Source organism: Sulfitobacter sp. L-8 (assembly GCF_056859255.1).
The window spans coordinates 170,021-398,912 of the sequence record NZ_JBSXOD010000056.1; the positions used below are offsets into that span (position 1 = coordinate 170,021).

At 58.1% G+C, this 228,892-nt stretch carries 211 protein-coding genes, 2 tRNA genes and 2 pseudogenes (2 of these 215 cut by a window edge); 125 read left to right on the forward strand and 90 right to left on the reverse strand.

The genetic code is table 11. From position 1 onward, the window contains the following. From AC13DE_RS17545 to AC13DE_RS17610, 14 genes are all read left to right on the forward strand, one after another. On the forward strand, positions 1-987 hold the 3' portion of the coding sequence (locus AC13DE_RS17545; protein ID WP_483048566.1) for a UDP-N-acetylglucosamine--N-acetylmuramyl-(pentapeptide) pyrophosphoryl-undecaprenol N-acetylglucosamine transferase. 114 nt of this gene lie to the left of the window's left edge; the window shows 987 of its 1,101 coding nt (coding positions 115-1,101); the start codon falls outside the window, past its left edge; it ends in the stop codon at positions 985-987. Continuing rightward, a complete protein-coding gene (gene murC / locus AC13DE_RS17550) occupies positions 984-2,399 on the forward strand; it encodes a UDP-N-acetylmuramate--L-alanine ligase (RefSeq protein ID WP_483048567.1) in 1,416 nt (471 codons plus the stop codon). Before AC13DE_RS17545 ends, murC begins: the two co-directional genes overlap by 4 nt. Before the next feature lie 32 nt (positions 2,400-2,431). Further along, positions 2,432-2,683, forward strand: coding sequence for a DUF2484 family protein (locus tag AC13DE_RS17555; RefSeq protein WP_483048568.1), 252 nt, complete (start codon positions 2,432-2,434; stop codon positions 2,681-2,683). After that, the gene (locus tag AC13DE_RS17560) at positions 2,680-2,940 is read left to right on the forward strand and encodes a DUF2484 family protein (RefSeq protein ID WP_446295618.1); all 261 of its coding nucleotides are present in this window, start codon (positions 2,680-2,682) and stop codon (positions 2,938-2,940) included. Before AC13DE_RS17555 ends, AC13DE_RS17560 begins: the two co-directional genes overlap by 4 nt. Continuing rightward, positions 2,937-3,287, forward strand: a complete 351-nt coding sequence (locus tag AC13DE_RS17565; RefSeq protein ID WP_446295617.1) for a hypothetical protein — start codon at positions 2,937-2,939, stop codon at positions 3,285-3,287. Before AC13DE_RS17560 ends, AC13DE_RS17565 begins: the two co-directional genes overlap by 4 nt. Beyond that, positions 3,280-4,203 carry a UDP-N-acetylmuramate dehydrogenase gene (gene murB, locus AC13DE_RS17570; protein ID WP_483048569.1) on the forward strand — a complete coding sequence of 308 codons (924 nt, stop codon included), beginning with the start codon at positions 3,280-3,282 and terminating at the stop codon, positions 4,201-4,203. Before AC13DE_RS17565 ends, murB begins: the two co-directional genes overlap by 8 nt. A 93-nt stretch (positions 4,204-4,296) precedes the next feature. Further along, on the forward strand, positions 4,297-5,211 hold the full coding sequence (locus tag AC13DE_RS17575; RefSeq protein WP_483048570.1) for a D-alanine--D-alanine ligase: 915 nt from the start codon (positions 4,297-4,299) through the stop codon (positions 5,209-5,211). Further along, positions 5,199-6,086 (forward strand): cell division protein FtsQ/DivIB, encoded by an 888-nt coding sequence (locus tag AC13DE_RS17580; RefSeq protein ID WP_483048571.1) that lies wholly within the window; start codon positions 5,199-5,201, stop codon positions 6,084-6,086. The genes AC13DE_RS17575 and AC13DE_RS17580 overlap by 13 nt, the downstream gene beginning before the upstream one ends. 4 nt (positions 6,087-6,090) lie before the next feature. Continuing rightward, positions 6,091-7,425 (forward strand): cell division protein FtsA, encoded by a 1,335-nt coding sequence (gene ftsA, locus AC13DE_RS17585; RefSeq protein WP_446306319.1) that lies wholly within the window; start codon positions 6,091-6,093, stop codon positions 7,423-7,425. A gap of 173 nt (positions 7,426-7,598) precedes the next feature. Beyond that, the gene (gene ftsZ, locus AC13DE_RS17590) at positions 7,599-9,236 is read left to right on the forward strand and encodes a cell division protein FtsZ (RefSeq protein WP_446295612.1); all 1,638 of its coding nucleotides are present in this window, start codon (positions 7,599-7,601) and stop codon (positions 9,234-9,236) included. Positions 9,237-9,605: 369 nt separating this feature from the next. After that, positions 9,606-10,529, forward strand: coding sequence for a UDP-3-O-acyl-N-acetylglucosamine deacetylase (gene lpxC, locus AC13DE_RS17595; RefSeq protein WP_446314021.1), 924 nt, complete (start codon positions 9,606-9,608; stop codon positions 10,527-10,529). Between the two features lie 221 nt (positions 10,530-10,750). Next, positions 10,751-11,620 carry an outer membrane protein assembly factor BamD gene (locus AC13DE_RS17600; protein ID WP_446295610.1) on the forward strand — a complete coding sequence of 290 codons (870 nt, stop codon included), beginning with the start codon at positions 10,751-10,753 and terminating at the stop codon, positions 11,618-11,620. Between the two features lie 38 nt (positions 11,621-11,658). Further along, positions 11,659-13,320: a DNA repair protein RecN gene (gene recN / locus AC13DE_RS17605; RefSeq protein ID WP_483048572.1), complete on the forward strand. Its 1,662-nt coding sequence runs from the start codon at positions 11,659-11,661 to the stop codon at positions 13,318-13,320. 75 nt (positions 13,321-13,395) lie between these two features. Continuing rightward, a complete protein-coding gene (locus AC13DE_RS17610; protein ID WP_483048573.1) occupies positions 13,396-15,081 on the forward strand; it encodes a chloride channel protein in 1,686 nt (561 codons plus the stop codon). Positions 15,082-15,319: 238 nt separating this feature from the next. Here the strand turns inward: AC13DE_RS17610 and AC13DE_RS17615 are convergent, their stop codons facing one another. The 5 genes from AC13DE_RS17615 to AC13DE_RS17635 form a co-directional block, all read right to left on the reverse strand. Beyond that, positions 15,320-15,664: a DUF427 domain-containing protein gene (locus AC13DE_RS17615; RefSeq protein ID WP_446295607.1), complete on the reverse strand. Its 345-nt coding sequence runs from the start codon at positions 15,662-15,664 to the stop codon at positions 15,320-15,322. A gap of 40 nt (positions 15,665-15,704) precedes the next feature. Next, positions 15,705-17,495 carry an aminopeptidase P family protein gene (locus tag AC13DE_RS17620; RefSeq protein WP_483048574.1) on the reverse strand — a complete coding sequence of 597 codons (1,791 nt, stop codon included), beginning with the start codon at positions 17,493-17,495 and terminating at the stop codon, positions 15,705-15,707. 58 nt (positions 17,496-17,553) lie between these two features. Further along, on the reverse strand, positions 17,554-19,431 hold the full coding sequence (gene cobT / locus AC13DE_RS17625; RefSeq protein WP_446314026.1) for a cobaltochelatase subunit CobT: 1,878 nt from the start codon (positions 19,429-19,431) through the stop codon (positions 17,554-17,556). Between the two features lie 282 nt (positions 19,432-19,713). Further along, positions 19,714-20,700 (reverse strand): cobaltochelatase subunit CobS, encoded by a 987-nt coding sequence (gene cobS, locus AC13DE_RS17630; protein ID WP_446295604.1) that lies wholly within the window; start codon positions 20,698-20,700, stop codon positions 19,714-19,716. Positions 20,701-20,922: 222 nt separating this feature from the next. After that, complete coding sequence (locus tag AC13DE_RS17635) at positions 20,923-21,549, reverse strand: J domain-containing protein (RefSeq protein WP_446295603.1); 627 nt, start codon at positions 21,547-21,549, stop codon at positions 20,923-20,925. Between the two features lie 74 nt (positions 21,550-21,623). On the opposite strand from AC13DE_RS17635, the gene AC13DE_RS17640 reads away from it, so the two are divergent. Next, positions 21,624-21,881, forward strand: coding sequence for a BolA family protein (locus tag AC13DE_RS17640; RefSeq protein WP_446314027.1), 258 nt, complete (start codon positions 21,624-21,626; stop codon positions 21,879-21,881). 27 nt (positions 21,882-21,908) lie between these two features. On the opposite strand, the gene AC13DE_RS17645 is transcribed toward AC13DE_RS17640, so the two are convergent. The 4 genes from AC13DE_RS17645 to AC13DE_RS17660 form a co-directional block, all read right to left on the reverse strand. Continuing rightward, a complete protein-coding gene (locus AC13DE_RS17645) occupies positions 21,909-22,460 on the reverse strand; it encodes a DUF4177 domain-containing protein (RefSeq protein ID WP_483048575.1) in 552 nt (183 codons plus the stop codon). 91 nt (positions 22,461-22,551) lie between these two features. Then, entirely contained in the window at positions 22,552-23,019 is a 468-nt protein-coding gene (locus tag AC13DE_RS17650; protein WP_483048576.1) for a thioesterase family protein, read from the reverse strand. Positions 23,020-23,093: 74 nt separating this feature from the next. Then, positions 23,094-24,605, reverse strand: coding sequence for an Asp-tRNA(Asn)/Glu-tRNA(Gln) amidotransferase subunit GatB (gene gatB / locus AC13DE_RS17655; RefSeq protein WP_483048577.1), 1,512 nt, complete (start codon positions 24,603-24,605; stop codon positions 23,094-23,096). Between the two features lie 172 nt (positions 24,606-24,777). Continuing rightward, on the reverse strand, positions 24,778-26,085 hold the full coding sequence (locus tag AC13DE_RS17660; RefSeq protein WP_483048578.1) for a hypothetical protein: 1,308 nt from the start codon (positions 26,083-26,085) through the stop codon (positions 24,778-24,780). A gap of 209 nt (positions 26,086-26,294) precedes the next feature. Here AC13DE_RS17660 and AC13DE_RS17665 point away from each other — a divergent pair, with 209 nt between their 5' ends. Next, positions 26,295-27,110 (forward strand): transglycosylase SLT domain-containing protein, encoded by an 816-nt coding sequence (locus AC13DE_RS17665; RefSeq protein WP_483048579.1) that lies wholly within the window; start codon positions 26,295-26,297, stop codon positions 27,108-27,110. A gap of 43 nt (positions 27,111-27,153) precedes the next feature. On the opposite strand, the gene AC13DE_RS17670 is transcribed toward AC13DE_RS17665, so the two are convergent. From AC13DE_RS17670 to pepN, 3 genes are read right to left on the reverse strand one after another with little or no spacing between them, the layout of a single operon-like run. Beyond that, positions 27,154-27,588 carry a hypothetical protein gene (locus AC13DE_RS17670; RefSeq protein WP_483048580.1) on the reverse strand — a complete coding sequence of 145 codons (435 nt, stop codon included), beginning with the start codon at positions 27,586-27,588 and terminating at the stop codon, positions 27,154-27,156. Then, positions 27,588-28,322: an SDR family oxidoreductase gene (locus AC13DE_RS17675; protein WP_483048581.1), complete on the reverse strand. Its 735-nt coding sequence runs from the start codon at positions 28,320-28,322 to the stop codon at positions 27,588-27,590. The genes AC13DE_RS17670 and AC13DE_RS17675 overlap by 1 nt, the downstream gene beginning before the upstream one ends. 3 nt (positions 28,323-28,325) lie before the next feature. Continuing rightward, entirely contained in the window at positions 28,326-30,878 is a 2,553-nt protein-coding gene (gene pepN / locus AC13DE_RS17680) for an aminopeptidase N (protein ID WP_446314034.1), read from the reverse strand. A gap of 116 nt (positions 30,879-30,994) precedes the next feature. Between pepN and AC13DE_RS17685 the strand changes: the two genes are divergently transcribed. The 4 genes from AC13DE_RS17685 (at position 30,995) to AC13DE_RS17700 (ending at position 34,990) form a co-directional block, all read left to right on the forward strand. Continuing rightward, on the forward strand, positions 30,995-31,270 hold the full coding sequence (locus AC13DE_RS17685; protein WP_413842146.1) for a hypothetical protein: 276 nt from the start codon (positions 30,995-30,997) through the stop codon (positions 31,268-31,270). 230 nt (positions 31,271-31,500) lie between these two features. Continuing rightward, positions 31,501-33,642 carry a malate synthase G gene (locus tag AC13DE_RS17690; protein ID WP_483048582.1) on the forward strand — a complete coding sequence of 714 codons (2,142 nt, stop codon included), beginning with the start codon at positions 31,501-31,503 and terminating at the stop codon, positions 33,640-33,642. A gap of 74 nt (positions 33,643-33,716) precedes the next feature. Further along, positions 33,717-34,139 carry a GlcG/HbpS family heme-binding protein gene (locus AC13DE_RS17695; RefSeq protein WP_446295592.1) on the forward strand — a complete coding sequence of 141 codons (423 nt, stop codon included), beginning with the start codon at positions 33,717-33,719 and terminating at the stop codon, positions 34,137-34,139. 74 nt (positions 34,140-34,213) lie between these two features. Next, positions 34,214-34,990, forward strand: a complete 777-nt coding sequence (locus AC13DE_RS17700) for a gamma-glutamyl-gamma-aminobutyrate hydrolase family protein (RefSeq protein WP_483048583.1) — start codon at positions 34,214-34,216, stop codon at positions 34,988-34,990. Positions 34,991-35,252: 262 nt separating this feature from the next. On the opposite strand, the gene AC13DE_RS17705 is transcribed toward AC13DE_RS17700, so the two are convergent. Then, the gene (locus AC13DE_RS17705; protein ID WP_446314038.1) at positions 35,253-36,005 is read right to left on the reverse strand and encodes an SDR family NAD(P)-dependent oxidoreductase; all 753 of its coding nucleotides are present in this window, start codon (positions 36,003-36,005) and stop codon (positions 35,253-35,255) included. Positions 36,006-36,247: 242 nt separating this feature from the next. Here AC13DE_RS17705 and AC13DE_RS17710 point away from each other — a divergent pair, with 242 nt between their 5' ends. The 3 genes from AC13DE_RS17710 to AC13DE_RS17720 all read left to right on the forward strand — a co-directional run bounded on the left by AC13DE_RS17710 (position 36,248) and on the right by AC13DE_RS17720 (position 40,893). Then, on the forward strand, positions 36,248-37,822 hold the full coding sequence (locus AC13DE_RS17710; RefSeq protein ID WP_483048584.1) for a Re/Si-specific NAD(P)(+) transhydrogenase subunit alpha: 1,575 nt from the start codon (positions 36,248-36,250) through the stop codon (positions 37,820-37,822). A 13-nt stretch (positions 37,823-37,835) separates the two neighbouring features. Next, complete coding sequence (locus tag AC13DE_RS17715; RefSeq protein WP_446295588.1) at positions 37,836-39,269, forward strand: NAD(P)(+) transhydrogenase (Re/Si-specific) subunit beta; 1,434 nt, start codon at positions 37,836-37,838, stop codon at positions 39,267-39,269. A 340-nt stretch (positions 39,270-39,609) separates the two neighbouring features. Continuing rightward, positions 39,610-40,893 (forward strand): DUF3422 family protein, encoded by a 1,284-nt coding sequence (locus tag AC13DE_RS17720; RefSeq protein ID WP_446295587.1) that lies wholly within the window; start codon positions 39,610-39,612, stop codon positions 40,891-40,893. A 4-nt stretch (positions 40,894-40,897) separates the two neighbouring features. Here AC13DE_RS17720 and AC13DE_RS17725 read toward each other — a convergent pair whose 3' ends face one another. The 4 genes from AC13DE_RS17725 to AC13DE_RS17740 form a co-directional block, all read right to left on the reverse strand. After that, a complete protein-coding gene (locus tag AC13DE_RS17725) occupies positions 40,898-41,944 on the reverse strand; it encodes a YeeE/YedE thiosulfate transporter family protein (RefSeq protein WP_483048585.1) in 1,047 nt (348 codons plus the stop codon). 317 nt (positions 41,945-42,261) lie between these two features. Then, positions 42,262-43,260 (reverse strand): ABC transporter permease, encoded by a 999-nt coding sequence (locus tag AC13DE_RS17730; protein ID WP_446314041.1) that lies wholly within the window; start codon positions 43,258-43,260, stop codon positions 42,262-42,264. Beyond that, positions 43,253-44,320: an ABC transporter permease gene (locus AC13DE_RS17735; RefSeq protein WP_446295584.1), complete on the reverse strand. Its 1,068-nt coding sequence runs from the start codon at positions 44,318-44,320 to the stop codon at positions 43,253-43,255. Before AC13DE_RS17735 ends, AC13DE_RS17730 begins: the two co-directional genes overlap by 8 nt. Before the next feature lie 141 nt (positions 44,321-44,461). Then, positions 44,462-46,183, reverse strand: a complete 1,722-nt coding sequence (locus AC13DE_RS17740) for a peptide ABC transporter substrate-binding protein (RefSeq protein WP_446295583.1) — start codon at positions 46,181-46,183, stop codon at positions 44,462-44,464. Between the two features lie 328 nt (positions 46,184-46,511). Between AC13DE_RS17740 and AC13DE_RS17745 the strand changes: the two genes are divergently transcribed. From AC13DE_RS17745 to AC13DE_RS17765, 5 genes are read left to right on the forward strand one after another with little or no spacing between them, the layout of a single operon-like run. Then, entirely contained in the window at positions 46,512-48,344 is a 1,833-nt protein-coding gene (locus tag AC13DE_RS17745; RefSeq protein ID WP_483048586.1) for an ABC transporter ATP-binding protein, read from the forward strand. A gap of 12 nt (positions 48,345-48,356) precedes the next feature. After that, complete coding sequence (argE, locus tag AC13DE_RS17750; protein WP_483048587.1) at positions 48,357-49,520, forward strand: acetylornithine deacetylase; 1,164 nt, start codon at positions 48,357-48,359, stop codon at positions 49,518-49,520. 50 nt (positions 49,521-49,570) lie between these two features. Next, positions 49,571-50,914 (forward strand): NAD(P)/FAD-dependent oxidoreductase, encoded by a 1,344-nt coding sequence (locus tag AC13DE_RS17755; RefSeq protein ID WP_446314044.1) that lies wholly within the window; start codon positions 49,571-49,573, stop codon positions 50,912-50,914. 29 nt (positions 50,915-50,943) lie between these two features. Next, a complete protein-coding gene (locus AC13DE_RS17760; RefSeq protein ID WP_483048588.1) occupies positions 50,944-52,107 on the forward strand; it encodes a M20 aminoacylase family protein in 1,164 nt (387 codons plus the stop codon). A 49-nt stretch (positions 52,108-52,156) separates the two neighbouring features. Next, positions 52,157-53,320: a M20 aminoacylase family protein gene (locus AC13DE_RS17765; RefSeq protein WP_483048589.1), complete on the forward strand. Its 1,164-nt coding sequence runs from the start codon at positions 52,157-52,159 to the stop codon at positions 53,318-53,320. Between the two features lie 73 nt (positions 53,321-53,393). Here AC13DE_RS17765 and AC13DE_RS17770 read toward each other — a convergent pair whose 3' ends face one another. Genes AC13DE_RS17770 through moaA form a run of 3 tightly spaced genes read right to left on the reverse strand, consistent with a single transcriptional unit; the run spans position 53,394 to position 56,753 of the window. Beyond that, positions 53,394-54,455 carry a glycosyltransferase family 4 protein gene (locus tag AC13DE_RS17770; protein WP_483048590.1) on the reverse strand — a complete coding sequence of 354 codons (1,062 nt, stop codon included), beginning with the start codon at positions 54,453-54,455 and terminating at the stop codon, positions 53,394-53,396. After that, on the reverse strand, positions 54,452-55,738 hold the full coding sequence (locus AC13DE_RS17775; RefSeq protein WP_483048591.1) for a 3-deoxy-D-manno-octulosonic acid transferase: 1,287 nt from the start codon (positions 55,736-55,738) through the stop codon (positions 54,452-54,454). The genes AC13DE_RS17770 and AC13DE_RS17775 overlap by 4 nt, the downstream gene beginning before the upstream one ends. 7 nt (positions 55,739-55,745) lie before the next feature. Continuing rightward, positions 55,746-56,753: a GTP 3',8-cyclase MoaA gene (gene moaA, locus AC13DE_RS17780; RefSeq protein ID WP_446295654.1), complete on the reverse strand. Its 1,008-nt coding sequence runs from the start codon at positions 56,751-56,753 to the stop codon at positions 55,746-55,748. 86 nt (positions 56,754-56,839) lie between these two features. Here moaA and AC13DE_RS17785 point away from each other — a divergent pair, with 86 nt between their 5' ends. Continuing rightward, entirely contained in the window at positions 56,840-57,391 is a 552-nt protein-coding gene (locus tag AC13DE_RS17785) for a hypothetical protein (protein WP_483048592.1), read from the forward strand. Positions 57,392-57,439: 48 nt separating this feature from the next. On the opposite strand, the gene AC13DE_RS17790 is transcribed toward AC13DE_RS17785, so the two are convergent. The 3 genes from AC13DE_RS17790 to glmU are packed head-to-tail and all read right to left on the reverse strand — an operon-like array spanning position 57,440 to position 61,316. Continuing rightward, positions 57,440-58,144 carry a DNA alkylation repair protein gene (locus AC13DE_RS17790; protein ID WP_483048593.1) on the reverse strand — a complete coding sequence of 235 codons (705 nt, stop codon included), beginning with the start codon at positions 58,142-58,144 and terminating at the stop codon, positions 57,440-57,442. Further along, positions 58,141-59,961 (reverse strand): glutamine--fructose-6-phosphate transaminase (isomerizing), encoded by a 1,821-nt coding sequence (gene glmS / locus AC13DE_RS17795; protein ID WP_483048594.1) that lies wholly within the window; start codon positions 59,959-59,961, stop codon positions 58,141-58,143. Before glmS ends, AC13DE_RS17790 begins: the two co-directional genes overlap by 4 nt. A 2-nt stretch (positions 59,962-59,963) precedes the next feature. After that, positions 59,964-61,316, reverse strand: a complete 1,353-nt coding sequence (gene glmU, locus AC13DE_RS17800) for a bifunctional UDP-N-acetylglucosamine diphosphorylase/glucosamine-1-phosphate N-acetyltransferase GlmU (protein ID WP_483048595.1) — start codon at positions 61,314-61,316, stop codon at positions 59,964-59,966. Positions 61,317-61,434: 118 nt separating this feature from the next. Between glmU and AC13DE_RS17805 the strand changes: the two genes are divergently transcribed. Continuing rightward, entirely contained in the window at positions 61,435-62,106 is a 672-nt protein-coding gene (locus AC13DE_RS17805; protein ID WP_446295570.1) for an HAD-IA family hydrolase, read from the forward strand. A gap of 1 nt (position 62,107) precedes the next feature. Beyond that, positions 62,108-63,301: a DegT/DnrJ/EryC1/StrS family aminotransferase gene (locus AC13DE_RS17810; RefSeq protein ID WP_483048596.1), complete on the forward strand. Its 1,194-nt coding sequence runs from the start codon at positions 62,108-62,110 to the stop codon at positions 63,299-63,301. Between the two features lie 91 nt (positions 63,302-63,392). On the opposite strand, the gene AC13DE_RS17815 is transcribed toward AC13DE_RS17810, so the two are convergent. Continuing rightward, positions 63,393-63,863 (reverse strand): pyridoxamine 5'-phosphate oxidase family protein, encoded by a 471-nt coding sequence (locus AC13DE_RS17815; RefSeq protein ID WP_483048597.1) that lies wholly within the window; start codon positions 63,861-63,863, stop codon positions 63,393-63,395. Positions 63,864-64,006: 143 nt separating this feature from the next. Between AC13DE_RS17815 and AC13DE_RS17820 the strand changes: the two genes are divergently transcribed. The 32 genes from AC13DE_RS17820 (at position 64,007) to AC13DE_RS17975 (ending at position 95,190) form a co-directional block, all read left to right on the forward strand. Beyond that, positions 64,007-65,170 carry an isovaleryl-CoA dehydrogenase gene (locus tag AC13DE_RS17820; RefSeq protein WP_483048598.1) on the forward strand — a complete coding sequence of 388 codons (1,164 nt, stop codon included), beginning with the start codon at positions 64,007-64,009 and terminating at the stop codon, positions 65,168-65,170. 3 nt (positions 65,171-65,173) lie between these two features. Then, positions 65,174-65,596, forward strand: a complete 423-nt coding sequence (locus AC13DE_RS17825; protein ID WP_483048599.1) for a DUF1622 domain-containing protein — start codon at positions 65,174-65,176, stop codon at positions 65,594-65,596. 52 nt (positions 65,597-65,648) lie between these two features. Beyond that, a complete protein-coding gene (locus tag AC13DE_RS17830) occupies positions 65,649-67,115 on the forward strand; it encodes an AMP-binding protein (RefSeq protein ID WP_483048854.1) in 1,467 nt (488 codons plus the stop codon). A gap of 43 nt (positions 67,116-67,158) precedes the next feature. Then, positions 67,159-68,763, forward strand: coding sequence for a carboxyl transferase domain-containing protein (locus tag AC13DE_RS17835; RefSeq protein ID WP_483048600.1), 1,605 nt, complete (start codon positions 67,159-67,161; stop codon positions 68,761-68,763). Between the two features lie 93 nt (positions 68,764-68,856). Continuing rightward, complete coding sequence (locus AC13DE_RS17840) at positions 68,857-70,806, forward strand: acetyl/propionyl/methylcrotonyl-CoA carboxylase subunit alpha (RefSeq protein WP_483048601.1); 1,950 nt, start codon at positions 68,857-68,859, stop codon at positions 70,804-70,806. Beyond that, positions 70,803-71,468, forward strand: a complete 666-nt coding sequence (locus AC13DE_RS17845) for a glutathione S-transferase family protein (RefSeq protein WP_483048602.1) — start codon at positions 70,803-70,805, stop codon at positions 71,466-71,468. Before AC13DE_RS17840 ends, AC13DE_RS17845 begins: the two co-directional genes overlap by 4 nt. Before the next feature lie 53 nt (positions 71,469-71,521). Then, complete coding sequence (locus tag AC13DE_RS17850; RefSeq protein ID WP_483048603.1) at positions 71,522-72,379, forward strand: hydroxymethylglutaryl-CoA lyase; 858 nt, start codon at positions 71,522-71,524, stop codon at positions 72,377-72,379. Beyond that, entirely contained in the window at positions 72,379-73,164 is a 786-nt protein-coding gene (locus tag AC13DE_RS17855; RefSeq protein ID WP_483048604.1) for a crotonase/enoyl-CoA hydratase family protein, read from the forward strand. Before AC13DE_RS17850 ends, AC13DE_RS17855 begins: the two co-directional genes overlap by 1 nt. Before the next feature lie 311 nt (positions 73,165-73,475). Then, complete coding sequence (locus AC13DE_RS17860; RefSeq protein ID WP_446297274.1) at positions 73,476-73,841, forward strand: NADH-quinone oxidoreductase subunit A; 366 nt, start codon at positions 73,476-73,478, stop codon at positions 73,839-73,841. Next, a complete protein-coding gene (locus AC13DE_RS17865; protein WP_446297273.1) occupies positions 73,832-74,368 on the forward strand; it encodes a NuoB/complex I 20 kDa subunit family protein in 537 nt (178 codons plus the stop codon). Before AC13DE_RS17860 ends, AC13DE_RS17865 begins: the two co-directional genes overlap by 10 nt. Positions 74,369-74,377: 9 nt before the next feature. Beyond that, positions 74,378-74,983, forward strand: a complete 606-nt coding sequence (locus AC13DE_RS17870) for an NADH-quinone oxidoreductase subunit C (RefSeq protein WP_446297272.1) — start codon at positions 74,378-74,380, stop codon at positions 74,981-74,983. Beyond that, positions 74,983-75,156 carry a hypothetical protein gene (locus tag AC13DE_RS17875; protein ID WP_446297271.1) on the forward strand — a complete coding sequence of 58 codons (174 nt, stop codon included), beginning with the start codon at positions 74,983-74,985 and terminating at the stop codon, positions 75,154-75,156. Before AC13DE_RS17870 ends, AC13DE_RS17875 begins: the two co-directional genes overlap by 1 nt. Next, a complete protein-coding gene (locus AC13DE_RS17880; protein ID WP_483048605.1) occupies positions 75,153-76,379 on the forward strand; it encodes an NADH-quinone oxidoreductase subunit D in 1,227 nt (408 codons plus the stop codon). Before AC13DE_RS17875 ends, AC13DE_RS17880 begins: the two co-directional genes overlap by 4 nt. 81 nt (positions 76,380-76,460) lie before the next feature. Continuing rightward, positions 76,461-77,738 (forward strand): NADH-quinone oxidoreductase subunit E, encoded by a 1,278-nt coding sequence (locus AC13DE_RS17885; protein ID WP_483048606.1) that lies wholly within the window; start codon positions 76,461-76,463, stop codon positions 77,736-77,738. A gap of 38 nt (positions 77,739-77,776) precedes the next feature. Beyond that, on the forward strand, positions 77,777-78,763 hold the full coding sequence (locus AC13DE_RS17890; RefSeq protein WP_483048607.1) for an endonuclease: 987 nt from the start codon (positions 77,777-77,779) through the stop codon (positions 78,761-78,763). A 31-nt stretch (positions 78,764-78,794) separates the two neighbouring features. After that, a complete protein-coding gene (locus AC13DE_RS17895; RefSeq protein WP_446297267.1) occupies positions 78,795-79,022 on the forward strand; it encodes a DUF5337 domain-containing protein in 228 nt (75 codons plus the stop codon). Between the two features lie 11 nt (positions 79,023-79,033). Then, entirely contained in the window at positions 79,034-80,329 is a 1,296-nt protein-coding gene (gene nuoF, locus AC13DE_RS17900) for an NADH-quinone oxidoreductase subunit NuoF (RefSeq protein ID WP_446297266.1), read from the forward strand. Between the two features lie 155 nt (positions 80,330-80,484). Continuing rightward, entirely contained in the window at positions 80,485-80,811 is a 327-nt protein-coding gene (locus AC13DE_RS17905) for a hypothetical protein (protein WP_446297265.1), read from the forward strand. A 115-nt stretch (positions 80,812-80,926) separates the two neighbouring features. Then, positions 80,927-81,328: a DUF5333 domain-containing protein gene (locus AC13DE_RS17910; RefSeq protein ID WP_446297264.1), complete on the forward strand. Its 402-nt coding sequence runs from the start codon at positions 80,927-80,929 to the stop codon at positions 81,326-81,328. 4 nt (positions 81,329-81,332) lie between these two features. After that, positions 81,333-83,348, forward strand: a complete 2,016-nt coding sequence (gene nuoG, locus AC13DE_RS17915; RefSeq protein WP_483048608.1) for an NADH-quinone oxidoreductase subunit NuoG — start codon at positions 81,333-81,335, stop codon at positions 83,346-83,348. Between the two features lie 11 nt (positions 83,349-83,359). Then, on the forward strand, positions 83,360-83,728 hold the full coding sequence (locus AC13DE_RS17920) for a hypothetical protein (protein ID WP_446312615.1): 369 nt from the start codon (positions 83,360-83,362) through the stop codon (positions 83,726-83,728). A 6-nt stretch (positions 83,729-83,734) separates the two neighbouring features. Beyond that, positions 83,735-84,775, forward strand: coding sequence for an NADH-quinone oxidoreductase subunit NuoH (gene nuoH, locus AC13DE_RS17925; RefSeq protein ID WP_446297261.1), 1,041 nt, complete (start codon positions 83,735-83,737; stop codon positions 84,773-84,775). 1 nt (position 84,776) lies between these two features. Further along, positions 84,777-85,271: an NADH-quinone oxidoreductase subunit NuoI gene (gene nuoI, locus AC13DE_RS17930; protein WP_446297260.1), complete on the forward strand. Its 495-nt coding sequence runs from the start codon at positions 84,777-84,779 to the stop codon at positions 85,269-85,271. Beyond that, complete coding sequence (locus AC13DE_RS17935) at positions 85,268-85,669, forward strand: carboxymuconolactone decarboxylase family protein (RefSeq protein ID WP_446312614.1); 402 nt, start codon at positions 85,268-85,270, stop codon at positions 85,667-85,669. Before nuoI ends, AC13DE_RS17935 begins: the two co-directional genes overlap by 4 nt. After that, positions 85,666-86,268, forward strand: a complete 603-nt coding sequence (locus tag AC13DE_RS17940) for an NADH-quinone oxidoreductase subunit J (protein WP_446297258.1) — start codon at positions 85,666-85,668, stop codon at positions 86,266-86,268. The genes AC13DE_RS17935 and AC13DE_RS17940 overlap by 4 nt, the downstream gene beginning before the upstream one ends. Positions 86,269-86,448: 180 nt before the next feature. Next, entirely contained in the window at positions 86,449-86,754 is a 306-nt protein-coding gene (nuoK, locus tag AC13DE_RS17945) for an NADH-quinone oxidoreductase subunit NuoK (RefSeq protein WP_446297257.1), read from the forward strand. A gap of 4 nt (positions 86,755-86,758) precedes the next feature. Next, on the forward strand, positions 86,759-88,897 hold the full coding sequence (gene nuoL, locus AC13DE_RS17950; RefSeq protein WP_446312613.1) for an NADH-quinone oxidoreductase subunit L: 2,139 nt from the start codon (positions 86,759-86,761) through the stop codon (positions 88,895-88,897). Then, a complete protein-coding gene (locus tag AC13DE_RS17955; RefSeq protein WP_446297255.1) occupies positions 88,897-90,453 on the forward strand; it encodes an NADH-quinone oxidoreductase subunit M in 1,557 nt (518 codons plus the stop codon). Before nuoL ends, AC13DE_RS17955 begins: the two co-directional genes overlap by 1 nt. A gap of 11 nt (positions 90,454-90,464) precedes the next feature. Then, positions 90,465-91,910, forward strand: coding sequence for an NADH-quinone oxidoreductase subunit NuoN (nuoN, locus tag AC13DE_RS17960; RefSeq protein WP_446297254.1), 1,446 nt, complete (start codon positions 90,465-90,467; stop codon positions 91,908-91,910). A gap of 7 nt (positions 91,911-91,917) precedes the next feature. After that, the gene (locus AC13DE_RS17965; RefSeq protein ID WP_446297253.1) at positions 91,918-92,724 is read left to right on the forward strand and encodes a biotin--[acetyl-CoA-carboxylase] ligase; all 807 of its coding nucleotides are present in this window, start codon (positions 91,918-91,920) and stop codon (positions 92,722-92,724) included. 20 nt (positions 92,725-92,744) lie between these two features. Then, a complete protein-coding gene (locus AC13DE_RS17970; protein ID WP_446297252.1) occupies positions 92,745-93,518 on the forward strand; it encodes a type III pantothenate kinase in 774 nt (257 codons plus the stop codon). Positions 93,519-93,522: 4 nt separating this feature from the next. After that, positions 93,523-95,190, forward strand: a complete 1,668-nt coding sequence (locus tag AC13DE_RS17975; protein ID WP_483048609.1) for a ribonuclease J — start codon at positions 93,523-93,525, stop codon at positions 95,188-95,190. 154 nt (positions 95,191-95,344) lie between these two features. Here the strand turns inward: AC13DE_RS17975 and AC13DE_RS17980 are convergent, their stop codons facing one another. The 3 genes from AC13DE_RS17980 to AC13DE_RS17990 all read right to left on the reverse strand — a co-directional run bounded on the left by AC13DE_RS17980 (position 95,345) and on the right by AC13DE_RS17990 (position 99,684). Further along, positions 95,345-96,940: a DEAD/DEAH box helicase gene (locus tag AC13DE_RS17980; protein ID WP_483048610.1), complete on the reverse strand. Its 1,596-nt coding sequence runs from the start codon at positions 96,938-96,940 to the stop codon at positions 95,345-95,347. Positions 96,941-97,077: 137 nt separating this feature from the next. Continuing rightward, positions 97,078-98,022, reverse strand: coding sequence for a glycosyltransferase family 2 protein (locus AC13DE_RS17985; protein ID WP_483048611.1), 945 nt, complete (start codon positions 98,020-98,022; stop codon positions 97,078-97,080). A 42-nt stretch (positions 98,023-98,064) separates the two neighbouring features. Further along, positions 98,065-99,684, reverse strand: coding sequence for a peptide chain release factor 3 (locus AC13DE_RS17990; protein ID WP_446297248.1), 1,620 nt, complete (start codon positions 99,682-99,684; stop codon positions 98,065-98,067). Here AC13DE_RS17990 and AC13DE_RS17995 point away from each other — a divergent pair. Beyond that, positions 99,683-100,177 (forward strand): SnoaL-like domain-containing protein, encoded by a 495-nt coding sequence (locus AC13DE_RS17995; RefSeq protein ID WP_446306111.1) that lies wholly within the window; start codon positions 99,683-99,685, stop codon positions 100,175-100,177. The two genes, AC13DE_RS17990 and AC13DE_RS17995, sit on opposite strands and share 2 nt — an antisense overlap. Here AC13DE_RS17995 and AC13DE_RS18000 read toward each other — a convergent pair whose 3' ends face one another. Then, entirely contained in the window at positions 100,178-101,191 is a 1,014-nt protein-coding gene (locus AC13DE_RS18000; RefSeq protein WP_483048612.1) for a Hint domain-containing protein, read from the reverse strand. It abuts the gene before it with no gap. 151 nt (positions 101,192-101,342) lie between these two features. Between AC13DE_RS18000 and AC13DE_RS18005 the strand changes: the two genes are divergently transcribed. From AC13DE_RS18005 to AC13DE_RS18025, 5 genes and pseudogenes are all read left to right on the forward strand, one after another. Continuing rightward, positions 101,343-102,122, forward strand: a complete 780-nt coding sequence (locus tag AC13DE_RS18005; RefSeq protein WP_446297245.1) for an SDR family oxidoreductase — start codon at positions 101,343-101,345, stop codon at positions 102,120-102,122. 119 nt (positions 102,123-102,241) lie between these two features. Beyond that, a complete protein-coding gene (locus AC13DE_RS18010) occupies positions 102,242-103,600 on the forward strand; it encodes an SLC5/6 family protein (RefSeq protein ID WP_483048613.1) in 1,359 nt (452 codons plus the stop codon). Between the two features lie 43 nt (positions 103,601-103,643). Then, positions 103,644-104,729, forward strand: coding sequence for an ABC transporter ATP-binding protein (locus AC13DE_RS18015; RefSeq protein WP_483048614.1), 1,086 nt, complete (start codon positions 103,644-103,646; stop codon positions 104,727-104,729). A 13-nt stretch (positions 104,730-104,742) separates the two neighbouring features. Beyond that, positions 104,743-105,092 (forward strand): annotated as a pseudogene (locus tag AC13DE_RS18020) (Lin0512 family protein). Beyond that, positions 105,085-105,447, forward strand: coding sequence for a Lin0512 family protein (locus AC13DE_RS18025; protein ID WP_446297241.1), 363 nt, complete (start codon positions 105,085-105,087; stop codon positions 105,445-105,447). The pseudogene AC13DE_RS18020 and the gene AC13DE_RS18025 overlap by 8 nt, the downstream one beginning before the upstream one ends. 28 nt (positions 105,448-105,475) lie before the next feature. On the opposite strand, the gene AC13DE_RS18030 is transcribed toward AC13DE_RS18025, so the two are convergent. Together AC13DE_RS18030 and AC13DE_RS18035 are read right to left on the reverse strand one after the other, a co-directional pair. Continuing rightward, a complete protein-coding gene (locus AC13DE_RS18030; RefSeq protein ID WP_483048855.1) occupies positions 105,476-105,934 on the reverse strand; it encodes a helix-turn-helix transcriptional regulator in 459 nt (152 codons plus the stop codon). 30 nt (positions 105,935-105,964) lie between these two features. After that, positions 105,965-106,135, reverse strand: a pseudogene (locus AC13DE_RS18035) (HTH domain-containing protein); the annotation flags it as partial. Positions 106,136-106,341: 206 nt separating this feature from the next. Here AC13DE_RS18035 and AC13DE_RS18040 point away from each other — a divergent pair. Genes AC13DE_RS18040 through AC13DE_RS18055 form a run of 4 tightly spaced genes read left to right on the forward strand, consistent with a single transcriptional unit; the run spans position 106,342 to position 108,976 of the window. Beyond that, entirely contained in the window at positions 106,342-106,578 is a 237-nt protein-coding gene (locus AC13DE_RS18040; RefSeq protein WP_446297240.1) for a twin-arginine translocase TatA/TatE family subunit, read from the forward strand. A 6-nt stretch (positions 106,579-106,584) separates the two neighbouring features. Beyond that, positions 106,585-107,253, forward strand: coding sequence for a Sec-independent protein translocase protein TatB (gene tatB, locus AC13DE_RS18045; RefSeq protein WP_446312603.1), 669 nt, complete (start codon positions 106,585-106,587; stop codon positions 107,251-107,253). Continuing rightward, positions 107,250-108,140, forward strand: coding sequence for a twin-arginine translocase subunit TatC (tatC, locus tag AC13DE_RS18050; protein WP_483048615.1), 891 nt, complete (start codon positions 107,250-107,252; stop codon positions 108,138-108,140). Before tatB ends, tatC begins: the two co-directional genes overlap by 4 nt. A gap of 41 nt (positions 108,141-108,181) precedes the next feature. After that, on the forward strand, positions 108,182-108,976 hold the full coding sequence (locus tag AC13DE_RS18055; RefSeq protein ID WP_483048856.1) for an ATP-binding protein: 795 nt from the start codon (positions 108,182-108,184) through the stop codon (positions 108,974-108,976). Positions 108,977-108,991: 15 nt separating this feature from the next. On the opposite strand, the gene AC13DE_RS18060 is transcribed toward AC13DE_RS18055, so the two are convergent. From AC13DE_RS18060 to alr, 12 genes are all read right to left on the reverse strand, one after another. Then, entirely contained in the window at positions 108,992-110,233 is a 1,242-nt protein-coding gene (locus AC13DE_RS18060) for a peptidoglycan DD-metalloendopeptidase family protein (protein ID WP_483048616.1), read from the reverse strand. Positions 110,234-110,310: 77 nt separating this feature from the next. Then, positions 110,311-110,970, reverse strand: a complete 660-nt coding sequence (locus AC13DE_RS18065; RefSeq protein ID WP_446297235.1) for a protein-L-isoaspartate(D-aspartate) O-methyltransferase — start codon at positions 110,968-110,970, stop codon at positions 110,311-110,313. After that, positions 110,967-111,752 (reverse strand): 5'/3'-nucleotidase SurE, encoded by a 786-nt coding sequence (gene surE / locus AC13DE_RS18070; protein WP_483048617.1) that lies wholly within the window; start codon positions 111,750-111,752, stop codon positions 110,967-110,969. The genes AC13DE_RS18065 and surE overlap by 4 nt, the downstream gene beginning before the upstream one ends. Positions 111,753-111,824: 72 nt before the next feature. Continuing rightward, complete coding sequence (locus AC13DE_RS18075; protein ID WP_483048618.1) at positions 111,825-112,475, reverse strand: SDR family NAD(P)-dependent oxidoreductase; 651 nt, start codon at positions 112,473-112,475, stop codon at positions 111,825-111,827. A 45-nt stretch (positions 112,476-112,520) separates the two neighbouring features. Beyond that, positions 112,521-112,787 carry a type II secretion system protein N gene (locus AC13DE_RS18080; RefSeq protein WP_446297232.1) on the reverse strand — a complete coding sequence of 89 codons (267 nt, stop codon included), beginning with the start codon at positions 112,785-112,787 and terminating at the stop codon, positions 112,521-112,523. Positions 112,788-112,992: 205 nt separating this feature from the next. Beyond that, positions 112,993-114,477 (reverse strand): amidophosphoribosyltransferase, encoded by a 1,485-nt coding sequence (gene purF, locus AC13DE_RS18085; protein WP_446297277.1) that lies wholly within the window; start codon positions 114,475-114,477, stop codon positions 112,993-112,995. A 183-nt stretch (positions 114,478-114,660) separates the two neighbouring features. Beyond that, positions 114,661-115,215, reverse strand: coding sequence for a CvpA family protein (locus AC13DE_RS18090; RefSeq protein WP_446297231.1), 555 nt, complete (start codon positions 115,213-115,215; stop codon positions 114,661-114,663). A gap of 28 nt (positions 115,216-115,243) precedes the next feature. Continuing rightward, the gene (gene radA, locus AC13DE_RS18095) at positions 115,244-116,611 is read right to left on the reverse strand and encodes a DNA repair protein RadA (RefSeq protein WP_483048619.1); all 1,368 of its coding nucleotides are present in this window, start codon (positions 116,609-116,611) and stop codon (positions 115,244-115,246) included. 60 nt (positions 116,612-116,671) lie between these two features. After that, entirely contained in the window at positions 116,672-117,472 is an 801-nt protein-coding gene (locus AC13DE_RS18100; RefSeq protein ID WP_446297229.1) for a DNA repair protein, read from the reverse strand. A 290-nt stretch (positions 117,473-117,762) separates the two neighbouring features. Next, positions 117,763-118,458, reverse strand: a complete 696-nt coding sequence (locus AC13DE_RS18105; RefSeq protein ID WP_483048620.1) for an ABC transporter ATP-binding protein — start codon at positions 118,456-118,458, stop codon at positions 117,763-117,765. Continuing rightward, the gene (locus AC13DE_RS18110; RefSeq protein ID WP_446297227.1) at positions 118,455-119,228 is read right to left on the reverse strand and encodes an MlaE family ABC transporter permease; all 774 of its coding nucleotides are present in this window, start codon (positions 119,226-119,228) and stop codon (positions 118,455-118,457) included. Before AC13DE_RS18110 ends, AC13DE_RS18105 begins: the two co-directional genes overlap by 4 nt. Then, positions 119,225-120,259, reverse strand: coding sequence for an alanine racemase (gene alr, locus AC13DE_RS18115; protein ID WP_446297276.1), 1,035 nt, complete (start codon positions 120,257-120,259; stop codon positions 119,225-119,227). The genes AC13DE_RS18110 and alr overlap by 4 nt, the downstream gene beginning before the upstream one ends. A gap of 303 nt (positions 120,260-120,562) precedes the next feature. Between alr and AC13DE_RS18120 the strand changes: the two genes are divergently transcribed. Beyond that, positions 120,563-121,894 (forward strand): alpha/beta hydrolase family protein, encoded by a 1,332-nt coding sequence (locus AC13DE_RS18120; protein ID WP_446297226.1) that lies wholly within the window; start codon positions 120,563-120,565, stop codon positions 121,892-121,894. 12 nt (positions 121,895-121,906) lie between these two features. Further along, positions 121,907-122,632 (forward strand): sterol desaturase family protein, encoded by a 726-nt coding sequence (locus AC13DE_RS18125; RefSeq protein ID WP_483048621.1) that lies wholly within the window; start codon positions 121,907-121,909, stop codon positions 122,630-122,632. A 20-nt stretch (positions 122,633-122,652) separates the two neighbouring features. On the opposite strand, the gene AC13DE_RS18130 is transcribed toward AC13DE_RS18125, so the two are convergent. The 4 genes from AC13DE_RS18130 to AC13DE_RS18145 form a co-directional block, all read right to left on the reverse strand. After that, entirely contained in the window at positions 122,653-124,152 is a 1,500-nt protein-coding gene (locus AC13DE_RS18130) for a replicative DNA helicase (RefSeq protein ID WP_446297224.1), read from the reverse strand. Positions 124,153-124,310: 158 nt separating this feature from the next. Then, a complete protein-coding gene (locus AC13DE_RS18135) occupies positions 124,311-124,991 on the reverse strand; it encodes an orotate phosphoribosyltransferase (protein ID WP_446297223.1) in 681 nt (226 codons plus the stop codon). A 117-nt stretch (positions 124,992-125,108) separates the two neighbouring features. After that, the gene (gene pyrC, locus AC13DE_RS18140; RefSeq protein WP_483048622.1) at positions 125,109-126,149 is read right to left on the reverse strand and encodes a dihydroorotase; all 1,041 of its coding nucleotides are present in this window, start codon (positions 126,147-126,149) and stop codon (positions 125,109-125,111) included. A gap of 113 nt (positions 126,150-126,262) precedes the next feature. Then, the gene (locus AC13DE_RS18145) at positions 126,263-127,240 is read right to left on the reverse strand and encodes a phosphoadenosine phosphosulfate reductase (protein WP_483048623.1); all 978 of its coding nucleotides are present in this window, start codon (positions 127,238-127,240) and stop codon (positions 126,263-126,265) included. 284 nt (positions 127,241-127,524) lie between these two features. Between AC13DE_RS18145 and AC13DE_RS18150 the strand changes: the two genes are divergently transcribed. Continuing rightward, positions 127,525-128,445, forward strand: coding sequence for an AAA family ATPase (locus AC13DE_RS18150; RefSeq protein WP_483048624.1), 921 nt, complete (start codon positions 127,525-127,527; stop codon positions 128,443-128,445). 75 nt (positions 128,446-128,520) lie between these two features. Next, positions 128,521-129,777, forward strand: coding sequence for a vWA domain-containing protein (locus AC13DE_RS18155; RefSeq protein ID WP_446297219.1), 1,257 nt, complete (start codon positions 128,521-128,523; stop codon positions 129,775-129,777). 3 nt (positions 129,778-129,780) lie between these two features. On the opposite strand, the gene purL is transcribed toward AC13DE_RS18155, so the two are convergent. After that, positions 129,781-131,940 (reverse strand): phosphoribosylformylglycinamidine synthase subunit PurL, encoded by a 2,160-nt coding sequence (purL, locus tag AC13DE_RS18160; protein ID WP_483048625.1) that lies wholly within the window; start codon positions 131,938-131,940, stop codon positions 129,781-129,783. A 252-nt stretch (positions 131,941-132,192) separates the two neighbouring features. Next, on the reverse strand, positions 132,193-133,098 hold the full coding sequence (locus tag AC13DE_RS18165) for a LysR family transcriptional regulator (RefSeq protein WP_446297217.1): 906 nt from the start codon (positions 133,096-133,098) through the stop codon (positions 132,193-132,195). A 246-nt stretch (positions 133,099-133,344) separates the two neighbouring features. Here AC13DE_RS18165 and AC13DE_RS18170 point away from each other — a divergent pair, with 246 nt between their 5' ends. The 10 genes from AC13DE_RS18170 (at position 133,345) to AC13DE_RS18215 (ending at position 144,681) form a co-directional block, all read left to right on the forward strand. Beyond that, the gene (locus tag AC13DE_RS18170) at positions 133,345-136,761 is read left to right on the forward strand and encodes an indolepyruvate ferredoxin oxidoreductase family protein (RefSeq protein WP_483048626.1); all 3,417 of its coding nucleotides are present in this window, start codon (positions 133,345-133,347) and stop codon (positions 136,759-136,761) included. Positions 136,762-136,835: 74 nt separating this feature from the next. Next, positions 136,836-137,699 (forward strand): lysophospholipid acyltransferase family protein, encoded by an 864-nt coding sequence (locus tag AC13DE_RS18175; RefSeq protein ID WP_483048627.1) that lies wholly within the window; start codon positions 136,836-136,838, stop codon positions 137,697-137,699. Positions 137,700-137,734: 35 nt separating this feature from the next. Beyond that, complete coding sequence (murI, locus tag AC13DE_RS18180) at positions 137,735-138,544, forward strand: glutamate racemase (RefSeq protein WP_446312997.1); 810 nt, start codon at positions 137,735-137,737, stop codon at positions 138,542-138,544. Between the two features lie 33 nt (positions 138,545-138,577). Further along, positions 138,578-139,606, forward strand: coding sequence for an N-acetyl-gamma-glutamyl-phosphate reductase (gene argC / locus AC13DE_RS18185; protein WP_483048628.1), 1,029 nt, complete (start codon positions 138,578-138,580; stop codon positions 139,604-139,606). Positions 139,607-139,612: 6 nt separating this feature from the next. Continuing rightward, complete coding sequence (ccmE, locus tag AC13DE_RS18190; protein WP_446297212.1) at positions 139,613-140,056, forward strand: cytochrome c maturation protein CcmE; 444 nt, start codon at positions 139,613-139,615, stop codon at positions 140,054-140,056. 78 nt (positions 140,057-140,134) lie between these two features. After that, on the forward strand, positions 140,135-140,746 hold the full coding sequence (locus AC13DE_RS18195; protein ID WP_483048629.1) for a holin-associated N-acetylmuramidase: 612 nt from the start codon (positions 140,135-140,137) through the stop codon (positions 140,744-140,746). Beyond that, positions 140,737-141,312: a holin family protein gene (locus AC13DE_RS18200; RefSeq protein ID WP_483048630.1), complete on the forward strand. Its 576-nt coding sequence runs from the start codon at positions 140,737-140,739 to the stop codon at positions 141,310-141,312. Before AC13DE_RS18195 ends, AC13DE_RS18200 begins: the two co-directional genes overlap by 10 nt. A gap of 105 nt (positions 141,313-141,417) precedes the next feature. Next, the gene (locus AC13DE_RS18205) at positions 141,418-143,382 is read left to right on the forward strand and encodes a heme lyase CcmF/NrfE family subunit (protein ID WP_446297209.1); all 1,965 of its coding nucleotides are present in this window, start codon (positions 141,418-141,420) and stop codon (positions 143,380-143,382) included. Beyond that, the gene (locus AC13DE_RS18210; RefSeq protein WP_483048631.1) at positions 143,379-143,831 is read left to right on the forward strand and encodes a cytochrome c-type biogenesis protein; all 453 of its coding nucleotides are present in this window, start codon (positions 143,379-143,381) and stop codon (positions 143,829-143,831) included. Before AC13DE_RS18205 ends, AC13DE_RS18210 begins: the two co-directional genes overlap by 4 nt. A gap of 73 nt (positions 143,832-143,904) precedes the next feature. Further along, complete coding sequence (locus AC13DE_RS18215; protein ID WP_446313004.1) at positions 143,905-144,681, forward strand: enoyl-CoA hydratase-related protein; 777 nt, start codon at positions 143,905-143,907, stop codon at positions 144,679-144,681. A gap of 8 nt (positions 144,682-144,689) precedes the next feature. Here AC13DE_RS18215 and AC13DE_RS18220 read toward each other — a convergent pair whose 3' ends face one another. The 3 genes from AC13DE_RS18220 to gltX form a co-directional block, all read right to left on the reverse strand. Beyond that, positions 144,690-144,983, reverse strand: coding sequence for a hypothetical protein (locus AC13DE_RS18220; RefSeq protein WP_446297207.1), 294 nt, complete (start codon positions 144,981-144,983; stop codon positions 144,690-144,692). A gap of 363 nt (positions 144,984-145,346) precedes the next feature. Further along, a complete protein-coding gene (gene gltA / locus AC13DE_RS18225) occupies positions 145,347-146,642 on the reverse strand; it encodes a citrate synthase (protein ID WP_446306401.1) in 1,296 nt (431 codons plus the stop codon). Positions 146,643-146,753: 111 nt separating this feature from the next. Further along, entirely contained in the window at positions 146,754-148,154 is a 1,401-nt protein-coding gene (gene gltX / locus AC13DE_RS18230; RefSeq protein WP_483048632.1) for a glutamate--tRNA ligase, read from the reverse strand. A gap of 126 nt (positions 148,155-148,280) precedes the next feature. On the opposite strand from gltX, the gene AC13DE_RS18235 reads away from it, so the two are divergent. Continuing rightward, positions 148,281-150,326 carry a ComEC/Rec2 family competence protein gene (locus AC13DE_RS18235; protein WP_483048633.1) on the forward strand — a complete coding sequence of 682 codons (2,046 nt, stop codon included), beginning with the start codon at positions 148,281-148,283 and terminating at the stop codon, positions 150,324-150,326. On the opposite strand, the gene lexA is transcribed toward AC13DE_RS18235, so the two are convergent. From lexA to AC13DE_RS18270, 7 genes are all read right to left on the reverse strand, one after another. After that, positions 150,320-151,018 carry a transcriptional repressor LexA gene (gene lexA, locus AC13DE_RS18240; RefSeq protein ID WP_446295769.1) on the reverse strand — a complete coding sequence of 233 codons (699 nt, stop codon included), beginning with the start codon at positions 151,016-151,018 and terminating at the stop codon, positions 150,320-150,322. The genes AC13DE_RS18235 and lexA overlap by 7 nt on opposite strands. Before the next feature lie 65 nt (positions 151,019-151,083). Continuing rightward, on the reverse strand, positions 151,084-152,256 hold the full coding sequence (locus tag AC13DE_RS18245; protein ID WP_483048634.1) for a molybdopterin molybdotransferase MoeA: 1,173 nt from the start codon (positions 152,254-152,256) through the stop codon (positions 151,084-151,086). Beyond that, positions 152,253-152,726, reverse strand: coding sequence for a cyclic pyranopterin monophosphate synthase MoaC (gene moaC / locus AC13DE_RS18250; protein WP_483048635.1), 474 nt, complete (start codon positions 152,724-152,726; stop codon positions 152,253-152,255). The genes AC13DE_RS18245 and moaC overlap by 4 nt, the downstream gene beginning before the upstream one ends. Continuing rightward, positions 152,727-153,551, reverse strand: coding sequence for an indole-3-glycerol phosphate synthase TrpC (gene trpC / locus AC13DE_RS18255; protein WP_483048636.1), 825 nt, complete (start codon positions 153,549-153,551; stop codon positions 152,727-152,729). It lies immediately after the preceding gene. Further along, positions 153,548-154,216 (reverse strand): uracil-DNA glycosylase, encoded by a 669-nt coding sequence (locus AC13DE_RS18260; protein ID WP_483048637.1) that lies wholly within the window; start codon positions 154,214-154,216, stop codon positions 153,548-153,550. Before AC13DE_RS18260 ends, trpC begins: the two co-directional genes overlap by 4 nt. Continuing rightward, complete coding sequence (gene trpD / locus AC13DE_RS18265; protein WP_483048638.1) at positions 154,213-155,232, reverse strand: anthranilate phosphoribosyltransferase; 1,020 nt, start codon at positions 155,230-155,232, stop codon at positions 154,213-154,215. Before trpD ends, AC13DE_RS18260 begins: the two co-directional genes overlap by 4 nt. Further along, positions 155,229-155,810, reverse strand: coding sequence for an anthranilate synthase component II (locus AC13DE_RS18270; protein WP_446312985.1), 582 nt, complete (start codon positions 155,808-155,810; stop codon positions 155,229-155,231). The genes trpD and AC13DE_RS18270 overlap by 4 nt, the downstream gene beginning before the upstream one ends. 159 nt (positions 155,811-155,969) lie before the next feature. Here AC13DE_RS18270 and AC13DE_RS18275 point away from each other — a divergent pair, with 159 nt between their 5' ends. Continuing rightward, positions 155,970-157,748 (forward strand): divergent polysaccharide deacetylase family protein, encoded by a 1,779-nt coding sequence (locus AC13DE_RS18275; protein WP_483048639.1) that lies wholly within the window; start codon positions 155,970-155,972, stop codon positions 157,746-157,748. An 18-nt stretch (positions 157,749-157,766) separates the two neighbouring features. Here the strand turns inward: AC13DE_RS18275 and AC13DE_RS18280 are convergent, their stop codons facing one another. The 6 genes from AC13DE_RS18280 to fabI form a co-directional block, all read right to left on the reverse strand. Next, the gene (locus tag AC13DE_RS18280; protein ID WP_446295761.1) at positions 157,767-158,807 is read right to left on the reverse strand and encodes a succinylglutamate desuccinylase/aspartoacylase family protein; all 1,041 of its coding nucleotides are present in this window, start codon (positions 158,805-158,807) and stop codon (positions 157,767-157,769) included. Further along, on the reverse strand, positions 158,807-160,321 hold the full coding sequence (gene trpE, locus AC13DE_RS18285) for an anthranilate synthase component I (protein ID WP_446312983.1): 1,515 nt from the start codon (positions 160,319-160,321) through the stop codon (positions 158,807-158,809). The genes AC13DE_RS18280 and trpE overlap by 1 nt, the downstream gene beginning before the upstream one ends. 12 nt (positions 160,322-160,333) lie before the next feature. Further along, positions 160,334-162,178 (reverse strand): peptidylprolyl isomerase, encoded by a 1,845-nt coding sequence (locus AC13DE_RS18290; RefSeq protein ID WP_446306400.1) that lies wholly within the window; start codon positions 162,176-162,178, stop codon positions 160,334-160,336. Between the two features lie 66 nt (positions 162,179-162,244). After that, positions 162,245-163,411: an aminotransferase gene (locus tag AC13DE_RS18295; RefSeq protein WP_483048640.1), complete on the reverse strand. Its 1,167-nt coding sequence runs from the start codon at positions 163,409-163,411 to the stop codon at positions 162,245-162,247. A gap of 132 nt (positions 163,412-163,543) precedes the next feature. After that, positions 163,544-164,056 carry a xanthine phosphoribosyltransferase gene (gene gpt / locus AC13DE_RS18300; protein ID WP_446295757.1) on the reverse strand — a complete coding sequence of 171 codons (513 nt, stop codon included), beginning with the start codon at positions 164,054-164,056 and terminating at the stop codon, positions 163,544-163,546. Positions 164,057-164,060: 4 nt separating this feature from the next. Beyond that, positions 164,061-164,867, reverse strand: a complete 807-nt coding sequence (gene fabI / locus AC13DE_RS18305; RefSeq protein WP_446295756.1) for an enoyl-ACP reductase FabI — start codon at positions 164,865-164,867, stop codon at positions 164,061-164,063. A gap of 232 nt (positions 164,868-165,099) precedes the next feature. On the opposite strand from fabI, the gene pdxH reads away from it, so the two are divergent. From pdxH to AC13DE_RS18355, 10 genes are all read left to right on the forward strand, one after another. After that, on the forward strand, positions 165,100-165,705 hold the full coding sequence (pdxH, locus tag AC13DE_RS18310) for a pyridoxamine 5'-phosphate oxidase (protein WP_483048641.1): 606 nt from the start codon (positions 165,100-165,102) through the stop codon (positions 165,703-165,705). Positions 165,706-165,761: 56 nt separating this feature from the next. Then, positions 165,762-166,310, forward strand: coding sequence for a cold-shock protein (locus tag AC13DE_RS18315; protein ID WP_446295753.1), 549 nt, complete (start codon positions 165,762-165,764; stop codon positions 166,308-166,310). Continuing rightward, a complete protein-coding gene (locus AC13DE_RS18320) occupies positions 166,265-166,771 on the forward strand; it encodes a DUF192 domain-containing protein (RefSeq protein ID WP_483048642.1) in 507 nt (168 codons plus the stop codon). Before AC13DE_RS18315 ends, AC13DE_RS18320 begins: the two co-directional genes overlap by 46 nt. Positions 166,772-166,834: 63 nt before the next feature. Continuing rightward, positions 166,835-166,911: transfer RNA gene (locus AC13DE_RS18325), tRNA-Pro, on the forward strand. A 629-nt stretch (positions 166,912-167,540) separates the two neighbouring features. Further along, positions 167,541-171,194: a vitamin B12-dependent ribonucleotide reductase gene (locus AC13DE_RS18330; protein WP_483048643.1), complete on the forward strand. Its 3,654-nt coding sequence runs from the start codon at positions 167,541-167,543 to the stop codon at positions 171,192-171,194. Positions 171,195-171,639: 445 nt separating this feature from the next. Next, positions 171,640-172,656 (forward strand): BMP family protein, encoded by a 1,017-nt coding sequence (locus tag AC13DE_RS18335; RefSeq protein ID WP_483048644.1) that lies wholly within the window; start codon positions 171,640-171,642, stop codon positions 172,654-172,656. Positions 172,657-172,660: 4 nt separating this feature from the next. Next, positions 172,661-174,202, forward strand: coding sequence for an ABC transporter ATP-binding protein (locus AC13DE_RS18340; RefSeq protein ID WP_483048645.1), 1,542 nt, complete (start codon positions 172,661-172,663; stop codon positions 174,200-174,202). Beyond that, positions 174,192-175,241, forward strand: coding sequence for an ABC transporter permease (locus AC13DE_RS18345; protein WP_446295061.1), 1,050 nt, complete (start codon positions 174,192-174,194; stop codon positions 175,239-175,241). The genes AC13DE_RS18340 and AC13DE_RS18345 overlap by 11 nt, the downstream gene beginning before the upstream one ends. Then, positions 175,241-176,185 (forward strand): ABC transporter permease, encoded by a 945-nt coding sequence (locus tag AC13DE_RS18350; RefSeq protein ID WP_446295062.1) that lies wholly within the window; start codon positions 175,241-175,243, stop codon positions 176,183-176,185. The genes AC13DE_RS18345 and AC13DE_RS18350 overlap by 1 nt, the downstream gene beginning before the upstream one ends. Beyond that, entirely contained in the window at positions 176,185-177,465 is a 1,281-nt protein-coding gene (locus AC13DE_RS18355) for an amidohydrolase family protein (RefSeq protein ID WP_483048646.1), read from the forward strand. Before AC13DE_RS18350 ends, AC13DE_RS18355 begins: the two co-directional genes overlap by 1 nt. On the opposite strand, the gene AC13DE_RS18360 is transcribed toward AC13DE_RS18355, so the two are convergent. From AC13DE_RS18360 to AC13DE_RS18370, 3 genes are all read right to left on the reverse strand, one after another. Beyond that, positions 177,457-178,161 (reverse strand): endonuclease/exonuclease/phosphatase family protein, encoded by a 705-nt coding sequence (locus tag AC13DE_RS18360; protein WP_446314439.1) that lies wholly within the window; start codon positions 178,159-178,161, stop codon positions 177,457-177,459. The two genes, AC13DE_RS18355 and AC13DE_RS18360, sit on opposite strands and share 9 nt — an antisense overlap. Then, positions 178,158-179,522 carry a phospholipase D-like domain-containing protein gene (locus AC13DE_RS18365; protein ID WP_483048647.1) on the reverse strand — a complete coding sequence of 455 codons (1,365 nt, stop codon included), beginning with the start codon at positions 179,520-179,522 and terminating at the stop codon, positions 178,158-178,160. Before AC13DE_RS18365 ends, AC13DE_RS18360 begins: the two co-directional genes overlap by 4 nt. 91 nt (positions 179,523-179,613) lie before the next feature. Then, positions 179,614-181,152 (reverse strand): trimethylamine methyltransferase family protein, encoded by a 1,539-nt coding sequence (locus AC13DE_RS18370; RefSeq protein ID WP_483048648.1) that lies wholly within the window; start codon positions 181,150-181,152, stop codon positions 179,614-179,616. Positions 181,153-181,547: 395 nt separating this feature from the next. Here AC13DE_RS18370 and AC13DE_RS18375 point away from each other — a divergent pair, with 395 nt between their 5' ends. After that, positions 181,548-182,144, forward strand: a complete 597-nt coding sequence (locus AC13DE_RS18375) for an outer membrane protein (RefSeq protein ID WP_483048649.1) — start codon at positions 181,548-181,550, stop codon at positions 182,142-182,144. Positions 182,145-182,289: 145 nt separating this feature from the next. Here AC13DE_RS18375 and AC13DE_RS18380 read toward each other — a convergent pair whose 3' ends face one another. Continuing rightward, positions 182,290-183,462: a pyridoxal phosphate-dependent aminotransferase gene (locus tag AC13DE_RS18380; protein ID WP_483048650.1), complete on the reverse strand. Its 1,173-nt coding sequence runs from the start codon at positions 183,460-183,462 to the stop codon at positions 182,290-182,292. Between the two features lie 230 nt (positions 183,463-183,692). Here AC13DE_RS18380 and cysS point away from each other — a divergent pair, with 230 nt between their 5' ends. From cysS to AC13DE_RS18395, 3 genes are all read left to right on the forward strand, one after another. Further along, the gene (gene cysS, locus AC13DE_RS18385; RefSeq protein WP_483048651.1) at positions 183,693-185,117 is read left to right on the forward strand and encodes a cysteine--tRNA ligase; all 1,425 of its coding nucleotides are present in this window, start codon (positions 183,693-183,695) and stop codon (positions 185,115-185,117) included. Between the two features lie 105 nt (positions 185,118-185,222). Then, positions 185,223-186,839 carry a citramalate synthase gene (gene cimA, locus AC13DE_RS18390; protein WP_483048652.1) on the forward strand — a complete coding sequence of 539 codons (1,617 nt, stop codon included), beginning with the start codon at positions 185,223-185,225 and terminating at the stop codon, positions 186,837-186,839. 12 nt (positions 186,840-186,851) lie between these two features. Next, complete coding sequence (locus tag AC13DE_RS18395) at positions 186,852-187,619, forward strand: squalene/phytoene synthase family protein (protein WP_483048653.1); 768 nt, start codon at positions 186,852-186,854, stop codon at positions 187,617-187,619. A gap of 7 nt (positions 187,620-187,626) precedes the next feature. On the opposite strand, the gene AC13DE_RS18400 is transcribed toward AC13DE_RS18395, so the two are convergent. After that, positions 187,627-188,853, reverse strand: coding sequence for an MFS transporter (locus tag AC13DE_RS18400; protein WP_483048654.1), 1,227 nt, complete (start codon positions 188,851-188,853; stop codon positions 187,627-187,629). A 75-nt stretch (positions 188,854-188,928) separates the two neighbouring features. Here AC13DE_RS18400 and AC13DE_RS18405 point away from each other — a divergent pair, with 75 nt between their 5' ends. The 4 genes from AC13DE_RS18405 to AC13DE_RS18420 all read left to right on the forward strand — a co-directional run bounded on the left by AC13DE_RS18405 (position 188,929) and on the right by AC13DE_RS18420 (position 191,765). Continuing rightward, positions 188,929-189,666, forward strand: coding sequence for a precorrin-6A/cobalt-precorrin-6A reductase (locus AC13DE_RS18405; protein ID WP_483048655.1), 738 nt, complete (start codon positions 188,929-188,931; stop codon positions 189,664-189,666). Then, on the forward strand, positions 189,663-190,295 hold the full coding sequence (locus tag AC13DE_RS18410; RefSeq protein ID WP_446295074.1) for a DNA-3-methyladenine glycosylase family protein: 633 nt from the start codon (positions 189,663-189,665) through the stop codon (positions 190,293-190,295). Before AC13DE_RS18405 ends, AC13DE_RS18410 begins: the two co-directional genes overlap by 4 nt. Beyond that, positions 190,292-190,957 (forward strand): alpha/beta hydrolase, encoded by a 666-nt coding sequence (locus tag AC13DE_RS18415; RefSeq protein ID WP_446295075.1) that lies wholly within the window; start codon positions 190,292-190,294, stop codon positions 190,955-190,957. Before AC13DE_RS18410 ends, AC13DE_RS18415 begins: the two co-directional genes overlap by 4 nt. Positions 190,958-191,180: 223 nt before the next feature. After that, a complete protein-coding gene (locus AC13DE_RS18420; protein WP_446297097.1) occupies positions 191,181-191,765 on the forward strand; it encodes an HNH endonuclease in 585 nt (194 codons plus the stop codon). Positions 191,766-191,797: 32 nt separating this feature from the next. Here the strand turns inward: AC13DE_RS18420 and xth are convergent, their stop codons facing one another. Next, a complete protein-coding gene (xth, locus tag AC13DE_RS18425) occupies positions 191,798-192,580 on the reverse strand; it encodes an exodeoxyribonuclease III (protein WP_446297094.1) in 783 nt (260 codons plus the stop codon). A 354-nt stretch (positions 192,581-192,934) separates the two neighbouring features. Here xth and AC13DE_RS18430 point away from each other — a divergent pair, with 354 nt between their 5' ends. Then, complete coding sequence (locus tag AC13DE_RS18430) at positions 192,935-193,126, forward strand: hypothetical protein (RefSeq protein ID WP_446314447.1); 192 nt, start codon at positions 192,935-192,937, stop codon at positions 193,124-193,126. A 96-nt stretch (positions 193,127-193,222) separates the two neighbouring features. Beyond that, positions 193,223-194,296: a DUF6902 family protein gene (locus AC13DE_RS18435; protein WP_483048656.1), complete on the forward strand. Its 1,074-nt coding sequence runs from the start codon at positions 193,223-193,225 to the stop codon at positions 194,294-194,296. 50 nt (positions 194,297-194,346) lie between these two features. Here AC13DE_RS18435 and AC13DE_RS18440 read toward each other — a convergent pair whose 3' ends face one another. Then, a complete protein-coding gene (locus tag AC13DE_RS18440) occupies positions 194,347-194,670 on the reverse strand; it encodes a HesB/IscA family protein (protein ID WP_289083146.1) in 324 nt (107 codons plus the stop codon). Between the two features lie 84 nt (positions 194,671-194,754). Here AC13DE_RS18440 and AC13DE_RS18445 point away from each other — a divergent pair, with 84 nt between their 5' ends. The 7 genes from AC13DE_RS18445 (at position 194,755) to AC13DE_RS18475 (ending at position 201,573) form a co-directional block, all read left to right on the forward strand. Then, on the forward strand, positions 194,755-195,897 hold the full coding sequence (locus AC13DE_RS18445; protein ID WP_289083147.1) for a deoxyguanosinetriphosphate triphosphohydrolase: 1,143 nt from the start codon (positions 194,755-194,757) through the stop codon (positions 195,895-195,897). A gap of 63 nt (positions 195,898-195,960) precedes the next feature. After that, entirely contained in the window at positions 195,961-197,703 is a 1,743-nt protein-coding gene (gene argS, locus AC13DE_RS18450) for an arginine--tRNA ligase (protein WP_483048657.1), read from the forward strand. Positions 197,704-197,864: 161 nt separating this feature from the next. Next, positions 197,865-198,806, forward strand: coding sequence for an SPOR domain-containing protein (locus AC13DE_RS18455; protein ID WP_483048658.1), 942 nt, complete (start codon positions 197,865-197,867; stop codon positions 198,804-198,806). Continuing rightward, positions 198,803-199,810, forward strand: coding sequence for a beta-N-acetylhexosaminidase (nagZ, locus tag AC13DE_RS18460; RefSeq protein WP_483048659.1), 1,008 nt, complete (start codon positions 198,803-198,805; stop codon positions 199,808-199,810). Before AC13DE_RS18455 ends, nagZ begins: the two co-directional genes overlap by 4 nt. Next, positions 199,803-200,597, forward strand: coding sequence for a segregation and condensation protein A (locus AC13DE_RS18465; protein ID WP_446297799.1), 795 nt, complete (start codon positions 199,803-199,805; stop codon positions 200,595-200,597). Before nagZ ends, AC13DE_RS18465 begins: the two co-directional genes overlap by 8 nt. A 43-nt stretch (positions 200,598-200,640) precedes the next feature. Continuing rightward, positions 200,641-201,249 (forward strand): SMC-Scp complex subunit ScpB, encoded by a 609-nt coding sequence (gene scpB, locus AC13DE_RS18470; protein ID WP_483048857.1) that lies wholly within the window; start codon positions 200,641-200,643, stop codon positions 201,247-201,249. Between the two features lie 81 nt (positions 201,250-201,330). Then, on the forward strand, positions 201,331-201,573 hold the full coding sequence (locus AC13DE_RS18475; RefSeq protein WP_446297797.1) for a hypothetical protein: 243 nt from the start codon (positions 201,331-201,333) through the stop codon (positions 201,571-201,573). Between the two features lie 97 nt (positions 201,574-201,670). Here the strand turns inward: AC13DE_RS18475 and AC13DE_RS18480 are convergent, their stop codons facing one another. The 8 genes from AC13DE_RS18480 to AC13DE_RS18515 all read right to left on the reverse strand — a co-directional run bounded on the left by AC13DE_RS18480 (position 201,671) and on the right by AC13DE_RS18515 (position 207,495). Next, complete coding sequence (locus AC13DE_RS18480) at positions 201,671-202,750, reverse strand: 2'-deoxycytidine 5'-triphosphate deaminase (RefSeq protein WP_483048660.1); 1,080 nt, start codon at positions 202,748-202,750, stop codon at positions 201,671-201,673. A gap of 64 nt (positions 202,751-202,814) precedes the next feature. Then, positions 202,815-202,891, reverse strand: a tRNA-Pro gene (locus AC13DE_RS18485). A gap of 70 nt (positions 202,892-202,961) precedes the next feature. After that, on the reverse strand, positions 202,962-204,047 hold the full coding sequence (locus AC13DE_RS18490; protein ID WP_483048661.1) for a MerR family transcriptional regulator: 1,086 nt from the start codon (positions 204,045-204,047) through the stop codon (positions 202,962-202,964). Positions 204,048-204,051: 4 nt separating this feature from the next. Then, a complete protein-coding gene (gene ihfA / locus AC13DE_RS18495) occupies positions 204,052-204,354 on the reverse strand; it encodes an integration host factor subunit alpha (protein WP_446297791.1) in 303 nt (100 codons plus the stop codon). 97 nt (positions 204,355-204,451) lie between these two features. Next, positions 204,452-205,423 carry a beta-ketoacyl-ACP synthase III gene (locus AC13DE_RS18500; protein WP_483048662.1) on the reverse strand — a complete coding sequence of 324 codons (972 nt, stop codon included), beginning with the start codon at positions 205,421-205,423 and terminating at the stop codon, positions 204,452-204,454. Continuing rightward, the gene (gene plsX / locus AC13DE_RS18505) at positions 205,420-206,496 is read right to left on the reverse strand and encodes a phosphate acyltransferase PlsX (protein ID WP_483048663.1); all 1,077 of its coding nucleotides are present in this window, start codon (positions 206,494-206,496) and stop codon (positions 205,420-205,422) included. The genes AC13DE_RS18500 and plsX overlap by 4 nt, the downstream gene beginning before the upstream one ends. A 42-nt stretch (positions 206,497-206,538) precedes the next feature. Next, on the reverse strand, positions 206,539-206,745 hold the full coding sequence (gene rpmF / locus AC13DE_RS18510; protein ID WP_446297788.1) for a 50S ribosomal protein L32: 207 nt from the start codon (positions 206,743-206,745) through the stop codon (positions 206,539-206,541). A 198-nt stretch (positions 206,746-206,943) separates the two neighbouring features. Then, complete coding sequence (locus AC13DE_RS18515) at positions 206,944-207,495, reverse strand: YceD family protein (RefSeq protein WP_483048664.1); 552 nt, start codon at positions 207,493-207,495, stop codon at positions 206,944-206,946. A gap of 90 nt (positions 207,496-207,585) precedes the next feature. On the opposite strand from AC13DE_RS18515, the gene AC13DE_RS18520 reads away from it, so the two are divergent. The 3 genes from AC13DE_RS18520 to AC13DE_RS18530 all read left to right on the forward strand — a co-directional run bounded on the left by AC13DE_RS18520 (position 207,586) and on the right by AC13DE_RS18530 (position 210,707). Further along, a complete protein-coding gene (locus AC13DE_RS18520; RefSeq protein WP_446297784.1) occupies positions 207,586-208,050 on the forward strand; it encodes an outer membrane protein assembly factor BamE in 465 nt (154 codons plus the stop codon). Positions 208,051-208,059: 9 nt separating this feature from the next. Next, positions 208,060-208,809 carry a GNAT family N-acetyltransferase gene (locus tag AC13DE_RS18525; protein ID WP_483048665.1) on the forward strand — a complete coding sequence of 250 codons (750 nt, stop codon included), beginning with the start codon at positions 208,060-208,062 and terminating at the stop codon, positions 208,807-208,809. 86 nt (positions 208,810-208,895) lie between these two features. Continuing rightward, positions 208,896-210,707, forward strand: a complete 1,812-nt coding sequence (locus tag AC13DE_RS18530; RefSeq protein ID WP_446312741.1) for an ABC-F family ATP-binding cassette domain-containing protein — start codon at positions 208,896-208,898, stop codon at positions 210,705-210,707. A gap of 42 nt (positions 210,708-210,749) precedes the next feature. On the opposite strand, the gene tyrS is transcribed toward AC13DE_RS18530, so the two are convergent. Continuing rightward, on the reverse strand, positions 210,750-212,000 hold the full coding sequence (gene tyrS / locus AC13DE_RS18535; protein ID WP_483048666.1) for a tyrosine--tRNA ligase: 1,251 nt from the start codon (positions 211,998-212,000) through the stop codon (positions 210,750-210,752). A gap of 65 nt (positions 212,001-212,065) precedes the next feature. On the opposite strand from tyrS, the gene AC13DE_RS18540 reads away from it, so the two are divergent. Beyond that, positions 212,066-213,199, forward strand: a complete 1,134-nt coding sequence (locus tag AC13DE_RS18540) for an anhydro-N-acetylmuramic acid kinase (protein WP_446297778.1) — start codon at positions 212,066-212,068, stop codon at positions 213,197-213,199. Positions 213,200-213,288: 89 nt separating this feature from the next. On the opposite strand, the gene eno is transcribed toward AC13DE_RS18540, so the two are convergent. Both eno and AC13DE_RS18550 read right to left on the reverse strand, forming a co-directional pair. Beyond that, the gene (gene eno, locus AC13DE_RS18545) at positions 213,289-214,566 is read right to left on the reverse strand and encodes a phosphopyruvate hydratase (RefSeq protein WP_446297777.1); all 1,278 of its coding nucleotides are present in this window, start codon (positions 214,564-214,566) and stop codon (positions 213,289-213,291) included. A gap of 66 nt (positions 214,567-214,632) precedes the next feature. Continuing rightward, complete coding sequence (locus AC13DE_RS18550; RefSeq protein ID WP_483048667.1) at positions 214,633-215,502, reverse strand: DMT family transporter; 870 nt, start codon at positions 215,500-215,502, stop codon at positions 214,633-214,635. Positions 215,503-215,917: 415 nt separating this feature from the next. On the opposite strand from AC13DE_RS18550, the gene AC13DE_RS18555 reads away from it, so the two are divergent. After that, on the forward strand, positions 215,918-217,219 hold the full coding sequence (locus AC13DE_RS18555; protein WP_446297775.1) for a DEAD/DEAH box helicase: 1,302 nt from the start codon (positions 215,918-215,920) through the stop codon (positions 217,217-217,219). After that, positions 217,216-217,449 (forward strand): hypothetical protein, encoded by a 234-nt coding sequence (locus tag AC13DE_RS18560; protein ID WP_483048668.1) that lies wholly within the window; start codon positions 217,216-217,218, stop codon positions 217,447-217,449. Before AC13DE_RS18555 ends, AC13DE_RS18560 begins: the two co-directional genes overlap by 4 nt. 63 nt (positions 217,450-217,512) lie before the next feature. Here AC13DE_RS18560 and AC13DE_RS18565 read toward each other — a convergent pair whose 3' ends face one another. The 4 genes from AC13DE_RS18565 to AC13DE_RS18580 all read right to left on the reverse strand — a co-directional run bounded on the left by AC13DE_RS18565 (position 217,513) and on the right by AC13DE_RS18580 (position 221,582). Next, positions 217,513-218,757 carry a multidrug effflux MFS transporter gene (locus AC13DE_RS18565; protein WP_483048669.1) on the reverse strand — a complete coding sequence of 415 codons (1,245 nt, stop codon included), beginning with the start codon at positions 218,755-218,757 and terminating at the stop codon, positions 217,513-217,515. A gap of 116 nt (positions 218,758-218,873) precedes the next feature. Continuing rightward, complete coding sequence (locus AC13DE_RS18570; RefSeq protein ID WP_483048670.1) at positions 218,874-219,332, reverse strand: adenylyltransferase/cytidyltransferase family protein; 459 nt, start codon at positions 219,330-219,332, stop codon at positions 218,874-218,876. A gap of 97 nt (positions 219,333-219,429) precedes the next feature. Further along, the gene (locus AC13DE_RS18575) at positions 219,430-220,071 is read right to left on the reverse strand and encodes a DsbA family oxidoreductase (RefSeq protein ID WP_483048671.1); all 642 of its coding nucleotides are present in this window, start codon (positions 220,069-220,071) and stop codon (positions 219,430-219,432) included. Further along, positions 220,068-221,582 (reverse strand): class I adenylate-forming enzyme family protein, encoded by a 1,515-nt coding sequence (locus AC13DE_RS18580; RefSeq protein ID WP_483048672.1) that lies wholly within the window; start codon positions 221,580-221,582, stop codon positions 220,068-220,070. The genes AC13DE_RS18575 and AC13DE_RS18580 overlap by 4 nt, the downstream gene beginning before the upstream one ends. A 65-nt stretch (positions 221,583-221,647) precedes the next feature. On the opposite strand from AC13DE_RS18580, the gene AC13DE_RS18585 reads away from it, so the two are divergent. Continuing rightward, a complete protein-coding gene (locus AC13DE_RS18585; RefSeq protein WP_446297766.1) occupies positions 221,648-222,271 on the forward strand; it encodes a helix-turn-helix domain-containing protein in 624 nt (207 codons plus the stop codon). A gap of 117 nt (positions 222,272-222,388) precedes the next feature. Here the strand turns inward: AC13DE_RS18585 and AC13DE_RS18590 are convergent, their stop codons facing one another. Next, positions 222,389-224,107, reverse strand: a complete 1,719-nt coding sequence (locus AC13DE_RS18590) for an extracellular solute-binding protein (RefSeq protein WP_483048858.1) — start codon at positions 224,105-224,107, stop codon at positions 222,389-222,391. Between the two features lie 418 nt (positions 224,108-224,525). On the opposite strand from AC13DE_RS18590, the gene AC13DE_RS18595 reads away from it, so the two are divergent. Together AC13DE_RS18595 and AC13DE_RS18600 are read left to right on the forward strand one after the other, a co-directional pair. After that, positions 224,526-225,311 (forward strand): 3-hydroxybutyrate dehydrogenase, encoded by a 786-nt coding sequence (locus tag AC13DE_RS18595; RefSeq protein WP_483048673.1) that lies wholly within the window; start codon positions 224,526-224,528, stop codon positions 225,309-225,311. 33 nt (positions 225,312-225,344) lie between these two features. Then, on the forward strand, positions 225,345-226,376 hold the full coding sequence (locus tag AC13DE_RS18600) for a patatin-like phospholipase family protein (RefSeq protein ID WP_446297764.1): 1,032 nt from the start codon (positions 225,345-225,347) through the stop codon (positions 226,374-226,376). On the opposite strand, the gene AC13DE_RS18605 is transcribed toward AC13DE_RS18600, so the two are convergent. From AC13DE_RS18605 to AC13DE_RS18615, 3 genes are all read right to left on the reverse strand, one after another. Continuing rightward, positions 226,369-227,118, reverse strand: coding sequence for a DUF502 domain-containing protein (locus AC13DE_RS18605; RefSeq protein WP_483048674.1), 750 nt, complete (start codon positions 227,116-227,118; stop codon positions 226,369-226,371). The two genes, AC13DE_RS18600 and AC13DE_RS18605, sit on opposite strands and share 8 nt — an antisense overlap. Positions 227,119-227,206: 88 nt before the next feature. Further along, positions 227,207-228,121: a pseudouridine-5'-phosphate glycosidase gene (locus AC13DE_RS18610; protein WP_446297762.1), complete on the reverse strand. Its 915-nt coding sequence runs from the start codon at positions 228,119-228,121 to the stop codon at positions 227,207-227,209. Further along, on the reverse strand, positions 228,118-228,892 hold the 3' portion of the coding sequence (locus AC13DE_RS18615; protein ID WP_446297760.1) for a PfkB family carbohydrate kinase. It continues 110 nt past the right edge of the window; only the last 775 of its 885 coding nucleotides appear in the window; its start codon lies off the right edge, out of view; the stop codon is at positions 228,118-228,120. The genes AC13DE_RS18610 and AC13DE_RS18615 overlap by 4 nt, the downstream gene beginning before the upstream one ends.

Below are 228,892 nucleotides of genomic sequence, written 5' to 3' on the forward strand. Positions count from 1 at the left end.
GACGCGAGAGGCGCGCGCTTTACCGGCGGATTTCCCCACACTGTCGAGATCCAGGAGATCTCGAGCGCGACCTTTGCGCGTGGCGGCATCGCGGCCAAGTTGCTGGTTCCGTTTCGTATCATCGGGGGCGTCGCGGGCGCGGTCATGGGCCTCATGCGCGACAAACCCGCCGTTGTGGTGGGATTTGGCGGATACCCTTCGATTCCCACTCTGACAGCGGCATGGATCTTGCGACGACCGCGTATGATACACGAACAAAACGGTGTCCTGGGCCGGGTGAATGCGTTCTTCGCCAAGCGGGTCGACATGGTGGCCTGTGGTACCTGGCCCACGGCGTTGCCCGAAGGTGTCGAGGCGCATCACACAGGCAATCCGGTACGCAAATCGGTGCTGGAACGCGCGGGCGCAGGATATATCGCGCCCGGTGATTACCCGATGGAGCTGCTGGTGATCGGCGGAAGCCAAGGCGCGAGAATCCTGAGCGAAGTCATTCCGCCCGCGATCGCCAATCTGCCCTTGGACGTGCTGCGCAATATACGTGTCAGTCATCAAGCGCGCGACGAAGACGGTCAGCGCGTGACGGAGTTTTATGCCGAGAACGGGATAAACGCCGACGTTCAGCCGTTCTTCCACGATATGCCACGCCGTATGTCCGAAGCCCAGCTGGTGATAAGCCGGGCCGGCGCGTCCAGCGTGGCCGATCTTTCAATCATCGGACGTCCGTCGATCCTGATCCCCTATGCCGCAGCGACCGGAGACCACCAAAGCGCCAATGCGCGTGGACTTGTCGGTGCCGGTGCCGCGATCATGGTGCCCGAGAACATGGCGAACCCCGAAAGCATCACCGCGCAAATCGAAATGGTACTTGGCCACCCCGAAGGGGCCTTGCAAATGTCGCGGGCGGCCATGTCGGTCGGCAAACCCGACGCCGCAGAAGATTTAGCCCAGATGGTGGAAGCCCTGGCAAGTAAAGGATCACAGAGATGAACGCAGCTACGAAGCTCCCGACGGATGTTGGGCCGATCCATTTTGTAGGCATCGGCGGCATCGGCATGTCGGGTATCGCCGAGGTGCTGATAAACCATGGCTATCGGGTTCAGGGGTCTGATCTGAAAAATACGAAAATTACCGACCGGCTTCAAGATTTGGGTGCAAAGATATTTGAAGGTCAGCGGGCCGAAAATATCCAGGGCGCGGAAGTAATCGTGATCTCCTCTGCCATAAAGCCGGGCAACCCCGAACTGGATGCCGCGCGGCTTGCCGGTCTGCCGATTGTACGCCGGGCGGAAATGCTGGCTGAACTGATGCGGTTAAAGTCCAACATCGCTGTGGCGGGTACCCACGGCAAAACCACAACTACGACGATGGTGGCCGAATTGCTGGTGGCCGGGGGCATCGATCCTACGGTTATCAATGGCGGTATCATCCATGCCTATGGGTCGAATGCGCGAATGGGGCAGGGTGAATGGATGGTGGTGGAGGCCGACGAATCTGACGGCACCTTCAACCGCCTGCCCGCAACCATCGCGATCGTAACCAACATTGACCCCGAACATATGGAGCATTGGGGCGACTTTGACAGGTTGCGCAAAGGCTTTCTGGATTTTGTATCCAACATTCCGTTTTACGGGGTGGCTGTGTGCTGTACCGATCACCCCGAGGTGCAGGCGCTCGTCGGCAAAATATCCGACCGCCGGGTGCTGACCTATGGGTTTAATGCCCAGGCGGACGTGCGCGCCGTGAACTTGCAGTACAAGGCGGGTGTCGCACATTTCGACATCAAGCTGCGGGCCGAAGCGATTACGATCAAGGATTGCACTTTGCCGATGCCGGGCGATCACAATGTGTCAAACGCACTGGCGGCCGTCGCTGTGTCGCGCCATCTGGGCATGAAGGCCGAAGAGATACGGGCGGCTCTTGCGGGATTCGGCGGCGTAAACCGGCGGTTCACCAAAGTTGGTGAAGTTGACGGCGTGACCATCATCGACGACTATGGCCATCATCCCGTTGAAATCACCGCAGTTCTCAAGGCGGCGCGCCAAGCGACAGAAGGGCGGGTGATTGCTGTGCATCAGCCACACCGTTACAGTCGCTTACACCACCATTTCGAAGAGTTCTGCGCCTGTTTCAACGACGCAGATGTGGTCGGAATTGCCGAAGTCTATTCTGCTGGCGAAACCCCGATCGACGGGGCAAGCCGCGATGATCTGGTCGCGGGTTTGATCCGGCATGGCCATCGCCATGCCCGTGCCGTGAAGAATGAAAAAGATCTGGCGCGTTTGGTCCGTGAACAGGCCGGTCCGGGTGACATGGTGGTGTGTCTTGGAGCCGGGACGATCAGCGCTTGGGCGAATGCATTGCCCACCTCGCTTGCGGCACTGAAGAAAGAGGCCGTGTGAATGGCCCGCGCTGGTAAGGCTGGGGGGTGCTGATGGCGCTGCTATGGGGCTGCATCCTTTGGGTCTTTTGCTCTGCTACGGTGGCCACTCTTCCACTTCGGTTGCAGTATTGGCCAGGTGCGATATTGCTTGGTATCGCGCCGGTTCTGATCGTGATGATCGGTATACAGGTCGGCTGGATCTTCGCGCTTCCCGCTTTGGCGGCGCTTTTGTCCATGTACCGGAACCCCTTGCGAATTCTGTTGGCAAAATTGCTCAAGGCAAACCGGGGGGTGACCCGATGACCCTCTCTTTGGTGCTTGCGTGCTTTTGGGCGGTGGTCGCCAATATTCTGGCCATGACCTCAAGCACCGATAATCATTGGCGTCATGCCTATGGGCTGATTATCATCGGCATCCCGATCCTGGGTTACGTCACCATGCAACATGGGCCTTGGCTTGGGTTGCTGGTGCTGGCCGCGGGGTGTTCGGTATTGCGTTGGCCGGTTGTGCATTTGATGCGTTGGGTGAGGCTACGCAGTTTTCGGGGCCCGGCGGAATGACCACGACGCTTGCGTTGTTGATCATGGTGCTGGTGGTTTGGATGATCGCCGCAGGCTGGTGCGGGTTCGCCAAGCGGTTTTTCGGTTTTGTGCTGGTGTTGGCGATCGGGCTGGCGCTGAATTGGGGCTGGATGGTGTGGGGGCTGGATGCCAAGCCCTTTGAGCACCCGGTTCTGGTGGCGCAGGGCGCAGCGATTGGATACGCCCTGTGCGCCTTTGCAATCGGGTGGATGGCCGGGCGCATAACCCGCGAATTTCAGGCGACACGCATCGAACGAAACACGGGTCAGCAGGTCTCGTTGGGTTTGACGCAGTGCGAAAAGGACGCTACGCCCCGGTATGACTGATTATTCCTTTCCCGACATGCGCGGTAAGCTCACGCCGCAGCGTCAGATGAAAGATCTGACATGGCTGCGCGTCGGTGGCCCGGCAGAGTTTATGTTTCAGCCCGCCGATGTCGATGATCTTGCAGCATTTCTGCACGCCTTGCCGGTAGACGTCGCGGTTTTCCCGATGGGCGTCGGGTCAAATCTGATCATCCGGGACGGAGGTTTGCGCGGAGTGGTTATCAGGCTTGGCCGCGGTTTCAATGCGATTGCAATAGACGCCGGCGTCGTGAACGCAGGGGCGGCCGCGCTCGATGCGCACGTGGCGCGCAAGGCTGCCGATGCCGGGCTTGATCTTACGTTCTTGCGGACCATTCCGGGCAGCATCGGCGGGGCGGTGCGTATGAACGCCGGTTGCTATGGCAGTTATACCGCCGACCATTTCGTGAGCGCCGATGCGATCACGCGTGGCGGTGACCGCGTGACCCTGACCGCCGCTGATCTTGATTTTGCCTACCGTCAGACAACCTTGCCCGATGGCTTTGTCATTGTTTCGGCAAGATTCGCGCCTCCTGCAGCGGATCCGGAAGCCCTGCACAAGCGCATGGAAGACCAAGTGCGAAAGCGCGACGAAACTCAACCTACCAAAGACCGAAGCGCTGGTTCCACCTTTCGCAATCCGGCAGGCTTTTCCAGCACCGGACAGGCGGATGATACTCATGACCTGAAAGCATGGAAGGTGATCGAAAATGCCGGATTGCGGGGCGCGATGCTGGGCAAGGCCCAGATGAGCCCCAAGCACCCGAACTTTTTGGTTAACACCGGCGGGGCCACCGCAGCCGAGCTTGAAGGTTTGGGAGAAATGGTGCGAAAAAAGGTTTACGATTCCAGTGGTATCACGCTAGAGTGGGAAATTATGCGCATCGGCGAAAAATAATCGCTCGGGCGTTCAGGCACAGATCGGTATTCGGTCTGCTCTAAAATATATAGGGTCGTTAAAGGCCCAGTAAAAAAGGCACATCGTGTGGGAATGTCGAGCAGGACAACCCCGAAAGTAGCAGTATTGTTGGGTGGACCCTCCGCAGAGCGGGAGGTGTCGCTGTCAACTGGGCGTGCATGCGCTGCGGCTTTGCGGGATGAACATTTCGAGGTCGTCGAAGTCGATGCCGGCTCCGATCTTTATAACGACCTGCGCTTGGCATCACCTGATGTGGTTCTGAATTGTCTGCACGGTCGGTGGGGCGAAGATGGCTGCGTCCAGGGAATGCTCGAATGGATGCGTATTCCATATACACATTCGGGCGTGCTGGCCTCTGCGCTGGCGATGGACAAGCAGCGAAGCAAGGATGTGTTTCGGTCGGCCGGACTGCCTGTGGTGGAAAGCTTGATTGTCGACGCGTCCGCAGTGCGGGCCGCCCATGTCATGGCTCCCCCGTATGTGGTTAAACCCAACAACGAAGGGTCTTCGGTCGGGGTTTATCTGGTGCAGTCCGAGAACAACGGCCCGCCGCAACTGGACGATGCCATGCCGGAACGGGTGATGGTTGAACGGTACGCGGCAGGCCGTGAACTGACCACCACCGTGATGGGGCAGCGGCCACTGACCGTGACCGATATCTTGACGACCGGTTGGTATGACTATGACGCCAAATACAAGGTGGGGGGGTCGACGCATGTGGTTCCCGCCGATGTACCGTCTGAAATTTTCGACCTTTGCATGGACTACGCGTTGCGGGCGCACAACGCACTGGGATGTCGTGGGGTCAGCCGTACTGATTTTCGCTGGGATGAAACACTGGGTGCGAAGGGTCTGATCTTGCTGGAAACCAACACCCAGCCCGGCATGACACCGACATCGCTTTCGCCAGAGCAGGCGCAGGCGGTGGGGATCTCGTTCGGTGCGCTGTGTACGTGGATGATCGAGGACGCATCATGCAATCGTTGATCAATCGCGTCAAACCCGCCAAGCAAGCCAAGCCCGACCCGGCTCCGTCCCGCTGGGCCTGGCGTATGCAGCGGTTGATGTTGACCCCGACGTTCCGGTTTGGGTTGCGGGTGGGGCTGCCGTTCAGTCTGGCGCTGGTCGCAGGTATGATCTACTTGTCGGACGAAGCGCGGCGCGGCCAGTTGATCGAAGTGTACGCAAATGCACGATCGAGCATCGAACAGCGCCCCGAATTCATGGTCAAGCTGATGGCCATCGACGGTGCCGGGGACCGGCTTGCGGCGCAGGTGCGCGCGGCTGTACCGGTGGAATTTCCAATCAGTTCGTTTGATCTGGATCTGGCTGCACTGCGGGACACGGTAACCCTGTTGCCCGGGGTCAAGCAGGCGTCGTTGCGCATCAAGCCCGGCGGGCTTCTTCAGGTTTCCGTGGAGCCGCGCTTGCCCGTGGCGATTTGGCGGAACGAAGACGGGTTGGTTCTGGTCGACGTAGATGGCAGCCCGATCGGAAAGATAGAAAATCGGGCAGACCGAACGGATTTGCCCCTGTTGGTAGGTGAGGCGGCAAATACCCGCGTCCCAGAAGCGCTTGAGCTGTTTCGTACCGCTACCCCGATCAACGCACGCCTGCGCGGCCTGGTGCGGATGGGCGCGCGACGGTGGGACGTGGTTTTGGACCGCGATCAAAGGATAATGCTGCCTGAAACCCAACCTGTTCAGGCATTGGAGCGGGTTATAGCGTTGGAAAACGCGCAAGAGGTTCTAAGCCGCGACGTAGCGCGGGTAGACATGCGGCTGGCACAGCGTCCGACCGTACAAATGAACAAAGAAGCCACCCAAGAATGGTGGCGCATCAGGCAGATTTCGGGGCAATGAGAAGATGATGGACCTATACGACAGCCAGCGATCAATGCGACATATGCGCAAGCTCGCGATGCAACGCGGCGTGGTGGCTATTCTGGATGTAGGCAGTTCAAAGATTGCCTGCCTAGTGCTTCGGTTCGATGGCACGGGTCGTGTCTCGGAAGACGGCGAAATCGGGTCACTGGCCGGCCAATCGGGGTTTCGGGTGATCGGTGCCGCGACCACCCGGTCACGCGGGGTGCGGTTTGGTGAAATCTGCGCCATGCAAGAGACCGAACGTGCTGTGCGCACGGCACTTCAGGCGGCGCAGAAAATGGCCAATATCCGGGTGGATCATGTGATTGCCTGCTTTTCAGGCGCCGAACCGCGCAGCTATGGGTTGGACGCGGAAATCGACCTAGAGGGGCAGGTTGTCTCGGAGCAGGATGTCGCGCGGGTTCTGGCAAGCTGTGATGTGCCGGAATATGGCGAAGATCGCGAAGTGCTGCATGCCCAGCCGGTAAATTTCGCCTTGGACAATCGTTCGGGCTTGTCCGACCCGCGCGGGCAGTTGGGCAACAGCCTGTCGGTAGATTTGCACATGCTGACTGTCGATGGCGCCGCAGTGCAACATTTGGCGCATTGCATCAAGCGGTGCGATCTGGAGCTGGCAGGGATTGCATCCTCCGCCTATGTCTCGGGCATCTCGTCACTGGTGGAAGATGAACAAGAACTGGGCGCTGCTTGCATCGACTTGGGCGGGGGCTCGACCTCTGTATCGATCTTCATCCGCAAGCACATGATCTACGCAGATAGTGTGCGCATGGGAGGCGATCATATCACCTCTGATATTTCCATGGGCTTGCAGGTGCCCACTGCCAACGCGGAACGGATCAAGACCTTTTACGGTGGTGTGCATGCGACGGGCATGGACGACCGCGAGATGATAGATATCGGGGGCGATACCGGCGACTATGAACATGACCGGCGAACCGTGAGCCGTGCAGAGCTGATCGGCATCATGCGTCCCCGGGTCGAAGAAATACTCGAAGAGGTCAGGGCGCGTCTGGATGCCGCTGGGTTCGATCATCTTCCGAGCCAGCAAATCGTGCTGACCGGCGGCGGCAGCCAGATACCCGGGCTGGATGGGCTGGCAAGCAAGATATTGGGCCAGCAGGTACGCCTGGGGCGGCCGCTGCGGGTGCATGGTTTGCCACAGGCCGCGACCGGCCCGAGTTTCGCCTCCGCCGTGGGGCTGGCGCTGTTTGCGGCCCATCCGCAAGACGAATGGTGGGACTTCGACATCCCCGCTGACCGCTATCCTGCACGGTCGCTCAAGCGGGCTGTCAAGTGGTTCCGAGACAACTGGTGACCCCTATATGCGGTGTAGGAACCGAAATAGAGGCAAAATCGGCAAAAAAACGCCCATATTATGTGGCAAAACCGTGTTTTCTAGGTGACGCAAGGGGCTAATCCCTATACAATGTGGGAGAATGCTCAAAAAAATGCCCCGCAAGCGGGCAAAACAATACAGGCGGACGGCTCATGACACTTAATCTCTCAATGCCAGGACAAGGCGACTTGAAACCTCGGATCACCGTTTTCGGGGTGGGCGGGGCAGGCGGGAACGCCGTGAACAACATGATCGAGAAAGAGCTCGACGGTGTTGATTTCGTGGTCGCCAACACTGATGCGCAAGCGCTTCAGCAGGCGAAAGCCGAGAACCGCGTTCAACTGGGTATCAAGGTAACCGAAGGTCTGGGCGCGGGTGCCCGTGCCTCTGTCGGGGCCGCCGCTGCCGAAGAAAGCATTGAACAGATCGTCGATCATCTTGCCGGGGCGCACATGTGCTTTATCACCGCCGGTATGGGTGGTGGCACCGGGACAGGGGCCGCGCCGATCATCGCACAGGCCGCGCGTGAATTGGGTGTTCTGACCGTTGGCGTCGTGACCAAGCCGTTCCAGTTTGAAGGCATCAAGCGGATGCGTCAGGCTGAAGACGGTATCGAGGCGCTGCAAAAGGTCGTCGATACGCTGATCATCATCCCCAACCAGAACCTGTTCCGTTTGGCGAACGAAAAAACCACCTTTACCGAAGCATTCTCCATGGCGGACGACGTGCTGTACCAAGGTGTCAAAGGCGTAACGGATCTGATGGTCCGACCCGGCCTGATCAATCTCGACTTTGCGGACGTGCGTGCCGTGATGGACGAGATGGGCAAGGCGATGATGGGCACCGGCGAGGCGGAGGGCGAAGATCGCGCCATCCAGGCCGCCGAGAAAGCCATCGCGAACCCGCTGCTGGACGAAATCAGCCTGCGCGGTGCCAAGGGCGTTCTGATCAACATCACCGGCGGTCACGACCTGACCCTGTTCGAACTGGACGAAGCGGCGAACCGTATCCGCGAAGAAGTCGACCCAGACGCGAACATCATTGTTGGTTCCACGCTTGATACCGAACTTGGTGGCGTGATGCGCGTGAGCGTTGTTGCCACTGGTATCGACGCGGTGGATGTGAACACTGAAATGCCGGTTCCACGTCGCTCCATGTCACAGCCTTTGCCTGCAAAGACCGTTTCGGAAGAGCCCGCGCCACAGCCTGTAGCCGCGCCTGCGCCGGTTGCGGCCAAAGTTGAATACGAAGATGAGCAACCGCAGCTTTTCGACAACGGCACCTCGGGTAACCAAGGTCAATTCGACGATGAAAGTGTGTTGGAAGACAGCGCTGACAGCGACGGTCTGCCAGCCCCCGCGTACCGTCCCGAAGTCGCGTCGTTTCAACCGCGTCACGATACGGTAGAGGTGCACGAAACCCCGCAAGAGGCATTTGTTGCGCCGCGTGCACCTGCACCTGGCACGCCTTCCCCCGAAGCGTTGGCTCGGTTGCGCGCCGCGGCGCAAAAAGCGTCCCCGGCCGCGCCTCAACGTGCGCAGCAGCCGCAGGCACCACAGCAACGCCAGCAACCAGCCGGTGCGGAGCATGCTGAAAAGCGGTTTGGCATCAATTCCCTGATCAATCGCATGACCGGGCATGGCGAAGCCGACGGGCAGCAGCGCCCTGCGCGCCAGCAACCACCAGTACAGACCCGCGCCTCTTCGGCAGCGCCGCAGCCACGCGATGTTCACGATGAAGATCAAGAGCGTATTGAGATCCCCGCCTTCCTGCGTCGCCAAGCGAACTAAACCTGTCGAAGACACCTCGTCGACGAAGGAAAGGCCATCCCTCAGGGGGTGGCCTTTTTATTTGCGGCGTCGGAATCGCTTGCCGCAGCACAGCATCCGTTGCGGCTTTTCTGTCACATCGCAGGTGGTTTTTGTAACCGGGACATAAAAAAGCCAAAGTTTCTGTTCACGGAAATGAGCCAAAATGATCACTCTGTAGCGGCAAATATATAAATATATCAACATATTAGCTGACGGTTTGGGAAAATAGGCGCAATTGTGACAGTGATGTTTCAGACGGTAGCAATGATTGAATTGAGCATTTGGAACGGTGCCTTTAGGTGTAGGTTCAACTTAGACAAACGATCTTTGGAACGTTGGGAATTGACCGTGCAGACAACCATAAAGACACCGATCAGCTTTAGCGGCACTGGCTTGCATTCCGGTTTGGCTGCAACCGTTGTGATACGTCCGGCCAGTGCACATCATGGCATCTGGTTTTCACGCAGCGACGTCGAAGTGGGTGATCGCCTGATCCCTGCGCGTTGGGATGCCGTCAACCGTTCCCCGCTGTGCACCAAACTTGAGAATAGCTCGGGTTTGCAGGTTTCGACCGTCGAACATCTTATGGCGGCGCTTGCAGGGTGTGGAATCCACAACGCTCTGATCGAGATTGACGGTCCCGAAGTACCAATTCTCGACGGCTCTTCGGCCCCTTTTGTTCGTGGTATCATGCAGCGCGGTGTGCGCATGCTGACCGCCCCGGTATTTGCCCTTGAGGTGTTGAAAACCGTCACGATCACCGAAGGCGATGCAACTGCGACCATCGCACCCAGCGACACGCTGAAGATCGATTTTGAGATCGATTTCGTCGATGCCGCGATTGGTCACCAGCAAAAATCGCTGGTGATGAACAATGGCAGCTTTGCCCGTGAACTGTGCGACAGCAGAACCTTCTGTCGCCAGGCAGACGTGGACGCCATGCAAGCCAATGGCCTTGCCCTTGGCGGGAGCGCCGGCGAGAACGCTATCGTGTTCGAAGGCGACAAGGTGCTTAGCCCCGGCGGGCTGCGTCATGCCGACGAACCCGTGCGTCACAAGATGCTTGACGCTTTGGGCGACCTTGCTTTGGCAGGCGCACCACTGATTGGCCATTACACTGGCATTCGTGCCGGGCACACCATGACAAACACGTTGTTGCGTGCGCTTTTCGCGACCCCGGGTGCCGTGCGGATGGTTGAATGCGATGCCGCGATGACGTCGCGTCTTCCGGGCTATGGGCTTGTTATGGCGGAAATCCCCGCAGTGGCCTGACTGCTGCTGAAATTGCCTGTTCATCAGATCGTGTACAAGCGTTAACGGCGGTTGAAACTCACGTGGCGCTTGGGTAATCGTTGATATAATTGAACAGGGGTCGGCAGGCTAAATTCCAGCTGAGTTTTAGGGATCGCACGACCCCAGCGATACCTTGTGCTGGTCATTGGCAAAAGCGTAACGTAAGACGTGACAGTGGGAAAGAAACGAGGGTGAACAGCATGACAGGTGCGAAGTCGCGCAAGCGGTTGGTCGGTGCGGTGCTAGTGGTTGCGGCGCTTGGGGCTTGCGGTAACCAGGATACCGGTCGCAGAACCAAGAGCTTTTTCAACTCTCAGGAAATCCCTCTCGAGACCTATTCAGCCGAACAGATTTACGAGCGCGGCGAATTTGAATTGAACCGCAAGCGCCCGGCGGATGCTGCTGAATATTTCTCAGAGATCGAAAGGCTGTATCCGTATTCGGATTGGGCGAAACGTGCGTTGATCATGCAAGCCTATTCGTACCATCAGGACAAAGATTACGAAAACAGTCGCGCCGCCGCGCAACGGTATATTGATTTCTTCCCTGATGATGATGACGCGTCATACGCCAGCTATCTCTTGGCGCTCAGCTATTATGATCAGATTGACGAGGTCGGACGCGATCAAGGGCTGACCTTTCAGGCGCTGCAAGCCTTGCGTCAGGTTATCGAAGGTTACCCTGACAGCGAATACGCCCGTTCTGCGGTTCTGAAGTTCGATCTGGCCTTCGATCACCTTGCAGGCAAGGAAATGGAAGTCGGGCGCTATTATCTGCGCCGCAAGCATTATACCGCGGCCATCAACCGGTTCCGTGTCGTCGTCGAGGATTTCCAGACCACGACCCACACCGCAGAGGCATTGCACCGCCTTGTCGAAGCCTATCTGTCATTGGGTCTTACGGACGAGGCGCAGACTGCCGGCGCGATCCTGGGCTATAACTACAGATCAACCGAATGGTACGAGGCGAGCTACAAGCTGCTGACCGGCAAAGGGTTGGAGATGAAGTCATTTGGCGACAATTGGCTGACCGCGATCTATCGGCAGACCATCAAGGGCGAGTGGCTCTGACCCAAGCGCGGCTGTGCGACCTACACGGAATGTAACCCATGCTACGCGGCCTAGACATCTCGGATATGTTGATCATCGACCGGCTGGAACTGGCGTTTCAGCCGGGTCTCAATGTGCTAACCGGTGAAACCGGGGCGGGTAAATCCATTCTTCTTGACAGTCTGGGGTTCGTGCTTGGGTGGCGTGGGCGGGCGGATCTGGTGCGACAGGGGGCGGACCAAGGCGAAGTGACGGCGTGGTTCGACCTGCCTGACGGGCACCCCGCACATGCGGTGCTGGACGCGGCCGGGTTGCCGGGCGGGCCGGAGCTGATCTTGCGGCGTATCAACGGGTCGGACGGGCGCAAGACGGCGTGGGTCAATGACCGCCGCTGTTCGGGCGAAGTTTTGCGGGCGTTGTCGGAAACGTTGGTGGAGCTTCACGGCCAGCATGACGATCGAGGCTTGCTTGACCCCAAGGGCCACCGAGCCATCCTGGACGAATTTGCCGACAACAGCAGCTTGCGCGAAGCGGTGCGCGAGGCCTGGGGCGCGTTGAACGCTGCACGCAAGGCAGCGCAGAAAGCCGCCAAGGATCGCGATGCAATCGCAGCGGAAGAAGAATTTCTGCGTCATGCGGTGGCAGAGTTGGACAAGCTGAACCCGGAACCGGGGGAAGAGGCCCAGCTTGATGTGCGCCGCCGGATGATGCAAGGGGCTGAAAAAATCCGCACGGATGTGGTCAATGCCTATGAAATGCTTGGCCAGGGCGGTGCGGAAACCCAGATTGGTGATGCGTTACGCTGGCTTGACGGCGTTGCGCACAAGGCCGAAGGGGCACTGGAAGCTCCCTTGGCGGCTTTGTCGCGCGCGATGATCGAATTAGACGACGCGATGGAGGGTATCGCGGCTGCAATTGACGTGATGTCGTTCAATCCGGTCGAACTGGAGGAAACCGAAGAGCGGCTGTTCGCGATCCGCGCGATGGCCCGCAAGCACGACGTGCAGCCAGATGATCTTGCCGGTTTCGCCGATACGCTGCGCGGCAAGCTCGAAGCGCTCGATGCCGGTGATGCGGCCCAGGCAGAGCTTGAGAAGAAGGTGCGGGAAACGCAGGCTATTTACGATGCAGCCATCGGCGCTTTGACGGCATCGCGGGCTAAATCGGCCAAAAAGCTTGATGCGGCTGTTGCCGAAGAACTGACCCCGCTCAAGATGGAAAGGGCGGTCTTTCAGACGCAGGTCACCCCTGATACTGCTGGTCCAGATGGCGGTGACATGGTGTCTTTTACCGTCGCACCCAACCCCGGCGCACCCGCAGGGCCTTTGGGCAAGATAGCCTCCGGCGGCGAGCTTAGCCGTTTTTTGTTGGCGCTCAAGGTGTGCCTGGCCAAGGGACAAACCGGTCTGACGATGATTTTCGATGAAATCGACCGGGGCGTTGGCGGGGCGACGGCGGATGCGGTGGGAAGACGTCTTGCCGCGCTGTCAAAAGGCGGGCAAGTGTTGGTAGTGACCCATTCACCGCAGGTTGCCGCGTTGGGCGCGCACCATTGGCGCGTGTCGAAAACCGTGTCAGATGGCATGACGCTGTCGACCGTCACCCCGCTTTCGGACGTCGAACGGGTGGACGAGGTTGCCCGCATGTTGTCAGGCGATACGATCACGCAAGCAGCGCGTGCTGCCGCCCGCGAGTTGTTGGGCGCGGAATATGCAGGCTGAGGATATAGTGCCGTTGTCGGGTCATCTCTCGGGCCATCACCGTCCAGACACAAGGTACCCTGAAACGTAGTCGCTATGGCATTGAAACCACGCCTTTATCTATCCCACCACTATAACCTGGCCCGTGATCAGACGCGCCGCGGTTGGGAGGTTCTGCGCGAGAAGGGGCCCAGCAAGATCGTTTTCTGGTTTATTGCCTTGGTGATAGGCATCGCCGCAGGCTTTGCGGCATTGTTCTTTCGCAAAGGCATCAATGCCATTCAGGCATTTTTATACGGTACTGAAGACACCCAGCATCTGCACAGTTTCATCGGCAGTCTTGATTGGTACTGGGTGGTGCTTATTCCAACCTTCGGCGGTTTGGTCGTAGGGTTGATCTTGCACAATTTCACCCGTGATGCGCGTGCAAGGAGCGTCAGCGACGTCATTCTCGGATCAGCGCTTCATGAAGGCCGGGTTGAAACCCGGGCGGGGCTGGCCTCGACCCTCGCGTCTCTCATCACCCTCAGCACCGGCGGCTCTTCGGGGCGCGAAGGGCCGGTGGTGCATTTGGCGGCGGTGATCTCTACGTTGGTCAGTCGGCGCATCAACGCCAGTGGCGTTACCGGGCGCGATCTGTTGGGCTGTGCTGTCGCGGCGGCGGTTTCGGCCAGCTTCAATGCCCCCATCGCGGGGGCGTTGTTTGCATTGGAAATTGTGCTGCGCCATTTCGCCGTCCATGCATTTGCGCCGATCGTCATCGCCTCTGTCGCCGGTACGGTGATCAACCGCCTTGAATTTGGCGGATTGACTGAATTTGTGCTCCCCACGATCGGCGACGTGTCATTCTATGCAGAGCTACCGGCATTTCTGTTGTTGGGTTTGACCTGCGGTATCGTGGCGGTGATCTTGATGCGGGGGATATTCTGGGCCGAGGATATCGGCAATTACATTCAGGATCTCAGCAAGCTGCCCCGCTACATACGTCCGATGGTCGCCGGGGCAATTTTGGGCGTTATCGCTCTTTGGTTTCCGCATATTATCGGCGTGGGCTATGAAACCACCAGCCGGGCCCTGTCCGGCGACATGATCCTGAACGAAGCAATCGTGTTCGCCGCGCTCAAGATCGCGGCGGTATCGATAACGCTTGGCGGGCGTATGGGCGGTGGGGTGTTTTCTCCGTCGCTGATGCTGGGCGCGTTGACGGGGCTGGCATTTGGCTTGATCGCGACGGGCGTATTTCCCACAATGTCGGGGGCCACCTCGCTTTATGCCCTGGCAGGCATGGGGGCCGTGGCGGCAGCGGTATTGGGAGCACCCATCTCGACCACGTTGATCGTGTTCGAAATGACCGGTGACTGGCAAACCGGGCTTGCGGTCATGGTCGCGGTCAGCATGTCGACAGCCCTCGCGTCACGACTTGTTCATCGAAGTTTCTTCCTGACACAGATGGAACGACGCGGCGTGCATCTGGCCGCTGGCCCTCAGGCGTATCTGTTATGCATGTTCACGGTGGCACGGATGATGCGTCGGCCCGATGACCCGGGGGCCGCTGATGAACAAACGTGTTGGGACCTTATCGGCGAAGGAACCTATATCGACGGTGCCGCCACCCTGGAGGCCGCAATGCCGGTGTTCGAACAATCAGGTGCCGCGTATATTCCGGTCGTCGCTCTCCAGGCTGACGCACCGCCAGAACTTTTGGGTGCCTTGTTCTACGTGGACGCTCTCAAGGCATATAACCGCGCCCTGGCAGAGACCGCGGCGGAAGAACATTCATGACTGCTCCGGGTCAATCGCCGGTTACTGCAGGTCAAAACCAAGCGTGGTGCAGCCGTTCAAATCCACAGCGCGTTCCGATGCCTTTGTGGCACCTCACGTCCCGCAAGGTCGCTCATAACGCTGTGGCTCAGGACAACCCCCAGTGCGTGTTTGCCTCGTCGACTGGCGGTCTTGCCGGGCTGAATCCGCCCGGCACAATCACCGTTACGCTGAACATCTATAGAAAAGGCAGCCGGACCTATATCTGTTCTATGGTCACCTCGGGCAGCTGATAGAACGCAAGATGCCCCTTGATTTCGGCAACCGCCGCGTTGGGGTCTTCATATGTCCATGCGACATTCTCCAGCGTCCGGCTTTTCGTCACCACGGAAAAGTAATTCGCATCACCTTTATACGGGCAGTGGGTGGTCATGGCCGTCTTGTCAAGAAACGCCATCGCAACATCACCCTGCGGGATATAAATGACGGCGTCGCGGTCGCCTTCGCGCAGTTCAAGCGCGTTTTTTGTTTCTGCGATTACCGCGCCGCCGGCGCGCACTGTCCATATGCCTTTAGCTTTCAATATCTTGATATGGTCTACCATGGTTGACCTTACTCCCTGAAATAATGGAAAATCCCTGTGCCTAAATCGGCGCTGTCGCAGCATCCAACCATAGTTTCGCCTCCTGCGATAGCCGAGGCCCAATCTTTTCTGCAACCTGCTTGTGATAGGCGTTCAGCCACCCACGAGAGATGTCATCAAACAGGGCAAGGTCGATCAGGCGCGTGTCGATAGGCGCAAAGCTCAGCGTTTCCCAGTGCAACATGGGGCGGTGGTCATCGCCGCCATCCAGATTGGGAGCAGGCCGCACGACCAGCAGGTTCTCAAGGCGAATGCCAAACGCGCCCTCGCGATAATAACCCGGCTCATTGCTCAGGATCATCCCTGGCATCAGCGGCACCGAACTGACCTTGCTCAGACGTTGCGGCCCTTCATGGACGCTCAGGTAAGCGCCGACACCGTGGCCGAGCCCATGATCGAAATCCTGGCCGGCCATCCACAGGGGCAGGCGGCCAACCGCCTCGATGTCGCGCCCGGCAAGCCCTTGCGGCCAACGCAGTCGACTCATGGCAATCATCCCCAGCAACACGCGTGTAAACGCCTGCGTCGCCTCTGGCAAAACCGCGCCGATGGCAACGGTCCGCGTGATGTCCGTGGTGCCGTCCAGATACTGCCCGCCCGAATCCAGAACCAATAAATGTCCGTCCTTCAACACGCTGTCGGAGTCTTCGGTGACCCGGTAATGCATGATCGCGCCATTCGGCCCCGTACCCGCAATTGTTTCAAAGCTTATGTCCTGCAACGCGTTATCGCGACGCCGGAAAGCTTCCAGTCGGCTCACGACCTGCATTTCGGTCACGGTGCCGGGTGGTTGCTGGTCCAGCCACGCCAACAGCTCGACCAGGGCGGCACCGTCGCGCAGATGTGCCGCCGCAGATCCGGCAACTTCGGCTGCGTTTTTGCATGCCTTGGGCAAGGCACAGGGATCGTCCCCCCAAACGACCCGATCACCGATTACATCCGCAATGGCAATCGGCACGGTGGCCTTGTCCAATCGCACCGGCCCAGCGACCGTCTGTAAATAGGCCAACAGTGTCTCGGGTGGATGGACAGTCACGGTCGATCCGAAATGAGACGTCAGGTGTTCTATCTTAGCGGGGTTCACGAACAGGTTGATGCGTCCCGAGCCGTGCAAGACCGCGAAACCATGCACGACCGGATTTCGCGCGATATCCGCACCCCGAATATTGAGCAGCCAGCAAACACTGTCGGGCAAGGTGATGACCGCCGCCGCCGCACCACTGTCGCGCAGCGATTGTCCCAAACGGGCTGCCTTGTCGATATGACTTTCGCCTGCGAACTCCAGTGGATGTACCTTGGCGATCTTCACCGGTGGGGGCGGCTGGTCTTCCCATATACGGTCGACAAGGTTGTCACACCGTCGCATCTCGATGCCACTGCCCTCCAGTGCTCCGTTCAACTGTTCGATCTGGGCGGCGGCATGCAGCCATGGGTCAAAGCCGACGATCCCTCCACGGGGCAACTGCCCGCGCAGCCAATCGGCTAATGAAACTTCCGGCCAGGCCACCGGCGTGTAGACATCGGCGATCTGCGTCTTGACCTGGGTTCGATAGCGCCCGTCAATAAACACACCGGCTGCCCCGATCAATGCAGCACAAAAGCCCGCCGAGCCGGTGAAGCCGGTCAACCATTGCAGCCGCTCATCATGCGGTGCGACGTACTCGCCCTGATGCGCGTCCGCACGAGGGACAAGAAACCCGTCCAGCCCTTCCGCCTTGATCTCGCTGCGCAATGCCGCCAGCCGCGGGGGCCCTTGCTCAGGCCGGGAGGTCACCTCGAACGATTGAAACAAAACACGACTCCCATTTTCATTTTGCCAAAAAAACTCCCCGCGGAGCGTCCCTCAACCCTCAGCTCGCGCGACGTATCCCCATGACCCTGGCCCGTGCCCGGGGATCGGTATCAAACAGCGCGGCAAGCTGTTCGGTCATTGCGCCAGCCAACTGTTCGACGTCGGTGATTGTCACGGCGCGCTCGTAATACCGGGTCACGTCATGTCCGATACCAATCGCCAACAACTCTACCGCCTTGCGTTTTTCGACCATGGCGATGACGTCGCGAAGGTGCTTTTCCAGATAGTTCGCGGGGTTGACCGACAGGGTGCTGTCATCCACCGGTGCGCCATCGCTGATCACCATCAGGATCTTGCGCGACTCATGCCGCGCCATCATGCGACGGTGCGCCCATTCCAGTGCCTCACCGTCGATGTTTTCCTTCAACAGACCTTCCTTCATCATCAAACCCAGGTTGGGCCGGGTCCGGCGCCAGGGCGCGTCGGCGGATTTATAGATGATGTGGCGCAGGTCGTTCAGGCGGCCCGGTTGCACGGGACGGCCCTGGTTCAGCCAGGCTTCGCGGGCCTGACCCCCTTTCCAGGCGCGGGTGGTAAAGCCAAGGATTTCCACCTTGACGTTGCAACGCTCAAGCGTGCGTGCCAGAACATCGGCGCAAATAGCCGCAATGGAAATCGGCCGGCCGCGCATGGAACCCGAATTATCCAACAACAATGTGACGCATGTATCGCGAAACTCGGTGTCCTTTTCGACCTTGAACGACAGCGGCGTTGTGGGGTTCGCCACGATGCGCGCCAACCGGCCCGCGTCAAGCGTCCCTTCCTCTAGGTCGAATTCCCAAGATCGGTTTTGTTGCGCCTGCAAACGGCGCTGCAACTTATTGGCCAAACGGCTCACCGCCCCCTTTAAAGGTTCAAGCTGCTGGTCAAGATAGGCACGCAGGCGTTCAAGCTCGGCCGGTTCGGCCAGATCTTCGGCACCGATCACCTCGTCATGTTCGGTCTGATAGACCAGATAGTTTGGGTCGGCATCCGACGCCGGCGGCGGGGCAGGTGGCTCCATCGGGGCGTCGCCATCAGGCATCTCGGCTTCTTCGCCAAGCTCCTGGTCGGCCATGTCATCCATTGACACCTGCGCCTGGGATTCGTCCTGCTGCTGTTCTTGCGACTGCTCGGGGGATGCCTCTGCCTGATCGTCGTCTTGTTCATCGTCGCCGGTGCTGTCGGGGTCCTGCTCCTCTTCGGTGCCTTCTTCCTGAGCCTCGTCCTGTTCTTCGTCCGATTGATCGGGGTCATCGCCCAACTGATCGCCATAGCCCAGGTCCACGATCATCTTGCGGGCGAACCGCGCAAAGGCCGCCTGATCATCCAGGGTGTCGTTCAGGGTATCCAGCGTCGCCCCGGCCTGATCCTCGATATACCCGCGCCACAGTTCCATCGCGTTGGCAGCGCCCGCCGGCAGATCGCGACCTGTGGCCAAATGGCGCACCAGATAACCCGCCGCGGTTGCCAGCGGCACGTCGCTGGGTTGTTTGGCCTGATCATATCCCTTTCGCAGGGAATCGTGTTTGATTTTGACGTCGATATTGCCAGCGGTACCCGGCATGTCCCGCGCGCCTACAGCTTCGCAACGCGCGGTTTCCATTGCTTCATACAGTTCCCGGGCCATTTCACCAGCGGGCAGGTATTTCGAATGTGTCTGACCATTGTGATACCGCCGGTTCAACGCCAGCGCGTCCGCCGTCCCCCGTGCCAACAGCACTTCGTCACGGGTCATGCGGCGACTTACCTGCGGCAGGCGCATCGCGTCTCCCGACAGGCCTGACGGATCCACCGAATAGCTTACCGTCAGGTCGGGATCGTGCGACATGACTTTTGTCGCTTCAGCCAAGGCCTTTTTGAAAGCGTCGGCGGGATTGTCGGAGGGTTTGCTCATTTCAGGTCTCGCGTCGCCAATGGGTCATGGGTAAAACTTTCGCAGGTTTGGACCAGTCTTTCAAACACCTTCCCATGGTGCAGACGATCGACATCGCGAACCTTCCCACCGGATCCTGACCGGTGCCCGGCCGCTCCCGCAAAAAGCAGCCTCGGTTCGTCACCAGCCCGGAGCGACAGGTCGCGCCCATAACCCGGCGACGGGCGATCGGCACATAGGTGACCCCAGCGCTGGACTTCGCAAGATACCGAAGTTGCGCAGGGGCCTATGGAATTCAGGGCTTCAGCCAAGGCTCACGCTTGCAGCGCTTTCGGGAAGTTCCTCGTCGAACAGGCGCTGATAGAATTCGGCGACGGTCTGACGCTCAAGCTCGTCACATTTGTTGAGGAAGGACAGGCGGAAAGCATAGCCGACATTCCGAAAGATTTCAGCGTTTTGCGCCCATGCAATGACGGTCCGCGGCGACATTACCGTCGAAAGATCGCCGTTCATGAAGGCCGTCCGCGTCAGATCGGCCACGGTGACCATCTGTTTGATGGTCTTGCGGCCCTTGTCGGTATTGTAATGCGGATTTTTCGACAGAACGATCTGGGTCTCGGCGTCGATGCTCAGGTAGTTCAAGGTCGCGACCAGCGACCAGCGGTCCATCTGACCCTGGTTGATCTGTTGCGTACCATGATACAGCCCCGTCGTATCGCCCAGGCCCACGGTGTTGGCGGTGGCAAAGATACGGAAATAGGGGTGGGGTTCGATCACCTGGTTCTGGTCCAGCAAGGTCAGTTTGCCGTCGACCTCCAACACGCGCTGGATCACGAACATCACATCGGCGCGGCCGGCATCGTATTCATCGAATACGATCGCGGTCGGGTTGCGCAACGCCCACGGCAGGATACCTTCCTGGAAATCGGTGACTTGCTTGCCATCTTTGAGCTTGATCGCATCCTTGCCGATCAGGTCGATCCGGCTGATATGGCTGTCAAGGTTGACGCGCACGCAAGGCCAGTTGAGCAAGCTTGCAACCTGTTCGATATGGGTGGACTTGCCGGTGCCGTGATACCCTTGGATCATGACACGGCGATTGTGGTTGAAACCGGCCAGTATGGCCAGGGTTGTATCAGGATCGAACTTATAGGTGCTGTCCAACGTGGGTACACGGCTGGTGCGGTCCTCGAACCCATGCACGATCATATCGGTGTCGATGCCAAAGACTTCGCGAACCGAGATCTCTTTGGTGGGCTTTGCGTTGAGTTCCAATGAGGTCTCGGCCATATTCTATGCGTCCTTCATGCTTTATTCTTTGTCTTGCGGCACAGGAGCGCCACAGCTTTGGTTGGCAACATATCTTTCCTGAGCGCGAGGGAAAGAGCCAAATCGCCCCATGGCAAAGTCTCGGATCAGAGGCGGGGATCAAGGGGCGATGCGAAATCCGACAGCGCCCCCGACGTGATAATCTCTCAGGCCGATGCCCTCGGCCTGATGCGCATGTGCAAATCAGTCCTTGAAGTTACGGCTTCCTTTAAGTTGGTCCCACGCCCACACAACTTCCTGAAGCTGTTCTTCCTGGCTGCGGTCACCACCGTTCATGTCAGGGTGCAAAACCTTGATAAGCGCCTTATAGGCTTTGCGAACTTGGGTTTTGGTCCATGTGTCTTTCGCCTCCAGAATCTCGATGGCGCGGCGTTCTGTCGGGGGCAGGCGGCGCCCTGCGGCGGGACCTTTTCCAGGATTTTGCGTGGCATTTTTACCAAGCACCTGGTGCGGATCCTCGATGCCCAGTCTGGCCCACGCGCGGGCCTCTGGATCGCCCAGCGGTTTCGTGGTGCGTTCCCAGACTTTATCCTTGGACATCTGCGCGTTTAATTCGGCTTCGGTAGTGCCATCGAAGAAATTCCATTTTAGGTTGTACTCGCGGACGTGCTGCTGGCAAAACCAGAAATAGTCATCCAGTACGTCTGGCGCTTTGGGGGCTCTGTATTTGCCGGGCTCTTGGCAGCCCTCGTGGGAGCATAGGCGCTGTGATGTCTCGGATGCACCGGACATCCCCCGGCGACCGCGGGGGTTCTTCTTTTTGGAGGACGACACAGACATGTCGAATCCAAAGGGATCAGGCTTGGGCATGATATGGACCTTTCCGACTCAGGCCGGTCAGTTTAGACCTTGCAGCGTGAGATTGAAGGGGGCTGGATTAAAAAATGTCAGTGACACAAGAAATTGCCGATCGACTTGAAGACGCATTTAGCCCGACTGAACTGAATGTCATCGATGACAGCGAAAGCCATCGCGGCCACGCAGGACATCGCGAAGGCGGCGAGAGCCATTTCAACGTGAAGATTCGTTCGGCCCATTTCAAGGGCTTGAACCGGTTAGCACGACACCGTGCGGTGCACGATGCCCTGGGGCCCGACTTGATTGGCCGTATTCACGCATTGTCGCTTGATTTAAGCACATAAACCGCGTGATCCGGGCCAGTAGCCGGATCAACGATGGGTATCGGGGTCTTCGGAAGTATCGGGCTTTTCCGCTGGGGTCGGGGACGCCGACGCGCCGCTATCATCTTGGGAAAGCGTACGGCCGGGTTTGCGCCGGGAGGCCAAGGCATTCAGCATCTGTGGTGGTGTATCCACATCATCGGCATTGTCATCGTCATGCTCATCATCAAATAGCCCGTCAAAAGGGGCAACGGCCTTCGCAGGCATGCGAACAGGGGCCGGAGGCTCACGCCGTGTCACCGCCGGCTCAGGGGGGATATCAGAGGGTGCAGGAAGCAATTCAGGCTGGAATGCTGCCGCTTCGGTTTCTCTAAGGCGGCGGAACACCAGAATATTTCGCCACTCTTTGGTGGTGCCGGTCAGTCCAGCACGCTCGATCGACGGTAAGGTTTCCGCCCGAAGATATTCCCATCCATAACCTGAAAGTCCGTTCATCAGCTCTTGGATCGCATGGGAAAATCTGGCCTCTGCCCCCTTCACGTTCTTGCCTTTGAGGCCTTTGGTCGGGGCAGGTACGACTTTATATTCGTAACGGGGCATCTAAGCGCTTTCGGATTAGTCGGGTCAAGTTAGCAATCTATGGTAACCGGGGAAAGCTTTACAGCCCAAAAACCGGTATCGCCGATCCGACTTAGCGGTTTAACCCGATTTTACGGCCGGCACGATCCGGAAATGGCAGGCTGGCGTGGGCTGATTTCATCGCTTCAAGCTGATCAAGAATTGAAGCGGGCATCGGTGCGACGCGGGGACCCGATTGGTCGACATGCAGTGTCAGGGCCTCGCCCGTGGCAGCCAGCCACCCATCTTCGTGCCAAAGCTCTACAAAGCTGTGAAAGCGCTTCTCGTCAAAGTCGAGTAACTGAAAAGTACAGTAGGTTGATGCCCCTTCGTGAAGCTCGCGAACATAGCATATATGAAACTCTGCCACGTAGGTGGTGCAGCCCTGTTTCTGATACTCCGGCCCAAATCCGATTTGGGCATAGGCGTCATCGACGGCATTATCCATCAGCACAGAATAATACGCCATGTTCAGGTGACCGTTGAAATCGATCCATTCGGGTTTCACGACACGGGGGGAAGACCGAAAAGGGGTGTTCATATCGGGTGAACCTTTACCAGAGGGGCTGCGTAGGAAAAACGGGTCGGGCGCGTGCAGCGTCCCGCCCCAACAGGTCAGCTGTTCAGCTTTTTCGCGACGATTTCGTTAACGGCCTTGGGATTCGCCTTGCCGCCAGTGGCTTTCATGGTCTGCCCGACGAACCAGCCCGCCAGTTTTGGATTCTCGCGCGCTTTTGCGACCTGATCGGGGTTCGCGGCGATGATCTCGTCCACGGCGGCCTCGATCGCGCTGGTGTCTGTGACCTGCTTCATCCCGCGTTCTTCAACGATCACGGCAGGATCACCACCTTCGGTATAGACGATCTCAAACAGGTCCTTGGCGATCTTGCCCGAGATCGCATCCGAGGCGATCAGGTCAATCACCCCGCCCAGTTGCGCCGGGGTCACGGGGCTGTCGGTGATGGCTTTCTCGTCTTTCTTGAGGCGGCCAAACAGTTCGTTGATGACCCAGTTCGCCGCCATCTTGCCATCACGACCCTGCGCGGTTGCTTCAAAATACCCTGCGCTGTCGAGATCCGAGGTCAGCACCGAGGCGTCATAATCGCTCAGGCCGAAGTCCTTGATAAAGCGCGCTTTCTTGGCATCGGGCAGTTCGGGCAGGGTGGCTTCTATCTGGTCGACCCACGCCTGTTCAATAACCAGCGGCAGCAGATCGGGGTCCGGAAAATAGCGGTAGTCGTGCGCCTCTTCCTTGGACCGCATCGACCGGGTTTCCTGCTTGTCCGGGTCGAACAGCCGGGTTTCCTGCACGACCTCTCCTCCGCTTTCGACAATTGCAATCTGGCGTTTGGCCTCAACTTCGATCGCTTGCTGGATGAACCGCATCGAGTTCATGTTCTTGATCTCGCAGCGGGTCCCCAGATGGCTGAAATCCTGGGTGGCTTGATATTTTTCGTACTGGCCGGGCAGACAGATCGACACGTTCACATCGGCGCGCATGGCACCGGACTGCATGTCCCCGTTGCAGGTGCCCAGATAGCGCAGAATCTGGCGCAGTTTCGTTAGGTAAGCAGCGGCCTCTTCGGGGCCGCGGATGTCGGGGCGGCTCACGATCTCCATCAGGGCGACGCCGGTGCGGTTAAGATCCACGAAAGACATGTTCGGGTCCATATCGTGGATCGATTTGCCCGCGTCCTGTTCAAGGTGGATACGTTCAACACGCACCAGCCGTGCCGTACCGTCGCCCAGTTCGACCAACACTTCGCCTTCGCCGACAATTGGGTGATAAAGCTGCGAAATCTGATAGCCTTGCGGCAAATCCGGATAAAAGTAATTCTTGCGGTCAAACGCGCTTTCAAGGTTGATCTCGGCCTTGAGACCCAGCCCGGTGCGCACGGCTTGTTCAACACAAAATTCGTTTATCGTCGGCAACATGCCGGGCATGGCCGCGTCGACAAAGGACACGTTGCTGTTGGGTTCGGCACCGAACTTGGTCGACGCGGCTGAGAAAAGCTTGGCGTTCGACAGAACCTGCGCATGGACTTCCATACCGATGACCAGTTCCCAGTCATGTTTGGCACCGGCAATGGTGCGCACTTTCGGGGTATCATAGGTCAGGTCAAGCATCGGGGCACCTTTGGCGTCTGGAATGTAACGCCTTGGTCATAAGACAGGGGGCGAGGTGCTGCAAGAGGGGGCAGACCGGCATCCGGGTGCCAATCTGGTACAGCGGCAGGGGCGGCGCGCGCGGGCCTAGCAGGTGTCGTCGTTGCCCGAAGACAAAGGCCGGGGCCGGGTCTCACGTCGCGATGGCGCGGGGGCCTTCTGGGGTAAAGACAATGCTGTTTCCGGCGGCGATTTCGGATTTGAACAGGTTCGCCATGATCCGCAGCGCATCATCGCGCCCCGACGCGGCGAATTTTTGCGGTGACCGGATGTGCAGATTGTTATCAAATCCATGTGCCGCATGGGCCCATATCATCGGATGTAATTCGGTGATATGTTCTCGGACGATCCATTCGGTGCAATCAGCAATCTGGCGACGAATGTGATCGGCCTGTTCGTTTTCCGATACACCCTGACCCATGGTATTCGCGCAGTATGCAGCCAACAGGTTTGCCGTGTGCGGGGTCGGGCAGCGTGTCAGGATATCACGCAGACCATCGATAAAGAATGGCAGGTCAAGATTGGCACACGCCACATCGTCGTTCGAGATGGCGTCGAACTGGACCCATGTATATCCACCCGCCCCCCAGATGTGTTCGGTACGGGCCGCAGTGCGGCGGGCTTCGAGTTCGAGCTGATCATAACTGCCGAACCAACGCGGCAAAAGATGACTGCCCATGGCCCGCATGGGGCGCGGATTATGTTGGTTGAGATCAATCAGCCGTTCGTACTGGTCTGCGATCTTGTGCGTCTTGCCACCGGCTCCGGTAACCTGCGCACAATGGGTCGCGACGACCAGAGGGCTGGTCGGGAAACGGTCTATGAAAGGGGCGATGATGTCATACGCGCGCTCGAAATGAGCGTTGAAGGCTTCGAGGTTGCGCAGGGGAATTTCATCGTCGCAAGCTGTGCCGCGCCAAGCCCAGCCGATGTCGATGTGGGTTTGGGCGACGATGCAGGCGATGACATGATTGTCAGGGTTTTCGGCAAGAACGTGCTCAAAATCTTCGATACCGTTCAACAGTTCCTTGGCGACACCTGTTTCAATTTCCGAGATCACGTGTTCCGCCGCAAGCACGACATCGGCCCGGACACCAAAGGCGATGAGTTCGGCCACAGACATGAACCCCGGCGTCAATGTATTGGCGGCGTCCGCGTTTTCGATGGCGCGTGTCAGACCCTGCCAGTTCTCTTGCCGTACAAGACGCTGGCCCAATTGCTGATTGTCATCGCGCAGCTTTTCTTCGGCTGTGGGGTCGGGGCATTCGATGCGCAGGCTGGCATGCAGGTGTGACGGGACTGCGCCACGGGTTATGCGGTTCTGGCGTTTTGTCTTGGCGATCTTTTCGGCGAGCGCCAATATTGACGGCGGCGGCGGGGTTGCGTCGTGCACAGTCGTCGGGGAATCTTTGCGTTTGAAAAGCTTTTTGATTTGCAGCATTGTTTGTCCAGTTAATCAGTAACTCGCCATCTGCTGTCAAACTGGCCCGCCATTTGGGCACCAAGATGGCGCTGCTGCGGTGGGTGTAGGATAATTTTAGCTCGGGGCAGAGCGTTTGAGGCCAAAATCAGTCGTATTGTTCAATAAAGAGCAACTGTGGCGATCAAGATGCCGTTTTGTTGTTGGCCAACCAGGGTGAAATGATCGTTATGGATTTAACAGACTGGGGCAGCGCCGTTTCGCGCACGGCCAGAATCGCGATGGTTGTAAGTGGATTGATCGCAGCAACCCAGGGGGTGGCCGAGCAGGCCGGCCCGTTGCCGCCCACGCTTGGCATGGATGGCGTCAGGCCCCCGACAGGGCGGACCCTTGCTGCGCCGATGGTGCCTGATCTGGTGCCACCGGGGGCACCCAAGATCCCCCCGGTACCAGCTATATCGCTGGCATTGCCACCCTCGATTCAGGTTGTATCGCCTCCTGCGCGGTCACCAAATTTGCCCCGGACCCGGTGGCAACACCGGCGGGGAAACGCAATGTGGACACGCACGGCCTTGTCCGCTCTCAAAACCCATGGCAAGCCCCTGGTCGATATCGTACCTGCCGACATCACGGATTGGTGTCCGGCTTATCCGACGGCCAGCGAAGCAGATCGCCGCGCGTTCTGGGTCGGATTTCTGTCAGCGTTGGCCAAACACGAAAGCACCTATAAAGCACGCGCTGTCGGCGGCGGTGGGTTGTGGTACGGATTGCTGCAAATTCTGCCCGCGACGGCACGGGGGTACAAGTGTAACGCGGGAACGGGCGAAGATTTGCAAAACGGATCCGCGAACCTGAGCTGTGCGGTGCGCATCATGGCGACCACGGTTCCCCGGGATGGCGTGATCTATGGCAAGGGCGGGCGCGGCGTCGCAGCCGACTGGGGACCGATGCGCAGCCCTGCAAAACGTATGGACATGTCACGTTGGCTAAAGCGGCAATCTTACTGCAAGCCTCTGGATGCAACACGACCCAAGGCACGGCCCTAGGGTTTCCGGCGCTGGCTGGCAAGGCGCAAAGACCCCCAGGCAATCACTGTCTGAGGCTGAAATGATGCCGTTCGGTTTTGATGTCGTTCGCGTTCAACTGCGCTTCAAGCGCTTGATGGGGCGGTGTCGCTTCGTATGGAATGCGAAGCTGACGACCGGATCGCAATACCACGGTTGCGCGAACAGAAAAATCCAGTCGTGTATCCAGCCGCACCCGGCTGATCTCAGTAACCGCCACCCGCGCCGTCCGGATACCGCTGTGCCAGCCCAGCGTCGTGGGTGTCAGCGTCAGGCCCGCGGTCGGTGCCTTGATCTGATCCCACAGCGCGGGCACGGTGAACAGCGCCAGCACCCCAAGCAACAGCGGCGCAGCATCGAGCCAGAAATACGTCCCGATCAGCACCGCCCAGATTGCTGCCACAACGATCATCGTGCCGGGGTTGCGTCCTTGGCGCGAGTAACGAAATTCGTCGGTCACTAACGCCCGCCGCTGACGTCCAAGGTGGTGCCGGTGATATAGCTGGCGGCATCGGACAACAGAAAGAGCGTCGCCTTCGCGACCTCTTCGGCCGAACCGACCCGTTGCATCGGAATGTTTTTCGACAGTTTTTGCGCCCGATCCGGCACACCGGCCTTGGCGTGGATTTCAGTGTCAATCAGGCCGGGGCGGATGGCGTTGACCCGAACGCCGGTTGCGGCAATTTCATTTGCAAGCCCCTTGGTAAAAGCGTCAATCGCCGCTTTGGAGGCCGCGTAATCGACAAATTCATTGGCTGACCCCAGCCGCGCCGCAATCGACCCCATGTTGACGATGCTCCCGCTGCCTTGCCTGGTCATCCGTGCCGCCGCCGCCTGCGCCACCATCATCGCGCCGATGACGTTGACGTCGAACATGCGTTTCAGCCGGGCGTGATCCATGTCCGCGACGGTCGCGACGGCGTCAACGATACCTGCATTGTTGATCAGCGCGTCGAGCCTTTTGAAATGGTGATCAACTTTGGCAAATATCCGGGCGACGTCATCGGGGACGGCGACATCGCCTTGGCAGATCAATGTACGCGCGCCCTTGGTTTCGGCCTCGCGCGCGACAGCTTCGGCCCCGGCCTTGTCCGAGCGGTAATTCAGCGCAAGGTCATAGTCGGCTGCAGCCAGTTTGGCGCACGCGGCACCAATACCTGCCGAAGCGCCGGTGATAAGGAGGATAGGTCGCATAGGTCAGGCTCTCTGTATACGGGTTAACATTTCTGTAGTGTCGCGCGACAGATCCGGCTGCGCAAGAATACGATCGATTTCTGCCTTCATCAGCGCCTGACGATCAGCATCGTAACGCCGCCATGTCTGAAAAGCCGCGCACATCCGCGCGGTCGTCTGCGGGTTCAGTGGATCAAGCTTGATCAGCCAATCCGCCAGCAGTTGATAACCGACGCCACTGGCGTGATGAAACCCTGCATGATGTGCCGCAAAACTGCCGAAAACCGCGCGGAACCGGTTTGGGTTCTTCCAATTGAAGTCGGGGTGCTTGGTCAATGTCTGCACCACCTCGTGGGCGTCTTCCGGATCGGCTTCCATCACTTGCAGGCCAAACCATTTGTCCATCACCAGACGGTCGTTCTTCCATTGGTTTTCAAACCCCTGCACAGCCTTGCTACCCCGACCCGCACGTATGAGGTTGGCCAGAGCGCTAAGTTGCTGGGTCATATTGTCAGCGTTGTCATATTGTTTCTGCGCGGCCTTTGCGTCGTCATTGCGGGTCAGCAACGACAAGGCCGCATTGGCAAGGGACCTCTTGCCCGACTGCTCCGCATCGGGTTCATAGCCTGCATTCACCGTGTGCCGACGGTAAAGCGTTGGAACAAGGTCTTCGTAGGATTTCGCCATTGCGCTGCGGGTCGCTTCGACGGCGGCATAGATGATGTCGGGGTCGGGCGTGTCGCCAGCGTCGGCCAATTCACGTGCCAGATCAGACTGCGACGGCAAGCCGAGCACCAAGGCGCGGAATGCAGGATCAAGGCTTTCGTCGCTGATCACGGATCGGACACCGGCCAACCAGTCGGGGTTGGGCGACGTGCCCTCGCGGATCATCGCCAACAGCGACCCGAACGCCAGCATGCGTCCTTGTTCCCACCGGTTAAACGGGTCGGTGTCATAGGCCAACAGATGCGCGCGGTCAGCGTCGGATAGTTGCTGTTTCAGCACCACCGGTGCGGAGAAGCCGCGAAGAACAGAAGCTATGGGCCGGGTACCCAGATCGTCGAAAACAAAGCTCTGTTCGGCTTCTGTCATCTCAAGTATTCTGGTTTCCTCGACCTCGTCGCCGTCTTGGCCGATCAGGCCCACCGCGATGGGCAGAACCTGGGGTTGAGGCGCGGGAGTAGCGGCGCTGGCGGGAGTGTGCTGCCTGAACTTCAAGGTCAGCGTGCCATGCTGCCAATCTTCTGTCACCGACAGATGTGGCGTGCCCGCTTGACTGTACCAGCGTTTGAACTGCGTCAGATCGCGACCTGTGGTATCTTCGAACACCCGCAGCCAATCTTCTATCGTGCAGGCTTGACCGTCGTGGCGGTCAAAATAGAGATCAAGCGCGTCCGAATAGGCCTTGTCGCCAACCAACAGCTTGAGCATGCCAATGACCTCGGCACCTTTTTCATAGACAGTTGCGGTGTAGAAGTTATTGATTTCCTGAAAGCTTTCGGGCCGCACCGGGTGGGCCAGCGGGCCTTGATCCTCGGCAAATTGCCGGGCGCGCAGGTCGATGACATCGCTGATACGTTTTACCGGTGCTGACCGCATGTCAGACGTGAACTGACTGTCGCGAAACACCGTCAGACCTTCTTTCAGGCATAGTTGAAACCAGTCGCGGCAGGTGATCCGGTTCCCTGTCCAGTTGTGAAAGTATTCGTGCGCAATAATCGCCTCGATCCGTTCAAAGTTCATGTCGGTGCTGGTTTCAGGGCTGGCAAGAACGGCGGAGGAGTTGAAGATGTTCAGCCCCTTGTTTTCCATCGCACCCATGTTGAAGTCATCCACGGCGACGATGTTGAACAGATCAAGGTCGTATTCGCGCCCGTACTCGTCCTCGTCCCATTTCATACTGCGCTTGAGCGCCTCCATGCCGAACGCACACTTGCCTTCATCGCCGGGACGGACATAGAGATTCAGCGCGACCTTGCGTCCGGACATGGTGGTAAAGCTGTCAGAATGGGCAACGAGGTCACCAGCAACCAGCGCGAACAGATAGGAAGGCTTGGGCCACGGGTCGTGCCAGATGGCTTGGTTGCTTTCGACCGAGGTGGGATTGCCATTCGACAGCAAAACTGGATGAGAGCCATTGATCGTGACGGTAAACACGGCCATGACATCGGGGCGATCGGGGTAATAGGTGATCTTGCGAAAGCCTTCGGCCTCACACTGCGTGCAATACATGCCGTTGGACATGTAAAGCCCTTCCAGTGCGGTATTGCCTTTGGGGTCGATCTCGACCTCCGCTTCCCAGACGAAAGGTGCGTCGGGCACATCGCAAGTCAGCCCTTGCGGGGTGACGTCGGGAGAAACAACCGCACCGTCGATGGTGGCCCCGATCAGGGTCAGATTTTCACCATGCAGAAAGAAAGTGCGGTCAATTGCTTGCGGATTGGGGCGAAACGCGATGCGGCTTTTGACGCGCGTCTGGTGCGGTTTCAGGTCAAAGTGAAGGTCTACACTGTCGATAGTAAAGCCGTAGGGCGTGTAGTCGGCCAAGTATATCGTTTGCGGTGCTGCTTCACTCATATTTTTTTCCTTTATTGTGGAACCAGATGTCCAGTGCTCAAGTTAACCCTCCAATAGCAGCCACGCAAGGTGAGCCGTCGGAACAAGGCGTGCCCATCTAAAAAAGGAGAAAGCTTATGTCGGCACCCGACACAAACACACATAAGCAGGAAAAAGAGCATAAACCCTCGCTTTTGGGCATAAAGGGCGCAATGCTTTTTGCGGTTCTGGCGATTTTGGTTGTTATACTTTTCATGTGGGGTAACGGTCGCGAGGCAGATATCGGGTCATCTGCCATTCAGGATACATCGGGGACTTCCGAAGCCTATCCGCCAGCATCGCGACCAGAAACTCCTATTGCGCCTGATGACACTGTCACTCCCGGCGCAAATGAGAACAACAAGAAATTTTAAACAACTTTTTTCCAAGAAATATCTAATCAAGTTATATTTTTCCAGGCAGGCTCTCTTAATCGGGAGCCTGCTTTTTTTATGCAACCCGCACGTAAATCATTGATCGGGGATATTTAGACACCTGTGAAGCGGCTATTTGGTAATATTACTTTACCAAAATAGCTTGCTCATTCTCGGCTTACCCACTAAGCGTAAGTTGATTACGTGCCAGCGCAGCAAGGATGCTTTAGATGACCAACAGAACGGATAAGAATGGCCTTCAGGTCGCAGACGAACTTGTTACCTTTATAGAAGAACAGGCTCTGCCAGGGACGGGCGTTGATCCGGCAGCATTCTGGGCTGGTTTTTCCGATCTGGTCCATACAATGGGGCCAAGGAACCGCGACTTGCTGCGTATTCGCGAGGATATGCAGGCCAAGATCGATGCGTGGCACAAAGATCGCGCTGGCAAGCAGCACGATGCCGATGACTATACCGCTTTTTTGCGCGAAATCGGTTATCTGGTGCCGGAAGGCCCCAAGTTTTCGATCGATACAAAGAACGTGGATCCCGAGATTGCCACGGTACCAGGGCCGCAACTGGTTGTGCCGATCACAAATGCTCGTTTTGCGCTGAACGCTGCCAATGCGCGGTGGGGGAGCTTGTATGATGCGTTTTACGGTACCGATGCCTTGGGCGATCTGCCGCAGGGCAAAGCCTATGATCCACAGCGTGGTGCGCGCGTCGTAGCGCGGGCCAAGGCGTTTCTTGATGAGGCCGTTCCGTTGGCGTCGGGCAGCCATGCCGACGTCGAGGGGTATAGCGTGAAGCAAGGCGCTTTGGTGCCTGACTTGAAGTCGCCCGACCAGTTCGTCGGCTATCGCGGTTCGGAAGATAATCCCGACGTTATCTTGTTGAAACACAACGGGCTACATATCGAAATTCATGTGGATGCAAAGCATGCCATCGGCAAGACAGATCCGGCGAATGTATCGGATGTGGTGCTTGAATCCGCCATGTCTACCATCATGGACTGCGAAGACAGCGTCGCGGCCGTCGATGCGGAAGACAAGGTTGTGGCCTATGGTAATTGGCTGGGGCTGATGAAGGGTGATTTGTCAGAAACCTTCGAAAAGGGTGGCCAGACCGTAACCCGCAAGATGAACTCTGACCAGGAATATACCGGCGCGAATGGAGCAGGGGTTACGCTGAAGGGGCGGTCGCTGATGTTGATCCGCAATGTCGGCCACCTTATGACAAACCCGGCCATTCTGGACCGCGACGGAGCAGAAATAGGCGAAGGGCTGATGGACGCGATGATCACAACGCTCATCGCCATGCACGACTTGAAAAAGACAGACGGGATCCGTAATTCGGTGGTGGGGTCGATGTATGTCGTGAAACCCAAGATGCATGGCCCGGCGGAAGTTGCTTTTGCCGATGAGATATTTGACCACGTAGAGAAGACTCTGGGCCTGCCGGCGCATACCGTAAAATTGGGAATTATGGACGAAGAACGTCGCACGTCGGCAAATCTGGCGGAATGTATCCGCGCAGCCAAGTCGCGGGTGGCATTTATCAACACCGGTTTTCTTGATCGCACGGGTGACGAGATCCACACGTCGATGGAGGCGGGGCCGATGGTCCCGAAAGGCGAGATGAAGAACGCCGCGTGGATCGGTGCCTATGAGGATCGCAACGTCGATATCGGTCTGGCGTGCGGGTTGCAGGGAAAGGCGCAGATCGGCAAAGGCATGTGGGCAATGCCCGACATGATGGAAGCGATGCTGGAGGCCAAGATCGGCCACCCGAAGGCCGGAGCCAACTGCGCATGGGTCCCGTCGCCCACGGCGGCGACGCTGCACGCGACGCATTATCATCAGGTGGACGTCCTGGCGCGGCAGGAAGAGATCAAGGCCGGTGGTGCCAGAGCCACCCTTGACACGCTGTTGGACATCCCTGTGTTAGAGGGGCGCAACCTGTCGGACGCTGAAATCACCCAGGAGATCGAAAACAACGCCCAAGGAATTCTGGGTTACGTTGTCCGCTGGGTTGATCAGGGTGTCGGATGCTCAAAGGTGCCTGACATTCACGATGTGGGCCTGATGGAAGACCGTGCGACCTGCCGGATTTCGGCACAGGCTTTGGCGAACTGGCTGCACCATGGCGTGATCTCTGAAGTCCAGGTCATGGCTGGATTGAGAAAAATGGCTGCTGTGGTCGACCGTCAGAATGCCGGGGACCCGCTATACCGTCCCATGGCACCTGGATTTGATGGCATCGCATTTCAGGCCGCGTGCGATCTGGTGTTGAAAGGGCGAGAGCAGCCGTCGGGGTATACTGAACCTGTGTTGCATGCGCGTCGTCTCGAACTGAAAGCGGCTCAGGCTTGAGAAACCGGCGAGCGAGGGGCCAGCCCCTCGCGCTCCCCGGAGTTTATTTCGCAAAATGAAGAAGGTTTAGATTAATGGTGTCGTTGGAACAGGCGCGGGTGATGATCGCGCAAACGTTGAAAAAAGGTCGGGAAATGGGGCTGAAGCCCTTGTCCGTCGTGGTTTTGGATGCAGGCGGGCATGTGCAGGCTTTTGAACGCGAAGACGGCGCGGCGCCCGGCCGGTTCGGTATCGCGCATGGCAAGGCTTATGGTGCGGTGATGCTGGGCATGGCAGGGCGTGCGCAAATGGCGCGGGCCGAAGCGCAAGCTTATTTCATGGCGGCGGTGAACGGTGTTTATGGCGGTGCCGTTGTCCCTGTGCCCGGCGGGGTTTTGCTGCGTGACGAGCAAGGTGTGGTGATCGGGGCGCTTGGCGTGACCGGGGACACGTCGGATAACGATGCCGAGGCTGCGTTGGCGGGGGTCGCCGCGGCCGGCCTTACCGGTGAAGCCTAGACGGCACGGTTGGGTGTTGAGGTAGGGTCGCACACGTTGTAGGCTTTGCTGAAACGCAAAACTTGAGGCTGCATATGTCACGTCCTGTTGTTGGTATCGTTGGAAATACCAGCCTAATGAATGATCAGTATCAGGTTCATGCAGCCGGCACGATGAACACCATAGCAGTCGCTGAGGTGTCCGGCTGCCTGCCCTTGATCATCCCGAGTGACCCGTCGCTGGTGTCGGTCGAGGAACTGCTGGAGGTCTGCGACGGGTTTCTGCTGACCGGGGGGCGCCCCAACGTGCATCCTGAAGAGTATGGCGAGTGCGGAACCGCCGCGCATGGCACCTTTGATCGGGCGCGCGATGCTGTGGCGTTGGGGTTGGTGCGGGCCTGTGTCGAGCGAGGGCAGCCGTTTTTTGGCGTGTGCCGTGGGTTTCAGGAGGTCAACGTTGCAATGGGCGGGACTTTGTACCCGGAAATTCGCGATTTACCGGGGCGGATGAATCACCGCATGCCACCTGATGGTACGATGGAGGAAAAGTTCGAGCTAAGACATGATGTCACCTTTACCCAAGGTGGTGTTTTTCATGAGGTGCTGGGGAAGCCTAAGGTGCGTACCAATACGCTGCACGGGCAGGGGATCAAGGTCGCCGGCCCGCGCGTGATTATTGATGGGTTTGCTGAAGACGGCACGCCCGAAGCGATCTATATCAAGGATGCACCCGGATTCACCTTGGCTGTGCAATGGCATCCTGAATGGGATGCCAAAAATGACCCGGTATCGCGTCCATTGTTCGAAAGGTTCGGCGCGGCAGCCCGGGCCTGGGCGGAAGGGAAACGCCAGCGAATTTTGAAATCAGCCTGAGCGGCCGTCACCCGCACAAGGTGGCATTTTGACCCCGCCGCCTTGCGGGCCGTCCGGGTTGAGGGGGGCGTACACCGTCAGGTGCCGGGGCGTATCAACGGTGATGCCGGATTGTCGTGCCCCAAGGGCATCGTCCCTGCGGCAGGTTCGAAAGATCACAGGTGTGTCGGCATCATGTCGCGGGGAGTGCAGGTCTATGTCCATAGGGCGACCGTAGCCGCACTATGGTTAATAACTTATTATCATCGGTGTAAAGGCTGGCTTACATGTGTCCGCCGGTCACCTGGATGCACTGGCCGTTAATGCTTTGTGATCCTGGGCCGATCAGCCAGCGGGCGGCGGCGGAGACTTCGGACACCTCGATCAGGCGCTTGTGCGGATTGGAATTTACCATGATCGCACGCGCTTTTTCTTCGGTAATGCCGGCCCGCTCTGAGATCGATGCGGTGTTGCGCGTCACGATCGGCGTATCGACATATCCGGGGCAAATGGCGTTGAACGTATAGGGTTGGCCCATGTAGTCTTCGGCGAGCGACCGTATCAGGCCGATCATTCCGTGTTTGGAGGCGGAATACGCGGCAGCGCCTGGCAACCCTCTGAGACCGGCCATGGAAGAAATCGCGACCACGCGGCCCCAGTCGGTGTCGCGCATGGATTTCAACGATTCCCGGATGGTGAGAAACGCACCGTCCAGATTGGTAGCCATCATATTGCGCCAAAACGCCATGTCGGTCTTGTGGACGGCCTTGCCCTCGGCGATGCCGGCGTTGGGGATACAGATCTGGACCGGCCCCCGCTCCGCCACGGCGCTCGCGATTTTGGCGACAACGTCATCTTCGTCGCGCACATCCATTGCCATACCGGTGATGTTTTCGCCTGCGACGCTGTCCAGCACCTCTTGGCGACGCCCGGTTATGGTGACAAGGGCCCCCTGGGCTGCGAGATCGCGCGCGATGGCGAGCCCAATGCCCGTACCCCCGCCGGTGATAAGCGCGTGTTTTCCGTTTAGGTCCATGGTTTTTCCCTCAATTTGGCCTTGGTCGGTACCATGCTGGGCGGAAGTTTTCACAGGCGCAAGGCCCGGTGGGATGAGCAGACGGGGATTATGAAAAGAAACTGTGATGTTAGCGCTATTGAATGCCCGATTAGCGGTTCTAATCCCTTGGGCATCTTGTACTATAGGAACCCAAGCGATATCGCTCTGAGTAATATTATTGCGCCGGGTTCGGCGTCGAAGCATAAACGGGGGACTCTGGATTGAAGATCGGGACACCAAAAGAAACTTTTGCCGGGGAAAATCGCGTTGCGATGACCCCTGAGTCAGCGCTTCAGCTGCAAAAACTGGGTCATACATGTATGATCGAGACCGGTGCGGGCGACGCCGCTGGTTTTTCAGACGAAAAATACACCAGCGCCGGCGTTGAAGTGGTTACCACCGCCGCCGCGCTGTGGGAGGCCGCGGATGTGGTCGCTAAAGTGCGTGTGCCGGACACAACCGAAATGGGTCTGTTGCGCGAAGGCCAGACGCTGATTTCGTTCTTCAGCCCTGTCGCGGACGAAGCAAAGATGAAAGTGGCCGCTGACAAAGGGGCCACCGTCGTTGCGATGGAGATGATCCCCCGGATCAGCCGCGCGCAAAAGATGGACGCGCTGTCGTCCATGGCTAACATCGCGGGCTACCGTGCGGTGATCGAGGCAGGCAACAACTTTGGCCGCTTCTTTACCGGTCAGATCACCGCGGCGGGCAAGGTGCCTCCGGCGAAGGTTCTGGTTGTCGGTGCCGGTGTTGCCGGTCTGGCCGCGATCGGGACCTCGACGTCCCTTGGCGCGATCACGCTAGCCTTTGACGTGCGCCCCGAGGTGGCAGAGCAGGTCGAATCAATGGGCGCGGAATTCGTATACCTCGATTTCGAGGAAGAGCAGCAGGACGGCTCCGCCTCCGGTGGCTATGCCTCTGTTTCCTCGCCTGAATTCCGCGAGGCACAGCTGGCCAAGTTCCGCGAGCTTGCCCCCGAGGTCGACATCGTCATCACCACTGCGTTGATCCCCAACCGCGAAGCGCCTGAGCTGTGGACCGAAGATATGGTCGCCGCGATGAAGCCCGGTTCGGTGATCGTCGATCTGGCGGCGGAAAAGGGCGGCAACTGCAAGCTGACCAAGATGGACGAGAAAATCGTGACCGAGAATGGCGTGACCATCATCGGCTATACTGATTTTCCCAGCCGGATGGCAACGCAAGCCTCGACGCTTTATGCGACTAACATCCGGCATTTGTTGACCGATCTGACGCCCGCAAAAGACGGTGTGATCAACCACAACATGGAAGACGACGTGATCCGCGGGGCGACCATCACCCATGACAAGGAAGTCACCTTCCCGCCGCCGCCACCGAAAGTGGCCGCGATCGCGGCGGCTCCGAAGAAGGACAAGCCCAAGGAACTGACGCCGGAAGAGAAACGCGCCAACGAAGTGGCCGCGTTCAAGACGCAAACCCGTAATCAGGTCGGCCTGCTGGCCATCGGCGGCGCGTTGCTGCTGGCGGTTGGACTGGTCGCGCCGGCCAGCTTTATGCAGCACTTTATCGTGTTCGTGCTGTCCGTGTTTATCGGCTTCCAGGTCATCTGGGGTGTGGCGCACAGCCTGCACACGCCGCTGATGGCTGTGACCAATGCGATTTCGTCGATCATCATTCTGGGGGCGGTCATGCAGATCGGGTCCGGGTCGTTCCTGGTGATTATTCTGGCCGCGCTGTCGGTCTTTATGTGCGGGATCAACATCTTTGGTGGCTTCCTCGTGACACGGCGCATGCTTGCCATGTTCCAAAAATCGTAAAGGGTTCAGGTAAATGGATTTTGGTTTTACAACAGCGGCTTACGTAGTCGCCGCCATCCTCTTCATCCTCAGCCTTGGCGGGCTGTCGGGTCAAGAAAGCGCCAAGCGCGCTGTATGGTACGGAATCGTGGGCATGGCCTTGGCCGTGGTTGCGACATTGATCGGGCCGGGGGCCGGGTTCTGGCTACTGTCGCTGATCCTGATCGCGGGTGGCGGCGCCATCGGCTATCAACTGGCGACAAAAGTGCAGATGACGCAGATGCCCGAACTGGTTGCGGCGATGCACAGTCTTGTCGGTCTGGCGGCGGTGTTCGTCGGCTATAACGCTCATTTCGAGCTTGGTAACGTACTTGCCATGGACGAAGCCGCGCGGGCGAACCTGCATGGTTTTGCCGAATTGCTGGCGCATAAGGATATCGTCGAGCAGAATATCCTGCGCGTCGAGCTGTTCTTGGGCATCTTCATCGGTGCCATCACCTTTACCGGTTCGGTTATCGCCTATGGCAAGCTGGCAGGGCGGGTGAACACAGCGGCAACGAAACTGCCGGGGGGGCACATCCTGAATGCCAGTGCAGCAGCCGTGTCGTTGCTGTGTCTGATCTGGTACTTCAACACAGGTGGCTTCCTGCCGCTGTTCATCATGACCTTGGCGGCGCTGTTCATCGGCTACCACTTGATCATGGGCATCGGAGGCGCGGATATGCCCGTGGTTGTGTCGATGCTGAACAGCTACTCCGGCTGGGCCGCGGCGGCGATTGGTTTCAGCCTTGGCAACGATCTGCTGATCGTCGTTGGCGCGCTGGTCGGCTCGTCCGGTGCGATCCTGTCCTATATCATGTGTAAGGCGATGAACCGTTCGTTCATCAGCGTGATCCTGGGCGGCTTCGGCGGCACATCCGGTCCGCAGATGGAGGTCGAGGGCGAACAGGTCGCGATCGAGGTTGACGGTGTGGCCACCTTGTTGAACGAAGCCGACAGCGTCATCATCATCCCCGGTTACGGCATGGCGGTGGCTCAGGCACAACAAGCGGTAAGCGAACTGGTCAAGAAGCTGCGTGCCCAAGGCAAGAATGTGCGCTTCGCCATTCACCCGGTTGCGGGTCGTTTGCCGGGCCACATGAACGTGCTGCTGGCCGAGGCCAAGGTGCCTTATGACATCGTGATGGAGATGGACGAGATCAACGACGACTTCCCGAAGACCGATGTTGCCATCGTGATCGGGTCCAATGACATCGTGAACCCTGCCGCACAGGATGATCCCAACAGCCCCATCGCCGGTATGCCGGTGCTGGAATGCTGGAAGGCAAAGAACGTCATCGTGTCCAAGCGCGGGCAGGGCACCGGCTATTCCGGTATCGAGAACCCGCTGTTCTTCAAGGACAACACGCGGATGTTCTATGGCGATGCCAAGGCAAGTCTGGACAAACTGTTGCCGATGATCGACTGATTTTTCGGTATCAGGTCGACAATGATAAAAAGGGGCGGTGCTATCGGGTGCCGCCCTTTTGCGTTCGATCTCCGCCGTTTGGCCTAAGGCAAATTTGGCCTGCATTTACGGCACAGGGTCAGCGATGGCCAACCTTTGTAAATTCCACTACATGTCGCGGATCCGACGGTGGATCAGGGCGAAGGCGGTTGCAAAATCTTCACCGCCGCGTCATGCAACATGTTAAGGTATTCCGCGGTACACCGTAACTTATTGATAATCATAAATATTAGGCTATCCTTTATTCAAAGCGCTTTGTATTGTTCGGAAAATATGTTGCACGACTACACAAGGTAATCGAATGGCCACGATCAAAGACCATCCTTTGCGCTACACACTTAACAGCGAATTGCACGCGCGCCCGTTTCCATCGCTCACCGTACCACATGTGGGGGCTTATCTGGCGATACGACAGCCCGGCGATGCCGCGTCTCGCGATCGGTCACAAGATCTGGATCACCTATGTGCGCTTCTCAAGCATTATGGTGCGCCGCTGCCTGCGGATAACGCTACTCACTACTACGGGCCGATGGGTAAATATGCGTTAAAGTGGGAACAGCACACAGAATTTGTCACCTATACGGTGTTTTTGGATCAAGCCGGCACGCGGCCCTTCGACCCCGCGGAATTTGATGTTTTCCCCGAAAGCTGGCGCAGCAACCTGAACGCGGAACGTATCACCTCTATTCTGCTGCGCCTTGTGAAACGACCCGAGCAGGATACCGAAATCTCGGACGCGCTCAGCGATTGGTTTGTTCCCGAAAGCCTGGCCGTGGCGTCTGTGCTTGATGAGGCCGCTGTCGTGGCCAGCGATTTCCGCATCGATTCATCTGGTCACATGCGCATGGCCATCTTCGCCTCCGAAGGGACCGGCAGCAGGCGGCTAGGGCGTATCGTCCAGCGCCTCTGCGAGATCGAAACCTACAAGTCGATGTCGATGCTGGGTTTCGCGCAAGTGCGCGATTTCGGGGGGCAGCTCAATGCGCTCGACAGTAAGTTGACCGACCTGATGGCGACGATGCGTGAGACCGGGGCAATGGCCGAAGACACGCTGCACAAGCTGTTGGATGTCTCGGTGCAACTTGAAACACTGTCTGCGGAAGTCTCTTACAGGCTTGGCGCGACAGAGGCATATCAGGCGATTGTCGCGCAAAGAATCGCGGCGTTGCGCGAATCCCGTTTCAGATCGCGGCAGGGGTTTGATGAATTCATGATGCGTCGGTATGAGCCCGCGATGCGCACCGTCAAATCTTCCGAAACCCGGTTGCAGACCATGTCAGCACGCGCGATCCGTGCCGCCGAATTGCTGCGGACCCGAGTAGACGTAGAACGTTCGGCCCAAAATCAGGCCATTCTGGCCAGCATGGACAAACGCTCCGACCTGCAACTGCGGTTGCAACACACGGTCGAAGGGCTGTCCGTGGTCGCGATCAGCTATTACGCCGTATCGCTGGCATCCTACATGCTCTACCCGCTGGCCGAGCAGACAGGGATCAGCAAGGGCACATTGACTGCCCTTGCGGTGCCGGTGGCGGTTGGCTTGGTGTGGTGGCTGCTGCGCCGGCTACGGCACAGGATCCAATGAAACGTCAGCCGTGGGCCGGGCGCTGTGCAGGCGCAACCTTCAACGCCGCCTGCATTGCCAACCCACCGACAGCAATCATGAAGATCGCGTAAATCGCCGCCACTGACAGGGTGGGCACACCCGACAGCCCCGCCCCCAACGTGCAGCCGCCGGCCAAAACACCGCCTACACCCATCAACGCAGCCCCGGCCAGATACCGACCGGTCTGCGCTGGCGTCTCAAAGCTTTGCCAAGCGAACCCCCCGAAGGTCAGGCTTGCCAAAGCGGCACCGGCAAGCACGCCGCCCAGCAAACCGACACCAAAGCCGGCCGGGATGGCGCTGTTGGCGATGACCCAGAACAGCGCGTCGGAAGAAGGAGCGGTAAAGGAAAGGCTTTCCATCGCAATGGGGTCAAATTCGTCGAACAGGATAAATCCGGTCCCGACCCAGGCCAGCGGGACCAGCAGCCCGATGATCGCCGCCATGACCAGCGTCCCGGCCCGGTTGCCTGACCGTGCTGCATAGCCCAATGCCGCCAGAACGATAACCGCCGTCCAGAACCAGCTGCCACCCGGCCAGTTCGCCAGGCTGATGGCGCTGCCCAAATCAGCCGTCACAGCCCCCAATGCGACGCGAAACGGTGCAAATACCCCCTTGATTGTTGCGTGGGCAACCACAGCGAATACCACAAGTACCAACAGCGCGCGAAGATTTCCGGTCCCGGCCAGAACAGTCAGCCGTGAAACGCACCCGCGTGTCAGGATCATGCCCGCGCCGAACAGCAGTCCGCCGACAGCAATCGCAAGATATGGCAACTCAGCCGACATAAAGCGATGATCGTCAAATGTGATCCACCCCGCGGCAATGGATGCCTGGGTTCCCGCCACGGCAAACGCCAATGCCGTCAGCCATACCCCCGCCGCTGAAACGCGATCTTCCCCGACCAGCGAGCGACGAAAGCAGAACCTGGTAATCTGACCGAATACCCCGAAAAGCAACCCGACCAGCACCGCCAGTAGAACGGAGGCCTGCTGCGGCGTGACATTTTCAAAACCAAGTGACTCAAACATAACCCTGATCCCCATGTATGCAGAACAATTTCCCAATTGGCCTGAATTCACAGTGATATCAAGGCATTTCAGCCCGCAGATTCGCAGTTACCAGGTAAGATATTCCGCGTGACGGTGAAGCAGACAGAAATAATTCTCCAATGGACCGGCTGCACGAACAAGCACACCGTCACCACTCACGGCACCGCACTTATTTCCTTATTCGCCGAAGCGTCAAATTTGTCCCGGCTCAAGAAGCCAGCCCACCACACTGGTTTCACCCTTTTAAAAAAAACTCAAAACCGACCCGAATTCAGACGCAGCCTGTAGAAGCTTGATCACCGCCCGCGCAGACGGGGGTCCAACGCATCGCGCAACCCGTCACCCAGATAATTCACGCTCAGCACCGTCAGGGAAATGGCGATACCGGGCAGCAGGACACGTTCGGGAAATTCCTGCATCCGCGATACGGCATCGGACAGGAGTTTGCCCCAGGTTGGAAAATCCGATGGAAACCCCACGCCGAGAAAGCTCAAAGCGCTCTCGGTAATGATCGCGGTCGCCAACCCCAATGTCGCAGATACCATGATCGGGGATATTACATTGGGAAGAAGATGCCGCCGAATGATCTTTCCCGACCGTGTGCCAATGGAGCGGGCAGCGAGGATGAATTCGCGTTCCTTCAATGCAAGTATATCGCCCCGCACGATCCGGGCGGTCTGCATCCAAGAGGTCAGGCCGATGATTCCGACGATCAGGATAAACATGCCCCCCTCTGGCCCGAACCGGGCGTTCAGGGGTTGACGGAACAGCGTGACAGCCAGCAACGTCAAGGGAAGGATCGGCAGTGACAACACCAGATCGGTAAACCGCATCAGCCAGAAATCCAGCTTTGTGAAGAAGCCCGACAGCACTCCGATGGCACTGCCGATCACCAACGCCAGCCCCATTGCCAACCAGCCAACCGCCATCGACACCTGACCGCCCGCGATCATCTGGGCCATGATATCACGGCCCAGTTGATCGGTGCCAAAAGGATGTGCCCAGCCTGCCTTGGCTTCGCTGTCGAACAATAGCTGGTAGATCGGGCGCCAGTTCTTATTGCGAATATCCAACGCCTTGGGGTCGACATCCCAGAGGAACGGGCCGAACACCACAGCAAGGGTGATGAACAGCAAGAAGCCTCCGCCAAACACGGCACCCTTGTGTTTGCGAAACTGCTGCCAAACGTCGATCCACTGGCTGCGCGGCGGTTTTTGCGGTTCCTTGTCGACCAACGCCCCGTACAGTTCCAGTTCGGCCTCGATCGGGCTTGATGGGATTGCTTGCTCAGTCATAGCGGATCCTTGGGTCAAGCAGGCCGTATAGAATATCGGCAATCAGGTTAAACAGAACGATCAGGATGGCAAAGATAAAGGTAAGTGTCATCACCATCGGCAGATCATTGGCAAAAAGCGCGGTCAGCAGAAGCTGGCCAATGCCGTTCACCTTGAACACGTTCTCCGTAATGATGGCCCCGCCGAAGATTGCCGGCATGCCAAGGGCGATGACGGTAACGACAGGGATCATCGAATTGCGCAGGACGTGTACCAGAACCACCGTCGTTTCCTTGAGCCCTTTGGCGCGGGCCGTACGGACGTAATCCTGATTGAGGTTGTCCAGCATGGCACCACGCATGTAACGGCTGATTTGGGCGGTGGTTTGCAGCGCAAGTACCATGACCGGCATGATCATTTGCATGAACTGCACCTTAAAGCTGGCCCAGTCGGTTACCACATGGGTGGTGTCATAGATTGAAGGCAACCATCCCAGTGAAACCGAGAAAATAACGATCAACAGCGGACCGGTAAAGAACGGCGGAATGGAAAAGCCTACCATCGTCACAAAGGTGCCGGCCTGGTCGAACAGTGAATAATGGCGATAGGCAGAATAGATTCCGATCGGGATCGCGATCAGGATTCCCACGATATAGCTGAGCCCCACCACCCACAGCGTCTGCGGCATACGCTGAATGACGATATCCATGATCGGGCTGCGGGTTTGCCAGCTGATGGCACGCTGCACCGGGCGAACAGCGCCGGTATCGGGGTCCACGAATGTTGACAGATGGGTGTCGGGCAACCAGCCCAGCAGCAATGTGTCGCGCGTAGCCCAATCAATGAAGACCTGAGGTTCTACCCAGAAAAACTGGATCAACCATTTGTAGTATTGAACATAGATCGGCTGGCCCAGGCCCAGGGCTTCGCGCATTTTCTGTTTGACTTCCGGGGGCACGGTCAGCGGCACCTGCGCCATCGGATCACCGGGGGCCAGTTGCAGCAGCAAAAATATAACGAGGCTGATGAACAAAAGCGTCGGTATCGACAAAAGCAGTCGACGGATAGTGAAGGTCAGCATGCGCGGCACCTTTGCAGGTCAGTCTAGGGGTGGAGAAGCGGCGAAATCCGAAGGATGCGCGGGTTCGCATGTTTGAGACAGGACATCAAGTGATGAGAAGCACACCCCGGGGGGGGGCGTGCTTCTCTTTTGTATTTTGGCTTATTCCTTGATGCGATACCAATCTGCGGCATTCCACAATTCCGAATCCCATGTGTTCAGGATCACGCCGCCCAGTGTCGTGGACGCAGCAGAGACCCGTCCGCGATCGACAAGGGGTACAATCGTCATGGTTTCCTTGGTGATGATGTCGTTCAGCTTCTTGGCAATCTCGCCACGCTTGCTCAGTTCACCGGTGCGCGACAGTTCGTCCAGCAACGCGTCATACTCTTCGTTGCAGAAACGGTTGATGTTTTCGCCCTGCCACTGGCTTGATGGTTTTGGTTCACCGCCGCAACGGTAGGCAGACAGGTAGGCCTGCGGGTCAGTGCCGTCAAAGTTGTTGGCGTACATTTCGACGTCGGCATAGAACTTCTGGAAGGTATCGGGCGAACCGGGGTCGCCACCAAAGAAGACGGACGCATCAAGGTTGCGCAGTTCGACTTCGACACCGATCTGGTTCCACCAGTCTTTGATCAGCGCCTGGAAATCCTGACGGACAGCGTTGGTCGAGGTCTGGTACAGCAGCGACAGTTTCTTGCCGTCCTTGTCGCGGATGCCGTCACCATCGGAGTCGGTCCAGCCGGCTTCTTCCAGCAGCGCCTTGGCACCTTCCAGATCCTGTGTCAGGCATTCGGTATTGTCCGATGCGTAAAGCTCGGGGGCAGGTACCAGGTTGCAGGTCGGACGACCCGCCTGACCATAGCCGACTTCGACCAGCAAGGGGCGGTCAATCGCCATGGAGAGCGCCTTGCGCACCTTGAAGTCCGACAGGATCGGGTGCGGGTGGGCGACGGTCGCGCGTTCACCCTCGGGCAGATCAGGCGATGGATCGGTCATGTTCATCTCGATCCGTTCGACCAGTGTGCCGAACGCCGAGATCGGCTTGCCTTTGCCACCTTCGGCCATTTTCGCCAACACATCCGGTGCAAGCTGCATGTTCCACGCGTAATCGTATTCGCCGGTTTCCATGACGGCGCGGCCCGCGGCATTTGCGTCGCCGCCGCCTTTGAATGTCAACGATGCGAAGGCAGGTTTGCCCGGATCGCGATAGTTGGGGTTGGCTTCCATCTGGATCACGTCATTGGGACGGAAATCCGTCACCATGAATGGTCCCGTGCCGATCGGGTTAAAGTTGGCCTCGGTGCATTCGGGTGCTTTTGCGCCCAGACATTCAGCGAACTGAGCCTTTTGAATGATCGGGGATTGCGCGCCCATGAAGGGTCCGTATGGATTTGGCTTGGCGTCCTTGAAATTTACCTTCACGGTCAAATCGTCGATCACGTCAATGCTTTCAACGCCGTCGAATTTGGATGCCTGCGCACAGCCACCGTCCGGTGCCATGCAATAATCGGCGGTAAACTTGACATCCGCCGACGTCACGGGGCTGCCGTCCGACCATAACAGGCCTTCTTTCAGCTTCCACGTGATGGATTTGAGATCTTCGGATACACCGCCGTTTTCGACAGTTGGGATCTCAGCGGCAAGATAGGGGACCAGAGCGCCGGTTTCGTCATAACGGCCCAACGGTTCGATCACCAAGCTTGCCGCCTCAAGATCCTTGGTGCCACCGGAAAGGTATGGCGTCATGATCGAGGGGGCTTGCCAGTAGATAATCTTGACTTCGCCATCGCGCCCGCGCTCGCCCTCGTGGGCAGCCGCAAAGGCCGCGGGGGCAAGGGCAACCGATGCCACTGCACCCATTAAAAGGGTTTTCATATTCATAACTTACTCCTTGTTGGACACTCTATTTTTCCTGGTGTCGCGTTCTTTTTTTGTCGGCACCACCTACGCGATGCGGTTTCGACAGTCTTATGATCGTTTCAAAAAGGTCAAGAGCGCAAGTTCTGGTTTGTCTTGCGTTATCTCGCTCTGTCGACTCCTCGCCCTTTTTGCACGCGTCCATTTATGGAAACAGGTTTCGCACAAATTGCAAGCCTCGTGAATGATGCCGTAACGGACGGGCAGAGCGGGGTTTGACACTGGGTCACGAATGGCCTTAGCGTCAACAGATCAAAATAATTGATACATGAATAACATCAGCGGAAAAATTATGCTCGACCAGACCTCAGCGACACCTATCGCGCAGATTCAAGAGCTTAGGGTAGAGTTCCAGACCCAAGACGGTCCGGTTCTAGGCGTCGAGAATGTCAGTTTCGATATCCGTGCGGGTGAAACCGTGTGCGTTGTGGGCGAATCCGGATCCGGTAAATCGGTCTCCTCGTTATCGCTCATGCGGTTGGTGGAATTTGGTGGTGGCCGTATCGCGGGGGGCCGCCTGTTGTTTGAACGCCAGCATGCGCCTGCCATCGATTTGGCAAGGACCAATCAAGACATCATGCGTGAAATTCGTGGCAACGAAATCGGTATGATCTTTCAAGAGCCTATGACCGCACTGAACCCGGTCTTTACAGTGGGTCGCCAGCTGACCGAAGGGCTGCGCCTGCACAAGAAAATGTCGCGATCCGAGGCTGAATCCCGGGCGCTGGAACTGCTGACACAAGTGCGTATCCCCGAGCCCGAGCGCCGTCTGACGCAATACCCGCACGAGCTTTCGGGCGGGATGCGGCAGCGCGTGGTGATCGCCATGGCGCTGGCCTGTTCGCCAAGGTTGTTGATCGCTGACGAACCGACCACGGCACTGGACGTGACCATTCAGGCCGAAATCCTTGCCCTGATCGACCGTTTGAAACGCGAGACCGGGACCGCGGTCATGTTCATTACCCATGATATGGCAGTCGTTGCACAGATGGCGGACCGTGTGGTCGTCATGTTTCGGGGCAACAAGGTCGAAGAGGGAACTGTCGAGGAAATCTTTGAAAACCCCCAACACCCTTACACCAAGGCCCTTTTGGCCGCCGTTCCCAAGTTGGGGGAAATGCGCGGCAAGCCCTATCCCGAACCAATGAAGCTTTTGGGCACACAGAATAAGGAGATTGTGCCCATAAAAGGGACGCAAGACACCCTTTTGACGGTCAAGAACCTGACGACCCGGTTTCCTGTTACCGGGGGGTTCTTACGCCGCACCATCGCCAACGTACACGCGGTCGAAGATCTGTCGTTTACGATAAACAAAGGCCAGACTCTCAGCCTCGTGGGGGAATCGGGTTGCGGGAAATCCACGGCGGGACGATCGGTGCTGCGTTTGGTCGAACCAATGGCAGGTGAAATCAACATCGATGGCAAGGACATCATGGCGTTGAACGCCAAGGGCCTGCGCGAAGCGCGTCTGGACATGCAGATGATCTTTCAGGATCCGTTCGCGTCGCTGAACCCTCAGATGCAATTGTCTGATCAGGTTGCCGAACCGATCCACAATTTCGGCACCCTCAAGGGCGAAGCGTTGACCAAACGCATTGAAATGTTGTTTGATCGCGTCGAATTGCCGCGCAGTTTCATGCGCCGGTTTCCCCACGAACTTTCGGGCGGTCAGCGGCAGCGGGTGGCGATTGCGCGTGCCCTTGCGTTGAACCCCAAGCTTATCATCGCAGACGAAGCCGTATCGGCGCTGGACGTTTCGGTACAGGCGCAGGTGGTCAACCTGATGCTTGAGCTGCAACACGAACTTGGGCTGTCGTTCCTGTTCATCAGCCATGACATGGCGGTGGTTGAACGCGTCAGCCACCATGTCGGGGTGATGTATCTTGGGCGGATCGTGGAAATGGGGACGCGGTCGCAAGTCTTCGAGAACCCTCAGCACCCTTATACCCAAGCGCTGATGAAAGCCGTCCCGATTGCGGATCCGCGGATGAGGAAACAGGAAAGCGAGCTGAATTTCAAACCCATTCCATCACCCATTCACCCGACGGATTATGTCGCCGAGGCCTCAGTCTACAAAACCGTGTCCCCTGGCCATCAGGTGCTTATCACCGACAGTGGGTACTAAAGGATCAAATCGATGATGTCGCGCATGACCCCGTTTGCCATTATGGAAAAGCTGATAGGTTTTCCAACTGTATCACGCGATACCAACATTCCACTGATTGACTGGGTCGCTGACTATCTTGATGGCCATGGTATCGCGTCGCATCGCTATATCGAACCGGATCAGCCGAAACACGCCTTGTTTGCCCATGTCGGCCCTTTGGAGAAAGGGGCCGTTGTGCTTTCGGGGCACACCGATGTCGTGCCCGTGGATGGCCAGCCGTGGGACAGTGACCCCTTTAGCGTCGTCGAACGTGACGGGCGCTATTATGGCCGTGGTACCTGCGATATGAAGGGGTTCGATGCACTGGCAATCTGGGCCTTGGTCGAAGCCCGATACGCCGGTGTCAAACGCCCGCTTCAGCTTGCCCTCAGCTTTGATGAGGAAGTCGGTTGTTCCGGTGCGCCGCCGATGATTCAGGCGATGCAGTCGGCGCTGCCGCAAGGTGCGATGGTCATTGTCGGCGAACCCTCCAACCTCCAGGCGGTGACGGGTCACAAGGGCGGTATCGGTTTCAATACCCACGTGGTTGGGTTCGAGGTGCATTCGTCGCTTTTGCATACCGGGGTCAACGCAATCATGGCGGGGGCCAAGTTGATCGAATGGGCCAACGATACCAACACACAGAATATGGCCGACAAACCCACAGAGCTGGCGGCGATGTTCAACCCACCCTTTACCACCGCGCATGTCGGCATGATTTCGGGCGGTACCGCGCACAACATAACCGCCAAGGACTGCTATTTCGCGATGGATTTCCGCGTTGTTCCCGGTGAAGACAAGCATGCCTGGGGTAACGCCTATCTGGAAAAGGTGCGTGAAGTCGAAAAGCAGATGCAAGAGGTCGTGCCGGAAACCTATATCGAGGTGACACCCCGTTTCGACGTGCCCGCGCTTGAGCCAGAGAAAGACGGTCTGGCCGAAACCCTTGTTCGGCAAATCACCGGGGATAATGCCAGTCACAAGGTCAGCTATGGTACCGAAGCCGGACAGTTTCAGGAGGCCGGCTATAGCGCTGTTATCTGTGGTCCGGGCGATATCGCGCAAGCGCATCAACCAAATGAATATATCGAAATATCACAATTCGAGGCCGGGCATAGCTTCATGCGCGATCTGATTACCCGACTGTCAGCTTAGCGACGGGTCGGTATAGGGACCCACAACGAACCGACCCAAAAAGGCACGCCATGCAGTTTCCGATCAATCATGATACGCCGATCACCTATCCCGGACCACAGCCGGATGCAGCCGACGTTGTCGTGATTGGGGCCGGGATCATCGGCGTATGCACGGCGTTATTTCTGGCGCGTGACGGCTTGAAGGTGGCGTTGCTGGAAAAGGGCCGGGTCGCTGCTGAACAATCCAGCCGCAACTGGGGGTGGATACGCCAGCAGGGCCGCGACCCTGATGAAATGCCGATTATGTCAGAGGCGCAACGGCTGTGGCGTGAACTGGCGACGCAAACAAACGTCGATATCGGGCTGCGCCAAGGAGGCATCACGTATTTTGCCAGCAAGGCCAGGCAGCTTGCCGATTACGAAGAATGGTTGCCCCACGCCCGGGCCAACGGCGTAGACAGCAAGATCTTGTCCCAAGCAGAGGTCGCGGCGTTGTTTCCCGGCATGGCCGGACCATCGTTGGGTGCGCTGGTCACGCCGTCGGATCTGCGTGCGGAACCTTGGGTAGCGGTGCCTGCGCTTGCGGCGATTGCAGCCCGCGAAGGCGTCCAGATCATCGAAAGCTGTGCTGTCAGATCGCTGGACATCACGGACGGACGGGTGTCGGGTGTCGTCACTGAACAGGGCCGGATTGCTGCGGATAATGTCGTGCTGGCAGGCGGGGCCTGGTCTGCCTTGTTTTTGCGCAATCACGGCGTCAGTATGCCGCAGCTTTCGGTACGCGAAAATGTTGCGGCCACCGAACCGTTGCCCGAGATTTACGCAGGTGCGGCCGCAAATCGAAAAGTTGCATTCAGGCGGCGCGAAGATGGAGGCTATACCCTAGCACCACCGGGTGCGCCGGAGCTTTTCATCGGACCCGATGCGTGGCGCGCCTTGCCGCATTACATGACCCAACTGCGCGCCAATCCGTTCGGCCAGGTTCTGCATCCGTTTGCTCCAACGGGGTTTCCTGATGCATGGACAACCAAGCGCCGCTGGCGCGGCGATGAAAGTACGCCGTTTGAAGCGATGCGTATACTGAATCCGGCCCCAAACATGGGCAAGATCAGGCGTTTGCTTCGAAACTTTGCTGAAATGTTCCCGGACTTGCCGCCGGTGAAGCTCAAGGCGGCATGGGCAGGGATGATTGACACGATGCCCGATATCGTGCCCGTGGTGGACCGTGTGGATAGGTTGCCCGGGTTGACCATCGGCACCGGAATGTCAGGACACGGGTTCGGGATCGGGCCAGGAATGGGACGCGTGCTTGCGGCCCTTGCAACGGGAGGCGAGGTCGGTCACGATCTGTCCCGCTTCCGCCTGTCACGCTTTACCGATGGCAGCCCGATGATCCTTGGCCCCAATGTTTGACGCGCAACCCCCACGAAACGGAGCCCCCGATGCCGATCAAGAACCGCTTTGCTGACACCCACGCCGAGATCACCGCCTGGCGTCGCCACCTGCATACAATTCCCGAATTGATGTTCGATCTGCCGCGAACCTCTGCGTTTGTTGAACAAAAGCTGCGCAGCTTTGGCATCAGTGACATTACCACCGGCGTCGCGCAGACGGGGGTTGTCGCTGTTATCCAGGGTAAGACCAACAAGTCCGGGCGCACGATCGGCCTGCGCGCGGATATGGACGCGCTGCCGATCACCGAACTAACGGGTCTTGAGTATCAGTCGAAGACCCCCGGCAAGATGCACGCCTGCGGCCACGACGGCCACACGGCGATTCTGCTCGGGACGGCGCAGTATCTGGCCGAGACGCGCAATTTCGATGGGCGGGCCGTCTTGATCTTCCAACCTGCCGAAGAAGGTGGCGGCGGTGGAAATGTCATGGTCGAGGAAGGCCTGATGGATCGTTGGGCAATTGACGAAGTATATGGGTTGCACAATATGCCCGGCCACCCGGTCGGGGAATTCGCGATCTGTTCAGGACCATTGCTGGCCGCAGCGGACGAGTTCGACATTACCGTAACCGGGCAGGGCGGTCATGCAGCCGCACCGCACGAGGCGATCGATACCAATCTTGCCGCGGCCCATGTCGTGATCGCGCTGCAATCCATCGCCAGCCGAAACGTTGACCCGATTAAACAGGTTGTCGTGTCGGTCTGCACCCTGCGGTCCGATACAGACAGTCACAACGTCCTGCCGCAAACCGTGCGCCTGCGCGGCACCGTCCGTACCTTGGATGCGGGCGTGCGGGATCTGGCCCAGGAACGGCTCGAGGCGATCGTGACACATACCTGTGCGGCTTATCAGTGTCAGGCAGATATCACCTATGAACGGGGGTATCCAATCACTATCAATGCCGAGGAAAACACCGGCTTTGCGGCCGATGCTGCCGAAAAAGTGACACCGGGGGTGGATAGAAACACGCCGCCTATCATGGCAGGGGAAGATTTTTCGTATATGCTGAACAAACGTCCCGGCGCTTATATCATGCTGGGCAACGGGGATGGCCCGACCGTCCACCACCCGATGTACAATTTTAACGATGATGCCATTCCCGCCGGCTGTAGCTGGTTCGCGGAGATGGTGGAAACCCGATTGCCCGCCTAGTGCAGGCTTTGCTGCATGCGGATATGATCACTCTGAAGGACTGCCTGAAATGCCCGTGAAAAACCGATTTGCCGAACTCCACAACGACATTACCGAATGGCGTCGTGATCTGCATGAACATCCCGAAATCTTGTTCGAAACCCATCGCACCGCCGCCACGGTCGCACAAAAGTTACGCAGCTTTGGTTGCGACGAGGTGGTCGAAGGTATCGGCCGCACCGGCGTGGTCGGAGTGATCAAGGGAAATTCAACCACGTCCGGCAAGGTCATCGGTCTGCGTGCCGATATGGATGCGCTACCTATCCATGAACAGACCGGCGTTGAATATGCGTCGAAAACCCCAAACGCGATGCATGCCTGTGGTCACGATGGGCACACGGCCATGTTGCTGGGGGCGGCACAATATCTGGCGGAGACACGTAATTTCGACGGTACCGTCGTGGTCATTTTCCAGCCTGCCGAAGAAGGTGGCGGCGGCGGGCGCGAAATGTGTAACGACGGGATGATGGACCGTTGGAACATCCAGGAAGTCTATGGCATGCATAACTGGCCTGGCATTCCCGCAGGCCAGTTCAGCATCCGCACGGGGCCATTCTTTGCGGCGACTGATCTGTTGGAAATCGAGGTCGAAGGTCTGGGCGGTCACGCAGCCAAACCACACGAGACAATCGATACAGGGGTCGTCACCGCACATATCATCACCGCGTTGCAAACCATCGTCAGCCGCAATGCGGACCCGGTGGGCAATATTGTGGTGTCGATCACGTCGATCGAAACGTCTTCAAAGGCGTTTAACGTGATCCCGCAACGGGTAAACCTTCTGGGGACGGTACGTACCTTGTCGAACGACCTGCGGGATCTGGCCGAAAAACGTGTAACCGAGATTTGCGAAGGTATCGCGGCGACCTTCGGTGCGGTGGCACGGGTCAAGTACGTGCGCAACTATCCGGTGATGGTGAACCATGATGCCCAGACCGAATTTGCCGCAGACGTCGCGCGCAGCGTATCGGGTCAGTGCGATGAGGCACCGCTTGTCATGGGCGGAGAAGACTTTGCCTTCATGCTCGAAGAACGGCCCGGCGCTTATATTCTGGTCGGAAACGGTGACACCGCGATGGTCCACCACCCGATGTACAACTTCAACGATGACGTGATTCCGGCGGGTTGTAGCTGGTGGGCAGGTCTTGCGGAACAGCGCATGCCCCTGAATTGAGATGGTCAAAGGGGGGCAATGGACTTTGCACCCCTTTCTCCAACCGTGTACAGGCGGCCTCGAATTGCCGTTCCTAGCCTTCGGCTTTCAATAGGCGGCGATAGATCTTTACCAACGCGGCCGCTTCGCGTTCGATGGAAAAGTCAGACATGACATAGCTGCGTCCGGCCACGGCCCAATTGGCCAACCGGTCGCGGTCGGACAATGCGCTGTTGATAGCGTCAGACAGGGCGGGGATATCATCTGCATCGACCAAAAGTCCGGTTGTGTCCTGCACGACCAGCTTCTCAAAGGCCCCGACGCGGGTCGCCACCACCGGAACCCCGCAGGCCATCGCCTCAATCGGGGTTAGTCCAAAGCCTTCCCAGCGTTGCGGCGCCACGTACAGGTCAAGAACGCGGTAAAAATCGGCCATGTCGCCGACGGGCACTTCAGGCAGAAACAACACCCGGTCCTGCATCGCTTCGGCGCGCACCCGTTCTTTCAGACCCTGTTCAAACGCTTCGTATTTTTCGGTCGCACGTCCCATGACCAGGGCCACCACTTCCGGGTTGGTACGCAGCACAGGCAGCATCGCCTCTACAAAGGCATCGGTGCCTTTCTGTGCACGGATGCGACCGTAGCATCCGACAAGCGTCGCAGTGACGGGCAGCTTCAGGTCAGCTCTTAACGCCGCACGGTCGGGCGACGGAGAGAACCCTTCGGTGTCGATGCCGTGCATGATCACGTGGCCCGGATTTTCAAGATAAGCGTTCGTGCGATCAGACGTGGCCACGACCGCATCCATGCGCCGGATCAACCAACGCGTCAGGCCGGTTTGCCTGCGTTGACTGGCAGAGGTGAACATCAGCTTTAATCGCTTGCCCAGGACATAGCGCAGGGCAAGCCCGCCCAACATCTCGACATTACGCCGTGCATGCCAGACCCGCCAACCAGACGGACCACGCCGCGACATCGTGAGCAGGGACAGCAACGGTACCTGGGGTACGTCTTCCGGCACGACAGGGCCGGTTGCGACGATGGAAATACTGCGTGCCTGCAACGGAACCAAGCGCATCACGGTGGCCGTGACGCCGCTTAACCTGCGTTTAAAATTCGGGGCAATCACGTCAGTCTGGGCAAGCGGATGGGTCATGCGCGGTCTAGCTCCAAGGCTGTGATAAGGCGGGTGGCAATCGCGTCAAGCTGGTCGTCCTGGGCGGCGACAAAGCGCTGCGCCGCGGATGTCATCGCGGTCAATTCATCCGGGTTGGTCAGTAATTGCGCGACCCGCGCGGCAAGGTCGTCCCCATCTGCGATGATACGTGCCGCACCTTCGGCTTCAAGCAAGGCATAGGTTTCGGCGAATGCCGCTACATGATTGCCCGTCAGTACCGCCGCCCCGGATTGCGCGACCTCAAACGGATTATGGCCACCAATCGGCAACAGCGAACCGCCCAGAAAGACAATCTCCGAGACTTCATACCACAAGCCCAGTTCGCCCATTGTATCGGCCAGATAGACCTGACCGCCAGGCGCGTCGCCCCGGCTGCGCCGTTGGCACGATAAACCTGCTGCTTTGATCAAGTCCTCAACGATATCGCCGCGTTCGGGATGGCGGGGTGCCAGGATTAGGCATAGATCGGGGAACCGCTTCAGCAGGGTGCGATGGGCCGACAGCACAGCACGTTCTTCGCCGTCATGGGTCGAAGATGCGACCCAGGTCGGTCGGTCAGCCAATGTTGTACGGACCTCTGGCAGCGCATTGGCATCCACCGGAAGCGGGCCGGCCATGGATTTCAGGTTCACGCCGCGTGCGACGCGGTCTTCAGGGGCATGCATCCGAAGCATATTTCGCGCCATTGCATCGTTCTGGGTCAGGATCAGCGCGAATACGTCAAAGATATACCGCGCGGCCCGGGGCCATTCGGCCCAAAATGACACGGTCTTTTCCGACATGCGAGCGTTGACCAGCGCCATGCGTGCCCCGGTTGCGTGGGTGCGGCGCAGCATTTGCGGCCACAGTTCGCTTTCCACAAAAATCGCCGCGTTGGGGTGCCAGTGTTTCAGGAACCGCTTGACGGGGCGCGGCGCGTCCAATGGGGCGAATTGATGTATGGTGCGGGGCGGCAAGCGCTGTGCAACCAGCTTGGCCGAGGTCGCGGTGCCGGAAGTGATCAGAAACTGCGCGGTGGGCAACATCTGGCCCATTCGGGTAATGAGCGCCAGGACCGACAGGCTTTCGCCTACCGATGCTGCATGCAGCCACACAAGCGGGCCCGCTTGAGGCCGGGGTTGCGTGGCACGGCCCAGCTTTTCCCGACTGCGCTTTGTCGTGACGCCCTGCGCGTGCAACTTGCGCATGGACGACCGCGCCGCGAACGGTGCCAGGACCATGCTTGCAAGGATCCATGCGCGATACAGAAACGGGGCAGACATGCCCCGATCAGCCGCCCGTATGGCTCATGTGGCGCGGCATCTGCCCGTCAAGCTTCTGACGGGAATAATCGAAGTCATGTCCCTTGGGCTTGAGGTTGATCGCGGCGCGGATCGCATCTTTCAGCGGGGCATCATCATCAGGATGGTTGCGCAGGGGCGCGCGCAGATCGGCTACGTCTTCCTGACCCAGACACATGAAGATTTCACCGGTGCAGGTGATCCGCACGCGGTTACAGCTTTCGCAGAAATTGTGGCTTAGCGGGGTGATAAAACCAATCTTCTGACCAGTTTCCTCAAGCCGGACATAGCGGGCAGGACCGCCGGTGTTCTCGGCCAAGTCGGTCACGGTGTAGTGGTTTTCATAGGTCTTGCGCACGTCTTTCAGCGACCAATACTGGCCAAGCCGATCTTCATTGCCCAGGTCACCCATCGGCATGACCTCGATCCAGGTCAGGTCAATCCCGCGGTCCGCACACCAGGCGGTCATGCTGGGCAGTTCGGATTCGTTGAAGCCTTTCAGAGCCACCGCATTGATCTTGACCCGCAGCCCCGCCGCTTGCGCCGCGTCGATGCCGCGCAACACCTGAGGCAGACGGCCCCACCGGGTGATATCGGCGAACTTCTGGTCGTCAAGCGTATCCAGGGATACATTAACCCGGCGCACGCCAGCCGCATAAAGATCACTGGCAAAGCGTTCAAGCTGGCTGCCGTTGGTGGTGAGTGTCAGCTCTTTCAGGGTGCCCGCGTCCAGGTGGCGCGTCATGCTGTCGAAGAAAGTCATGATCCCCTTGCGAACCAACGGCTCTCCGCCGGTAATCCGCAGTTTTTGCACACCCAGATCAATGAAGTTGGTGCAGAGCCGATCCAGTTCTTCCAGCGTCAAAAGCTCTTTCTTCGGCAGAAAGGTCATGTTTTCGGACATGCAATAGACGCAGCGAAAATCGCAGCGGTCTGTGACAGAGACACGCAGGTATGTGATAGCGCGGGCGAAAGGGTCAATCAAAGGTGCATTCATACAGTATAGGTAAACATCGGCCCATGCGGGGGCAAGTGGCATTTAGTTGATTGAAGCAACAGCCGCGCGCGCGTAGTCTTGGCCGCATGAAACATTATTTTGTTATTGGTGTGGTGATGTTCGGCGTCACCGCGTGCGGCATGACGGCTGACCGTGGTACCGGCACGGGCACGCTACCGACTGCGGCATCGTCGGCTTCGGCGATCGGGTCTGCAAACGGTCTATCCAGCGGCGGTTCGGGCGACGGCAGTTCGGCCGACCCGTCCGCCTTGGCCTCTGTCACCGAAGCGGCAGCCCCATCTCCGACCGCGAAAACCGCCGAAGCGCTGGATACGACAACCCCCAAACAACGCGCCGCAGCTTCTCGCCCTGCTAAGACGGGTGCCACGCAACTTGGGTCCACTGTCGCATCACTAGGCAATGCGACAGAGCCTGGATTGTGGTTGAAAACACCTTTGGTGAAGACCGAAATGCAGGGCCGCGTGACCAATCCTGCCACTGGCAAGTCATCCACCGTGACATTGCTTCCGATCGCGGGATCGGCCTCTGCCGGTAGCCGCATGTCGCTGGCCGCACTGCGCCTGATCGGTGCGTCTTTGACAGATCTGACTACGGTGAATGTGTCCACGGGGGGCTGATGGAACCGGGTGCGACGTTTTGCCTGAAGCTCGCGGCGAAACCGCCGATTAACCCTCGGCGTCCGGCTCGACTTCGGGCAGGTAGCGTGACGCTTCCTTGATCGCGTAGGATTTCATCAGGCTGCGGTTCTGTGCAATGAAATCCGCCGCACGTTTCGGATCATGCCGGCTCAGGTCACGGACCCACCACGCAATTGCCTTTTGCATGATACCATTTCTGACAGGCAGATAACCCGATGCCCAGCCAAGAATGCGCTCACGGGCTTCGATTTCATCGGGTTTGGGGTTGTTCTGCTTGGCCCAAGGCAGGGTCGCAACAAGAGCGGCGCGGCGCGCCCAAAGATCGCCTGATTGCGTCCAGAGTTCCACTGCGTTCAGGCGCGCTGGATCGGCAAGCAGCCGCTTTTGGATGGCGCTACAAGCGTGATCGGCGATAGCCCAGCTGTCAAAGTCGGGCACCCAGCTTTGCAACAACTCCCACGCTGCCGCGTCATCGGGGCGCATCCGGGCTTGGGTCAGCAGTTTCGCTGCGGCGACGCGCGCCTCGAATATGTCGGTATCCCACAGCGTCGCGGCCAACGTAATGCGGTCGGCGAGGTCAAGTTCATCACGCCACGCCTTGGTCAGGTCGTTTATATGGGGGTTGCTCACCCCCAGATAGGGCCGGTCGATCTTATGATAAGCCTGCATTTTCGGTATCGATGACTCATCTGACAGCGCGGTCAGTGCTTCAAGATATCGAGAGGTGTTCATTCGACCGTAACCGATTTGGCAAGATTTCGGGGCTGATCCACGTCGGTACCTTTGGCGATGGCGGTATGATAGGCCAACAGTTGCGCCGGGATAGCATACAGGATCGGGGCCAGTGCATCGGCGATCCGAGGCATCTCTATCTGAGCCCAGGTCCCTTCGGATTCTTCGTCAAGGCCCGTGCGGTCCGAGATCAAAATGACCTTGCCCTGCCGCGCCATCACCTCTTGCATGTTGCTTACGGTCTTATCGAACAGGTTATCCTTGGGGGCCATGACAACAACAGGCACGTCTTCATCAATCAGCGCGATGGGCCCGTGTTTCAACTCGCCTGACGCATAAGCTTCGGCGTGTATATAGCTGATTTCCTTAAGTTTAAGGGCACCCTCAAGCGCCAGTGGGAACATCGGCCCCCGTCCCAGGAACAGAACATCGCGGGCAGATGAGAGCTTGTACGCAGCATCACGTATCGCCGTGTTCTGTTCCAACGCGACGTTGATAAGCGACGGGATAGAGCGCAACCCAGAGATATGATCGGCAAGCTGCTCCTGTGTGATGGCACCGCGATCCACCGCCGCCTTGAGCACCAGAAGAAACAGGACTGTAAGCTGACAGGTGAAGGCCTTGGTCGACGCAACGCCGACTTCGACGCCCGCATAGATCGGCAGGGCAAGATTGCTTTCGCGCGCGATTGACGATTCAGTGACGTTGACGACCGATGTGATCGTATCGGCTTTGTCCGCGCAGTACCGCAGCGCGGCCAGTGTATCCGCAGTTTCGCCTGACTGGCTGACGAAAAGCGCCATGGTGCGGTTGGATATCGGCGGTTCACGATAGCGGAATTCCGAAGCAACATCGACCTCGACCGGAAGGCGCGCAATTTGCTCGAACCAGTATTTTGCGGTCAGGCATGCGTAAAAGGCAGTGCCGCAGGCGACCATCGTGATGCGTTCAATGGCTGTAAAGTCCAACCCGGGGTCGGGCAACACAATCTGGCCCTCGGCGGTCAAGTATTGCGACAAGGCCGCACCGATGACGCTGGGCTGTTCGGCGATTTCCTTGGCCATAAAGTGCTTGTGACCGTCTTTGTTCACGCGGGTATTGTCCAGACTGATGGTCTTGATCGCCCGATTGGCAAGCTGGCCATGCGCATCATAGATTTCTACCGATGCGCGTCTGAGGATGGCCATGTCGCCTTCCTCGAGATAGGTAAGCCGGTCTGTCATGGGCGACAGCGCAATCGCATCGCTGCCCAAGAACATCTCGTTGTCGCCATATCCTATCGCAAGAGGGGCCCCCTTGCGGGCACCGATCATCAAATCGGGTTCACCGTCGAACAGAAGTGCCAATGCAAAGGCACCATGCAGGCGTTTGATGGTCTTCGTAGCCGCTTCGATCGGGCTCAGGCCTTCGTTCATGTGTAGCTGGGTCAGCAGCGCCACGGTCTCGGTGTCTGTTTCGCTGACAAATGTCACGCCCTTCGCGGACAGTTCTGCCCGAAGCTCGCGAAAGTTCTCGATGATCCCGTTATGGACAACGGCAACCGGGCTGGCCATGTGGGGATGCGCATTCGCAACTGTCGGAGCACCGTGGGTGGCCCAACGGGTGTGACCGATTCCGGATTTGCCTGCCAGCGGTTCATGAACCAACAGATCCGACAGGTTCACCAGTTTTCCCACCGCCCGGCGACGGTCGAGTTGACCTTCGTGGACTGTGGCTATGCCTGCGCTGTCATATCCCCTGTACTCAAGACGCTTCAGCGCTTCGACCAGAATAGGAGCGACTTCGTGCTGTCCGAGGACCCCGACAATTCCACACATGATTAGCTCCCTCTTTGTTGTTTGGCCTTCTTGGCCTTTAACATTTCAATCAGTTTTCGCGCCATGCCAGGTTTCTCTACCTGCGGTGCCCGTGCCAGAGCCAGGGCGTCGGCCTCTACATCGGATGTGATAACCGATCCTGATCCGGTCATGGCCCCATCGCCAATGTGAACGGGGGCCACCAGCATGGTGTTGGATCCGATAAAGGCCCGGGCACCGATGTGGGTATGGTGCTTCATCACGCCGTCATAGTTGCAGGTGATCGTCCCGGCACCGATGTTAGCTTTGGCACCGATGGTGGCATCGCCGATATAGCTAAGGTGGTTGACCTTGGCACCTTCGGCAATCTGCGCATTTTTGACTTCGACAAAATTACCGATGCGCACATCTTCCGACAGCTCCGCGCCGGGGCGCAGGCGTGCATAGGGGCCGATGATACCACCGCGCGCGACATGACAGCCCTCAAGATGGCTGAACGCCCGAATCGTCGCGCCGGATTCAATCGTTACACCGGGGCCAAAGACAACGTTGGGTTCGATCACCGTATCGCGGCCAATGTAGGTGTCGCGGGCAAAGTAAACCGTTTCGGGGGCCATCAGGGTAATCCCGTCCTCAAGCATGGCCGCCCGGGCGCGCGACTGAAATGCAGCATCAGCCGCAGCAAGATCTGCGCGCGAATTAACGCCCATGGTCTCGGCTTCGTCGCAGGTGACAGCGGTGGCTTTCAGACCGCGTTCCCGCGCGATTGCCACGATATCCGTAAGGTAATATTCTTCCGACGCATTGTCATTGCCCACTGCGTCAATCAGGTCGAAAAGAAGGTTGGAGTTGCACGCAATTACGCCGCTATTGCAAAGCGTTATCGCGCGCTGTTCATCGGTGGCGTCCTTGAATTCGACGATCCGATCCAGCGTGTTTCCCTGCATGATCAACCGACCATAGCGCGCGGGATCGGCGGCTTCGAACCCCAGAACCACAACATCATTGTGGGTCAGGGCCGCGCACATTTCCTCGAGCGTTTCGGTCCGAACAAAGGGCGTGTCACCATAGAGCACGATCGCAGTCCCATCAAAGCCTTGCAGGGCTTCGCGGGCCTGACCCACAGCATGTGCGGTGCCTAGCTGCTCGGGCTGGACGACCACATGCGCCTCTTCGTCAAAGGCCGTGGCCGCGGCGCTTACCAAATCGGCACCGTGCCCTGCGACCACGACAGTGCGGGCCGGTGACAGGGCGGCACCCGATGCCATTGCGTGTTCCAACAGCGGGGCGTGCGCGATGGTGTGTAACACCTTGGGTAATTCCGATTGCATCCGCGTGCCTTTGCCAGCGGCCAACAGGATCAGCGCAACTTCCATGTGTAATCTCTTTAATCAATTAGTGCAGGCTCTCTTTACCTTGTTGGTTATTTTGCGCAAGGCTATCAACCATCAAAGAACATTTCGTGCTGCAACAACTTCCAGCAAAGGAACGCCGATGAAAACGGTAGTATTCGATCTCGACGGGACTTTGGCAGATACCAGTGGTGATTTGATCGCGGCGGCAAACGCGTGTTTCCGCGCAATGGGCGAAGGCGATGTGTTGGATGCGCGTACCGATGCCGGTACCGCACTAAAGGGCGGGCGGGCTATGCTGCGCCTCGGTCTGGACCGTCTTGGCCGCGGCGACGACCAAGCGACGATCGATAAATACTACCCCCTGCTTCTCGAGGCATACGCCCGCGAGATCGACACCCATACCGTGCTTTACCCCGGCGCAATGGCCGCGGTCGAGGCGTTGAAAGCGGCCGGATATCGCGTGGCGGTCTGCACGAACAAACCCGAGGCGCTAGCCCACACGTTGTTGTCGCGCTTGGGCGTGCGCGAAGCCTTTGGCGCGATGGTAGGGGCCGATACACTGGCGATACGAAAGCCTGACCCGGAGCATCTGTTCGAAACAGCACGGCGTGCGGGGGGCGATCCGGCGATGTGCCTGTTGGTTGGCGACACGGATACCGATCGCAAAACCGCCACCGCTGCGGGGGTGCCATGTGTGTTGGTGTCCTTTGGCCCTTCGGGTGCAGATATGGCCGCCCTCATGCCCGATGCCTTGCTGGACGACTATGCTGATCTGCCCGAGATCGTGACGCGTCTGATTGGGGCAGCCTGACGTGTCAGAGGTGTTCAAAGGCAGTTTTACCCAACAAGAACCCATCCCGGAAGACGCCATCGCTGCCGCGGTGGCGGTGATGCGCCACGGGCGTTTGCACCGTTACAACACTGCTGACGCCGAGGTGTCGGAAACAGCACTGCTTGAACAGGAGTTCGCGGCTTCGGTTGGTGCGAAATACTGTCTTGCCGTGGCATCGGGCGGGTATGCAATCGCTACGGCATTACGCGCCGTCGGCATTGGGCACGGCGACCGGGTTTTATCCAATGCCTTCACGCTGGCCCCGGTGCCCGGTGCGATTGCGGCAGTGGGCGCTGTGCCTGTGCTGGTCGAGGTGACAGACAAGCTGGTGATCGATCTGGATGATCTTGCGACGAAGCTGGACAAAGCGAAGGCGCTGTTGCTTAGCCATATGCGGGGTCATATCTGCGATATGGATGCGCTGATGGCGCTGTGTGATGCTGCGGGGGTCACCGTCATCGAAGACTGTGCCCACACGATGGGCGCGGCATGGCGATCGACCCCATCGGGCCGTCATGGGGCCGTGGGATGCTATTCATGCCAGACCTACAAACATGTCAATGCAGGCGAAGGCGGGTTGCTGGTCACCGACGACCCCGAGATCGCGGCTCGGGCGATACTGCTTTCGGGTTCCTACATGCTTTTCGATCGGCATCTGGCCAGCCCTCCCGCTGCGGCGTTCGAGAAGCTGAAATACGAAACGCCCAACATTTCAGGCCGAATGGATAATCTTCGGGCGGCGATCCTGCGCCCGCAGCTTCGCGCCCTGGACAGTCAGGTTGCCCGGTGGAATGAACGCTATCACACACTGGAGAAAGGAGTGCAGCACACCCCCGGTTTAACCATAGTTGCACGGGACCCGAATGAACATTTTGTCGGTTCATCGTTTCAGTTTCTGTTGCGCCAATGGACCACAGCCAAGGTCCATGACGTATTGTCACGATGCAAGAAACGCGGAGTGGAACTCAAGTGGTTCGGCGCGGCCGTGCCATCGGGATATACCAGCAGATATGACAGCTGGCGCTATGCCGACATCACGGCATTGCCAAAAAGCGACCATATACTGGCCGGACTTGTCGACATGCGGGTCCCTTTGACCTTCAGCATAGACGATTGCAGTTTAATCGCTCGGATCATCCGCGAAGAGGTATCTTCGGTTTTTCAGCAAAGCTAGGCATCGCAAAGAGCGTTATATCGGTGCTCTTTTCGACCCACGCAGCAGGAACCGTCCAAAGACGCCCTGCTGCGCTGCCGCCCAGGTGGCTTCAGAACCGCAAGGTACCATGTTCGCCCAGATCGGGTTTCTGGTCGGTCATGTTGGCTTTGCCGATCTCATACAGGAACGAGATGCTGCCACCGGTGGTCCAGACTTCCGCCTCGGTCAGGTCCATGCGTACAAGCTGAATGTCGTCATCCTTGCGCCCGTCCTTGAACCAGGCAGAGGCAACAGCTGACCACAGCTCGTCAAGCTTTTCTTCGTCTTTCACGGCCTGAATACGCCCATCGATGCGCGCGTAAAGATGTTCGTCCTTGCTTGTGACGATGTATTCAGCCGAAGCGCCCGTTTGCGCGGATTTTGCCAATTCGGTCCCGTTTGCGGTGATAAACCACAATACCTTGGCATCGCTGTCGACATAGTGGCTCATCGGGATTGCCCGCGCAGTGTCAGCGGCCAGCATGCCGGTGCGCGTGTCATCCAACCGATCCCAGAATTCTTTTGCTAAAGAAGTGCTCATGATATGCTTAACCTTTTAATGTGTTCCGGGAAAACAACGAAGGTCGACGCCGGGTGGTTCCGTGCACACTGACAATCGCTTGACTGGATGTATGTAGCGTGTAAAGTAATGAACAACTGTTCAATAAACTCTGGGAGGGGCGCATGTTCAACGCCAGCATGAAATTCGATTTGGGCGATGACGTGAATGCGCTGCGCGAGACGGTGCACCGCTGGGCGCAGGAGCGGGTAAAGCCTATGGCGGCGGACATTGACCTGAAAAACGAGTTTCCCCCCACATTGTGGGAGGAGATGGGCAGTCTTGGATTGCTTGGCATGACCGTAGAGGAAGAGTTCGGCGGATCGGCTATGGGGTATGTCGCGCATACCGTCGCGGTCGAGGAAATCGCGCGGGCATCGGCATCGGTATCGCTGTCATATGGTGCGCATTCCAACCTTTGCGTTAACCAGATCCGCCTGAACGGCACACCCGAACAAAAGGCAAAGTTCCTGCCGGGGTTGTGTTCCGGCGAACATGTCGGTGCGCTGGCGATGTCTGAACCCTCTGCGGGCAGCGATGTCGTGTCGATGAAGCTACGCGCCGAAAAGCGCAACGACCACTATCGTTTGTCTGGTAATAAATACTGGATTACCAACGGCCCGGATGCCGACACGTTGGTGGTCTATGCAAAGACCGACCCCGATGCCGGATCAAAGGGCATCACCGCCTTTCTGATCGAGAAATCCATGAAAGGTTTCACCACCGGCCCGCATTTCGACAAGCTGGGGATGCGCGGATCAAACACCGCCGAGCTGATCTTTGACGACGTCGAGGTGCCGTTTGAAAACGTGCTGGGCGAGGAGGGGCGCGGCGTGCGCGTCTTGATGTCTGGTCTTGATTACGAACGGGTCGTATTGGCGGGCATCGGGCTGGGGATCATGGCCGCATGTCTGGACGAAGTCATGCCCTACATGGCAGAGCGCAAGCAGTTTGGCCAACCCATCGGAAGCTTCCAGCTTATGCAGGGCAAGATGGCGGACATGTACACTGCGATGAATTCGGCGCGGGCGTATGTCTACGAAGTTGCACGCGCCTGTGATCGTGGGGATGTCACCCGCGCCGACGCCGCCGCCTGTTGTCTGTATGCATCGGAAGAGGCAATGAAACAGGCGCACCAGGCGGTGCAGGCTATGGGCGGGGCGGGCTATCTGTCTGATAACCCCGTTGGCCGTATCTTCCGCGACGCCAAGTTGATGGAGATCGGGGCCGGCACGTCGGAGATCCGGCGCATGCTGGTCGGACGTGAAATGCTGGCAAGCATGGGGTAGAGAATGGAAAACACGACGCAGGCCGTGGATGGCTTGATTGCTCTGGAACTTGAAGGCGGGCTGCTGCACGAATCGTTCGGCTGGTTGGTCAGCCTTCTCGAGGCGGCCGCCGCCCTGATTGATCTGTTCGCCATCGCAATCCTGCTGATCGGCGCGGGCCGATTTATCATCGGTGTCCTTATCGCGGAACTTGTGCGACGCGGCCCGGAGCGCGTGCGCCAGACCAACCGCGAGCGCATCGAACTGGGGCGCTATATCTTGGCCGGGCTGGAACTGTTTATTGTTTCCGACGTTATTCACACGGCCCTTTCATTGCGGTTCGTCGATCTGATGTTCCTGCTGCTGTTGGTGATCATCCGGTCGATCACCTCGTATTTTCTTGACCGAGAGCTCGAGCAGGTCAAACAGGAGCTTAGCCGTGATTGACCGGGGTCTGCCCGGGTTGGACAGCTCCGGATGCTGGGCTGTTCCCGACCGGATGAATATGGCGACGCAGTGTCTGGCGCACGATGCCAACAGGGTCGCGATCATTGATCTTACGGGTGCGGCGCGGCGCGATGTCAGCTTTGGTGAATTGACCGTTATGGTTGATGGCTTGGCGCGGGCCCTGCGGCAGCGCGTACAGGCAAACGACCGCGTTGGCGTATTGCTGAGCCAAAGCCCGTGGTGCGCGGCGGCACATCTGGCTATCTGGAAAATAGGCGCAATTTCAGTACCTTTATTCAAACTGTTCAAGCATGACGCGCTGGCATCCCGGGTGCAGGATGCGGGAATCACGCTGGTGTTGACCGACACCGAAGGGCGCGACCTGTTGGGGGATTTGGCGCAGGCGGAAATGGCCGATAGTTTTGGCATCGCCGGCGACCCTGTCGCAACTGCCGACACCGGGCCCGAGGATCCGGCTGTGCTGATCTATACATCGGGCACCACAGGCACACCCAAGGGTGCTGTGCACGGGCATCGGGTCTTGACGGGCCATCTGCCGGGCGTATCCCTAAGCCACGATATCCTGGGGCAGGATGGCGATTGTTTATGGACGCCGGCCGATTGGGCGTGGATCGGCGGATTGTTCGACGTACTGATGCCCGGGCTGGCGCTTGGTGTGCCGGTGGTGGCGGCACGGTTGCCGAAATTCTCCATAGAAGCTTGTGTGCAAATCATTCGCGATGGCGATGTGCGCAACGTCTTTTTCCCGCCGACCGCGCTGCGGATGCTCAAGGCTGGGGCGTGCAGCATAGCGGGGCTGCGTTCAGTCGCATCGGGCGGCGAGCCACTGGGGGCGGAGATGCTGGCGTGGGGGCAAACCGCGTTTGGCCTGTCGATCAACGAATTCTACGGGCAAACCGAATGCAACATGGTGGCATCCAGCAGTGGCACACAGTTTCCACCGCGCCCGGGCTGTATCGGCAAACCGGTGCCGGGTCATGACGTCGCGGTTTTGGACGCCGACGGTACCCCTGCGCAAGGCGAAGGCGACGTGGCCATCCGCAAAGGGTCGGCGTCAATGATGCTTGGCTATTGGCAGCGCCCCGAAGAAACTGCGCTAAAATATCGTGGCGACTGGATGCTGACAGGTGACCGCGGGATGTTCGACGGCGAATATCTGCGGTTTGTAGGACGCGAGGATGACGTGATTACCTCGTCAGGGTATCGCATTGGACCTGCCGAGATCGAAGATTGCCTGCTGACCCATCCCGATGTGGCAACCTGCGGTGTCGTCGGCAAGCCTGACCCGCTACGTACCGAGATCGTCAAGGCATACGTGGTGCTGAAGGAAGGGGCGACAGTTGACGCAGAAACGTTGCAGACATGGGTGAAAACCCGGCTCGCCAGCTACTCTTATCCACGAGAGGTGGCCTTTCTCGATGCGTTGCCGATGACCGTGACCGGCAAGGTCATCCGACGCGAGCTGAAAGCCCGCGCGATGTCTGAAACCAGCCAATGACAAGCCCGTTCGCCGACAGATATAACCGACCAAGGAGACCTAAATGAAGCTTATTTCGCAGGCGTTACCCTCATCCGAAAGCTTCAGGGCCAACGAGGCCGCGCATCTGGCGGCCTTGCATACCATCCGCGAAGCGGCGGATGCGGCAGAGCTTGGCGGCGGCGAGAAGTCGCGGGCGCGCCATGTCAGCCGCGGCAAGATGTTGCCGCGCGAAAGGGTCGCCAACCTTCTCGACCCCGGATCGCCGTTCCTTGAGGTCGGTGCGCTGGCGGCGCACGGGCTCTATGGCGGGGCCGCCCCAGCGGCGGGTGTGATCGCGGGTGTCGGCAAGGTGCAGGGCATCGACTGCATGATCGTGTGCAACGACGCGACGGTGAAGGGCGGCACCTATTTCCCGATGAGCGTCAAAAAACACCTGCGCGCCCAAGAGATCGCCGAGGAAAACCATCTGCCCTGCATCTATCTGGTCGATAGCGGTGGCGCCAACCTGCCCAATCAGGACGAGGTCTTTCCCGACCGTGACCACTTTGGCCGGATTTTCTACAATCAGGCGCGGATGAGCGGTAAGGGCATTCCCCAGATCGCTGTGGTCATGGGATCATGCACCGCGGGCGGGGCCTATGTGCCCGCGATGTCGGATGTGTCGATCATCGTGAAAGAGCAGGGCACGATCTTTTTGGCCGGTCCGCCGCTGGTCAAGGCCGCCACGGGCGAGGTGGTCAGCGCCGAGGATCTGGGCGGCGGCGATGTGCATACCCGTCTGTCAGGAGTGGCGGACTATCTGGCCGAGGATGACGCCCACGCGCTTGCTCTGGCGCGGCGCGCTGTGGCGGGATTGAACCGCGCGGTGCCGATGAACGTGCAATGGCAACCTTCGGAAGAACCGGCCTATGACCCGGCCGAGATGCTGGGTGTCGTGCCCGCCGATGCCCGCACACCCTATGACATTCGCGAAGTCATCATGCGGCTTGTCGATGGCAGCCGGTTCGATGAATTCAAATCGCGCTTCGGCGAGACGTTGGTCTGCGGTTTCGCCCATGTGAAAGGCTGCCCCGTCGGTATCATCGCCAACAACGGCGTATTGTTCTCGGAATCCGCCCAGAAAGGCGCGCATTTCGTCGAGCTGTGTTCGCAGCGCAAGATCGCGCTGGTCTTCTTGCAAAACATCACCGGCTTCATGGTCGGTCGCAAATATGAGAACGAAGGCATCGCGCGCCACGGGGCCAAGATGGTGACGGCGGTGGCATCAACCAATGTGCCGAAGATCACCATGCTGGTGGGCGGGTCGTTCGGGGCCGGTAACTATGGCATGGCGGGACGCGCCTATTCGCCACGGTTTATGTGGACATGGCCGAATTCGCGCATTTCGGTCATGGGCGGGGCGCAGGCAGCCGGCGTTCTGGCCACGGTAAAACGCGACGCGATCGAGCGGGCGGGCGACAGCTGGACCGAGGAAGAAGAGACCGCGTTCAAGCAGCCCACGATTGATATGTTCGAGAAACAGTCGCATCCGCTTTATGCGACCGCGCGGCTTTGGGATGACGGGGTGATTGATCCGCGCCACAGCCGCGAGGTGCTGTCTCTTTCACTGCGCGCCAGTTTGAACGCACCGATCGAAGATACGAAATTCGGTGTGTTCCGCATGTGAGGGGGCTTGGAGAGACTTTCCGGGGGCCAGCCCCCGGACCCCCGGAGTTTGTCTGGCAAAATGAAGATGAGAAGGTTTTGAGGGAGCTGCGCGATGTTTGATACGATCCTGATTGCGAACCGGGGCGAGATTGCGTGCCGGGTGATGGAAACGGCGCAAGCCATGGGCGTGCGGTGTGTCGCGGTCTACTCTGACGCGGATGCCGAGGCAAAACATGTGCAGATGTCCGATACGGCGGTTCATATTGGCGGGTCTGCCCCTGGGGACAGTTATTTGCGGGGTGACGCGATCATTCGGGCAGCCCAGGAGACCGGGGCACAGGCGATCCATCCGGGATATGGTTTTCTGTCCGAGAACCCCGATTTCGTGGAGGCCGTCGAAGCGGCGGGGTTGGTATTTATCGGACCGTCGGCAAAGGCCATTCGCGCGATGGGGCTAAAGGATGCTGCCAAGGCATTGATGGTCGAGGCGGGTGTGCCGGTGGTGCCGGGATATCACGGGGCCGATCAGGATGACACGCTGCTGGCGGCAGAGGCGGACAGGATCGGTTATCCGGTGTTGATCAAGGCGGTCGCCGGGGGCGGTGGCAAAGGCATGCGGCTTGTCGAGGAGGCGACCGGTTTTCAAGCCGCGCTCGACAGTGCGCGGTCCGAGGCGAAGACTGCCTTTGGCAACGCCGATGTGCTGGTCGAGAAGTTCGTCACCAAGCCGCGTCATATCGAGGTTCAGGTCTTTGGGGATGGGTCGCGGGCGGTGCATCTGTTCGAGCGCGATTGTTCGTTGCAGCGTCGCCACCAGAAGGTGATCGAGGAAGCCCCGGCACCCGGCATGACCGACGAGATGCGCGCGGCGATGGGGCGGGCGGCGGTGACCGCGGCCGAGGCTATTGGCTATGCCGGGGCGGGGACCATCGAGTTTATCGTGGATGGTTCCGACGGTCTGCGCCCGGACGGGTTTTTCTTTATGGAGATGAACACCCGGTTACAGGTAGAGCATCCGGTGACCGAAGCCATCACGGGGGTTGATCTGGTGGAATGGCAACTGCGTGTGGCGGCAGGAGAAGGACTGCCGTTGCGTCAGGAGGAATTGCAGGTCAACGGCCATGCCTTTGAAGCGCGGTTATATGCAGAGGATGTGCCGAAGGGGTTTTTGCCGGCGACGGGGACATTGACACACCTGATCTTTGACGAACGCTGTCGCGCCGATAGTGGGGTTCGCGCCGGCGACACGATCAGCCCTTTTTACGACCCGATGATTGCAAAGGTGATTGTACACGGGCCGACCCGCGACGTCGCCCTTTCGAGGTTGCGTACGGCGCTGCGTCGATGCGAAGTCGCGGGGACTGTCACGAACCTGGCATTTCTGGGCGCACTTGCCGCGCACGAAAGCTTTGGCGCGGGGGATGTGGACACGGGGCTGATCGGGCGCGATATCGACGCACTCACGGTGCCGCCTCGCGTGCAGCCGCATCATGTTGCATTGGCGGGGATGGCGGCACTTGACCTGCTTGAGCCTCGATCGGACGCCGGGTTTACCCTGTGGCACCCGTTGCGCCGTCAGGTAGGATTGAACTGGCAGGATGAGGATCATTTCGTGCATGTGCAGGTATTGTCGCCAGATCATCAGCTATGGCAGATCGGCGACGAAGAGATTGTCGCGCGGCGTGTCGCAGGGCGCTGGTCTGTCGGGGGGCAGCCGGTGCCACGGGTGGCCAAGGCAGGGGATCGGGTGACCGTTTTCGCCGACTATGGGATAAGTTTTGCGGTCATAGATCCGTTGGCGCGTGCCGCCGGCGGGTATGGCGATGGCAATCTGATCGAGGCACCGATGCCGGGGCTGGTGCGGATGATCGATGCCAAGGTGGGGCAGGCAGTGGAAAAGGGCGTTCGTCTGGCAATATTGGAAGCGATGAAAATGGAACATAGTCTGCTGGCAGCGCGGAGCGGGATTGTTGCCGAGGTTCTGGCTGCGGCCGGGGATCAGGTGGAAGCCGGGGCAGCGTTGGTCCGGCTTGAAGCCGCACCGGACGAGACCCCGACATGATTACCTTGCACCACGTCGAACAGACCCGTTCCATGCGTACGCTTTGGCTGCTGCACGAGCTGGACGTGCCTTTCGAGGTTTCGATCCACGCTTTTGACAAATCCCTGCGCGATCCGGGTTATCTGGCCATTTCTCCGGCCGGCCGCGTGCCGTCGCTGGAGATCGAGGGGGAGCGGATGTTCGAGACCGGTGCGATCGCTGAATATCTGTGTGAACGGTTCAGCCCGGATCGGCTTGGCCGGATGCCGGGGGCGCCGGACCGGATGGCCTGGTTGGTATGGATACATTTCGCAGAGACCATTTCGCAGCATTGTGCGGCACTGACCCAGCAACATGTGGCCCTGCGCGAGGACACCATGCGCAGCCCGATCGTGATGAAGCTGGAAGCCGCGCGGATCGTGAAATGCTATGATGCGCTGGAAGCGCGGCTTGGTGGCGGGATCGTTCAGCAGGATCACCTATTGATGAGCGGCTTTACCGCGGCGGATGTGAACGTGGGTCAAGCGGTTTATATGGCACGGTTTTTTGCGAAGCTCGATAACCATCCGAATGTTGCCGCCTGGTATGACAGGATCACCGATCGCGAAGCGTTTCGCAAATCACTGCCCAAAGATGTACCATTGTTCGATCAGGCATTCTTTGAGCCTTGGCCGGTCGAATGAGGCCGGGGTTGGAATCTTGAGTTTATTTGGCAAAATGAATGGGAGGGGTAGGGATGGACAACGGCTTTTGTGAGATTTTCGAAGTGGGGCCCCGTGACGGGCTTCAGAACGAGAACCGAGAGATACCGGTGGCGGAGAAAATCGCGTTGGTGGATATGCTGACGCGGGCGGGGTTCTCTCGGATAGAAGTGGCGAGCTTTGTAAGCCCCAGGTGGGTGCCGCAGATGGCGGGGTCGGCTGAGGTTTTAGAGGGGATCACCCGGGGAGAAGGCGTACGCTATGCGGCGCTGGCCCCGAATCTGCGCGGATATACGGAGGCGGTGGCCGCCAAAGCGGATGAAATCGCGATATTTGCCTCTGCCAGTGAAGGGTTCAGTCAGAAAAACATCAACGCAAGCATTGACGAGGCGTTCGAGAGGTTCGTGCCGATCCTCGAAGAGGCGCGGCATGTCGATATCCCCGTGCGCGGCTATGTATCGTGCGTCATCAAGTGCCCCTATGATGGCATCGTGGCCCCGTCAAAGGTGGCCGAGGTCGCGGATCGCCTGTTTTCAATGGGATGTTATGAGGTTTCGTTGGGTGATACGATAGGGGCAGGCACCCCGGACACGATTGCGCGCATGTTGCTGGCGGTGCGCGACGTCGTCCCGGCGGGTCGGCTGGCGGGACATTATCATGACACCAACGGGCGGGCGATCGACAACATAGATGCCTCTCTTTCCCTGGGGGTCCGGGTTTTTGACGCAGCCGTCGGAGGGCTGGGGGGGTGCCCCTATGCACCGGGTGCCGCAGGCAACGTGGCGACCGAGAAGGTCAATGCCCATCTGGCGACGCTTGGCTATCGTACCGGGCTGGATCAGGAGTTGATCGAAGAGGCCGCGGCAATGGCGCGTGCGATGAGGGCTGATTGATGTACGATACCCTGAAGCTGGAAACCGACACGCGCGGGGTGGCGACGCTGACGCTTGCGCGCGAACCGAAGCATAATGCCATGTCGGCGCAGATGATCGCAGAGCTTACCCAGGCCGCGGCGGCGTTGGCGGCGGATGACGCCATACGCGTGGTGGTGTTGACCGGTGCTGGCAAAAGCTTCTGTGCGGGCGGCGATCTGGGCTGGATGCAGGCGCAACGCGACATGGATCCAGCGACACGATCGGCTGAGGCGGGCAAGCTCGCGGCGATGTTGGGTGCTTTGAACACCTTGCCGAAACCGCTGATCGGGCGTGTGCAGGGCAATGCGTTTGGTGGGGGGGTCGGCATGGCCTCGGTTTGCGATGTAGCGATCGGAGTGGACACGTTAAAGATGGGCTTTACCGAGACCAGGCTCGGCATCATCCCCGCCACCATCGGGCCTTACGTGCTGGCCCGTATGGGCGAAGGACGGGCGCGGCGCGTATTCATGTCGGCACGCCTGTTCGGCGCAGTCGAGGCCGTAGAGCTGGGCCTGCTGGCGCGTGCCGTCCATGCGGACCAGCTGGATGAGGCGATCGAGGCTGAAGTGACGCCATATCTGTCATGTGCCCCCGGTGCCGTGGCGGCCGCCAAGCAGCTGGCGCGTGATCTGGGCCCGCGCATCGATACGCAGGTGGTCGACCACACCATCGCGGCACTCGCGGCGCGTTGGGAAACCGACGAGGCCGCTGAAGGAATCGGGGCGTTTTTTGACAAACGCACGGCGGCTTGGGTTTCGGGGTAATCGAACTGGATTAAACCTGGAGACTCCACGACCCCCTTTCCCAGACGCGAGAGGACACCGCCGCGTCGATCACCTCCGGACATTCGTTCCCCAGGCCAAGGTTCCGGTAGCGCGACGCGTTGAATGCAACCGGTTCACAAGGAGGTCGATCGCCGAGCGAGAAGGGGCATTTGGTGCCCTGAAACGGGGTGATGCAAAAGTGGCGGGCTCGGTTGACCCTGACGGGACAGCGGAGTAAACCGAGCAGAGCCGATGGTGCCGATTGGCTGACATGGCGCGTGGCGCGTCGCATTCGCAAAAGGAGCTTCCCCTTGGACGACATGATGCGGGAATACCTGCCGATCCTTATTTTCCTAGCCGTGGCAATTGTCCTTGGCATTGTATTAATTCTTGCCGCCGTCGTTTTGGCTGTGCGCAACCCGGACCCCGAAAAAGTGTCGGCCTATGAATGCGGGTTCAACGCGTTCGACGATGCGCGTATGAAGTTCGACGTGCGTTTCTATCTTGTGTCGATCCTGTTCATTATTTTTGACCTCGAGATCGCATTTCTCTTTCCCTGGGCTGTCGCTTTCAAAGACGTGAGCATGGCGGGCTTTTGGTCGATGATGGTGTTCCTGGCCGTGTTGACCGCCGGTTTCGCCTATGAATGGAAAAAGGGGGCATTGGAATGGCAGTAGCAGCCGCCGGGACCTATACGGCCGGAATGGACCGTGACGTGGCCACCCAGAATCTCAATAAAGAGTTGCAGGACAAAGGTTTCCTGCTGACCTCGACCGAAGACATCATCAACTGGGCACGTACCGGATCGCTGCACTGGATGACTTTCGGTCTGGCGTGCTGCGCGGTCGAAATGATGCACACCTCGATGCCGCGCTATGACCTTGAACGCTTTGGCACCGCACCCCGTGCCAGCCCACGCCAGTCGGATCTGATGATCGTGGCCGGCACATTGACAAACAAGATGGCACCCGCCTTGCGCAAGGTTTACGACCAGATGCCGGAACCGCGCTATGTGATCTCGATGGGATCCTGTGCCAACGGCGGCGGGTACTACCACTACAGCTATTCCGTCGTGCGCGGCTGTGACCGGATCGTACCGGTCGATGTGTACGTGCCAGGGTGCCCCCCTACGGCTGAGGCGCTGCTATACGGCATCTTGCAGTTGCAGCGAAAAATCCGCCGCACCGGCACAATTGTTCGCTAAGGGGCTGATATGTCAGAACAACTGAACGAACTGGGTTCTTATATCGAAGCAAAACGCCCCGATTGCATACTGGGGTGGGAAATTGCCCATGACGAGCTGACGATGGATGTGACCCAGGCCAACCTGCCGGGGCTTGTCGAATTCATCAAAAGCGATGCGACCTGCCGGTTTTCGTCGCTGGTGGACATCACGGCCGTTGATTACCCGGGCCGCGCCAAGCGGTTCGATGTGGTCTATCACTTTCTGTCGATGTACCAGAACCAGCGCATCCGTTTGCGCGTCGCGGCACGAGAAGAAGACATGGTCCCGTCGATCGTCGACATCCACCCGTCGGCCAACTGGTTCGAACGTGAAGTGTTCGACATGTTCGGCGTCATCTTTGCCGGCCACCCCGATCTACGCCGACTGCTGACCGATTATGGTTTCCGGGGCTATCCCCTGCGCAAGGACTTCCCGACCACCGGCTATACCGAAGTGCGCTATGACGAAAGCGAAAAGCGTGTCGTGTATGAACCCGTCAGCCTGGTGCAGGAATACCGCCAATTCGACTTCATGTCGCCTTGGGAAGGGGCAGAATACATCCTGCCCGGTGATGAAAAGCCGGAGGCCAAGTAATGGGCGGTATCTGGTGGCTGATCCTTTCTGCCCTAGCGATCATCCCGATGGTCAAGTTACTTCCCTTTTTCGGGATCAATAAATACTGGTCTGTTGCCTGTCTTATCCCGTTCGGGACGATCGCCTTGTTATGGTGGATGGGTGTCAAACTGACCGAGCTGGAGCGTAAATGATGGATGGTACCAAAGGTTTCGACGACGCCCTGACCGGCGAACAGAAAATCCGCAACTTCAACATCAATTTCGGCCCGCAACACCCTGCGGCACATGGGGTTTTGCGCCTTGTGCTCGAGCTGGACGGTGAAATTGTCGAACGCTGCGATCCGCATATCGGCCTGCTGCACCGGGGCACTGAAAAGTTGATGGAAAGCCGGACATATCTGCAAAACCTGCCGTATTTCGACCGGCTGGATTATGTGGCTCCGATGAACCAGGAACACGCCTGGTGTCTGGCCATCGAAAAGCTGACCGGCGTCGAAGTGCCCCGTCGTGCCTCGCTGATCCGCGTGCTCTATTCCGAAATCGGCCGCATCCTGTCGCACCTGCTGAACGTCACCACCCAGGCGATGGACGTCGGCGCGTTGACGCCGCCGCTCTGGGGCTTTGAAGAACGCGAAGACCTGATGATCTTCTACGAACGCGCCAGCGGTGCGCGTCTGCATGCGGCATATTTCCGTCCGGGTGGGGTGCATCAGGATCTGCCCCCTGCATTGCTGGATGATATCGAAGCCTGGGCCGAGAAATTCCTCACCGGCTTCATGGTCGACATTGATCTGCTGCTGACCGAAAACCGCATCTTCAAACAGCGCAACGCCGATATCGGTGTGGTGACCGAACAAGACATTCAGGACTGGGGCTTTTCCGGGGTCATGGTGCGCGGCTCGGGCCTCGCGTGGGATTTGCGTCGCGCCCAGCCTTACGAATGCTATGACGAGTTCGATTTCCAGATCCCGACCGGCGTGAATGGCGATTGCTACGATCGCTACCTCGTCCGGATGGAAGAAATGCGCCAGTCCACCTACATCATCCAGCAAGCCATCGAAAAGCTGCGCGCGCCCGAAGGGCAGGGTGATGTATTGGCGCGGGGCAAGATCACGCCCCCCAGCCGGACCGCGATGAAAACCGACATGGAAAGCCTGATCCACCACTTCAAGCTCTACACCGAAGGGTTCCACGTCCCCGCCGGCGAAGTCTATTGCGCGGTCGAGGCCCCCAAGGGCGAATTCGGCGTATACCTCGTGGCGGATGGATCGAACAAACCCTACCGTGCCAAGCTGCGCGCGCCGGGCTACCTGCACCTGCAAGCGATGGATTATCTCGCCAAGGGTCACCAGCTGGCGGATGTCGCGGCGATCATCGGTACCATGGATATCGTTTTCGGTGAGGTCGACCGTTGAGCCGACCTCACCGTTTCATTTTGCCTAATAAACTCCCGCCGGAGGCGCCCGCCGTTTCCGCAAGAACGAAAGCCTGATCTGATGCTGCGCCGTTTGCACCCTGACCAACCGACAAGCTTTGCCTTTACCCCTGCCAACCAGGCCTGGGCCGAAGCGCAGATCACCAAATACCCCGAAGGCCGTCAGGCCAGTGCCATCATCGCGCTGCTGTGGCGTGCACAGGAACAGGAAGGCTGGCTGAGCCGCCCGGCTATAGAACACGTGTCGGAAATGCTGGGCCTGGCTTATATCCGGGGTCTCGAGGTTGCGACATTCTACTTCATGTTCCAGCTCCAACCGGTTGGGTCCGTTGCCCATTTCCAAATCTGCGGGACCACGTCCTGCATGATTTGCGGTGCCGAAGACCTGATCGCCGTTTGCAAGGAACGTATCGCACCGAAGGCACACCAGATCAGCGACGACGGCAAATTTTCCTGGGAAGAAGTTGAATGTCTCGGGGCCTGCTCCAACGCCCCGATGGCGCAAATCGGCAAAGATTATTACGAAGACCTTACCGTCGACCGTTTTCGCAGCATGATCGACGAAATGGCGGAAGGTCAGGTGCCTGTACCCGGTCCCCAGAACGGGCGTTACGCGTCTGAACCCCTGTCTGGACTGACCAGCCTTGTCGATCATGACAGCGGCAAGACCCAGTATAATGCCAGTGTCCAGTTGGCCGTGGATATCGGCGATACGCTCAAGCGGATCGACGGTACCGAAGTGCCGCTGACTGCACCGTGGCAGCGCGGCGATGAGTCATCGGCCGGGTCGGATGGGGCCGCGCCGGCACCTGTGCGCGATGACAATCTCGGGCCGGCCGGCCCCGACGGGGCGCAGGGCGGACGCACCAGGAGCGAAGAACCGGCACCGCGCAATGTCGGGGACAGTTCGGACAAACGCTCGGAAGCACCCGGCGAGGCGGCGGATGTAGAGGCTGTTGCGAAACCTGAAACCGGCAGTGTCGCGCGGCCGACAAAATCTGCGGTCGGCAAAGCTGCGGTCGCGGCCCCCACGCCCGATAGCGCTGCGGCGGCCGGAAGCCGACCGCAAGTGCTGGACGCGCCAAAGGACGGTGCCGGAGATGATCTGAAATCGATCAAGGGCATCGGCCCCAAGCTGGCAGAGCAACTGAACAGCATGGGCATCTATCATTTTGAGCAAATCGCGAACTGGGGTCCTGAAGAGGTATTCTGGGTCGATCAGAACCTGGAAGGCTTCAAAGGCCGTGCCACCCGTGACAAGTGGGTCGACCAGGCCAAGGTTCTTGTCTCGGATCAAAAAACAGAAATCTCGTCCCGCGCCGAAAAAGATGATATCTAATGTAAGTTGGATCGTTTGATGGCGTGAAAGGGATGGAAATGGCTAACTTGACACAAAAAGAGCAATGTAGACAGAAATGTACGCGGTGGGGGGCTGCGGTTGGGCTGGCTGCCGGGCTGCTGCTCTGGCTGGTATTCGGCTGGGGTTTCATCGTATCGCTCATCTTGGCCATCATTTTGGGTGCCCTTTCGATATTCGCGCTGTTGCGCCAGGTGTGTGACAAGTCATCCGTTGCGGCGACTTCACACGATGCGACAGATCCCTTGGGGTCGCGGGATGCGGCGACGGGCGAACCGGTTGACCAAGCGTCGCCGATCGGTGGGCACGCTGCGCGGGTTGGTTCGGGTAACCCGATCGCGACGTCAGAGCCGATTGCGATGTCGGCAAGTTCGGAAAGTACCGATGCGCTTGCCGCGGCACCGTGGCAGGTATCTGACGATCCAGCGGCAGACGAACCGACTTTGGATGACGCTATTGTTCCCGCTTCGACCGATACCGGTACTGCCACAGCCCCGGTCGGTGGCGCGGCACGCGAAGCGACGGCAGGCACGTCCGAGGCGGCTAAATCCGAAAAGCCGGTATTTTCGGGCATAAAACCAACCGCGACCTTGAAGGGTCAACAGGAACTGGCCTCTCGCAAGGGAAGCTACAGGTATGCAGCACCCAAGCCGGAGGTGGCCGAGCCTGATGACGCATCGGTTATTGCGGATATCACAAAAACGGTCTCGCAAGAGATCGAGACATCCAATGAAAGCGAGGCCAAGCCTGTGACGTTGGATGGGCCGCGCGCGGGCGGGGCAGATGATTTCAAATTGATCAGTGGCGTTGGTCCGAAGATGGAGCAGACGTTAAACGAACTGGGCATCTATCATTTTGACCAGATCGCGCAGTGGGGCCCGCAGGAAGTTGCTTGGGTGGATGCTCGGCTGCGGTTCAAGGGACGGATCAAGCGCGACAACTGGATAGGGCAGGCTGCTGCCTTGGCCGCGGGTGGTGCGGTCGACCCGTCCAAACGCCGTCAGTAGACAGACCTGGATCTGACATGGAACAAAGCAAATGACCCAACAACAAGACATCGCACTGGCGCGCAAGGGCCGTCTGGTCGCCGTGGTGATCGCCGTGACAATATTGCTTTGGATCGCGGCGCAATGGATCGCACCGCAGTTCGGCCTGCCCGGTCGCTATGCGCTGTTGTTCGATTTTGCTGCTTTAGCCGCGTTGGTCTGGGCAATGGTCAATATATATCAGATGAGGCGGGCCCGCGCGGCCAGCCGTGACACATAAAGGTTAGCTTCATGCTTCAGGATCAAGACCGCATCTTTACCAATATCTACGGTATGCACGACCGCACGCTGAAAGGCGCGCAGGCGCGGGGCCATTGGGATGGCACGGCGGGCATCCTCAAGAACGGGCGCGACTGGATCATCGACCAGATGAAGGCGTCGGGTCTGCGGGGCCGTGGTGGTGCGGGCTTCCCCACGGGCCTGAAGTGGTCCTTCATGCCCAAGGAAAGCGACGGTCGCCCCAGCTATCTGGTGGTGAACGCCGATGAATCCGAACCCGGTACCTGCAAGGATCGCGAGATCATGCGCCATGATCCGCACACGCTGATCGAAGGCTGTCTGATCGCCAGTTTCGCCATGCAGGCCAACGCGTGCTATATCTATATCCGTGGCGAGTATATCCGCGAGCGCGAGGCGCTTCAGGCGGCCATTGACGAAGCTTATGATGCAGGGCTGGTCGGCAAGAATGCCTGCAAGTCAGGGTATGACTTCGACATCTACGTGGCCCATGGGGCAGGTGCGTATATCTGCGGCGAGGAAACAGCGTTGCTTGAAAGCCTTGAGGGCAAGAAAGGTATGCCGCGCATGAAGCCGCCGTTTCCGGCGGGCGCAGGTCTTTATGGCTGCCCGACCACCGTAAACAATGTCGAATCCATCGCGGTTGTACCCACCATCCTGCGGCGCGGGCCTGAATGGTTCTCGAGCTTCGGGCGCCCGAACAATGCGGGTACAAAGCTGTTTGCGATCTCTGGTCACGTCAACAACCCCTGTGTTGTCGAAGAAGCGATGAGCATCACCTTTGAAGAGCTGATCGAGAAGCACTGCGGCGGAATTCGTGGTGGGTGGGATAACCTCAAGGCGGTGATCCCCGGTGGGTCGTCGGTACCGATGATCCCCGGCGGCCAGATGCGCAACGCGATCATGGATTTCGATTACCTGCGCGAACAACGCTCGGGGCTCGGTACGGCGGCGGTCATCGTGATGGATAACTCCACCGACGTGATCAAAGCGATCTGGCGATTGGCGAAGTTCTACAAGCATGAAAGCTGCGGTCAGTGTACGCCGTGCCGTGAAGGCACCGGCTGGATGATGCGGGTGATGGAGCGTCTGGTTCACGGCGAGGCACAGCCTGAAGAGATCGACATGCTGCTGGACGTGACCAAACAGGTCGAGGGTCACACGATCTGCGCGCTTGGCGATGCGGCTGCTTGGCCGATCCAGGGCCTGATCCGGCATTTCCGGGATGAAATAGAAGACCGCATCGCGCATAAGCGCACTGGCCGGGTCAGTGCTGTCGCAGCGGAATAGTTTAAATTGCCAGCCCGCCCGGAGTATCGACGCCGTGCCGGCACCCTTAAAGGGGCCGCAGCGATCACTGGGTTGGCTGGATGGACTGGATGCATCTGCAACAGGCATCGCGCGGGAAAGCGGCGGCTGTCAGGCCCTAATGGCGGAGAGAAAAGATGAAACAGATAATTTTTCTAATAGCCGGGGCCGTGTTGCTGTCTGGTTGTACCGCTCAGGAAGACCGGTTGGCTTTTGATGGCAAGTATTTCAACACCAAGGTCAGCAAGGTGGATGGCCGCCGCGATGTCTTTGCCGTCCGGGTGAAAAATGCGGCGCAATCAATAGAAGGGGCGCGCGAATCCGCGCGTTATCACGCAACGGCGTATTGCATCCGAAATTACGGCAGCTCGGACATAAACTGGGTGATCGGCCCTGACGCCCCCGCTGAAAGCCTGCGTCTCGACGGTAGTGCATTAACGTTCCAGGGGGCTTGCTCTTCCTGACATATTGGGCGACATATCGCTGGAAGTTGGCTGATTTCGAGATGTTATTGAATATCAGTGCTGTCAATTCCCATGTGCATCAGGGGCAATCTGCCTCATGCATAAGGAGAGTATAATGCGAAATTTGTTGATAGCTGTTACGAGTGTGGCGTTGCTGGCCGGGCCGGTCGCCGCGAAACCACCGCTGCACGAGGTGGCTGCGGTGGATGATGCCTTGCTTGATCTTGGCATTGCGGACCGTATACGCAACGAATGTCCGGATATTTCCGCCCGGATGTTTCGCGCCCTGGGTTATCTGAACAACGTCAAGCAAACAGCCAAGTCTTTGGGATATTCCGATGCCGAAATTGACGCGTATCGGAAAAGCGACAGCAACAAAGCACGTATGAAAGCCCGCGGTGCTGCATATTTACAGGCGAATGGGGTCGATACTTCGGATCCAGAAAGCTATTGTGCGCTTGGGCGTGCAGAAATCCAAAAATCGAGCCGGATCGGTTCGTTACTAAGAGCGAAATGAGCATATGAGCGATACCCGCAAGATCATCATCGACGGTAAGGAAATCGAAGTCGAAGGGGCGATGACGCTCATTCAGGCGTGCGAAGAGGCCGGCGTGGAAATTCCGCGTTTTTGCTATCACGAACGTTTGTCGATTGCGGGTAACTGTCGCATGTGTCTGGTCGAGGTCGTGGGCGGTCCGCCCAAGCCTGCGGCGTCCTGCGCCATGCAGGTGCGCGATTTGCGCCCCGGCCCCGAAGGCCAGCCGCCCGTGGTCAAGACGAATTCGCCCATGGTGAAAAAGGCCCGCGAGGGCGTGATGGAATTTTTGCTGATCAACCACCCGCTGGATTGCCCGATCTGCGATCAGGGCGGCGAGTGTGACTTGCAGGATCAGGCCATGGCCTATGGCGTCGATTTCAGCCGCTACCGCGAACCTAAACGCGCGACCGAAGATCTTGATCTTGGGCCGCTCGTTGAAACCCATATGACGCGCTGCATTTCGTGCACCCGCTGCGTACGCTTCACCACCGAGGTCGCGGGCATTCACCAGATGGGCCAGACCGGCCGTGGAGAAGATGCCGAAATTACCGCCTATCTCGGCGAAACGCTCGATTCCAATCTCCAGGGCAACATTATTGATCTATGCCCGGTGGGTGCATTGGTATCAAAGCCCTACGCATTTACCGCCCGCCCTTGGGAACTGACCAAGACTGAATCCATTGATGTCATGGACGCGCTCGGGTCGAATATTCGAGTCGATACCAAAGGGCGCGAGGTCATGCGCTTCTTGCCGCGCAACCATGATGGCGTGAATGAGGAATGGATTTCCGATAAGACGCGTTTCGTCTGGGACGGTTTGCGCCGCCAGCGTCTGGACACGCCCTATATTCGTGAAAACGGCAAGCTGCGCAAAGCGGACTGGCCCGAAGCGCTCGCGGCGGCGGCCGCGGCGATGAAGGGCAAGAAAGTAGCAGGGCTGATCGGTGACCTTGTGTCCGTCGAAGCAGCATTTGCATTGAAACAGCTGATTGAAGGGCAGGGAGGCGTCGTTGAATGCCGCACTGACGGTGCCAAGCTGCCTGCGGGCAACCGGTCCGGGTATGTCGGAACGGCGCGCATCGAAGATATTGATACAGCCGAAGCGATCATGTTGATCGGTACCAACCCCGCCGTTGAGGCACCGGTATTGAACGCGCGTATCCGCAAGGCCTGGCTGCGTGGCGCAGGGGTGGGTGTCGTCGGTCCCAAAGCCGACCTGACCTATGACACGATGCACATCAGCGACAATCCATCGGTGCTGAACGATTTGCTGGACCGTGATCACAGCGAGGTTGCCGGCAAGAATTCCGTTATCATCATCGGTATGGGTACCTTGGCGCGAAGCGACGGTGACGCGATACTGGCTGCAGCGATGGCGCTTGCCGACAGCACAAAATCCGGCCTGCTTGTGCTGCATACCGCTGCGTCGCGCGTCGGAGCAATGGACATCGGCGCGACGGCTGACGGCGGTGTCGCCGACGTGGTCAGCGCGGATGTGGTGTATAACCTTGGCGCTGACGAAGGCGACATTCCCCCGGGGCCGTTTGTAATCTACCAGGGGTCGCATGGTGACCGGGGTGCTCATCGCGCCGATATCATCTTGCCGGGTGCCGCCTATACAGAGGAAGCCGGGCTGTTCGTCAACACCGAAGGGCGTCCGCAGCTTGCGGCCCGCGCGAGCTTTGCCCCGGGTCAGGCCAAGGAAAACTGGGCGATCCTGCGGGCGCTCAGCGCCGAGCTGGAGGCGACGTTGCCATTTGATTCGCTGGCAGCGTTGCGAAAGACGTTGGTGGCCAAGGTGCCCCATCTGGGTGATATCGATCAGGTGCCTCAAAACGACTGGCAAGCCACGGCCCGAGGGACGCTGCAAGACGGTGCATTACGCTACGCGGTTGCCGATTTCTACCTGTCGAACCCAATTGCCCGCGCCAGTCAGTTGATGGCAGAGCTATCGGCGAATGCCAAAGCCCGCCGCGAAAGACCAATGGCGGCGGAGTGAGGATTTTGGGGATGATATTGCCTTTGATCATAGCGGCCTGCGATGCGCAGGCTCCTATGGCCGAAGACTTTATTCCCGAATACCAAGGTATAGAAACCAAGCTGCTGGACGGGGATCTGGTTCAGTTCAACGTTGCGATGACTAAGGCGCAGTCGGCTGAAAATGTCGCGCAATATGCCGAATGTGCAGCAGCACGTTATACTTTGATCCGGGGCTTTGGATTTGCCCGCCATGTGCGTACAAATGTTGAGATCGAGGGTGGTGTCTGGCGTGCAGATGCTGTTTACACCATCTCGCCGAGCCTGCCTGCGGGCTTGAAGACAATAGATGCCGAAGTAACCGTGCAGAACTGTACGGAAAAAGGCATTCCGACGGTGTGAGGACCTATGGCTGACTTCTTTTTCAACACCACGCTGGGGACGATTTTGCTGATCATAGGTCAGATTTTCCTGGTTGTGATTCCCCTGCTTCTTGCACTCGCCTTCCTGATGTACGCCGACCGCAAGATATGGGCTTCGGTGCAGTTGCGGCGCGGGCCGAACGTTGTCGGTATCTACGGTCTGCTCCAGTCTTTCGCGGATTTTGCGAAATACATCGTCAAAGAAGTCGTCGTTCCAGCCGGTGCTGACCGGTCGGTGTTCTTTATGGCCCCTATGGTCACGCTGGTGATGGCGCTGGTCGCATGGGCCGTTATCCCCTTCAACGACGGTTGGGTCCTCTCGAATATCAATGTCGCCATTCTGTACGTCTTCGCGATTTCCTCGCTCGAAGTATACGGGGTGATCATGGGCGGATGGGCCTCAAACTCGAAATACCCGTTTCTGGGCTCGCTGCGCTCTGCCGCGCAGATGATTTCTTACGAGGTATCCATTGGCCTGATCATCATCGGCGTCGTCATCAGTTCGGGTTCGTTGAACTTCGGTGATATTGTCAGATCGCAAAGCGGTGATCTGGGGCTGTTGAATTGGTATTGGTTGCCGCATTTCCCGATGCTGATCCTGTTCTTTATCTCGGCACTGGCCGAAACAAACCGCCCGCCGTTTGACCTGCCCGAAGCGGAATCGGAACTGGTTGCCGGTTATCAGGTCGAATATTCGTCGACGCCGTTCTTGCTGTTCATGATCGGTGAACTTGTCGCCGTGGTTCTGATGTGTGCCTTGATTTCGCTGATGTTCTTCGGCGGTTGGCTGTCGCCCATTCCTGGTCTGCCTGACGGTATCTTCTGGATGGTGGCAAAGATCGGGCTGGTGTTCTTCTTCTTCTCGTTGGTCAAGGCGATCACACCGCGGTACCGCTATGACCAACTGATGCGTCTGGGTTGGAAAGTATTCCTGCCATTCAGCCTGTTCTGGGTTGTCTTCGTGGCGTTCGCTGCAAAATTCGATTGGTTCTGGGGCATCTATGCCCGATGGACAGTAGGGGGCTGATATGGCTGGCATCGACTATACCCGTCACGCGAAATATTTCCTGTTACAGGATTTCTATCATGGCTTGAAGCTGGGCATTAAATACATGTTCAAGCCCAAGGCTACGATCAACTATCCGCACGAAAAGGGCCCGCTGTCCCCGCGTTTTCGCGGTGAACATGCGCTTCGTCGTTACCCCAACGGCGAAGAACGCTGCATTGCGTGCAAACTGTGCGAGGCGATCTGCCCGGCGCAGGCGATCACGATTGACGCGGAACCACGTGATGATGGCAGCCGCCGTACCACGCGCTATGACATCGACATGACCAAATGCATCTACTGCGGTTTCTGTCAGGAAGCCTGCCCGGTCGATGCGATTGTCGAAGGTCCGAACTTTGAATTCTCGACCGAGACCCGCGAAGAGCTGTTTTATGACAAGGCAAAGCTGTTGGATAACGGCGAACGCTGGGAAGCCGAGATTGCACGCAACCTCGAATTGGACGCGCCGTACCGATGACCGACAAGAGCAATCCTTTCGAAGAGATGATGCGGCAGATGCAGGAACTGGCAAAGTCCTTTCCGGCGATGGATGCGTTTTCGCCCAAGGGGTTTGAGGCGATGATGGGCAAGATGCCCAAAGACATGATGGAAACGTTTTTTGGCAATACGATGAACCCGAACGGGTTGGACGCCAAGACGCGGCTGTTGTTGACGATTGCCGGGCTGACGATGCAAGGCGCGCAGAATGACCTTGCGTTGAAACAGTCAGTCATCCACGCGATCGAAGCCGGGGCGCACAAGCAGCAAGTGATCGAGACAATAGGGCAGATGGCAGTGTTTGCCGGCATTCCCGCCATGACCCGCGCAATGCAGATCGCGCAGGGTGTTTTGGACGACAAGGAAGGTGACGCATGAGCGTTTTCGCATTTTACCTCTTCGCGATCAGCGTGATCACCGGTGGGCTTTTCACCGTTATCAGCCGTAACCCTGTGCATTCGGTACTTTGGCTGATCCTGGCGTTTCTCAGCGCGGCGGGCCTGTTCGTCATGCTGAACGCCGAATTCGTGGCGATGTTGCTGATCATCGTCTATGTCGGGGCCGTTGCGGTCCTGTTCTTGTTTGTGGTGATGATGCTTGATGTGGATTTCGCCGAACTCAAGGCCGAGATGGCGCGATACATGCCGTTGGCGCTGTTAATCGGCCTGATCATCTTGATGCAGTTCGTAATGGCCTTTGGTGCGTGGGATGCAAACGTAGCCGCCGAAACACTGCGCACACAGGTGGTCACGGACGAGGTGCAAAACACCGCTGCCTTGGGCATGATCCTGTATGATCAATATTTCCTGCTGTTCCAGCTTTCGGGATTGATCCTGCTGGTAGCGATGATCGGGGCAATTGTTTTGACGTTGCGCCACCGTGTCGATGTAAAGCGGCAGAACGTGGTGTCGCAGATGATGCGCGACCCCAAGCTGGCTATGAAACTGAACGATGTGAAACCTGGGCAGGGCCTTTAGGGCACTGTCCGAACAAGGATGTGAACCATGTCAAGAACTACCATTGTTGTATTGATTGTCGTGCTGATTGTCGTCTTGGGCGGCTACAATATCTTCGGATGACGGTACCGGGCGGGTGATCCTCGCCGCATCAATGACTTAAGAACGCCCGGAACGGGCAAGAAAGAACCGAGGGACGACATGATCGGAATTGAACATTACCTGACGGTGGCGGCGACGCTATTCGTCATAGGCATTTTCGGGCTTTTCCTGAACCGCAAGAACATCATCATCATGCTGATGTCCGTTGAACTGATGCTCTTGGCGGTGAACATCAACTTTGTCGCGTTCTCGTATTATCTGGGCGATTTGGTGGGGCAGGTTTTTACGCTTTTCGTCCTTACCGTGGCCGCCGCCGAGGCTGCAATTGGTCTGGCCATTCTGGTCTGCTTCTTCCGCAATCGAGGCACGATCGCGGTTGAAGATGTCAACGTGATGAAGGGCTAGGATCATGGAAACGATCATTCTTTTCGCGCCATTGGTTGGCGCATTGATCTGTGGTTTCGGCTGGAAGCTGATCGGCGAAACAACGGGCCAGTGGATAACGACCGGGCTGTTGTTTCTGGCGGCCCTGCTAAGCTGGGTCGTCTTTTTCCGATTTGACGGCGTGACCGAGCACATTCAAATCCTGCGCTGGATCGAAAGCGGCAGCCTATCCACCGATTGGGCGATCCGCATGGACCGTTTGACGGCGATCATGTTGATCGTCATCACGACCGTCTCCAGCCTCGTGCATCTGTATTCTTTCGGTTACATGGCGCATGACGAAAACTTCTCTGACAGCGAACCTTACCGCGCCCGTTTCTTCGCATATCTTTCGTTCTTTACCTTTGCGATGCTGATGCTGGTTACCGCCGATAATCTGGTGCAGATGTTCTTTGGCTGGGAAGGCGTCGGCGTCGCGTCGTATCTCTTGATCGGGTTCTACTATAAAAAGCCGTCTGCCAATGCGGCGGCGATCAAGGCGTTTGTGGTTAACCGGGTCGGCGACTTTGGGTTTGCTCTTGGCATTTTCGGGCTGTTCTATCTGACGGATTCGATCCGGTTTGACGATATTTTCGCCGCGACGCCAGAGTTGGCTGATACGTCCTTGCGGTTCCTTTGGACCGATTGGAACGCGGCCAACTTGATTGCAATTTTGCTTTTTGTGGGCGCTATGGGCAAATCGGCGCAGCTGTTCCTGCACACATGGCTGCCTGATGCGATGGAAGGTCCCACACCCGTGTCGGCGCTGATCCACGCCGCGACGATGGTAACCGCCGGTGTGTTCCTGGTCAGCCGCATGTCGCCGCTGATGGAGGTCGCGCCGCAAGCGATGATGTTCGTCACCTTTATCGGGGCAAGCACTGCGTTTGTTGCCGCCACGATCGGCTTGGTTCAAAACGACATCAAGCGCGTCATCGCGTATTCGACCATGTCGCAGCTTGGGTATATGTTCGTTGCGGTTGGCGTCGGCATGTACTCGGCCGCGATGTTCCACCTGTTGACCCATGCGTTCTTCAAGGCGCTGTTGTTCCTTGGGGCCGGGTCGGTTATCCATGCGATGCACCACGAGCAGGACATGCGCAACTATGGCGGTCTGCGCAAAAAGATCCCTTATACGTTCTGGGCGATGATGATCGGGACGCTCGCGATCACCGGGGTTGGTATCCCGCTGACCTATATCGGCTTTGCGGGCTTCCTATCCAAAGACGCGATTATCGAAAGCGCCTATGGCGGCGGGTCGATGTACGGTTTCTGGATGTTGGTTCTGGCCGCTGCGATGACGAGTTTTTATAGCTGGCGTCTGATGTTCCTGACGTTCTTCGGCACAGCGCGCGGGGACAAGCATACACATGACCACGCGCACGAAAGCCCGATGGTCATGCTGATCCCGCTCGGAGCGCTGAGCCTTGGCGCGGTCTTTGCCGGCATGCTCTGGTACGGCAGCTTTTTCGGCCATGCCGAAGAGGTCGCTGACTTCTACGGCATTCCGATGGCACAGGCCGCTGCCGGAGGCGAAGCCCATGTCGAAGGCGCTGAAAGCGCCACGCCGGCGGTCGGCGATAGCGCGACTGGCGACGAAACGCATGGCGAAGCCGGGCTAGCTGACGGTGCCGCCGAATCCGCGCATGGTCCGGTATTTGCCGGGGCACCGGGTGAAGGTGCCTTGTATTTCGGCCCGAACAATACCGTGTTGGAAGAAGCCCACGCATCCCCGGTCTGGGTCAAGGTCAGTCCGTTCTTCGCGATGCTTGCTGGTCTGGTCCTTGCGCTTTGGTTCTATATCTGGAACCCGACCGTGCCTGGACGCTTGGCGGCGAACCAGCGGCCACTGTATCTGTTCTTCCTCAACAAATGGTACTTTGACGAAATCTATAACGTCATCTTTGTAAGACCGGCGTTTATGATCGGCCGCTTCCTATGGAAGCGTGGCGACGGAGATGCCATCGATGGCACTCTCAACGGTGTCGCCATGGGGATCATTCCCTTTCTCACCCGGCTCGCTGGACGGGCGCAATCTGGATATATCTTTACCTACGCCTTCGCGATGGTGATCGGCATCGCGGTTCTTGTGACCTGGATGACGATGAGCGGGGGGGCACACTAATGGATCATCACTTGCTTTCCATCATTACCTTCATGCCCAGCTTTGCTGCGCTTATTCTCGCTATTTTCCTGCGCGGTAACGATGCCGCCGCGGCACGCAACGCCAAATGGCTGGCCCTGATCACCACGACGGTGACCTTTCTGATTTCGCTGTTCATCCTGTTCGATTTCGATCCGTCCAACACGGGCTTTCAATTTGTCGACGAAGCGCAGTGGCTGATGGGGCTGAAATACCGGATGGGGGTAGACGGCATTTCGATCCTGTTCGTGATGCTCACCACTTTTATCATGCCGCTGGTTATCGCCGCGAGCTGGAACGTCGAAACGCGGGTCAAGGAATACATGATCGCGTTCTTGCTGCTGGAAACCCTGATGCTTGGTGTTTTCATGGCGCTGGATCTGGTGTTGTTCTACCTTTTCTTCGAGGCCGGGTTGATCCCGATGTTCCTGATCATCGGTATCTGGGGCGGGGCCAACCGGATTTATGCGAGCTTCAAGTTCTTTCTTTATACCTTCCTTGGCTCGGTGTTGATGCTGGTCGCCATTGTGATGATGTACGCCGAAGCGGGTACCACCTGCATAGGCGGGTGCGAGGTCAGTCTACTGACCCATACCTTTGCATCCGATACATTCTCAGTCGCCGGGATCACGGTTGTGGGTGGATTGCAAACCATGATGTTCCTCGCATTTTTTGCGAGCTTCGCGGTCAAGATGCCGATGTGGCCAGTGCATACCTGGTTGCCGGATGCGCACGTTCAGGCCCCGACGGCGGGCTCAGTCGTGCTGGCGGCGATCCTGCTTAAGATGGGCGGCTATGGTTTCTTGCGGTTCTCGGTGCCGATGTTCCCCGTCGGGTCCGAGGTCATGGCACCGCTGGTGTTATGGTTGTCGGTAATTGCCATCGTCTATACATCGCTGGTGGCGCTGGTTCAGGCCGACATGAAAAAGCTGATTGCTTATTCTTCGGTGGCTCACATGGGTTTTGTGACCATGGGTATCTTTACCTTCAATCAGCAAGGTCTGGATGGTGCGATCTTCCAGATGATCAGCCACGGATTTATCTCGGCTGCGCTGTTCCTGTGCGTCGGTGTGATCTATGACCGGATGCATACTCGCGAGATCGATGCCTATGGTGGGTTGGTCAACAGGATGCCGGCCTATGCGCTGGTGTTCATGTTCTTCACCATGGCCAACGTCGGTCTGCCGGGGACATCGGGGTTTGTCGGTGAATTCCTGACGCTGATCGCGATCTTCCAGGTTAACACCTGGGTGGCAGTGGTGGCGACATCCGGGGTTATCTTCTCGGCGGCCTATGCCTTGTGGCTGTACCGTCGGGTGGTGCTGGGTGATCTGATCAAGGAAAGCCTGCGCACAATTACCGATATGACCCGTCGCGAGCGCTGGATATTCGCGCCGCTGGTCGCCATGACGCTTTTGCTGGGCGTCTATCCGGCGCTGGTGCTCGACATCATCGGGCCGTCGGTTACGGCTCTTGTTGCAAGTTATGATACGGCTCTGGAGGCGGCGGATGCCGTTGTCCAGACAACTTCAAAGTAAAGGACCGCGAGATGATTTCCGCTGATCTGAATGTCATCCTGCCTGAAATAGTGCTGTCGCTGTTCGCGATATTGGCCCTGCTTGTGGCGGTCTATACCACCAAGGATGCGACTGCCGGGCTGATGGTCTGGACAACCTCGGGCGTGATGGTCCTGTTGGCGATATGGATCGGCATGACCGGAGGCGGGGCGACCCGCGTCGCCTTTAACGGCCTGTTCATCGAAGACGGGTTCGCACGCTTTGCCAAGGTTACGGTGCTGCTAAGTGCCGCCGCCGTGTTGACCATGTCCGAAGCCTATATGAAAAACCGCGGACTGCTGCGTTTCGAATACCCGATGCTTGTCGCCCTTAGCGTCGTTGGCATGATGATGATGGTCAGTGCCGGTGACCTGATGACCCTGTATATGGGGCTGGAGCTGCAATCGCTGGCGCTTTATGTGATTGCGTCGCTGCGGCGTGATAGCGTGAAATCGACCGAAGCCGGGTTGAAATACTTCGTCCTGGGCGCATTGTCATCGGGGTTGTTGCTGTATGGCGTGTCGTTGGTTTATGGCTATGCCGGGACGACCCAGTTCACCGGGGTGATGTCTGTTGCAAAAACCGGCGAGACATCATTGGGGTTGCTGTTTGGGATCGTGTTCATCGTATCGGGCCTTGCGTTCAAGGTATCGGCAGTGCCGTTCCATATGTGGACACCCGATGTTTACGAAGGTGCACCTACGCCTGTGACGGCGTTCTTTGCCACGGCGCCCAAAGTCGCGGCAATGGCGTTGTTTGCCCGCGTGCTGCATGACGCATTCGGTAATGCTATTCCGGATTGGCGCCAGATTGTCGGGCTGCTTTCGGTGCTGTCGATGTTTCTGGGCGCGATTGCCGCGATTGGCCAGACCAACATCAAACGGCTGATGGCCTATTCCTCCATCGCTCACATGGGCTATGCGTTGATCGGTCTGGCTGCCGGTACCCAACTGGGCATAAAGGCCATGCTACTGTATCTGGCCATTTACGTGACCATGAATATCGGTACCTTTGCCTTTATTCTTGGCATGGAAAAAGACGGCCAGCCCGTCACCGATATTTCGGCGTTGAACATGTACGCCAAGCGCGCCCCGGGCAAGGCGCTGGCGATGCTCGTATTGCTGTTCTCACTTGCCGGTGTGCCGCCGATGTTGGGGTTCTTTGCCAAGCTCGGGGTTTGGCAGGCCGGTGTGGATGCGGGCCTGATCTGGTTGGTGACGGCCAGTGCGATCGCGTCGGCGATCGGTGCGTACTATTACCTGCGCATCGTGTTCCTGATGTATTTCGGTTCTGAAAACGATGACCGTCTGGACGAAGGCAAAAGCGGTTTGCTGTCCACCTTCCTGTTCGCGTCGGCGGTGATCATGGTTGTCGGTATCGTGAACACCTTCGGTGTCGAAGGTGCCGCAATCTCTGCCGCTGCGACGTTGGTGAACTGATCCGTTGATGGACCCGGTGAATCCAAAAGCCGCTGAAACAGGGTCGTCCGCCGCATCCAGTCGCAGTCTGTCCAAGCCGGGGGCGTCATGGCCCGACGGCTACGGACGCTTGATATTCGACAGTGTTGATTCCACGCTCAGCGAAGCAGCGCGGCGCGCTTCCGAACTGACGGGCCCCACCTGGATCCTGGCTCAAGAGCAGACCGCGGCACGGGGGCGGCGGGGGCGATCCTGGGCCACGCCACGCGGCAACTTCGCGGCAACCTTGATGTTGCGCCATGGCGAAGAACCCTCCAGCGCGGCGTTGCGCAGTTTTGTGGCGTCGCTGGCGCTGCGTCGGGCGTTCGTGGCGACAACGCGTGACGAAAGTGCTTTTGCTCTGAAGTGGCCAAATGACGTTCTGTTGAACGGGGGTAAGGTCGCCGGCATCTTGCTGGAAAGTATCGGCGATCATCTGGCTATCGGGATCGGGGTGAATCTGGCACATGCTCCGGGTGCCGATCAGGTAGAGGCAAACGCATTACGCCCGGTCTCTTTGGCCGGGGAAACCGGGGTCACGGTCGCCCCGACCGCGTTTCTGGACGTATTGGCGAAAGAATATGCTGAATTGGAACAGCAATTCCGGACCTATGGCTTTGCGCCGATCCGGACGGCGTGGTTGGCCCATGCCGCCCGTTTGGGCGAACAAATCGTGGCACGCACCATGAAAGACGAAACCCGCGGCGTGTTCGAGGACGTGGACACCATGGGAAATCTGATACTGCGTACGCCCAAGGGGCGTGTGTCGATAACGGCGGCGGATGTGTTTTTCTAACTTAAGCGGAGGGCTGTCACATGCTTTTGGCAATCGATTGCGGCAATACCAATACTGTTTTCTCGGTTTGGGACGGTGAACGGTTTTTGGGCACCTGGCGCACGTCGACAGAATGGCAGCGCACGGCGGATCAATATTATGTCTGGCTGAGCACGTTGATGCGGTTTCAAAAGGTAGAAGCCGACATCACCGATGTCATCATCAGCTCGACCGTGCCGCGGGTGGTGTTCAACCTTCGTGTTTTGGCGGACCGGTATTTCAACACACGACCAATCGTTGTCGGAAAGCCGGAATGCCTATTGCCGGTCGATGTCCGTGTCGACGCCGGTACGGCCGTGGGGCCGGACCGGTTGGTAAATACCGTGGCCGGTCACGATCTTTACGGCGGGGATTTGATCATCGTGGATTTCGGAACCGCCACAACCTTTGATGTCGTGGCCAGCGACGGGGCTTATATCGGCGGGGTGATCGCTCCCGGCGTGAACCTCAGCCTCGAGGCACTGCACAACGCCGCCGCGGCCTTGCCGCATGTGGATATCTCCAAGCCGCAGGCTGTAATCGGCACAAATACCGTGGCCTGCATCCAATCTGGTATCTTTTGGGGTTATGTCGGCCTCGTACGTGAGATATGTGCGCGGATAAAGGCGGAACGTGACCGCGAAATGCGCGTGATCGCTACAGGCGGGCTGGCCCCGTTGTTTCAACAGACAGTAGATCTGTTCGATGCCTATCAAGATGATCTGACAATGCACGGTTTGACCGTGATTTATACTTATAACAAGGATACCGCTTAGTCATATGAGCAGCGAAAGATTGATCTACCTGCCCCTCGGTGGGGCGGGTGAAATTGGCATGAATGCCTATGTTTATGGCTACGGAAAGCCCGGCAAGGAGCGACTGATCGTGGTCGACCTTGGGGTGGCGTTTCCGGACATGGACACAAGCCCCGGCGTGGATTTGATCATCCCCGATATCGCCTGGCTGGAAGCCCGTCGCAACCAGATTGAGGCGATCTTCATCACACACGCACACGAAGACCACGTGGGTGCCGTGGCCCATACCTATGACCGTTTGCGCGCGCCGATCTATACGCGCAAATTCACCGCGAATATCGCCAAGCGCAAGATGGATGAGTACGGCCACCCTGAGGATGCCGTGACGACCGTCGCCCCTTGGCCCGCGCAAACCACGGTTGGTCCGTTCACCGTGGGCTTTTTGCCGATGTCTCACTCGATTCCTGAATCGTCATCCTTGGTGATCGACGTGGCAGGGGACCGTCTGATCCACTCGGGTGACTTCAAGATAGACATGACACCCGGTGTAGGCGAACCCTATGATCCCGACGTATGGGCAGAAGTGTCTAAAGACGGCATCAAAGCGTTGATCTGTGACAGCACCAACGTGTTTTCGCAGCATGCCGGTCGGTCCGAAGCGACGGTCGGCCCCGAGATCGAAAAACTGCTCGGTTCGGCGCAAGGCATGGTTGTGGCGACAACGTTTGCATCCAACGTCGCACGGGTGAAAACCTTGGCCGATGCGGGCGAACGGGCAGGGCGTTCGGTTGTTTTGCTTGGGCGCGCGATGAAACGCATGGTTGAGGCGTCGCTGGAGACCGGCGTGATGAAAGACTTTCCGCCCGTGGTCAGCCCCGAGGAAGCGCGTGGTATTCCGCGTGAAAATCTGATGCTGTTGGTGACAGGATCGCAGGGGGAACGTCGTGCGGCCTCGGCGCAGTTGGCGCGCGGAAAATACATGGGGCTTGAGATGAAGGAAGGGGACATGTTCCTGTTCTCGTCCAAGACCATCCCCGGTAACGAGCGTGGCGTGATCAAGGTGATCAACGCGTTTTCCGAAATGGGCGTCGACGTCGTCGATGACAGTTCTGGTCTCTATCACGTGTCCGGCCACGCCAACCGCCCCGATCTGGAAACACTGCACGATGTAGTAAGGCCGCAGATCCTGATCCCGATGCACGGTGAACACCGTCACCTGCGCGAGCATGTGAAAATCGCCAATGCAAAGGGAATGAAAGGCGTTCTTGCCGTGAATGGCATGATGATCGACCTGTCAGGCAACGAACCGAAAGTTGCTGAATATGTTGACAGCGGTCGTACCTATATTGATGGATCGACTCAGATTGGTGCGCTGGACGGGGTCGTGCGCGACCGTATCCGCATGGCTTTGAACGGGCATGTAACCGTGACGGTCATTCTAGACGAGAATGACGAAGCTTTGGGTGACCCTTGGGTCGATACGATGGGCTTGCCCGAACAGGGAAGGTCCAAAGCATCGCTTGTGGACGTCCTGGAGGCTGATTTGGGTCAGTTCCTTGGCCGTGCCAACGCCAAGACGTTGCGCGACGATGACAAGCTGCATGATGGGTTGAAGCGCACTGTGCGCCAATCCGCAAATGACGAGATCGGGAAAAAACCCGAAGTAACGATCGTGGTCAGCCGTTTAAGTTAAGACTGTTTCGATTACCCAGGAAGCGCCGCGCAGGTCACAGGGCCCGCGCGGCGTCTTGCGTTCATGGGCCGGCTTGGACACCAAGCGCTGGATGCGAAAAAGGCGCAGAGAATACCCTGCGCCTTTGTGAATTCAGATATTGATCGACGATGATCTATTTGTTGCGCTGCTCAAAGCTCAGTTCGATAAATTCGGGCGTATGGTCGCCAAGACCCACAACCCGGTTGTCATTGCGGCCGTTTTGCTGACGATTGTTGTCGTTGCGATTGTTGTCGTTGCGCCCACCACGTCCGCCCCGGCGATTTTGGTGTTGCTTGTCATCTTGCGGCTTGTCGTCCGGCGTTGGTGCCTTTGCTTGGGCTTGCGGTTCGGCTTTCACCTCTGGCGATGCCTCCGCTTTCGGCGTATCGGCTGCGCTGCTCTGGTCCTCTACTTTTGCGGAATCAGGCTTCTTGCGGCTGCGGGTTCGTGTGCGCTTGGGCTTTTCCGGTTTCGCGGTGTCCTTCGCGGTATCGTCCTGTGAAGCTTCTTCGGATGCCGGCTGTTCAGGTTTGGCGGCGTCCTTGGCCGTTTCCTTGGCCGGCTTCGCGGCGGGCTTGTCACCCAACGGGTTCTCTAGGCGGGGAATCTCGCGCTGAACCAAGCGTTCGACATCAGCAAGATTTTTTTCATCTCGTGGAACGCAGATCATGATCGCCTTGCCATCGCGACCGGCGCGGCCTGTGCGGCCAATACGGTGCACATAGTCTTCGGCGTGAGAGGGGACGTCAAAATTAAACACGTGACTGACCGATGGCACATCAAGACCCCGTGCAGCCACATCCGATGCCACAAGAAAACGGAGATCGCCGTTACGGAACCCGTCAAGGGTTTTGGTGCGCTGACTTTGGTCCAGATCACCGTGGATGGGCGCGGCGTCATAGCCATGCTTTTTCAGGGACTTGGCAACTGCGTCCACATCCATCTTGCGATTGCAAAAGATGATCGCGTTGGTGCATTTGTCGCCTTCGGCATCAATCAGCGCCCGCAGGACTTTGCGCTTTTCGGTGGCTTCGCGGTCTTTGCGTGACGCGGTCAGCATCAGCACGCCCTGTTCGATGTTTTCGCCTGTGGTGGCCTGGCGTGCGACTTCAACCCGCACGGGGTTAGACAGAAAGGTATTGGTGATACGTTCAATCTCGGGGGCCATGGTAGCCGAGAAAAACAAGGTCTGACGGGTGAATGGCGTCATCTGGAAGATGCGTTCGATATCAGGAATAAAGCCCATGTCGAGCATCCGGTCGGCTTCGTCGACAACCATGATTTTCACGTCGGAAAGAATCAGTTTGCCGCGCTCGAAGTGGTCGATCAAACGGCCAGGTGTCGCGATCAGAACATCTACGCCCTTGTCGATTAGCTTGTCCTGTTCACCAAACGATACGCCGCCAATCAGCAACGCCTTGGTGAGCTTCAGGTGCTTTGTGTAGGTGTCAAAGTTCTCGGCAACCTGTGCGGCCAACTCGCGCGTGGGGCACAGGACCAGGCTGCGCGGCATCCGGGCGCGCGCACGGCCCCGGGCCAGCATCGTGATCATTGGTAGGGTAAAACTGGCTGTTTTGCCAGTACCGGTCTGGGCGATTCCCAGAACGTCTTTGCCTTCAAGAGCGGGGGGTATGGCACCGGCCTGGATTGGAGTGGGCGTTTCGTACCCGGCCTCTTCGATGGCTCTAAGTACTTTAGGATTAAGGTTAAGATCTGAAAATTTTGTCATGTGTGTCCGATGATAGCGGACATGCACTTGGCCCGCGGCAGCATTCATGTCGGCCCGAATGGCCCAAGGGGCGGAGGGTCTCCGCGACATGTTCAGCACCGCTTACCAAAGTCTCTGGTGCAGGTCAAACGGATGCGCTAAAGCCCTGTGAATTCGGGGAAATGTGTTGCCAGATGTTTGGGCAGGTCCAGATTGATCTGCCGCAGCAGTCCGTGCTTTGCCAAACGGTCGCGTAATTGCGGGGTATCGGCGCACACCTCGTTGAAAAAGGCGCGAAGTCCGGCTTCACCCGCCTCGGTCTCGATCATCATGAACAAGTCATTCATTGAAAGCCCCCCCCTTTCATAAGGTTTGTTGGGCCCCAGTTCCGGGCGATAGCTGCCTTTGGTCACGCGATATCGATAAGCGTCGATCCAGTCTTGCCAAGATTTTGCGTGGGCATGGGCCAGGTCGATGCCGGACTGGCGGTCCTCGCAGGGCATCATGTCACCATTCTGAAAGACGTTGTGGATGCGTACATGCACCGACGGCAGGCCGGTGCGCACAAAGACCTTGCCAGCCAGATGGCTTAAAAAACCGCCCTTCAGATACTGCCCATATGTCGGATAGATATCCGATACGATGCGCGCGCGATCAGGGCCGTTCGGGACAAACGCCTTGTAGACCGACGCTGACCCTGAAAGCTGTTCCATCGGGCGAATTCTGGTGGCGACAGGGTGGGCGGGCCGTTGGCCAAGCAGTTCAGCGACAGGGCGGTCCGCGACAAGAAATTCGTCTGCGTCCATATGAATGAGCCAATCCACCTCGGGGCGGCGGTTATAGGCATGAGTCGCATTTGCGGTTTGCCGGACTTGATGGGTTTCAGGCCGCACGCGTTTGCGCTGCTTCCAGTACGCCGCATCACAGGTAATGACCCGCACCTTGGAGTGGGCATCCAGCAGGGCGTATGCTTCGGGGTTGGGTACGTCCAGGTAGATGTAAAGACGATGCGCCCCCGCAGCCAGATGATAGGCAGCGAAGGCCAGAATATCGCGCGTCGGCGCAAGTATGGTCGAGGCGACGCCCCACTTTATCTTATCCATCGCTACAGCCTGAGCATTCGCCACAGTGCTGACAAGGGGAAACTAGACCATCATTTCCTTTGTCGCGGTTAATTTCACATCGGGGTAATCACGATCTACCCGGTCGATATCCCATTGCAGGCGGGTCAGATACACGATGTCGCCGTCATGATCATGTGCGATATGCTGTTTGTTGGCTTCTGTAAACTTATCAACAGCTTGTCGGCTACCGTTCACCCACCGGGCCGATGTGAACTGCGAGGCCTCGAAGCGGACCGGCAGGCCATATTCCAGTTCGATCCGGCTGGCGAGGACTTCGAATTGCAACTGTCCCACGACGCCAACGACAAAGCCTGATCCGATGACGGGTTTGAAAACCTTGGCGGCACCTTCTTCGGCAAACTGCATCAACGCTTTTTCCAGGTGCTTGGATTTCATCGGGTCGCCTGCGCGTATGCCTTGCAGCAATTCGGGCGCGAACGAAGGAATACCGCTGACACGGATCGCTTCGCCTTCCGTCAGGGTGTCGCCGATGCGCAGTTGTCCGTGGTTGGGAATACCGATGATGTCACCGGCCCAGGCTTCCTCGGCCAGTTCGCGGTCAGCCGCAAGGAACATGACCGGGTTGGTAACAGACATCACTTTTTTCGAACGCACATGGGTCAATTTCATGCCGCGCAGAAAGTGACCCGATGCCAGACGCACAAAGGCGACGCGGTCGCGATGCTTGGGATCCATGTTCGCCTGAACCTTGAAGACAAAGCCGGAAACCTTTGGTTCTTCAGGTAAAATCTTGCGTGGTTCGGCAGATTGAATTTGCGGTTCCGGCCCGTAGGTTGCGATGCCATCCATCAGCTCCTTGACGCCAAAACTGTTGATCGCCGAACCGAACCAAATCGGCGTCAACGACCCTTCAGCCATCAACCTGGCGTCCAGCGGTGGCATCAGCTCGCGCACCATTTCAAGATCTTCGCGCAATTTGTCGAGCAAGACGGCAGGCACGTGTTCGGCAAGCTTGGGGTCATCCAATCCTTCGATTGCGATGCTTTCAGCGACCTTGTTCCGGTCGGCACGGTCCATCAGCTCTAGCCGGTCACGAAGGATGTCGTAGCAGCCGATAAAGTCGCGACCCACGCCGATGGGCCAGCTTGCCGGGGTCACATCAATGGCAAGGTTTTCCTGAATCTCGTCGATGATCTCGAACACATCGCGGCTTTCGCGGTCCATCTTGTTACAGAAGGTCAGGATCGGCAGGTCGCGCATGCGGCAGACCTCGAACAGCTTTTGCGTCTGGCTTTCCACGCCTTTCGCGCCGTCGATTACCATCACAGCCGCGTCAACGGCGGTCAGCGTGCGGTAGGTATCTTCGGAAAAGTCCGAGTGGCCGGGCGTATCCACGAGGTTAAAGCGGAAATTCGTGCCCTTGTTCATGAAATCGAACGACATGGCGGAGGCGGACACCGAAATGCCACGGTCTTTTTCCATCGCCATAAAGTCCGAGCGTGTACGGCGTGCCTCGCCCTTGGCGCGAACCTGACCGGCCATCTGGATCGCCCCGCCGAACAGCAGAAATTTCTCGGTCAAAGTCGTTTTGCCCGCATCGGGGTGACTGATGATCGCAAAGGTGCGACGCCGGGCGATTTCGGCGGGCAAAGCGGGGCGGTTTGAGGGGGTGTCTAACATGGGTTGGCGTATATCCACGCCCGATGATGCGCGCAAGCCTGCGCGGAAGGCGGTGCTGTCGCATTTACTAGGTTTCAACGCCCGGCGGGCGTATAGTGAATGGTATCAACCATCGCGAAGGGATGTGGGTATGGAACTCAAGAAAATAGCGGAGGAACTGGTTGCCGGATGCCGTGAGGGGCGTGCAACCGAAAACTTGGACAAGCTTTATGCTGAAGATGCGGTTTCGGTTGAAGCCGTCGATCAGGGTAACGGGCGTGAAACCAGGGGCCTTGACGGGATCAAGGGCAAGCATGCTTGGTGGGAAAACGCAATGGAGGTTATCGAGGCGAAAGTCAGTGACCCTATGCTGCACGGCGATGACCGGTTTGCAGTTACCTTTGAGATGCAGGGAAGGGAAAAGGAAAGCGGCAAGGTCTTTGATATGAAGGAAGTGGCGATCTACCACGTGGCAAATGGCAAGATCGCCCGAGAAGAATTCTTTTACGGCTGATCAGCGCATACTTGCTTTGCGCAGCAGTTCCGCAGCGTCGGGCCGGTCCAGCAAGGGCGCGCTGACGTCCAGACCCGCGTGAGGCAAATCGGAGTGCCCGGGAATGACATCGCCCATGGCGTCAGAAAGCTCTTGGGGCAAAACCGCTTTGGTCCGGCTGTCTATCAGCATGGATTCAGCGGCGATACCTTCGGCATAGATAATCTGGTGGCTGTCAAACAGAAGTTGGAAATAATCGACGAAACCGCCATCCTGCACGCGCACTGTGTCGCCATTGACAAGATGGCGTACCTTTACCAGAAGCTCTGACCGGCCTGCACCCAGCCGGTCCTCGCGTTGGTAGATAAACAGACGGTGATCCGGGCTGACGATAAGGTCGGTATCATTGTTAAGCGTACCTGCGCTGATGCATATGGGGGCGAATTCGCCCACGGCGCGCACAGTGCTTTGGCCGATCCATCTGACCGCCTGCACGCCATCGTCGCGGGTAAGCACCTTGTCACCCACTGCCAGGTCTTCGATCGGGCGCTGTTCGCCGGTGGCCATGGTGATGCGGGTGCCGCGGGTGAACGATACACAGGCGACCTGTGCGAATTTCTGGCGTGCGGTTGTCGTATCTATACCGACAAGCCGATATTCGACCTTTGAAGACAGCGCGTTCAACGGGATCAGGTAAATGTTTTCGGCGGTGTTGTTGTCGTCGACTTCGACCAGCAAGATTGCATCATTGGTTTGACCGTCAGAAGACATGAAGGTCAGCGCGCAATCCAGATGCAAGGTAGCGCCGGGCGTACCCGTTTCGGTATCCGCAGCAATGCTCAACCGGTTTGTGTCGTCGGTTTGCACCGACAGGCGCACAGGTTCGGCCCCGAACGACAGTTCGTAGACGTCATCCAAAAGCAGTTCGGACGCAAACGATAGCGTGTCCCCCATATTCGCGCCGTCGGTCGCAGATATCTGCGAGGCGTGGTAGACAGGCACGCTTTGCGGCGGGGCGGGAAGCGGGGTGGTCATGCTGCGGGTGGCCTTTGCGCGGTACCGAATGGGATCTTCCTTTGAATGGAATAGGATTGTGGCACTATCGGGTCAAGCCTTTGGTCTTTTGCTGGCGTTTCCACGAAAACCAATGCTACCACTACGCCAATCATCAAGGGGAGAGAACGCTATGGATTTGGGAATCAAGGGAAAACGTGCGTTGGTATGCGCTTCGTCAAAGGGGCTTGGGCTAGGCTGCGCGGAAGCCTTGGCCGAGGCGGGCGTCGATCTGGTCATGAACGCGCGTGGTGCTGCGGACCTGGACAGTGCCGCTGAAAGAATTCGACAAAGCTACGGCGTCGAAGTGACCACAGTGGTTGCCGATATTGCCACGGCAGAGGGGCAAAACGCGGTTTTGGACGTGGTCGGGCAGATCGACATATTGGTAAACAACGCTGGCGGCCCGCCTCCCGGAATGTGGCACGATTGGGACCGCGAAGATTTCATCAAGGCGCTGGATGCCAACATGCTGGCCCCGATCGCGATGATCAAAGCTCTGGTGCCGGCGATGATGGAACGCGGCTGGGGGCGTGTGGTCAATATCACGTCGCAATCGGTCCGCGCACCGATCGGGGTGCTGGGGCTAAGCAATTCCGCCCGGACCGGCCTGACCGGATACGTCGCGGGGACTTCGCGCCAAGTGGCAAGCAAGGGCGTTACGATCAACAACCTGCTGCCGGGCATCCACGCGACCGACCGCGCCGATGCGCTGGACGGCGGCGTGGTCAAGCAAAAGGGCATCACGTTGGAGGAAGCGCGGGCGCAGCGGGCATCGACAATTCCTGCCGGTCGCTACGGTACCCGCCACGAATTTGGTGCTGCCTGTGCGTTTTTGTGTTCGCAGCATGCCGGCTTTATCGTGGGGCAAAACCTGTTGCTTGACGGCGGGGCGACCAACCTGACCATGTAAGGCGCTTTGCGCTGTCACAGTCATCACGTTTACGGCAGACCGTCGTGCCGAATATGGCGCGGCGGTTTCTGCTCGACTACCAGTTGGAATGAACCCGTAGTCCTGAAAGGTACCCTGCGATGTATCCTCTTTTACTAATTGTCATATTTGGTGCGATTATCGTAGCGAGCGTGCTTGCGGCACCGCGCCGCGCATCGATCGACGGATTCTTTGGCGGAATGACGGCCCAAGGCAGGGCCCCGGGGCTTTGGACATTGGTGCTGAGCCAGGTCACAACCTGGATTTTCGCCCGCAGCCTGATGAACGCGGCGATCTTGGGGTATTATTACGGCATCGCGGGCACGCTGGCCTATGCGGCCTATTACGGGTCGTTCCTGACGGGGGGCTTTATCGTGGGACGCCTGCGGCAACAGGGGGCCATGTCGGTGCAAGGCTGGCTTGGCGTGCGTTTTGGGGCGGCGGGCAACGGGTGTTACAATCTGGTGATCGCCTTGCGCCTGTTGTCCGAGGTGTTCGCCAACCTGCTGGTAGTGGGGTTGATTTTCAACGCTGTACTGGCGGGGAGCGGGACGCCTGCGATACTGATCGTAGCGGGGGTTGGGCTGGGCTATTCCGCATGGGGCGGGCTAAGCGCGGCCCTGCGCACCGATGTGGTGCAGATGGTGGTGTTTCTGGCTGTGTTCGGCGTCGCCTTTATGGCGCTGGTTGTGTCGCCGGGCTTTGATCTGGGCGCGGTTATCACGGCCCCGGGCACCGCGGGGGCCTATAACGGCTGGGTGTTGCTCGCGGTGGCGCTGTTGCAGGTGTTCTCTTATCCCGCGCATGATCCGGTGATGATGGACCGCGGGTTCATCGCAGACCCGGACACGACCCGGCGGTCGTTCTTGCATGCCTTTTGGATATCCACACTTTGCATCATCGGTTTCGGCTTTTTCGGTATCCAGGCCAGCCTGACCGGAGCCGCCTATGAGGGCGAGCTGATCGGCACATGGGCCGGTATGTTCCCGGGGTGGATTTTCGGTGCGCTGATGATTTCGCTTTTGATATCGGCGCTTAGCACGCTGGATTCGGCGTTGGCATCTGCGGCGCGGCTGGTGGTCGAGGAACTGAAACTCGCACCGCGCAGCCTGACCGGGGGACGGATGGTGATGCTGGGTTTCATGTCGGTGGGAACGGCCCTGACACTGTGGGGAAGCTCGACCCTGTTCGATGCCGTAGCCGTGTCGGGCACGGCGTCGATGTTTTTGACGCCGGTGCTGATTGTCGGGCTGGTGATGCAGCGCCGGATAGCGCTGTGGGCGTATCTGGTGGCGTTTGGGGCGGCGATGTCGGGCGCTGTCGCGTATTTCGGGCGCGACTGGGGGGTGTTTGCCGCGCTGTTGCCGGACGCGCATAAATACGAGCAGTTATTGGTGATTTGCGTCGCCGTTCTGGCCACAGGATTTGCGGCAGTGCTTGCGGGTGCACGACGAGGCTGATAGCGGTCTTAGCCGAATGAATTGACCGGATAAGACCGCAGCCATGACCGAAACACACCCCCGGCTTGAAATCCGAAACCTCAAGCGTGCCTATGGTGGGCGCGCGGTGGTGGACGACGTCAGCCTGAAGATCATGCCGGGGCAGGTCACCTGTTTGCTGGGACCGTCGGGATGCGGAAAGTCCACGACACTGCGGATGATTGCCGGGGTCGAAATGCAAGACTGCGGTTCGATCCATGTGGATGGAAAGTTGATCTGTGACACCGTGTTCAACGTGCCGCCAGAACGGCGTGAAATTGGCCTTATGTTTCAGGATTTCGCGCTGTTTCCGCATCTGAGCGTCGCTGACAATGTGGGTTTCGGGCTGAAAACCGGCACCAAGGCCGACCGGCGCGCCCGTATCGAGGAACTGCTGGAGCGTGTGGACCTGTTGCGGTTCATCGATGGCTATCCGCATCAGCTGTCGGGCGGCGAACAACAGCGCGTGGCACTGGCCCGGGCCTTGGCCCCACGGCCCAAGATCATGTTGATGGACGAACCTTTCTCGGGTCTTGATAACCGCTTGCGCGACGATATTCGTGACGAAACGCTGGGAATACTCAAGGAGGAAGGTACAGCCGTGCTGCTGGTCACTCATGAACCCGAGGAAGCAATGCGGATGGCCGACGAGATCGCGTTGATGCGGGACGGCAAGATCGTCCAACAGGGCGCACCCTACAACGTTTATACGCGCCCGATCGACCGGGCATCCGTCGCGTTCTTTTCGGATGCCAACGTGTTGCGGGCCGAGGTGTCGGGCGCATTGGCGCAAACGCCGTTCGGCCGGTTTCTTGCGCCAGGTGTCCCGGATGGAACCAAGGTTGATATCGTGTTCCGGCCGCAGCATGTGCGGATTGATTTTGACCGCGCGGGCAAGGGGCCCTTGCCCACGGCGACGGATGGCACCGCTGCGCGCGGGGTAGTGTCGCGGGCGCGGTTCATGGGGAATGAAAGTCTTGTCGAGTTTGTCATGGATTACGACGGCAGTATCTTGCGGGTCACTGTGCCCAATGTGTTCTTGCCGCAACCGGGGGCGGTAATGTGGCTGACCATTCGCCGCGACAAATGCTTTGTCTTCCAAGCCACATAGCCGGAGAGTCCGTATGCAAACGCTCATGATGGAATTCGGGATGGGATCGTCGTTACGCAGGGGTGACTATACCCAGGCCGCCGAACGCGCGGTCCGCGATGCTCTTTGGCGGAACTCCATCAATCTTGCAGAGCTGTTCGGCTTTGACCGTGCCGCGATGAAAATCACGTTGGATGTGGGCGTACAAAAGCCCGAGCACGTCGATCGCGACGCGCTGAGGGCAGTATTTCCCTATGGCGATGTAACCGTGAACGTCGTCCCCGGGGGGCTGGACATTGAACGCCCCGATGGTGACGGCCCCCGACAATCATGGCCAACGCAGCACTATCGATCGCTTTTGACATGGAGCGAGGCAATGACTGAGCAACGTATCATTATCGAAATGGGGATGGGGAACGACCTGCACGGTATGGATTATACCAAAGCCTGTGCACGTGCGATCGAAGATGCTTTGCGACATTCGTCCCTGCCATTATTCGGCGTGCTGGGGTTGAGCCATGACGAAATGCGGGTCCGGGTAACGGTAGCGGTGCAGGAACCCGATCTGGTTGATACCGATACGCTGGTGGCCGGTTTGCCGCGTGGGCAGGCAGAGGTAGAGGCCGTGTTCGGTGGGCTGAACGTGCCTAGCGGCGACGAAACGATTGTTATTGCTCAGGCCAGTGTTCAGGCATTCTTGCCAAAGCAGAACGGTTGGCGGCTGCGGGCCGGAGCGTAAAAGAGATTTAATGCCTTCGGCGAGGATTTTAATCCATTTGGAAGCCGGACGCCTGACTGAAGAGTTCCGGTAGCGGGTCTGCGGTTTCAATGAGGTCAAGGCGAAGGATCGCCGGGGCCTGTGCGGTTTCGTCCCAGCCTGACAAGAGCCAGCTGCGTGCCTTATGGGTAAGTGTTCTGGGGTGGAGGATTGATGTTTTTACCGCCCCGTGTTCGGCGTTATAGACTATTTTCAGCTTTTGACGCGCTTTGATCGCGGCGCGCAGCACCGGTAGGTGGCCCAGCCCTTTCGCTGCATTGGCAAAAGGGTGTTCAATATGCTGCCAATCGGCCGCTTGCGGTTTTGCATCGAGCGGCAAGGCGGCATCGATTTTTGCCACCAGACTTTGAACGGCGGCCAGCAGGTCGGGGTCCGTGGTTTCAAGCACCACTGCAAGGCCGAGTTGCAGGGCCTCTATCTCGGGGTCCGTCAGGGCAAGAGGGGGCAACGTTGTTTCCGTGGACAGTTGGTAGCCTGAGCCCCGCGTGCCATGAAGTGGGACGCCGGAGGCTTTCAGCCGGTCCATGTCGCGAAAGAGTGTGCGTTGCGAAACCGACAAAACGCGCGCCAGGTCTTGAGATCGGTGACGTTGATGGTCTCCCAGAATCTCGAGTAACCTGAAGAGGCGATCGGAGCGGCGCATGGGCATTATATGGCACGGTTTGACAAAAGCCACAAGGCAACTGCCAAAAAACTGTCAGTTGAAGGTGGGCTTGGAGATTGAGATCCGGAAAAACGCTGTCGAGGAGGGTTTTGGGGCGCTTGGTCTCTTCTAGCCAAGCGCTGCTCGGCATACACAAAGCTTGATTTGGGCGCCCAAGGTGCGTTCTTGGTTTTTGGATATGGAGATGGACTATGTTGAATAATATCGGCCTGCCGGGGCTTTTGCTTATCGCTGTGGTCGTGCTTGTGCTGTTCGGGCGCGGCAAGATTTCAAGCCTGATGGGCGAAGTCGGCAAGGGTATCACCAGCTTTAAGAAGGGTATCAGCGAAGGCGAAGACGACGTAAAGAACGCGAACAAGGAACCGGCCGAGCTGACCGATGACACTGTTGTTGTGACAGAAGTGAAAACCGATAAGGACCGGGTGTAAACCATCATGTTTGATATGGGGTGGTCTGAGTTGCTGGTCGTGGGCGTCGTTGCGTTGATCGTGGTGGGCCCGAAGGATCTGCCGATACTGTTCCGCAAGGTTGGGCAGTTCGTGGGAAAGGCCAAGGGCATGGCGCGCGAGTTCAGCAATGCGATGAATGACGCGGCTGACGACACGGGCATGCGTGAAATTTCCTCGGGCTTGAACAAATCGTTGAAAGCCGCCACGAACCCGCTGGGCAGCGCCATGGACGGCGTAAAGTCGGCAACCAAGTCTTTGACCGATATCGACCCGAACAGCGAGACGGGCAAAATGGCGGCCAAGCGGGCCGAGGATGTCAAGAAGATACAGGCAGCAACGGCGCGGGCCGGGGCAGAGCGTAAACAGCGCGAAGCCGCAGAAGCCTTGGCACACGCCGAGGCCGCCGAGGCAAAACTGACGACCGGGACACCCCAGATCGAAGCGTCGCCTGCCACGGAGCCAAACGCTGAACCAACGGCAAAGACGTCTCCGGTGAAAAAGCCACCCGCAGCAAGAAAGGCCGCGGCCCCCAAGGCGGCGTCGGTATCGAAAGCCGCCACTGAAAAGGCACCTGCCAAGAAACCCGCCGCGCGTAAAACCGCAGCCAAGAAAACCGCAGCCGAGAAGCCAGCGGCCAAAAAGAGTGACTCATGAGTGCTTCGGACGATATTGACGACAGCGCAGCGCCGCTGATCGAGCATTTGGCAGAACTGCGCACGCGGCTGATCCATTCGGTGATCGCATTTATCATCGGTATGGTGATCAGCTTTACTGTCTGGAACCCGATTTTCAACTTTTTGACCAGCCCTTTGTGTACTGCCATGGCAGAACGCGGGCAGAATGATTGCGGGTTGATCCTGATCAAGCTGCAAGAAGGCTTTTTTGTCGCGATTTCGATATCCCTCTTGGGTGGGTTGATTTTGGGGTTTCCCTATATCAGCTATCAACTTTGGCGGTTTGTCGCGCCGGGATTGTACAAGAACGAAAAGGGAGCTTTCCTGCCGTTCCTTATCTCAAGCCCGATCATGTTTTTCCTGGGGGCGGCATTTGCGTTTTACGTGGTAACCCCACTGGCATTCGATTTCTTCCTGGGGTTTCAGCAGGCGGGTACGCTTGTGAACCACGAGGGCGCTGACGGCATATCAAAGGGCGGGATCGCTGCGATTGCCTTTCAGGGGTCCGCGCAGGAATACCTTAACTTGACCATCAAGTTCATTGTCGCGTTCGGCCTGTGCTTTCAGCTTCCGGTATTGTTGACGCTGATGGGCAAGGCCGGGTTGGTCAGTTCCGAGGGGCTTGGCAATGTGCGAAAATATGCCGTGGTCGGTATTCTGATTCTGGCGGCGTTGGTAACGCCACCGGATGTTGTCACTCAGATAATCCTGTTTGTTGTGGTGTACGGGCTGTACGAGATCTCGATCTTTCTGGTCCGCCGCGTCGAGCGTCAGCGCGATGAAAAGCTGCGTGCCGAAGGGTATTTCGACGATGAAGAGGAAGACCCCTTGCTGGCCGAGTTCGATGACGAGGACAAGTCGAATTGACCTCTGACCCGATTGAACGCATTGCAGCGGCGCTGGAGCGGATGTCTCCGCCGCCGCTGGAGGCACCGGATTTTGACGCGGCGGGGGCTTTCGTTTGGCATACCGCCCCCGACCGTCTGGTCCCGGTGAAGAATGTCAGCAAGGTAGATCTGTCATTGCTTATCGGTGTGGATCGCGCCCGCGATACCCTGCTGGCAAATACAATGCAGTTTGCTGCAGGGTTACCGGCGAACAATGCTTTGCTGTGGGGGGCGCGAGGGATGGGAAAATCCAGTCTGGTCAAAGCTGTACATTCCCATGTTCATGCGTCGCTTGATGCGCTGCGCATCGTTGAATTGCAGCGCGAGGATCTGCCCTCGGTCGGGCGGCTACTGGCATTGCTGCGGGGCGCGCGCCAACGGTTCATCCTGTTTTGCGATGATCTGAGTTTCGGGCACGATGATGCACATTACAAATCGCTCAAGGCGGTGCTGGATGGTGGTATAGAAGGGCGACCCGACAATGTCGTGCTTTATGCGACGTCGAACCGGCGACATCTGATGCCCCGTGACATGATCGAAAACGAACGGGGTTCTGCGATAAACCCCGCCGAAGCGGTTGAAGAAAAAGTGTCGCTGTCGGATCGTTTTGGCCTGTGGCTGGGGTTTCACCCTTGCGATCAGGATCAATATTTATCGATGATCCGGGGCTATTGCGATGCGTATGGGGTCAAGGTGGAGCCCGACACGCTGCGCGCCGAGGCAATTGAGTGGCAAGCCACCCGAGGTGCCAGATCAGGACGCGTCGCATGGCAGTATTTTGTTGATCTTGCTGGGCGGCACGGGGTCACATTGTAACCACGTGCCTTGGCTTTAGTTCAGGTAAGGTGCCGGATCGACGCTGTCGAAGCCTTTGCGTACCTCGAAGTGGACGAATGAATCGTCGCCACCGCGCAGTTTGGCGATTGAGGCACCTTTTGAAACGTTGTCGCCCTTGGCCACGCTTACGTCACTGACATTCGCATAAACTGTCAGTAGATTATCGGGATGGCGTATCACGATGATCGGGACACCTTCGGCGCTTTGGGTGATTGCAGCGACCGTGCCGCCGTCAGCAGCTTTGACAGCCGCCCCGGCGCTTCCCTTGATATTGATGCCTTCATTCTTACCCTTGGAATAAGCGCGGATAATACTGCCCTGAACCGGCGAAATCATTCGGGCCGATGATGTCGGCTGCGTGGTTTTGCCGACGTCGGCCACCGGTTTGGCGGCGGCTGGCGCCGTCGCCGGCACGGGCTTTGCATCAACGGGGGGCAGTGGTTTGGCAGCGCTTGGCGGCGTCGGCGTCGGTGATCCGGCACCGGGTAGAGTTGTTTGAGCGGTGGCGCTGGCGGGTACGGTTGCGTTGCGCGGCGGGGCGCTTTGCTGTCCGACAGGTATCAGCAGAAACTGACCTTCCCGCACCGAGAAATCCGCGCCCAATCCGTTCCATTCGGCAAGTGTGGCCACGGGCACGGCGTACAGCCTTGCAATGGTATAGGCGGTTTCGCCCCTTTCAACCCGGTGACGTACCGGTTCAACCCCTGTCTGCTTTTGGGGATTGCTGCGCGCCACGGTCTGGGCCGGCGGTAACGTGGAGGTTTGAACACCTGCACTTGCCGATGAGCGGTTGATGGCACCGCCCGCCAGCGTCTGGATATCGACGGCAGCCGTAGAGATGGGGCCGGTACCTGACGCGCCCGTGGCAGGGGAAGGTTCCGCGACGCGGGTGGGCAAGGCGATGATCTCGTCCTTGCGAAGCGTTATTGTGGGATCGATACCGTTGTAGCGCGAGAGGCTAGAAACGTCTGTACCGACGCGGTTGGCCACGTCAGCAAGCGTGTCACCCTGTCGGGCAACCGCCACCTGGTAATTGGGGTAAGAGATCACGCCGCGATTGTCCGGTGCAGGGCGTGGTGCCAATGGCCCCGTCGCAGCATCAGCTGTGGTGAAACCGTCACCAAAGCCACCGCGCAAATCCACGTCTAGCGGCCTTTCGCAGGCTGCGAGTAAAACCGCAGAAGCACCCGCCAGTACCGTCAACTTGAAGGTCCGGATCGCATATCGTTGGATCATCTGCTCGTCCTCGTGTTCGATGCCTCTACCGGCCACTGGGCTCCATGTGGTCTGGAGTTCCCTATGCTATACAGCATTTAGCCGTCTTTGCCCAATCCTTCAAGCAAAGGAACAAACCGCACCTTGCGAAGTTCGTCGTATTCAAGACCGCTTTCGGTTTTACGCACCCGGATCAGGTGTTGGACGGCGTCAGATTGTCCAACCGGAACGACCATGATGCCACCGACCTTGAGCTGGGCAAGCAATGGGCCGGGGGGGTCTTCGGCAGCAGCGGTGACGATGATGCGGTCAAACGGTGCCTGTTCGGGCAAGCCAAAGCTGCCGTCGGCAATGATCGCGGTGATATTGGTCAGCGCGAGATCCTCGAAGATCTGACGGGCCTCCTGAACCAGACGACGGTGGCGGTCTATCGTATAGACGCGGCGTGCCAATTTGCTGAGGATCGCGGCTTGATAGCCGGAGCCGGTGCCAACCTCGAGCACTTTGTCGCGGGGCGTCACCTCAAGAGCCTGGGTCATCAGAGCCACCACCGAAGGTTGACTGATGGTCTGCCCGCAGGCGATTGGCAAAGGCATGTCTTCATAGGCGCGTGACGCAAACAGGCCGCGAATGAAAGGTCCACGGTCGATTTGTTCCATTGCGTTTAGCACACGGGTTTCGGTCACGCCCTTCGAGCGTAGGGCATAGAGAAATTGCATTTTACGTTCTGCGTTTGTGATGTTTTCGTCGTCGCTCATGTATTGATGGCTTCGAGAGCCGCGAAAGTATCGTGGGCGGTCAGGTCTGCGCGCATCGGCGTCACCGATATGTACCCCTCAAGGTTCAACGCGGCATCTGACCCTTTTTCTGTCGCTATCTGCTGATCTGCCCCCCGAATCCACAAGAACCGACGTCCAGATGGCGAGATCTGCGGCTGCGTGGAAAAACTGGTATTCCTGCGGATACCTTGCGGGGCCAATCGTGTGCCCTTGATATCGGCAGACGCGACGGGGGGAAAGTTGATGTTGTAGAACAACCTGTATCCGCTTTCGTGGTCGGGACTGGCGTTCAAGATGCGGCGTATCACCTGTGCACCATGTTGGGCGGCCCCTTCAAAGGGGTTTTCAAGCCCGCGGTTGCCGGGCCCGTAATATTGCGACAGCGCCATGGCGGGAATCCCCTGAAGGGCGGCTTCCATCGCACCGCCGATCGTACCTGAATACAGTGCATTCTCTGCCGAATTGTTCCCGCGATTCACCCCGGAAAGGACAAGATCGGGCGGGGCGTCAAGCATGCAGTCGTGAAGAGCGGCCAAGATGCAATCGGCAGGGCTACCTTCGACCGAAAAACGTTGCGTGCTGACCTGTTCCACCATCATCGGCTTTGTATAGCTGATGCAATGGCCCACTCCTGACTGTTCATATGCGGGGGCGACGGTCCAAACTTCACCCTGGGGCCCGGCCAGATCGGTTGCGATCGCATGAAGTGTTTTCAGGCCCGGTGCGTGAATGCCGTCATCATTGGTGATTAGAATGCGCATAAATTCCCCTTTGTGCTTTGATAAGCGAGGGATGTGAGCGCGGCAAGGTGGCAGCATCTGACAGAGGGTTTTTTACCCCAGAACTTCTTTTAATTGTGCCAGAATTACAGCGGCTTGCGATTGTGGGCTGTTCAGCGCATCGCGATCTTCGCCGGGATGAAAGCGGGCACGGGTTGCGGTCGGCATCGGTGCGGGTGTCAAGATGCTCACTTTTGGCCCGATTGACGCGGTTTCGCTTTGCCAGCTTCGGGCAAGCGCAATCTGCGCGGCCTTTGTCGCACCGTAGCTGCCATAGAAGCTGGTGCCGACGACCGGGTCGTCAAAGAACACCGCCTGACCCGAGTGTCCCAGCAGGGGCGCTATATAGGTGATCAGGGTTGATGTCGCGGTGATATTGGTGGCCACGGATTTGGCCATATCCTTGCCGTCGATGTGGTCACTGGGGGCAAGCGGCGCGGCGTGTATCGCTGTATGCAGCCAAAGGTCAAGGTTGCCCCAGCGGTCATAGATCCCACGACATAAGGTCGCCATCGCATCATTGTTGGTGATGTCCATCGGGGCCAGTGTCGCGCTGCCGCCACGGGCCTGAATGCGGTCGTCAAGCTCCTCCAGGGCACCGGTTGTCTTGGCTACGGCAATGATATGGTGGCTATCGCAAAGCTCTTGGGCGAGGGCGGCACCAAGACCGCGTGAAGCACCGGTGATGAGGGCTGTTTTTGTCATGCGACGGCTTTGCCCCAGCCATCACGGCCCGTCAAGGGGGTGGGCTTAACCGTTGGGCAATTTCAATGTCACCGTGCGACCGCGCCGCAGCAACACGACGCTGTTGTCGCCGATGGCGGCCACGACGCCGTCGCTGATCTTGTCGTTAAGCGACACGCGTTGAATACGTCCCTTGCCATCCCGGATCAAAGCGCCCGGTTGGGTCAGGCTGCCAAAAGTCCCCAATAGCGTAAGCTTGGGAAGGGTAACGTGTTCGGTTGCTAGGTTGATCACGTTCTGCGGTGTGGGGGTGCCTTTTTCGTCGGTCGACATGGAAGCCTCTTTCAGCCCTGACAGGTCAGGGGGGGTCAGTATTGCGGTGCTGCTAACAAAGCCCCAACCTGACTGAAAGAGGGGCCAATTCAGGCTGGCGAAGACCGGCCCAACTGTCGGCAAAGCTTTGCCTGATACGGGCTGAAAAAAGGCGGGCAAGGGGTTGAATCCGTGCCCGCCCTAACAAAAGCGACGTTGATCAAGGTTATTCCGCTGCGGGTTTCATCTCAAATCCCTGCGCGATCTGGTCACTGGGCTTGACAGGGTATTCGCCGGAAAAACACGCGTCACAGTATTGCGGACATTTGGCGTTGCGGCCTTCGGCCTCACCTACGGCGCGGTACAGCCCATTGAGCGAGATGAACTTGAGGCTATCGACCTGTAAATGCTCGCGCATTTCTTCTTCGGACATGGTTGCCGCCAACAGCTTTTCACGCTGAGGAGTATCGACGCCGTAAAAACAAGGCCAAGCCGTAGGGGGGGACGCAATGCGAAAATGCACTTCCTTGGCACCCGCATCAAGGATCATTTCCTTGATCTTGCGACTGGTGGTACCGCGCACAACCGAATCGTCGACGAGAATCACCCGCTTGCCTTGGATCAGGGCGCGGTTGACGTTGAGCTTGAGGCGCACACCCATGTTGCGGATCTGTTCTGTCGGTTCGATGAAAGTCCGCCCCATATACTGGTTGCGGATGATCCCCATCGCATAGGGGATACCGGATTCAAGGCTGAAACCGATGGCCGCCGGCGTGCCGCTATCGGGGACGGGGCAGACCAGATCAGCGTCTACCGGTGATTCCTTGGCAAGCTCGCGCCCAATCGCTTCGCGGGTCTCATACACGGACCGACCACCAAGAATACTGTCGGGGCGGCTGAAGTATACATGCTCAAAGATACAGAACCGTGATGGGACGCGGCGGAATGGAAAGTGGCTTTCGACACCTGTCGAGGTGATAACCACCATTTCGCCGGGCTCTATCTCGCGGACGAATTCAGCCCCGATAATGTCCAGCGCACAGGTTTCGGAGCTGAGCGCCCAACCATCGCCGACCTTGCCCAACACCAACGGACGCACCCCCAGCGGATCACGCACACCGATCAGCTTGGTACGGGTCATGGCCACGACGGAAAACGCCCCTTCGACACGGCGCAGCGCGTCTTCCATACGTTCGGGGATGTTGCGCTGAAGCGAGCGGGCCATCAGGTGGATAATGCATTCACTGTCCGACGACGACTGGAAGATCGACCCGCGCTCGATCAGCTCGCGGCGCAGGGAATTGGCGTTGGTGATGTTGCCGTTATGGGCAATCGCGGCCCCACCCATGGCGAATTCACCAAAGAACGGCTGTACGTCGCGAATGGCCGTTGGGCCTTTGTTGCCGGATGTGGAATAGCGCACGTGTCCTATGGCCAGTTCGCCGGGCAAGGTTTCCATGACTTTTTGAGACGTGAAGTTATCGCGGACATAGCCAAAGCGGCGCGCTGACTGAAATCCGGCGGTCGGATCGTAGCTGACGATCCCGCCTGCTTCCTGGCCGCGGTGCTGAAGCGCATGCAATCCGAGGGCCACGAAATTCGAGGCATCAGCAACGCCAACGACACCGAACACCCCGCATTCTTCTTTTAGTTTATCAGCATCATCTACGTCGCGCAGATACGAGGAATCAAAGGGATGAGCGGGGGGCATGATCTTGGACAACGGGGCAACTCCGAATCCGATTACTGGATGGCCCGTATGTAGGCATTCGGCGCATGAATGTCACCCCACTGTCACATTTAGACGAAGATAACGGAACGCCACGCGCAAGCCGCATAAACAACGCCCCCCTGAAAGGGAGGCGCAGGTGAAAATCGGGAACAATGCCCCTATTCAGGCACCGCAGTTACCGACGAGCGCTTCGTAACGGGAGGTGATCCAGCCAAGCGCCGCTTCGGGGTTCTGCTCTTCGATCTGGCCGGTAAAGCGGCTGAATACCTGAGCAGAGCGGCTTTCATCAACGATGGTGAAACGTTGACCCGTGATGACCGTATCATAGACGAAAAAGGCAATAATGACGAGCAGGATGCCGCGCGCGACACCGAACAAGAACCCCAGCCCTTGATCCGCGCCCCCGAGCACCGAACGTTGCACAAGCGACGAAAACAGCGGTGTGAACAGCGATACCACAATCAAGGCGATGGCAAACACAATGGCGAAGGCCCCGATAATCGACAATTCGCAGCTATCTGCCAGGAATTTGCCCACCACCGGCAGTTCCGAGACAAGCGGTTCGACCTGCGGGGCAAACAGAAAAGCCAGGATAGCCGCAGCGATCCAGCCGACAATCGCCATGAATTCGCGGACCAGCCCGCGACCATATGCGAGCAACGCAGACAGGATAATGACAAGAGCCACGACCCCGTCAATAATGGTAAAGCCTTCCATGATCGTCTTGCCTTCCTTGAGGGGGTCGTTATCCAGCCCCGAAAATTTCGCCTACAAATCCGGTTAGATCGCTCATGGTGTTAAGCGTTATTCCGTTCTTGCCCACGGGTTTACCCCCCGCAGGTGCAATCGCATTGGTAAAACCAAGTTTTTGCGCCTCTTTCAACCTATTTTCGGTCTGGGTGGCGGGGCGCAGCGCACCCGACAGGCTAATTTCCCCGAAAACGACTGTTTCGGCGGGCAGGGCCACGTCTTCGCGCGCGCTTAAAAGCGCGGCCGCCACTGCCAGATCGGCCGCGGGTTCGGATATCTTCATACCACCGGCCACGTTCAGATAGACGTCCAGCCCGGCAAATGGGATGCCGCATCGGGCCTCGAGCACGGCCAGAATCATCGCCAGACGCCCGCCATCCCAACCCACGACCGTGCGCCGCGCCTGGGAATGCGGAGAAGGCGCAACCAGCGCTTGCAATTCACACAAAACCGGGCGGGTGCCTTCTATACCGGCGAATACAACGGACCCTGCCGTCGGTTCGCCGCGTTCGGACAAAAACAGCGCTGACGGGTTTGTAACCTCGGCCAGGCCTGCACCGGTCATCTCAAAGACGCCGATCTCGTCAGCCGGCCCGAATCGGTTTTTGACGGCGCGCAGGATGCGGAACTGGTGTCCGCGTTCGCCTTCAAAATACAACACGGTATCAACCATGTGTTCAACCACCCGAGGGCCGGCAATCTGGCCATCCTTGGTGACATGACCGACCAGAATAACCGACACACCCCGACGTTTGGCAAAGCTCGTCAGTTCATGGGCTGCGGCGCGTACCTGGCTGACCGACCCCGGCGCGGATTCAACATTGTCGGCCCACATGGTCTGGATCGAGTCGATGATCACCAGATCGGGTTTTTCCGCATCGAGCGTTGTCAGAATATCGCGAAGGTTTGTTTCCGCGGCCAATTGTACGGATGCGTCGGTGAGCCCCAAACGTTGGGCCCGCATGCGCACCTGTGCGGATGCTTCTTCGCCGCTGACATAGATCGTTTTCAACCCGTTGCGCGCAAAATGCGCAGCGGCCTGCAACAATAGGGTCGATTTGCCGATACCTGGGTCACCGCCCACCAGAATTGCCGAAGCCTTGACCAACCCTCCGCCCAGAACCCGGTCCAGTTCGGCAATTCCTGACTGGCTGCGTGGCGGTGGCGGCTCGTGCGTGGTCAAATCGGTCAGGACCATGGCAGAGCCACGTTTGGTGCCTAAAGATTTGCTCGGTGGTCCGGTCGAGATGCCCTTGTCTTCGTGAATAGTGTTCCACTGCGCGCAAGCGTCACAGCGGCCCGACCATTTGTTATAGGTCGCGCCGCATGCGTTGCATGAAAATGTAATGGATGACTTGGCCATATGCCCTTGTGTCTGACCCCAGGGGCGAGGTCAAAGCAAAAAGCAATTGCGCTGAACGACTTACTCGGCCGCCTTTGGTTGCATCTCGATGATACGACTATCGTGGTCTCTGCCGTCGTTCGTATCGTTCAGGCCATCGGTCGCGACCACACGTTCAATGCCGAGTTCGGGCATGACTTCGCGCATTTCCGCACGCAGACGCTCAAGCTGGGCAGAGGCGACGCTTTCCTCGAGTTCGACTTCGTGCAGCCAGTGTTTCATCTCGTTCGAGATACCCTTGGCCTGGTCAAGGCGGCTGTTGAACAGGTCAACTTCTTCCTGACGCTGCTTGAGGAACGAACGCGCACGGTCAATCTTGTCGTCAGCATAGAGTGTCGCGAGTTCCTTGGAAATGTGGCTCATCTGCGCGGCTACTTCGAGAAGACCAGGCTCCAGTGTGCTAAGATCGGGGTGATCGCGCAGATAGGACAGGCGTTCGCGAACGGCGTCAAATTCAGACGACATGCGAAAGGTGCTGGCACGATCAGCCGCATGCACGGCTGCATAGGCCCGCGCGACGTCGTCCATATTGATGGAAAACTTTCTGTGCGAGTTTTCAAGTTGCATGATCCGGCGATTGGTAGGGATGAAGAAGCAAATGCCGATAGCTAAAACGGTGAGACCGATCTGCGCGTACATACCCGCATTTTCGACAGGCTGACCATTGTAGTTGAGAGGGATTTCCAGCCAAGCCAACTGACCCGTTGCGGCCATGATCGTGAAGACCGTCAAGGCGAGTGCCGCGAGACCGAAGATCGCAAAGGCGAGCCGCTGGAGTAAATATTGAAACATATATGCCAAAATTCTAAATTGCTTCACCATACATCTCCTCAATGTCCCTATCGGCAAGATTATGCCTATTTTCGCGTTTCTTGAAAGGAAACTTCACGATCGGCGAAAATGTTCCGAAATCGGGCAAAGAAAGCACGACTCGGGCAGAAAACCTGGCTCCCGAGTTAACAAAGTGGCCAAGGCACTGCGATTGTTGCGCATTACGCTTACAATCCCGGACTTCGATTTAGAGGCGGGAATTGAGAAACCGCTAACGCGCGGCACATTTTCGACTCAATCCGCCTCCAATCCCCCGGAAGGAACGCGGCGCATCTCGGTCTTCAGGCAATGAACGATCTCAGGGTTTCATCGCGAGACTCAGACAGCTGGGGTACGGTTCCCTGCCAATGCACCTTGCCTTGGTCCAGCAACATCACTGTATCGGCAATGGTGCGTACCGTGGTCATGTCGTGGGTAATGGTCAATGTGGTGGCGTGGGTTTCGCGGACAATATCGCGGATCAGATCGTTGATCGCCCGCGCCATGATCGGGTCAAGCCCGGTGGTTGGTTCGTCAAAGAACAATACGGAGGGGTTTGTAGCGATGGCACGGGCAAGTCCGGCGCGTTTTTGCATCCCGCCCGACAGCATGGCGGGCAAACGGTCGGCGACATCAGCCTCTAACCCCACACGCCCGAGCTTTTCCAGCGCAATGGCGCGGGCCTTGGCCTTTGGCATTCTACGCAACAATCTAAATGCGACGTTCTGCCAAACCGGTAAGCTGTCAAACAACGCGGCGCCTTGGAACAACATGCCGAAATCGTCCAGAAACCGCGTTTGATCCAGCGGAGCGCCATCTTGCAGGATCGTGCCGCTGTCAGGCTTGACCAGTCCCAGAATGGACTTCATGAGCACCGATTTGCCGCTTCCTGATTTGCCGATGACCACCGTGGAAGTGCCCTTGGCCAAGGTGAGTGTCGCGCCGCACAGCACGGGCGTCTGGCCGAATGACTTGAACAGGTTGGAAACAGTGATCATAGCGAGAATATTACCGCGGTAAGCGCGAAATTGGCCGCGAGTATCAAGACGGCGGTGGCCTCGACGGCAGATTTGGTGGCCCGGCCAACGCCGCGTGCGCCACGCCCGGCGTTGATGCCGAAGTAGCACCCCATGGTTGTGGCGATCAACCCAAAGGCGGTGCCTTTGATAAGCGACGACGCGATGTCCAGCGGTTCAAGAAAGTTTACCGTGTTGCGCAGATAGGCGGCAGGGCTGAACCCCAGTGACCCGGTCGCGACCCCGTAGCCGCCCATGATGCCGATGATGTCGCCGACGGCGACAAGCAGCGGGACAACCAAGATGCCTGCCAGAACGCGCGGCACCGTGAGGTACCGCATCGGATCGGTAGAAAGGGTGATCAAGGCGTCGATCTGTTCGGTGACCTTCATCGTTGCGATTTCAGCGGAGATGGCTGCGGTTACCCGCGCTGCAACCATCAGACCTACCAGCACCGGCCCCAGTTCGCGCACCATTCCGATGGCGACAATCTGTGGCACCACGGCTTCGGCATTGAAACGTGCCCCCCCTGCATAGATCTGCATCACCAAAGCGCCACCGGTAAATAGCGAGGTCAGGCCGACAACGGGCAAACTGAGCCAGCCGATCTGCACCAGAGCAAGGCCGAACTGACGTGGATAGAACGGCGCGCGAAAGATGTGCACAATCGCACTGAGCGTAAAAAGCGTGATCCGGCCGATGGCCGCGACGGCGAGTAGTGTAGTGCGACCGACTGCTGCGAGGGGATTCAAGTGATATAGACCCTGTCATATCGGCTTCCCAACGCGGTCAGCACTTCGTATCCGATGGTACCTGCGAATTCTGCCACGGTGTCGACCGATTGGTGCATTCCGATCAGTTGCAGATGCTCTGGCACCTGTTCCAGATGGGTAACGTCGACGGTGATCAGGTCCATGGACACGCGTCCGACCACCGGGACCTTGCGCCCTTTGTGGGTCAAGGTGGCGCCATTCCCCATGGCCCGGATCAGCCCGTCCGCGTACCCTCCCGAAACCGTTGCAATCTGCGAGGGGCGCGGTGCCACCCACCCGCAGGCATAGCCGACCGCGCTGCCCGCACTGACATCGCGTGTCTGTATCACCGGCAGATCCAGGGAAACGACGGGTTGCGCGTCTACAAATGGCATGCCCCCGTACAGACCCACACCGGGACGGGTGAGATCAAAGTGATAATCAGGCCCAAGCAGCGTGCCCCCCGTCGCCGACAAGGATCGCGGGACGTTGATGCCCGCGGTCATTTCGCGAAAAATCTCAAGCTGTGCGGCGTTCATCGGATGATCGGGGTCATCCGCGCAGGCGAGGTGCGAAATGATCATGGTCGGGTTTTGGCTGAGGGCGATATCGCGCAACGCGGCCCATTCGGCGGGATCCATCCCAAGCCGGTTCATGCCGGTATTGAGCTGTAGTCCAAAACGGTGACCGGGCAGGGCTTCTACGTGGCCGATCATCTGGTCGACAGTGTTGATCATCGGCGTCAAATCCGCAGACCGGATCATATCGGCATCGCCCGGCATATGACCGCTGAACACATTGATTTCAGGACCAGACCCAAGAACGCGGCGCAGGGCGACGCCTTCTTCGGCGACCGCGACGAAAAACTGTCGCGCGCCTGCCTGCGCCAATACGGGGGCAACCCGCTCGATCCCCAACCCATAGGCGTTGGCCTTGACGACCGCCCCGGTCTCGGATGCGGTCATGCGGTTCAACGCCGACCAGTTGGCCGCAATAGCGTTGAGATCGATGGTGAGAGTTCCAGTTGTCATGGCGTCGGTTTTGACAGGATGGGCCGCAAGGTCAAGCGCCAGTGCGCGCGTCGGCACGATAAATCCAACAGCATGCGAACCGATGCCGCAGGCTGCTGGCAAATGCTGCCTGTCATGGGGTACCTACACGTCGACCTTGGCCCTCAAAAAAAAAACTGACGGCGATGGGGCGTGCAACGCAGATGACATATTGCCGTAACGAAACTTTTGCATCGCGCTTGCATGGTGCGACGAACAAGATAGCGTGGTACTGACAAAAGTCAGGTTGCGCAAAGTAACCTATACAAAAAGGGAGGAGACCTAATGCGTTCCCAGAGATACCTGCTGGCCCCTGTGCTTGCCATGATGGCTGGGCTGACGGCCCCGATGGCGATGGCGGAAAACCGGATCGACACACAGCTGCCCAACGCGCCTGATATGGCTGCTTACGGCAATATGGGGGTAGGCGTGCGCCAGATCGATCTGGTCAACACCGATCAGATCGATATCCTGGCGATTGATCCAAAAGCCCCCAAGCCGGAAACCATGCCGCGCTATGACCGCCCACTCGCTGTCGAAGTCTGGTATCCAGCCGCGGATGGTGCGACCGGCGACACCGCGCTCAAAGCCTTTATTCGTGACGGCAAGACCGAAGTCACGCTTCAGGGCAAGGCGATGCGCGATGCGGAACCGGCACAACCCGATGCAGCCTATCCGTTGGTCATCATCTCGCACGGATATCCCGGCAACCGGTTCTTGCTGTCACATCTCGCGGAAAACATCGCGTCCAAAGGCTATGTCGTCGCGTCGATCGACCACACTGATTCAACCTATCGCACCAAGGCCGCGTTTGGGTCGACTTTGGTGAACCGGTCACTGGATCAACTGTTCGTGCTGAACGAAATGGCGCGGATGTCTTCCGAGGACGGATCGTTTCTGAAAGGGTTGGTCAACACCGATGATACCGGGCTGATCGGCTATTCAATGGGTGGATACGGTGCTGTCATCACGGCGGGCGGCGGTGTGACCGAAGCGTCTGTCGGCTTTGGCTGGGGTGGCCCGCACGGCACACTGGCGATTCATCAAGCAGGGTCCGACACCCATAACAAACTGCCTGACCCGCGCATAAAAACCGCGGTTGCAATTGGGCCTTGGGGAATGAACACAGGGTTCTGGGATGCCGAAGGGCTGAAGGGCATAAAGATCCCAATGCTCTTCATCGCCGGCTCCGAGGATATGGTGTCACTTTATGAGAAAGGCGTGCGCGCCATATGGGAGAACGCAAGCAGCGTGGACCGTAGCCTGCTTACCTTTGAAAACGGTGGCCATAACACAGCCGCCCCCATGCCCGCACCGGAGGAATCGTTTCGTGATGATGCCGATCTCGGGTTCAACGTCTCTTCGCATTATACTGATCCGGTTTGGGATACGGTCCGTATGAACAATATCGCGCAGCATTTTATCACGGTCTGGCTGGGCAAATACCTCAAGAGCGATGCCGCTATGGACGACTATCTTGACCTGGTCGAGAATTCCAACGACGGGGTTTGGTCAATGAACGAAGACGGGACGCCGAAAGAAGACCATACCTATTGGAAGGGGTTCGACAAGGACACCGCCAAGGGTCTGCGGTATGAAACCAAGTCGCCAGAGTAAGGCCTTCACCCGATGATGCGTTTGCGTATCATGTTTTCGCATGCCGCCGTCATTGTCATGGCGGCGGCATGTGCATCGGGTCTGATCGTGCTTGCTGTGTACGCTCCGCTGTGGGTGTGGGCGCTGGTCCCTCTCGGGGTTGTCGCGCAGATAGTTAACGAATACAATTTGCACCGGTTTGTGTTTCATCTACCCCCGCCGCGCCGCCAATGGGCGTTTGATCTGCTTTATGTCGCGCATTACGGGCATCATGATTTCCCGACCAACACGAAACTGTTCTTCGTACCGATCTGGGTCGCGTTGCCCATGCTTTTGGTCAATGGTTTGGCCCTGTGGGGCATTCTGGCGCTGTTTGGTGTCAGCCAGGCACTGTGGGTGGCGATCGCCATTGTGCCCGTCGGGGGTGTGCTGACCTTTCTGGGGTATGAATGGTTCCACATGACAGCCCACGTCAACGTTCCCAAAAGCCAAGTAGAACGCTATGTCACCCGGCTGCACAATCAACACCATTTCAGGGATTTCGGAAAGTGGTTTCACGTCAGTCCAGGCGGCGCGATCATCGACCGTGCAATGGGTACGGCCATAGACCGCGATGCCTTGAAACATCAGCAACGGATCGAATTTATCCGAACCTTGGGTCTGGCACCTGATGATCCGCGACTGGTCGCCGCCCGGCACAGGTTTTCCGGCAAATATGGTCTTTCATCAGCGGAAATAGCGCGCGCGGCACATGTCTAAGGTTCAGGCAGGGGCCGAGATCAGAACTCCTGACCCCCGCCGTTGCCGTTTTGCCAGGGCTTCACAAGGTTTCCAAATCGGGTAAACCGACCCTCAAAGCTAAGCTCTACGGTGCCGATTGGGCCGTGACGCTGCTTGCCGATGACGACTTCGGCGCGACCATGCAGACGCTCCATTTCCTCTTGCCAGATCGCCATCTTGTCCAGTTCATGATCGCCGGGTTTTTCGCGCTCTTTGTAGTATTCCTCGCGGAACACGAACATGACCACATCGGCATCCTGTTCGATGGAACCGGATTCACGCAGATCCGACAGCTGCGGGCGCTTGTCTTCGCGGTTTTCAACCTGGCGTGAAAGCTGTGACAGGGCGATGACCGGTATATTCAGCTCTTTGGCGATCGCCTTGAGCCCCATGGTAATTTCCGAGATCTCGTTCACGCGGTTTTCGTTCTTTCCGGTACCACGAACCAGTTGCAGATAGTCGATGATCAACACATCCAGCCCGTGGGTCCGCTTTAGCCTGCGGGCGCGTGCCGCCAACTGGCTGATCGGCAGGGCCGGGGTGTCGTCAATATAAAGCGGGCAAGCCTCAAGCGCTTTGGCCGCGTCGACGAAACGGCGGAACTCGGTCTCGCTCATATCGCCGGATCGAATTTGCTGTGACGGAATTTCCGCCGCTTCCGACAGGATGCGCGCAGCGAGCTGTTCTGCGCTCATCTCAAGGCTGTAGAAACCGACCACGCCGCCCTCGACGGCACCTTGGGTGCCGTCATGCAACGTGCCGCGACGATACGCCTTTGCTACGTTAAAGGCGATATTCGTCGCCAGCGAGGTTTTCCCCATTGACGGGCGACCGGCAAGAATAAGCAGGTCGGACGGGTGCAGGCCCCCCAGTTTTTTGTCCATGTCGATCAGGCCCGTCGAGACACCTGACAGGCCCCCGTCACGCTGGTATGCGGCATTTGCCACGTTCACAGCATCCGTCACCGCCTTGAGAAAGCTTTGGAATCCGGTTTCGGTTTGGCCTTGTTCCGCCAATTTATAAAGCTGCTGCTCGGCCTCGACGATCTGTTCGCGCGGTTCGGACGCGACGTCGACCTGTGCGGCCTTCGCGGAAATGTCGCGGCCCAGTTGAATGAGATCCCGCCGCACCGAAAGATCATAGATCATCTGTGCATAATCGCGCACGGCAAAGGCACTGATGGCAGCCCCGGCGAGGCGTACAAGATAGGCCGGGCCGCCCAGTTCCTTCAGCCCCTCGTCGTCTTCCATGAACGCCTTGAGCGTGACAGGCGATGCAAGATTGTTCTTGGCGATCCGGGCGCTGGCGATCTCGAAGATGCGGGCATGCACCGGGTCATAGAAATGCTTGGGGCCAATGATCGATGCCACACGATCATAGATGTCGTTATTGGTTAGAATGGCCCCCAAAAGCTGTTGTTCGGCCTCAATCGAATGAGGCATGGTCTCGGCTGCCTGAACAGTCAGTTGATTGCCGTTGATGCTGGAAATCTCGTTCATACTACCTGGTGTCCCACCTGTTATCTGCCCAGAGCTTCTCATATCCGAGCCGACGACCGACCTGCAAATTGTATAACTTGTGGATAACCTGAATTATGCGCTAGTGGACATTATATAGCATGGTTTTGCGTGTAACGATACTACATGTTGACGTTTCATCACTTGTTTTTTCGGGCGTCCTGCCAATCCCGGGGTGCGTTGAGGAAGGTCTCAACCTCGGCCAGGGTTGCTGCATCGAACGCCGCCTGTGCCTTGGCTTCGGCAAGTACATCCCACCAGGTGCATAGGCTGTGCAAGCTAACACCATGGTCGCCAAGCGTCTTTTCGGTCTGCGGAAAAATGCCGTAATAGAAGATCACGGCGGTATGGGCGCATGATGCCCCGGTCTCGCGAATCGCGTCGACAAAGCTGATCTTCGAGCCGCCGTCCGTGGTCAGGTCTTCGACCAAAAGCACACGCTGTCCCGGCGTCATTTCACCTTCGATACGGGCGTTGCGTCCATAACCTTTCGGCTTTTTGCGTACATATGTCATCGGCAACGCCATCCGTTCGGCGATCATCGCGGCAAAGGGTATCCCGGCGGTTTCGCCGCCAGCCACGTTGTCAAACGCCTCGAACCCCGCATCGCGCATCACTGTCACGGTCAGAAAGTCCATCAAGGTTGCCCGAATGCGCGGATAGCTTATCAGTTTGCGGCAATCGATGTATGTGGGGCTCGGCAGGCCCGACGCCAGAGTAAACGGATCCTCGGCGTTGAAGTGAACGGCCTTGATCTCGAGCAGCATCCGCGCGGTCAGACGCGCCATTTCTGTTTTATCTGGATAGCTGGAAGGGATCATGTGCAGGTGTCCTGTGGTTAAAGCTGTTCTGGTTTTGCGCCTTCAAATACTCCCGGACGCAGTTCAAAGTCTATGGGTGCAGCGCGGATACCCCCGACAATCGGCGCAGATCAGGAGCTAGGTTGCCTCTACCGTCCAGTTCAGAGGCATCAGAGGGTCAAAAACCGTAACCGGTCCCTCGGGCGTTTCGATGTGGTCGGGATAGTGCACTGGCGTACGGATCAGCGTTATCGTCGTGTCGTTTGGAGGCAGTCCGTAAAACGCCGGGCCGTTCCGCGAGGTGAATGCCTCGAGCTTGTCCAGCGCATGTTCCTGCTCGAATACCTCGGCGAGAATCGACAGGGTGTTCGGGGCGGTGAAACATCCGGCGCATCCGCAGGGCAACAGCTTGTTCGCGTCCGTGTGCGGGGCTGAATCCGTCCCCAGAAAGAACCGGGTATCGCCGGACGTCGCGGCAGCCCGCAGCGCTAGACGGTGTTCTTCGCGTTTGGCCACCGGCAGGCAATAATAATGTGGCTTGATGCCACCGGCCAGAATGTGGTTTCGGTTGATCACCAGATGATGCGTCGTGATCGTCGCCCCCAGTCCGGAACCGGCAGAACGGACATAGTCGGCGGCATCAGCAGTGGTAATATGTTCCATCACCACCTTGAGCCCGGCGTGACGGGCGCGGATCGGGTCAAGCACCCGCTCGATAAACACCGCCTCGCGGTCAAAGATATCGACCTCGGGGTTCGTCACCTCACCATGGGTGCATAGGGGCAGACCAATTTCGGCCATCCGTTCAAGCACGGGGGCAACCTTGTCAAAGTTCGACACCCCGCTGGCGGAATTCGTGGTCGCACCGGCCGGATATAGCTTTACCGCCTTGATCAAACCGCTGGCATGGGCCGCCGCCACGTCATCGGGATCGGTGTCTTCGGTCAGATACAGGGTCATCAGGGGGGTGAACTGCGACCCTTCCGGCAGCGCGGCCAGGATCCGGTCCCGGTATGCCGCGGCATCGGCGCTGCGCACCACGGGGGGAACAAGATTGGGCATGATGATCGCGCGGGCAAAATGGGCAGCGGTATAGGGCAACACCGCGCGTAACATGTCGTGGTCGCGCAGGTGCAGGTGCCAGTCGTCAGGGCGTATAAGCGTCAAGGTCTGTGTCATGCGCGTTCGCTAGCATAGCGTCGCTTGCGGCGCTAGGGGGCGCGGGGGCACGTCGGGGGTATTTGTTCCCTCAACAGGCGACGAATCGAAACGGTAGCAACGCAGCGCTCTCACTATCCGTTTTTGCTGATGTTACGGTTCTGGGCTTCGTCTTGCGCCTGCTCCATCACCATCTCGGCCTCAAGCAGCTTTTGCTTGCGTACAAAGCGCGGCGCTTGCATGCGGGCATTCACATGGCGGCACAGATGCAGGATCAGCTTTTTGCGGTCATCCGCTTCAAGTGTCACCAGCAAGGTCTTGAGATAGCTGCGGTGTTCGCGCCGTGATCGATACAGCCTGGCAAAATTAAGACGGGTCAATTTGCCCGCGGCTGCAAGGCTCAACACTGTTTCGAACTGATCAAGCTGAAGCAGGTCTGACTGCAACGCGAGCCCCATATGCCGCATCCTGAGCTTTGTTACATTGGGACGGGTGAACAGGCTCGCGTGCATCGCGTCCAGCGCCACGTTTGGGTCGTAAAGAATAAACGCCGCTTCGGCAGCTTCCAGCATATCGGGTGCATAGCCGAACCTAGAGCCGAAATCGGTTCTGCGCATTTCCTTGAAGCGGTCGTCCCACTCCGCTATGCGCGAATCCAGAGTTGCCTGCGGCTGGATCGCCACCACAGTGGCACCGGGTGCCGCAACGGAAAAGGCAGCTGCACCGTACCCGCCCGGTCCCGCGCCATAGAATATCACTTTTTCAAACTCATCAAAGAAGCCATCATCGATCAACCGGTCAAAAAACGCATATACGTTTTCGTCCCGAAACCAGGTGTCACCTTCGGACGCGATACACAGATGCGACCATCCGTAGGTGCGCACCATCTCCCAGCCCAAAGGGTGCGACATGGCGGATAGCGACCGCATGCCGCTCAAAGATTCGAAAGTGACAAGCAAAGTGGGTTTGCGTTCAACATAAATGGCATGATGTTTCGCCCCAAGTGTCTGATAGTATCCGGAGTCTTCGGCGATTTCCGCGATGGCGAGCAACCATTCAGCCTTGGGAAGGTCAGCCAATGAGGTATCGATCGTAAAGGGTGCCTCGATCATGGTTGTGTCCTTGCTTGGAATGGCGCGCAGATCATATGCGCTGTTGGTCACTGGCTATAAAAATATTGCGGCAGAAATGCGGAAAAATGTTGCGCATTTTAGGTAAGGTTGCAGAGGTTGCGAAGAATGTGCAATCGCCCATGACGGGCCGTTGACCCGGATGGCGTTCTCTCGAGACATGCGCCCCAGATAAGAGAACGCTGATCAAATCGGACCGACAGCCTTACATGCACTTGACCCCGGCGGGATCAAAACGCACCCTGACGTTCTAAACAGGAGCCCCTATGACAGAACCCATGTCCATCGATACCGTGCAGACTTTGCTTGAGGGACAGGGGTATGTCAGCGATCGCGCCCTCGCGACGGTCGTTTTTCTAAGCCTGAAGCTCGGACGCCCCTTGTTCCTGGAAGGTGAGGCGGGCGTCGGCAAGACAGAAATAGCCAAGGCACTGGCAGCCGGCCTGGATCGAAAGCTGATCCGTCTGCAATGCTACGAAGGGCTCGATGCGTCGTCGGCGGTATATGAATGGAACTTTGCGGCCCAGATGGTCGCCATCCGTGCCACCGAAGCCACCGGACATGCCGCCGACAACTCACGCACGGCACTGACGGCAGAGCTTTTCAGCGAAGAATTCCTGATTGAACGCCCGCTGCTCGAGGCGATGCGCCCCGATGAACGCGGGGCACCCATTCTGCTTATCGATGAACTTGATCGTACCGACGCCCCATTCGAAGCGTTCCTTCTCGAAGCGCTCAGTGATTTTCAGGTGACGATTCCCGAATTGGGAACCATCAAGGCACCAGAGCCACCCATCGTGGTCCTGACCTCCAACCGTACCCGCGAGGTGCATGATGCGCTCAAGCGCCGTTGCCTGTACCACTGGGTGGATTATCCTGATTTCGACCGCGAAATCGAAATACTCGCAGCCAGGGCCCCGCACGCCTCAGAGGCGCTCAGCCGCGAGGTCGTCGCCTTTGTTCAACAGCTGCGCACCGAAGACTTGTTCAAAAAGCCAGGCGTCGCTGAAACCATCGACTGGGCAAAATGCCTGCTCGCCCTCGACGTCATAAACCTCAGTCCCGAAGTAATTTCGGACACGCTCGGCGCGATCCTGAAATACCAAGATGATATCTCCAAGCTGCAAGGCTCTGAAGCCAAGCGCATTCTCGACCAAGCCAAAGCCAGCCTGGATCCGGCAGGATGAACGCTGGCGCCCTTCCAAATGGTTCATCATCCTCGGGGGTATGGGGGCAGACAGCCCCCATGACTTGATTTCATCATGGAGCACCTCCCGCTTGATTTGCCAGATAACCCCAGGCTTGCCGGCAACATCACCCATTTTGCCCGCGCGTTGCGACGTGCCGGATTGCCGATCGGGCCGGGACGGGTAATCGACGCGATCCGCGCGGTCGAGGCCGCGGGGTTTTCCAACAAGATCGATTTTTACTGGACGTTGCACGCTTGTTTTGTGAACCGGCCCGAACACCGCGCGATATTTGCGCAGCTTTTTCGGCTCTATTGGCGTGATCCGCGTTATCTCGAACACATGATGGCAGCGATGCTCCCCGCTATCCGCGGTGTCCAGGAAGACCGACCCGCCCAGGCCGCGGAAAAACGCGCTGCCGAAGCGTTGCTGGATGGTGCCCAGGCCCCCCAGGACGACGACCGCCACGACGAAGACGACGAGGATACCCGGATCGAAGCCGACGCCAGCCTTACCATGTCGCGCAAAGAGCGTTTGCGGACACTGGATTTCGAACTGATGAGCCTTGCAGAAATGACCGAGGCCAAACGGATGTTGGCGCGTCTCACCTTGCCGGTAAAGCCAATGCCGTCCCGGCGCAGCATGGTATCTTCTATCGGGGGTATCGACGTGCCGCGCACCATGCGCGCGGCGTTGCGGCGCGGGGGGGATCTGCACAGCCTATCGCTCAAAAAGCCGCGCCTGCGGTATCCTAACCTGGTGGTGCTGTGCGATATTTCCGGTTCAATGAGCCAATATTCGCGCGTGGTGCTGCATTTTCTGCATGCGGTCAGCAACGCGAAAGGCGCGGGCTGGGCCAAGGTCCACGCATTTACCTTCGGCACGCGACTGACCAATATCACGCGTCATCTCGCCGCCCGCGACGTTGACGCGGCTCTCAAGGCGGCGGGTGCCGAGGCGCAGGATTGGGAAGGCGGCACGCGTATCGGAGCCAGCATAGAAGCTTTCAACCGTGACTGGTCGCGACGGGTGATGGGGCAGGGCGCGGTAGTGCTGCTGATCACCGATGGCCTCGACCGCGATGCTCCAAACGAGCTGGCGCTGCATATGCAGCGCCTCCACCTGACCGCACGTCGGTTGATCTGGTTAAACCCTTTGCTGCGATGGGACGGGTTTGCGCCAAAGGCCGCTGGCATTCGCGCCATGCTGCCTCATGTTGACAGTTTTCGGGCGGGGCATTCGATTGCGTCGCTCGAAGAACTTGCCGGGGTGATTTCCCGCCCGGATGATCTGGGCGAGAAAACGCGACTTATGGCAATGATGGGCGACTGACCCTCAAGCAAAGGTTTTTTCGAAAGCACCGCGATACGTGGCAGACATTTCCGCCAACGGCGCTTTGACGCCACCAAAGCTGATCTGATCCCCGCCAAATTTTCCGACAGATTCCAGATGCAGACCTGCATTTTGTGCGTTGACCATCAACGCTTCGGCTTGATCGAAGTTGCATGCGATCAGATAGCGTGCCTGATCCTCGCCGAACAACGTCTGGGTGTCTCCGGAATCGAGGGTCACGCCAACCCCGGCCTCTTCGGCCAGTTCAAAGGCGGCGAGCGCAAGGCCGCCATCCGACAGGTCGGTGCAGGCTTTGATCAACTCGCGGTTTTCGCGGATAAAGGTTCCGTGTGCCTTCTCCAGCGCCAGATCTACATGAGGCGCGTCGCCATCGCGACGACCGAATACCTCCAGCAGCAGGGCGGATTGGCCCAGATGACCCTCGGTTGTGCCCAGAACCAGCGCCACATGCCCTTCGCGTACTTCTTTGCCGATGATCTGGTCGGTATGTGTCAGCAGACCTACGGCACCGATAGTGGGGGTAGGGAGAATGCCGACACCGTCGGTTTCATTGTAAAGCGAAACGTTGCCGGACACGATCGGCATGTCCAGCGCTGCGACCGCTTCGCCGATGCCCCGAAGCGCCCCGACGAACTGCCCCATGATCTCGGGTTTTTCGGGGTTGCCGAAATTCAGGTTGTCGGTCGTGGCCAAGGGCAGGGCGCCTACGGCGCACAGGTTGCGGTAAGCTTCGGCCACCGCTTGCTTGCCGCCCTCATAGGGGTTGGCCTTCACATAGCGCGGCGTCACGTCGGACGTGAAGGCCACGGCTTTGTCGGTCCCGTGAATTCGCACGATGCCCGACCCCAGACCAGGGGTCCGGGCGCTGTCGCCCATCACCATGGTGTCATATTGCTCGTATACCCACGCTTTTGATGCGTAGTTGGGGCTGGATATCAGCGCGTTAAGCCCATCGATCGGGTCAATGCCAGGTACATCGGACAGTGGCGTGGCCGCGGGGGTTTCGATCCAGGGGCGATCATATTCCGGAGCGTTGCCAGACAAAGCCTTGAGAGGCAGGTCGGCTTTAAGCTCGCCGTTATGCATGATCAGGAACCGGTCTTCGGCAATGGTTTCACCGACGATAGCAAAGTCTAGGTCCCATTTATCGAAGACGGCCTTGGCCTGGGCTTCAAGTTCCGGGCGCAAGACCATCAGCATGCGTTCCTGGGATTCCGACAGCATCATCTCGTATGCGGTCATGGCGTGTTCGCGTGTCGGCACCTTTTCAAGATCAAGCCTGACGCCGAGATTGCCCTTGTCGCCCATTTCCACCGCAGAGCACGTCAGCCCCGCAGCGCCCATATCCTGGATCGAGATCACAGCACCTGTCGCCATAAGCTCTAGCGTCGCTTCCATCAGGCGTTTTTCAGTAAAGGGATCACCCACCTGAACGGTGGGGCGCTTGTCTTCGATGGTGTCGTCGAATTCGGCGGATGCCATCGTCGCACCACCCACACCGTCCCGACCGGTTTTTGCACCCAGGTACACCACGGGCATACCCACGCCCGACGCCGCCGAATAAAAAATCTTGTCCGTATCGGCCAAGCCGGCAGCAAACGCGTTCACAAGGCAGTTGCCGTCATAGGCGGTATCAAACCGGACTTCGCCGCCAACCGTGGGCACCCCGAAGCAATTGCCGTAGCCCCCCACACCTGACACGACGCCATGAACAAGCTGTCGGGTCTTGCGGTGGTCGGGGGACCCGAAGCTGAGCGAGTTCATCGCCGCGATAGGACGGGCACCCATGGTGAATACGTCGCGCAAGATACCGCCTACCCCGGTCGCGGCACCCTGATAGGGTTCGATATATGATGGGTGGTTGTGGCTTTCCATCTTGAAGACCAGCGCCTGACCGTCGCCGATATCCACGATACCTGCGTTTTCCCCGGGGCCGCAGATGACTTGCGGGCCGGTGGTCGGCAAACTGCGCAACCATTTCTTGGAGGACTTGTAAGAGCAGTGCTCGTTCCACATGGCCGAAAAAATGCCCAGCTCGGTAAAGCTTGGCTCGCGCCCGATGATATCAAGTATCCGCTGATACTCGTCCGCGTTTATTCCATGGCTGGAGATCAAATCTTGGGTGATGGCTGGTTCGGTCATGATGCACATATTTCCCTAGCAATTTGGGCGTACTCTTAGATCAAGCGCGGCGCGGGGAAAAGGCCAAAGGGAAACAGGCCATCCAGTCAAAAAAAAGGCCGAGCGCGAGGCTCGGCCAAGTCCAACAGGGAGGTATGAAGAGACAGCCGTGAGGCGTCCGTCTTCATAAAGCTCAATTAGGTGGCAGTTGTGCACGGATCAAGACAGGAATTGAATAAAATGAGCATGCCCGCTATGCGCATTTCGCATAGCTCAAAGGTTTGCCTTCTCGCGCAGCAGTTTTCGATGGGTGATAATCTCGTCTTGGACAAAATCCTTGAACGCTGCGACCCGTTTCGATGCGCGCAATTCTTCGGGATAGGCAAGAAAGACCGGCACGTCGGCAGATTCGGTGTCGGGCAGCACCTGTACCATTTCCGGAAAGTCCTGAATCAGGTAATCCGGGAGCACCCCGATCCCCAGGTTATTGATGACAGCCTGGAGCACTCCGAAATAATTGTTGACCGTCAGCATCGACCGGACATCGTACATCATCAGTTGTTGAACCAGCTGTAACCCGGCATTGACTTGGTTGCTGTCGGTATTTTGGCAGATCAACCGGTGTTCGGACATGTCCTCAAGCCGTTGCGGTGTACCGTTGGCCGCCAGGTAGGCCGGTGACGCATACATACACATCTTGATCATCATCAATTTTTTGCGGACCAGATCAGCCTGTGATGGTTCTTTCATGCGGATCGCGACATCAGCCTCGCGCATCGGCAGGTCCAGCACGCGTTCCTCCAGCATCAGGTCCACCCTGAGGTCGGGGTATTTCTCGTACAGTTTTGTCAATCGCGGAGCGAGCCAAAGCGTGCCAAACCCCGTCGTCGTCGTGACACGGAGTTCGCCAAAGACCTCTTCTTCGCTGTCGCGAATACGCGCCGCAGCTGTATCGAGCCGCTTGGTCATCGCGACAGTGGCATCGAACAACAGCTCGCCCTGCTCAGTCAGGATCAAACCGCGGGCATGGCGGTGGAAAAGATTGGTGTTCAGCTGTTCTTCAAGGCCGCGGATCTGCCGGCTCACCGCCGATTGCGACAGGTTCAGCTTGTCACCAGCATGGGTCAGGCTGCCGGCGTCTGCGACCGCATGAAATATTCTGAGCTTGTCCCAATCCATGAGGACCACCTTTTCCCGCTGTGGCGCATTTCGCACGAACAACCGTGTCTGCGCTTATTATTGACCAAAAACAAGTCTACGTCACGTTTAGCCGCATTAAATAGGCGCTCTTGTATTGCTCGCAACCATTGAAGCCTTATTTCTGAACTATCTTGGGCAAGGGCTGATACACAACGCTAGACAGGTCAGCTTTTGTGACCTAGTATTACCCTATCGCTATTGATTGCTCGTACGGGAGGACGCGCCATGGGTACGCAGAAGATTTCACTGAATGATCGCTTTGACCTTGAGAAGTCTCCGGTGCTGTTGAACGGCACGCAGGCGTTGGTTCGAATGATGATGATGCAAAAAGCCCGTGATCGCGCAGCGGGGTTGAACACGGCCGGATACGTGACTGGTTATCGCGGGTCGCCTCTTGGTGCGGTCGATTTGCAGATGGAACGGGCAGCCAAATCTCTGGCCGCATATGACGTGATTTTCGAAGCCGGGCTGAATGAAGATCTTGCCGCAACCGCGCTTTGGGGCACGCAGCAGGCTGAATTGCGCGGCGAAGGCAAATATGACGGTGTATTTGGCTTGTGGTACGGCAAGGGCCCCGGAGTGGACCGGTCGGGTGACGTGATGCGCCATGCCAACATGGCCGGATCGTCGGCGCACGGTGGTGTGTTGATGGCAATGGGGGATGACCATACCGGCGAATCCTCTACGGTCTTGCATCAGTCCGAATGGGCAATGATGGACGCTTATATGCCGATCGTCAGTCCGGCGGGTGTTCAGGAGATCATGGATTACGGCATCTACGGCTGGGGGCTGTCGCGGTTCTCGGGTCTGTGGGTCGGCTTGAAGACTATGAAGGATACCGTTGAAGCGACATCGGTGGTCGATGGTGACCCGCATCGGATGCGGTTGGTCACGCCGACATACGATATGCCTGAAGGCGGGTTGAATATTAGGCTGATAGACACCCCCCACCTCCAAGAGGCGCGGATGATCGACCACAAGCGCTTCGCGGCCGAAGAATATAGCCACGCTAACAAGATGGATAAACGCATGTGGGGTAAACCCGGTGCGAAGATCGGTTTCGTGGCTGCCGGTAAGAACTGGCTTGATCTGATCCACGCGATGAGCCTGCTTAACATTGATGAAAACGAGGCCGAACGGCTAGGGATCACCCTTTACAAAGTAGGGCAGACCTTCCCGCTGGACATGAGAGGCTTCCACGCTTGGGCAGAGGGTCTGGATCTGGTCGTCGTCGTGGAAGAAAAGCGCAAGCTTATCGAAATACAGATTAAGGAAGCGTTGTTTTCAGACACCCATCGCCGCGTGTACGGCTGGCACAAGGGCGGCGGTGCCGGGCTTGAACATGGTGAAGAGCTGTTCCCGACCCGTGCGGCATTAGACCCTATCTGGATCGCCGAAAAGCTGGGCGGTATCCTCATCGAGGAAGGCCGGAACACCGATGGTATCAAGGCGGGAATGGAATCGCTTGATACCGCACGCCGTGCCGATAACGCAGAGGATATCGCCGCGCGCACCCCGTATTTCTGTTCCGGCTGTCCGCATAATTCGTCCACCAAACTACCCGAAGGCAGCCGTGCCTATGCGGGCATCGGATGTCACTATATGGTGCAATGGATGGACCGGGAGACCACCGGTTACACCCATATGGGAGGTGAAGGGGCCAACTGGATCGGCGAATCGCATTTTTCAAAGCGCGATCATGTGTTTCAGAACCTTGGCGACGGTACCTATAACCATTCGGGCATTCAGGCGATCCGGGCCGCGGTGGCAGCGCGGACCAACATCACCTATAAGATTCTCTATAACGATGCGGTCGCCATGACAGGTGGTCAGCACAACGAAGGCGATCTGGACGCGCCGCGAATAGTTGCAGAGCTAAAGGCGATGGGCGTCGGGAACATCGCCGTGGTCTACGACGAAAAAGAGGACGTCGACAAGAATGCGTTTGATGGCGTTCCATTGTATGAAAGGGCTGAACTGCAATCGGTTCAGAACAATTTTACCCAGCACAAAGGCGTCAGCGCTATTGTCTACATCCAGACCTGCGCCGCCGAAAAACGACGCCGCCGCAAACGGGGACAGTTTCCGGACCCTGATAAGCGGGTGTTTATCAACACCGATGTCTGCGAAGGCTGTGGCGACTGTGGTGTGCAATCAAACTGTGTTTCGATTGTGCCCGCAGATACCGAACTAGGGCGCAAACGTGCGATTGATCAATCGTCGTGCAACAAGGATTATTCCTGCGTCAAAGGGTTTTGCCCGTCTTTTGTGACGTTGGAAGGGGCTAAGATCCGCAAGGACCCGACGACCGAAGTTAAAATTCCGGAGCTTCCCTATCCGGTTCTGCCCGTAATCCACGGGACGCATAACGTGATCATTACCGGTGTAGGCGGGACGGGTGTTGTCACCATCGGCGCTGTACTGGCTCAGGCTGCACAGCTTGACGGTAAAGGCGCAGGGATGATGGAAATGGCCGGGCTTGCCCAAAAAGGCGGTGCGGTGCATATCCATTGCCGCATTGCCAATCGTCCCGAAGATATCAGCGCCATTCGTGTTGCCACCGGTGAGGCCGACGCCTTGATCGGCGGCGATCTGGTCGTTTCGGCGGGTACCAAAACCCTTGGTTTGACCCGCGCTGGGCGTACCGGCGCTGTGGTGAACTCGCATCAGATCATCACCGGCGATTTTACTCGCAATACAGAATTCCAGATGCCCTACGACAGGCTGACCTTGGCTTTGGAAGCCCGGCTCAAGGAGGACGTGGCCTTGTTCGACGCGTCCGATCTTGCCAAGGCGACCTTGGGCGATTCAATTTATTCCAACATGATGATCTTTGGCGCTGCCTGGCAACGGGGATTGGTGCCGCTGTCTTTGGACAGCCTGCAAGAGGCCATAAAATTGAACGGTGCGGCGGTAGAACGTAATCTGCGCGCGTTTGAACTGGGTCGCTGGGCGGTGTTGTTTCCCAAGGAAGCTGCCAATCTGTTGTGCCCTAACATCATCAAGATGCCGAAATCACTTGAGGACAAGATAGATTATCGTAAAAAACACCTGATTGCGTATCAGGGCAAGGGGCTGGCCAAGCGCTATGGCGTGCTAGTCGATAGCATCGAAGACGCCCGTCTGCGCGAAGCCGTCGCCTTAGGATACCACAAGCTGTTGTCTTACAAGGATGAATACGAGGTCGCCCGCTTGCTCAAATCGACCCGTGAAAAAGTTGCGCAGGAATTCGATGGCAATCCCAAAATGACGTTCAACCTTGCGCCACCGGTTCTGTCGAAAACCGGTTCCGACGGACGGCCCGTCAAACGGACCTTCGGAGAGTGGCTGGAAAGACCGCTGGGTATGCTTTCGCGCATGAAATTCCTGCGAGGAACGCCGTTTGACCCGTTCGGCCATACGAGTGAGCGGAAAATGGAGAGGTCTTTGATCCGCCAATACGAGGCGGATATGAAGGAAGTATTGCCCCGGCTTACGGACGCAACCCGCGATGCGATCATTGCTTTGGCTGAACTCCCCTTGCAGATCCGCGGGTTTGGCCCGGTAAAGCAGGCCAACGAGGCAAAGGCCGCAAAGCGTCGCGAAGAGCTTTTGGCGACGATCCGGGCAGGAGGGTCACATACCGCAAAAGCGGCAGAGTGATGGGATATGTCACGCCTGTTTCATGAAAGTACGGTAAGGCGTGTGGTGAACAACCGCCCATGAAGGAAACTGCTTTGTCGTATTCAGGTTGCCAAACCGCGCGGGACCTAAGCTATGCCGATACTTCAAAGTCCCGGTATGGCAGGTCGATTATCCGGTTGATGGAAAATAGTACGGGCCGTCAAAAGCTGATAAAAAGGGCGGTCGGCTATGAAGCCGAGGTGGCACAGGGGCAGGGCTTTTTCGAAGTGATGGCGCGCCGCTATGGTTTGTCATTGCAGGTTGACGCCGGAAGTCTGACCCACATACCACGCAGGGGCCCTGTTATCATGATAGCAAACCATCCATACGGTATACTGGACGGTTTGATGATGGGTCGGATTTTGTCGCACAGACGCGATAATTTCAAAATTATGGCCCATTCCGTTTTCAACAAGGTGCCGGAGCTGAGTGACAAGTTGTTGCCGATCAGTTTTGATGGCGACAAGCCGGCGCTGGCGATGAACCTGGATACCCGCAGGACGGCGCTGGATTATCTTACGCAGGGCGGTGCAATCGGCGTATTTCCCGGTGGCACGGTAAGCACGGCGGCCCGCCCGTTTTCCGAACCCATGGACCCGAGTTGGCATGGCTTTACCGCAAGGATGATCGCTAGATCACAAGCAGTGGTCATTCCGGTCTATTTTGACGGACATACGAGCCGGTTGTTCCAGATCGCCAGCCATCTTAACCATACGTTGCGCATGGGTCTACTTGTCCAGCAGTTCAGAAAACGGGTCGACAAGCCTGTGCGTGTCGTCATTGGCGAACCGATCGGCAGGAATGTGCTGAACCCGCTGATAAAAGAGCCAAAAGCGATGATGGATTTCCTACGCAAAGCCACGTATGAGTTGTCACCAAGGCCCACAAAATCATTCGGTTTGGGGTTGGAGTTCTAGCTCGGCATCATGCCGACAGGTGACGGCAAGGTGACATGGCAGTTGGTATTTTTGATTCAGGACTAGGTGGGCTGACCGTATGGGATGCTGTACAGACGCAGTTGCCCGAGGTCGATTTCGTGTATCTGGCTGACAGCGCACATGCGCCTTATGGTGTGCGAAACGCGGACGACATCTATAACCTGACCGTCGCCGCGACGCAGCGGTTGTTCGATGCCGGGTGCGATCTGGTGATCCTGGCGTGCAATACCGCATCGGCGGCAGCATTGCGCCGGATGCAGGAAAACTGGGTACCCTCTGACAAGCGCGTTCTGGGTGTGTTCGTGCCATTGATCGAAGCCATGACCGAACGGCAGTGGGGCGACAATTCACCCCCCCGAGAGGTCGACCTTAAGCACGTGGCTTTGTTCGCGACCCCGGCAACTGTGGCCAGCCGCGCTTTTCAACGCGAACTGGCGTTTCGGGCGATCGGTGTGGATGTCGAAGCGCAGGCCTGTGGCGGTGTCGTCGACGCCATCGAGGACGGGGACTTTATCCTCGCGGAAGCGTTGGTGCGCAGCCATGTGGACGCGCTAAAACGCAAGATGCCGCACCCGGAAGCCGCGATTCTGGGCTGCACACACTATCCGCTGATGCAGGAAACCTTCCAGGATGCGCTTGGGGCAGATGTGAAGGTGTTCAGCCAAGCCAACTTGGTCGCCCATAGTCTGAGCGATTATTTACAACGGCATCCCAAGATGTTGGGCGGCGGAGAGGCTGCATTTCTGACGACTGGCGATCCCAAGAAGGTCAGTAGCCGCGCCACACAATTCTTGCGACGACCGCTTACCTTTCAGGCCGCCTAATCTTTACACCAGTTATTCCGAACGGAACCCGACATGACACATAACATCGCCATACTTGGTGCCTCTGGATACACAGGGGCGGAGTTGATCCGGTTGATCGCGAACCATCCCAACATGCAGATCAAGGCTTTGGCCGCCAATTCAAAGGCCGGCCAACAGATGGCCGACGTGTTTCCGCATTTGCGTCATCTGGATTTGCCCGCCCTTGTCACAATCGAAGAGATCGACTTTGCCGACATCGACCTGTGCTTTTGCGCGTTACCGCACAAAACAAGCCAAGAGGTCATTGCCGGCTTGCCAAAAGATTTGAAGGTCGTCGATCTGTCTGCGGATTTTCGGCTGCGTGACCCCGAGGCCTATACAAAGTGGTATGGCAACAAACATGCCGCCGTCGAACAGCAAAAAGAAGCGGTATACGGGCTGACAGAATTCTATCGGTCCGAGATCAAGCAGGCGCGTCTGGTGGCGGGAACGGGATGTAATGCAGCCACAGGTCAGTTTGCGCTGCGTCCCTTGATCGAAAAGGCGGTGATTGACCTTGATGACATCATCCTGGATCTTAAATGCGCTGTTTCCGGTGCGGGACGGTCGCTGAAAGAAAATCTGCTGCATGCAGAATTGTCCGAAGGCTATCATCCTTATTCGGTCGGCGGAACGCACCGGCATCTTGGTGAATTCGATCAAGAATTTTCGGCAATTGCCGGGCGGCCCGTGAAAGTGCAGTTCACGCCACACCTTATTCCGGCGAACCGTGGTATCCTGGCGACCGTGTATGTCAAAGGCGATGCGCAGATTATCCATGACACCTTCAAGACCGCATATGAGGCTGAGCCGTTCATCGAGTTACTACCTTTGGGCGAAACCCCCAGTACGCGCCATATTCGCGGGTCCAATTTCTGCCACATCGGCGTTGTGGCCGACCGTATCGAGGGCCGGACCATTGTAGTCGCCGCATTGGACAATTTGACAAAAGGGTCTAGCGGGCAGGCGTTGCAAAATGCTAATCTGATGTTAGGTCTCGACGAAACCGAGGGGCTGATGATGGCTCCGCTTTTCCCTTGAGGTTGCATGAAAAGTCTTAAAAAGCAGCGTCGCATCCAGATTATCGGTGTAGCCGTCGTGGCGTTGGTGCTGTCTACGGCACTGATCGGATATGCCATGCGCGACGGCATCAATTTCTTCCGCGCGCCTAGCCAGGTGATCGCAGAGCCTCCGGGGCCCGGCGAGGTATTTCGCATTGGCGGGTTGGTCGAAGAGGGGTCGCTGGTGCGCAGCGACGGCAAGACGATACGGTTTTCCGTAACCGATGGGGGTGCCGTCGTACCGGTGGTCTATACCGGCGTTCTTCCGGATCTGTTTGAAGAAAAACAAGGCATGATCGGCACGGGGCGTTACATCAACGGTACCTTTGAAGCCACTGAAATACTTGCTAAACACGACGAAACCTATATGCCAAAAGAGGTCGTGGACGCTCTGAAGGCGCAAGGTGTGTATGTCGCCCCCGAGGGGTGATGCGACCGCACCGATCGGTTTGTGTTAACCATATAGGCCCCAAGTTCTACGCCAGATAACAGCGTAAGGGGCCTTGGTATGCAGACCGTCCAAGATATTGCTAAATCAATCGTCGCCCGCGAGGGGGGCTTTGTAAATGACCCTGATGACCCCGGAGGGGCAACGAACTTTGGCGTCACCATCCACACATTGCGCCGACTAGGGCTGGACCTGAATAAAGACGGCAAGGTCGATTTGCGTGACGTTCAGAGCGTCACACGCGACCAAGCCATCGAGATTTTTATCGAACATTATTTCGATCGACCCTCGATCTCTGGTTTGCCCTTGGCGTTGCAACCCAGCGTTTTCGATATGTATGTGAATGCGGGATCGAACGCGGTAAAGATCCTGCAGCGATTATTGGGTCAGATGGGGTTCGAGCTGGCCGTCGACGGGGTGCTGGGGCCGAAGTCACTAGCGGCGGCGGTTACCGCTTACGAAAAAGCACCTGCACAGATGGTGGATGCGTATGGCATCGCCAGGCGGAATTATTATTTCAATCTCGCCGACGGACGCCCGCCCAGCCGAAAATATGCCCGGACCAGAAGCGGCCAAAAGGGCGGCTGGATCAGACGAGCAGAAGAATTCATCACACCGAAATACCATCTAAGCCAAGTAGAATTTCAAAAGAGGATCGCAGCATGGGGATGATTGAAAAAATCTTGGGGCTGGTGTTTGGTGGCGGCGGAAACATCGTGCGCGACACGGTTGAAGTTTTCCGCGAGAATACCGAAGCGGGCGCGCAACGTGCGGCCTCTGCGCAGAATCAGGCAATGACTCAATACGCCTCGGAATACGGGACAGCATCCAGAGGTCGATTTGACCGCTTCATGGACGGGTTGAACCGCTTGCCGCGCCCTGCCTTGGCGCTTGGCACGCTGGGAATGTTCGTTGCAGCAATGATAGACCCGATCTGGTTTGCATCCCGGATGCAGGGAGTATCGCTTGTTCCCGAACCGCTTTGGTGGCTGTTAGGGGTGGTGGTTTCGTTTTATTTCGGAGCGCGCCACCAGATAAAAACACAAGAATTCCAACGCTCTATTGCCCGCACAATTGCGAATGCCCCGCAGGTCGCGCAAACGATCCAGAGCATTCAAGCTATGCGCCTTGATGTTCAGGACAGTGCTGCTATCGAACATGACGCGCCGCTGCGCCCGTCAGGGGGTCAACCGTCTGCGAACCCGGCGCTCGAGGACTGGCGCAAAGCCGCCCTCTGACGCAGGTGGCACGGCAGCAGACCTGCGACGCTTTGTTACGCACAAGAACGTGATTAATGTGTAAAAGGGCATGGAAAGTTTTCAAACGCCACCTATGATCGCGCCATGATTACAGAGCTCGGACACTTCGCCCTCATCCTCGCCTTCGGTGTAGCCATTATTCAAATGGTCGTGCCCATGATCGGTGCCTATAAACGTTGGCCGGGCTGGATGGCCGTCGCCGAACCAGCGGCAGGGGCACAGTTTGTGTTGACCGCTTTGGCCTTTGGCGCGTTGATGTGGGCCTTCGTGACCTCTGATTTCTCGCTGCGCGTCGTGGTTCTCAATAGCCACTCGCTCAAGCCGATGCTGTACAAGATCAGCGGAACCTGGGGTAATCACGAAGGCTCGATGTTGCTGTGGGTGCTGATCGTGTCGCTTTTCGGTGCGATGGCGGCGTGGTTTGGGGGCAATCTGCCCGAAACATTACGAGCCCGCGTGTTAGCGGTACAAGCGACGATAGGCGTGGCATTCTATGCCTTCATTTTGTTCACCTCGAACCCGTTTTTGCGTCTGGCCACGCCGCCGTTTGACGGTCAGGACCTGAACCCGCTTCTGCAAGACCCGGGGCTGGCTTTTCATCCGCCATTTTTGTACTTGGGCTATGTCGGTCTGTCGATGACGTTCAGCTTTGCGGTTGCCGCCTTGATAGAAGGCCGTGTCGACGCCGCATGGGGTCGCTGGGTGCGCCCATGGACGCTGGCAGCCTGGATATTCCTTACGATTGGTATCTCGCTCGGCTCATGGTGGGCCTACTATGAACTGGGCTGGGGTGGTTTCTGGTTCTGGGACCCTGTTGAAAATGCGTCGTTCATGCCTTGGCTGCTTGCCGCTGCGCTGCTTCATTCGGCTATCGTTGTTGAAAAACGCGAAAGCCTGAAAAGCTGGACAATCCTGTTGGCGATCCTTGCCTTCGGCTTTTCGCTGATCGGAACGTTTATCGTGCGCTCGGGGCTGCTGACATCTGTGCACGCGTTTGCCAATGACCCCGAACGGGGGGTGTTTATCTTGATGATCCTGACGTTTTTCACCGGCGGTGCATTGGTGTTGTTCGCCTTTCGCGCAAGCGTGCTCGAAGCAAAGGGTGTATTCAGCATGGTCAGTCGGGAATCAGCGCTGTTGGTGAATAACGTCCTGCTGGCCGTGGCTTGTTTCGTGGTGTTCACAGGTACGATGTGGCCCCTGCTGGCCGAGATGTTCTTTGAACGCAAATTAAGTGTCGGCCCGCCGTTCTTTAATGCGGCATTTACGCCCTTCATGGTGCTTTTGGGGCTGCTTCTGCCGGTGGGGTCGGCGATGCCGTGGAAACGTGCGTCGATCGCGCGGTCCCTAAAGCCGCTCCGCTATGTATTCGTGCTGGCAATCGCTTTGGGTGGATTGGCCTATGCCGTTCAAAGCGGGCGTAGCCTGCTTGGGCCGATGGGGCTGTTTCTGGGAAGCTGGGTCGTCATGGGCGCGGTTATGGATCTTTGGGGGCGGACCGGTCGGGGCAAAGATCGGCTTGGTCGGCTGACACGTCTGCCTCGCGCCGATTGGGGTAAGATGCTGGCCCACGCAGGGCTTGGTATCACCATGGTAGGTGTCGCGGGGATCACCGCGTGGAACACCGACGATATTCGCGCGGTCAAACTGGGTGAATCCTACGACGTGGGGCGCTATACGATCCAGCTGGATGATGTGACCCGTCAACAGGGGCCCAATTACATGACCACAATCGGCAGTGTCACGCTTTTTGAGGATGGAAAAGAGATCTCTCAGCTGCGGCCGGAGAAACGGTTTTATCCGGTGGCTCAGATGCCAACGACCGAGGCAGCGATCGATTATAATCTGGCGCGGGATGTCTATGTGGTGATTGGCGACGAACAAGATGCTGGTGGATGGGTGGTACGCACCTACATCAAACCACTGACGAACTGGATATGGATCGGTTGCGCGCTTATGGCGCTCGGCGGTTTGATGAGCCTGACCGACCGTCGCTATCGCGTGGCCGCAGGGGCGGCGAAACCCTCTCGTGCGGTGCCGGCAGAATGAGGGGGCTGGTTCTTGCGTTGATGTTGCTGGTTACGCCGGCTTGGGCGGTACAGCCTGACGAAATCCTGTCTGACCCGGTGCTTGAACAACGCGCACGAGACCTCTCCAAGGGCCTCAGGTGCCTTGTTTGCCGCAACGAAAGCATTGATGAGAGCAACGCCAGCCTTGCGCGTGATTTGCGCATCCTGTTGCGCGAACGTCTGGTGGCCGGCGACAGCGATACCCAAGCCGTGGGATATATCGTGGACCGTTACGGTGAATATGTGCTGCTGAGTCCGCCAGCGACCGGATCAACCTGGTTGCTGTGGGGGGCAGGGCCTTTGATGCTGCTGCTGGCAGGGGGTGCAAGCCTGCTCTATGTGCGGGGACAAGCTCATGCGAAAACGCCAGACCAAACGCCTCTGAGCGCTGAAGAGCAAACCCGTTTAGATAAAATTCTGAACGGGTAACGCGCGGTTTCACTGGCCCTGACCAGCGGCTCGTCTAGACTGCGGCAAAACCTAGCTGAAACGGACCTGCATGATGGATTACCAAACTCTCATCTTTGATGTCGCGGATGGATTGGCGGTTGTTACCTTGAACCGCCCCGAACAGATGAATGCCTTGACCACGCAGATGCGCGCGGAAATAGAACATGCTTTTACCCAAGGGGCAAAGCTGGCGCGCTGCGTCGTGGTTACAGGGGCGGGGTCGGCATTTTGTTCAGGCCAGGATCTGGGTGACAGCGGTTCGGCGGGTGCGATGAACCTCGAACGGACGCTTCGGGATGAATACGCCCCGATGCTGAGGGCCATTGTCAATTGCCCCGTGCCGACCATTGCTGCGGTAAATGGTGCAGCCGCCGGTGCCGGTGCGAATCTTGCGTTGGCCACCGACGTCGTTATCGCTTCCGAGAAAGCGTACTTTCTTCAGGCGTTTGCTCGCATAGGGCTTATTCCTGATGCTGGAGGCACCTATATGCTGCCACGGCAAATGGGCGCGGCAAAGGCAATGGGTGCGGCTCTGTTCGCCGACAAGATCAGCGCCCGCAAAGCCGATGAATGGGGGATGATTTGGGAGGCGGTTCCCGACGATACCTTTGCCACCCATTGGCGCGACCGCGCGATGCATCTGGCTATGGGCCCCACAGCGGCTTACGCCGCGACCAAACACGCCATCCGTGCAAGCTGGGGCAACAGCCTGGAGGATCAACTGACGCTGGAAGCCCGCGAGCAGGGAAAAAGCGGCCAGACACGAGATTTCAAGGAAGGGGTAATGGCCTTTATGCAAAAGCGCCCCGCCCGTTTCGAAGGGCGTTAGATGTTTCGTCAGACGGAACGTTCAATCAAAAGCACGTCAGCCGGTTCCAGCGTCGGTCGCGACGCACCCGCAACGATGGCAACTGCGACGCCGTCGGCGTGGACGGTGTGCACTGACCGCGAAATTTGTGTCACGGTGATGTGGGGCGGAGTCTCTCCCTTGTTGTAAACGACCGCCACCTGGTCACAGTTGCGCCGTGAATCGTGGACCAAAGACCCCATCGGAGAAATCTGTTCCCGGGCATGTTCAGATGCAAGGCTGGTCGCAGTTTCCCATTCCAGGCTGGTATCTCGTGTAGCCATCACGGTAATCTCCTTGCTCAGTCGATAAAAGGCGCAGGCTTTGGCCAGTGGCACCATTCACAGTAACTAGTGAAATATTTGGGCTTTTTAATCAGGGGGCGTCAATGTTTTTGCAACATTGTAGAGCAAGTGGAAACATTATTGTAATTTCCCCAAGGTCACACCGCTGGGCGGGATTTTTGGAAACCGAACCACGAAACAGTGGCTGATCAAAGGGGCTTTTGATGACGGTGCCCCGTCACAAATGATTCTTTGCCACACCGCCTTGGGGAAGGTGGCCTGACGCCTGCGCAAGCACTTTAGCACGGCTTGCAAAAAGAAACGCCCCGCATAATCGCGAGGCGTTCCGTTGCGATCTGGCGATCAGCGGTTTTCAATATCGACGTAGTCGCGGCTGGTCTCGCCGAGATACAATTGACGCGGGCGCCCGATTTTCAGCTGCGGATCGCTGATTTGCTCTTTCCATTGCGAAATCCAGCCGACCGTCCGCGCCAGCGCGAAGATCGGTGTAAACATCGACGTGGGGAAACCCATGGCTTCCAAGATGATACCCGAATAGAAATCAACATTCGGGAACAGCTTCTTGTCCGCAAAATACGGGTCTTGCAGGGCTTGTTTCTCGAGCTCTTTCGCGACTTGCAGCACGGGGTTGTTTTCGACGCCCAACAGCTCGAGCACTTCGTCTGCGCTTTCCTTCATCACGGTCGCGCGCGGGTCGAAATTCTTGTACACGCGGTGACCGAAGCCCATCAGACGGAACGGGTCGTTCTTGTCTTTTGCACGGGCGATGAATTCCGGAATACGATCAGGCGTTCCGATTTCCTTGAGCATCTCAAGGCAGGCCTGGTTTGCACCACCATGCGCCGGACCCCAAAGGCAGGCGATCCCAGCAGCGATACAGGCGAAGGGGTTGGCACCGGACGAAGATGCAAGGCGTACCGTAGATGTCGATGCGTTTTGTTCGTGATCGGCGTGAAGCGTGAAGATCCGGTCCATCGCGCGGCTCAGGATCGGGTCGACGACGTATTCCTCGGCGGGTACGGCAAAACACATGCGCAGGAAGTTACCCGCATAATCGACATCGTTGCGCGGATAGATGAATGGCTGACCGATGGTGTACTTATATGCCATCGCAGCGATCGTAGGCATCTTGGCGATCAGACGGATCGTCGCGACCTCGCGTTGGTGTGCATCGTTGATATCGGTGCTGTCGTGATAAAATGCAGACATCGCACCGACGACGCCAACCATGATGGCCATCGGATGTGCGTCACGGCGGAAACCACGGAAGAAATTAATCATCTGTTCGTGGATCATGGTATGGTTGGTGACCAGAGCTTCAAACTCTTCCAACTGGGTGGGCGACGGCAGTTCACCATACAAAAGCAGATAGCAGACCTCTAGATAATGCGATTTGCCTGCCAGTTGCTCAATCGGGTAGCCGCGGTGCAGCAAGACACCTTCGTCACCGTCGATGAAGGTAATTGTGCTGTCGCATGCCGCAGTTGATGTAAAGCCGGGGTCATATGTAAAAACATTGGCTTGGGCATACAGCTTGCGGATGTCTACCACTTCCGGGCCAACCGTCGGCGAATAGATAGGCAACTCAAAGCTCTTGCCGTCAATGGTCAACGTTGCGGATTTTGTACTTTCGGCCATGAAGTCCCTTCCTGTCATATGCGGCGTGCAGTCTGCCGCCGTCTGGCATGGCCCTGAATTGGTCCATGCCGTGTGTTTGTTGCGCTATCTGTAAATGTGCCGAAGCATAATTCAGATAGCTGCATCGTTCAGCCTAGCAAGGCTTTCTTCGCGCCCTAGCACCAGCATCATGTCAAAAACCGATGGGGTTGCTGCCCGTCCAGCCAACGCTGCACGCAGCGGCCCCGCCAATTTGCCAAATTTGGTGTCATGGTCTGCGGCAAAGCCGTTCAGCGCCTCTTCCAGCGTTTCTCTGTCCCACGTAGCATTCTGCAACTGCGACGTCAATTCTGTCAGTATACTACGGGATACATTATCAAGATTCCGAGCAGCCTTCTCGTCGGGCACAATCGGTCTGCTGGATAGGATAAACTGTGCTTTTTCAAGAAGATCGGGAAATGTTTTCGCACGATCCTTGAGGCAATACATTGCCCTTTCCAGACCGTCGCCCTGATCTTTTGTCAGAGGTGGAAGATCCGCCGCATCCAGATATTGCTCGATTTCGTGCCGCAATGCGGCATCATTGCTGATCGCCATATGCTGTCCGCAAATATTCTCGAGCTTCTTCAGATCGAATTGTGCCGGGCTCTTGCGAATTCCATCAAGGTCGAACCACTCCTGCGCCTGCGCGTCGGTAAAGAATTCATCATCGCCATGGCTCCATCCCAAGCGGGCAAGATAATTGCGCATGCCCGCTGCCGGATAGCCCATCGCCTGATATTCCTGAGCGCCCAAGGCTCCATGGCGCTTGGAAAGCTTCTTGCCGTCAGATCCGTGAATAAGGGGGATGTGCGCCCATGTCGGCACATCCCATCCCATTGCATCATAGATCATCATCTGTCTTGCCGCGTTATTCAGGTGGTCATCCCCCCTGATCACATGGGTCACCCCCATGTCATGGTCATCGACAACGACGGCCAACATATAAACCGGTGTGCCATCGGACCGGAGCAAAACCATGTCATCAAGCTGTTCATTGCTTATTTTTACGTCACCCTGTACCTGATCCCGAATAACGGTATCGCCCGTCAGCGGTGCTTTGATCCGCACCGCATACGGCGCATCCGGATGGGTGTGCGGGGGCGCATCACGCCAGGGCGAACGGTACAGCGTGCTGCGTCCCTCGGCCTTGGCCGCATCACGAAACGCGGCGATCTCGTCTTGGGTCGCGAAGCATTTATAGGCTTTCCCTGACGCAAGCAGTTCAAGCGCGACCTCGGCGTGGCGCGGCGCGTTGTCAAACTGGCTGACGATATCTCCGTCATGGTCCAGCCCCAACCAGGCCATGCCTTTCAGAATCGCGTCGGTCGCCTCGGGTGTGTGGCGCAGCCGGTCGGTATCCTCGATCCTGACAAGGAATTTCCCGCCGCGCCCCCGCGCGTAAAGCCAGTTGAAAAGCGCTGTGCGTGCGCCACCAATGTGCAGATAGCCGGTCGGTGATGGGGCGAAACGGGTGACGACAGGCGATGTCATAAATCTGTTGGTCCTTTCAACGGGAATGTCGGCTAACGCGCGAAACGATGTGCCGTTTATCTTTTGCTAACCAGCGTTGGGATAGCGTCACCCACTATCTATCCAGTGCGATGATCGGGGGCAAGTATGGGCCTGAGGCTTGGCCTTGCGCAGATGATGCAACAGCAGCGTGGCCACCTTGTGGGTTGGGTGCCGGTATGTCTGGCCGTCGGCATCGGGTCGTATTTTGCCCTGGGGGCTGAACCTTCAAACATGCAGCTCCTTGGCGCTGCGGCATTCGCTTTTTGCGCTGGTCTTGCATCACGATTTATCCCGGAGGCCGCTTCGCCCTTGATCGTAGCTGTCGCGCTTGTGCTGGTAGGGTTTAATGTCGCAGCCTGGCGCGCTCACTCGGTTGCGGCACCGGTGCTGGGTTGGCGCTATTACGGACCCATTGACGGCCGCGTTGTGGCCATTGATCGCAGTCAGTCCGACGCCTTGCGTCTGACGTTGGACCGTGTGGTTCTGGCCCGTGTGGCACCCGAGCATACGCCAAACAAGGTACGGATTTCACTTCATGGCGACCAAAGCCACAGTATCGCAGCCGCGCCCGGGTTGCGGGTGATGACCACAGGGCATCTGTCCCCTCCCAGCGGGCCGGTCGAGCCGGGCGGCTTTGATTTTCAACGCTACGCCTGGTTTGCCGGACTGGGGGCTGTGGGCTATACACGCAACCCGGTACTAGGCGCAGCGCCTGCGTCGGCGGGGCACGCCGGTCTTGCGATATTTCGCCTGCGTATGGCGGCTTCCGCAAGAATTCAATCGGTTTTGCCGGGCGATGTCGGTGGGTTTGCGACGGCCATCACCACCGGCGACCGCAGCGCAATGAGCCAAGCCGGACTCAGCAACCTTCGCGCCAGCAACCTGGCGCACCTTCTGGCCATATCAGGGCTGCATATGGGCCTTCTCAGCGCAGTGGTGTTCGGCACGCTACGCACGGCACTCTGTCTGGTTCCCTGGGTCGCCTTGCATTGGCCGACCCGCAGTATAGCTGCGATAGGTGCCATGGGGGCAGCCGGAGTTTACCTGGCGCTGTCAGGGGGCAATGTCGCGACAGAGAGAGCCTTCATCATGGTGCTGGTCGCACTGGGCGCGTTGGTGATCGGACGCAGAGCGCTGACCCTGCGTGCAGTGGCGATCGCTGCTATCATCGTGTTGACGTTGCGCCCCGAAGCATTGACCGGCCCCGGTTTTCAGATGTCATTTGCAGCGACGACAGCATTGGTTGCCGTGTTCGGATGGCTACGCAATGCTGGCCGGACGCTTGGGCCAGGATGGCTGGCACCGGTCACTGCGACTTTCCTGTCATCGGCGGTGGCCGGGGTGTTCACTGCGCCTGTCGGCGCGGCACATTTCAATACGATCGCTCATTACGGCTTGGTCGCGAATCTTTTGTCGGTACCCTTGATGGGATTGATGGTGATGCCGGCAGCGGTGGCGGCGCTTGGCCTGGCCCCCTTGGGGCTCGATCATCTGGCGTTTTGGGTTATGGGACTGGGCCTGCGCTGGATTTTGGGGGTCGCCGAATTCATTGCACAGATCGATGGTTCTCAGAGCCGCGTAAAAGCCCCCGGCCCGTGGGTTCTGCCTCTGCTCGCGATGGGGTTTCTTTGGCTGCTGCTCTGGCAGGGAAAACTGCGCTATGCGGGGTTGGGCATGGTCGTGGCGGGGTTCTTCCTGTGGCAAGAGGCCGAGCGACCGGCTTTGCTGATTGCAGACAATGGCGGTATCGTCGGATTGATGTCACCCGAAGGGCGCGTGTTAAGCAAACCGAAAGGGGCAGGGTTCATCGCGCTTAACTGGTTGGAAAACGATGGGGACAGTTCCGATCAAGCGCAAGCGGCAGCAGGTTGGTCTAATCGGGGTCTGCTGGCGGGGAAAGAGATCATTCATCTGTCAGGAAAACGTGCCTTGGCCCGGTTCACAGCCTGTCATGAGGGTCAGATCGTTGTCACGTCAACCGTCGTGGAAACGCCCCCGACAGGCGACTGCGATCTTTTCGACCCCAGGCGGCTGGGTACCACCGGAGCCGTCGCGCTATTTGTGGCAAATGACGGTATAGGCATGCGCACTGCCCGTCAGATGACGGGCACACGACTATGGACCAATTGGCCGGATGCCGAGGTTCAGTAGGTCCGAATCAAGCCAACCAAACGTCCCTGGACCTTGACCTTGTCCGATGGAAACACCCGTGTTTCGTAGGCCGAGTTGGCAGCTTCGAGCGCGATGGAGGATCCATGCCGCTTGAACCGCTTAAGCGTCGCTTCGTGATCGTCGACCAATGCCACGACGATTTCGCCATCCTGGGCGACTGACGTTTCGCGGATCACCACAACGTCACCGTCATTGATCCCCGCATCGATCATCGAATCGCCTTTGACCTCAAGCGCGTAATGTTCGCCCTTGCCGCTGATCATATCCCCTGGAACGGCGACCGATCGGGTCATCGTGCTTATCGCTTCAATCGGCACACCCGCAGCGATCCGCCCCATCACAGGCAGTTCATAAGATGCAGCGGACACCGGGGCGGCAGAGAGAGGCGGGGGCGCGTCGGGGCGGTCGCCATCAATCACCCGCGGCGTAAAGCCTGCTTCGGAATGCCCGCCCAGTGAATCGGGAAGTTTCACCACTTCGATAGCCCGAGCCCGATGCGCCAATCGGCGGATGAACCCGCGCTCCTCCAGGGCGGTAATAAGCCGGTGAATCCCGGATTTTGATCGCAGATCCAATGCTTCCTTCATCTCGTCAAAACTGGGGGGGACACCATCACGCTGAACGCGTTTATGAATGAAAGCCAGCAGATCGAGTTGTTTTTTGGTCAGCATGCAAACGGTCCCTGTGATTATCAATTAGGGTTTGTTCTATAGTTGTTCCCGTTTTGTGTCAACTATCATAGGCGGATGCAGTCGATCATCTCTCCGGCCATGCGCGCGGGGTCGTCGGGGGGACGCACAACCAGCACATCGGCGCGCGACAGAACACCCAACAGTGAACTGTCCTGGTTGCTTTCCGGATGTACCATGCCCCCGTCATACCTTGCCCGCATATAATGTTCACGCGGTCCATTGGGACGTAGATCAACCCCCAGGGGCAAGCTGACACGCGGCGCTGCCGCAGCGGGCAAACCCAGCATCTTGTGCACAACGGGTACCACAAACACCACACCACAGACCATCGCGGATACCGGGTTGCCGGGCAGGCCGATCATTGGCACATCCCTCAGTTTTCCCGCCATCAGGGGTTTGCCAGGGCGCATTGCAACCTTGTAAAAGGATTGCTCCATACCCATTTCCGCCGCGACAGGCGCGACGAGATCGTGATCGCCCACCGATGCGCCGCCAATGGTGATAATCAGATCGGCGTCCTGAGCCATCGTGAACGCCTGTGTCAGCGAGGCCACGGTATCGCGGGCAATCGGAATCATCCGGCACCGTGCACCGGCCTGTTCAAGCAACGCTGCCAATCCATAAGTGTTAGAAGCTATTATCTGATCCGGACCTGGGGTTTCGCCAGGTTGAACAAGTTCGTCTCCGGTGGCGATAATCGCGACCCGAGGTGCAGCGTGCACAGGGACGTCAGCGATATTCATGGAGGCAAGCAGCGCAATATCAGAGGGGCGCAAACGGCGCGGGGCCGGCATCACGTCACCTTGGGTGAAATCGCCGCCAGCCGGACGGATGTTGGTCTTGCCGTCGATGTCGTGACCCAGCATCAATAAATCACCGCGCCGGGTCGTATCTTCCTGGATCACCACGAAATCGGCCCCGTCTGGCACCGGGGCACCGGTGAAGATCCGAACGGCCTGGCCTGCTTTTACGGTGCCCTCGAACCGGTGCCCGGCAGCGGCTTCGCCAATAACTTTGAACATCGCGTCCGGCTCGACCTCGGCTTGGCGCAAGGCATATCCATCCATTGACGATACCGCGAAAGGCGGCTGAGAACGGGTCGCCACGACATCGCGGGCCAACATCCGGCTGGCGGCCTTGCGCAACGGAACGGTCTCGACGTGGTTCGGGGTCACAAGATCGAAAAGCTGTGCCAGGGCGTCGTTTACAGAAATCATGCTGCAACAAAGCGCCCGGATTTGCCGCCGTCCTTCAAGATCACGCGCAGACCGCCGATCTCCATCGCCTTGTCCACTGCCTTGGCCATGTCGTAAACCGTCAGCGCCGTGACGGAGGCGGCTGTCAGTGCTTCCATCTCGACGCCGGTCTGACCGGTGGTCTTGACGGTGGCCTCAATGCGGAAACCGGGTAATTCCGGGTCGGGGGTCAGTTCAATTGACACCTTGGTAATCGGTAACGGATGGCACAGCGGTATCAGATCGGCCGTGCGTTTGGCGGCCATGATGCCAGCCAAACGGGCAACGCCCAGCACGTCGCCCTTTTTGGATTTTCCTTCCGCAATGATATCAAAAGTTTCCGGCCGCATCTTTATGTAGTTTTCGGCAACGGCTATGCGCGATGTCACGGCCTTGTCGGATACATCGACCATGTGCGCGTCGCCCTTTCCGTCAAAATGCGTCAGCGCCATTTACATGCCTCCGGGACGAAGTGGGTTGGTCAGCAGGTTCCGCGTGGCGGTTTCGATGTTGGTCTGACGCATCAGGCTTTCGCCGATCAGAAAGACACGCGCCCCGTATTTGGCCATCTCTGCCAGGTCGGCAGGGGTGTTGAGACCACTTTCCGACACAATCATCTTTTCTACATCCACGTGTTTCGACAGTGCGCGTGTGGTGTCCAGAGTGGTCTCGAAGGTCCTGAGATTGCGATTGTTTATACCGATCATCCGGCTTTTCAAAAGACCTGCCCGATCAAGTTCCGCCTTGTCGTGGACCTCGATCAACGCGTCCATACCCCAATACGCGGCGGCATCTTCAAGTTCGCTCGCCTGTTCGTCGCTGACCGAGGCCATGATGATCAAGATGCAATCAGCCCCAAGCGCGCGGGCTTCGGCGACCTGATAGGTGTCATACATGAAATCCTTGCGCAAAACCGGCAAAGAGCAGGCATCGCGGGCGGCGGTCAGATATTTTTTAGACCCCTGAAAGCTGGGTGTATCGGTAAGGACGGACAAGCAGGTCGCCCCTCCGGCCGCATAAGCGGAGGCGATTGCAGCCGGGTCGAAATCCGCGCGAATAAGTCCCTTTGACGGGCTGGCCTTCTTGACTTCCGCGATCAGCCCATAGCCTTCTCGCGAAGCGTCAAAGAGAGCGTCCGAAAAAGGGCGGACCGGTGATGCAGCGCGGGCGTCTGCCTCGACCGCCTCAAGCGGTTTCGCGGCTTTGTCGGCGGCGATTTCTTCCAGTTTGTATGCTTTGATCTTGTCTAGGATGGTGCCGTCTGAAGTGTCAGTCATGTTGTCTCCGGGGTTGCCCATTCTATGCAGTTTTGGCCTTGGGCATGCAACCAGTCATTCGTACGGGAAAACGGACGCGAACCAAAAAAGCCGCGGCGTGCGGATAGTGGCGAAGGGTGCGGGGTTTCAAGCTTGAAGTTGACGGTGCCATCCACGGCCTTAGCCGCCTTTTGGGCTGGCCTTCCCCATAGTAGGTAGGCACGGGGGCGGTCAGCCAGCCGTGCAAGTACCTGTGCCGTCAGGCCCTGCCATCCCAATTGGGCATGGCCACCGGCCTGACCCGCGGGGACGGTCAACGCGGCGTTCAGCAAAAGCACGCCTTGATCCGCCCAGAACCGAAGATCGGCATGTTGAGGCGCGACGCCAATGTCGTCTCGCATCTCGTTGAAAATATTGCACAAAGAACGCGGTAGCGGGGCGGTGTCGGCAGAGGCCGAAAATGCAAGCCCGTGGGCATGGCCGGGCGTGGGATAGGGGTCCTGACCCAGGATGACCACTTGAACGTCATCGGGCTGGGTATGCTCCAACGCCGCGAAAACCTGAGGTGCAGGGGGCAGGAACATGCGCTCATCCTTTGCCAATGCGGCTTGGATGGCGGGAAGCGTGTCGTCAAAAAAGGGCAGATCGCGCCAGGTGCCAAGCCGGGACAGATCAAGCGCGGTCATGCAGTCTGGGTGATGCGCGCGACTTGGGTGACCTTGTCACGAGCGGCACCACTGTCGATGCTGTGGCGGGCCATTTCGACACCTGCCTTCAGATTCGGGACGGCATCGGCAATGACCAAGGCGGCGGCTGAATTCAACAGCACCGCATCACGGTAGGCCGACGCAGTGCCATCAAGCAAGGCACCGAGGGCACGGGCGTTTTCCTCGGGGTTGCCGCCTATGATGTCTTCAAACGGATGAACCGGCAGGCCGGCATCTTCGGGGTGGATTTCCATCTCGGTGACCGTCCCGTCGGGGTTCAACGCCGCCACCCAGCTTATGCCCGCGATGGTTAGTTCATCTGTACCGTCGGACCCGTGCACCAACCACGCTTTTTCGGACCCGAGTGTACCCAGCGTTTCTGCCATAGGGCGTATCAGATCGCGGCGGTAGGCCCCGGTTAGCTGGCGCTTAACGCTCGCAGGATTGGTCAGCGGCCCGAGGATGTTGAAGATGGTTCGGGTGCCCAGTTCGGACCGGGTAGGCATCACATGCGCGATGGCGGGGTGATGCATCGGGGCCATCATGAAGCCGATGCCAGCCTCGCGCAGCGCAGCCTCGACCACTTTCGGGCCAACCATCACCTTGATCCCCATCTGGGTCATCGCATCAGCAGTGCCGGACTTCGAACTCAGGTTCCGGTTGCCGTGCTTGGCAACAACGACCCCCGCACCGGCGACGACGAACGCGGTTGCGGTTGAAATGTTCAGCGTGCCTTTTCCGTCGCCTCCGGTGCCAACGATGTCCATGGCACCATCAGGGGCGACAACCGGATGGCATTTGGCACGCATGACATGGGCGGCGGCGGCATATTCGTCCACTGTCTCGCCACGGGTGCGCAGGGCCATCAGGAAACCGCCAATCTGGCTGGGGGTCGCTTCGCCATCAAATAGAATCTCGAACGCATCTTCAGCCTGCGCGCGACTCAATGGGCCGTTGGCCGCGGCATCAATCAGCGGTTTCAATGCGTCGCTCATGCCGGCACCTTTATGTCGTTCAGAAAGTTTTGCAGCATCTTGTGCCCGTGTTCGGATCGGATCGATTCAGGGTGGAACTGCACCCCGTGCAACGGCAGGTCACGGTGCTGCAATCCCATAATCGTACCGTCTTCAAGTTCCGCCGTGACCTCGAGGCAGTCAGGCAGGGTGGCGCGGTCGACAACCAGTGAATGATAGCGCGTCGCCGCGAAGGGTGAGGGGAGGCCTGCAAAAATGCCACGGCCCTTGTGGTGCATCTGGCCCATCTTGCCATGCACGATATCATTGGCCCGAACGACCTTGCCACCAAAAGCTTGCCCCAGCGTCTGATGCCCCAGGCAAACCCCCAACAAAGGGGTATGCGTTTCTGCCGCAGCCGCCGTCAGGGCCAGACAGATACCCGCCTGGTCAGGGTCGCATGGCCCCGGCGATAGAATGATACCCGCAGGGTTCAGCGCCATCGCCGCCTGCACGTCGATTGCGTCATTGCGGCGGATGTCGACCTCGGCCCCCAGGTCGCCCAGATAGTGAACGAGGTTATAGGTGAAACTGTCGTAATTATCTATCAGCAGCAGCATTTGGTAATTCTTTGTATTGAGGCTGGGTTTAGGGCTAGAGGAACTGCGCAAAAACGCGGTATAACGTTGGGCAGTACATGTTCAGGCTTAAGACCCATCGTCAAGGGCAGGTGGCCCCAGAGCCACGCAATCCGGAACAAAAACAGGAGCGATCATAATATGGCACGCGGATTCATTGCTGGCATCCTGATTGGTGGCGTCTTCAGTGTTGTCGTGGCCGGTTTTGTGTCGTTCTTGATACCGATGGGCCCGACGCTGGAACAAGCCGAGGTGAAAGCCGACGGTCCTGTCGGAACCGATCGCGACGTGTCAGACCCGATTGTCCCGGTAAAACCCGCCGAACCGGTCCAACCTGCCGAACCGGTCGAACCTGCCACGCCTGCGGCAGACAACGAACCGATCAAACCCGTTGCGCCTGCGGCCGCCGCCGAGCAAGCTGCATCCGAGGAAACCGCTGAACCTGTCAGCCCCGCCGTAACTATAGCCCCCGACGCTCCTTCCGGTGATCGCGCGCCTGCGGAAAACGCGCAGGCCCCCGAGGAAATTTCAAACCAGGTTGCTGAAACCACGCAAAGCGAGGTCGTTGCAGCGATTGCAAACGATATAGATGCTTCGCAAGAAGCACCCGAAGCCCCGGTGCCGCCGCTTGATACGCTTACTCAGGAATTGATGTCTGACGATCTGACGGAAAAAACGGCGGTTCGCAGTTCAAAGGTGGCCCCACCAGGCAACATGGTGACACCGCAGGGGACCTTTGCAGTTGCACCTGACACGGCCATGCAGCCGCAGGTTACCGCCCCCAGAGTATTACCCGACGCGACGCGCAACATCGAACGCCCGACGCCGTCGAGCGCGCCCGAAACCAACTTGCCCGTCATTGGCTCGGACGCCCCCGTCTTGCCCAACCCGATGGCACTCGCCCCGATGGAACCCTCTGCACCTGACGCCGTGGCAGTTCTGACAGAACCCGCGGCACCTGTCCCGGCGCGTGACGCTACACCTGACGCTTCGCCTGGTGTAGCAGTAGACGCGCCCGTGTCCGACCGTGCAAACCTGGCCGATGACGGCGCGCTTCGCGCGCCGACTGTTGCGCCCGACCCGGTGGATACCCAAGGGCGCCCGACCATCGGCGCACCGGCTTCGATCACATCGGACCGCGACACCGGGGTGACGGTCAACCGCCTGCCAACGGCTTTGTCAGCCGAGACCGCGCCGACCGTCACGCCGCAAGCGACCGCAGGCGGGGCGCGCGCGATCAAACGCTACAGCCAACCCTTCGCCAATCCCGAAGACAAACCGCTGATGGGCATCTTGTTGATAGACTCCGGCAGCGACCTTGATGGGGGCGAGGTGGGAATTGCCGCACTGCGCAGTTTTCCCTATTCGATCAGCTTTGCCGTTGACGTGTCCCTTCCGGACGCGGCAGAGCGCATGCGCATTTATCGCGACGAGGGTTTCGAGGTCTTGGCAATGGTCGATTTGCCTGAAGGCGCCCGGCCCACCGATGCGGAAACGACGTTAGGGGTCGCGTTCACCCGCATGCCCGAAGTCGTCGGGGTGCTGGAAGGAAACCGCACGGGCCTTCAGCCGAACCGCGAAGTCGCAGATCAGGTCACGGCGATCCTTGAGCAGGGCGGATACGGGCTTGTCACGCAGGACAAGGGGCTGAACACCATGCCCAAGCTGGCAGTCAAGAACGGCGTACCCGCCGCGGCGATCTTTCGGGACTTTGACAGCAAGGATCAGACGCCGACGGTAATCCGCCGCTTTTTGGACCAGGCAGCATTCAAGGCAGGCATAGAAGGATCGGTGATCATGCTGGGACGGATGCGTCCCGAAACGATCTCTGCGCTACTGGTTTGGGGCTTGCAGGATCGGGCAAGCCAGGTTGCGCTGGCACCGATTTCAGCGGTGTTGCAAAGCCAGATGACTGAATGAAGCAGACGTTGCGAACCGCTAGATAATCTCGTCCTCGTCAAAAAGGGGATCGCTTTCAAGCTGCGTGATCATGTCTTCTACGGTATTTGCCACGGCCCGTGGTAACAACTTGGCCAGGTGAAACACCGCGTCACCCTCGTTGACCACCGGCAGAATGGCACGACCGATCAGGATGCCGTCATGGGGTGCAACGATGTCCGTTTCTGTCTTTCCAAACGGGTCGGATACAGTGGCCAGTGCGTCGCCGGCCGCGACTGTTTCGCCTTCAGCGCGAAAGGTACGCAAGAGACCTCCAACGGGCGCACGCAACCAACTGGAGCTCGAGCAGACATGGGGCTGACGGCGCGACGACGCGATACCTTTGGCGGGCAACATGTCTTCGGCCCGCATCACCCGCAGAATACCTGCCACGCCGGCCCGCACGGCCATTTCATCGAACCGCAGCCCTTCACCCGCTTCGTACAGCAAAACCGGTGTTCCCTTGGCCGCCGCGACAGCGCGCAACGATCCATCGCGCAGCGGCGATGTCAGCACCACCGGTGCGGCAAAGTTGATTGCCATACGGCGCGTCACTGGATCAGAGGGTGAAATGCGCACCTGAGGCAGGTTGGTGCGGTGGATCGCTGCCGAATGCAGGTCGATGCCGAAATCGCAACGCAGCACGACTTCGTTCAGAAAGATATGCGCCAGTCGAGATCCCAGTGACCCAGACGGATGCCCCGGAAAACACCGGTTCAAATCGCGCCGGTCGGGCAGATAGCGCGACCGGTTCAGAAACCCGAACGAGTTGACCACCGGTATCACCAGCAGCGTGCCTCGTAATGATTTGAGCTGGGGGGCGCGCAACAGCCGGCGGACGATTTCGACTCCGATCAATTCGTCGCCATGCACAGCGGCACTGACAAACATCGTCGGGCCCTGGCGTTTGCCGTGAACGACCTCTAGCGACAGGCCGACAGGTGTATGATCGGGCAGAGTGGAAATCGGGAGGTCGATCTGCGCCCTTGTACCCGGAACAACCTTTTGATCCGAAATTTCAAAAGGGGCTTGGTTGGGCATTATGAGGTGTTCCCTTGGCCGGCAAACCGCGCGGCATCAGCCGCGGCACGGCGGATCGCATCGGATTTATGGACCGTTTCCATGTATTCGGCTTCGGGGTCACTGTCGTAAACAACGCCACCACCTGCCTGAATATACAGGGTATTGTCCTTGATCACGGCGGTGCGCAAAGCGATGCACATGTCCATGTCGCCGCCAGCACTGAAGTACCCGACGCCGCCGCCATAGAGCCCGCGCTTTTCCGGCTCAAGCTCGTCGATAATTTCCATCGCCCGGACCTTGGGGGCACCTGAAACCGTTCCGGCTGGCATACCGGCAAAGAACGCATCCAACGCATCGCGGTCTTCACGCAGTTCACCCACCACGTTCGATACAATATGCATGACGTGGCTATAGCGTTCGACGATGAATTCTTCGGTCGGGCGTACGGTGCCGATCTTGGCGACGCGGCCGACGTCGTTACGACCGAGGTCCAGCAGCATAAGGTGCTCCGCCAGTTCTTTCTGGTCCGCCAGCAGGTCTGCTTCAAGCGCGCGGTCTTCTTCGGGGGTGGCTCCGCGGCGGCGTGTGCCTGCCACGGGGCGAATGGTTATTTCGTTGCCAAACACCCGCACCAGGATTTCCGGACTGGCCCCGACCACATGAAAATCGCCGAAGTTGAAATAAAACATGAAGGGCGACGGGTTGGTCCGCCGAAGGCTGCGGTAAAGTGCGAAAGGTGGTTGCGAAAACCCCTGCGCCCATCGTTGCGAGGGGACCACCTGGAATATGTCACCCGCAACAATATACTCTCGCGCCTTTTCGACTGCCGATTTATATTCCTCGCGGGTAAAGTTGCTTACCGGCGACGATTCTTCATGCGCTTCGCCCAAATCACGACTGGCACCCGGCATCGACCGTTCGAGATCGCGCACCGCGTCCATCACGCGCTCTGCGGCCTGCGCATAAGCAGCTTTGGCGGATTGACCGTCAGACACCCAGGCGGGGGACACGATCGTGACCTCGCCCTTTACCCCGTCCAACACGGCAATGACCGACGGGCGCACCATCATGGCATCGGGCAACCCCAATGGATCGGGGTTCACATTCGGCAGGTGTTCGATCAGCCGGATCATGTCATACCCCAGATAGCCAAACAGACCGGCCGCGGCCTGAGGCAGGTCACCGGGAAGATCGATCCGCGATTCCGCGATCAAGGCACGCAAGGCATCCAACGGATCGCCTGGTGCATCTTCAAAGGCGTCGGCATCATATCGTGCGGCACGGTTAACCGCCGATGCGGTGCCGCGACAGCGCCAGATCAGGTCCGGTTTCATGCCGATGATAGAATAGCGTCCACGAACCTCGCCGCCCGTCACGGATTCCAGCACAAAGGCATTCTGCGCAGCACCGGTCAGCTTGAGCATCAAGGACACCGGCGTGTCCAGATCTGCGGCCAGCCGGGTATAGACAATCTGGTTCTTGCCCGCTGCATACCCTGCGGCAAAGCTGTCAAAATCGGGGGTCAGGGTCATGGGCAGCCTAGCTTATGGGAAATTCACATGAACCGCGTTGATCGCTTGCTGATCAATCTGCGGGCTGGATCGGCGCACGACATCCGCCGCATAAAGCGCAAATACATCATCGGCGAGCTGGGTGTTCAATTGGGTACCCAACTGTTCAAGAAGCTGCTGCGTCTTGGCGTTCTCATCCGGCTGAGAAATATCATCAAGCCGCACCAGAACCACGCTGTCGTCACCCTCGACCACCTGAACGTCACCCGGCGTTGCCTTGAAAACCTCGGACATGAAAGCTTCGGGCGCACCCTCGATGAACGCGTCGCGGGTCTGTCCCTCGGTGATTGTGGGTGTCAGACCGACAGCTTCGAAATCGGCCCCATCGACCAGCTGCTTTTGCAGCGTTTTGGCTTGGGCGGTCAACGCCGCGATAAGCTGGTCTGCCATCCAGTCGGCTTTGACCAGATCCCGAGCGTCTTCGAACGGGTTCGGACGTTCGGGCTTGGTGCCATCAAGGCGCATCGCATAGATGCTGCCGTCATCCAGCTGGCTGATTTTCGGAAAGTCGCTTTCCTTCAGCCCCGCGGCCGCTTCGCGGAACCCCGCATAGGCGGCAATATCCTCGGTGCTGTCCTGGGTCCACTCTATGGTGTGCAGGGTCATCTTGCTGTCCTCGGCGATCTGCTCAAGGCTGGCACCCCCTGCAAGCTGGTCGTCAAGTTCGCGGGCCTTGACCTCGACCAGGCGCCCGGCACGGTCTGCGGCCAGATCTTGCTGCAACGTCGGGCGCGCCTCCTCGAACGAGGTTTCCAGCGCAGGTAATACACCATTTACCCGAAACAGGGCCGGTCCCAGGTTGGTAGGCACAGGCCCGACGATATCAGTGACCTGGGCTGCGAAAACGCTGTCTCCTGCCGCCCCGAGTTCGTCTTTGCTGACGTCCCCCATGTCGATATCTGCAAGCGCCAGACCGCGCTCCTCGACCAAGGTTTCAAACGTAGTGCCTCCGACCTCAAGGGCTGCGGCTGCCTGATCCGCTGCCTCCTGATTCTGGAAAACCAATCGCTCTACCAACCGACGCTCGGGTTGGTTGTACTCTGAGGAACGATCGTCATAGGCCTGTCGCAGTTCTTCGTCGCTGACCTCCACCTCGTCCAGCAAATCTTGCGGTGACAACGTGACATAGGTGATGGATTTGCTTGCCGGAAGCATGAACATCCCGGCGTTTTCGTCGTAGTAGGTCTTGAGCTCTTCGTCGGTCGGCTCGCCAAGCGGCGTGGTCAAATCATCCTGCGTCAGTTTGGCCCAGGTAAAACTGCGCTTTTCAGCGACATAGTTGATCAGGGTGTCGGCATACACCGACGGCATGTCGACGCCGGCGGTGATCGCTTGCTGCAACAGCGCGCGCCCGGCTTCCTCGCGCAAGGATATCTCGAAGGCGGCTTCGCTCAGCCCTGCTTGCTGAAGCGCATAGCGATATCCCTCGCGGTCAAACTTTCCGTCGATTCCCTGAAAGGACGATATTTCCACGATCCGTTCGCGCAGGTTCTCATCGCCGATCGACAGGCCCATTTGATCGGCCTCGTTATCCAAAGCCCGCAACCGCACAAGCCGCTGCAACACGGCGCGGTCAAGGCCGATGGTCTGCGCTTGTTGAAAGCTCAACGGCTCGTTGGTCTGTGCTTCGATGGCGCGGATTTGCTGTTGCAGCTCTCGTGCATACTGATCGACCGAAATCGGCTTGTCGCCGACGGTGCCAACGGTGCGTATGTTGCCGGTGAAACTCACTGCGCCAAAGCCACCCAGACCCAACACCAAAAGGCCCATCAGCCCCCAGACTGCGGTTTTCGTGATGCTGTTACCTTTGGCTTTCATTGTCTTATCCCTTACACGCACGTTTGGACCTGTCTATGCGGTGCGCCGCACAGGGGCAAGAGCCGGTTAAAGCTGTGACAGACGATCAAACAGCACCCCTATGCCGGCGACATCCAGATTGGCGAATGCCAAGCGCAACCGACGTTGGCCGGTTACGTCCCCTACGGGGGTGAACATGGTGCCGGGCAGGGACAACACACCCGCATCACGGACCATGCGCGGTGCCAGTTCTCCCGAGCTTTCGGGAAACGGATGCTCGACATAGGCGAAATAGCCGCCCAAGCCCAACAGTTTCCAGCCATTGGCGGTGAGCGCGGGCATATTGTCGGTGATGGCTTGGCGGCGGGCTAAAATCTCTTGGCGTTCGCCCGCCAGCCACCGGCCCAGGTTCTGCATCCCCCAAAGTGCGGCATGCTGGCCGATCTGGCTGGGGCATATGGCGACCGTATCAAGGAATTTTTCGACCTCGGCCAACCGCGTTTCCGAAGCCGCAATCGCGCCGACCCGGTGCCCGGTCAAGCGATAGGCCTTGGAGAACGAATAAAGGTGTATCAGATTATCGTCCCAGCCAGGGTCCTGGAACAGGCGATGGGGCGGCCCCGATCGGCTGTCGAAATCCCGATAGGTTTCATCCAGGATAAGCGCGATGCCGCGGTCCCGCGCCAGATCGAAAAATGCCTGCACCAACCCTTCAGGGTATTCTGCACCAGTGGGATTGTTCGGGGTGACAAGCGCTATGGCGCGGGTCCGGCGAGTGATCAGCGCCGCGGCCTGTTCGGGATCGGGCAGCATGCCCGCTCCCGCGGGCAACGGTACCGCGGCCACGCCCGACATGTCCAACCACATCTTGTGGTTGAAGTACCACGGCGTCGGTATGATGATCTCGTCGCCCTCTGAACATAAGCTGGCGACTGCCGCCGCGAACGCCTGATTGCACCCCGAAGTAATCGCGGTCTGCGCGGCGCGCACGGGGCCCGCATAATGCGCGGAAATCCGCGACGCCAGTTCATTGCGCAGCTCCGGCAATCCCAACACGGGACCATAAAGATGCGCGTCATCGCGGTTAAGCGCAATATCCGCCATGACTTGCCGCATCTCCCGAGGCGGAGGCTCGACCGGGGCCGCCTGGCTGACGTTGATCAAGGGGCGGTCATCCGGAAAAACGACCCCCGCCAGCCACCGACGCGCTTCCATTACGGGCGGAGAGAAGGTTGCAGCGGTACGCGTCGACATTCGGTGGGTCCTCCTAAAGACTGGCACATATCAGCGACACTCAATGCAGCATCACATGGAAAAGCGGAACAGCCCCGGCTTCCAAATGGTCTGAAATCCTCGCCGAAGGCATAAATCTTTTTTGATACTGCGTCAGTCCTTGCCGCGGTAGGGTTCTACATATTGCAACGCCATGTCCCATGGAAAGAATATCCAGGTGTCCTGACTGACCTCGGTGATAAAGGTATCGACCTGCGGCCGTCCCTTGGGTTTGGCATAGACAGTCGCCAGATGCGCGTTGGGATACATCCGGCGAACAACTTCAAGCGTCTTACCTGAATCGACAAGGTCATCAATCACCAGAATACCGGTTCCATCGCCCATAAGTTCCCGATCTGGCGACTTGAGAACGACCGCTTCCGACTGATCCTGGTGGTCATATGACTTGATCGAAATGGTATCGACGGTTCTGATGTCGAGCTCGCGCGCGGCGATCATTGCGGGGGCCATGCCGCCGCGGGTGATCGCGACCACGGCGCGCCATCCGCCATTGTCGGGGCCCATGCCGTCAAGCCGCCAGGCCAGCGCCCGGCTGTCGCGGTGTATCTGGTCCCAACTGATATGAAAGCCCTTCTCGTGGGGCAACCTCGAGGCATCCTTGCTCATGACGTTACTCCTTGGCCATATCGGGCGCGTCTACAGCTTTCATGCCGACAACATGATATCCTGCGTCGACATGCAGGTTCTCTCCGGTGGTGCCGGATCCCAGATCGCTGAGCAGGAACAATGCGGATTTGCCGACATCGTCGATCGTCACGTTGCGCCGCAGCGGTGAATTATATTCGTTCCACTTCATGATATAGCGAAAGTCGCCGATCCCCGAGGCGGCCAAGGTCTTGATCGGCCCGGCACTTATCGCGTTGACCCGGATCCCATCCTTGCCAAGGTCTTCGGCCAGATATTTCACCGACGCCTCCAGCGCCGCCTTTGCCAGGCCCATGACGTTGTAATGTGGCATGACCTTTTCCGCACCGTAATAGGTCAGGGTCAGCGCGCTGCCACCATTCGTCATCATCTTTTCGGCGCGCTGCATGACCGCCGTGAACGAATAGACCGAGATATCCATAGACATCGCAAAATTGGCCCGCGTGGTGTCGACATAGCGGCCGCGCAGCTCATTCTTGTCCGAAAACCCGATGGCGTGAACGATAAAATCCAGACTTTCCCAGCTTTCCTTCAACGTTTCGAACAACGCATCAATCGATTCTTCCGATCCGACGTCGCAGGGCAGCACCAGGTTGCTGCCTAATTGAGCAGCCAACGGATCAACGCGTCTTTTCAGGGCGTCGCCCTGATAAGAGAAGGCAAGCTCGGCACCTGCATCAGCAAGACTGCGCGCGATGCCCCAGGCAATCGACTTGTCGTTGGCAAGGCCCATGATAAGCCCACGTTTTCCCGCCATCAGGTCATTTGCCATCTCTATTCCTTCGACTATATTTATTGGCCTAGGATGTGGTCTAATCTATTGCCTGTTGGGCATCAAGACTGCTCCGTTAGATGCACATCTGCAATTCAGGGATGCAATTTGTCAAAATGTGCTATTTTGCGTTGTTTGCCTGTGTCATTTAGTATTTGTCTGTGTCATTTATTGTAGGCACTTTCTACAATTGACCGATCTAACATCAAAAGAGGGTAGGCTGAAACGCATCATGGACGCGCGCAAAGGAATATTTGCCGGCGACAACCCATTCGAGATTTCGCAAAGGTGGTTGGACGAAGCGGCACTGACCGAGATCAACGATCCCAATGCCATAGCCTTGTCCACCGTGGACGAAAGCGGGATGCCGAACGCGCGGATGGTGCTGCTCAAGGAGATCGAGGCAGACGCCTTTGTCTTCTATACCAACTACACCAGCGCGAAGGCGCAGGAACTTGACCGTGCGGGCAAAGCGGCATTTGTCATGCACTGGAAGTCGTTGCGCCGTCAGGTGCGGGTGCGCGGCTTGATCACTAAAGAAGACGGGCCGAAAGCCGACGCGTATTATCGATCACGGTCCCTGAAAAGCCGTTTGGGGGCATGGGCATCGGACCAGTCAAAGCCGCTTTCAAGCCGTGCGGCTCTGATGGCCGAAGTCGCAAAAGTTACCGCCAGGCAGGGCACCGATCCCGACAGGCCACCGTTCTGGGGCGGGTACCGGATAGCGCCGCTTGAGATTGAGTTTTGGGCAGACGGAGAGTTTCGTCTTCATGACCGCTTTGTCTGGCGCCGGCTGGATGAACGCACAAACTGGACGATAACACGATTAAACCCGTAAGTAATACGCGGCATTCCTGCCGAATTTGAAATACTAGATAGCGCCAAGGTACATTTGTGTCAGAATTAGAAAACGATACCGCCGTGATTTCAGGTGTGGTGAAATGGTTCGACCCTTCAAAGGGGTTTGGGTTCGTTGTCTCTGACGGTGGCGGGCCTGACATACTTTTACATGTTAACGTATTACGTAACTACGGGCAAAGTTCAGTTGCCGACGGGGCCCGCATAGAGCTTTCTGCCCACAAGACCGAAAGGGGGGTGCAAGCGACGCAGGTACACGCTGTGCATCCTGCCCAATCTTCTCAGTCACAAGTGTTGTCGGATATTGTCGGTGTGGACCCCGACGTGGTTGCCGCGATACCGATCGAGCCTGCTCGGGTCAAATGGTTCGATAAATCCAAAGGGTTCGGATTTGCCAATGCCTTTGGGCGGAACGATGATATATTCTTGCATATAGAAGTGCTGCGCCAGTCGGGCCTATCCGATCTTCAACCCGGAGAAGCATTGGCGTTGCGTGTGATAATGGGTGAACGCGGTCATATGGCCGCAGAGGTACATGCATGGGAAACCGTAACAATACAAAATGCAGAGCAGGGCGAAAACTAGTCCTTTCTGCGTGTTTCATACTTTCAAGTTGGCTCGCCATTCCGGTCGCGGCGGCGGTGTGCGAGCAACAGTCGGTCTCCCTGCGTGGCGATTGGGGCCAAGCCCGTTTTTCGGTCGAGATCGCTGATGATGCGGCCGAACGTGCCCGTGGCCTGATGTTCCGTGAAAGCCTGCCCGGCAGCGCCGGTATGCTGTTTGTCTATGACAGCCCTCAGACACTTAGCTTCTGGATGCGAAACACGCTGATCCCTCTCGACCTGCTTTTCATTGATTCTAGGGGCGTCGTGCAGCGTGTTCACGAAAACGCCATTCCCGGTGACGAAACGCCGATCCCGGGCGGGGACAACCTGCTTGGTGTGTTGGAAATCAACGGCGGTCTGGCGCGGCGGATAGGCATTTCACCGGGGACGCAGCTGCGCCATCCGGCGTTTGCGGGGCGTAATCCTGCTTGGCCGTGTTAATCTGCGATTTTCGTGAAGTTAGGGCTTTTCAATCAGATCGCTTCTAGCTAAAGAGGCCGCAGTCGGGGCGTGGCGCAGCCTGGTAGCGCACCTGTTTTGGGTACAGGGGGTCGGAAGTTCGAATCTTCTCGCCCCGACCATTTAAGACCAACCACATATAGTGTTACTGATCTGCATTTTTGCGGATCAGAACGCTATATCTGTGTTTTCATGGCATCCAAATTTAGCATCTGCATATAATTTGCGCACTACATCTTGGGGTCGCAGATTTTTTTCTCGTTGCGCTTCGACCAAAGATTATCCCCAGTCTCTTGTGAGGTAAATTGTGGATATCTCGTCCAACGCATCAACCCACCTATCTAAACCCGCGAGTTTGTTGACTTATCCACAACAGGATAAATCCCAGCTTCCAATCCGTGTATTGTGTATATCAGGCGATTGAATCACCACTTTCCCGCGTGCCTCAAAAAATGCTGCATCGGTCAAGCGCCAACTTCCCAAAATTTGAGAATAAAGCCGTTGACCGAAGCAGTGAATATACGTCAGTTTGTGTAAGTCGGCGGCGTTGATACTATATATAGTGTGATGCGCTACGGGGCGAACCATCAGATATCAAGAACTGGCTCGGTGTTTCAGAGCGTTGGACAGTTCAGATTGATACCTGATCCGGTGATCCTTTTGGCGCTGTGTGTCGACGTCATCGGGGCGGTCTGCGAGGCCAGACATAGCCCACTGTTATGAAGAGCTGAAAACAAATGGGGCAGCTGATATGAAGATCGAAAGAAAATTTACCACTTCCGGACAAGATGCTTATGCAGATCTTGATTTTGTCAGCACGATCTCTGAAATCCGCAACCCGGATGGATCGGTGGTTTTTCATCTCGATAACGTCGAAGTGCCTTCAAGCTGGAGCCAGGTCGCATCGGATGTGATCGCTCAGAAATACTTTCGCAAAGCGGGCGTGCCGTCGGCGACCAAGAAGGTAAAGGAAAAGGGTGTCCCGGAATTCCTGTGGCGTTCTGTCCCCGCAGACGGTGCCACCATGGGTGGCGAAACCTCATCCAAGCAGGTGTTCGACCGCTTGGCCGGTGCCTGGGCCTATTGGGGCTGGAAGGGGGGCTATTTCACCACCGAAGCTGACGCCCAGGCTTACTACGACGAAATGCGTTATATCCTCGCCTCGCAGAGCGGCGCACCCAACAGCCCCCAGTGGTTCAACACCGGTCTGCACTGGGCATACGGGATCGACGGGCCGGCGCAGGGCCACTATTACGTCGACTACAAGACCGGCGAACTAACCCGCTCCACGTCATCGTATGAGCATCCGCAACCACACGCATGTTTCATTCAATCTGTCGCGGATGACCTGGTCAGCGATGGCGGTATCATGGATCTCTGGGTCCGCGAAGCCCGCCTGTTCAAATACGGTTCCGGCACCGGCACCAACTTCTCCAGCCTGCGGGCCGCGGGCGAAAGCCTGTCGGGGGGCGGTAAGTCTTCGGGCCTGATGGGGTTTCTCAAGATCGGTGACCGTGCTGCCGGTGCCATCAAATCGGGCGGCACCACACGGCGCGCGGCCAAGATGGTCATCGTCGATGCGGACCACCCCGATATCGAGGATTTCATTAACTGGAAAGTCATCGAAGAACAAAAGGTCGCGTCGATCGTGGCGGGTTCCAAGATGCACCAACGCGAGCTGAACAAGCTGTTCGCGGCGATCAAGGCATGGGACGGCGCGCAGGCCGACGCCTATGATCCCGCCAAGAACGACCAGCTGAAGGCCGCGATCAAGGATGCGAAAAAATGCGCAATCCCCGAGACTTACGTCAAGCGTGTGCTGGATTATGCCAAGCAGGGCCACACCTCGATTGAATTTCCGACCTATGACACAGACTGGGATTCAGAGGCCTATTCCTCGGTCTCCGGACAGAACTCAAACAACTCAATCCGGGTGACCAACGCGTTCCTGCATGCCGTCGAAAAAGACGCGGATTGGGAATTGCTGGACCGCACCACAGGGCGCGTGTCGAAAACCATCCGCGCCCGTGATCTGTGGGACCAGGTTGGCCACGCCGCATGGGCCTGTGCCGACCCCGGCATCCAGTACCACGATACGGTAAACGAATGGCACACATGCCCCGAGGACGGCGCGATCCGTGGGTCAAACCCTTGTTCCGAATACATGTTCCTTGACGACACGGCCTGTAACCTTGCGTCGATGAACCTGCTGACCTTCCTCAAGGATGGCGCGTTCATGGTCGAAGACTATATGCACGCCAGCCGTCTGTGGACCGTAACGCTCGAAATCTCGGTGATGATGGCGCAGTTCCCGTCCAAGGAAATCGCGCAGCGGTCCTATGACTTCCGCACATTGGGTCTGGGCTATGCCAATATCGGCGGGCTGCTGATGAACATGGGCTTTAGCTATGACAGTGATGAAGGCCGCGCGCTTTGTGGTGCCCTGACTGCAATCATGACCGGTGTCTCCTATGCCACGTCCGCCGAAATGGCGGGTGAATTGGGGGCCTTCCCGGGCCACGCCAAGAACGCCGACCACATGCTGCGCGTCATCCGCAACCATCGCAACGCAGCCTATGGGAAATCCGATGGCTACGAAGCATTGGCGGTAAAGCCTGTCCCTCTGGATCACGCCAGCTGTCCACAGGGCGATCTGATCAAGGTCGCGACGACCACGTGGGACGAAGCTTTGCGCCTTGGTGAACTGCACGGCTATCGCAACGCACAGGTTTCGGTTATCGCGCCGACCGGTACCATCGGGCTGGTCATGGATTGTGACACCACGGGAATCGAGCCTGACTTTGCGCTGGTGAAGTTCAAGAAGCTTGCCGGTGGCGGATACTTCAAGATCATAAACCAATCCGTTCCCGCCGCTTTGGAAAAGCTTGGGTATGGCTCGGCTCAGATCGAAGAGATCGTCGCCTATGCGGTTGGACACGGGTCTATCGGCAATGCACCGGGCATCAACCATACCACGTTGGTCGGCCACGGCTTTGGTGCCAATGAATTGGCAAAAGTCGACGCTGCACTGGCGCAAGCGTTCGATATCCGGTTCGTCTTCAACCAATGGACCCTCGGCGAGGAATTCTGCACTCAGGTGTTGGGTATCCCGGCTGACAAGCTTAACGACCCCACGTTCGACCTGTTGAAGTCGCTGGGATTTTCCAAGAAGGACATTAACGCGGCAAACGACCACGTTTGCGGCACGATGACGCTGGAAGGCGCGCCGCACCTCAAGCAAGAGCACTACAGCATCTTTGACTGCGCCAACCCGTGCGGTAAAAAAGGTAAGCGGTATCTGTCGGTGAACAGCCACATCTACATGATGGCCGCCGCACAGTCGTTCATCTCGGGGGCTATCTCCAAGACGATCAACATGCCGAATGACGCGACGATCGAAGACTGCCAGAAGGCCTATGAACTTTCGTGGTCATTAGGTGTCAAAGCCAACGCTTTGTACCGCGACGGATCGAAATTGTCGCAGCCTTTGGCCTCTGCTTTGGTTGAAGATGACGATGAAGCAGCTGAAACCCTTGAACAGGGCAGCATCCACGACAAGGCCGTGGTTCTGGCTGAAAAGATCGTCGAGAAGGTCATCGTCAAAGAGATCGTCAAATCGCACCGCGAAAAGATGCCTCAGCGCCGCAAGGGCTATACCCAAAAGGCGATCGTTGGCGGCCACAAGGTCTATCTGCGTACCGGCGAATACGAAGAAGGCAAGCTGGGTGAGATTTTCATCGACATGCACAAGGAAGGCGCGGGCTTCCGGGCGATGATGAACAACTTTGCCATCGCGGTGTCCGTGGGCCTGCAATACGGCGTGCCGCTCGAGGAATTCGTCGACGCGTTCACCTTCACCAAGTTTGAACCGGCTGGCATGGTGCAGGGCAACGACAGTATCAAGAATGCAACGTCCATCCTTGACTATATCTTCCGCGAACTGGCCGTGTCCTATCTTGACCGCACCGATCTGGCGCATGTGCAGCCCGAAGGCGCATCGTTCGACAGCATTGGCCGTGGTGAAGAAGACGGCGTCCGTAACGTCGCAGAGATATCCGAAACCGCTGCCACCCGTTCGCTGGAAGTGTTGAAGCAGATCAGCTCGACGGGTTACTTGCGCAATCGCATGCCGCAAGAGCTGGTGTTGCTTCAGGGCGGGCAGGGCGACAGCAACCTCGCCACCCTCGAGAAAATCGCCCCTCAGATGGCATCGCAAGCGGTCGCGGCGGCGATCGGGTCCTCTACCGCGGTGTCCAGTGGATCGGTCGGCATTGATGCCCGTACCAAGGCCAAGATGCAGGGCTATGAGGGCGAAGCGTGCGGGGAATGTGGTAACTACACGCTGGTGCGCAACGGTACATGCATGAAGTGCAACACCTGTGGCGGGACTTCGGGTTGTAGCTGACAACACGCCCGGCTTTCGGGTCGGGCACCTTACACGGGGCGGGTGCGCTCGCCCTTTGACGCTATTTTGGCCGCAGGCGACGACAATATCGAGCAGATAACAATATCTGGCCTGAATAGTGAAACCTCAAGGGAGAGCCTCGGCTCTCCTTTTTTTTGCGCGCTGCTGGGGGATACGCCACCACCCTGGGGGCTGTTCCAGGAGAGCCACATCAGCGACCGATGTCGGGGGCAATCATGGGCAAAATGCCTGTCTTAGTGTTGATTTATCAGGGACATAGGAATAAACCCCGGTGTGATTAAAACTTATGCGCTATTCCAAGCGGCACTGCCAGTTGAGCGTCAAGAATCCTGTATCTTGACCATTTGGTAAAAGACAGCTTGACCCGTTGCGGTAAATCAAAGCACGTTATGGTCAATAACAATCAATAAGGGGGTCGAAAAACATGAAAATTCTTCAAGGTTCTATCAACAGACGCCGCTTTCTGGCGACAACTGCCACTACAGCGCTGCTTGCGACTGCGTTCGGTTCCGCCGTACTGGCCGCTGAACCAATCAAGGTTGCTGGGGTTTATACCGTGCCGGTAGAACAGCAGTGGGTCAGCCGGATCCACAAGGCAGCGATGACAGCCCAGGAGCGCGGCGACATTGCTTACGTCTATTCTGAAAACGTCAGTAACACCGACTACGCCCGCGTGCTGCGGGAATATGCGGAAGCGGGTAACAAGCTCATTGTGGGCGAAGTTTTTGGTGCGGAAGCAGAAGCACGCGAAGTCGCTGCGGAGTATCCTGAGGTGGCTTTCCTCATGGGGTCGAGCTTTAAGGAAGACGCCGCGTTGCCGAATTTTGCCGTGTTCGACAACTACATTCAGGACGCATCGTACCTGTCTGGCATTATCGCTGGATCGATGAGCAAGACCGGCAATATCGGCATGGTCGGCGGTTTTCCTATCCCCGAGGTGAACCGGTTGATGAATGCGTTCATGGCGGGGGCGAAAGAGATGAACCCTGACATCAAGTTCCAGGTCAGCTTCATCGGCTCTTGGTTCGATCCGCCGAAAGCCAAGGAAACGGCGTTCGCGATGGTCGAAAACGGCGCTGACATGCTTTATGCCGAACGGTTTGGTGTGTCTGATGCCGCCAAGGAAAAAGGGGTGCTGGCGATCGGTAACGTCATCGACACGCAAAGCGAATATCCCGAAACCGTCGTGGCGTCGGCGATCTGGAATTTTGAACCTACCCTGGACAAGGCAATTGCCGAAGTAAAAGCGGGTACCTTCAAAGCTGCTGACTACGGCGTCTATTCATTCATGAATGAAGGGGGCAATGTACTGGCCCCGCTGGGTACCTTTGACGGAAAGATTCCGGCCGAAGCGATGGATATGGTCAAAAAACGCGAAGCCGAGATCATGTCAGGTGATTACACGGTCGAGATCAACGACGCTGAACCTGCATCGTCCTAACCCGATGCGAGACACAGCGGACGTTGTTCTTCGTCTCGATGCCATTACCAAGCGCTTTGGCAAGCTGATTGCAAACGATGCAATCAGCTTGTCTTTGCGTCGTGGTGAGGTCGTCGCCCTGCTGGGTGAAAACGGCGCGGGCAAGACCACCTTGATGAATATCCTGTTCGGCCAGTACACGGCGGACAGCGGAACGGTAGAGGTATTCGGACGTGTCCTGCCACCGGGGAATTCGCGCGCTGCGCTGGATGCGGGTGTGGGAATGGTACATCAGCATTTCACCCTTGCCGATAACATGACGGTTAAGGAAAACATCTCTCTCGGGGCGCAGCCGTTGTTCGCGCTCAGCATGAATAACGTGGAAATAAATAAAAAAATCAAAAAGATATCAGACGATTTTAATCTTAAAGTGGAACTAGAAGCCCGGGTCGCCAACCTGACGGTCGGAGAGCGGCAGCGCGTTGAGATCCTCAAGGCGTTGTACCGCGACGTCAAGATTTTGATCTTGGACGAACCGACAGCGGTGCTGACGCCGCAAGAGACTGACGATCTGTTTGCAACGCTCCGGCTTGCGATTGCGAATGGTTTATCGATTGTTTTCATTTCGCACAAACTACACGAGGTCATGGCTATCTCAGACCGCGTATCCGTGTTGCGCCACGGCAAGCTGGTCGCCGAGGTCGATACCGCCGACACCGATAAGGAAGCGCTGGCAACCTTGATGATGGGAACCGGTGCGGTCGCCCCCGATATCGCCGTCGCTACACCTGGTAGAGACCTGTTTTCAATAAAAAATGTCAGCACCCCAAACATAGGAAGCATACCTGGTCTCAAACGGGTTTCGCTGAACCTGAAAGCGGGGCAGATTGTGGGGCTGGCCGGTGTGTCGGGCAATGGGCAGGCTGCACTGGCTGATCTGGTGGCAGGTCTGTGCACACCTGCCGAAGGGACGATTGAACACCATGGCGAGCCCGTGAAAAACTGGTCTGCCCGCGATGCGGTCAACAAGGGCATCGCCCGCATTCCCGAAGATCGGCACAAGACCGGTACAATCGCGGATTTCAGTCTCACTGAAAATGCTATTCTCGAATGCTACAACTCGGATGACTTCAGCAACTCTGGGTGGATGTACTGGAAGAAAGCACGCGCCTTTGCCGTTGATATAATTGATAAATACGATGTTCGTTGTCCGGGTCCAGACACCCGTATCAGGCTGCTTTCCGGCGGCAACATGCAAAAGCTGATACTCGGTCGCGTGCTTGAAGCGGCACCTGATATCGTCCTTGCCAATCAGCCGGTGCGTGGTCTTGATATCGGAGCGGTGAATTATGTGCATAGCCAACTTCTGGCTGCACGCGATCGTGGCGCGGCGGTGTTGCTGATATCCGAAGATTTGGACGAAATCATGCGGCTGTCAGATGTCATTCATGTCATTTCAGGGGGGCGCTTATCGCCGGAGTTTCTTCGCGGTACCAAATCGCCATCCGAACTGGGCGGCTGGATGGCAGGGCAAGGGTTTGACGAACAGGTGACACATGCGTCTTGAACCGATCGCCAACCCTTCGTTTGCGCGCAGCGTCGTCCCGCCGGCACTGGCCATTGCGGCAACCGTGGTGATTGCTTCGTTACTTGCAATGATCGCGGGCGCAGATCCTTTTGCGGTGCTGGGTTTGATCATCAAAGGGGCCTTCGGAACGAAGTTCGCCCTGCTGGAAACGCTGAACAGGGCAACGCCACTGATTTTCACCGGCCTCGCTGTTGCGGTCGCGTTTCGTGCCCGGTTTTGGAATATCGGGGCCGAGGCACAATTATATGCGGGTGCGCTTGTGACTGTTGTATTGGGGACGGGTGCCTTACCCTGGCCCGGTTTCGCATTGATCCCGACGCTGGCGCTCGGTGCTGTTCTGGCCGGGGCGCTGGTTCTGCTGGTCCCTGCAATCTTGAAAACCCGTTTCGGTGTAGACGAAGTCGTGACCACTTTGTTGCTAAATTTCATTTTCTTACTGTTCATCTCGATGTTGCTTGAGGGGCCGTTAAAAGACCCGATGGGAATGGGATGGCCCAAGTCGGCGCGGTTGATTGCGGACGCGCGCTTGCCGCGGATGTTTGAAGGACTGAGACTTCATTGGGGGTTCGGCTTGGCGATCCTTTGTGCCGTGGCAGTGTGGGTGATCCAGACGCGCAGCACTTTAGGCTATGAAATGCGCGCCGTGGGGCTGAACCGCGCGGCGGCGGCTTTCGCGGGCATCCCGGTGAACAGGGTTCTGGTCAAGACGGCCTTGCTATCGGGGGGACTTGCGGCCCTGGCGGGGTTCAGCGAAGTGGCGGGACTGAAGGGCAGTCTGACGCTCGATCTGTCTCCGGGGTTTGGCTACACCGGCATTATCGTCGCGATGCTGGCGCTGCTAAATCCCTTGGGTGTGATCGTTACCGCGATGTTCGTAGCCGGTATCTTCGTAGGAGCCGACAGCATGAGCCGCGCCGCCGCGGTGCCGACCTACCTTGCTGACATGATGCTGGCAACGGCGCTGTTGCTGATGGTGCTTGCAATCATGCTGACGCGATTTCGGGTGCGGAGAGAATAATGGAAATCGTCGATATCCTCATTTCCGCCAGCTTTTGGGCGGCGGTCATCCGCATAGCCACACCGCTTATCCTCGCAACCATGGGCGAATTAATCTGCGAACGCGCCGGGGTTTTGAACCTCGGCATCGAAGGGATCATGGTCGCGGGCGCATTCGCGGGTTGGATGGCGGTATATTCCGGTACCGGGCTATGGATGGGCGTCGCGGTGGCGATGGTGGTGGGGATGCTGTTTGGGTTGCTGCATGCCGCCTTGACGGTGCCGTTCGGGCTATCGCAGCACGTGGTGGGCCTGGGTGTAACCCTGCTTGCGACATCATCGACCTATTATGCGTATCGGCTTGCGTTGCCGCAGGTAACCAGCCCGCCCAAGATCGCCGCGTTCCAAGCCTACGAGATCCCGATCCTGTCCGACATTCCGGTGCTGGGACAGGCCTTGTTCTCGCAGACCCCGTTTACCTATCTGGCGTTTGCATTGGTCGCGGCGACCGGCATCATGCTGTACCGCACCCCGTTGGGGCTGGCGGTGCGCGCCGCCGGCGAAAGCCCCGCGGCGGTGGCCGCGCAGGGGCTTTCTGTTACGGGCATCCGCATGGGCGCGGTGATTGTCGGCAGCGGCTTCATGGCGATGGGGGGCGCATTTTTAACCATGTCGGCGTTTGACAGTTTCTTTTTCGAAATGGTGAATGGCCGGGGTTGGGTGGCGATTGCGTTGGTGGTATTCGGGTCATGGAAACCCGGCAAGGCGCTGCTCGGCGCGGTGTTGTTTGCCGGTTTCGATGCGTTGCAGATCCGGGTCCAGCAAACCAGCCTTGGTGCCGATATCCCATATCAGATATTTCTGATGACCCCGTATATTCTGTCGATTGTCGCTTTGATTCTGGTGTCGCGCCGCGCACAGGTTCCTGCGGCCCTGATGATACCGTTCAACAAAGGAGAGCGCTGATGTTTGACCTGATCGTCAAGGGGGGGACGCTACCCGACGGGCGCGTGGCCGATATTGGCATGTCTGGCGGCAAGATCCGCGCTATTGACGTGCTCGGCGATGCTGAGGCCGCTGAAGTCATTGATGCCGGCGGTGATCTGGTCAGCCCGCCGTTTGTCGATCCGCATTTTCACATGGATGCTACCCTGTCCTATGGCACGCCCCGTATCAACGCATCGGGTACGTTGCTGGAAGGGATCGGCCTGTGGGGCGAACTGAAACAGGTGATGACCCAGGATGAGGTCGTCGCAAGAGCGCTGGATTATTGCGATTGGGCGGCATCCATGGGGCTGTTGGCGATACGGTCGCATGTCGACACCTGCGATGACCGGCTTTTGGGGGTCGAGGCGCTGCTACACGTTCGCGAGCAGGTAAGCGATTATATCGACTTGCAGTTGGTGGCGTTTCCGCAAGACGGATTCTATCGTGATCCGACCGCGCGCGACAATACCATCCGTGCGTTGGATATGGGCGTCGACGTCGTGGGCGGTATCCCGCATTTTGAGCGCACAATGGCTGACGGTGCGGCATCGGTGCGCGAACTGTGCGAAATCGCCGAAGCCCGTGGCCTTATGGTTGATATGCATTGCGACGAAAGCGATGACCCTTTGTCGCGCCACATTGAAACTCTGGCGGCTGAAACCTCGCGCCTGGGGCTGCACGGTCGGGTTACGGGGTCACACCTGACATCCATGCATTCGATGGACAATTATTACGTGTCCAAGCTGTTGCCGTTGATTGCCGAAGCACAGATCAACGTTGTTCCAAACCCCCTGATCAACATCGTTTTACAGGGGCGTCACGATACATTCCCCAAGCGCCGCGGGTTGACGAGGGTCAAGGAAATGCTGGCGATGGGGATCAACGTCGGCTGGGGACAGGACTGCGTTCTTGACCCGTGGTATTCATTGGGTACGGCTGACATGCTCGACGTGGCGTTCATGGGGCTGCACGTGGCGCAAATGACCAGCCCGGATGAAATGCGTACATGTTTCGACATGGTCACCAACGCCAATGCGCGCACGATGGGGCTGCACGACTATGGTCTTCACGTAGGGGCGAAGGCGTCGCTGGTGGTGCTGGACGCCGGTGACCCCATCGAAGCGTTGCGCCTGCGGGCCAACCGTCTGTGCGTTATCGCCAATGGCAAAGTTATCGCACGTGGCCCACGATCTGATGCGACGCTTAGCTTGCCTGGGCGCCCCGGCAGTGTCGTGCGGCGGCACAAGAACTCAGTCTGACGCGTGTTGGAAATCCAGCCATATCGGAAGGTGATCCGAGGCCCGTTGCGCTTCGGGCGTATCGAAGACGCCGCCGCCCACCAGCTTTAGCGCATCGTCTATCGCGATCCGGTCTAACGCGGCAAGGGGCAGGCGGGCGTGAAAGCTCTTACCCGGAGCGTGGATCGTGAAGTGATGCGCCAGCCGTCCGAGCCCAACATTCAAAGACCATTCGTTCATGTCCCCGGCGATCAGGGTCGGGCGGGTCGATCGTTCGTCGAGGTGGGCAATAAGTGCCGAAAGCTGGGCACGGCGGGACCGGCGCATCAGGCCCAGATGGGTTGCGATGATACGCAAGGGCGTCCCGGTGATGTCGACATCAACGACCATGGCACCGCGCGGCTCTGCGCCTGGCAGGTCCAGGTGTTGAACTTCCACGATCTCTGCCTTTGGGTTCAGCAGCACAGCGTTACCGTGCCAACCTATGCTAACCGGACTGGGAACAGGGACGGCGACCAACCCGGTCTCAGCCGTTAGTGCATCCACCGGCAATGCGGAAGGACGGGCCCCCAGTCGCATATCGGCCTCTTGCAACACGACAATATCGGCGGCCAGTTCACGCACGATACGCATGGTGCGATAGGGGTCGCGTTGCCGGTCCGTCCCCTTGGCCTTGCGCATGTTATAGCTGGCGATGCGAAGCGGTGGCTGGGTCACAAGACTGGTGCTCCGATGCGAAAGACGCCTTCGGCCAAGCGTCTGATCAAGGTGACGTTGCGTACGACGTTGTGGCAATCGCCTTGCCGCTCCAGAAACCATTCCGTCAGCGTCGTCACGCTCGGTGCGTCATAAAGGAACAGCATCACCTCAAAGTTGAGAAGCATGCTGCGCACGTCAAAGTTGGCGGTGCCGACGATGCCGACATCGTCGATCAACGCGGCCTTGGCGTGGATCATCGACGGTTTGAAAAAGTGAATCTCTGCCCCGGCTTCCTGAACGTCACGCAAAAACCCCCCGCGCGCGAAATCGGCGATCCGCTGATTGGATTTCTGAGGCACGATTATCCGAACATCCACACCACGGCGTGATGCGATACGCAGGGCATTGGCCAATGCCTCGGTCGGGACGAAATAGGGGGTCGCGATCCAGATGCGCGATTCCGCCAGGTGGATGGCGCGGATCAGTCCGTCATGCAGCGGGTCTTCGGCAATGTCGGGCCCGGAAGGAACAAGCTGCACCGTAGCGTTTCCGCCTGTCGTGGGGGCTGGGGTGACAACCTGTGGCGTCGGCGTGCCCGAGGCGACTTCCCAATCGGACCGGAACACATCGCAAAAGGACTGCACCGAAAGCCCTTCGAGGGTGAACGCGAGGTCCACCCAATGCCCCGGTTTTGGCGTATGGGTCATGTAGTGGTCCGCGACATTCATACCGCCGGAGAAAGCCCGCGCATTATCGGCGATGATCATCTTACGATGGTTGCGCAGGTTCAGATGGCCTGTGCCCGGCAATTGCAGGATCGGCGAGAAAAACAAAACCTCTCCGCCTGCGGCCTTCAGCGCCTTCAATGCCTCATGTGGACCTCGCAGCGTCCCCAGACGGTCCATGAGCAATCGGACATGAACGCCTTTTCTGGCCTTGTCGGTCAACGCCTGGACGAAATGTTTCGCGGTGCCGTCATTCGCGATGATATAGAAAAGCACATCAATGCTGTGTTCCGCACTGTCGATCGTGTCCAGGGCCGCCTGAAACGCCAGTTGCGGCGTGTCAAGCAAAGTCAGCCTTTGAGCCTCGAGAGCTGGGGGCATCATGAAGTGCTGAAAGGTCGCATCAAGCGCGTGAACGGGTGTGGGCGGCTCTTCTTTCGTGGTGAACAATACCGGCTCATACCGGTTTCCCTGCTTGCGAAATCCGAGACCCAGAAACAACGGGGCCGCAACATACGGCAGCATGATAAGAAACAATATCCATGCGACAGTAGATTGTGGGCTGCGGCGCTGCTGCAAAAGGATGAAGGCCACGAACAAAGTCAGAAAGATAAGACCTACGACTTCGATGTGGGTGGTTATAAACGAGATCACTGGCAACCCTTGCGTCATGCTTGGGGTCGTGACCCCTGTGGCCGGGAATTTAGCACATCAACAGATGAAGGCCACAGGGTGGTGCATTGTTTTATGCAGGCAGATGAATGTTGAACCGATCACGTATCATCTGGTCTGTCTGCGGGTCGAACCTCGCTGCTGACCGCTCTGACAAGATCTGGTCCTTGCGAACCTTTGCCTTTGCAATCAGGTCGGGCTTGCCCAGTTCGGCCCATTCCTTGGGCGAGGTGCGATCACCGAGCGCGGGATAGATGTATTCGGTCTGCATCAGGTTCAGCGTCTGGTCCGATCCCAGATAGTGACCCGGACCGCCGATGCATGTCGCTCGCATCACTTCCAGGCTGACGCTGTCCTCGGTGACTTCGATGCCGCGTACGCAGCGCAACGCCTGTCCGATCAGATCATCGCCCAAAATCAGCGATTCGAGACAAAACCCCAACAACGACGCGTGCATGCCCGCTGCCTCGTAGACCATGTTCAAGCCCGACATGCCGGCCATGACATTCGACATCGCCTGTTCCCATCCTGCCTGCATGTCCGGCAGTTTGGCGTCCGCGATTCCCGCCGCCGCCCCGCCGGGCAGGTCGTAGTAGTGGTGCATCTGGGCACAACCGGCCGTCAGCAGGGCCTGTTCGCCAGATCCCCCTGACATGGCACCGGTGCGCAGGTCGCTGACAAACGGCCAGGTACCAAAGATCGCGGGGTGACCGGGTTTGATCGCGTTGACATAAACCAGCCCGGCAAGACATTCGGCGACGGCTTGAACGATCGCACCGGCGATGGGGGCAGGGGCGGTCGCACCGGCCTGACCAGCCGAAAGCAACAGGATCGGCATGCCGCCTTCGATCAATGCCTCCATCACCAGGCAGCTTTCTGTGGCGAATTTCATCGGCGGTACAACAAAACAGTTCGAGTTCGACACAAAAGGTCGTTCACGCCATTTGTCCTCGCCGCCGGCGATCATATGCAGCATCTCGAGGCCATGCGGCACGAAAGAGGGTTCTGTAAAAGAAACACCGACGTGTTTGGTGGTACCGGCACAGCAGGCATAGATCGTGTTCAGGTCCATCTCGAGGTTATCGGGAATATCGCGGCACACCATGGGGCGCTGAACAAAGTGCAGATTGTCGAGCTGGTCGCAGATCCGCGCGGCGTCATGAAGATCCTGCACCCCGCATTCCCGATAGGTTCGTCCGTCCACATCAACCAGATGCACAGCCGCACCGGCGGTACCGTAATGAACCTTGGTGCCGCTAAGGTGCAGGTCATGTCTGGGGTCACGTGCATGCAGGGTGACAGACCGGTTGGCCTTGGCAATGGCGTCTTCGATCAGCGCCCGGGGGAATCGCACCCGGCCGTCATCACCAAGGATGGCACCTGCGCGCGTCATATGGGCGATGCCGGATGGCGGTGCGTCGGCAAGCCCGATCTGCTCCAGCGCATCGAGCGCGGCTTGATGGATCCGGTCCATGCCGGCCTGGGTCAACGGAGTGTAAGTGCCGCCAGACTGTCCCGGGCGCACCGGGCGCAGGTGATCGGCTAATGGGGCGGCACGCGCAGCACGGCGGGCGGCGCGACCACCTGAGCGATGAGGAGTAAGAATGGTCATGGGATAGATCCAAGGTTGGGAAGGTTGAAAAGCTACATTCCAGTCCCTTGGAGAGGTGCACCCCGTGCTGCGCGACCTCGTTCTGCGCCGATGGTTCGGGCAACGCAGATAGCTATGCAACGCTTTGTTTCCATACGGCACCCTCCTTGATGGTTCCAATGCTGCGAAAATAAATTCGGCGCTTCTATCCTGTTTGCGACGTAAAAGCCTTTAACGACCTGCCATGATTGCCTTTGACGCTATCGACACCCAAAAAGCGGTGACGCAAATCGGCAACAATATTCCGATCACCAATCTGTGATTGGGCTAAATCGCAACCAGATCCTAGGTGCAGCGTTGTGTCGTTGAAGTGGGAAACGCCCGCTCGGATACGTTTTTATCGAGGAGTTATGATAATGAAACGCACTATGAAATTCGCCTCCGCCGCAGTTCTGGCCTCCACCGCATTTACTGGCGGCGCTTATGCCGGCAGCCTTGCCGAGCCAGTGGTTGAGCCTGTAATGATGGCCCCAATGCCTGCGCCAGATTTGGGTAGCGACTGGACCGGTTTCTACACTGGTTTGCAGTTGGGCTATTCCGATGCGGACGGTCCGGGTGCCCTGGACGGTAACAACGGTTCGTATGGTTTCCACGCCGGTTACGACTATGACTTCGGTCGCTTCGTGCTGGGTGGCGAACTTGATTATGACAAGACCAACATGGACCTGAACAACGGTGTTGCTCAGCTTGATTCCATGTCACGTGCCAAACTGAAAGCTGGCTATGATCTTGGTAACACACTGGTATACGCAACCGGTGGTTATGCTCGTGCCGACACATCCTTTGGCAACGAAGATGGCGCGTTCTATGGTATCGGTATGGCATACAAAGTCACCGACCGTTACACCGTGGGTGCCGAACTGTTGGAAAACAAATTCACCGACATCAACAACACTGCCGGTGCAGATCTTGACGTGACAACGTTCAACCTGCGTGGCTCCTACCGCTTCTAAAGCGCATGTAGCATTGCACGCTCGGGGATGTCTTCAGCGACATTTCCGAGCCAGACAGTCACATGATGATACGTTGTCACGTGATCGGGCAGTGTGATGCACCCGAAAGGGCCAAGGCCAGGAGCTGTTAGCACCTGGCCTTTTCTTATGCGGCGCGTTCTTCAGCAAATTTGCATAATGTGCTGACAGCGTTGCCGAATTCGCCGTCTTCGATCGTCATCGCCACACGGATGTGACCCGCAGCGGCGTCACCAAAGCTTTCGCCCGGCATGACCGCGATATGGTGTTGATCCAACAGCGCATTGGCAAATTCTTCGCCCGTCATGCCGGTGCTGCGGATATCGAGCATCAGATACATTGCACCATCCGCGGGGACGAGCGAAACAGCGTTCTGACCGGCAAGGATCTCTCGGGCGAGCTGGCGGCGGCGCGCGAACGGGGCGGCTATTTCCGCTTCGAATTCGGGGCCTTGCGACAGGGCGAACAGAGCCGCGTCCTGAATATAGCCCGGCACGCCGTAAGTAGTGTGCGTGGCCAGGTTGGTGAGGTGTTCAATTGCCTCGACCGGGCCGACGATCCAGCCACAGCGAGACCCGGTCATTGCATGGCTCTTGGACATGGATCCCACGACAAGCGTACGATGCGCCATATCAGGCAGGGCCCGTGGCGACACGTGCTCGCCGGTCCAGACTTGCGTGTCGTATACTTCATCCGAAATCAACCAAAGATCGTGGTCGATGCATACCCGCGCGATACCTTCCAAGGTGGCACGGGAATAGACGACGCCGGTCGGGTTGTTGGGTGAATTGATCAGCAGCGATTTAGCCCCGGCAGCCACGGCGGCGATGGTTTCGGGCCGGGGTTGAAACGCGTCCTCGGCGCGGGCCGGCACGCGCTGTGGGACCGCGCTGACACCCCGGATCGTGCCGGGATACGTGGCATAGTAGGGGTCGATATAAAGCGCGGTGTCACCTGGGTCGCACGCAGCCACATGCGCCGCGAACAAGGCAGCCTGCCCGCCGGGGGTGATCAGCACATTGTCGCGCGTCGTGGAAACGCCGGTGCGTTCACGGACCCGTACCGCCACCGCGTCGCGCAGGCTGTCGGTACCGGGCACGGCGGCATAGCCGGTATGGCCGGCAATTGCCGCACGGTGCATTTCCTGCAAGATCGGGGCGGCGGTACGGATGTCGTGTTCGCCGATGGTCAGTTCGGTAACCGATACGCCGTCACCGATCATGCGGCGGGCCTTTAAAAACACACCCCAGCCGTCAGAACCGCCACCAAGTAGATCTGTTATGCGTGATGAAAGTTGCATGGCCTGCCTCCGTTATTCCAGATGAAGGACGCAGGGGCGCAGAGCAAAGGTGATTTGTCAATCAGGCTTGACCCTCGGGCCATGCTCGGGCTACGCAAGCAGTATGAACACGAACACACTCATTATTTGCTGTATTTCCTGCTAAGACCTTCCGGCGGGCCTGTTCACAACGTTTTCTTCCCGAGATTTCTGTGCCATGCCCGCGCCATCCTTGCGTAAGGACGCGCCACATGACCACGATCAAGCTGCACAACACCAAAACCCGCCAGCGCGAGGTTTTCACGCCCATCGATGACAAGAACGTGCGGATGTATGTCTGCGGACCGACAGTCTATGACCGCGCCCATCTGGGCAACGCGCGCCCCGTCATCGTGTTTGACGTGCTCAACCGGCTGCTGCGCCATGTCTATGGCAACGATCACGTCACCTATGTGCGCAACTTCACCGATGTGGATGACAAGATCAACGCGCGCGCCGCGGAAAGCGGGCGGTCGATCGGCCAGATCACGGATGAGACAACGCAGTGGTTTCTGGAGGACATGGCCGGTGTCGGTGCTCTCGAGCCGGACCACATGCCGCGTGCCACCGCGTATATTCCCCAGATGGTCGCGATGATCGAAGGGCTGATTGCCAAGGGTCATGCCTATGCCGCCGAAGGCCACGTGCTGTTCGCCGTCGAAAGCTATAAGAAATACGGTGCGCTGTCTGGCCGGTCGATCGACGATATGATTGCTGGCGCTCGGGTCGAAGTCGCCCCCTACAAACGCAACCCGATGGATTTCGTTCTGTGGAAACCGTCAGACGCTGATACGCCCGGATGGGACAGTCCGTGGGGGCGGGGTCGTCCGGGTTGGCACATCGAATGCTCGGCCATGGCGTACGAGTTGCTGGGCGCGCATTTCGACATCCACGGCGGCGGCAATGACCTGATGTTCCCGCATCACGAGAATGAGATCGCCCAAAGCTGCTGTGCACACCCTGAAAGCGAATTTGCCAATGTGTGGATGCACAACGAAATGTTGCAGGTCGAGGGCAAGAAGATGTCCAAATCGCTCGGCAACTTTTTCACCGTGCGCGACTTGTTGGATCAGGGTGTGCCGGGCGAGGTGATCCGTTTCGTGATGCTCAGCACCCATTACCGCAAGCCGATGGACTGGACCGACAAGAAGCGCGACGAGGCCGAAAAGACGCTGCGCGAATGGAATAACCCCGACCGGATATCGATTGTCAGTGACACTGCTGCCAGCGAATTCGATCGCAAGCATATCGACAACGACGTGATGGATTGTCTTGCGGAAGACCTGAATACGCCGGGGGCGATTTCAGTGTTGCACCGGCTGTTCAAGGACGGAAACATGGAGCAATTCGTTGCTTCGGCACGATATCTTGGCCTACCAGCTGCTGATTTTGAGTATTTTCAAAAAAGCAGCATTCCGGCAATGACCGAGCAGATTAACGTGATGGTTGCAAATACCGTGAACGACTTGATGGGTGCGCGCGCCAAGGCCAAGAGCGAAAGAAATTTTTCCGAAGCAGATCGTATCCGCGACGGGCTTTTGGGGGCCGGCATCAGGGTCACAGACCGGAAGGATGGCACATCGGGCTGGGAGCTTGTTGCTGACTTTGATCCCGCGAAGCTCGAGGCGCTGAAATGACGTGGACTCAGGCGGGGGCGGCGCGAGTGCGCGATTGCCGGAGTGAGGGGCCAGCCCCTCACGCTCCCCGGAGTTTATTGGGCAAAATGAAGTTGGGGGTAGGACGTGACTGAAGAGCGCCTCTATATCTACGACACCACCTTGCGTGACGGGCAGCAGACCCAAGGGGTGCAGTTTTCGACCACCGAGAAGATCAGCATCGCCAATGCGCTCGACACGCTTGGCGTTGATTATATCGAAGGCGGCTGGCCCGGCGCGAACCCGACGGATTCCGCGTTTTTTGAGACAGCACCTGCGACGCGTGCCACCATGACCGCGTTTGGCATGACCAAACGCAACGGTATTTCGGCTGAAAACGACGATGTGCTTGCCGCGGTGATGAATGCGGGCACGAAGGCCGTGTGCCTTGTCGGCAAGACCCATGATTTCCACGTGTCGGCGGCCCTGGGGATCACGCTGGACGAGAACACCGACAATATCGCGCGGTCTGTCAGGCACGTTGTTGCGCAAGGGCGCGAGGCGCTTTTTGATGCGGAGCATTTCTTTGATGGCTACCGCGCCAATCCTGATTACGCCTTGAGCGCGATCCAGGCGGCTCATGACGCGGGCGCGCGCTGGATCGTGCTATGCGACACCAACGGCGGCACGATGCCTGCCGAGGTCGGGCGCATCACCGCAGAGGTTATCGCGGCGGGAATCCCCGGCGCGCATCTGGGCATTCATACGCATAATGACACCGAAAACGCGGTCGCCTGTTCGCTGGCCGCCATTGACGCCGGCGCGCGGCAGATCCAGGGCACCCTGAATGGTCTGGGCGAGCGCTGCGGAAATGCCAATCTGACGACGCTGATACCGATTTTGCTGCTGAAAGAACCCTATGCCAGCTGTTTCAAGACCGGGGTCACGCCGGACGGGTTGGTCAACCTCACGCAGATCAGCCGGTCGCTGGATGAAATTCTCAACCGTGTCCCGATGAAGCAGGCGGCCTTTGTCGGGTCGTCGGCTTTTGCGCATAAAGCGGGGCTGCACGCCAGTGCCATCCTCAAGGATCCATCGACCTATGAGCATATCGAGCCGTCACTGGTAGGCAATGCGCGCATCATTCCGATGTCGAACCAGGCTGGCCAGTCAAACCTGCGGCGACGTCTGGAAGGTGCAGGGCTGAAGATTACCAGAGGCGACCCGGCGTTGGCGCGGATTCTGGATGAGGTCAAATCCCGCGAGGCCGAGGGCTATGCCTATGATACCGCCCAGGCGAGCTTTGAGCTGCTGGCGCGCAAGGTTCTGGGGCAGATGCCCGCCTTGTTCGAGGTAAAGCGCTACCGCGTCACTGTTGAACGGCGCAAGAACAAGTACAACCAGATGGTGAGCCTCTCGGAAGCCGTTGTCGTCGTGAAAGTAGATGGTGAAAAGCGTCTGTCGGTCAGTGAGAGCATGGATGCCGAGGGCTGTGACCGCGGTCCGGTGAATGCGCTTTCCAAAGCGCTGGTCAAGGATCTTGGGCAATATTCGGCATTGCTGGAGGACATGCATCTGGTGGATTTCAAGGTCCGCATCACCCAAGGCGGGACCGAGGCGGTGACCCGTGTCATCATCGACAGCGAGGACGGGCAGGGCCGACGCTGGTCGACGGTGGGCGTGTCGGCGAACATAGTGGATGCCTCGTTCGAGGCACTGCTGGATGCGATCCGCTGGAAACTGATCCGCGACAGCAACGGATAGAGAGTTGATTTGATGGAATTTGACGCCGATCTGGTTGCCTGTGCTGGGCTCGTTGAGCGGGCGGACTCTTTGCGATTCCGTGCCACCATGGCGGCCCCGTTGAATGCGCGGCGCGTGTTGTTTCCGCTTTATGCGTTCAACATAGAAGTGGCACGTGCCCCCTGGGTCACGCAGGAAGCGATGATCGCTGAAATGCGTTTGCAGTGGTGGCGCGATGTCTGCGAAGAAATAGCCAACGGCGAAACGGTACGCCGCCACGAGGTCGCCACTCCGCTTGCTGCGGCGATCACCGCTGACGATGCGGGGTTGCTTGACGGGTTGGTTGCTGCCCGACGCTGGGATATTTACCGTGATCCGTTTGAAGATGACGCACATTTCGACGCGTATATAGACCAGACCGCCGGGAACCTGATGTGGGTTGCAGCCCGGCGTTTGGGCCAAGCGGATGAAGCTACGGTACGCGATGCCGCTTATGGCGCAGGCGTGGCCGCTTGGCTGCTTGCGATACCGCGGTTGGTGGAGCTTGGGCGGGTTCCCTTGCTTGACGGTACCGAAGCGGGTGTCGCAAGGTTGGCCGATCGGGCGCTGAAACGGTTGGATCGCGCCCGTCGCAGTCGTGGCAAGGTTTCCAAAGCCGCCAGACCTGCAATGTACTCCGTCGCGGCCAGCGCCAGAGTTTTACGGGCTGCGATCGCGCGACCCGCGCGCGTAAGAGAGGCACAGTTGCCGCCGCTGGACCGCTTTGTGCTGTCATGGCGGGCGGTTTCCGGCCGCTGGTAGGACGCGGTCACGCGTGAGAGGGTGTGGGGCGGCGAAACATGAGCCAGAGCAGTGCCCCGCCGGCCAACACCAGAAATGGTATCATCGCCATGTTAACGGCGGACCAGCCCTGGATCGGATCGCCGCCTGAACAGTTCATGAGCCCACCGCTGGCCAGCGATGCAAAGGTGACGCCGCCAAACACCAGCAGATCGTTCAGGCCCTGCATGCGGCCACGCTCGTGCGGGGCATGCGCTCCAGCCAGCATCGACGTTGCACCGATAAAACCGAAATTCCAGCCTACGCCAAGCAGGATCAGCGCGATATAGAAGTTGTTCAGGTCGACACCCTGAAGCGCGACCACCCCTGCCAACGCTAGAATGGCGAGGCCGAGACCGACGATCTTTTCAACGCCGAACCGCGCAATGAGATGGCCGGTAAAAAAGGATGGCGCATACATCGCCAGTACGTGACCTGTCACCACGTGCGAGGCGTCGACAATGTCAAATCCAGAACCGACGACGGCCAGGGGCGTCGACGTCATCACCAGGTTCATCAGCGCATAGGACACCATGCCGCAGATCACCGCGACAGCGATGCGCGGGGTGGTCAATAGCTGCGTGCGTGTGCGGCCCTTGGGCGCATCAACACTGGGAACAGGTGGCTTGGGAATGTCGAGAAAGGCGAACAGTGCCATGCCGATTGCATTCAATACGATCGCCGCCACGTAAACCGGAAAGAAACGCATCACCGTGGCGGCCCCATTGACCCCGGTCAACATGCCCACGAGTTGCGGGCCGATGATCGCCGAGATCAGCCCTCCTGCCATAACATACGAAATGGCCTTGGGTCTGAATTCATCCGACGCCGTATCGGTTGCCGCGAAACGGAAGAAACCTTGTGAAGACATATAGATGCCCAAAAGATAGCTTCCCAGCAGAAAGAACCCAAAGCTTTGGACGGTCAATGCATAGGCGCAGATCGCGGCCCCCGTCATACCCCCGGCAGCACCGGTGACAAACCCCGGGCGCCGCCCAAGCCGCTGCATCACCGTGGACAACCACGGCGCGGTGGTCATTGACCCGAACACGATCATCGAAATAGGCAAGGTTGCAAGGCAGGCATTGGGAGAAAGCTGTTGGCCTGCCAATCCTCCGATGACAAAGTACATCGGCATTTGGCTGCCAAGAAATGCCTGTGCGGTCACCAGAACGGTGACGTTTCGCTTGGCGCGGGTATCATCAATCGCTGTCATTGCGAATGCGTAGACCGCGGCTTGAGGCGCTGCAAGCCCCTTGCGCCCGCAAGACAGCTAAACGATCATCGCGCCATGACACGCAAGCCAAGAATTCTTTTGATTGCCGGCAGTGCCGAGGCGCATGATGTTGCCACTGCGCTGTCAGGTTCCAACCTATCCGCGCAGGCGATCTTGCGCCGGGTCGAGCGCAGCTTTGGCCCCCTGAGCGTCCCTTCGCAGATTTGGACCCCCGACGGTTCTGCGCAGATGCAGCGCTATCTTGCTGACAACGGTATTACGGCGATCTGCGATGCCGGGCACGGTTTTGATGCGGATGTCTCGCTCATCGCCGAGGATGCGGCGCGGCGGTCAGGTCTGCCCTATGCACGTTTGCTGCGACCCGCCTGGACAATCAAGCCGCCTGCCGAACGCGCCGTTTCGGTTGCACAGGCCGCAGCCATGATCCCCATCGGGGCGCGGGTGTTCGCAGCCACCGGGCGCGGGACCATCGACGAATATGCACCCTTTACGGGGCGCAAGCTGTTCCTGCGTCAGGCGCGCGCCGGCACCCGCAGCCCGCTGCCCGGGTTCGCCGAAGCCGTTTATGGGGGTCCCCCGTACACCCGGGCACAGGAAGCGGCATTGTTTAGTCGGCTCGACGTTGATACATTGGTGTGCCGCAACGTAGGCGGTGAACCAAGCCGGCCCAAGCTGGATGCAGCGCTGGAACTGGGATTGCGGGCAATCGTGATTGATCGCCCTCCACCGCCGGAAGGGGCACGGCAGCTTGCCACCGCGCGGGCCGCAGTGGCATGGCTGAATGCCCTATGACCACCGGGCGTATCATCACCTGTGATGCTGACGTCGCTGAGGGGGCGGCGTGGCTGGCGGCGCGGTCCACGCAGTTTGCCGCAGCCCTAAAAGCCACCGGGCCGCTGCCACTGCGCCTGCGCAACGACGGATTTGACGCATTGATCGGGGCGATTATCAGCCAACAGGTATCGGTGGCATCGGCCAATGCGATGCGCACCAAGATGGACGCGGCAGGTCTGACCGACGAAGCGGCGATCACGGCTGCGGGCGAGGAGGGGTTGCGCAGCGCCGGTCTGAGCCGCCAGAAAATCCGCTACGCCTTGGCTCTTGCAGACGCACGGATCGACTATGCCGCCCTGCGCCACGCCCCGAATGCAGATGTGATCAAGACGCTGACGGCCGTACCGGGCGTGGGGTTATGGACAGCACAGATTTACGCGATGTTCTCACTGGGCCGCGCCGACGTTTTCGCCGAGGGCGATTTGGCCTTGCAGGAGGCTTCACGAATCCTGTTTGATCTGCCAGAGCGACCCAAGCCGAAGCAGTTGGCGGCGATGGCTGAAAGCTGGTCGCCTTGGCGATCGGTTGCAGCCCGCACATTGTTTTCGTACTACCGGATTGCAAAACAACGGGAAGGCATATCATGACACGAATTTTAAACGCAGAGCGCCGGGAACCAGTGTCGGGTGAAACGCGGTCGGCGGTGGTCTTCTTGCATGGGTATGGTGCCAACGGCGCAGACCTGCTGGGGTTGGCCGACCCGTTGGGAGAGCACCTGCCTGACACGCTGTTTGTGGCACCCGATGCCCCCGAAGCGTGCGCCGGTGCCCCGATGGGATTCCAGTGGTTTCCGATCCCGTGGATCGATAATTCATCGGAAGAGGAAGCCGAACGCGGGATGGTGCAAGCCACGCAGGACCTGAACGCGTTTCTTGATGCACTTATGGTCGATGAGGATCTGTTGCCCGAACAGGTTGTCCTGTTCGGTTTTTCCCAAGGCACGATGATGGCGCTGCATGTGGCACCGCGTCGCGAAGATGCGGTGGCGGGCATCGTCGCGTTTTCGGGGCGGCTGTTATCACCCGAAAGCCTGAAGGACGATGCTATCTCGCGGCCTCCGGTGTTGCTGGTTCACGGTGATGTGGATGACGTGGTACCGCCGCAATCACTGCCCGAAGCTGCCGAAGCTTTGCAGGAAGCCGGATGGACCGACGTTTTTGCTCATATCATGAAGGGTACCGGCCACGGTATCGCGCCCGACGGGCTAAGCGTTGCACTAGCGTTCATGCGCGATAAACTAAGTTTGTAACGACATCGTACAGGGCGATTGGGGGCAAGTTTGCGCCCCCGAGGCGGGTACCTCAAACGGGTGAGGTGTTACCTCACCACCGCGTTATGTCCCGGTCCCCAGTACTGCGACATCTTGTATCCATTTGCGGCTTGTCAGACGCAAACCACGAGATATAGTCAGTCCCATCGGTGGGGCTGTCCTGCCGGACCGGACGCGGAACGGCAAGGGGCTTATCAATACGATGGACGGCGATTTTAGAACCGAATTCACCCGAAGCCCAGCTGGGCTGAAACACAGACCGGCCCTGGTGCTGAATGCGGATTACAGGCCATTGTCCTATTATCCGCTGTCGCTTTGGCCCTGGCAGGAAGCGATCAAGGCCAAATGGCTTGACCGGGTTGATATCGTGGCCGAATACGATGACTACGTTCACAGCCCGTCGATGCAGATCAAAATCCCGTCGGTCGTTGTTCTCAAAGATTATGTCAAACCTCAAAAGCGCGTGGCCTTCACGCGCTTTAATTTATTTCTGCGCGACGAATTTCGCTGCCAATACTGCGGGGCACGCGGCGATCTGACCTTTGATCACGTGGTACCGCGTGCGGCGGGCGGTGTCACAAGCTGGCAAAACGTGGTCGCCGCGTGCAGCCCGTGCAACCTCAAGAAGGGCTCGAAGGCGCTGCATCACACCGGGTTTCATCTGCGCAAACCACCCCGCCAACCCCAAGCGGAAGAACTACGCAACATGGGGCGCAGGTTCCCGCCCAACCATCTGCACGAAAGCTGGATGGATTTCCTGTACTGGGACGCCGAGCTTCAAGCCTGAGCAACGGTTCCGGGACGGGTGTGTCGGGGGTTCTAGAAATCCAAGTCGACCCAGACCGGCACATGATCCGACGGTTTTTCCCGCGCCCGAATTTCCTTGTCGATCTGACAGTCTTTTAGCATGTCCGCAACCGCAGGGCTTAGCAGAAAATGGTCGATCCTGATGCCGTTGTTGCGATTCCAGGCACCGGCTTGATAATCCCAGAAGCTGTAATGTCCGGGGCCTTGGGTGCGCGCCCGAAATGCGTCGGTCAGACCAAGCGCAAGCAATCTGCGCCACGCTTCGCGCGTTTCAAACCGAAACAGGGCATCGTCACGCCACGCCGCAGGCGACGCGGCATCCTCTGCTTGTGGGATGATGTTGAAATCTCCGGTCATCAGGAACGGCGTTTCGTCTGCTAACAAGGCACGTGCGCGCTGTTCCAGACGCTTAATCCAGGCTAATTTATAGTCGAACTTTGGTCCCGGTGCCGGGTTGCCATTGGGCAGGTACAATCCACACAAGCGGACCGACGCCTTGTCACCCACGACGGTGGCCTCGATATATCGGGCCTGTTCATCGGTTTCATCCCCATCCAGGCCGCGCACCACATCCTCGAGCGGGAGCTTTGACAGGATCGCGACGCCATTGAATGATTTCTGCCCGTGGGTTTCAACATTATAGCCGCGATCCTCGAACAATTCCCGAGGGAAGCCTTCGTCGACGGACTTGATTTCTTGCAGGATGGCGACGTCGGGCTGTGCTTCGTCCAGCCATTCGGGCAGCGCGGCGATACGGGCCTTGATACCGTTGATGTTGAACGTAGCGATTTTCATGGCAGCCCCCTGATTGCACCGCAGCTATCGCTCAAAGTGATGTTTGGGGCAAGGGCAACGCAGCAGATTCGTCCCGGAGCGGTGGGAGTCGGTGATTGCTTTTTAACCAAATCCAGTGGGTTAGCTGATGGCGCAATCAGCGCGTGTGTGGAAAAAACTTTTTCTGACCTGTGTACAACAACAGCCAAGGTTGCCGATCAGCTCCGTATTCGGCGACCTCAATGTGGATAAGTTTATCTGTCTAAAATTGTATTCATCATCACGTTGAGTGAGCAATTTTAACGGGCAAACATTGATGTAGATGCAATTTAAAATTGTCATCTCGACTGCAACCTCAACTGCGAAGGATAAGAAATGAACAAGCTTGCATATCTGGAAGATACCTCGGTTTCGACCGATCAAAAGACACTTGATGCGCTGCATGGCGGCGAAAACACGGAGCTTTTTACCACCGGTTCGATTGCGTGCAACACGTCGATGGCATCGGGTGGCGGGACCGAGCTTTTCACCACGGGCTCGCAGCCGGTGACCTTGTCCACCGTATAGGGTGAAGGGCGGGCATTGTCCGGTAAATGACTGACACGATGCCCAAAAAGCTTACCCTGCGCCTTCGGGCACAGGGGGCCAGTTGAAAGGGATCCCATGACGAATGTTATTGATCTGAAGTCACGCAGGCAGGATCAGGCAATAGATTTTGCCAGTCTGAGCACCCTGTTTGCCCACGGGCGCCGCGCCAAGGATGATGTATTCTGGTTGAAGGAGAACGCCGAGTGGCTGGGTATATTGGCAAACGTGGACGCGGATAAACCTCGGGACGCTATAGCCCCCTATGAGGAGATTTATCAGGATTTAGCGGCGAAAATTACATTCTTTCCGCAGTATTACAGATTTTTCCTTTCGCTCTGTCTTGATCTTGAGGATCTGGGCCTAAGGGGCGACCAGGGGGCGATATTATGCCACTGGGTTGACCGGCACCAGTTTGCTCGGGCCGAGCTTTCGGATCTGCAACGCGCCGAAGCTGAACGCCTGTTGGCGCGCCGCATCTGTGTGCGTCGCGACCCGTCGTTGCAGGACCGGCTTGAGAACTTCATTTCAAGGTCAATGACATTTGCCCTTCCGAACAAGAAAGCCGCGTATGAATTGGCACATATCGTGTTTTACCTGGCCGACTATGGCCAGCAAGACCCCCGTCTGAGCGATGCCGCGCATATCAGTCTGGATAATGCAGGACTTCTGGCCTTCCTGGACCAGGACGCCGATTTGCTGGGGGAAATTTGTGCGGCAAAGCGTCTGGCCGGCGAAATCCCGGACAAGGTCTGGGAAAGCTTCGTGTGCCAGGCCCACAACGACTGTCGCATGGGGCACATCGGCATGGCGGGCAGCGCGGATGGGTATCACACCTATCTGGTGTCCGGCTGGTTGGCGCAGATGACCGGACGCAAGGCATTTGAAAGGGCGATACCAGCCGGAAAGGTCGCTATACACGCGCCTGCGGCCGGAAACGGCGCGCTGCGCGGGCTGTCACAGGCTTTGTTTGATTATGGTCGGGGCAGGTCCGCCGATTGGGGGAAGATGCGGGCGCGCCTGATTGCGACGATGACCGAGGACGGGCAAGCGGTCCTGGAAGCGGCGGAGCGATCGACCTATCGGTTCGACGCATTCTTTGAAGGGTTTTCGCGCGCTGCAGACAACGGAAATGGCCTCATTTATCAATGAGGCCAGCCTCCGGCGGGAGTTTGCGGGGCAAAATGAAAACGCGTGTGGGCTTACATCGAGAAAGATGTGCCGCAACCGCAAGCGCTTGTGGCGTTGGGGTTTTCGATGATGAACCGTGCGCCGATGAGTTCTTCGGAGAAGTCGATTGTCGCATTGGCCAGAAACGGTAAAGAAATGCTGTCGACCACGACCCGCTGACCGCAGCCTTCGAGGACAAGGTCGTCTTCTTTCGGGGCGTCAAGCGCGATGTCGTATTGAAACCCCGAGCAGCCTCCGCCCTCTACCGCGATGCGCAGGGCCTTGCCGTCGGCCGCTGCACCGATTTCGGCCAACCGGTCGAAAGCCCGGGACGTAACTTTGGGGGGCAGGTTCATAATCAGGCTCCGGTGCTATCGGTTTCCATCTGGTCTTGGGTACAATATAGAAAGTCGCAGGACAGGCTACAAGGACCACCGTATATGCGCGCACCTTTTGCCTCTGATCCGGCTGCGACCCGGGGACGGTTGCGACCAGAGGAGGAAAGTACATTTCGGTCATGCTTTCAGCGGGACCGTGACCGGATCATTCACGCCAGCGCCTTTCGGCGGCTGAAGCACAAGACCCAGGTTTTCATTGAACATGAGGGCGATTATTACCGCACGCGGCTGACCCATTCGATAGAGGTCGCGCAGGTGGCGCGCACCATTTCCGGTGCGTTGGGGTTGAATGCGGAGCTGACCGAAGCAGTCGCGCTGGCGCATGATTTGGGACATCCTCCTTTTGGTCATACCGGTGAAGATGCCTTGCAGGCGTTGATGGCACCCTATGGCGGGTTTGATCACAACGCGCAGGCGATCCGGATCGTCACCCATCTGGAGCGTCACTATGCCGAATTCGACGGGTTGAACCTGACATGGGAAACTTTGGAGGGGTTGGCCAAGCACAATGGCCCTGTGACCGGTGACCTACCCTGGGCCCTGGCCGCGTATGAGCGCCAGCATGATCTTGAGTTGGGGACTTTTGCCAGCGCGGAAGCCCAAGTGGCGGCCATCGCGGATGATGTCGCGTATAATCACCATGACTTGCATGATGGGCTGCGCGCGGAGCTGTTTTCGACGGATGAGTTGGCCGAATTGCCGATCCTGCGAGGCAACTTTGCCGAGGTCGACCGGTTATACCCGGGCTTGAATTACTATCGTCGCCGTCACGAGGCATTGCGCCGGTTCTTTGGTGTGCTGGTTGAGGATGTGATCAATGTCGCGCGGACACGGCTGAGGGAAATGCAACCCGAAACGGCTACCGACATCCGGATGGCCGGGCGCACGTTGATCCAGTTTTCAGACCCGGTTTTTGAGGATCTCAAGATGATACGCGCGTTTCTGTTCGACCGGATGTACCGCGCTGAATCCGTGGTAATCATGCGGCAGCAGGTAACGCGGGTGGTCGAGGATCTGTTCCCCTACTTTTGCGCGCATCCCGAGCAACTGCCGAAACAGTGGCGCAAGGATGTTGAAGAAGCGGACGGGAACATCGCAATGGCGCGGATTGTCAGCGACTATATTTCGGGAATGACCGATCGCTTTGCGTTGCAAGAGCATGAGCGGCTGATTGTTAACAGCTGAACTGCCCTTGATTAAGGGTGGATATTCAGGTGATACACGGGGCCAAGTCGAAGGAACTCCGTTATGAACCTATTTGCCGATATCCGCAGCCTTGTGCTGTCCACCCTCGAGACGCTGGTTGCCGACGGGTTTCTGCCCGAGGCGCTGAACTTTGACGCCATCACGGTAGAGCCACCGCGCGATGCGTCGCACGGTGATATGGCGACCAACGCGGCGATGGTACTGGCAAAACCCGCTGGCATGAAGCCGCGTGATATTGCGGAAAAGCTGGCGGGAAAACTGGCCGAGGATCCGCGTATCACGGCGGCGGATGTGGCGGGGCCGGGGTTCTTGAACCTGCGGCTCAGCGCGGATGTCTGGCAGCGCGTCGTGGGTGCCGTTCTGGCACAGGGCACCGATTTCGGTCGTGGCGATCTGGGGCAGGGCAAGCGGGTCAACGTCGAATATGTTTCGGCCAATCCCACGGGGCCGCTGCATGTGGGGCACACCCGCGGTGCGGTGTTCGGCGATGCGCTGGCGTCCTTGCTGGATTTTGCCGGCTTTGACGTGACGCGCGAGTATTACATCAACGATGGCGGTGCGCAGGTCGATGTTTTGGCGCGCTCTGTGTACCTGCGCTATCTGGAGGCATACGGACAAGAGGTGGCGTTTCCCGACGGAACCTATCCCGGTGACTATCTGATCGAGGTCGGCGTCGCACTGAAGGACAAGGTCGGCGACGCCTATCTTGACCAGGACGAGGCTGTCTGGCTTGAGGATGTTCGCAATTTCTCGACCGACGAGATGATGAAGTTGATCCGGGGCGACCTTGCGTCGCTTGGGGTTGAGATGGACGTGTTTTATTCGGAAAAGTCGCTGTATGGCACGGGCCGGATCGAAGCCGCGATCGAGGACCTCAAGTCCAAGGGGCTGATCTATGAGGGCGTACTTGAACCCCCCAAGGGCAAGAAGCCCGAAGACTGGGAGCCACGCGAGCAGACGTTGTTCAGATCTACGGCTCATGGAGATGACGTGGACCGGCCTGTGATGAAATCCGACGGCGGGTGGACATACTTCGCGCCGGACATCGCTTACCACTTTGACAAGGTGCAGCGTGGGTTCGACATGCTGATCGACGTGTTCGGGGCAGATCACGGTGGCTATGTCAAACGGATGAAAGCTGCGGTTTCCGCGTTATCGGGCGGTACCGTGCCGCTGGATATCAAGCTGACGCAGTTGGTCAAGCTGTTCAAGGATGGCAAGGAATTCAAGATGTCCAAGCGGGCAGGGACATTCGTGACCCTGCGCGACGTCGTCGATCAGGTGGGCCCCGATGTAACGCGCTTTGTCATGCTGACACGCAAGAATGACGCGATGCTGGATTTCGACTTTGCCAAAGTGTTGGAGCAATCCCGTGAGAACCCGGTGTTTTACGTTCAGTATGCGCATGCGCGGGTCAACTCTGTGCTGCGCAAGGCCGCCGAAGCTGGTGTATCGGTCGATATGGGTGCATTGAAAGCCGCAGATCTGGGCAGGCTGGATCACGAGAGCGAACTCAAGCTGGCCGCCAAACTGGCCGAATGGCCGCGTCTGGTGGAAACCGCCGCACGAAGCAATGAACCGCACCGGGTGGCGTTTTATCTCTATGAACTTGCCGGAGATTTCCATGGCCTATGGAACCGAGGCAATGACGTGCCTTCGTTGCGTTTCCTGCAAGATGATCCTGCTACTTCGCAGTCAAAAATCGCGCTTGCCCAAGCCACAGCGATTGTAATTGCGTCAGGTCTTGGTATTCTGGGGGTCAAACCAGCGGAAGAGATGCGTTAACGCACACCGGCTGGTCGGGCATTTTAAAAAATAGACCTGCGTCAATTGAACTAGTCGTGGGCAGTGAGGCAGATATGGCATATTACACGTCCCCGTCCCACGGTGGGGGGTATTCTTTCGAATCCGATGCTAGCGCGACACTTAATGTGCAGGCTAAGCCTTTGTCAAAATTGGCAAATATAGCCGGGGCTGCCATGTCGGTCGCGTTGATCATAGGCATCGCGGTGTGGGGCTATAAGCTGCTGATGCGCGATGTCACGGGCATACCCGTCGTTCGCGCGGCAGCCGGTGACATGCGCGTTCGTCCCGAGAATCCGGGCGGTCAGCTTGCCGACAATCAGGGGTTATCCGTCAATGCCGTGGCATCGGAAGGAACCGCCAGCCAGTTTGCGGAGCAAGTGATATTAGCCCCCAAACCGCTGGATCTTGAGGACGAAGACCAGCCCATTGCCGTCGCAATGGTGGCATCTGAGCCACAGGTGCCGGCACTGAACAAGCCGGAACCTATCCAGGTGGCGGCTTTGCAAACGGGGAATATCAGCGACGTCACGGCGTCTTTGCCCGTCGGCGTTGACCCGATAGCCGACGGGGTTGACCCGTTAGACGAAGGTGAAGGCACAATCGAACCGGTTGCCGAAAGCGAAACACTGGATATGGACCCGCTTGAGCTGGCGGTGTCGCAGGCGGTTGCGCTCGCGATGGGTGGAGAGCCGGGCGTTCACAGTTCGCTGCGGCCTAAACGTCGCCCCGCAACTTCCGAACTGGTGACGCGTGCATCGTTTCAACCTGTTGACACTCCGATGATCGCGACGCCGGCAACCGTGACAGAGCTTGCCGCCGATAGTTTGCCAAAAGGGACGCGTCTGGTGCAGTTGGGTGCTTTTGATACCCCACAGACCGCGCGGGCGCAGTGGGATACGCTGAATGGCCGGTTCGGGGCCTATCTGGATGGCAAATCGCGAGTGATCCAAGAAGCAAGCAGCGGTGGTCGCACCTTCTATCGCCTGCGCGCACATGGCTTCGAAGATATCGCGGATGCACGACGCTTTTGTTCTGCCTTGGTTGCGGAAAACGCCGATTGCATCCCTGTCGTCACCCGGTGACACGCTTCGGGGCGACGATACTGGATGCGTCGGGGTTACGATTGACGGCGCAGGAGAAAGCGCTTTTTCGCGAAGTTAAGCCTTTTGGGTTCATCTTGTTCAGCCGCAATGTGGACACACCTGAACAGGTTCGCGCGCTGTGTGCAGAACTGCGCGACGCCGCTGGCCATGATGCGGTGATAACGGTCGATCAGGAAGGCGGACGGGTGCAACGACTGCGCCGGCCGTTTTGGCGTGACTGGTCGCCTCCACTGGATTTCGTGAAGGCCGCTGGTGAAAATTCCGTCGAAGCGATGAAACTGCGTTATCGTCTTATCGCACACGAGCTGCATGATCTAGGCATCGACAGTAACTGCGCGCCGATGGTCGATGTGGCCGGTCCGCAAACCCACGAGTTTTTGCGCAACCGTTGCTATGGTACGGACGCGGAGCAGGTCACCAAACTGGGAAGAGCGGCGGCAGACGGGATGTTGGCCGGTGGTGTTTTGCCGGTCGTCAAGCATATGCCAGGTCATGGCCGTGCTACAATGGACAGCCATTTTGATCTGCCCCAGGTCAGTGCCGGTCGTGACGATCTGATCGGCACTGATTTCGCACCTTTCAAGGCGTTGAACGACCTTCCGATGGCGATGACCGCGCATCTTGTGTATGAGGCTCTTGATAAACGTCCTGCAACGTTATCGCCGGTGATGATGCAGGTTATTCGCGATGAAATCGGGTTCGACAATCTGATCATGACTGATGATATATCAATGCAGGCGCTAAAGGGGCGCAATGACGATATCACCCGCGATGCATTGGCGGCCGGATGCGATGTGGTGTTGTATTGCAATGCATCGTTGAAAGACCGCGCTCTGGTCGCCGACGCTGCGGGTGAGATGACGCAAGCCGCACAAACACGGGCCGAACGTGCATTGGCTGCGCGTGTGGTCCCTGATGATATTGACATTCCCGCCCTGACTGCAAGGCTGACCAGGCTTGTCGGCGAGGATGTGCATGGCTGAAACACTATTCGAGGAAGATCAAAGTACCGTGGCCGAAAGGCTGGCTGCCGAAGCGCTGATCGTCGACGTGGATGGGTTCGAAGGACCTTTGGATCTGTTGCTGACGCTGAGCCGCACCCAAAAGGTCGACTTGCGCAGGATATCGGTTCTGCAACTGGCACGGCAATATCTTCTGTTTGTCGAAAAAGCAAAGGCATTACGGCTTGAACTTGCTGCTGACTATCTGGTGATGGCGGCTTGGTTGGCGTTTTTGAAATCCCGTCTTTTGCTACCCCCTGACCCCGATGAAGAGGGACCGACCGGCGAGGAACTGGCAGCGCACCTGGCGTTTCAGCTTGAACGATTGCAGGCCATGCGGGACGCGGCGGCGCGGCTGATGGCGCGCGACCAGCTGGGACGCGACTTTTTTGCCCGTGGGCAGACTGACGAGGTGCAGCGGACCCGCCGTATCACCTATACCGCGACGTTGCTGGACCTCATGCAAGGCTATGCCCGCATCCGCACCCGGGATGACTTCAGGCCCTTCGTCATGGACCGTGACAAGGTGTTCACGATGGAACAAGCCCTTGATCGCATGCGCGGCCTGATCGGGTATGCGGGCGATTGGTCGGACCTGACCAGTTATCTGCCCGAGGGGTGGTCGGTTGACCCAGTGCAGTTGCGTTCCGCCACCGCGTCTACGTTCGCGGCGTCGCTGGAGCTGGCCAAGGAGGGGCACATAGAGATCAGACAAACCGAGCTGTTCGCGCCCATCGAGTTGCGCAAAAGGGAGAAGCAGCGTGGCTGAAGCCTATGACGACCAAGAGGAAAGCCTGTTTGATCCGCCGCCCATGGCTGAACAAGAACGCATGCTGGAAGCCATTCTGTTTGCGACCGTCGGTCCGGTGACCCTGCGCGATATTGAACAACGCATGCCGCATGGTTGTGATGCAGGCGAGGCGATGATCCATCTGCGCCGACGGTACGAAGGGCGGGGTGTCGAGGTGGTGAAAGTCGGAGATGCCTATGCGATGCGCACGGCTGCCGATTTGGGGTACCTCATGCAGAAAGAGACTGTCGAGGTGCGCAAGCTGTCGCGGGCGGCGATAGAAACCCTTGCTATCATCGCCTATCACCAACCGACCACGCGGGCAGAAATAGAAGAAATTCGTGGTGTGTCCGTGTCGCGCGGCACGCTGGACCAACTGCTTGAACTTGACTGGATCCGGTTTGGACGCCGCAAGATGACCCCGGGGCGGCCGGTGACTTTCGTTGTCACACAAGAGTTTCTGGCGCATTTTGGTCTGGAAAGCCCACGCGACCTGCCAGGTTTGAAAGAACTGCGATCGGCAGGATTGCTGGAGAATCGCCCGGCATTCGGGGCAATGCCCACATTGGGAATCGAAGACGAAGATGAACCCGAGCCAACAGAGGGTCAAAGCGAATTGTTCGAGGATTAACGACGAGGGCCTGAAAAACGCCGTATTGAATGCTATATTAAGCACTGACAGTGATTTTGCCGTAGCAACCGGGGATAAACGATGAACCAGATTATCAATATGATTATGCGTCAGGTTATGGGGCGGCTGATCAACAAGGGTGTCTCGATAGGTTTCGACCAAGCGTCCAAGCTCGGCAAGGGGCGGAAATCCGATGGTAGTCGGAACACGGGGGGTCCTGATATCAGTGCCGCAGAAAACGCAAGTCGTGACAAGATGGGACGCGACCAAGGCAAGCGTGCGCGGGACATGATGAAGAACATGCGCCGACTCAACAAGTTTTAGGGTTTGTTTCTATTGTCTGCGGCTGCGCGGGCGGTGCCTGCGGCAGTCCATTTGGGTTGCGTCAGGCCTTGCAATTGAACAGACCGAACCGCGTGGGTCAGCCCGGCGCGTGGAAATGCTTGCTTAGCTTGAGACCTTGCCCCTGATAGTTCGAAGCAATTCCCGCGCCGTACAGCTGCGTGGGTATTTCGGACATTTTCTCGTAAATCAGGCGTCCAACGATCTGGCCATGTTCAAGCACGAACGGGGCTTCGTGACAGCGCACTTCCAGAACACCGCGCGACCCTGCGCCGCCGGCTGTGGCATGGCCGAAACCCGGGTCAAAAAAGCCTGCGTAGTGGACGCGGAACTCTCCGACCATGGCAAGATATGGGGCCATCTCGGCTGCGAATTCTGGTGGTATGGTGACGGCCTCGCGGCTTACCAGGATGTAAAACGCTCCTGGGTCCAGGATGATCTGCCCGTTGTCGCTGTGAACTTCTTCCCAAAAGTTTGCGGGCGCATAGTGGCCGATGTTGTCAAGGTCAATCACGCCGGTATGGGGTTTGGCCCGGTACCCGACCAAGGTCGTGCCAGGCAACCGCAAGTCGACCGAAAAGCCCAACCCGTCATCGATCACGGCGTCGCCATCGACAAGCGGCGTTTCGGTGTGCAGGGCACGCAGCGCCGCATCATCCAGCGCCGCATTGCCGGAGGAAAAGCGAATCTGGTTCAACCGCATGCCGGGACGTACGAGCACCGAAAAAGACCGGGGACAGATTTCGGCGTAAAGCGGCCCGGTATAGCCATGCGCGATACGGTCAAATTCCGTACCGCCGTCTGTGATGGTACGGGTCAGCAGGTCCAGCCGCCCGGTCGAGCTTTTGGCATTGGCGACCGCCGATATATCATCTGGCAGGGCAAGACTCTCCATCAAGGCTACGACATAGACGCATCCCTTTTCCAACACCGCACCGCTGGTCAGGTCAACGCGGTGCATCTCGAATTCGGTTAGACGATCAGCGACCTTTGCGCCGTGCCCGGTCAGAAACGAGGCCCGCACGCGATACGCGACGGTTCCAAGCCGCAGGTCGAGACTGGCGGGTTGGACCTGGGCAGGATCGACCTCGGGGGTGCCGATGATCTGGCCGGCACTGATCATATCGTTGATGTGTTGGTTGGGAATAACACCGCCCATAGCTGGACCTTTCAAATGCAAACACCCGCAGCCACAAGGGCGCGGGCGTTTGTTTTATGTCGGTTGGTCGGGCTAGCAGGACTCGAACCTGCGACCTTCCGTCCCCCAGACGGACGCGCTACCAGGCTGCGCCATAGCCCGACATGCAGCGGTTCATACCTGATAATCGCCGGGGCGCAAGGGGGAATTGCCGCAAACTGCACCAGTGGTTTCAGTCAGCAGCTGCGGCGGGTTCCGCATTGGACATCGAATCGCGCACGGCGGTCAATCGCTCCAGCAGCGGGGCGATTTCGCGGGCGGTGTCTGGAGATAGGCTCCGACATTGCAACACAGCTGCCAAGGCATGTGGTTTGACGATGATATCAGCTTCGACAGGGAACACCGGATCGGGAATGACGCGTGGTTTGGGCAGGGGGGGCGTGACTGGGTGCTTGGCTGCCGCTTCATCCAGGTCTTCGGGCCCCGAGGCTGCTTGGTCTTGTACGGGATCAGCCTGTGATGGGGCTGGCCTGGTCGCGCCATCGTCGGGCGTGTTGTCACTGGACGGGGGCGGGGATTGGGTCATCGGCCGCCGCAAGAAAGTCGGAAGGTCTTCGTGCCGGGTATCGGTTGTTTCCGGCGTGGACGCATTCTGCACAGGCATGTCGGAAGACGAAGAATCGGCTTGCTCATCCGCTGGTCGGTCGGCGGTGTCGGGCGCTTTGGCGGCGGTCTGATCGGACGCGGCAAGCAGTTCGGCAACCGCAAGATCTTCGGGATCTTGAGGTGCCGGCATGTCCGGTTCGTCGCGGGCAGGCCCACTGTCATCCGGCGGCACCGATGTGGCATTCGGCGTATCCTGTGCAGCGACAGGGTCGACCGGCTTGGGCGGCTGAGGTTGGGCGGGGGCTGATTTGGCCGGCAGATCAGCCCGCGCAGCTTCAAATGAAAGCACCACGCCTTCCTGTTCCGAAGGAGTGGGTTCAACGACAACCATATCAATGGTATCGGCTGATACGTCACTATTTACCATGTTCAGTTCATCAAGCGGCTGTGAAAGCCGTGCGACGTGACTCATGCCTTCTTCGCGTAGAACCTTTTGAACGCCTTTGATGGTTAATCCGTCATCATGCAGCAGCCGTTTGATGCCGCCAAGCAACAGCATGTCGGCAGGGCGGTAATACCGCCGTCCGCCGGCGCGTTTTACCGGCTTCACCTGCGTGAATTTACTTTCCCAAAAGCGCAGCACGTGGGCTTGGATACCAAGCCATTCCGCAACTTCTGAAATCGTCCTAAAGGCGTCCGGAGACTTGGGCATCAGGCTATCGCTTGTTCCCGTTTGCGACCCGGTCCTTCATGAGGTGGGACGGGCGAAAGGTCAGAACCCGACGCGGATTGATCGGCACTTCTTCACCGGTTTTGGGGTTTCTACCAACCCGAGCCGTTTTATCGCGGACTGAAAATGTACCGAAAGATGAAATTTTAACTTGTTCGCCTTGGACCAAAGCATCAGAGATATATTCGAGCACAGCTTCAACAAGTTGGGCACTTTCATTACGCGAAAGGCCAACCTCACGAAACACTGCTTCGCTCAGATCCATCCGGGTCAACGTCGTGTCTGCCATTCCATCCCCCATGTATTTTGGGCAGCATAGGCCGCAGCGATTTCACGTGTCAACAACAATGGGTTCTAAGGTGCTGTTTGCGCGAAGAAAAGCCACCTTACCATCGCAGGACAACGGCACCCCACGCCAGGCCGCCGCCAATCGCTTCGGTGACCAGAAGGTCACCTTTCTTGATTTGGCCCCGTTCCTGGCCCACCGACAGAGCCAGCGGAATCGAGGCGGCAGAGGTGTTGCCGTGGTCTTGAACCGTCACGACAACCTGTTCGATCGGCAGGTTCAATTTCTTGGCGGTACCTTGAATTATTCGGATATTGGCCTGATGCGGCACGATCCAGTCAATGTCGGAAGATTCGATACCGGCCCGCTCCATAGCCGTGGTTGCTGTGGCGGCCAGTTTTTCCACGGCATGGCGAAACACCTGATTGCCTTGCATGCGAACATACCCCGTCGTGCCGGTACTCACACCCCCGTCGGCAAACAGGAGATCATGCAGGCGGCCATCGGAGTTCAAGTCAGTCGACAAGATGCCCCGGTCTTTGGACGTGCCGTCGCCTTCCTGGGCTTCAAGCAATAATGCACCGGCACCATCGCCGAACAGTACGCTGGTTGTGCGATCCGTCCAGTCTATGATCTTGCTGAATGTTTCCGCACCGATGATCAGCACACGTTTGACCTGCCCCGAAGCGATCAAGGCATTGGCATTGGCCAGGGCGAATATGAAGCCGGCACAGACCGCTTGGATATCAAAGGCGAAACCGCGCTCCATGCCGAGCTGTGCCTGCACCATTGTCGCTGCGGAAGGAAAGGTCAGATCGGCAGTAGAGGTCGCCAAAATAATGGCATCAACATCCGCAGCGGTCTTTCCAGCATCCTTGAGAGCGGCCAATGCAGCCGCTGTTGCCATGGTTGAGGTGGTTTCACCTTCGGATACGAAATGGCGTCGTTCTATGCCGGATCGTGATCTGATCCACTCATCATCGGTATCGATCTTGCCCTCAAATTCAGCATTTTCGACAACGCGTTTCGGCAAATAGTGTCCGGCACCAATTACAACAGCTCTGATTGTCATTCCGTGGCCTCTTTCATCGGGGGAGCTGCGGCGACGCGGGCTGCCAACCGATCGGTAAATTCACTTTCGGTAAGACGTACCGCCAGCCTGATGGCCGAGGATACGCCCGTTGCGTCGGCTGCACCATGAGACTTAACAACGGTCCCATTCAGCCCCAGGAACACGCCTCCGTTGACCCGCCGCGGGTCAAAACGCTTGCTCACGCGGCGTAGCGATGTATAGGCCAGCACAGAAGCCATGCGTGACCAGATCGAATTCTTGAAAGCCTGGCGCAGACCATCGCCGATCAACGTGGCAGTCCCTTCGCCGGTCTTGATCGCGATATTGCCGGTAAATCCGTCGGTTACAATCACATCGGCAACGTCACCCGAGATATCGCCACCTTCGACGAAGCCGACGAACTCAAACCCGGCATCGTCGGCGGCGTCACGAATCAACTCGTGCGCCTCCTTGAGCTCGGTACGCCCTTTATGCTCCTCGGTGCCTACATTCAGCAACCCGATCCGCGGACGTTCGATGTCCATGCCGTTGCGTGCATAGGATTTTCCCATCAGCGCAAAGCGCAGCAGGTCATCGGCATCGGCACGGACGTCTGCGCCCACATCAAGCAAAACGTTGAATCCCTGAGGATTCGTTGAAGGATAAAGCACGGCGATCGCTGGACGATTGACGCCGGGAAGCTTCTTCAGCCGGATCATCGACAGAGCCATCAAGGCTCCCGTGTTGCCGCAGCTTACAGCAACAGATGCCTCACCTGTGCGCACCGATTCGATGGCCGACCACATCGAGGTTTCCTTGCCATTGCGGACCACGTTGCTGGGTTTGTCATCCATCGTCACGATGCCTTGGGCATCTCGAATGATGCAGCGTCCCGTCAGTTCAGGGCGCTTGGCGACCAACTGTTCCAAAGTATCCGCCGGGCCGTGCAAAACAAAGGTTATGTCAGGATTCTTGCTCGCAGACTCAGAACACCCGGCAACTACGATTGCCGGGCCCTGATCGCCCCCCATCGCATCAACTGAGATTAGGGTGCGCTGAGTTCTCGCGCTAGGCTGATCGGACGTGGCCGTCATCTGGTGCGATGCCTCTTATGAACTGCGGTTGACGGGACCAGCTTACGCTGCGTCTTCGTCGAGGTCGATCTCTTCGTTCATAGCAACGACTTCGTTGTCGTCATAGTGACCGCATGCTGCACAAATGTGGTGGGGGCGCTTCAGCTCACCGCAGTTCGGGCATTCGTTTGGATTCGCAGCAGTAAGCGAATCGTGGGCGCGGCGGTTGTTGCGGCGCGATTTGGAAACTTTATTCTGTTGGACAGCCATGTCTGGTGCCTTTGCCTTCGGGGTCGTTCATCGGCTTCCTGCCAAAGACGACCGTGTTTCAGATCAACTCCCGGTTTGGGCGTGACGTGCGTTTAGGCCGAAGCCTATCCGATGTCCAACCTTAATTGGGGTGAAGGGCGCAAAATACTGTGAAATTTCGCTGATGCAACCCTGTTTTCCCGTAAACCCCCACCATTTTCAGTCTTCGTCATCTTCCAGCTTTTGCCGCAACCCCGCAAGACCGGCGAAAGGTCGTGCATCTTCATCGGTCATCGCGATCTCACCGGGCTTGGTATATACGACCTGTCCCAGTTCCGCACCATTTGCCCGTGGATATTCAGGTATCTCGAGCGCCAGTGCCTCTACCATAACCGCGGCCGGGTCGATCCATTGTCCAAGCGGTTCGGACTCGTCATCTTCGGGCATTTCGGCCTCGGGTTCGTCCGGCTCAACGTAATCTTTCACAAAAAGCCGGGTAATCTTGGCGTCGATACGGGTCTGTACAGGTTCCAGCGTGACCACACATGGCTGCACGACAGTCGCGCCCAACCGTGCATCCATCTGCCAATCCGTGTTGCCAAGAGCGGTTATTGTCCCCTCGAACGCGAGTTTACGCACAGACGTCAGGCCGAGCTCCTGCGCGATCGCCTTCAGGGATTCCGCATCTGGACGCAGTGAAAAGGGGGTTGAGGCATTTTGCGACAGCTCTGCTACGCGCAATGCAGAAGGGCTTGGGGGCGTGCGAGACATGATGTTATGCTTTCGTTTCTTGAACCATGGGGTCTGCTTGGTGTATGCGAGATAAAAGCCATGATCTCCAAGGGCAAGAGGGCACCAATAATGCGTAACGATCGCCATGCCAAAAAGACACTGCTGATTGTCACCTTGCTGAGTGCGGGATTGGCACTTGGGGCCTGCACGCCGCAGTACAAGAATCACGGATATATTCCGCCGCAGGAGGATCTGGACAAGATTGCCATAGGGCGGGATACGCGCGATACTGTTGCCCAGACCGTCGGCGTACCGGTTTCGGGCGGGCTTTTGACGAACTCAGGCTATTACTATGTCCGGTCGCGTCACAGGGCGATCGGGTTCATGGCCCCTATCGAGACCCAGCGAGAGGTCGTTGCCGTGAGCTTTGATGCAAACGGTGTGGTGAACAACGTCGAGCGCTTCGGTCTGGAAAGAGGCAAGGTCGTCACGATTGACCGCCGCGTCACCAGTTCTCCGATCAGCGACAAATCGTTCTTGCGCCAGCTTTTGGGCAATCTGGGACGCTTTAACCCGGCGGCATTCGGGGGCTGAGGCGCGGGAATGTTGCCGTCAGGCAGCACGGATAGCTTTGGGATGATCAAAGGGCACTATCGGGCCGTTGCAGCGACGAGCGAGCGGGATGTCGAAGCCGCACAAGCCTTGCGCGCAGTTTGTTTTGGTGTACCTGCGCGTTTCGACGCCGATGTTTTTGATCGACACAAGCAGCACATACTGATCCGGGATCTCAGAACCGGTCGGTTGGTGAGTTGTTTTCGGCTTGAAGTTCTTACCGGGTCGATGCTGGAACAGAGCTATGCCGCACAGTTTTATGACCTGGCAAAACTGTCGCGCTATAACGAACCGATCATGGAGCTTGGACGGTTTTGCGTACGTCCAGGCGTCAATGACCCTGACGTGGTTCGGATAGCATGGGCGGCACTGACGCAATATGTCGAAGCGCATGGAATAAAATTGCTTTTGGGGTGCACGTCTTTTGCGGGGACCGATGCGGACCGCTATGGCGATGTGTTCGCGCTGCTGCATGATCGTTATCAGGGACCGCCCGCATGGCGACCCGATGCTAAGGCACCCGAAGTTATGCGGTTTCGTCCGCGCGCGCTTGGCCCGTCCGCTTTGAAACTGGCGATGCAGGGGATGCCGCCGTTGCTGCGCACGTATCTCATGATGGGCGGGTGGGTGAGCGATCATGCGGTTGTCGACCGTCAGTTAAAGACACTGCATGTTTTTACCGGCCTCTCGATCGATGCGATTCCGGAAGCCCGCAAACGGTTGTTACGCGGGTTGGTTTGAAGAGATTCTATGCCTTCGGCGAGGATTTTGAACCATTTGGAACAGCGGTCATTGACCCGGACGCAACGTGGCGCTAGCTGGCGTGCATGGCACGCGCACCCCTTTTACAAGTAAACGAGATTTCCCTGACTTTCGGCGGCGATCCCGTATTCGAGAACATGTCCCTTGTGGTTCAGACCGGCGACCGACTGGCGCTGGTGGGCCGGAACGGGTCAGGCAAATCCACATTGATGAAAGTCATGGCCGGATTGGTCGAGGCCGACAGCGGCGACGTGATCGTCGGGCCTGGCGTTTCGGTAGGCTATATGGAGCAAGACCCGGATCTGACCGGATTCGAGACTTTGGGTGATTTTGCGTCGCATGGGCTGGACCCGAGCGAGATGTACAAGGTCGAACGCGCCGGCGAAGGGTTGAAGTTCGACCCCGCACGCCCTGTCAGCACCGCGTCGGGGGGGGAGCGTCGCCGCGCGGCACTGGCGCGTCTGATGGCGTCTGAGCCCGAGCTGATGTTGCTGGACGAGCCGACCAACCACCTGGATATCGAAGCGATCCGCTGGCTTGAAGACGAGCTAAAAGCGACGCGGGCCGCCTTCGTTATCATCTCTCACGATAGGGCGTTTCTGCGCGAGTTGACACGGGCGACGTTATGGGTCGACCGCGGCGTTGTGCGCCGGCAGGACATCGGCTTTGGCGGGTTTGAAGCCTGGCGCGACCAGATGTGGGAAGAAGAGGACATGCAGCGCCACAAGCTGAACCGCAAGATCAAGGCGGAAGCACGGTGGGCTGTCGAAGGCATTTCAGCGCGGCGCAAGCGCAACCAAGGCCGCGTGCGCGCCTTGCAAGACCTGCGGGCCGAACGCGCCAGCCAGATCAAGCGTCAGGGCACAGCCGCCATGGCGCTGGAAGCGGGCCCGAAGTCCGGCCGCAAGGTGGTCGAGGCCATGGGCATCACCAAGGCCTTTGGCGACAAGACGATTCTGCGCCCCTTTGACATCACGATCCAGCGCGGTGATCGCATCGCCTTGGTCGGGCCGAATGGTGTGGGCAAGACGACGTTGCTGAACATGCTGATCGGGAAAGAACAGCCCGACGGGGGCGAGATCAAGCTTGGCACCAATCTGGAGATCGCGCTGTTTGACCAGGCGCGGGCGCAGCTGGATGGGGATATGACCCTGTGGGACAGTCTGACCGGCGATCCGGAAATGCGTGTTTCGGGCAAGGCGGACCAGATTTTGGTGCGCGGGCAGCCGAAACACGTGGTTGGTTACCTGAAAGAATTCCTGTTCGACGAAGGGCAAGCACGTGCGCCCGTGCGGTCGTTGTCGGGTGGTGAAAAGGCGCGGTTGCTGCTGGCCAAGATCATGGCGCGGTCCAGCAATATGCTGGTCCTCGATGAACCGACCAACGATCTGGACGTCGAAACCCTTGATCTGATGCAGGAGTTGCTGTCGACCTATGACGGCACCGTGCTGCTGGTCAGCCACGACCGTGACTTCCTTGACCGGGTTGCCGCGACCACCATCGCGATGGAAGGTGACGGCAAGGCGACTGTCTATGCGGGCGGGTGGACGGATTATCTGGCGCAGCGCCAGCAGGATGATTTTGACCAAAGCGTCGCCGCCAAATCAAAGCCCGGGGCGAAATCCGAAAAGCCCAAAGCGGCGCAGCAATCGGGCCTGAGCTTTACCGAAAAGCACCGGCTTGAGGCGCTGCCCGCCGAGATTGCGCGTCTGGAAGCCGAGATTGCGAAACTGGAAGAATTGATGAGCGATCCGACACTGTATTCCGACAATCCGGTGAAATTCCAGAAAGCGACCGATGCCTTGGTCGAGCGGAATGAAAAGCTGCAGGATGCAGAGGCCGAGTGGCTGATGCTGGAAGAAAAAGCCGAAAGCTGAAGGGGGCAGGGCGACCCGCCCCTCTCGCAAGTTGCGGGGTACCTAGCCCAGTTGTACCAGCGCGTGGCGTTTCTTGCCCGCGCTGAGCTTGATCGGTGTGGCCAGCGTGGCGGCATCGACCATCAGGCCTGCGTCTGTCAGCGGTTCGTCATTGTACCGGGCACCGTTTTCGGTGATCAGACGCTTTGCCTCTTTGCCCGAACCGGCCAGGCCGGATTTCACGATCAGCTGCACGATAGAGATGCCGTCGCCGATATCCGCCGCGCTGAGCGTCAGGGTGGGCAGGTCATCGCCGACGCCGCCTTTTTCAAACACTTCGCGTGCCGTGGCTTCGGCATTCTTTGCGGCTTCGGCACCGTGCAGCAGGGTCGTGACCTCGTTCGCCAGAATGATCTTGGCCGCGTTGATGTCGGAGCCTTCCAGCGCGCCCAGACGTTCGCATTCCTCGACCGGTAGTTCGGTGAAGATCTTGAGGAACTTGCCCGTGTCCGCATCGGTGGTGTTGCGCCAGAACTGCCAGAACTCGTAAGGCGACAGCATGTCCCCGTTCAGCCAGATCGCGCCGCCCTGGGATTTGCCCATTTTGCGGCCGTCGCTGGTGGTGAGAAGGGGGGTGGTCAGGCCGAAAATCTCTTGATCCAGCACGCGGCGGGTCAGGTCGATCCCGTTGACGATATTACCCCATTGATCCGAGCCACCCATCTGCAGCAAACAACCATAGCGGCGGTTGAGTTCAAGGAAATCATAGGCCTGCAGGATCATGTAGTTGAATTCGAGGAAGGACAGCGACTGTTCCCGATCCAGGCGGGATTTGACGCTTTCGAAGGACAGCATCCGGTTGACGCTGAAATGCCGCCCGATGTCGCGCAGGAATTCGAGGTAGTTCAGGTTGTCCAGCCATTCGGCATTGTTCAGCATGATCGCGTCGCTGGCACTGTCACCGTAGGACAGGTATTTCTCGAACACCTGCTGCATGCCGGCGATATTGGCGTCGATGGCGGCATTGTCGAGCAGGGGGCGTTCGTCCGACCGGAAGGAGGGGTCGCCCACTTTGGTGGTGCCGCCGCCCATCAGGGTGATCGGTTTGCCGCCGCATTTCTGCAACCAGCGCAGCACCATGATATTCATCAGGTGCCCCACATGAAGGGATTTCGCTGTCGCGTCATAGCCGATATAGGCAGGCACAGCCCCCTTCATCAGCGCGTCATCAAGGCCCTGATAGTCGGTGCAATCGGCAAGAAAGCCGCGTTCCATCATGATGCGGATGAATTCTGATTTGGGGTGGTATGTCATGGTGCTTGCCCTCAGCTTGGGTGGTGGTGCACTCTATAGGTGCTGAGCAGACAAAGGAAAAGGCCATGAATAAGGCCCAAGGGGCAAGAACCCCGACACGGATCGCGAAAACAGGCCCGCTGCGGGTCGCAGGCGCGATGAGCGGTACATCGCTCGACGGTGTGGATATTGCCGTGATTGACACCGATGGGCACGATATTCTGGGCTTTGGCGCGTCGGGGTATCGGGAATATTCTGCGGCGGAACGAAAGGTTATTGCGGCGGGCTTTGGGAAATGGGCGGGGGCAGAGGTTCAGGCTGCTGCGCAAATCGTAGAGTCGGCGCATCTTGAGGCATTGGATGCCTACCGTGAAGTCGACCTGATCGGGTTTCATGGGCAAACGCTGGCGCATGCACCGCGTCTGCAAGGTACGTTGCAGGTTGGATGCGGTGATGTGATCGCTGATACGCTCGGTGTCCCGGTCGTGTGGGATTTTCGCACCGCTGACGTGCAATTGGGCGGCGAAGGCGCGCCGCTGGCACCTTTTTTCCATCACGCCTGCGCGCGCTATGCCGGACTGACCGGGCCGGTGGCGTTTTTGAATCTGGGAGGTGTTGGAAACCTGACGTGGGTTGATCCGTCGATAGAACGCCCCGAGTCCGAAGGAGCGCTGCTGGCATTCGACACCGGCCCTGCCAACGCCCCGATCAACGACCTCATGCAGTCGCGACTGGGGTTGGCCTGCGATAAAGATGGCAAGATCGCTTCTGGCGGTGAAGTTGAAACCGGGGCATTGGAGCTGTTTCTTGCTGAACCCTATTTCTCAAGAATGCCTCCTAAATCTCTAGATAGAAATGACTTTTCAGAAATGATAGCGCTTGTCACCGAACTGTCAGACGCAGATGCGGCGGCGACACTGACGGCCATGTGCGCGGCCGGCGTCGCCGAAGCCATGCAGCATTGCCCGCGTTTGCCGGAACGCGTGTTGGTGACGGGCGGAGGGCGACATAATCCGGTGTTGATGCAGATGTTGGCGGTAAGCCTGGATTGCCCGGTGGTACCCGTCGAGGATATCGGCCTTGATGGTGATATGCTCGAGGCGCAAGCCTTCGGTTATCTGGCAGTGCGGGTGGCGCGCGGGATGCCGACTTCGTGCCCTGGCACGACGGGGGTCCGGGCAGCGGTTGGGGGTGGCACGGTAAGCATGCCAAGCCAGTGAACGATTAGCGTTGCGCATGCACGAAAAAAGCGCGCAGATCCTGCACGCTTTTTCCCTTTCAAGACAAACCGCGGTTGGCTGACCCAGGCTTAACCCTTGAGGATTGATCGGCCGGCGTATTGTGCCGTCAAACCAAGCGATTCCTCGATCCGGATCAATTGGTTGTATTTCGCCAGCCGGTCAGACCGCGCCAACGATCCGGTTTTGATCTGCCCGCAATTTGTCGCGACGGCGAGGTCTGCAATTGTGGCATCCTCAGTCTCACCTGACCGGTGTGACATGACATTGGTGTAACCTGCGCGATGCGCCATATCGACAGCTTGCAGTGTTTCCGACAGGGTGCCGATCTGGTTCACCTTGACCAGCATCGAATTGGCGCAGCCGCGCTTGATACCGTCCGCCAAGCGGGCGGGATTTGTCACAAACAAATCGTCGCCAACCAGCTGCACCTTGCTGCCTAGACGGTCGGTCAACATTTTCCAGCCTTCCCAATCGTCCTCTGACATGCCGTCTTCGATCGAGATGATCGGATAGCTATCGCACAACGCGGCAAGGTAATCGACGTTTTCCTCACTGCTCAGAGTTCTACCTTCACCTGACAGCACGTATTTTCCGTCATCGAAATACTCTGTCGCAGCACAATCCAGCGCCAGATAAATTTCCTCGCCCGGTTTGTACCCGGCTTTCTCAATGGATTTCAGTATGAAATCAAGGGCATCGCGGGTGGAGCTGATGTTTGGCGCGAAGCCGCCTTCGTCGCCGACACCCGTGGCCAGACCTGCCTCGGACAACTCTTTCTTCAGGGTGTGAAATACCTCTGATCCCATGCGCACCGCATCGGCGATGTTTTCGGCAGATACGGGCATGATCATGAATTCCTGAATATCGATAGGATTGTCAGCATGTTCCCCGCCGTTAATGATATTCATCATCGGCACCGGCAACATGCGTGCCGACGCGCCGCCAACATACCGATACAGAGGGAGCGACGAATAATCGGCAGCAGCCTTGGCGACGGCAAGCGAGACACCCAATATCGCGTTGGCCCCCAGGCGCTTTTTGTTTTCAGTGCCGTCCAGCTCGATCATCGTGCCGTCGATCTCGATCTGTTCGGTGGCGTCGATGCCCACCAGCGCTTCGGCGATTTCGCCGTTCACGGCTGCACATGCTTCCAACACACCCTTGCCCAGATAGCGTTTCTGATCACCGTCCCGGCGCTCGACTGCCTCATAGGCCCCGGTGGAAGCGCCCGACGGTACTGCCGCACGGCCCATCGTGCCGTCCTCAAGCGTGACATCAACCTCTACGGTGGGGTTGCCTCTGCTATCCAGTATTTCGCGGGCGTGAATGTCGATGATGGTGCTCATAGGAATTATCCTTTTGCGGGTGTCGTTGGGCGATGGTTTAGCGTGGGTTCCGAAGGATGGAAAGTGTCAGGCGCGCTGCTTGACTTTGCGTTCCCGCCATACCGTATAGATGCCCGAAGCTACAATGATGGTTGCGCCAACATAGGTAAGCATATCTGGCCTCTCTTGAAACACCGTGATTCCGACGACCATGGCAAACAACAGGCGTGAATACCGAAACGGAGTGACAAAGCTGATTTCACCTATCCGCATTGCGGCTACGATACCGTAATAAGCGACCATGCCGAATGTCAGCGCCGATACCATGAACACCCACTGCACCCCTGTCATCGCGACGAACGCGGTGCCGGTCCCCAGCATGAAAACCAGGCTGGCCGGGACCAGCGCCAGAAAAGCCAGAAACGAAAGCTGGAAGCTTGATGTGGATTTCGGCACGCGACGCGTTGCCAGATCACGCAGTGACAGGCCCAGTACCCCCAGGACCGCAAGCAGTGACAGGATCTGAAAGCTCTCCATACCGGGGCGTATCACCAAAAGCACACCGAACATGCCCACCAGGATCGCGCTCCAACGGCGCCACCCGACCGGATCACCCAGGAAAAGCGCGGCCCCCAGGGTCACCACCAGCGGCGTGGCCTGCAAGATCGCCGACGCTGAAGAAATCGGTGTCAGCACAATTGCAGAGACAAAGCCCAGGGTCCCGATAATCTCTCCGGTGGCGCGCAGCAGGATCGGCAGGGTCAACACTCCGCGGTCCAGCAGCGGTTCGCCCCTGAAGCGCATCAGTCCGCCATAGCAGACCGCGCCGCCAACCCCGAGAAGAAAGATAATTTGACCGACCGGAATATCCGAACCCATCAACTTGATGAACATGTCTTCTATGGCAAAGCCCAGCATCGACAGCACCATGATCAGCGCACCGCGCAGGTTGTCCATGTCTTATCCTTTCTCATCCGCATCTCGGGTAAACCGCATCGTGTGTTCCATGTCGCTTCGGCAGGGAATGTGCAAGCTGCGGTGTCATCTGCGTACGCGTGCCGTCGGCTCTCGTGATCTTTGTGCGCCAGGGCCGTTGACTTTGCCCGCCAAAAAGCCCATCTGGGCACCAAGCGAAGCCCTCTGCCGCGTGAGCAGTTCAGCCCTTTGGTCCGTTGGATCATCATATTGCTGAGAGACAGGGCCGCCGATGTTCCCAAAATCACGCGTGGGGCCAAGCGCAACAGACAGGGCGTTGGCACTAGGCCAGGCCCTGCGATCTGTTTTGCGTCCCTCGCGGTTCAGCCCTTCCGGGTATCCGCGTGATTGTTAGAGGCGGGGCACCCTGCACACGCCTTTGGAAAGACGAAAGAATATGAGCGATTTTGAGATGATGGGCCTGCCACGCCGTTTGGTCAAGGCTTTGACCAACATGGGTATGACGGACCCGACCCCAATTCAGAAGCAAGCCATCCCGCATGCGATGAACGGCCGCGACGTGATGGGTCTTGCCCAGACCGGTACTGGCAAGACGGCAGCGTTCGGTGTGCCGCTGGTCGCCCAGATGCTCGAGATGGAGGCGCGGCCCGAACCGCGTACCGTACGCGGTCTGGTGCTGGCCCCGACACGGGAACTGGCCAACCAGATCATGGAGAACCTGAAAGGGTTCTGCGAAGGCACCCAGCTCAAGACGATGATGATCGTGGGCGGGCAGTCGATCAATCCACAGATCAAGCGGATGGAACGCGGTGTTGACCTGCTGGTGGCCACACCCGGCCGCTTGCTGGACCTGATGGATCGCCGCGCGGTGTTGTTGCACAAGACCACGTTCCTGGTATTGGACGAGGCTGACCAGATGCTCGACATGGGTTTCATCCACGACCTGCGCAAAATTGCTTCGGTATTGCCCAAGGAACGCCAGACCATGCTGTTCTCGGCCACGATGCCCAAGCTGATGAACGAGATCGCAAACAGCTATCTCAACAGCCCGATCCGTATCGAGGTCTCGCCTCCCGGCAAGGCGGCCGACAAGGTCACGCAGGAAGTCCACTTTATCGCGAAGGCCGAAAAGAAGGCTCTGCTGATCGAATTGCTGGGCAAGCATACCGAAGAACGAGCCTTGGTTTTCGGCCGCACCAAGCATGGTTGCGAAAAACTGATGAAGGATCTGGTAAAAGCCGGTTTCAAGGCGGCTTCCATCCACGGCAACAAAAGCCAAGGTCAACGTGACCGCGCTATTGAAGCGTTCAAAAAAGGGGATGTCACCGTGTTGGTGGCGACCGACGTGGCAGCGCGCGGGCTCGATATTCCAGATGTCAAACACGTGTACAACTACGAATTGCCAAACGTGCCTGATAACTACGTTCACCGGATCGGGCGCACCGCGCGCGCGGGCAAGGACGGTGCAGCCATCGCGTTTTGCGCGCCAGATGAAATGGGCGAATTGAAGGACATCCAGAAAACCATGAAGGTTTCCATCCCGGTCGCTTCTGGTCGGCCGTGGGAAGCGATGGACGAACCGGCCAAGCCGGGCAAGGGCCGTGGAAACCGTGGCCGTGGTCAGGGCGGGCGTTCCGGAAACGGGGGGGGGCGTCCCGGCGGCGGCGGCGGCGAAGGCAAGTCGGCCGGTGCCGCACGTCGCAGACGCAAGCCCGGTGGTGCGCAGCGGGCGGCATGAATAACGCTGCCAGGCGTTTGATGCTCGGGGCGCTTTATACGTCGGTGGCGCTGCTTGTTGCAGTGCCACTGCTCTACCTGCTCATGACCGCACCGACATGTCCGACCGAACCATGCCAGATATCATCACGGTCCTACTTTACCGTCGCCATCGCGTCTGCCTGGTTGGTACCCTTCAGCATCGCGGCGGTTCTGCTCGTGCTCGTGTTCAAGCTGAAAAACCGCGCCTAAGCTCTTCCAAATGGCCAAAAATCCTCGCCCGTAGGGCGAAACCTGCGCCGGTTCCCACGGGCGCTACTCGGCTGGATCGGCTAACCAGCTGTCATCATGCCGCAAGATCCGCGCTAGGTATATCATCAACGCAAAGCCGATTCCGGCAAGGATCAACACCGACGCCACCAAGGGCGCTATCGTCCCATTGAACACCAGTCCTATCGGCGATGCGATGACCGCAGCCATCACCGTCGATGTGGCCCCGATCACAGACGCCGCCATCCCCGCGATGTGACCCAAAGGCTCCATCGCCAGAGCGTTCAGGTTGCCCATGACCAATCCGGCTTGGAAAAACAAACTCGCCTGCCATAACGCGAAAAAATAAAAGCCGAACGGTTCGGGCAGACTGCCCAGCCCAAGGCCCAGCATGATTGCCGACAGAATGATCTGAGCCCCAAGAGCCAGCGTGACGATCCGCAGCATTCCCAACCGTACCACCAGCAATGCGTTCAGCAGGCTGGAGCTGCCCGATACCAGGGCGATGACGCCAAACCAAAACGGAAAACTCTCACCGCGGTCATACACCTGGTCATAAATCGGCTGTACCAGCATCAAAACCGAAAACAAGATCGACAGCGCGAGTGTTTGCACGGTGATCGATACGCACACCATACGGTTACCGAATATTTCTTTGGTCGCCAGCCATAGCAAAGGCAACTGTAACGGGCGGCGCTTGCCTTCGGGCAAAGTCTCGGGCAGGCGCAACCACATCCAGACGGCAGACATCGCTGCGAAAACGACGAACGATATAAAGATGCCGCGCCAGTCCGAGAACCTGATTATGACCGCCCCCAAAGCCGGGGCGAACGCCGGCACAATCACGAAGATCATCATCACAAAGGACATGATCCTGGCCATCTGGCGACCGGAAAAGAGGTCGCGAATGATCGCCAGGGATACCACCCTGGGCCCTGCGGTCCCCAACCCCTGAAGCACCCGCGCCGCCAGCATGACCTCGAGAGATTGGCTGGCCCATGCAATGGTCGTGCCCAGGATATACAGGAAAGCCCCGCCGTAGACGATGTTCTTGCGCCCGAATGCGTCTGCCAACGGTCCGGTCACAAAAGTGCCCAAGCCCAGCCCAAAGACAAAGGCGGTCAAGATCAGCGGGACGCGCTCCGGAGTGTCCGGGCTCAGATCTGCGGTGATTTGGGGCAGGGCAGGCAGCATCGCATCCGTGGAAAAGGCAATCGTTGCGAACATCATTGCAATCAAGGCAATGAATTCTGGCCGGCTCATGCGAAAATCGGGTCTATCGGTTGTCATCTCTGGGGGCCTCGTTTGCGACGGATCACAAGACGCAGCCCTCGCAGGGCATTCATAAGGCTACCTTACGGAATGTGCAATCCAATTTAACGCCCGCTTTAACGCCCGCGCAATGATCAGGCGGTCAACGCGGCCCGAGGATAGTCCGATTTCGGCACCGGCCAGGCCGTCGGGATCTCCAGAACCTGCACAATTGCGTCCAACCCCTCCAGCTCCTGGCGCGCCCCTTGGGGCAGAACCAGAATGGAAATGTCGTGGTTCACGATATCGCTCCATCGCTGTTCCCACCCGTCTACCGCAATGACCCGAGAGACAAAGCGGCAGCTTTCCAGCATGGCCCGGCGTGTCTTGAAAGGGGAATGGACCGGGGTGCCGAGGTACGAACAAAAATCATCCGTGGTACAGCCAACAATCAAATCACTGCCAAGTCGGGAAAGCCTTCTCAGCCATTGGGCATGATCTACTGTCAGACCGTCAAACGCGCCGTACGTCAGCACGTTGCGAACCGGTTGCCCGGTCGTCGCGGACGGCATCGTTCCGTGACCGGCGCGGGTGGGTGCACTCGTGTGTATCATTCTGCCTGCTCATTTTTTGGGGTCTTTGCCCCTTGATTACCGCGATTCTAGGCAGATTTCCCGTCAATGGCAAAAGCTTTATTGCATGTGAAAGATATCAGTCTGTCTTGCGCAGATCGGCCAACACCTTCTTCCACAGATCCGGTGGCTGAGCACCGGGCACGGCATGTCGACCCGCCACGATAAAAGTCGGAACCGATGTGATACCCATTTTACGGCTGTGTGCATCACGATCGCGGATGTCTTGAACGTCTGCATCCGTGGCCAAAAGCCTTGATACCAAAGACGCGTCCATCTCGATGACATCAGCGATATCGCACAACACCTCGGCATCTCCGATATCCCGCGCGTCAACGAAATATGCTTTGAACAGCGCCGACACAGCGGCGGTCTGCCGTCCTTCGATGCCCGCCCAGTGAATAAGCCGGTGCGCGTTCAACGTGTTCGGGGTACGCTGCATGGCTTCGAAATTGATCTTCAGCCCTGCCTTTTCGGCGTGCTCCACTACCGGAGCGTAGGCGCGCACGGCGGCTTCCTTGCCGCCGAACTTCCCCTCAAGATAGGCCCGGCGGTCCATGCCGGCCTCGGGCATGTTCGGGTTCAGTTGAAACGGATGCCATTCAATCACGAACGGATGATCGGGTTCGCTTTCCAACGCGCGGTCAAGATGGGCCTTGCCTATATAGCACCAGGGGCAAATCGGATCGGACATGATGTCAAGCTTGATAGGGTCGGTCATTTATGTGCCTCATAGTTTGCGCGCAGGGTTCGACGCAACAGTTTGCCGTTGGCCCCCATTGGTAGCTCGGTCAGATGAATATAAACGCGCGGCTGTTTATACCGCGCCATGTTGCGTTCTGCATAAAGCGACAGTGCACTAGCGTCCAGAGCGACATCCGCCGTATAGAAAGCAGCGATGACCGTGACATCCGCCCTGACGTTGACTTCACAGACACCCACGGCAACGATGCCGGGAAATTTGGCAAGCGTCTGTTCGACTTCGATAGGAGATACGCGGAACCCACCGGCATTCATCATGTCATCATTGCGCCCCAGATAAGTGATCTGGCCATCGTCGTCCATGATGCCCTGATCGCCCGTCAAGAACCACTCACCCTGATATTTCGCCTTCGTCAACTCGGCTTGTCCCAGATACCCCAACATCAATCCCGGATCGCTTTTATGGATCGCAATCGTGCCCTCGGTTCCCAAGGCGACGGGACCATCGGGGCCGATCAAGGCAACGCGGCGTCCGTCCTGGGGCCGACCCAACGTATCTTCACGGGCAGGGTGGTCCGGTGAGGCCGAGATAAAGGTCGAACATTCCGACATGCCGTAGGCTTCGTATATCTCGGTCCCGCTCGCCTCGCGCCATGCCTTGCTGACAGAAGCAGGCAGTTTTTCCCCCGCGCTCAACCCGTGTCGAAGGTCAGGTGCGTCGACCCGGGTGTTGCGTTTCAACATCTGGCGGTAAACGCCAGGGGCGGCTGCAAAGATGCTGGGCCTGTATCGTGTCATCAGCTCGGGCAGCACGTCGGCCGGGCTCCCAGCCGCGGGTATCAATGCGGTCGCCCCCCTGGTCCATGGGTCCATCAGCCCGGTACCCAACGTGTAAGTCCAGTTGAACGCGCCCGCGTGCATCATGCGGTCGTCCTCGCGCAACCCGTACCATCCATCGAACATCATCTGCCGGGCCCAAATTGCGCGATGCGCGTGCATCACGGCTTGCGGGGTGCCCGACGTGCCAGACGTATAGATGATATAACCCAACCGGTCCGGATCACCCATATGCCACTGTGCCGGCGGCAGTCCGCGCATGTCACGCAGCTCATCGACGGTGCAAATGCACGCACGGGTCGGACAATCGATGCCGGGATCGCGCAGGATTACTTTCGGGTTCAACACATCAGCGATGCGTGTCACCTCGGGCAAGGTCAGGGCCGCAGCGGTGGGGACAGGCACCAGACCGACCGCCAATGCCCCCAGATAGGCCAGCGGGAAGTCGACGGTGTTTCCAAGGCGCATCAACACCACATCGCCCGGAACCAACCCCAGCTCCAACAGCCCCGATCCGGTACCACGCACCGCAGCCTCAAGCCTGGCAAAGCTCCAATCCTCTGTCCCACAGGGATCCACAACGGACAAAGCAGTCTTGTCGCCCAAACGTGTCGCGTGCTGCAATACATGGGCGGCCATGTTGAAAGAGCCGGGGCAGGGCGCATACCCTTCTGATCGCGAAATAGAATACATGGCTCATCGCTAGCCTGCGATGGCAGACGTTGCAAGCCAGATGGCGCAGGGATATAGGCGTCGTCATGTCGAAGGAAGCACCGAAATCCATGATCCAGATCGCACGCGAAAGCGGCGCGACCGAAACAGCGCCGCCTGTCGATCTCGGCGCACGCGTGCGCGAACTGCGCAAAGCCCGCAACTGGACCCTGGAACAGGCGGCCAACCAGGCGGGCCTGGCGCGCTCCACGCTAAGCAAGATTGAAAACGGACAGATGTCACCCACCTACGACGCCTTGAAAAAGCTTGCTGTAGGGTTGGAAATTTCAGTCCCGCAGCTTTTTACACCGCCCTCCGCAGGTCAGATAAACGGGCGCATGGCCATCACCAAGTCAGGCGATGGAACTGCCAAGGCCACGACCACCTACGAACACGAGCTGCTCGCCGATACCTTGCGCAAAAAACAGATGCTGCCCTATCGCGCCCGTATCCGCGCCCGAAATGTCGAAGAATTCGACGGCTGGGTCCGCCATGATGGCGAAGAGTTTTTGTTCGTGCTGACCGGGGTGATCAAGCTTTACACGGAATTCTATGAGCCTGTCGAAATGCGCCGCGGCGACAGCGCCTACTACGACGCCACGATGGGGCATAACGTCGTGTCAACCAGCGACGAAGATGCGACCATCCTTTGGGTCACTTCGCTCGCCTGACACGCCTCGGCCTCTTTCATTTTGCCTTTTAAACTCTCCCCGAAGGGGATCGCGGCGCGCGTATCGCACAGTGTCTCGCGGCCGGGCGGATGCACACCGACAGTGCGCATTCTTCGCTCAGTCTTGCGGATCGAGCCACCAGACCTCAGGCATAAAATTCGGGCCATCGCCGTATAGGGGCACGTGTTCGGGGTATTTCAACGCCGAGATATGGGCGATGCGGTCTTCGGTGAATTGCCAGAACGGGATAACATAGCGCCCCGCCGTCAGCACCCGGTCCAAAGCGTGCGTTGCGGCGATAAACTCGTCGTTGCTCTTGGCGCTCACCATCGTGTCTATCAGCGCATCGATCGCCGCGGATTTCACCCCCATCAGGTTGCGGCTTCCGGGTTGGTCCGCCGCCTCCGATCCCCAATAGTAGCGCTGCTCGCTTCCCGGGCTCAACGACAGGGCGCGGCGAAAGATCGCCATGTCAAAGTCGAATTCATTATTGCGCGCGACAAATTGTGCGTCATCCACCGCGTCGACGGTTACTGCAATACCCAACCGCTTCAACGCCTGGATATACAATTCGGCGATCGCCATGTTTTCAGTGCTGCCCTTGGATAGAAGGATGCTGAACGCCAGGGGGGTCCCGTCCGGGCCCCGCATGGTTCCGTCCGTGGCGCTATAGCCTGCCTCGCCGAGAGATCGCATCGCCGACCGAATCCCGGCCCTGTTGCGTGCCGACCCATCTGACACAGGCAGTGCATACCCTGCCACCGCGCCCGCGGGCAGCGTATCCTTATAGGGCGACAGCAGATCCGCCACGCGGCCCTGCGCTGGCCCGGGAAGCATCGCCAGCGGGGAGTTGGAAAAATACGACGTGATACGAGGCTGTGCGCCACCCGTCAGTGTTTCATTGATATACTCGAAGTTGAACGCGGCGATCATCGCATCACGTACTCTGATATCATCAAACGGTGCCCGACGCGTGTTCATTACAAAACCGGTCATGCCGGACGGTTTGCTATGACGAAAGGTGGATTTGACGATGTCGCCGCGTTGCACCGCAGGGAAGTCATACTGCGTCGCCCAGGTTTCTGCATTGAACTCGCGCAGCGCAGAAATCTCTCCGGCCTTGAACGCTTCGAACAGCACGTTCGCATCGCCATAAAAATCGAGCTTGATCTGGTCTATATTATGGGTGCCTTTGCGAAACGGCACATCCTTTCCCCAATACTCCGGATTGCGGGTCAGGGTCACCTGCTGGCCCGCGTCGTAATCGGTCACGGTATAGGGGCCCGAACCCATCGGAATTTCCGCCAGGGGGGCGTTGGCGAAATCGCGCCCTTCCCACTGGGCCTTGCTGAGAATCGGCCGCATGCCGGCCAAGAGCGCCAGTTCGCGATTATCGGTGTTGAAGGTCATACGCACGCTGCGCGGGCCGGTCTTGGTGATGCTGCTGATCTGGGCGCGTAATCCGTGATAGCGAGGGTGCCCTTGGGTGCCCAAAAGATCATAGCTGAAGATCACGTCTTCGGGTGTAACCGGTGTGCCATCGGCAAATCGCGCTTCGGGTCGCAACGTGAACTCCACCCACGAACGGTCCTCGGGGGTTTCGATTGATTCGGCCAAAAGACCGTAAAGCGCAAAGGGTTCATCCCAAGAACGCCCCATCAAACTTTCGTGAGTAAAGAACGGTAATTGCCAAGGCGCGGTGCCTTTGCGCACGAACGGATTGAGACTGTCAAAACCGCCGGTATTGCCCAATACGATCGAGCCACCTTTGGGCGCGTCGGGCCGCACATAGGGGAGAGACACAAAATCAGGTGGGAGAGCAGGGTTCCCATACATAGATATCCCGTGTGACGGTTCGGCACTGGCAACCCCCGCAAAGAGAATCAGTGAAGAAACTGCCGCAACCGCCCGACACATCTGGAAAAAATAATCGGCCATTTTCGCAACAATCCCGCTTTGCCCTTGTTTTATTAGGTCATCTCTTAGCGACGCAGGCCCGCCAATTCAAACTTTAAGCTTGGATTACGGCGGCGAATTGCGTATAAAGAACTCACTGCTCGATAGGTTTCTTGCCTGTATGAAACCTGCCTCAATAACTCAACGTCCGCTTCGTGCGGACGTTTTTTTTGTTTTAACGTGGGGCTAAGCCAAAAATGGCCGTCGGGTAGGGGTATCTGGGTCGATCCGCATTTAGGCGTTTTCTTTGCCAGAGGAGCGTTCCATTATGCAGTTGCAGAAAACACAGGAGAACACCATGGCCCATACCATAGATCTTTCAGGAAAAAATGCCGTTATCACCGGATCGAATTCCGGTATCGGGCTGGGTATCGCTTGGGCCTTGGCGCGGGCGGGTGCCAACGTGGTGCTGAATTCCTTCACCGATCGTGAAGAAGACCATGCGATTGCATCGAAGATAGCAGCCGAAACCGGCGTCAACGCGCGCTATCTCAAGGCAGACATGTCCAAGGCTGACGAATGCCGCCAACTGATCACCGACGCAGGGTCGTGTGATATTCTGGTCAATAACGCCGGCATCCAGTACGTCGCGGCGATTCCCGAGTTTCCGTTGGAAAAATGGGACGCGATCATAGCCATCAATCTTAGTTCTGCGTTCCACACCACGGCTGTGGCGCTACCCATGATGCGATCCGCGGGTTGGGGACGGGTCATTAACATTTCGTCGGCGCATGGTCTTACGGCATCGCCGTTCAAGGCGGCATATGTGGCGGCCAAACACGGCATTGTCGGGCTGACGAAAACCACCGCGTTGGAAACCGCCCAGGAACCGATTACCTGTAATGCGATCTGCCCGGGATACGTTCTTACCGATATCGTGGAAAAGCAAATTCCCGATACCATGAAAAAATATGACATGACCCGCGACGAGGTGATCAAGAACGTCATGTTGGAGCGCCAGCCAAGCAAGGAATTCGCGACGGTGGAACAATTGGGCGGCACCGCGACCTTCCTTTGTTCCAGCGCGGCTGACCAGATTACCGGGACCACCATTAGCGTAGATGGTGGTTGGACAGCGCTTTGATCTCTCGGGGCGTCCACGGGACGGGGGATCGGCGTGACTAAAAAGCGTATTAATCTGGCGTTGCAGGGGGGCGGCGCACACGGTGCCTATACATGGGGAGTGCTGGACCGGTTTCTCGAAGAGAACGATCTCGAGGTTTGCGGAATTTCGGGAACGTCTGCCGGTGCTCTGAACGGAGCAGCGCTGAAAGCCGGTATGGTCAAGGGCGGCAGGCAAGCCGCCCGCGATAACCTGGCCTGGCTTTGGGCCAAGGTTTCGGCGGTTGGCGATCTGCATCTGAGCGGGTGGATGGCCCCGTTTGGTCTGGGCGCGATCAGTCAGGCGATGGCATACAGCTTTCCCGTCGCGATGAGCACCGCAGTGACGCAGATTCTTTCGCCTTATGCCTACGGTCCGCTATACCGGAACCCGTTGCAGGATATCGTCGAAGCGTTTGACTACGATCATGTCTGCAAGGTTCAGGGACCACGCTTTTTTGTCAGCGCGACCCGGGTGCGCGATGGCAAGATCAGGGTTTTTCATGGGGATGAGATCGGGCCGGATGCTTTGCTTGCCTCGGCCTGCTTGCCCACCTTGTTTCAGGCGATTGAGATTGACGACCCCAAGACCGGGCGACGAGAAGCTTATTGGGACGGTGGCTATACCGGAAACCCGGCGCTGTTCCCTTTGTTTTCGCGGGACCTGCCCGATGATATCGTAATCATCAATATCAACCCGCTTGAACGCGATGCCCTACCTACGACACCGCAGCAAATTCAGAACCGCATCAACGAGATCAGCTTTAATTCGAGCCTGCTGCGCGAACTGCGCGCGATCGAATTTGTCCAGCATCTGCTGGACCACGGGATGATCCAAGAGGGTACGATGAGCCGCGTGCGGATCCACATGATTTCAGACGATGACATGATGTCTCAGTTGTCTACAGTCACGAAATCCTTTCCCAATCCGCTTGTTATCGAAGCCTTGAAAGAAGCGGGCCGCGCCTCGGCCGACAGCTTCTTGCAAGGCGATATCGACCATGTCGGGGTGCGCAGCTCTGTCGATCTGGTCAAGATGTTCAGCTAGGCGGCAGTACGTCGTTGACACTGTTGCGCGGCAGTTCATGGATCGCGGTGCTGCGCGAAGGCGGATAGACCAGACCGGCTGAAATCACGAGTTTCGCGGCGTCCTCGACAGTCATGTCGAGCTCCATGACTTCGTCTTTCGGCACAAACAACAAAAAACCCGACGTCGGGTTGGGTGTGGTTGGAACAAAAACACCGATCAACTGCCTGCTCTCACCGGCGCGTGTCGCAATCTCTCCCTTTGCGGGGATCGAGATGAACCCGAGGGCGAACATGCCTTTGCGCGGGTATTCGATCATGCAAGCTGTCTCAAAGCTCCGCTCGGTCTGTGCGAAAATAGTTTCCGAAATCTGTTTGATACCGGAATAGATTGTCCGGACCACCGGTGTGCGGTTTACCAGACTTTCGGCAAAACGAATGAATGAGCGCCCGATAATCCCCTTGGCAAGCCACCCCACGACAATGGTGAAGAACAAGAATATGACCACCCCGATGCCGCGCACGTTGATTTGCGCGGATGGGTCGAGCCCGAAATAGGTCTGGATCAACCTGTCAGGGTGATACGCGACAGGCACCATCGGAAGCACAATCCCGTCGATCCAGCCGATCACGGTCCAGATCAACCAGATTGTCAGACCAACAGGGGCAATAACCACCAGACCGGTCAGAAAAGACGCCCGCAATCGCGCGAACATCGTCCGGCGCGGCGTGGGCATAGTTGGCGGCGTAAAAGGCGTATTCATTGCAGTTTTTGTTTTCTAACTAGTTAACAGGTCAGAGCTAGGGCGTTTGATACCCCGCTACAATGGAACGCCCCCATATAATTGAACTTTATGTGTCTTTTATTGCAAGAATTGTGGAAATTTCAGCCGCAAAGCGTGCGTTGTTGCGCACCAGCGCTATATTCGCAGTCAATGACCGGCCCTCGGTCAGTTCATAGATGCGCTGTAACAGAAACGGGGTCACGTCCTTGCCTTTGACCCCTTGGGCATCAGCTTCCGCTTGGGCGGCTTGAATGATCGGGGCCAACTGGCCGGCTGGAATTTCGTCTGCTGCACCAATGGGGTTCGCGATCAACTGCCCACCCCGTAACCCCATCATTATGCGGGTTTTATGAGCAGACGCGATTTGCGCTGCACTGTCCATCCGCAGCGGTGACTTCAGCGATGACGTTCTGCTCCAGAAGGCAGGAAAACTGTCTTGCCCAACCGTGATTACCGGCACACCTTGGGTTTCCAGCACCTCAAGGGTTTTGGGCACATCCAAAATCGCCTTGGCCCCGGCAGCAACCACGGTGACCGGCGTCTGGGCAAGCTCCATCAGATCGGCGGATATGTCGAAACTTTCCTCGGCACCGCGGTGTACGCCGCCAATGCCGCCCGTGGCGAACACCTCTATCCCGGCCAAGTGGGCGGCTATCATGGTCGCGGCGACGGTCGTGGCACCGGTGCCCTTGGTGGCGATGCACGCAGCGATGTCTGCGCGTGAAAGCTTGGCCACGTTGCTTGCCTGCGCAAGCTGAACAAGCTGATCGTCTTCCAGCCCGATATGCAGGACCCCGGCCACGACCGCGATGGTTGCAGGGGTGGCCCCGGCACCGCGCACATCGGCCTCGACCAGGCGGGCGACCTCGAGGTTCTGGGGATAGGGCATGCCATGAGTGATGATCGTGCTCTCCAGAGCGACAATGGGGCGGCCTTCGGCATGGGCTTTCGCAACTTCAACAGACCGGGATAAGGGGATCATATTTTCGTTTCTCCTGAAACATACTGCGCTGCGGCAGTCAGCGCTTGCGCCAGCGCCGCCTCAGGGTCGGCCCCGTGAAGTTCGGCGGCAATATGCGCGGCCATAAAGGTATCGCCCGCGCCGGTGATACGGGCAACGGTGACAGAGGGCGGGCTTTGGGTCACCAGACGATCGGTCATGGCCATCGTGGCGCAATTGCCGCCGTCGGTAACCACCGCGCGCACCGCCCCGCGATCCAGCAAGGCACGTGCCGCCGTGCGGGAATCACCGAACTCCGTCTGGCACAGCAACGCTGCTTCTTCTAGGTTCACGTATAATGTTCCGCGGCTGGCCTGAAGAAAGGGCACCAGGCGCAGGGCCTTGCCGGGGGATGCAGGCGCGACACGCAGGTCCGCCTGAGCCAGCAACGGGCTGTGGGCCATTATCGAAAGCAGTTCCAGCGTCAGGTTTCCATCCAATGCCACCGCACCGTGATATGGTCCGGGCAATGTGCCATCTGCAAGCGGTCGCAAGATCTTGTCGCCCGCGGCCTCGAGAGAATGGGCGTCGGCGATCGCGGCGATCAATCCGTTCGCACCCTCGACAGCCATATAGCGGTCGGTCGGCAAATCATCGGATCGGTAGATGTAGTCCGTGTTGAGCCCGCGTAGTATGCATGCGGCGATCAGTTCATCGCCTTGGGTGTCGCGCCCGACCGCGCTGATCAAGGCGGGCGACATGCCGAACCTTGCCAGCGCCATTGCGATGTTCAACGCCACTCCGCCCGGCAGT

What these genes read in the sequence shown, in the direction of transcription:
- murC (WP_483048567.1), top strand. Translation starts at nt 984, where the DNA reads ATGAACGCAGCTACGAAGCTCCCGACGGATGTTGGGCCGATCCATTTT.
- AC13DE_RS17555 (WP_483048568.1), top strand. Translation starts at nt 2,432, where the DNA reads ATGGCGCTGCTATGGGGCTGCATCCTTTGGGTCTTTTGCTCTGCTACG.
- AC13DE_RS17560 (WP_446295618.1), top strand. Translation starts at nt 2,680, where the DNA reads ATGACCCTCTCTTTGGTGCTTGCGTGCTTTTGGGCGGTGGTCGCCAAT.
- AC13DE_RS17565 (WP_446295617.1), top strand. Translation starts at nt 2,937, where the DNA reads ATGACCACGACGCTTGCGTTGTTGATCATGGTGCTGGTGGTTTGGATG.
- murB (WP_483048569.1), top strand. Translation starts at nt 3,280, where the DNA reads ATGACTGATTATTCCTTTCCCGACATGCGCGGTAAGCTCACGCCGCAG.
- AC13DE_RS17575 (WP_483048570.1), top strand. Translation starts at nt 4,297, where the DNA reads ATGTCGAGCAGGACAACCCCGAAAGTAGCAGTATTGTTGGGTGGACCC.
- AC13DE_RS17580 (WP_483048571.1), top strand. Translation starts at nt 5,199, where the DNA reads ATGCAATCGTTGATCAATCGCGTCAAACCCGCCAAGCAAGCCAAGCCC.
- ftsA (WP_446306319.1), top strand. Translation starts at nt 6,091, where the DNA reads ATGATGGACCTATACGACAGCCAGCGATCAATGCGACATATGCGCAAG.
- ftsZ (WP_446295612.1), top strand. Translation starts at nt 7,599, where the DNA reads ATGACACTTAATCTCTCAATGCCAGGACAAGGCGACTTGAAACCTCGG.
- AC13DE_RS17600 (WP_446295610.1), top strand. Translation starts at nt 10,751, where the DNA reads ATGACAGGTGCGAAGTCGCGCAAGCGGTTGGTCGGTGCGGTGCTAGTG.
- recN (WP_483048572.1), top strand. Translation starts at nt 11,659, where the DNA reads ATGCTACGCGGCCTAGACATCTCGGATATGTTGATCATCGACCGGCTG.
- AC13DE_RS17610 (WP_483048573.1), top strand. Translation starts at nt 13,396, where the DNA reads ATGGCATTGAAACCACGCCTTTATCTATCCCACCACTATAACCTGGCC.
- AC13DE_RS17615 (WP_446295607.1), bottom strand. Translation starts at nt 15,664, where the DNA reads ATGGTAGACCATATCAAGATATTGAAAGCTAAAGGCATATGGACAGTG.
- cobT (WP_446314026.1), bottom strand. Translation starts at nt 19,431, where the DNA reads ATGAGCAAACCCTCCGACAATCCCGCCGACGCTTTCAAAAAGGCCTTG.
- cobS (WP_446295604.1), bottom strand. Translation starts at nt 20,700, where the DNA reads ATGGCCGAGACCTCATTGGAACTCAACGCAAAGCCCACCAAAGAGATC.
- AC13DE_RS17635 (WP_446295603.1), bottom strand. Translation starts at nt 21,549, where the DNA reads ATGCCCAAGCCTGATCCCTTTGGATTCGACATGTCTGTGTCGTCCTCC.
- AC13DE_RS17640 (WP_446314027.1), top strand. Translation starts at nt 21,624, where the DNA reads ATGTCAGTGACACAAGAAATTGCCGATCGACTTGAAGACGCATTTAGC.
- AC13DE_RS17645 (WP_483048575.1), bottom strand. Translation starts at nt 22,460, where the DNA reads ATGCCCCGTTACGAATATAAAGTCGTACCTGCCCCGACCAAAGGCCTC.
- AC13DE_RS17650 (WP_483048576.1), bottom strand. Translation starts at nt 23,019, where the DNA reads ATGAACACCCCTTTTCGGTCTTCCCCCCGTGTCGTGAAACCCGAATGG.
- gatB (WP_483048577.1), bottom strand. Translation starts at nt 24,605, where the DNA reads ATGCTTGACCTGACCTATGATACCCCGAAAGTGCGCACCATTGCCGGT.
- AC13DE_RS17660 (WP_483048578.1), bottom strand. Translation starts at nt 26,085, where the DNA reads ATGCTGCAAATCAAAAAGCTTTTCAAACGCAAAGATTCCCCGACGACT.
- AC13DE_RS17665 (WP_483048579.1), top strand. Translation starts at nt 26,295, where the DNA reads ATGGATTTAACAGACTGGGGCAGCGCCGTTTCGCGCACGGCCAGAATC.
- AC13DE_RS17675 (WP_483048581.1), bottom strand. Translation starts at nt 28,322, where the DNA reads ATGCGACCTATCCTCCTTATCACCGGCGCTTCGGCAGGTATTGGTGCC.
- pepN (WP_446314034.1), bottom strand. Translation starts at nt 30,878, where the DNA reads ATGAGTGAAGCAGCACCGCAAACGATATACTTGGCCGACTACACGCCC.
- AC13DE_RS17685 (WP_413842146.1), top strand. Translation starts at nt 30,995, where the DNA reads ATGTCGGCACCCGACACAAACACACATAAGCAGGAAAAAGAGCATAAA.
- AC13DE_RS17690 (WP_483048582.1), top strand. Translation starts at nt 31,501, where the DNA reads ATGACCAACAGAACGGATAAGAATGGCCTTCAGGTCGCAGACGAACTT.
- AC13DE_RS17695 (WP_446295592.1), top strand. Translation starts at nt 33,717, where the DNA reads ATGGTGTCGTTGGAACAGGCGCGGGTGATGATCGCGCAAACGTTGAAA.
- AC13DE_RS17700 (WP_483048583.1), top strand. Translation starts at nt 34,214, where the DNA reads ATGTCACGTCCTGTTGTTGGTATCGTTGGAAATACCAGCCTAATGAAT.
- AC13DE_RS17705 (WP_446314038.1), bottom strand. Translation starts at nt 36,005, where the DNA reads ATGGACCTAAACGGAAAACACGCGCTTATCACCGGCGGGGGTACGGGC.
- AC13DE_RS17715 (WP_446295588.1), top strand. Translation starts at nt 37,836, where the DNA reads ATGGATTTTGGTTTTACAACAGCGGCTTACGTAGTCGCCGCCATCCTC.
- AC13DE_RS17720 (WP_446295587.1), top strand. Translation starts at nt 39,610, where the DNA reads ATGGCCACGATCAAAGACCATCCTTTGCGCTACACACTTAACAGCGAA.
- AC13DE_RS17725 (WP_483048585.1), bottom strand. Translation starts at nt 41,944, where the DNA reads ATGTTTGAGTCACTTGGTTTTGAAAATGTCACGCCGCAGCAGGCCTCC.
- AC13DE_RS17730 (WP_446314041.1), bottom strand. Translation starts at nt 43,260, where the DNA reads ATGACTGAGCAAGCAATCCCATCAAGCCCGATCGAGGCCGAACTGGAA.
- AC13DE_RS17735 (WP_446295584.1), bottom strand. Translation starts at nt 44,320, where the DNA reads ATGCTGACCTTCACTATCCGTCGACTGCTTTTGTCGATACCGACGCTT.
- AC13DE_RS17740 (WP_446295583.1), bottom strand. Translation starts at nt 46,183, where the DNA reads ATGAATATGAAAACCCTTTTAATGGGTGCAGTGGCATCGGTTGCCCTT.
- AC13DE_RS17745 (WP_483048586.1), top strand. Translation starts at nt 46,512, where the DNA reads ATGCTCGACCAGACCTCAGCGACACCTATCGCGCAGATTCAAGAGCTT.
- argE (WP_483048587.1), top strand. Translation starts at nt 48,357, where the DNA reads ATGATGTCGCGCATGACCCCGTTTGCCATTATGGAAAAGCTGATAGGT.
- AC13DE_RS17755 (WP_446314044.1), top strand. Translation starts at nt 49,571, where the DNA reads ATGCAGTTTCCGATCAATCATGATACGCCGATCACCTATCCCGGACCA.
- AC13DE_RS17760 (WP_483048588.1), top strand. Translation starts at nt 50,944, where the DNA reads ATGCCGATCAAGAACCGCTTTGCTGACACCCACGCCGAGATCACCGCC.
- AC13DE_RS17765 (WP_483048589.1), top strand. Translation starts at nt 52,157, where the DNA reads ATGCCCGTGAAAAACCGATTTGCCGAACTCCACAACGACATTACCGAA.
- AC13DE_RS17770 (WP_483048590.1), bottom strand. Translation starts at nt 54,455, where the DNA reads ATGACCCATCCGCTTGCCCAGACTGACGTGATTGCCCCGAATTTTAAA.
- AC13DE_RS17775 (WP_483048591.1), bottom strand. Translation starts at nt 55,738, where the DNA reads ATGTCTGCCCCGTTTCTGTATCGCGCATGGATCCTTGCAAGCATGGTC.
- moaA (WP_446295654.1), bottom strand. Translation starts at nt 56,753, where the DNA reads ATGAATGCACCTTTGATTGACCCTTTCGCCCGCGCTATCACATACCTG.
- AC13DE_RS17785 (WP_483048592.1), top strand. Translation starts at nt 56,840, where the DNA reads ATGAAACATTATTTTGTTATTGGTGTGGTGATGTTCGGCGTCACCGCG.
- AC13DE_RS17790 (WP_483048593.1), bottom strand. Translation starts at nt 58,144, where the DNA reads ATGAACACCTCTCGATATCTTGAAGCACTGACCGCGCTGTCAGATGAG.
- glmS (WP_483048594.1), bottom strand. Translation starts at nt 59,961, where the DNA reads ATGTGTGGAATTGTCGGGGTCCTCGGACAGCACGAAGTCGCTCCTATT.
- glmU (WP_483048595.1), bottom strand. Translation starts at nt 61,316, where the DNA reads ATGGAAGTTGCGCTGATCCTGTTGGCCGCTGGCAAAGGCACGCGGATG.
- AC13DE_RS17805 (WP_446295570.1), top strand. Translation starts at nt 61,435, where the DNA reads ATGAAAACGGTAGTATTCGATCTCGACGGGACTTTGGCAGATACCAGT.
- AC13DE_RS17815 (WP_483048597.1), bottom strand. Translation starts at nt 63,863, where the DNA reads ATGAGCACTTCTTTAGCAAAAGAATTCTGGGATCGGTTGGATGACACG.
- AC13DE_RS17820 (WP_483048598.1), top strand. Translation starts at nt 64,007, where the DNA reads ATGTTCAACGCCAGCATGAAATTCGATTTGGGCGATGACGTGAATGCG.
- AC13DE_RS17825 (WP_483048599.1), top strand. Translation starts at nt 65,174, where the DNA reads ATGGAAAACACGACGCAGGCCGTGGATGGCTTGATTGCTCTGGAACTT.
- AC13DE_RS17830 (WP_483048854.1), top strand. Translation starts at nt 65,649, where the DNA reads ATGAATATGGCGACGCAGTGTCTGGCGCACGATGCCAACAGGGTCGCG.
- AC13DE_RS17835 (WP_483048600.1), top strand. Translation starts at nt 67,159, where the DNA reads ATGAAGCTTATTTCGCAGGCGTTACCCTCATCCGAAAGCTTCAGGGCC.
- AC13DE_RS17840 (WP_483048601.1), top strand. Translation starts at nt 68,857, where the DNA reads ATGTTTGATACGATCCTGATTGCGAACCGGGGCGAGATTGCGTGCCGG.
- AC13DE_RS17845 (WP_483048602.1), top strand. Translation starts at nt 70,803, where the DNA reads ATGATTACCTTGCACCACGTCGAACAGACCCGTTCCATGCGTACGCTT.
- AC13DE_RS17850 (WP_483048603.1), top strand. Translation starts at nt 71,522, where the DNA reads ATGGACAACGGCTTTTGTGAGATTTTCGAAGTGGGGCCCCGTGACGGG.
- AC13DE_RS17855 (WP_483048604.1), top strand. Translation starts at nt 72,379, where the DNA reads ATGTACGATACCCTGAAGCTGGAAACCGACACGCGCGGGGTGGCGACG.
- AC13DE_RS17865 (WP_446297273.1), top strand. Translation starts at nt 73,832, where the DNA reads ATGGCAGTAGCAGCCGCCGGGACCTATACGGCCGGAATGGACCGTGAC.
- AC13DE_RS17870 (WP_446297272.1), top strand. Translation starts at nt 74,378, where the DNA reads ATGTCAGAACAACTGAACGAACTGGGTTCTTATATCGAAGCAAAACGC.
- AC13DE_RS17875 (WP_446297271.1), top strand. Translation starts at nt 74,983, where the DNA reads ATGGGCGGTATCTGGTGGCTGATCCTTTCTGCCCTAGCGATCATCCCG.
- AC13DE_RS17880 (WP_483048605.1), top strand. Translation starts at nt 75,153, where the DNA reads ATGATGGATGGTACCAAAGGTTTCGACGACGCCCTGACCGGCGAACAG.
- AC13DE_RS17885 (WP_483048606.1), top strand. Translation starts at nt 76,461, where the DNA reads ATGCTGCGCCGTTTGCACCCTGACCAACCGACAAGCTTTGCCTTTACC.
- AC13DE_RS17890 (WP_483048607.1), top strand. Translation starts at nt 77,777, where the DNA reads ATGGCTAACTTGACACAAAAAGAGCAATGTAGACAGAAATGTACGCGG.
- AC13DE_RS17895 (WP_446297267.1), top strand. Translation starts at nt 78,795, where the DNA reads ATGACCCAACAACAAGACATCGCACTGGCGCGCAAGGGCCGTCTGGTC.
- nuoF (WP_446297266.1), top strand. Translation starts at nt 79,034, where the DNA reads ATGCTTCAGGATCAAGACCGCATCTTTACCAATATCTACGGTATGCAC.
- AC13DE_RS17905 (WP_446297265.1), top strand. Translation starts at nt 80,485, where the DNA reads ATGAAACAGATAATTTTTCTAATAGCCGGGGCCGTGTTGCTGTCTGGT.
- AC13DE_RS17910 (WP_446297264.1), top strand. Translation starts at nt 80,927, where the DNA reads ATGCGAAATTTGTTGATAGCTGTTACGAGTGTGGCGTTGCTGGCCGGG.
- nuoG (WP_483048608.1), top strand. Translation starts at nt 81,333, where the DNA reads ATGAGCGATACCCGCAAGATCATCATCGACGGTAAGGAAATCGAAGTC.
- AC13DE_RS17920 (WP_446312615.1), top strand. Translation starts at nt 83,360, where the DNA reads ATGATATTGCCTTTGATCATAGCGGCCTGCGATGCGCAGGCTCCTATG.
- nuoH (WP_446297261.1), top strand. Translation starts at nt 83,735, where the DNA reads ATGGCTGACTTCTTTTTCAACACCACGCTGGGGACGATTTTGCTGATC.
- nuoI (WP_446297260.1), top strand. Translation starts at nt 84,777, where the DNA reads ATGGCTGGCATCGACTATACCCGTCACGCGAAATATTTCCTGTTACAG.
- AC13DE_RS17935 (WP_446312614.1), top strand. Translation starts at nt 85,268, where the DNA reads ATGACCGACAAGAGCAATCCTTTCGAAGAGATGATGCGGCAGATGCAG.
- AC13DE_RS17940 (WP_446297258.1), top strand. Translation starts at nt 85,666, where the DNA reads ATGAGCGTTTTCGCATTTTACCTCTTCGCGATCAGCGTGATCACCGGT.
- nuoK (WP_446297257.1), top strand. Translation starts at nt 86,449, where the DNA reads ATGATCGGAATTGAACATTACCTGACGGTGGCGGCGACGCTATTCGTC.
- nuoL (WP_446312613.1), top strand. Translation starts at nt 86,759, where the DNA reads ATGGAAACGATCATTCTTTTCGCGCCATTGGTTGGCGCATTGATCTGT.
- AC13DE_RS17955 (WP_446297255.1), top strand. Translation starts at nt 88,897, where the DNA reads ATGGATCATCACTTGCTTTCCATCATTACCTTCATGCCCAGCTTTGCT.
- nuoN (WP_446297254.1), top strand. Translation starts at nt 90,465, where the DNA reads ATGATTTCCGCTGATCTGAATGTCATCCTGCCTGAAATAGTGCTGTCG.
- AC13DE_RS17965 (WP_446297253.1), top strand. Translation starts at nt 91,918, where the DNA reads ATGGACCCGGTGAATCCAAAAGCCGCTGAAACAGGGTCGTCCGCCGCA.
- AC13DE_RS17970 (WP_446297252.1), top strand. Translation starts at nt 92,745, where the DNA reads ATGCTTTTGGCAATCGATTGCGGCAATACCAATACTGTTTTCTCGGTT.
- AC13DE_RS17975 (WP_483048609.1), top strand. Translation starts at nt 93,523, where the DNA reads ATGAGCAGCGAAAGATTGATCTACCTGCCCCTCGGTGGGGCGGGTGAA.
- AC13DE_RS17980 (WP_483048610.1), bottom strand. Translation starts at nt 96,940, where the DNA reads ATGACAAAATTTTCAGATCTTAACCTTAATCCTAAAGTACTTAGAGCC.
- AC13DE_RS17985 (WP_483048611.1), bottom strand. Translation starts at nt 98,022, where the DNA reads ATGGATAAGATAAAGTGGGGCGTCGCCTCGACCATACTTGCGCCGACG.
- AC13DE_RS17995 (WP_446306111.1), top strand. Translation starts at nt 99,683, where the DNA reads ATGGGTTGGCGTATATCCACGCCCGATGATGCGCGCAAGCCTGCGCGG.
- AC13DE_RS17990 (WP_446297248.1), bottom strand. Translation starts at nt 99,684, where the DNA reads ATGTTAGACACCCCCTCAAACCGCCCCGCTTTGCCCGCCGAAATCGCC.
- AC13DE_RS18000 (WP_483048612.1), bottom strand. Translation starts at nt 101,191, where the DNA reads ATGACCACCCCGCTTCCCGCCCCGCCGCAAAGCGTGCCTGTCTACCAC.
- AC13DE_RS18005 (WP_446297245.1), top strand. Translation starts at nt 101,343, where the DNA reads ATGGATTTGGGAATCAAGGGAAAACGTGCGTTGGTATGCGCTTCGTCA.
- AC13DE_RS18010 (WP_483048613.1), top strand. Translation starts at nt 102,242, where the DNA reads ATGTATCCTCTTTTACTAATTGTCATATTTGGTGCGATTATCGTAGCG.
- AC13DE_RS18015 (WP_483048614.1), top strand. Translation starts at nt 103,644, where the DNA reads ATGACCGAAACACACCCCCGGCTTGAAATCCGAAACCTCAAGCGTGCC.
- AC13DE_RS18025 (WP_446297241.1), top strand. Translation starts at nt 105,085, where the DNA reads ATGACTGAGCAACGTATCATTATCGAAATGGGGATGGGGAACGACCTG.
- AC13DE_RS18040 (WP_446297240.1), top strand. Translation starts at nt 106,342, where the DNA reads ATGTTGAATAATATCGGCCTGCCGGGGCTTTTGCTTATCGCTGTGGTC.
- tatB (WP_446312603.1), top strand. Translation starts at nt 106,585, where the DNA reads ATGTTTGATATGGGGTGGTCTGAGTTGCTGGTCGTGGGCGTCGTTGCG.
- tatC (WP_483048615.1), top strand. Translation starts at nt 107,250, where the DNA reads ATGAGTGCTTCGGACGATATTGACGACAGCGCAGCGCCGCTGATCGAG.
- AC13DE_RS18055 (WP_483048856.1), top strand. Translation starts at nt 108,182, where the DNA reads ATGTCTCCGCCGCCGCTGGAGGCACCGGATTTTGACGCGGCGGGGGCT.
- AC13DE_RS18060 (WP_483048616.1), bottom strand. Translation starts at nt 110,233, where the DNA reads ATGATCCAACGATATGCGATCCGGACCTTCAAGTTGACGGTACTGGCG.
- AC13DE_RS18065 (WP_446297235.1), bottom strand. Translation starts at nt 110,970, where the DNA reads ATGAGCGACGACGAAAACATCACAAACGCAGAACGTAAAATGCAATTT.
- surE (WP_483048617.1), bottom strand. Translation starts at nt 111,752, where the DNA reads ATGCGCATTCTAATCACCAATGATGACGGCATTCACGCACCGGGCCTG.
- AC13DE_RS18075 (WP_483048618.1), bottom strand. Translation starts at nt 112,475, where the DNA reads ATGACAAAAACAGCCCTCATCACCGGTGCTTCACGCGGTCTTGGTGCC.
- AC13DE_RS18080 (WP_446297232.1), bottom strand. Translation starts at nt 112,787, where the DNA reads ATGTCGACCGACGAAAAAGGCACCCCCACACCGCAGAACGTGATCAAC.
- purF (WP_446297277.1), bottom strand. Translation starts at nt 114,477, where the DNA reads ATGCCCCCCGCTCATCCCTTTGATTCCTCGTATCTGCGCGACGTAGAT.
- AC13DE_RS18090 (WP_446297231.1), bottom strand. Translation starts at nt 115,215, where the DNA reads ATGGAAGGCTTTACCATTATTGACGGGGTCGTGGCTCTTGTCATTATC.
- radA (WP_483048619.1), bottom strand. Translation starts at nt 116,611, where the DNA reads ATGGCCAAGTCATCCATTACATTTTCATGCAACGCATGCGGCGCGACC.
- AC13DE_RS18100 (WP_446297229.1), bottom strand. Translation starts at nt 117,472, where the DNA reads ATGGTGAAGCAATTTAGAATTTTGGCATATATGTTTCAATATTTACTC.
- AC13DE_RS18105 (WP_483048620.1), bottom strand. Translation starts at nt 118,458, where the DNA reads ATGATCACTGTTTCCAACCTGTTCAAGTCATTCGGCCAGACGCCCGTG.
- alr (WP_446297276.1), bottom strand. Translation starts at nt 120,259, where the DNA reads ATGACAACTGGAACTCTCACCATCGATCTCAACGCTATTGCGGCCAAC.
- AC13DE_RS18120 (WP_446297226.1), top strand. Translation starts at nt 120,563, where the DNA reads ATGCGTTCCCAGAGATACCTGCTGGCCCCTGTGCTTGCCATGATGGCT.
- AC13DE_RS18125 (WP_483048621.1), top strand. Translation starts at nt 121,907, where the DNA reads ATGATGCGTTTGCGTATCATGTTTTCGCATGCCGCCGTCATTGTCATG.
- AC13DE_RS18130 (WP_446297224.1), bottom strand. Translation starts at nt 124,152, where the DNA reads ATGAACGAGATTTCCAGCATCAACGGCAATCAACTGACTGTTCAGGCA.
- AC13DE_RS18135 (WP_446297223.1), bottom strand. Translation starts at nt 124,991, where the DNA reads ATGATCCCTTCCAGCTATCCAGATAAAACAGAAATGGCGCGTCTGACC.
- pyrC (WP_483048622.1), bottom strand. Translation starts at nt 126,149, where the DNA reads ATGACACAGACCTTGACGCTTATACGCCCTGACGACTGGCACCTGCAC.
- AC13DE_RS18145 (WP_483048623.1), bottom strand. Translation starts at nt 127,240, where the DNA reads ATGATCGAGGCACCCTTTACGATCGATACCTCATTGGCTGACCTTCCC.
- AC13DE_RS18150 (WP_483048624.1), top strand. Translation starts at nt 127,525, where the DNA reads ATGACAGAACCCATGTCCATCGATACCGTGCAGACTTTGCTTGAGGGA.
- AC13DE_RS18155 (WP_446297219.1), top strand. Translation starts at nt 128,521, where the DNA reads ATGGAGCACCTCCCGCTTGATTTGCCAGATAACCCCAGGCTTGCCGGC.
- purL (WP_483048625.1), bottom strand. Translation starts at nt 131,940, where the DNA reads ATGACCGAACCAGCCATCACCCAAGATTTGATCTCCAGCCATGGAATA.
- AC13DE_RS18165 (WP_446297217.1), bottom strand. Translation starts at nt 133,098, where the DNA reads ATGGATTGGGACAAGCTCAGAATATTTCATGCGGTCGCAGACGCCGGC.
- AC13DE_RS18170 (WP_483048626.1), top strand. Translation starts at nt 133,345, where the DNA reads ATGGGTACGCAGAAGATTTCACTGAATGATCGCTTTGACCTTGAGAAG.
- murI (WP_446312997.1), top strand. Translation starts at nt 137,735, where the DNA reads ATGGCAGTTGGTATTTTTGATTCAGGACTAGGTGGGCTGACCGTATGG.
- argC (WP_483048628.1), top strand. Translation starts at nt 138,578, where the DNA reads ATGACACATAACATCGCCATACTTGGTGCCTCTGGATACACAGGGGCG.
- ccmE (WP_446297212.1), top strand. Translation starts at nt 139,613, where the DNA reads ATGAAAAGTCTTAAAAAGCAGCGTCGCATCCAGATTATCGGTGTAGCC.
- AC13DE_RS18195 (WP_483048629.1), top strand. Translation starts at nt 140,135, where the DNA reads ATGCAGACCGTCCAAGATATTGCTAAATCAATCGTCGCCCGCGAGGGG.
- AC13DE_RS18200 (WP_483048630.1), top strand. Translation starts at nt 140,737, where the DNA reads ATGGGGATGATTGAAAAAATCTTGGGGCTGGTGTTTGGTGGCGGCGGA.
- AC13DE_RS18205 (WP_446297209.1), top strand. Translation starts at nt 141,418, where the DNA reads ATGATTACAGAGCTCGGACACTTCGCCCTCATCCTCGCCTTCGGTGTA.
- AC13DE_RS18210 (WP_483048631.1), top strand. Translation starts at nt 143,379, where the DNA reads ATGAGGGGGCTGGTTCTTGCGTTGATGTTGCTGGTTACGCCGGCTTGG.
- AC13DE_RS18215 (WP_446313004.1), top strand. Translation starts at nt 143,905, where the DNA reads ATGGATTACCAAACTCTCATCTTTGATGTCGCGGATGGATTGGCGGTT.
- AC13DE_RS18220 (WP_446297207.1), bottom strand. Translation starts at nt 144,983, where the DNA reads ATGGCTACACGAGATACCAGCCTGGAATGGGAAACTGCGACCAGCCTT.
- gltA (WP_446306401.1), bottom strand. Translation starts at nt 146,642, where the DNA reads ATGGCCGAAAGTACAAAATCCGCAACGTTGACCATTGACGGCAAGAGC.
- gltX (WP_483048632.1), bottom strand. Translation starts at nt 148,154, where the DNA reads ATGACATCGCCTGTCGTCACCCGTTTCGCCCCATCACCGACCGGCTAT.
- AC13DE_RS18235 (WP_483048633.1), top strand. Translation starts at nt 148,281, where the DNA reads ATGGGCCTGAGGCTTGGCCTTGCGCAGATGATGCAACAGCAGCGTGGC.
- lexA (WP_446295769.1), bottom strand. Translation starts at nt 151,018, where the DNA reads ATGCTGACCAAAAAACAACTCGATCTGCTGGCTTTCATTCATAAACGC.
- AC13DE_RS18245 (WP_483048634.1), bottom strand. Translation starts at nt 152,256, where the DNA reads ATGATTTCTGTAAACGACGCCCTGGCACAGCTTTTCGATCTTGTGACC.
- moaC (WP_483048635.1), bottom strand. Translation starts at nt 152,726, where the DNA reads ATGGCGCTGACGCATTTTGACGGAAAGGGCGACGCGCACATGGTCGAT.
- trpC (WP_483048636.1), bottom strand. Translation starts at nt 153,551, where the DNA reads ATGACTGACACTTCAGACGGCACCATCCTAGACAAGATCAAAGCATAC.
- AC13DE_RS18260 (WP_483048637.1), bottom strand. Translation starts at nt 154,216, where the DNA reads ATGACCGCGCTTGATCTGTCCCGGCTTGGCACCTGGCGCGATCTGCCC.
- trpD (WP_483048638.1), bottom strand. Translation starts at nt 155,232, where the DNA reads ATGAGCGACGCATTGAAACCGCTGATTGATGCCGCGGCCAACGGCCCA.
- AC13DE_RS18270 (WP_446312985.1), bottom strand. Translation starts at nt 155,810, where the DNA reads ATGCTGCTGCTGATAGATAATTACGACAGTTTCACCTATAACCTCGTT.
- AC13DE_RS18275 (WP_483048639.1), top strand. Translation starts at nt 155,970, where the DNA reads ATGGCACGCGGATTCATTGCTGGCATCCTGATTGGTGGCGTCTTCAGT.
- AC13DE_RS18280 (WP_446295761.1), bottom strand. Translation starts at nt 158,807, where the DNA reads ATGCCCAACCAAGCCCCTTTTGAAATTTCGGATCAAAAGGTTGTTCCG.
- trpE (WP_446312983.1), bottom strand. Translation starts at nt 160,321, where the DNA reads ATGACCCTGACCCCCGATTTTGACAGCTTTGCCGCAGGGTATGCAGCG.
- AC13DE_RS18290 (WP_446306400.1), bottom strand. Translation starts at nt 162,178, where the DNA reads ATGAAAGCCAAAGGTAACAGCATCACGAAAACCGCAGTCTGGGGGCTG.
- AC13DE_RS18295 (WP_483048640.1), bottom strand. Translation starts at nt 163,411, where the DNA reads ATGTCGACGCGTACCGCTGCAACCTTCTCTCCGCCCGTAATGGAAGCG.
- gpt (WP_446295757.1), bottom strand. Translation starts at nt 164,056, where the DNA reads ATGAGCAAGGATGCCTCGAGGTTGCCCCACGAGAAGGGCTTTCATATC.
- fabI (WP_446295756.1), bottom strand. Translation starts at nt 164,867, where the DNA reads ATGGCAAATGACCTGATGGCGGGAAAACGTGGGCTTATCATGGGCCTT.
- pdxH (WP_483048641.1), top strand. Translation starts at nt 165,100, where the DNA reads ATGGACGCGCGCAAAGGAATATTTGCCGGCGACAACCCATTCGAGATT.
- AC13DE_RS18320 (WP_483048642.1), top strand. Translation starts at nt 166,265, where the DNA reads ATGGGAAACCGTAACAATACAAAATGCAGAGCAGGGCGAAAACTAGTC.
- AC13DE_RS18330 (WP_483048643.1), top strand. Translation starts at nt 167,541, where the DNA reads ATGAAGATCGAAAGAAAATTTACCACTTCCGGACAAGATGCTTATGCA.
- AC13DE_RS18335 (WP_483048644.1), top strand. Translation starts at nt 171,640, where the DNA reads ATGAAAATTCTTCAAGGTTCTATCAACAGACGCCGCTTTCTGGCGACA.
- AC13DE_RS18340 (WP_483048645.1), top strand. Translation starts at nt 172,661, where the DNA reads ATGCGAGACACAGCGGACGTTGTTCTTCGTCTCGATGCCATTACCAAG.
- AC13DE_RS18345 (WP_446295061.1), top strand. Translation starts at nt 174,192, where the DNA reads ATGCGTCTTGAACCGATCGCCAACCCTTCGTTTGCGCGCAGCGTCGTC.
- AC13DE_RS18350 (WP_446295062.1), top strand. Translation starts at nt 175,241, where the DNA reads ATGGAAATCGTCGATATCCTCATTTCCGCCAGCTTTTGGGCGGCGGTC.
- AC13DE_RS18355 (WP_483048646.1), top strand. Translation starts at nt 176,185, where the DNA reads ATGTTTGACCTGATCGTCAAGGGGGGGACGCTACCCGACGGGCGCGTG.
- AC13DE_RS18370 (WP_483048648.1), bottom strand. Translation starts at nt 181,152, where the DNA reads ATGACCATTCTTACTCCTCATCGCTCAGGTGGTCGCGCCGCCCGCCGT.
- AC13DE_RS18375 (WP_483048649.1), top strand. Translation starts at nt 181,548, where the DNA reads ATGAAACGCACTATGAAATTCGCCTCCGCCGCAGTTCTGGCCTCCACC.
- AC13DE_RS18380 (WP_483048650.1), bottom strand. Translation starts at nt 183,462, where the DNA reads ATGCAACTTTCATCACGCATAACAGATCTACTTGGTGGCGGTTCTGAC.
- cysS (WP_483048651.1), top strand. Translation starts at nt 183,693, where the DNA reads ATGACCACGATCAAGCTGCACAACACCAAAACCCGCCAGCGCGAGGTT.
- AC13DE_RS18395 (WP_483048653.1), top strand. Translation starts at nt 186,852, where the DNA reads ATGGAATTTGACGCCGATCTGGTTGCCTGTGCTGGGCTCGTTGAGCGG.
- AC13DE_RS18400 (WP_483048654.1), bottom strand. Translation starts at nt 188,853, where the DNA reads ATGACAGCGATTGATGATACCCGCGCCAAGCGAAACGTCACCGTTCTG.
- AC13DE_RS18405 (WP_483048655.1), top strand. Translation starts at nt 188,929, where the DNA reads ATGACACGCAAGCCAAGAATTCTTTTGATTGCCGGCAGTGCCGAGGCG.
- AC13DE_RS18410 (WP_446295074.1), top strand. Translation starts at nt 189,663, where the DNA reads ATGACCACCGGGCGTATCATCACCTGTGATGCTGACGTCGCTGAGGGG.
- AC13DE_RS18415 (WP_446295075.1), top strand. Translation starts at nt 190,292, where the DNA reads ATGACACGAATTTTAAACGCAGAGCGCCGGGAACCAGTGTCGGGTGAA.
- AC13DE_RS18420 (WP_446297097.1), top strand. Translation starts at nt 191,181, where the DNA reads ATGGACGGCGATTTTAGAACCGAATTCACCCGAAGCCCAGCTGGGCTG.
- xth (WP_446297094.1), bottom strand. Translation starts at nt 192,580, where the DNA reads ATGAAAATCGCTACGTTCAACATCAACGGTATCAAGGCCCGTATCGCC.
- AC13DE_RS18430 (WP_446314447.1), top strand. Translation starts at nt 192,935, where the DNA reads ATGAACAAGCTTGCATATCTGGAAGATACCTCGGTTTCGACCGATCAA.
- AC13DE_RS18435 (WP_483048656.1), top strand. Translation starts at nt 193,223, where the DNA reads ATGACGAATGTTATTGATCTGAAGTCACGCAGGCAGGATCAGGCAATA.
- AC13DE_RS18440 (WP_289083146.1), bottom strand. Translation starts at nt 194,670, where the DNA reads ATGAACCTGCCCCCCAAAGTTACGTCCCGGGCTTTCGACCGGTTGGCC.
- AC13DE_RS18445 (WP_289083147.1), top strand. Translation starts at nt 194,755, where the DNA reads ATGCGCGCACCTTTTGCCTCTGATCCGGCTGCGACCCGGGGACGGTTG.
- argS (WP_483048657.1), top strand. Translation starts at nt 195,961, where the DNA reads ATGAACCTATTTGCCGATATCCGCAGCCTTGTGCTGTCCACCCTCGAG.
- AC13DE_RS18465 (WP_446297799.1), top strand. Translation starts at nt 199,803, where the DNA reads ATGGCTGAAACACTATTCGAGGAAGATCAAAGTACCGTGGCCGAAAGG.
- scpB (WP_483048857.1), top strand. Translation starts at nt 200,641, where the DNA reads ATGGCTGAACAAGAACGCATGCTGGAAGCCATTCTGTTTGCGACCGTC.
- AC13DE_RS18475 (WP_446297797.1), top strand. Translation starts at nt 201,331, where the DNA reads ATGAACCAGATTATCAATATGATTATGCGTCAGGTTATGGGGCGGCTG.
- AC13DE_RS18480 (WP_483048660.1), bottom strand. Translation starts at nt 202,750, where the DNA reads ATGGGCGGTGTTATTCCCAACCAACACATCAACGATATGATCAGTGCC.
- AC13DE_RS18490 (WP_483048661.1), bottom strand. Translation starts at nt 204,047, where the DNA reads ATGCCCAAGTCTCCGGACGCCTTTAGGACGATTTCAGAAGTTGCGGAA.
- ihfA (WP_446297791.1), bottom strand. Translation starts at nt 204,354, where the DNA reads ATGGCAGACACGACGTTGACCCGGATGGATCTGAGCGAAGCAGTGTTT.
- AC13DE_RS18500 (WP_483048662.1), bottom strand. Translation starts at nt 205,423, where the DNA reads ATGACAATCAGAGCTGTTGTAATTGGTGCCGGACACTATTTGCCGAAA.
- plsX (WP_483048663.1), bottom strand. Translation starts at nt 206,496, where the DNA reads ATGACGGCCACGTCCGATCAGCCTAGCGCGAGAACTCAGCGCACCCTA.
- rpmF (WP_446297788.1), bottom strand. Translation starts at nt 206,745, where the DNA reads ATGGCTGTCCAACAGAATAAAGTTTCCAAATCGCGCCGCAACAACCGC.
- AC13DE_RS18515 (WP_483048664.1), bottom strand. Translation starts at nt 207,495, where the DNA reads ATGTCTCGCACGCCCCCAAGCCCTTCTGCATTGCGCGTAGCAGAGCTG.
- AC13DE_RS18520 (WP_446297784.1), top strand. Translation starts at nt 207,586, where the DNA reads ATGCGTAACGATCGCCATGCCAAAAAGACACTGCTGATTGTCACCTTG.
- AC13DE_RS18525 (WP_483048665.1), top strand. Translation starts at nt 208,060, where the DNA reads ATGTTGCCGTCAGGCAGCACGGATAGCTTTGGGATGATCAAAGGGCAC.
- AC13DE_RS18530 (WP_446312741.1), top strand. Translation starts at nt 208,896, where the DNA reads ATGGCACGCGCACCCCTTTTACAAGTAAACGAGATTTCCCTGACTTTC.
- tyrS (WP_483048666.1), bottom strand. Translation starts at nt 212,000, where the DNA reads ATGACATACCACCCCAAATCAGAATTCATCCGCATCATGATGGAACGC.
- AC13DE_RS18540 (WP_446297778.1), top strand. Translation starts at nt 212,066, where the DNA reads ATGAATAAGGCCCAAGGGGCAAGAACCCCGACACGGATCGCGAAAACA.
- eno (WP_446297777.1), bottom strand. Translation starts at nt 214,566, where the DNA reads ATGAGCACCATCATCGACATTCACGCCCGCGAAATACTGGATAGCAGA.
- AC13DE_RS18550 (WP_483048667.1), bottom strand. Translation starts at nt 215,502, where the DNA reads ATGGACAACCTGCGCGGTGCGCTGATCATGGTGCTGTCGATGCTGGGC.
- AC13DE_RS18555 (WP_446297775.1), top strand. Translation starts at nt 215,918, where the DNA reads ATGAGCGATTTTGAGATGATGGGCCTGCCACGCCGTTTGGTCAAGGCT.
- AC13DE_RS18560 (WP_483048668.1), top strand. Translation starts at nt 217,216, where the DNA reads ATGAATAACGCTGCCAGGCGTTTGATGCTCGGGGCGCTTTATACGTCG.
- AC13DE_RS18565 (WP_483048669.1), bottom strand. Translation starts at nt 218,757, where the DNA reads ATGACAACCGATAGACCCGATTTTCGCATGAGCCGGCCAGAATTCATT.
- AC13DE_RS18570 (WP_483048670.1), bottom strand. Translation starts at nt 219,332, where the DNA reads ATGATACACACGAGTGCACCCACCCGCGCCGGTCACGGAACGATGCCG.
- AC13DE_RS18575 (WP_483048671.1), bottom strand. Translation starts at nt 220,071, where the DNA reads ATGACCGACCCTATCAAGCTTGACATCATGTCCGATCCGATTTGCCCC.
- AC13DE_RS18580 (WP_483048672.1), bottom strand. Translation starts at nt 221,582, where the DNA reads ATGTATTCTATTTCGCGATCAGAAGGGTATGCGCCCTGCCCCGGCTCT.
- AC13DE_RS18585 (WP_446297766.1), top strand. Translation starts at nt 221,648, where the DNA reads ATGTCGAAGGAAGCACCGAAATCCATGATCCAGATCGCACGCGAAAGC.
- AC13DE_RS18590 (WP_483048858.1), bottom strand. Translation starts at nt 224,107, where the DNA reads ATGTATGGGAACCCTGCTCTCCCACCTGATTTTGTGTCTCTCCCCTAT.
- AC13DE_RS18595 (WP_483048673.1), top strand. Translation starts at nt 224,526, where the DNA reads ATGGCCCATACCATAGATCTTTCAGGAAAAAATGCCGTTATCACCGGA.
- AC13DE_RS18605 (WP_483048674.1), bottom strand. Translation starts at nt 227,118, where the DNA reads ATGAATACGCCTTTTACGCCGCCAACTATGCCCACGCCGCGCCGGACG.
- AC13DE_RS18610 (WP_446297762.1), bottom strand. Translation starts at nt 228,121, where the DNA reads ATGATCCCCTTATCCCGGTCTGTTGAAGTTGCGAAAGCCCATGCCGAA.